This window comes from Anaerocolumna sp. MB42-C2 (assembly GCF_030913705.1).
In the GTDB taxonomy this organism is placed as follows: Bacteria; Bacillota; Clostridia; order Lachnospirales; family Lachnospiraceae; genus Anaerocolumna.
On record NZ_CP133190.1, the window covers coordinates 2,788,185 to 3,018,870 of the forward strand.

A 230,686-nucleotide genomic window follows, 5' to 3' on the forward strand; every position below is an offset into this window, starting at 1 on the left:
CGACTGATTTTTAATCGGATCATGCACAAATTTAACGATTAAAATATTAACGAAATACATTCCGATATAGTTCATCATAATGGAAGTGATTACTTCATTTACATTGGATACAGCTTTTAAGATACCAGGTACCGCACCCCATAGTGCACCGGCTAACGCTGCACCAAGAAGTGCCACGATCCAGTGTATTCCAGGGGGCAAAAAGGTCCATTTTACACCGATATAAATTGCCCAGAAAGCTCCGAATGTAAATTGTCCCGAAGATCCAATATTAAATAATCCGGTTCTAAAAGCAAAACCAACCGAAAGACCGGTAAGGATAATCGGTGTAGCTAAATAGAGCACTTGTCCGATTCCTGCCATCCCATCTGTAAACCCACCCATCAGAATCATCCAGAAGGCCGGGAAAGCCTGTCTGGCATTACTAAATAGAAGAATGATAAGCCCAAAGAGAAGGCCGGCAGCTATGGCCATGAGGGAAGCAAAAAAGCTTTTACTGCCTTTATTATTCCAAAAATTATGCTTCTTTTTCATGTTAACCTCTTTCCTGAGTTTGTTTTATGCGTATACCAAGTTTGGTTTGAGGATTACGCGAAACAATTCACAATATACTCCTTTTTGAGCCGGACATATAAAGTCCTAATTCCTGTACGGTAACTGTTTTGGGATCCAGGTCTGCAACTATTTCCCCTTCATAAATAACCAGAATGCGATCACTGACTTCCATCACCTCATCTAATTCAAGAGAGACTAACAGGACTGCTTTTCCTTTATCCCGCTGATTGATTAACTGTTTGTGAATATATTCCGTAGCTCCGATGTCAAGTCCTCTGGTGGGCTGGACAGCAATTACGATATCCGGATCACGGTCTAACTCCCTGGCAATGATAACTTTCTGCTGATTACCGCCGGACATATCCCAAACGATGGAATCTTCTCCCTGACCGCTTCTGATATCATATTGATCTATTAATTTCCTTGTATACTCCCTGACAGCATTAAAACGGATTATACCTTTCTTTTGAAATCTTGGTTCAAAGTAAGTCTGAAGTACGATATTTTCCTGGAGATTATAATCCAGTACCAGACCGTGTTTATGCCTGTCCTCCGGAATATGAGCCATACCGTCTATAGACTTTTTACGTATAGATTCTTTCGTAATATCCTTGCCGTTTAAGGTTACCCTTCCTGCTTGAATCGGAATAAGACCGGTGATACCATAAACCAGTTCCGATTGCCCATTGCCATCTATCCCTGCAATACACACAATCTCCCCTTTAGCCACCTGGAAAGAGACATTATTCACGATATTTTTATGAGAGGATCTGGACTCCACAGTAAGATTCTTAACTTCAAGAGTCACCTCTCCGGTTTTTAGTTCCGGTTTGTCCAGATGAAAGTTTATCTTCCGGCCAACCATCATCTCTGACATCTCTTCTTTTGTAGCTGTTTCCACATCAATGGTTCCGATCAATTTACCCTTTCGTAATACAGTGCATCGGTTGGCTGCTGCTTTTATTTCATTTAATTTATGGGAAATAAAGATGATGGACTTGCCCTCATCTACTAAATTCTTCATTATTTTCATTAATTCTTCGATTTCCTGAGGTGTCAGTACCGCCGTCGGCTCATCAAATATTAATATATCATTATTGCAATATAACATTTTAAGAATTTCAATCCGCTGCTGCATACCTACCGTTATATCTGATATGTAAGCATCCGGGTCAATTTTTAATTTATAATGATTACTTAAATCCATGATTCTTTTTCTGGCCTCTTCCATTTTAAGAAAGCCGCCTTTTACCGTTTCCCTGCCAAGTACTATACTTTCCAACACGGTAAAATTATGAACCAGTTTAAAATGCTGGTGGACCATTCCTATACTTAAGTTATTGGCATCATTAGGATTATTGATTTTCACCGGTTTGCCGTTAATCTTAATGTCTCCGCTCTCTGCTTGGTATAAACCGAATAATATACTCATCAAGGTGGATTTACCTGCACCGTTTTCTCCTAAAAGTGCATGGATTTCGCCTTTTTTTACACATAAGGTAACATCATCTAAAGCCTTAAAATTGCCAAACACTTTCGTGATATGATTCATTTCAATAACATATTCCATTGCAGTCCTCCTGGTATCTCTAAAATGAGGCTGCTGCAAAATAGTATTAAAACATAATATAGTTTTGCAACAGCCTTATTTTATTCTTATATCTGATTCCTTACTGAACTAAATTAACTGCTACATTTTCAACCGGAACACCTTTTGCATCTTTTGCTACGGTATCATTACCAATCGTAACTTCTTTCTTCACGATTTTATCATATATGGCATCATAGTCAGCCTGTGTGAACTTTTCAAACTTAGAAGTTTTCATCGGAAGTTCCACACCTTCACTGCTTGCATTTAATGTAGCCGTTGTTCCGCCGGGGAATTTATTGCTATAATAACTTTCAAGAGCATCTGATACAGACTTGCCTAAATTCTTCATGGAGGAAGTGATTACTGTATCGGATTCTGAGGACTGGTCAACGTCTACTCCAATTACTTTCTTACCTGCCGTTTCGGCAGCTTTCATAACTGAGTTACCAACTGCACCGCCGCAGGCAAAGATAACTTCGGTTCCTTCGTTATACCAGGCTGCTGCTTTTGCCTGATTGTCCGGAGTAGCATCAAAATTACCAACATAGGTATATTGAATCTGTACATCACCTTTTCCTAAACCTAATTCTTTAGCGGCATAATCTGCACCCTGAATAAATCCATAACCATAACGGATAACGGCTGGAACTGCCATACCGCCCATAAATCCCAGTTTCTTATATCCATCTTTTACAATTGCATAACCGGCAAGGAAACCTGCTTCTTCTTCTGCGTAGAAGATGGAGTAAGTATTTTCTTTAATATCATAGTTGTAATCGCCGTTATGAGGCGCACCGTCTAAGATAATAAATTTCACTTCCGGGTATTTGGTCTGAGCTGTGTAAACCGGAACTTCAAATAAATAACCAGGGCATACGATAATCTTTGCACCGGCTTTTACTGCTAAATCCATTGATGCAAGATAAGCATCATCGGACTTTTCGGTTGGTTTATAATACTTATACGTTAAATTATTTGATTTTGCATAAGCCTCCACGCCTTCCCAGGCACCCTGGTTAAAGGATTTATCGTCTATGGTACCGATGTCTGTAATTAATGCAACTTCATATTTGCCGGAATTGTCTCCGTTATCTGCGGTAGTATCTGCTGTATCTGCTTTCGTATCTTCTACGGTAGTACCTGTTTTATCTCCGGGCGTATTATTATCTCCTGCGTTATTTGCTTTCGTTCCGCATGCTCCTAAGGATAGTACTAAAACTGCTGTTAATACTACACTTAATATTTTTTTTGATAATCTCATGTTGGTTCCTCCCAATAATCATTTTCATAGCTTATTTTGCTCCTGTGTTATCGGATCGTTACCTTATTATTTTATCCCGAAAATAGATTTATCACTCTCCTCTTTTATGATTCTTTTACTATCAAACCTGTTTTTCTCGGATAATTGCAAAAAATATTCTATCTCTTATGATTTCGCAATTACCTGTTCATCCTGTTTGTAAGTTAAGCAATCTCTAATGCTATTTTCATCATATTTTGAAAGCTGTTTTGCCTCTCCTCAGCTGTGGTTGCTTCACCTGTTACTAACGAATCGGAAATAGTGCAGACAGCCAGTGCATTTTTACCGGCTCTTGCAGCGTTCATATAGAGAGCGGCTGCCTCCATCTCTACACAAAGGATTCCCATTTTACTCCATTTCATGGTACCCTTAGAATCATCATAAAAAGTATCGGAGGATAAGAAATTACCGACTTTATAATGAATTCCCATTTCTTCCGTTACATCTACTGCTTTTTTTAATAATTCATAAGAAGCGATCGGAGCATAGGTTCCCGGTAACTCAAACTGGCTGACATAATTGGAATTCGTACAGGCACCCATTGCAAACGCTACATCCCTGACTTTTAAATCCTGATTCAGGGAACCTGCCGTACCAATTCGGATAATGTTCTCCACCTCATAAAAGTTAAACAATTCATAGGAATAAATTCCGATGGAGGGCATCCCCATACCGCTTGCCATAACAGATACCTGTTTACCTTTATAGTTACCCGTATAACCGTTAATTCCACGGACCGAATTTATTAATACGGCATCTTCTAAAAAATTCTCTGCTACAAATTTAGCTCTTAACGGATCTCCCGGCATTAATACAGTTTTGGCAAACTCTCCTGCCTTTGCTGCTATATGTGGTGTTGGTATATTCATAATTTTCTCCTCCTAGTAATCTTTCGCTATTTTCCCTTTTATCAGGTTAACGGCAGAACTGGTGCCGATTCTTGCGCATCCCTCTGCGATAAAAGCTGCCAGATCTTCAACGCTTTTCACACCGCCGGCTGCTTTTATCTTCACATCAGGGCCGATATTTTCTTTAAATAACCTGACATCTTCTAACGTTGCGCCGCCTGTACCAAAACCCGTGGAGGTTTTAATAAAATCAGCTCCTGCATTGGTAACAGCGTGGCACATAGCAATCTTCTCTTCAAGGGTAAGATAACAGGTTTCAATAATTACTTTTAGAACCTTATCTCCCACAATTTTTTTCAAAAATGCGATTTCATCTTCTACTTTCTTATAGTCCCCGTTCTTAACATCGGTAATATTAATAACCATATCAATCTCATCAGCACCATCCTCCAAGGCCTGCTCACATTCTGCTGCCTTTGCTGTGGTAGTACTATATCCCAAAGGAAATCCGATAACCGTACAAATATTTATCTGACTACCATATTTATCGCGGATCCTTTTTATATAACAGGGTGGTATACAGACGGAAGCAGTTTTATACTCCAAAGCTTCCTCACATAAATTTTCAATATCTTCCCAGGTCGCAACCGCTTTTAGCTGCGTGTGATCAACATAATGTAACAATTCTAATTCTTTCATATTTTTATCCTTTCTTGTGTATATACTCTCCTAATAAAAAAATGGTTATCCTAAAAAAGATATGTTTATTAGGCAGATGCCAGATTTAATGCAGAATTTTATTATAGTATGTGCTATGTACGTATTTATTTCTTCCCTCATGATTTTTTTGTCTGCTCATTATAATTAAATACCTAACCGGATTTCTTACTTAGAATCAAATCTCAAACTGTATTTTCTTACTTATTATACTAACACTTTTCATTAGTTCGGTCAATCATATTTTGTTTTACTTTTAACATTTGTATTGTTATAGTCGTCACATTTTATCACTATTTTGGATTTTTTGTTACATTTCAAAAATTGTTAGATAATTATTGAAACAACGGTATAAAAATGTTATAATATTAACATATATTCGAAATACTTTAGTTAATTAGCGTGTTGAAAACCATGGAGTCAGGAGAGAATTATGGGCAAAAAGGCTGATCGAATGAATCGATTAATTGATATAATTAAGTCTAAAAACGGAGCTTCCGTTAAGGAACTAGCCTCTTTGTTAGGAGTTTCCGAAATGACGATAAGACGGGATTTGATCGTATTAGAGCAGAATAATATTGTCAATAACGTTTATGGGGCAGCTATTTATAACCCTGCTTATAAGCAGGAACAAAACGATTCTTCCTATGAACTTTCTAATGCGAAAAATACCCAGGATCTTGAGAAAAGTAAGATCGGTGCATTTGCTGCTTCCCTGATCGGTCCGGGTGATATTGTGGTCATTGATACCGGATCCACCACAGAGATGCTGGCGGAAAATATAGACGATAGTCTGGAAGCAACGATTTTATGTTATAATGCTAACATTTTAAATTCATTAAGACAAAAGGAGAATCTTTCTCTTATCTTTTCCGGCGGCAGATATCATCCCAAGACTCAGATGGTGGAAAGTGCGGAAGGAATAGATTTAATTCAAAGTATGCGATTTACCAAGGCTTTCATCTCCGCGGCGGGAATCCACCATAACTTAGGGGTTACCTGTGTGTATCATTATGAAATACCAACCAAAAAAGCAATCATGCAATCTTCTTTAGAGAAGATTCTTATTATGGATTCTACTAAATTTGGCCAGGTAAAACCCGCTTATTTCGCAAATCTGGTGGATTTTGACGTTATCATTACAGATTCCTTAATCCCGGAGGAATGGAAAAAAGAAATTGAGAATTTAAAAATTAAATTATATATGGTATAACAAACTAAGTGTCAGCAAATTGACACTTTCCCGCCTGAGGGAATAGGGTACCAATATACTTCCACTTCATGAGGTGCGCATCGGTTGTGTATACCGCCCGGGAGGGCTTTTTATTTCGTAGGGAAGTTCGGAGAACTTTCCTATGAAATAAAAAAAGAGTAGTTTTGATTATCTTGTAATAAAAGATAGTCATTCACTACTCACTTTAATTTATATCACTATTATTTAATTATTCTGCTGCTTCTAAGCTGGTCAAATATTCATCGAATTCTTTTTCCTGCTCGTCATAAAAAACATCAATAGACGGTAAATTAAGTGCAAAGAACAATCCAAGTAAGGTCTTAGCATCAAAATCAAATGTCCCGCTGGCCGTTTTGATTCTTACATCCGTTTTGCATTTGGAGGCCTCTTTGTTAAAGTCATAAAGATCATTTGCAGTTTTAAAGATAATTGTTTTGCTTTTCATAGATATCACACTCCCATCTAAATCATAATATTATCATACAATATTTTCCTAATTATAACAATTTCTTCTTTGTACAAATCTAACGAAAAATCAGTGCAAATACTGGTAAACTTCCACAATCATATATCCTGCGTCTCTGTTATAATTCTTCAGATGAAAAGTGTCTTAATCCAGACTTTATCTTTTCACAAGTTCCCTTTATGAGGTTTTATGTATTTCTTTCTATTTACAGTATAATATCATGTTATTTAGAAGTCAATATCCCCTGTTTAATTTATAATATATTAAATTGTCGTTGAGTTACTGATTACAGGAACAAACGCTTCGAGTTTTTTGTGAGTGCATCATCAGAAAACCGGAGAATTGCAGCGCCAAAATACTGCCTTTGCGCTTTGTGTACATCAATAACAGAATTAATTCCACCCTGCTCTGATGGTCAATGCAGCGGAAACAGTTCTGGTCGTTATATTATATATATTGTAATCTAAGAATCGATTAAGGATACTTTCCTCATTAACGGTCCAGGCAGAACACAAAATTCCATTCTCCTTAAGAAAAACAAGAAAGGACTCCGTACATAAACGGTAATCCATATTTATACACTTAATCTCATAGTTCAAGGATTCCATTGCTGCCCTTTTTAAACCTTGATCCAGTAGCTCTGTATTATTCGAGGCACATAGTTCCTCTATTTCAGGGAGCAATATTTCTATATTTAAAAATATATCGACCTGCGGCAATCTGCTGTTTCCTTTTTTTATCAATTCCAAATCCACGTTACCCGAATAGATTAACTGCTTATTAACACCGGTTTTTTCTGCTAGCTTGTAGATTTCAAGTTCTAATTCTCTCTGCTTTAAATCACAATTTATCTTCTTATCAGGGTATTCCTTTAACATAAGAAAAGCTGCCTCTAAGAGAGGTGCGTTATTATCTGCTTCATCATGGGAAAGAACCAGAATACCTTTCTCATTTTTTTGTACATCCACTTCCAAACAATCCGCTTTAGTGTTTAGTGCATACTTAAGGAACTCCAGGGAATTATCTTTTGTCTGATCACAACCGGAATGTGCCGTTATTAAAGTCATAATATTTACTCCTTATTTTTTGTTTTAATAGATCATATCTAAATTGCGTACCTGTAAAAATATCACTTTTTTAGTATCTTTCTATAATATCATTATAAACTTATAATCATTTATTGACAACTCTCTTTGGAAACGATACCATATTTTTAACATCAAAAATATATGGAATAAGATAATTACCGGAAAGGAAAAACATGAAAGAGATACAGACTTTGACCGGAACTCTGAACAGGGGGTTCGTCGGCAACATCACCTATAATTTTAACCTGGAATCCTCCTATGATAAATTATATATCTGTTTAACTTATGATAATGAAAAAATCAGAACTGCAGATAATCAATTCAAAAATAAAATTGAGGAGGCCTATGAAAATCACTATGGTTTTAAACTATGCGATAATCAATTACAGGATGTTATCAAATCAATGAAAACAGAGATTCAGCTTGCGGCATTTATAAACGGTAGTTTTGCCGGGAATATCCATATGCCCGGAACAAAAAAAGAAATGATTCTGTCGCCAGTTATAAGTTCCAACGGGTGTATTCCCTGCAAAAATATGACAGGCCTGTTAAAGATCGTAATTAATGCCTTCAGCGTTTTAGAAAACCATACTTCCTATACGTTAGAAATAAAAGGAGAAGAACAACATGTTTAAACGAGTGGAATTACATAACCATACGGTGGAATCAGACGGAAAAATGACCGTAGACGAATTGGTACAATATTTCCATACTAATAAAATCAATTATTTCTCCCTTACGGATCACAATACGATATCCGGCCATCATAAATTAAAAAAAGTAATTGAAACCTCAGGACTTCCTATGGAATATATAACCGGCTATGAACTCACTTCCTATTATGGGCATATATTATGCCAAAATGTAACCTCGTATATCCCCTGGGACGATATCGATATAAATAATGCGGATGTTTTACTGGAGCGGGTTCACACTGCAGGGGGATTAGTTGGTATTGCCCATCCGTTCAGTGTGGGAGCACCTATATCCAATGGTATGCAGTTTAGTATGAAGATTCATAATCACCATTTGCTGGATTTTATTGAGATTGTTAATAATGCTCATCCAATGATTCCGGATAATCATAAAGGAATACTCTGGTGGGAAAATCTCCTCTTTGACGGATATCGGATTACCCCGGTAAGCGGTATGGATTTCCACAGACCTGGTGACAGAAGTGATTATTTTACTACTTATATTGAAATATCAGAAGCTTCCGAGAAGGATACTCTCTCAGAACAATTTACAAAAGCTGTTACGAATTGTAAAACCTGTGTAACCAAAGGACCGATTATAAGGACAAATTTGATCAATACTATGCTGAACCTTGAATTGCTTTCTGAAAAAGATGGATTTTCAAATGAATTTGAGTGCAGAGAGCCGCTTTATTTAAAGTTCAAAACGGCTTCTAAACAAACCGTGGTAACTATTGATACCAGGTTAGAAATAGACATAAATGAAATTATCTCATCAACTGATTCTGTTATTATTATTGAACTTTATAAGGATAAAACAGAATGGCAGAATCTAATAGCAATCGGAGCACCGGTTTTTCTATAAGAATAAATAAAAGCTTGCAAGTGTGGAACAAATAGTTACAATATTTCTTTCAATAATTCTTTTATATTATTGTAAATGAAACGTAAATTTACTATAATAAAATTAATGAACAACAAGTTAGGAGGAGGACAGGCCATGAACAAGGAAGACCAGGTCATAATGACTTACCGGAACTTATATAACAAGATGGTTTGGCTTAATAATTTTAGAATGAAAGACAGTTTTAATGGTTATACCTCTTCTGAAGTACATTGTATTGAACATATCGGAAGTAATATCGATTCCAATGTCACAAAACTTGCGGAGTCCTTTTATATGACCAGCGGTGCAATAAGTAAAATGACAAAGAAACTTATTAAAAAAGGTGCTATTGAAAGTTACCAGAGACCGGATAACAAGAAAGAGATATATTTCAGACTTACCAAACAAGGTCAGGAAATTTATAAAACACATGAGGCCCTGCACAAAGAGTTTCACGAACGGGATAAAGTCATATTTGATCAGGTAACTGAGGAACAATTTGACAGTATGCTTCACTTCATAGAAATGTATAGCAGACATTTGGATGCAGAAATTAAGAAACTGGGTGTAGATATTAAGTCGGATAAATCAGAATAAATAAATATGGAAAAACAGACAGCCGGGCTCTATGAACTGACCCCTATATGTTAGACCTTTCATTCTAACATATAGGCGGTCAGTTTTTTTATTGTGATTATTTTGTTGACAAGGAAGCAATATTGTGATACGATGTTTTTGCTTCCAAGGAAACATTATTATAACAAAAGAGAGGAGAATTCATATGTTCCAATTTGAATCACACAATAAACGAAATATGGATGAGACTGTGGATAAAAAGGCGTTACTATTCGGTCTTATGTCTGTGTTTCTTTGCGGAATCGGCTTCACTATTATAACACCTGTCGTCCCGTTCTTAGTGCAGCCTTATATAAACAATCCGGACGAGCAGACTATCGCCGTTACCCTGCTGACTTCTGTTTATGCAGTCTGCGTTTTTTTTGCGGCTCCCGGGCTTGGAGCTTTAAGCGACAGATATGGCCGTCGTCCGGTACTTTTAGTATGCCTTTTGGGTTCCGCCGCCGGATACTTAGTTTTTGGAATAGGCGGTGCTCTATGGATACTATTTGCCGGACGTATAATAGATGGCATAACAGGAGGAACCATAAGCACTATCTTTGCATATTTTGCAGACATCACTCCCAGAGAGCAGCGTACCAAATATTTTGGCTGGATGAGTGCAGTGGTCGGTGTCGGCACTGTTATCGGACCTACTCTGGGCGGATTACTTGCCAGGTTCGGTTATTCAGTACCCCTGTATTTTGGTGCAATCATAACTTTATTAAATGTTATTTATGGGTTCTTTTTTATGCCTGAGAGTCTTCATGAAGACAATAGACTGAATAAGATTACCTTTGTCAGGCTGAATCCATTTATACAACTTGCAGATGTACTTTCCATGAAAAATTTAAAAAGGCTGCTTGTCGCGGCATTTTTGCTTTGGATTCCAAGTGGATCTTTACAGGCAGTTTTTTCACAATTTACTATGGATACTTTCAGCTGGAAGCCTGCATTAATTGGACTAATGTTTTCAATCATAGGCATCCAGGACATCATCTCACAAGGTTTTATCATGCCAAGACTTTTGAATAAAATCAGTGATAAACAGATAGCACTTCTTGGAATGGCCTCAGAAATTATAGGTTACAGTTTTATTGCGGCATCCGCTTTATTCTCCTTCTATCCCTTTGTTATTGCCGGAATGTTTATCTTTGGTTTTGGTGATTCCATCTTCGGACCCTCCCTCAACGGGATGGTCTCTAAGTCTGCCGACTCCGGTGAACAAGGAAGAATTCAGGGAGGAAGCCAAGCGATTCAAGCTTTAGCAAAAATAATCGGGCCTGTCATCGGAGGTCGAATCTATGTATCACTCGGGTCTGCCGCACCCGCTTTTATGGGTGTGGCGCTTATAGCAGCTGCAATACCGGTTCTGTATAAGAGCACGAATGCAACCATGTAAACGTTACCGTTTCCTTACGGTTAAACTATAACATTGATACACTAAAGGATAGTTTCTTCATAAATTCAGGCCCACTACAAAAGTCGGCATCTTTGCTATTTGCAAAGTGCCGGCCTTTCATAAATTAACGGATTTTTAATTTACTTTCTTCTTTTATAAAAAGCGGTATCTGCTCTATTGGTGCATCCACAGAAATTGTTAGTCCGCCGGTATAAGTTCTGCCGGTCCATATATGCTTCCACTGTAACCCGGCCGGCAGATAAACTTCCCTCTGCCTTTGATTCTCATATAAGATAGGTGCAACCAGAACATCGCTGCCAAATAAGAATTCGTCCTCCACTTCCCAGGTATGTTTATCCTGGGGAAATTCATAGAATAGGGTTCTCATAACGGGTGTCCCTTTTTCGTGAGCTTCTTTCATTAAGCTTCTCGTATATTCTCTCATGTTTTCTCTGATCTGTAAGTATTCCTTACAGATTTCATAAGCTTCTTCACCAAAGGACCATACTTCATTGTCCGCACCGGAAAGACAAGTTGCACCGCCTGTGGTACCATACTGTGGTTTCATAGGCTGCCTTTCACCATGTAATCTCATAACAGGACAGAACGTGCCGTATTGGAACCAGCGCACTAAGAGTTCCCTGAACTTTGGATCATCCGGATTGCCCCCATGAAAGCCGCCGATATCTGTGGTAAACCAGGGGATTCCTGCTAACCCCATATTAAGCCCAGCCGCCAGCTGGTTTCTTAAGCTGAAGAAGCTGGAATGGATATCTCCTGACCATACCAAAGCGCCATACTTTTGGGATCCGGCCCAGGCGCATCGGAGCAGATTCACGATATTTTCCTGTCCTGCAGCTTTCATGCCATCATAAAAGGTTTTGGCATACATTTTAGGATAAACATTACCGATCTGTACATTCGGTCCCAGGTGATAACGGTAATTATCAAAATCATATACAGAATATTCCGGTTCTGCTTCATCCAGCCAGAATAATTTAATGCCCTTATCGTAATAATTCTGTTTTGCTTTATTCCATACATAGTCCCTTGCTTCCGGATTTGTGGCGTCATAATGTACGGTATTTCCCTGAAAAGGCATAACGATTCGAAATCCTCGGTCCGTTCGGATTAAATAACCGTTCTCTTTCATCTCCTGGAAGTTTTCGCTGCGGTAATCCACAGTCGGCCAGATTGATACCATCAGCTCAATTCCCATTTCCTTAAGTTCCGCTATCATAGCATCCGGGTCCGGCCAATAGGTTAAGTCAAATTTCCAATCTCCCTGGGTGGGCCAGTGAAAATAGTCGATAACGATTACATCGATCGGGAGCTTTCTCCTCTTGTATTCTCTGGCAATGGATAATAATTCTTCCTGGGTCTGATATCGTAATTTACACTGCCAGAATCCAAGACCATACTCCGGCATCATAGGCACTTTACCGGTAACACCCGCATAAGCCTCTTCGATTTCCGCCGGGCTGTCACCTGCGGTGATCCAATAATCCAATATCTTGGAGGACATGGCATACCAGGTTGTTATATTTTTACCAAAGGTTACACGCCCAACTGCGGGATTATTCCATAGGAAACCATATCCTAAGGAGGAAAGCGCAAAAGGAACGGATGCCTGGGAATTTCTCTGGGCTAACTCCAAATCAACCCCTTTTAAGTCCAAATACGGCTGCTGATATTGTCCCATACCGTAGATTTTTTCTTTCGGATTGGATACAAATCTCATGGAAAGCTCATAATCTCCGCCTGGGATTGGTTTAAACTCTCTGGCTTCAATTCCTAACGCGCTGCAATAATCCGCATGTAAATCAAGGCGGTTTCTGATGTATTCGTCTAACAGAACTTCCCCTTTTTGATTATAGAAAGTCATTCGTCCGTAATTTGAAATCGTAGCTTTAATTTTACCGTTTACAATAGTAGCCAGTTTTTCCGTGATGGTAATGTCTGTTACACATTTTTCAACTGATTCCGATAATGCCCAGTCTTCTAAAGGCATTTCCGCCATTTTGGTGGAACGTACCCGAAAACTGTTTTTTCCCCAGGGTTCGATCCACAACTTTTCCGCATCATAACGAAAAACTAACTTATTTCCTTCTTTTCTAAAACAACTCATAGTATCCTCCCTTTATCCTTTTACGGAACCGCTGACCAGTCCGCTGACAATATGCTTTTGCATGGTGACGAAAATAATACACGTGGGTAATATTAAAAGCACCCCATAAGCCATAATACTGTTCCATTTTGTTCCGTACTGGTTCATAAAATTATAAATCGCCGACGTCATAGGCCGCATATCTGCTCTTGTATTAAAAGTCATGGAATATGCCAGATCATTCCATGACATGACAAAGCTAAAACATCCTGCCGTAATCACTGCCGGTTTCGTAATCGGTATGGCAATTCTAATAAATGAAGTAAACGCATTACATCCGTCTATCTTAGCCGAATCTTCCAATTCCTTCGGCATACTTAAAAAATTTGGCCTTAATAAAAGAATCGTAAAAGGGATGGAAATTGTGGCTGTAGATAAAATCGGCGCAAAGTATGTATTTAATAAACCCATTTTGGAAAATGTTAAAAATAATGGAGTCAATACCAGCGATGCAGGCAGCATCTGAGTTATTAAAAATATAAGCACAAAAAATTTCATACCCTTTACCCTGAACCTTGCCAGACCGTAACCGGCAGGAATGGAGAGACACAAGGACAATATCATGGAACCACATGCTATAATAACAGAATTCTTCAGTGGACCCATTAAGTTGGCTATTTGATCCTCATATGCTTTTAATGTAAACTTTTGAGGCCAAAATGTCGGTACACTTGAAAATATCTCACCATCCATCTTAAAAGAGTTAATTACAATCCAGTATATCGGAAAAAGGAAAAGGACTGCAATCAAAATTCCGAAAATATTTAAGCCTATCTTTCGCTGTCTTTCATTCAAATGTAGTTTCTTCATATTTTAACCCATAGTATAACACATCTTCTCACAGATGTGTTACTGCCATATAATAAAATGTGAACCAAGGTTACAGTTCAGCCTACGGCTGAATTGTAACTAATGATGCACAGAAATTATGCATTCCGCATAATTTCGCGCATGTATATCTCGGGTTTTCTGTGACTTTCGCTTCGCTTCACTCACAAAAAACACCTCGCAGAGCCATAGGCTGAACTGCAACGAACCAAGTTTCACAGCTTGAACGAATCAATTTATGGCATTCCTTTCTTGTATTTTGTTTCACCCTAACGCCCATGCTTTTTGGGCATAAATCCCGAAGAATAGCGTCTTTTGCTATTCTTTTAATGGCTCGCATCTTTTTTGCGAGATTATTCACCCTATATTACCTCATCTTTTGAGATTGTTTTCAAATAAAGCAATGCTACCAGAAATAAGCATACAAACAGTACATTGGCAACCGCCGCTCCCTCACCGAAATGGAACAACTGGAAAGATAATTTATACGAATAGGTTGACATAACCTCTGTAGCGTCTACCGGACCTCCGCCTGTCATTACATAAACTAAATCAAAAACCTTAAAGGTATATACAAATCCCAGAACTAAAACGGACATAATAGTCGGTTTTAAAAGCGGTAAGGTTATTTTCATAAATCGTTGTACGGAACCTGCTCCGTCAATAGCAGCTGCCTCATATACTTCCGTTGATATATTATTTAATCCTGTGGTAAGAAGCAGCATATTAAAAGGAATTCCGACCCAGGAATTGGCTATGATAAGTCCCCACATCGCCGTACCGCTCTGTATCAGCCATCCGATGGGCTTACTGATAAGATGCAGGTTCATAAGTATCATATTAATAATTCCGTTACCCTCTGCAAACATAAACTTAAATACCAGTGCAGTTACCGTAACCGGCAGCATCCAGCTGATTACGATAAAACCGCGGATGGGTTTTGATAATTTAAAATTTCTGGAGAAAAATAAGGCAAATAAAAATCCCAATGAAAATTGAAACACCAGGCAAAAAACAGTATAGAAAAACGTCTGTCTGACTGCCTTAAAAAAAGTCGGATCTGCCTTAATATTTTTATAATTATCCAGTCCGATCAGATCACGGGCCGTACTGGCAAGTGTTGTCGCCGTTACATCCTGGAAACTGATCAGCCAGTTATATACGATTGGATAACCGATAAATACTAACATATATAGCACTGCCGGTAAGATAAAACAATATCCGATTAACTTTTCTTTTCTTTCTCTTTTTGACTGCATATTCACGTTCCTTTCCTAAATACCGGCTTAAAGCAGCTCTACTGCTTTCGATACTATAAAAGTCCCACCACCTTACAATTTGTTATTGTTTCCGTGATGAGACTTCTATTTCATAATACTTACTACTATTCCGTCTCTGCTAATGCATCGATTTTCTTCTGTCCATCTGCCATTGCTGTATCAACGTCTTTTTGTCCGGTTAATACTTCCTGTTCCGCAGTATAGATTGCCGCTGAGATTTCAGGCCATTTCGGAGAGGGGCCACGGGATTGTGCGTCTTCCATTAATTCTGCAAATAATGCATTCTGCGGATCATCTTTAAACATTGCCTGAATATCAACATCAGATCTTGGTGAGAAACGACCGATTGCAGAACAAATCTTCTGTGAATTTTCTTTATTGGTCATATAAGTCAGGAAGGTCCAGGAAGCTTCAATATTGGCACCTTTACAGATACCTACATTCTCTCCGCCTAATACGGATGCATAAACACCGTCATCTGCTTTCGGAACTTTCGCAACTCCATACTTAAGATCAGGAGCATCTTCTGCTAATCCGGAGAACTGCCAGGGTCCGTTAATCATCATAGCTGCCTGACCGGAGGCGAACTGTTTCTCGGCATCAGCCTGTGTCCAGTTTACACATTCTTTGCTGATATATCCTTTTTCAGCCAGATTGCTTAAGTAAGTTAAAGATGCTTTGGAACCCTCTGATGTTAAGTCTGTTACACTGCCGCCGGAGGATAATAACCAGGGCATATATTGGAACGTTCCTTCTTCATTGCCGATTGCAGAAATAGCAAGCCCTTTTACGGTATCTGTTGTTAAGCTTTCACATGCTTTTTCTAATTCACTCCAGGTGGTCGGAACTTCTACTCCTGCTTTATCAAGCATTTCCTTATTATAGAACAGTCCCAGGCAATTATTACCCCAGGGAAGTCCGTAAAGCTTGCCTTCGTATTTACAGGAATTAAGGGAACCCTCTAAAAATTTTGCTTCATCCCAGGAATTATACAAATCTGTAATGTCTTCAAAAACTCCCATGGATGCATAAGAGTTATGATCCGGATTATCCACCATACCACAGTCCGGAAGTTCTCCGGATACAACACCGATGGTATACTGTTTCATAAGTTCATCCCTTGGTATGTACTGCGCTTTCACATAGATTTCATTTTGAGACTTATTAAACTCATCCACTGCCGCCTGTACAAACTTCCCTTCTTTGTCCTCTGACATATAATGCCAGAATGTTATTTCCGTTTTTCCCTCACTACCGGCTGCCTCCCCACTTGCAGCTGTTTCCGTTGTTCCTGACTTTTCTGCCGTATCGGCAGTTCCGGTGGGAGTTTTTGTACCCCCGCTGCAGCCCATTAGCGTTACCACACTCATAGCGATTGCAAGAAATACCCCAAGTTTCTTTTTCATAATGTACCTCCATTCATTTTGTTTGTATGTTTAGTATACTATCTGTACCGATTAAAAAAAATCGTACTATCTTAAAAAAAGTGTATAAAACTAAGGTTATCCGGTTCAGCTTATGAAAAACTATACTAGTTTTTTATTTTTCCGCTCTCATTTAATACAAATTGCTTTGCCGAGACACCTGTGTATTCTTTAAATACCTTGGAGAAATACTTCTGATCCGGGTATCCCACTCTGCAGGCTACCTCATATATTTTTATATTGGTATTCCTTAAAAGTTCCTTCGCTTTCTCAATCCTTACCTTTTTCAGGTAATTTGAGAATGTGACTCCGGTTTCTTTGGTAAATAAAATACTGATATATTCCGGTGTAAGACGGTATTTGTCCACAAAATAATCCAGGCCCAGATGTTTCCCGTAATCCGTATCTATTTTATGTATCATATCCGACACTACCTTAGAAAAACCGTTCTCAGATTCCTCTGTGTGCTCTTTCACTTCCGTCTTGGATTCTACCAGCTTACTTAACAGCTCCCGGACATTGGTAATGGTAACCGGTTTTAGCAAATACTCTTTTACTCCCAGCCGTATTCCCTTTTGTGCATATTCAAAATTCGCATATCCGCTGAGTATAACAAACTTACACTGTAATCCCAATTCTTTGGCCTTCTCTATCATCTGAAGACCGTCAAATTTGGGCATACTGATATCCGTGATCACAATATCCGGTTCCAGACTCTGTATTAACTTTAATCCCTCATATCCATTCTCCGCTTCTGCAATTACCTTACAATCGGCGTTGACCTTTTCTATCAGATTGCCCAAACCTGTACGAATTCTATATTCATCTTCCACTACAATAATCTTTACCATACCTTTACCTCTCTTTCCGCTCAGCTTACATCAGGTAATAGCATTATAAATTCTGTTCCTTCTCCAAAGGTACTAAATACACTTAATTCCGCTTTCCCGTGATAATAGATTTTAAGCCGGTTGACAATATTGCTGATACCGATACTGTTGCTGTTTAGGGGCCTGTCCTCACTTATTCCTGCCTGAATTTCCTTTAACTTCTCCTCTTCCATCCCCCTGCCGTTATCTTTTATACTGATATATAACCTGCCGTCTTCCATTACATAACTTTTTACAAAGATAAGTCCTCCCTCTTTTACATCTTCAAACGCGTGCAGGATGGTATTTTCTATTAACGGCTGTAAAAGCATCTTATAAACCGGAAAATCATAGGCCTCCTCCTGAATATCATATTCACAGTCAAAAGAATAATGGAAACGGTCTCTTTGTAAAAAGATATATTTCCTTAACCAGCTGATTTCCGCACTAAGGAGCACTACCATGTCAATATTGGATACACTGTACCGTAAGAGACTTCCCAGCGTACCTAACATATCGCTGATTTCTTCTTCCCCATGTTCAATTGCCCTCCAGTTAATGGAATCTAAGGTATTATAAAGAAAATGGGGGTTTATCTGTGCTTCCAATGCTTTGATTTCAGCGTGTTTCTGACTTGTAACCGCTTCTTCTATTTCTATATTTTTATGCTTTAACTTTTCTACCAGACGGTTAACTCTTCGTGTCATATAGTGAAACTGTCTTGCAATTACATACAATTCATCTTCTTTATCAATCTCAACATTAATCTCCTCTCCCGGAGAACCTGCATATTTACCGATTCCCCTGGCGATCTTCGTAATTGTATTAATATATTTTCTGGAGATACAAATCACAATCACAAAGAATAGTAGTGTAATAATTGCAGTTAACAGGATAACGATTTTTTCAAAAAAGTGGATATCCTTTAAATAAACCGCCTTATCTACCACATTAATGATCTGCCATTTTGTGCCTTCAATATCACGTTTCCATTCCAAAAGATCCGACTTGTCGGAATACAACTGATTAATAACGTATTTATAGGATTTTGCAATATATTTATCCGAAGATTCTGCCAGGATTCTATTTTTTTCATCCACTATCAGTGTTTGTATTCCATCTTTTGGATTGCTTCCCTCATCAAATTCACCCTTTTCCTGATTAAAGAGTAAAATATAATCATCCAATGCCAGCAGCAAAATGCCGGTCTGCTTTTTTGATACAAGATTCCGCACCGGAAACCCCATGAGTATTACATAATCTGCTCTGTTCTTAATCCTTGACAGATTAACAGCAGCCAGATAGCACAGACCCCCTTCTTCATTTACCGTTTGATAGAGTTTGTTTCGTTTTTCTTTATCCGACCAAAGTGTTGTATCAAAACTTCCATAATATTTTGAATACTCTACGATTTGGCCATTATCGCCCAAAAAAGCAATACTTTTAATTGCGTCATAAGTATATACATAACTTTTTAAAATGACTTCCAAATCGGCTTTACTCACCAGTAATTCTTTATCCTCTAATCGTTTGAGGTTTTGGGAAAGCTTAATAATTCTATTATCCGTTAAAATTTCGTATAAAACTGTCTTATAGATATCCAGACGTTCCGTTAATATAGTTTCATGCTGCCTGGAATTTTGCTCAACCCGGGAATATGCCTGTTCAAGCATGTTGTTATAATAGATTCTGTAAGCCAGCAGACTTACCATAAAAATTGGAAGTATACACATCAGCAGGTAAATAACAATGATCTTACCCTGAAGCTTAGAACCCGTAAATGTTCCCCGCTTCCTTTTGTTCAATAATTTTCTCATTAGCAATCCATCCAATCTTATAATATGAAAAATGCCTGACGGCACATCAACTCCCTAAATTTCTCAATCATGAGGGACGTGACCACTTTGTGCGCCGAATACAGTCACGACAGTGACATCTTCTAAAGGATACTATCCTTTTTTGCATCTCATGTGCATCCTGCCCGACAGGGCTTTTTATTTCATAGGGAAGTTCGGAGAACTTTCCTCGTATGAAATAAAGAAAGGAGCGGGTTCGACGTCACGCTCCACTAGTTTTATTGTATAGTTATTTTTCAACAGAAACAACCGTTTTTCTGTGGAAATACTTCATAATAATCCAGATCCCTAACCCTTGCTGACCCGCCGGCAGCTTGGCTTAAATCGATAACTTAAATATATCTAGCAAGAGAATAAAAATCTATTCTATTATTTTTAAAAAAGTGTATTAATTTAATATATAATTACCAGATGTTATCGTTTTAAGGAACACCAATGTATAGAATGAGAGGAAAAAGAAAAAATAGGTTATTATAATTAATGGGAGCGGGCAATTACATGCAAGACTACTTAATGGAAGTTTTAGGTGAGAATCGGGATAATGAAGAGATATTTTATACCATTACCGATTATGCAAATGAAACAATAAATGAGAATGGATTTGATGATTTAACGGATGTTGAAAAGAAAATATTTATGATAAGTACGTATCTAACGGAGGTTAACAATGGCGGATTCGATCAGTATTTTCTTAATACTAAGGGAGTGTATGCCAGGGATACCGCAGATTTTCTTGATTATATAGGAGATGATAAATTTTCCAGAATACTCGATGAGGCAATCAGTATTTTTAAGGCCGTTATATCTGATGATAAAAAAATGCGGGAATTTGATAAATTGGATAATAATTTTTACGATATTGGCTCTGATTCTTATGATCTCTTATATAAAAGAATTATAGAACATTTTAAGAATAACCTTGACTATATTAAATAATAGGTTGTTATTATCTTAGGATTCGAGTGTCAAAAATCTCTGCACATGGGAAAGGCAGGGAGTTTTGATACTCAAATCCATATAGTAAAATAATAACAGCTCGGAATGCTCTTTACTCTGACCGATTCTTAGATCACGCAGATATCATCCTCATGGAGCATTCTGTCTGCTAAAGCATAAAGTAACGCAGCAAACTTCATTGTTTCATCATCCGGCAGCTCAACAAATGCTGTTCTTTTTAGTATTCCCGTAATATTACCTAATTGTAGTCCGGATCGGTAAATTTGGAAATCACGACGGTCCGTTTGATTTATTGTATAGATTGCACCATTCCAATGAAGAGTAAGCTGTGTCGCACGCGGCGGACGAACCAGCGAATCTGTCACTTCCAGTTCTATATCGGCACTGCCGTCACCAGCATTGCCGTTTATCGTCAGGTTAAATGGTCTGTTTTCGCAAATAAATACAATATTTTTGCCCATAGCATCTTCAATAATATAACTTCCCCTTTTTACGGTAATCCGGACAATTTTTGAATGATCCGGATGATAAACCGTATACTTTAAAAGGGTTCTTTTCACTTTCCATACCACAATACATCCCTCCTACAGTAATAGTTTTAAAACTAAACTTGCAACACCGCACAGACTCATGACCAGATTAGGATCCCACTTCAATTTACGCAATACCAAAAATGCAGATAAAAAAATACCAGCCCCAATCCAGTCCACTTTATTAAACTGAATTACCGTATTGCTAAAAATTACTGTAATCAGGATCGAAAGCCCTGCTGCGGCAATCAGCGAAACAACCGCCGGCCTAAGGCTTGATAAAACACTCTCTAAAGCGGTAACACCCTTATATCTGTAATAAATATAAGCCAACAGTGAGACAATAAAACAAGATGGCAGAATACAGCCAAAGGTAGCAATAATGGCACCGCCAATCCCGGCAATTCGAATTCCTACAAACGTAGCTGAATTAACTGCGATAGGCCCCGGTGTCATACCGGCAATGGTTATCAGATCCGTATACTCGTTCATAGTAAGCCATGAATGTATCTCTACTACCTGATGCTGAATCAGGGGCATAGCGGCATACCCTCCTCCGATACTGAATAATCCGATTTGTATAAAACTGAGAAAAAGCTGTAAATAAATCATTCCTTATTCTCCTTTCTGTGTTTATACACCTCTTTGCAAATCCCAATCAGGGCTGCGGTAAGAATGATGTAGATTACATTAACATTCAGAAAAAAGGTTGCGGCAAAAGCCAAAACCATAACTGCCATATTAAGGTATGATTTCTCTTTCAAGACATTCTTACCCAAATCGCATACTACATCCAGGATTACCGCTGCTATACCGGCCTGCATTCCTTTCAAAACAAGCGCTACATACAAATTGCTTGCAAATGCAGTATAAAAAAAAGAAATGACTGACAAAGTAATCATAGGCGGCAGAATAGAACCAAACACCGCTACTACCATACCGGCAAACCCGGCGACACGCCAACCTACAAGAATCGCGGCATTAACTGCAACCGCACCCGGAGAAGACTGCGCCAGCGCAGATAAGTCAAGCATCTCCTCTTCCTCTAACCAATGCAGTTCATCCACAAATTTTCGCTTCATGAACGTAATAATTACAAATCCTCCGCCAAAAGTAAAAGCACTGATGTAAAAGGTGCTGATAAATAACTTAAAGAGTAATTTAACCCTGCTGCAGGATTGTATCTCATTATCCATATTTATACCCCCTGTGACTATTCACACGAACTTCTTTCCTGAGACTGATTAACTGCCCCGCTAGTCCGTCGTTTAAAAACCGGCTTTCCTTTTCAACAAACGTTTTCTTTATATCTATAATAATTCTTGTAAACCAATATGTAAAATGCTATTATTTTATTATATTGATATCAAAAATGATATAATTAAGGGGGTAAATGTGAAGTGACAGTACGTCATATGAAAATATTTCTTCAGGTATATCAGACACAGAACATTACAAGGGCAGCGGAATTACTGCATATGACTCAACCGGCAGTTACCAGGGCAATTCAGGAAATAGAAAATTATTATGGAGTCTGCCTGTTTGAGCGGATGAACAGACGGCTTTTTATAACGGAGCTTGGAAAGCAGTTCTATGCACAGGCTTTGCATATTGTAGACGCATTTGACCGGATGGAAACAGGATTGCGGAATTGGGATACCTTTGGTATATTGCGTATAGGTGCAAGTATCACCTTAGGCAACAACCTGCTGCCTGATTTGGTTAACCAATTTCAGATGAATCATTCTAATATGAAGATAAAAGCAACCATAGCAAACGGTTCCGATCTTCAGAGAGCATTATTAGTTAATCAGCTGGATCTTGCTTTGATCGAAGGCGGTGTGTGGGAGGAGGAATTGCTTACGGAAGTTTTTGATGAAGACCGCCTGGTACTGATTCTCCCTCCCGGACACAAATTATTGTCCCAGGATAAAATTATTTTAAATGACCTGCTTACTTATCCGTTTCTGCTGCGGGAAAAAGACAGCAACGGACGTGCTTTCTTAGATAATATTTTTGCACTGCGGGGTATCTCACTCCAGCCCATGTGGGAAAGTGCCAGTACTCAGGCAATTGTCAAAGCTGTAAGCTTCGGTCTGGGAATATCCTTTCTGCCGGAGCAGTTGATTCGCCGGGATCTTGCAAACGGAATTATATGTACTCATGATGTAGCGGATGTAGATTTAACCAGGAAACACTATCTCGTATGGCATAAGAATAAATACTTAACCAATGCCATGGCAGATTTCATATCATTGTGTAAATCCTGACAACAAATTTAATATGTTTTTTACTTTGCAAATATATTGAAATTAGGTATTATGTATAAGAGGGAACCAGATTAGAAACATATAATTGCTTAGACACCCCTTGTATTAGACTAATCTCTATTGAAAGAGTCTTGCAAGCCAGACTCAGCGCCGACATGCTGTCACGGTAATGACACTCTTCCTTATGCGCGTCGTGTGCATTCTGCCCTGTAGGGCTTTTTATTTCATAGAAATTTCCCATGAAATAAAAAATGGACACCGAAAGGAGTATTGATATGTTAGTTGAAGAACGATATGCTATCATATTAAAATTAGTAGAAGAAAGAGGAAAAGTAACAGTTCCTGAACTCATGGAATTATTGTGTACTTCTAAAGAAACCATAAGAAGGGATTTACTTTTTCTGAATAAACAAAATAAAATTAAAAAAGTTCATGGTGGGGCAATGAAAATAGAATCCTCACTCTATGAAGCCAAATATAGTGACCGTGCAAGGGTTAATCTAAAATCCAAGGAACGAATCGGTAAATTGGCTGCAGGTTATATCAAGGATTTTGATGTTATTGAAATTGACGTTGGCACCACTGCCTTAGAAGTAGCGAAACACATAAAAGGAGTTCAGGAAATAAAAGTGATTACATATTCCATTCCTGCTCTGCAAGTACTCATTCAAAAGAAAGAAAAAGGCGATTTTACGGGAGAAATTATTTTTATCGGAGGTTCCGTAGACTGTCAACGGTTAATGACTTCCGGACCGAGTTTAATGGAGCAGCTAAAGCCATTAAGTTTTGATAAAGCTTTCATCGGGGTTTCCGGATTATCGGACAATGGGCCAATGACATATAATATCAATGAGGGTTATGTGCAAAAGATGTTGGTAAATAATTCCAATGAAGTATTTGCTATTATGGACTCTACTAAGGTACAAAAGCGGTCACTCTTTAATTTTTGCGATTTCAGTAAAATTCATTATCTGATTACGGATGATTGCGATATGCCTGATACTATAAAAAAATCTTTAAAAGAAAATAATATAAAATGGATTAAATAAGACCTGAAATTTAGGTCTTTTTTTTATGCATTCAGATAAGTACACCAATTTTATTCAAATAGGAGGTACACAAAACAACTCATTTTAACACACAAAAACACACTTTAACACACATTTAACAAATGAATTACACTAGATTAATAAAATACTGTTATATTCTAAAGGAATCACAAGACCAGAGGAGTAAGATAGTTTAATAGCAAAAGCCACAAGGCTGGTGGAAGGCGGTGAATTATAAAGAACCAACCCAATAAAAATCATTTACAAGGAGAAATGTTTATGAGAAATATAGTATATCTAGATAAAAAGAATAAGAAATATAAGGGTAACACGCATTTACATACCAAGTGGTCTGACGGAAAACTGGACGCAGAAGAAGTGGTGGAACGATACAAAGATCTTGGATATCATTTCCTTTGCTTTAGCGATCATGAAATTTATACCCGTACAAATGAGTTTGATACCGAAACATTTATCACAATACCTGGAATGGAACGTGGAGGCCTAAATCCTGCCTTTACCACAAACGATAATATTGGTTTTCACTTTACCGTATTGGATGACCCAAACATCATGGTACCGGAACGCTATTATCATTTGCAGCAATTTGAATATCCTCAGAAATGGGAGGGCGACCTAAGTGTTACCCAATGTATCAGACGTTTGGAGGAGCATGGCAACTTAGTTATTCTAAATCATCCCGAGTGGCATATGACCGCCTTTGAAGTAATGAAGCAATATGATTTTTTCGCCGTAGAAATTTATAATCACGCTACAGAGTGGAGTCTTTCAACCAGTTATGGAACCGCTTATTGGGATTATGCCCTTCAAAATGGAAAACGTCTATTTGCTATAGCGGCAGATGACTCCCATGATTATAACAAAGATAAGAAAATTTTGGAATATGGCGGAGGATGGATTGTAGTAGATAGTGATAAACTCACACATAGAGAATTAATGAAAAATATAAAAGAAGGTAATTATTATTCCAGTTCCGGACCGGAGATTTATGATTTCCGTGTCGAAGATGGCAAGGTGAAAATACAGTGTTCCCAAGTGCAAGCTATCATGTTTAAATCCTGGCCCGTTCGCGGCGACTTTATAATTGACCGTGATGGCTCACCTTTAACCGGAGCAACTCTTAAGATTAACCCTCTTATGACCTATGTTCGTGTGGAATGTATTGACTGTAATGGCAAGACGGCATGGACAAACCCTATCTTTATAAAAGATTTACTTTAAATGAGTGGCGTGGTCACTAAAAATTAATAAAGCATTCTAAAGGTTGAAAGAAAATATAAGAATTGAAAGGATGCCACAATACGATTCTTTCGACCTGCGAAACTTTTGTTTCGCATTTTATTCTGTGGCAGTATCGCAAAGGACTTGCGATATGTAATGGGTGTAAAAATGAAAAAATTAACCTGTGTTTTTCTTAGCCTTATTATGTTGACAGTAATGTTAAGTGGTTGCAGCAATACATTAAAAACAAATAAAAGCAGCCAAACAAGCAGCACAGCAGTAACTGATTCCAGACAAAGTACTACTGCTGACCAGAAAGAAAGTAAAAAGACCATAACCATAACCCGGCGCTTGGCAGAATGGGGAGCACGCGACGCTAATTTCCATGAAGCACTTAAGCGATTAAACAAAGAATTGGAACCTCAAAATGTCGAGGTAACTGTGGAGGAATGGCCTAAGGTTGACGATGATCAATTACTTCTTCAAGGCCAGGCTGGTAAGAAAGCAGATATTTTTATGAACTCAAGCGTAGATATCGGATGGGAGTTAGATGCCGGACTCATTAGAGATATTGACTGGGTTAAGGACGCTGCATTATTTAAAAATACCTCAGAAAACCTTATGAATATCATGTATTATAAGGGTCATTATTACGGTCTTATCCAGGATATGGATACTTCACCTGTATTTCTATCCCGTCCTGCATTAAAAAAATTAGGTATGAGTGATAATGATATTGATGGCTTAAGGGATAAAGTGATTAACGGAGAATTTGTGTTAAATGATTTAGTCGATTTAGCAAAAAAAGCCTTGGATCAGGGCCTGGTGGATACCGGTTTTGCTGTTGAAGATAAACGTTTTGAAGGATGGGGATATGCTTTTGGAATTACTAATTACGATCTGGACCAAAACAAATTAGTTTTCGATGAAAATGCAGTAAAAGACCTGTACAGTTTCTGGGCGGATGCTTCTAAAAAAGGTGTTATTAGTGAATCTATCGGTGATCTTAATACTGATTTATCAGCCCCCAAATTTATAGAAGGAAGTATTTTTGCATCTTTTGCAAGAACAGAATATTATTCCAAACTACGTGCCGCAAAGGGTATGGAAAATGATCCGGACGGATTTGATCAATGGTTTAATGAAAATGTAATCTGTATCCCCATTCCCGGTTCAAAAAAGGGGGGACATCCCGTATCTTATAGTAATCCTGCCATGATTTTTGTAGGTGCTGATGTTGATGATGAAAAAATGCCGTATGTACAACGCCTCATAGAATTGATGATGTCTCCGGATCTGCAAGTGGAACATACTCTCCTAAGCGGTAAATTACCTGTAACTCCGGATGCTTTTGACGATACTCGTATAAAAGATCTGAAATATTATAATGAACAATTATATATGATGGATTTCACATCTGTTCGTTCACCGCATCCATATTATGCCCGATTTATCGAGGGTTATTTGACCGGGGTTGACACTATTTTAGTAAGTAAAAAAGATGCGAATGCAGCATATGAGGCCTACCTGGCAGATACTAAACAAAACATTCCGGACAATGAAATTATATACAAATAAGGTATATTAATTATCTAAAATCACAAAAAAACTATATATAATTGCGAAACTCAAAATTTGTATTAATATGACATGCGATTCATACAATTTTAGAGCTGAAGCTTGTCCTTAATGGCAACTGAAGCTATAAAATTCGTATGAATTGTATGGAATATTTAGATAACTATGTTGTTTCGCAATTATCTACTATTCGTTTATATTTTAAGAGGAGCCAAATGAATGAATCATAAATACAAAAAGCCTTTTTTTAAGGTCGTTTATCCCTATCTTTTTATACTTCCTTTTGCAGTGATTACGATTATGTTTTTTATATTGCCGGCAATCTATACAATAATTATGGCTTTTACTGATATGGATGAAAAATTACAACTTAATTTTATCGGTTTCACAAATTTCACAAAAATATTTGATGATCCTAATTTACTGACAATCATCTTCAATTCACTCATATTTTGCTGTTTTGCTCTACTATGCTCTTTAATACTGGCAATTCTTATTTCTGTCAGTACACAATATTTTCTAAAAGGAACCATTTCAAGCACGTTTTATCGTGTCATCTGGCTGATTCCCAGTGTTATGCCCTCAGTCGTTTATGTAGCTTTCTGGAAATGGTTGTTTGACCCGACCTGGGATGGCTTTTTGAATAAACTAGTAAAGGTATTAGGAGCCAGGCAGCCAATGGCTTGGTTTAATAATTTTTCTATGGAAATTGTAATTATAGCAACTGTAATTGCCTCTGTATCCCAAAGTGTAATTTTACTATCTTCTGCTATTAATTCGATTCCCAATGATTTGTATAAGGCTGCTCAAGTTGATGGAGCTTGTGAGAAATCAATTATTTATAAAATTATACTGCCAACTTTAAGATGGCCTTTGATGTATATCACGATTTCAAATTCCATTGGTTATTTGGCAAGCTATTTTTTTATCATGCTTTTAACTAATGGGGGACCATTAAAGAAAACAACAACCGTTTCACTCTATGCGTACCAGCAAGCCTTTGATATGAGGCAGTACGGTTATGGCGCAGCTATTTCCTTAATCGTTGTTTTTTTTGCTCTTGTTTTAACTTTTATACTTATTCGCTTATTTGATTTTGATAGTATGGTACAACCATCACGTATAGAGGATTAGGAGGTATACGAATTGAATAAAAAAATTCTACTTAGAAAACTTTTTGCCAATACGATTATGACTATGCTGGTGTTACCTATTATTTTTATGATTGCCTGGTATATTCTTTCATCGACTTACAATTATTCATCCGGCGAAATTTCTTTTCAAAATTTTAGTTTTTTATATACTGATATCAATTTTCAAGGAATCTATCTGCCTATGATCTGGCCCATTGTTCTCAATACTTTGGTTTATTCTCTGATTATCGTAATTGTTGAAGTTACTGTGGCTGTTCCGGCAGCTTATGCATTTTCCAGGTTAGAATTTCGTGGACGTAAGGCAGCTATGAAGTTTTTATTTATCATGCGTGCCTTTCCGGGTATTACACTAATTATCGCCACTTTTCTGATTATATTAAAGCTAAGGATTATTAATACCTATTTAGGGGTTGTACTAGTGGCTGTTTCAGGGTCCTTACCCGGACAAATCTATATCATGAAAGGTTTTTTTGATGAAGTTCCCTGGGATTTAGAATGGGCATCTATGGTAGATGGGACAACGAGATGGCGCGCTTTTAAAAAGGTATTATTACCGGCTGTAAGCTCAGGAATTGGGGCGATTGCTGTATTTGCATTTTTAGGTGCATACGGTGAATGGTTTTTATTCCGCTTATTTATCTTTGATGATACTGCCCTAACCATGGGTGGTTATTTAGCCAAGCTGGTATCAAAAGAGAATTCTATTTTAAGTTACGGTTTTATCACTGCCATTGGTTTGTTTTACACCCTCCCAGTCATAATTTTTTATATATTAAGCCAGAAAATTTTTATGCGTATTAACATAGGAGGAACGAAACGAGTATGATTCAATTAAAAAATATTGCAAAAATTTACCGGAATTCCAAAACCAAAGAAGAAACAAGAGCGGTAGACGGTGTGGATTTAGAAATAAAAAAAGGTGAATTTATCGCCTTATTAGGTCCTTCCGGATGTGGAAAGACTACAACATTAATGATGATTGCCGGTCTGATAAGACCTACAGACGGAGAAATTTATTTTGGTGATAAATTAGTCAATTATTTAGAACCAAAAGACCGTAATATTGGAATGGTTTTTCAGTCCTATGCCATTTATCCCCACTTAAAGGTAAAGGATAACATTGCTTTCCCATTACGTGAAAGGGGTATGAGTAAAAAAGAAGCCTATGAAAAAGCTAAGGCTATGGCAAAAACCTTACAAATCGAGCAGCTTTTCGAACGTAAACCCTCTCAGTTATCCGGTGGTCAGCAACAACGCGTTGCTATTGCCCGTGCCCTGGTAAAAAACCCCGATATCCTGTTATTGGATGAACCTATGTCCAACTTGGATGCACGATTAAAATTAGATGTCAGAGATGAAATTCGAGAAATACAACAAAGAATCGGTGTCACCACTGTGATTGTCACACACGATCAGGAGGAAGCGCAGGCAATTGCCGATAGAGTAGCGGTACTTGACAAAGGAAAAATACAACAATTTGACACTCCTCTTAACTTATATCATAAGCCGAGAAATTATTTTGTTGCTAATTTTTTAGGCAGCCCGCCTATGAATTTTATTGATGGAGTTCTTACGAAAAAAGGTAGCCACAAACAATTTGAGTCAAAAGGAATGATACTTCCCTTAAAAGATGGCCTACCGGATAAGTATATCGGCAAATCTCTTCGTCTTGGAATACGCCCACATGATATAAAAATAGTGGAACAATCCCACTGTCAGGTAAAGATTGAATTGTTAGAGTACTTAGGACATAGCGTACTTACGAAAGCCGTAAGTACAGAAGGAAATATTACTCTTCGATTTATACAGGATGGCGGAATTAACTCATCCTTGGGAGAAGTCTGTTATCTGGAGTTTATTAAGGAGAAAATCCATCTGTTTGATATGGATCAAAAGGGAATCAACATAGAATACCTGGATTAGAATCCTTACCGAAACAAAAGAAAAAGCTGCTATTGCTTATTATTACGAAAGAGGAACATTTAGAGGCTCTTTATACACTCCAAGAAAAGCACTTTATAATGAGAATTAAGAAGCCCTAGAACAATGAACTGACCACCATCATATGTTCTAAGGCTTATTCTTTCTATTTCTTAATACCGTGTTCCACTAATTTCTGCCACCGAAGATTATCTTTCATATATCCATAAGTTTCTTCATTCTGAAAACAATTCAATAGATTCTCATGGAGTTCATTACCGAAATCTCTGCTAACCTCTTTAAAGTTCATATGCTCATAAAGAGCAGATTTTGTAAAATCACAGATCTTATCAATATTGTTCAACATTTGTTCCATTGTATCTATTGTTTTATCCACATCTTTTACTGATGTCACCCACTCTAACATACTTGAATTCTCATGGTATTCACCCATTTCAAAAACCTCTGCTAATTGTTTTTGCTTTACAGCAAGTGAATATGCCTTTTCTTTATCGTTATCCTGCATTACCAGTATATAAATGCTGCCAAATACCATACTCATCATCTGATAGCCTGAGAATAACAGTTCTTCATATTCTTTATATGCTTGATTCACTCTCTCTGTTTTACTATAAATATATGCCTGTTTTCTCTTTCTCTCCGGATTTTCTCTGGAAAAGTAATTTAAATACTCTTCCGCTCTCTCATACTGTTCCTTTCTGGCATAAAATCCAAATAAAGAATCGGCGGCTCTATTTCTTATATTCTCATCTTGACTCTCCAAGGCTCGAACATAACAATTATTAATATAATTATCGTATTCTTCTGCATTTGGAATATCTTTTATCAAACGCCATGCATCTAAAACCACTGCCATTTGCCATATCAGCTGCTCACAGTCAGGATACTGTTCCGTTATACCCCTTGCCCAGAGGAAAACCTTATCATAACCATCCGTTTTTAATTTAGCTTCTGCTTCATATATAAAATTGTTTATTTCATCTGCTGTTAATTTTTCCTGAAAAGACAACAAGGTATTGAGGGAAATACCAAGCAATCTGGCAATAGGCGCCAATAACATTATGTCCGGTTGTGAATTTCCATTTTCCCACTTATTAACTGCCGGAGCCGTTACACCAAGTCGATTCGCCATCTCTTCCTGCGTCATATTTTTTCTTTTTCTATTTTCTCGTATAACTTCACCAATCTGCATATTATGATCCTCCGAATTGAAACTAATAAGCAATGGCCTTTGCTATCTCAATCATATCAGGAAAGATTCTTTCTTACAATTGAATGTGTGTTAATTATCAGTAAATAAAATTAACCATTCCTCATGTTGGTTGGTAGAAACTTACTTCTATAATTCTGCATGTTCTACACCCATCGCATATCGCAGGCAGGCCTGCGATACTGCCACAAATAAAAAGGAGTAAAAGAATCACACAGTGACAACTTATCCTTTTCAAAATTTTCTTTCACACTAATGTAACATGGTCTCACACTAACGCCCACGCTTTTTGGGCATAAAACCAGAAGAATAGCCTCTTTTGCTATTCTTCCAATGGCTCGCATGTTCTTGGCGAGACTATTCACACTAACGCCCATGCTCTATGGGCATAAATCCAGCAAAATAGCCTCTTTTGCTATTCTTCTAATGGCTCGCATGTTCTTGGCGAGACTATTCACACTAACGCCCATGCTCTATGGGCATAAATCCAGCAAAATAGCCTCTTTTGCTATTCTTCTAATGGCTCGCATGTCTTTTGCGAGACTATTCACACTAATCTCCTATATAAATGGAATATTTCATATCTTCATCTTGCGGAATTGAACTACCCATATATTGTTCTGTAAAAGTAAAGTATCCATCGGCCCCCATACTTTTTATCAACATATCGACAGAATCCTTAATCCTTAACATACATATAATCGGCTCTTGAAATAAAAATTGTAATTTACCTCTATTATTTAAGTCTATTGAGCTTGTTTGCTCAAGAGCATCATGTATTTCTTTGTTTGTAAATGGATCAAAAGCCATAAGCAATGCTTTTAACAGTTTTTCATTTTCTGCTGTTTGAAAACTGCTAATATCGTATTCCTCATCCGTCAAATATCCTTTAATCTGAAAAAGCGCCAGCGAAATTGCTTCCAAAAGTCTTCTGCTATTTGCTGTTGGATTCTTTCTATGAATTTTCAATAAATTTCCTTCCATAGGAAAAAGCATCATAGAATGCCCATCTTCCGATCCCTTTTTTATCGTTCCATATTGATTTTTCATCTGAGTACAAATCTTATCAAACTGATATTGTGTCACTTTTGTTGTCATTTGTTTTTCTCCTTTTCCAGCGAAATTTTAATGTCGAAATGCATACGGACTGTCCTTTCACGACAGGTTAACCCAATACATATTTGCTTTGTTTTATTATCAAAACTGTCTTTTTTTATCTCTGCTGCATATGTTATTCTTACTGTATTTCTGTTGTTAATGTATTGACCCATTACCATATTATACACAGACCAACGAAACAATTCAATGCAAGCAGAAAATTGTCCTCTAATTGGTCTTCTGGGTGTTATTATTCACGGAACTGCTGCTTTTTGGGAAGGGAACAGTAACCTTCCAGGCAATAATGTGCGATATTTTAAATATTATTTATTAGGTACGCTTCCAGTAACTGTCTGTCAATTTGTTTGAGCATTTCTCTGATACTGTTTCGGTGTAACTCCCATAATCAGCCGGAACTGTTTTATAAAATAGCTCTGACTTTCAAACCCACACTGTGCACAAATCTCACTATTAGCAGCATTTGATGACTTCAACAGATCAGCTGCAACTGCAATTCTTTTTCGTATCAGATATCTTATTGGAGTATCCTGGATCACTGCCACAAATGTCCTCTGACATTCTCGTACACATATTCCGGCTGCACCCGCAATATGTTCGACTGTTACTTTATCCATATAATGTTTATCAATCCAGTTGAGCATCTGCTTCAGGCGTTGTTCCTGCATCGTCTCAACCCTGATTGCCTGCTTTACCTTATGTCCGTTTAATAACAGGATAATCTTCGACATTGCATCCCTTACTGTAAATTCATAGCCTTCCGGCTCCAATTCGCAAGCATGGAACGCTGCATTGAAAAGAGATATCACCGCTGTGCTGCCTGTATCTCTCAGGTTAAGCACCCAGGAGGATGATCCTCCCTTTACAAAGGGGGTGACATATTTTTCATCGAACACACTTCCGGTATGTCCTGCTATAACGGACCGGTCAAATACAACAGAGCGATACCTGCAGGGCTGATCCGTGTTACAGATTATTCCATGCAGGACGTCCGAATTTACGAAATACCCCTCGCCCGGTCGCAGAACATAGGAATGATCTGCAAATATAATCTGCACCATTCCTTCCTCCAGCATAAATATTTCAAGCTCACTATGCCAATGAAGAGCTATTTCACCTCCGATATAATTATGAATATCACCGATATAAGCATTACAGGGAAAACCTGGTGTTCCACGCTTTTTGATTTCTTTTCTTTCCTCATTCAAAGGAATTATATTAGCAGTCGACAGCATGCTTTTTCATCTCCTTGTCCCTTATTATACATATATCCGTGGTTTCTATGTTTGTCGTAATAATTATATTATATGTCGTATATCAGAAAGACTCAATGTATTTCTTTCGCTATAATTATATTTACAAGGGATAAAGTAACATTTCTGATACCACTGTTGCCGAAACCGTTCCCTTACCAAAAGGAGGTCTTAACTAATGTCTCTTCCTATTGTATACAGTATTGCCCGCCGTACAATGATTTCAAATGTGATATATCTGGCTCGGGACAGTAAATGTGACAACTATCGAAAATTATATCTGAATTATGCTCTGCAACTGATTGAACTCACCGCAAAGGAGACTCTTATGCAATATAATCATATCGTATTTGATTTGGATGGAACACTGATTGATACCGAAAATGCCATTTTGAAGACCTGGCAGTACACACTTGAAACATATGGTCATAAATATTCTCTTGAAAATCTGAGGATTGTATTGGGAATTCCGACCCTTGATGCCCTTAAACTGCTTGAAGCATTTGTAGATCAGGATTTTGAAAATAAATGGATTCAAAATTACAGCAAGTTCTCAGATCAGGCCGAGTTTTTCCCGGGTGTAGAAGACATGCTGCAATTTATGAAAAAAAGCGGATTTCATCTTGGCATTGTCACTTCCAGAAAGAGAACGGAATATGAAAGCTATTTCCGCAAATTCAACCTAAAGCAAATATTTGAACTAATTGTCTGTGCAGACGATACACTGCGGCACAAACCGGATCCTGCACCGCTTCTTTATTATGCAGAAAAAACCGGTACAACACCCGATTCAAACATCTATATCGGCGATATGCCAACCGATATAACATGTGCGAATGCGGCTGGTTTTGCCTCCGGACTTGTGACCTGGAACCAATCCTCTGTTTTAGAACCTGCTGCAGATTACATTTTTACATCGCCTGAGGATCTTCTGAAGCTGTACAATATCTAGGTCTACACAGTAATCCATATACCCCGCTGCATATTTGCTCCGGAATACGAAATAAATGTCCGTAGCCTGGTTCCGACCGGACAGGCTACGGTACTTAACGCATCAAATTGCTTGGATTATTATCTGAAGCTTTCATTTAATTTCTAACCGGTTGAAACATGATATTTAAGTAACCATCTTCAAATTTTGCACTTGTAATCTCTTTATCATTTACTTCACTTGGAATTGGAAAGCGACGCACCTCATTTTTGATCGCCAGGATGATTTCCTGTGCTTCCTGTCGTAAATCAAGCGACTCTTTCTCTGCAAACGGAAGTAAAATACGGAGTGAAACCTTATCCTCTTCTAACCGCTTAACCTGGTAAATTTCTTTACTGAATAATACTTTTAGTGGATCAACCTCTTCAAATAAAATTTCTCCTGCTTCTTTTAATACCTCTAGTGTACGAAGTTCTTTTGATAATAAAGGCAGCCTTAATTTCGGTACTTCAGAAAAGCTTTGATTGATTTCTTCTAACCTGTCCTGCTGCATAAGCACCCATTTTGAAAAGTATCCCTCCATCGCTTCTTTTGGATATATACGATTTACAATAATTGCATCAACATTATAATTATAAAGATATAGACAGGTAAAATTACGTTTTGTTTCACTAATGACTATCTTTTCAGGGGTTGTAACAATACGCAGACTTACAATCTCTTTATTTAACATCAAGGTTTGTAAAGCGGCCAACTTATCCATCAAAAATGTAAGGTCATCAAAGACATTATCTTTTGGCATCGGAATCTTCATCACCTTTTCTACTACTGGACCTGCAACTTTCGCTGCTTTTCGTTTTATTGGCAATACTTTATCGAATATCCCCGAGAGTTTTTCCGGATATTTAAGCAAAGCTAATGTCTCCCCCGTCGGTGCACAATCAACAATTAATGCATCGTATTGATTTTGTTCATAGATATCTAATATTTTAAAAAGAGAAAAAAGTTCTTCAAGACCCGGAAATACCAGAAGTTCTTCGACTTCAATACTATTTTCACTTTGGACGGTTAGTAGTTGTTTAAAATAATTTTTTAGATTTCCCCAACTCTTCTCGCTTTCATAAACCGTATCGATTTCTAATGCATCAATTGAATTCGTTACTCTCGTAATTTCTTTTCCCAATTTAATGCCAAATGAATCACCCAGACTGTGTGCCTGGTCTGTACTCATAATCATTACTTTTTTCCCTGTTTCCGCAATTTTACATGCAGTTGCCGCAGCAACACTGGTTTTGCCAACGCCACCTTTACCGGTGTATATAATCACTCTCATAATCTCATCCACTTTCCCTTAATCAATCTTGATTTTATTTGATTTTGATGCCTCGGTTCGATTTACATTCTCTTGCGTTGTATGATGATCCTTTGTCTTATTTGCACTTTCCTCATTATTTGCTTCAGACTGATACTGCACTGCTAAGTTAGCAATTTCCATCACTCCCTCCATAAATAATTCTTTCAATTCATGTTCTATGACCTCAAAATGACGGTTCGCACTTTCGGGAAACAATTTTCTGAATGCCATTTTTTGATATTTACCTGCTTCTAAAACTCTGCCTAACATTTCACTGCGCATCTGCACCCTCTCCTTTCTCAAATTGAATATACAAACAATCCTGCTCATATTTGGCACTAGCAATCATATACTTTCTTAATACATTGGGTAATGGGATATTCCGTTTAAAATTACCGATTTTTAGTACCACATCCGTATTGGTCTGAAACAAATCAATCTCTTTCTTATCAACAAACGGCAGATGAACTTTTAATAAATATCCACTATCATTAGTTTCAAATGTCTCTCTATTTGATATTTCAACTTGAGTAAAGACGTTACCTTTTTCTAAAACATCATTGCAAATCCTTACAATTGCATTGATTCCCTTGATTTCTTCTTCATACCAAGGTACACGGTACATCGGTAATGCCTGAAAACTCTGTTTGATCTCATCCATGTAGGTTGATTGTATTGCCAGCCATTGATCAAAAAAAGAATTATTAATATCTTTTGGCAAGATACGGTTAATATAAATTCCATCTACATTGAAATTGTATAAATTCATATACATATAATTTCTTTTGGTTTCTTCTACTACCATTTTCTCAGGAATGGTAACCAGACGAATACTTGTAACTTCTCTGTCTTTCAGTAATTCCTGCAGTTGAAACAATTCATAATATAGTTTTTCAATATCGTTCATAGCTACTTTATTTGGCAGTGAAACTTTAAACATCTGCTTGGAAATCGGTGAGAGAACACGAACCGCAACTTTACCAATCGGAAATAACTTCTCCATATACCAGGATAAAAGCTCCGGAAACTTTAACAGTGACAACGTTTCTCCCGTGGGTGCACAATCCACAATGATTCTTTCATACGTATTGGCTTGATATATTTTTGCAATCTTTAAAAGTGCAAATAATTCTTCCATTCCTGGCACCATACCAAATTCTTGTATATTTTCACCATAGGAAACCGGCAGCATTTTTTTGATTGCAGCTGTCATATCTTTAAAGTCATTTTCCATTATGGTATTCGGATCAATTTCATAAATATCTAAATGTTCCATTAAGTTGATTGGTTCACTTCCCAGCTTAGTTTCAAAAATATCTCCTAAATTATGTGCCATATCCGTACTGACTAGTAATGTATCAATCCCTTGTCTGGCACTCATATAGGCATGGGCGGAACTGATACAGCTTTTTCCAACGCCGCCTTTTCCTGTAAAAATGTAAATGTGACTCATATCCAATCCCTCCTAATATTAGATAAATAGTTTAAAAGAAAATTTAATTCAATAGCAGAATAGTTCCTTGTTCGAAGTATTGTTTTAAAAGAAAAGGAATCTTATCAATTCCTTTTTCAATTTATTCTATTGTAATTTTTCTCACTATTTGGTGTTGCGTATCTTGTATCCGCTCTTCTTTCATTATATCAACAACGCGGTCCATCATACGAACGAATAGTTTAATTTCTTCTTGTGAAAAAGATTGCATTATTTTTGAAGCATAAAATACTACTTCTTTGATAATAGATTGAATCTGTGCTTCTCCCTTAATCCCTAAAGTTATGGTTACCACTCGTTTATCCTCTTGACTTCTTTGCCGGCTGATCAGTTTCCTTTTTTCCATTCTGGAAATGATACCGGTTGCTGTATTAAGAGGAGCATGAATATACTCTGCGATCTGTGTCATATTCACTTCTTGGGTTCGATATAGCAGCCAAAGGACTAAAATTTCATTCTTTGTACAATCTAATAAAATATTTTCCCAAATTTCAGAAGAAAGCAAATCCTTCACTTGATCAACATATTTATAAATTTGTTGTTCTATTTGCTGAAATTCCAATAAAATCATCCCTCTGCTATATATTTCTTCTATCGAAGTAATTTAATTCTATACCCGAAGTATCTTTTTGTCAAGTAATATTTTTTAAATATGTATAATAGTAATAGTTAGTGTATTTTTCACAATATTGTAGCCTTTGATATTGAGGTTACTTTATGCAATGTTGTATATGTAAATCTTATTAATAATAGCATTTTGTGCACTCACAACCAAAAAGTGATAATAGCAAATGAGTTTTCTTATGAAAATGCTAGAAGCCATTGTGGTCCACCGGCCTAGCCGGTGGTTTTTTTAAGATAACCCTGCAAGAAGAAACTCCATCTAATTTTAACTAGATGGGGTTTTGTATTTTCGAACTAGGTTTATAATACTATATAGTTTTTAGCTTTCGTAAGTTCTTAGTTGTCTGCTCATACACTGATTCGACAAAATGGAATTCACAAATATGTTTTTCAGCATACATAAATGAATTTTTATATTACTCCTCTTACCGTCTTCCAATCAATAAATAGAGTATAGCTATCTGTTGTAAATCTTAAAACTACATATCCTGGATCATTAGGTCCGCTAAAATGATTAGCCAATCCAGAATACCACATTTCATGTTTAACATCCCGATCGGTGATTATTTCCATCCTACCTTTTAATGATATGTGGTACTCCGTCGAATTAAAACAGACACATGCATCTGGACGAAATTGAATACGCTCCGTACGAGTACCAAAGCCAGTACAAAATGCTATGCTTTTGATACCATCCGCTTTTGATGGAGTAATAGTTGTTGTGTTCGGACGATCATCTATATCCATTAATGTTAATGCACAATATCCATCCTCACCACATTGTCCCTGAATAATTTCTATTGCTTTTTGAATTAGTTCCTCATTCACATCCATATTTTTTTCCTTTACAAATTCAAATCTATCTGTTTCATTATTAATAAAAAATCTTTAATTACCCAACACACCGTTCTGCTGCTAGATTAGATTTTTCGTCAAAAGTAATTATTAGCATAATACTTCTCCCATAAATCTAAGTGGCATATGCTGCCTTTTCATTCGCAAAGAAATAATCTTTTCTAAATCCATTGAATTACTCTCTTTCGTACTTAGCATTTTCCAACTTCCATTTCTTACACTGTTCAATTCGTGCACCATGTGGTGTATCTCCGTGTTCAGGGTCACATGAATACTGTGTTAGAAGATTGCAGGGAAACTCAGAACACTCTCCACAATGTAAAGCTCCTTTATTTTGACAACATATAGCTATAGGGCACTCCCCATGAAATGGATTCCCATTTGTTTCTATACATCCACCACAGTTATAAGGTTCCTTCCACTCACATCCTACGCAATGTAATCCGCATCTTGAAACAACCATACTATTTATTCACCTCCGTTTTCAACAGAATATCAAATTGAACATGACATCAGTATGTCATGATTCATAAATATTTTTCATTCTTTCTATTTCATCTTTTATTTTCTCCACCAAGTCAATCGGCGAAATAACTTTTACCTTACTACCAAACTGTAACAACCATTGAATTGCAGCATCCAAGCTGGAAAAGCCCCACTTAGTATATAATTTTCCATCATCCATTATTAAAAAGGATGATGGGCCATATTCATCTACCAATTTGAATTTCAAGGATGGTTCATATATTGCTTCTATGAAATAATCATCCGTCATATGTAAACCATATTTACTTTTTCCCTCTGGTATTTCTCTAGTCACATACTTTTCTTCACATCTACTTAAGTTCCACAATCTTCTTAATTTATACATTCTAAAATCATTACGCTCTGTTGAATATCCAAACACATACCAATCAGACCATTTGAAAACAATTTTATATGGTTCAATTACCTTATCTTCTTCTCCCTTGTTATAGAAATAATGAAATGCAATAAGCTTTCTATCTCGAATCGCAGATTTTATTATTTCTATTTTTTCTGTTAAATCACCCTTATAGAAAGAGGAAAGGTCAATTTCAATATGTTCTGCAAGCTCAGTAATGGAGCTGTCACCAATTTTCTTAGCTAATTGTTTTGCTGTGTCTGAATCAGAAACGCTGTCTATTGACTTTAATCCAGAAAAAATAGCTGTAAGCTCTTGTTCAGTAAACACTGTTGTGTCTAATGAGAATCCTTCCATTATCGAGATTCCACCATTAGCTCCTTGTGTTGTAACTATAGGAATTCCAGCCTTACAAATATCCTCGATATCTCGATTAATAGTCCGTCTCGATACTTCAAATTTTTCTGCAAGATATGGGGCTGTTACAATTTTATTCTGTTGTAGTGTCGTAATAATACCTATATGGCGATCTATCTTCATGAGTACCTCAACACCCTCTTTTAAACATAAATACAATACTATTCTTAAAATCCGTATCATTTTTCTAAATACTCTTAAAATATTCACTCCGAATCAATAATAATATCCTATCGTGACACTAAATTCTGCTGACATTTTGCTGACGTAAAAACTGGTAAGCCGCTTATTTGCGGCTTACCAGCGTTTTTAGGTCACTCAAACTCAGCGCCTAGAATCATTTTGGAGATACATTTGTTTCTGTTTCGTGTTTTTAAATCGCTGAATTCCATGTAGTATTTTATTTTTGTTGCGTCATAGAGAAATTTTAGAATCAAAATAGAATCAAGAAACAAGTTTTAATGCTTCATTAATATATTCTTGTAGAACAACATAACTATTGAGCATACCATCTGACGTTTGATTACTTTGATCAGAAATATATCTTAATTTATCTTTCATATTATCACATATATCTTCCAGTTCTTTATTCTCAATTTCCTTTGCATAGCGCAGAGAATGATTTAAAGTCCTTTCTAATCTTGTTCTAAAAACATATGGCGACTCATTTTTCATTTCGATAATTTTCATCCATTCCAAGTTAAGATTTTCTCTCATTTTTCTCTACTCCTTCCATAGCGATCTCCAATAATTCATTTTCGCATTTAATCCAATATTCAAGCATTTCTTTGCTTCCATTATCAACATTATACTTTTTCCCAGTTTGGAACAATCTATAATCATATAGCTTAGAATATTCATCTAACGTAAATGTAATTTGTTCTTTATATATCTTCTTACATGTTATTATAACAGATTTTCTTCCAAAATCAATTTCATTATTTAAATATGCAATTGCTATGCAGGTATTTCTCACTAAAGAAGCCAAAACAGAAAGCTCATAATTAATATTTATATATGAATTACTCAATTCATTATATATATCATTTACGATTTGTTTATATTCCATTAAATCATTCAATACACCATCATATTTCGGTAATGATATTAGTAGCTTTTCGAGATCACCACTTCTACTATATTGCTTAATCCCTTCTTTTTTTATATGCCACAAAAAATAGGATCCATTTTTAAACATTCTCTCTATTTTTGAAAGTCTGTAAAGCGAAATCCATTCTACAGGGACTTTCAATTTTTCAGCAAACATTCTTTTATAATTAACATATTCTTTTTCTTCGCAATCGTCAATAACAATTAAAATATCAATATCACTATATTCATCATTTTCTCCACGAGCTACGGATCCAAACAAATATATTTCCATTATGTTTTTTTCAGTCAATAAATTTCTGATTTTCAATTTCTCCATTCTATCCTCTTCTATTGATATATCTAAATAGTGCAGCCACAAAAAATCCTGTTAATATTATTCCAAGTCCACCTTCAGTTACTGATAATATTTTATAACTCAATTTCGTAGAATTATAATCACATGTTACAGTAAAAAAATTACACAAGCTTATATATATTGCGGTTGGAAAAGACATCTTCACTTCTCCTTGTAAACTTTTAATACTGCACATGTAACTTACAACAAAAAACACCTGCACTATTACAACATTAAGAAATAATCTTGATAATTTTTCACCATACCCCCACAATGTTTTATTTAGTTTGCTAAGTAAAAAGTTAAATAAACCACTAAACTGATCTACCCAATTATATTTTTTATAATAGGGTTCATTCCCTTTATGCCAAAATTTTTTCCAATAATATTTTTCACTTGCTTTCTTTTCTTCAAAAAAGTACTTTCTATAATTTGATTCATCACCTATCTTCAAACACTCTAATGATAAATTTTTACATAATTCCCATCTAATATTTGGTCTCTCTGAAATTGATTCTTTCAAGTATTTATATGCAATAATGCAATTATCAAACTTGCAATAGTCAAAAACGCAATTAACTATAGTAACCTCGTCAAAATTACAATTTATAAATATAGATCCAGAAAAATTAACGTTGTCAAAATATGCTTTTTTAAAATAACAATCAATAAATACATTAAATTTAAAATCATCTGATGAGAACTTTGCCTCTCTAAATCCCATTTTCGCAAATGTTGTATTGTTAACTATGTAATGTTCACTCTTCCAATTTTTGTCAGGTCTCTCATTTGCAATAATTTTATTCTCTATCTTAGTATTACTTTTTATTTCTGTATACTTTTCTGATGTTCTCCCCTCAAAATATTGTTGCATCCAATCTCTCCCTCCCTTATTTTATATCATTCTTTCTTTCAAAAAACGTTTCTATATGAATTAATTTTATTAATTTAAGCTTTTTGTAATAAATTTACATTTCATAATTTTCTTCAATTTCATTTAGCAATTATTAGCTACATTTCCTCAAAATAGATTGTAATCTTTGTGTTTGTTCTTCAAAGTCTACCTTTTGTCTAATTCTTTTCTCTAGAAATCTTTTTATTATTTCAAAACAATTCTCTATATTTTTAAGCATTTCATCTGTAAATGTAATTGTTGTAATTCCATACTGACTAAAATATTCATTTCTCTTAGCCATTTCCTTTTCCCATTTTTCTTTAATATCTTCATTCATATCTTTTTGAGTTTTAGTTTTTATTCCACTAATCTGCATATGTGTTGACTGTGGACTAATTTCAAATCCTATTAACTCTCTTGTATATGAATTTAGTATTGTAAAATCAAGTCTATACTTATGATTCACATTTTCATTTTCAAATCTTAACTCTGGAATCAATAATGGCACTTCAAATACATTATCTATTTCACTGAGATATTTAAAATACTGTTGCATTATTTCTTTTTCATAATCAGACTTTGATAATCTGAAGATAATCTGTTCGTAAAAATTAATGAATGATCCAATATCGGAAAATGTATATGGCTGTGGATTTTCAGGCATGACTATTCCCGTGTTTAATATATGACCTAATGTCCAATATTCGTACTTTGCTCTTCTTATTTCACTTACATCATTTGTCCACTGACCATTTCTAAACGCAGGGCTAATCATTATTCCCCAAAATAGCGGATTACTCCCAAACCATATTTCCCACAAATTTTCATTTGGTTTGAACCGTTTTCTTTCTTTTACGTTTCTATAAAAATTTCTTTCCAAAAACACGTCAATATAATGGCTACATACCGGGAACTTCATCATCTCGAGAATAATATATTGATGCTTTCCATTGGGTCCTTCATATAACTTCTCACCATATTGATCACATAACCCCTTTATCCACTGTGCCTTAAAATCTCTTGGGTTAAGAAATTCTGTTCTTATGCTGTCCACAAATATATTGTTTTTGCCACCAATAGTACTATGCATTGATTGTAATGAAGATGATTTTTTTCCTTCGAATAATCGCAAATCTTCATATATTTGCAACACTTCTTCTTGATCTCTCAACAAAATTTCTGTCAAATGCTCTGCATAAGACCATGCACTTGTATAAGCCATTTTCACTCTACCTCTCTGATTCTTTTTTATATTTCAAGTATTTTCGTGGCATAACCCAAACTTATCTAACAACGAATGCATACTTTCCTTACTTAAGGTTATTAATTGAATCACTTTATCTTAAACAGCAGTACCTACCCCGCTCTTTCTTATAAAATCTTTGATTACTCCAAGATGATCTGCTGTTCCACCTAATAATCTAACTTACCGTTTTTACATTATTGCATCGCTAATTGCAATATTTGATACAACTAAATCTAAACTACACCCAAATTATAGTTAACTCAAACTAACGTGCAACTATATAAATCAGTATATTTACAATACAATTATTCACAAATATTTTCAACAAATATGTATATATTATAGTATTTATTTTACTATTTATCTACCAAAATCTACTATATATTGCAAAATTATTTTCACTCCTCATACCGAAAAAACTCCCTCGCCATCATCTTCGCCGTTGCCAGATTATATCCCTTCTTCAAATACCCCTGCACAATATTTCCAAACATATCTTTCACCATCTCAGCCTCAATATCGCAATATGCCTGCATCTCTCCAGATAATGCCATAGCAACATATTCAATCGGATTATTTTCTAGTAATCTATGCAGCTTTGTCAGTGACTGCTCCGTTGTCCGAAGTTTCGCTTCCACTTCCTCGCATCTGATTTTTAGGAAATTACCGTCTTTATAGGCAACCTCCACAAATCCGTTATCATCATTAAACTCACAACCAATAATATTTTTCATATCATCCATAACAATTCCCCTTTCTTATCTGTGCTTGTCTTCTTGGTTTCTATTAAAACTGCAAAATCCATCACGCTGTCGCTCAATTTCAATAATCTCATCAACCTTATCTGCACCTGCATGACGTTTCACTCGGTCAAGATCATCCGCTTTTTCCTGAAGTTTCTCGATTCGCTTATCCTTATCAAATAGCTTCTCAACCAGTTTTTTCACTTTAGCTTTATACCAAGTTACATCTTCTGATAGAGACTTAATCTTTTCCTCTAACACCGTTAATTGATCCGCCATTTTCTTGATTGCATCTTTAAATTTTGCCACCAGCGGAAACGCCTTGCTTTCATAAAATGTCTTGGCACTCATAAAACCACCAGGTTCTGGAAGTGTCCATTCTGGATAATCATATCTTCTAATATTTTGCTGAACCACCTTCTGCATTTCTTGCATTTGCAGAATTTCATTATTCAACAATTGATGTTCTTCCTTTAGATCATCCTTTGATTGAAGTAATTCCAATTTCTCCAAACTAAGCTTTTTAGTATCTGTAGATAGTTCTTGATTTACAGATTCCAAAGTCTTAATATCTGACTCCAGTTTTTTCTTTTTATCCTCGAGTTCCATCTGTTCAAAAAGAATTTCTGATGTTGCATTCGTCAGTTTGTATTTCTCTGTCCTCAAATCAGAACTTTCTTTTATAAGCTGATTATTTTCAACCTTTAACGCCTGAATTTCTTTATTAGCACAAGTAAGTTCTTTCTGCTTTTCATCAATGCGCTGTTCCAATTGCTCCACTTCCTTGGCTCGCTCCTGTTTCTCATAATCCAAAACACTTAAATGTTTATTATGAGTACCAAGTTGTTTCCAATCGATACCATATTTACTCATAATTAGAGCCAGTTCTTGCTTCTCATTCTCCATCCACTGGTTCCATTCTGTAGCTCCTCTGGTACCGCCTTTAAACCCCATGGTTGCAAGTGCACCCTTTAGTGATACTCGTGTATCAAGTCCACGCTTACTGTCACTAGTAAATGGAATAAAATCTATGTGAACATGAGGAGTTTCCTCATCCATATGCAGATGGGATGAAAATACCCGAAGATTTGGATTTCGTTCCTGAAATCCTCTTGCAAACTCATCTAAAATATCTTTGGCAATTTCACCACCTGAAGTTCTTACATTCATATCTTCTTTACTGCCAATTTGAAAAATCACTTCATGAAACAGCTTTTCTTGCTTGCTAGTTCTGATTTTTTCATAGTAATCAGCAATTTCACGGTCACTTCTAATCTGTTTAGCATTGTATCGTTTCAGTGCTCCATCAAATAATTCATGGTAGACCTTCTTTATATTATCTTCACAGTAAGTAACATTTAAGTATATCCTATTACTGTCTACATTCTTGGCACTAAAGGATCTGTTGTTGTGATTAAAAGACCCCTTACCCAGCATTCCACTAATCGTTCTCTCTATAAGAATTCCTCCTCTTTTATCTGTAATAAGTGCCGGATACGGCACTTAGGCTTTGTTACTTTCGCCGAAAGTAACGCAAAAGCACTTTTGACATCAACGTCTCACTGACGTGAGCCATTGCCATCAAAAATGCAACCTGATAAATCAGGTTTTGCGGTCTGCCGACGGCTTTATGACACCTATCGGTGTCAATATGGTGCTACTTGCACCAACAATATCTATAAAATTATCAATGTGCGATAGTATACTTTGCATTCCCAATTCCGTGGGTTATGAATTCCATTATGTTCTGCATGTTTCATTATGCATTTCCGACAGAATTTCGTATTTCATAACCAATTTCCATAATGCTAATAATTTCAAAAACCATTATAGATTCCCGACGTACTTTTAAAATTTCATAATGACAATACTTTGCGTTGCTATGAAATTGCCCATTTAGGACAGATAAAAGAAAATCAAGGTGGCAAGATTCCCTATTCTTATAAATGACTACCATCTTGCCATCTTCCCCTATAGCATCCAGAACCACTGATTGCCAATTTTCACAGAATCAATATTCATTTCACGTTTAGCATTTAATAGCGTTTTCTTCTTGATCCCCTTTTCTATGGCAAGTTCTTCGATTTCCTTACTGCTCTTTTGTCCATCCGATAAAATATCAGTTAAAAAGGTTTTGGCATCCTTGGTCTTTTGACCTCTGCTATCACCAGATAATAATTCTTCCACGCTGATATCATAGCGACCTTCCCAAGTAAATCCTGCGTCTGCATCCAATCGAAATGCAATGGATGTTCCTTCAGCCGCAAGGCTACTTTTATCATGAGCAATGACTCGAAGTGTAGGATCTTCTTTTATCCGTCCAACTACTAACACACTTCTTGCAGTAGCCTGAAAATCGATAGAGCCAAGACCTCTGTAGGTTGATTTACTTCCACTAGCTTTATTCATATGACCAATAAGAATGATGGCACATTGATATTTCTCTGCTATACCACCCAATCGCTTTAATACCGGGCGAATCTCATTTGCTCTGTGCATATCTACATCTGCTCCCAGATATGCCTGAATCGGGTCAAGAATCACTAGCTTTGCACCAGTTTCCTCGATTGCCATTACCAGCCGTTCATCTGTCATAGATAACTCTTGCTGGCTTTCATCGATAACCATGATTTTGCTACAATCTGCTCCAGCTTCTAATAACCGTGGCTTAATTGTATCTTCCAGACCATCTTCCGCTGTCTGATAAATAACATTGACTGGTTCCCGATCCTTATCGTCACAAGGAAGCATTTTCCCTTTGGATAATAACGCTGCTAATTGTAATACAATGGTTGTTTTCCCTTCCCCAGGATCACCCTGAACTATGGTTAATTTCCCTAATGGAATATAGGGAAACCAGAGCCAGTCCACTTCCTTTGCAACCACATCTGCCATATTTATCAGGTGATATGGTTTATTTGTCTGTTTTGCTTCTTCCATGAAAAGCCCCCTTTCAAACTTGTGATTGTTACTAGCAGAAGCCTTTGCTATACTTGTATTTGCGAGATACGGTATCAAAGGCTCTGCTTTTGTTACTACTAATGTCCTTACTCTTTTGTAGGGACATTTTCTTTGTTGTCCTGCCATAAATATTTGGCTCCGTCTAGCATCCAAATCATTGCTTTTAGCAAGTTCAGATACTCTAGCCTCATATCTTCCAGTCCATCTTTTGATAAAAATACTTCTGACTGTTCAAACTGCTTTGTTACCTCTTGGAGCATTTCCATCATCATCCGTAGCTCCCGCACCAATTTGTAAATCAGCTCTTTCTTCCCCACCACACATACATGGTTATAAATACAGGAGCGGACAAAATAATCTTTTTTATTTAACCCACAGACTATAATCTTCGCTTCAATTTCTTCCCTCTCTCGTTCAGAAATACGAAAGCTTATAGTAGGATTCTTGTGTACTCCACTCATAGTTCTTCATCCTCCTCTTTCTCAAATTCCCCATCCAATCGGTCTGCCAACTGTGCCTGCTTATTGGGATATAAATGGGAATAAGTATTTAGTGTAGTCTCAATCTTTTCATGCCCCAGACGTTCTGCCATTTCTAGCGGTGTAACCCCCATCTCCACAAGTAAGCTGGCGTGACTGTGACGGAGATCATGGAGACGAATTTTCTGAACACCAGTATTATTTACTCCTCGTTTCATTTCGCTGGTCAAATAACTGCTGGTACAGTGGAAAATTCTTTCATTTGACATAATCCCGTATAATTTTCCAGTGTAATCCTGTAACTCATCCACCAGAAACTTTGGAATATTCACTTTACGATTACTCTTTGGAGTCTTTGGTGTTGTAATCAAATCCTTTCCCTCAATTCGTGTATAGGTCTTTGTGATAATGATTTTACGGTTTTCAAAATCGATATCATTAAAAGATAGTGCCAGTAGTTCCCCAATTCTAATACCAGTCCAGTATAGAATCTGAAATGCCATATACGACATTGGCTTGTCCTTTACACCTTCTAAAAATTGAAGATATTCGGCTTTTGTCCAGTAAAGCATTTCCTCTGCTTTGCTTTTGCCAATGGTACCAGCTTTCTTACAAGGATTGTTTTTCAAGTCATAATACCGCTCTGCATAATTAAATATTGCTGCAAGTTGATTGTTAATAGTCTTTAAATAAGTTGCTGAATATCCATCTTTCATCAATTTGTTTTGCCATTTCCGAATATCCGCCGCCTTGATATCGTTAATTGGTTTGTCCTTGAAATAAGGCAATATCTTGAGGTCTATAATATATTTCTTAGTCCTCATTGTTGTCTCTTTCAAGCGGTTCTCTATATCTTCATAATAGAGCTCCACAAATTTTTCAAATACCATATCCAGATCACTTTGTTGCTGTTGCAAGAAATCCATTGCCCACTGGGTGGCTTCCGCTTTGGTGCGGAAACCCCTTTTCAGCTTTTTCTTTTTCTTGCCCTGCCAGTCCGTGTAATAAAATTGAACCAGCCATGTGCCTAACTTCTTGTCCTTGGTTAAATTCATATAATCATCTCCCTTCTATTGAATAACCTGAACTCCGAAAAACTTCTCTTCAAAATACTTGGTTGGAATCTTTCCAGCAATTGTGATACAGCCCCTTGCTTTTAATTCGTCATTCATTTTTCTGATGACGGTATAGGCATAAGATTCTGACATTCCAAGTATATTTGCTACTTCTTGTGCTGATAAATACATCTGATTTGTATTCTTCATTTGGTGCACCCCTTTCTTTTGTTGTTATAGATACTTTTGTATCTCTTGATATTTTTGTATTATACAGATACATTTGTTTCTTGTCAACTCTTTTTAGAATCAATTTTTATCTGAACCACATTTACAATCACTTCCAAAAATGTACCTCTACTTAGGTATGCAAATAAAAACCCTTTTGGGGCGTATTTTCACAAAATATATTTATTTTTTAATTGCTATGTGTAATTATCTCTTATAATTGGTAGGCAATGAAAATCATGATTTGGCAACCCTAAAAATTCTTTTTAAGTTTTTCTTTCTTTTCTATATATGGCATGATAGAATACAATTGTATCTCACAGATACTTTTGTGTTTTATCTGTAAAATGATTTCGAAAGGAGTTTTTACATGACAGTTGGAGAAAAAATAAAGACTTACCGAACCATGCGTGGTATTTCTCAGAAAATGCTTGGAGAACTTGCAGGCGGTATTAATGAAGTGACCATAAGAAAATACGAAGCCGGTGACAGGAATCCAAAACCTGACCAGCTTCTTAAAATTGCCAATGCACTTGGCATAAGTATTAATTTGTTTATGGATTTTGATATAGAAACAGTATCAGACGTGCTCTCTCTCATCTTTAAGATGGACGAGCAGGTAGACCTAGAATTTCAAGGAAAGAAAAATTCAAAAGGTGTTATTGATCCAAAGACCTTGACCTTGCGGTTCAATCATCCACAGATTAATGAAAGATTAGCAAAATGGGCGCAGGCAAAGGCTGCTTTGCAAAAAACGATTGATTCTAGACATGAATTTGGAAGTGATGGAGAATATAATGCCGAAGTAGCTGAGTTAACGGTAATGTGTGAGCGAATCAAGCAGAGCTTGGTGGATAGTAATTTGGTGGTAAATAAGGGAACTGATGTAACATCTATTCAATCATTTATATCAGATTAAAATGATAGGGGGAACAGGTATTATTATGCGTGAAAAATTATCACAAAACCAAAGATTAGTAACAGCCTTTATATATTTAATTGCTATAATGTTGACATTTAATACATTAGGAAGTGGCCTAAGTAGCATCTTAGACCAGAATAACGATTCAAGTATTTGGTTCTATTCTGGGATACTTTTAATCATAATGGGCAAATATGTAACTGAACCATATTTTTCAACACCTACAGACACTTTTGCTAATAGCATTTCATTGATTTTAGTTTTAATAACCATAGATGATAAGACAAAATTATGGGGGTATCACTTTTTACTAATTTACTCAATTTCCCTTATTGTTCTCAGTTTGATACACATGATATTCAAAAATATCAATGAAAAGTTTAAAAATATAACCTATTTTTTATTAAAAAATATTGGTTCATCAACAATCATATTTTCATTGGTATATTTGTTTTCAAGCTATTCTTACTTTGCTAGTGATATCTTTCTCAAATCTCATAGTATTTGTATGTTTATTTCTGCCATTACGCTTTGGATTTGCATAGTATTTTTTGATATCGTTGGTAAAATTATTTCGAAAATAGTTACCTTATTAACTTTATTTAAAAATAAAAATCCTCAAGAATTTATAGGTATTTCAATAAAATCTGATAACGAGAATCGATATACAGTAGAGATTGAAAAAAATAGCAAGAATATTAACGAATACAAAAATTCAATTTGCAGGCTTGTTGTAGTTAAGACTGATTCAGACAGTTACTGCATTGGTATTATTGTAAAATGTAGATTCTTATTGAATAAGTTATGGCTTGATATACTTTTACTCCACGCAGACAATCAACCTATAAAAATAAATAAACAAAATCTATCTTTAGTCGGGATGGATATTTTATTTGATGAACAAATTGGCTCTACGCGAATACTAAATGTTGACTCAATTGAAGATTCAATAAAATCAAAAATTGAGCAAAGCTATGAATACAATAATTGCGAAAATTTCATAGGCTTTATTTTGCCAGACTCTAATATCAATATTATACGGTTTAGCCTTTTAAATAACTCATCGTCAAAAATTAAAGACGGGGCAATAATTTGCACAAAGATATTTAATTATAATGTTCTTTACCAAGTAATTAATGGGACTACCAAAGAGGAATCTATTAATTCTTCTAGTGATTTTGGGTATATAAATGGTATTGCTCGAAAACTTGGGGTCTACAATTATCAAAACAATGAACTTTCTGTGGTAAAATGGATACCTAATATGGGGGAATCTGTATATCTATGTGATACTAACGATGCTTCTGACTTACGAGAATTAGCAAAAACTGCTATTGGTCGTTTACCTGGTACTGATATGAAAATTCCTTTAGCTAATATCAATTCTTTGATTACTCACAATACAGCTATCTTAGGAATTCTTGGAGTTGGAAAGTCTTGCTTAACATTTGAAATAATTAAAAAGATAGTTGATACTGGTATAAAAGTCATTTGCATAGACATTACAAACCAATATTCGAGTGCTAAAGGACTATCAAAATATATAGATGATAAATTAATCATAAATGAATTTTGCCAAACATACTTGGATAATTGGAAAACTACTGCCGAAACTACTGGTGCTAAAGATAAACCCAATGAATGGGGAAATTTATTAAACTACAGTAGCAAAATCAAATATGGAATATCGTGTTTTTTATCAAAGCCCGATTCAAATGTTCTTATCATAAACCCAGATAACCATGTTGTTAAAAAAGCTGCCAGTTCATTCAATATTGCGGCGCTTTCTGATGTATCCTTGGTGGAAAAAACAAAAATTATTTCTGAAAATCTTCTTGAAGCTTGTATGGAATTAGGTCAAACGGATACAGCTCGATGCTGTATTGTATTTGAAGAAGCACACTCATTGACTCCGGAATGGAATTCAGTCGTAAATTCAGGCGATGAAAAACACTCAAATGGTACTTCAAAAGTAATTCTCCAAGGTAGAAAATATGGTTTAGGTTGTATATTAATAACTCAAAGAACTGCTAATGTTACAAAGAGTATATTGAATCAATGTAATACTATTTTTGCTCTCAGAGTATTTGATGATACCGGTAAAACATTTCTAGAAAATTATATTGGCAAAGATTACTCTGATACTTTGCCTACGCTAGAAGAACGGCACGCCATAGCTATAGGAAAAGGTATTGGTCTTAAGCAGCCGGTAATTCTCCAGTTGAATGACACAAAATATATTCAATCAGAAAATTTAGAATCAAACTAGAATCACACGCAAAAAAATAACGCTACAACCCTTGATTTTACTGGGCTGTAGCGTTTCTTCATGTCACTCAAACTCAATCGTTGCCGGTGGTTTCCCCGTACAGTCATAGAGTACTCGATTAATATGTTTTACTTCATTTACAATCCTTGAGGATACTTTACCAAGTACCTCCCAGGGCAGTTCAGCAGCTTCCGCGGTCATGAAATCCGAAGTAGTTACGGCACGAAGGGCTACAGCATAATCATAGGTTCTCTCATCTCCCATAACACCAACGGAACGCATGTTAGTAAGAGCTGCAAAATATTGTCCTATGGATCTGTCAAGTCCGGCCTTTGCGATCTCTTCACGGTAAATGTAATCTGCATCCTGTAAAATCTTTATCTTTTCTTCCGTAACTTCGCCGATGATACGGATAGCAAGTCCCGGTCCCGGGAATGGCTGTCTGAAGACTAAATTCTCAGGAATTCCAAGTTCTAAGCCCGCTTTTCTTACTTCATCTTTAAATAATAACCTTAAAGGTTCAATAATTTCTTTAAAATCCACATAATCCGGCAGACCGCCTACATTATGATGGCTTTTGATTACTGCGGATTTACCAAGGCCGCTCTCTATTACGTCCGGGTAAATGGTTCCCTGAACTAAGAAGTCAACGGTTCCGATCTTTTTCGCTTCTTCTTCAAATACACGGATGAATTCTTCACCGATGATTTTCCTCTTCGCTTCCGGTTCTGAAACTCCTGCTAACTTATCATAAAACCTCTGTTGTACATTGACACGGACAAAGTTTACATCAAACTGTGTGGTAAATATCTTTTCCACTTCATCTCCTTCGTTCTTACGAAGTAAACCGTGGTCTACAAAGATACAGGTTAATTGCTTGCCAACTGCCTTACTGATCATTACAGCAGCTACGGATGAATCAACACCGCCGGATAATGCACATAAAACTTTTTTATCTCCAATCTTTTCTTTTAGAGCTTTGATGGACTGTTCCGTAAAGGAATCCATTTTCCATTCACCGGCACAATTACATACTTTAAAAAGGAAATTGTAAAGCATCTTAGTCCCTTCCTGGGTATGAACAACTTCCGGGTGGAACTGTACTCCATATAAATTCTGGGAGGGTTTCTCTAATCCGGCTACCGGACAGGAATCGGAAAAAGCAGATACGGTAAAGCCCTCAGGTAATATCTCAACTAAGTCTGTATGACTCATCCAGCAGATTGATTTTTCCGTAACGTCACCAAATAGTTTCGAACTTTTATTCACCGTTACTTCTGTTTTGCCGTATTCTCTGACAGGCGCTTTGGTTACCTTGCCCCCTAATAAATAAGTCATCAGCTGGCAGCCATAACAGATACCCAGAATCGGGATACCTAATTCAAAGATCTCCTTGTCGCAGGTAGGCGAGTCTTCTGCATAAACGCTGGCCGGACCTCCGGTAAATATAATACCCTTGGGATTGATTTCTTTTATTTTCTCAAGACTTGTGTTATAAGGTAATACTTCACAATATACATTACATTCCCTTACTCTTCTGGCAATCAGTTGGTTATACTGCCCGCCAAAATCTAACACAATTACTATTTCCTTATCCACTTGTTATTCCTCCTAACAGATTCATCGTCACTTGGTTTCTTGTTCACTTAAAAATATATAGCTTATTTTACAACATTTTTTTCGTGAACACCAGTACAAAATATTTTATTATACAAACAAAATCTGTGCAATATATCTAGATTCTATACACAACATGGCTTTGTTTCCGCCTTTTTACAGGCCACATGGTAAAATAACTCCATATTTCCTATTTCAATTAAAAAAGTGTGTTATATTATAATAATTAAGAAATCGTATTTAAGAGACACCTTATAAAGACTTTGAAAAAGAACTATGAATTTTAAGCACATTTGTTTTATAACTATCCTTTTCGAATAAAAACTGATCATTGTATGACACAAAATAAATCAATCTTTTATTATTGACATAAATTTATATCTATGTTACATTGTAAAGAAGTGAATGAATATTTTTAAATTCATTCACTTGTAAAACGAAATTTTAATAAAATAAAAATATTTCGGAATAACAACAAATATCTATATAAATTACCAGAATAATATAAAGTGCTAAGTAATGATTACTTAACTAAAAAGCTATTTTTCATTTAGATTTGGCCGCAAAGCTATTCAAAGTATATTTTTATAATAAAATGTTTACTTAAAATTGTTCAGGAGAAGCTGATTGCTATGTTATTATTCCGGCTTTATGAAAATTTACTTACGGGAGGTTATTTAATTGGAAGATAAGAAAACTGATATCTATAATTACGGGAAAGAATTATTCAGTTCCAAAGGTTTTAAAGATACTAATGTGGCAGACATTACGAAAAAAGCCGGTGTAAGCGTAGGAACATTTTATAATTACTATTCATCCAAAGAGAAACTTTTTATGGATATCTTTATTGATGAAAATGTGAAACTGAAAAAAAATATGATGTCCTCCGTAAATATTGAAGATACCCCACTGGACTTTATCAAGGGATTTTTATCTATGAATATAGCGGGTATGAAATCCAATCCCATCTTAAAAGAATGGTATAACCATGATGTATTTAATAAAATAGAAAAACTATTCCGTCAGGAAAACGGAAATGATTCTGTAAGTTTCATATATGGCAATTCCTTAGAAATGGTCACCAAATGGCAGGCGGAGGGTAAGATGAGAAGTGACTTATCTTCTGAACTGATTATGACAATATTCGCAGCACTGGTTAATATTGATACACACAAAGAAGAAGTCGGACTTCAGCATTTTCCGCAGGTTTTAGATCTCATCACAGAATTTGTAATTAAAGGTCTCATGGACACTGTAGAATAGATTACTATTCCAATTTGGTTATTATCTAATTTTTATTTTTTGAGGCGCATCAATGAATGAATATATTATTGTTCATTCATTACATGAACTATATTGGAATTTACTTAACGATTTCCGTTGTCAGCCAAAATGTCAGTGTTAAAATCAGTTTTAGGAGAGGAGGAAAAAATATGTTTAAAACAGCCGCCATCCAGTCTGCCGGTTTAGGAATGGATACCGGTATATTCCACGCAGCATACGGTAAATATGCAGAAAAGGCAATCAAAGCGGTCAATCAGGAAGCCTGGCGGCTGGAACAACTGCTAAGCTACTTTATTCCCACAAGTGAAATTAGTAAAATCAACCAAAGTGCAGGGGCGAAATGTGAACAAATAAGTTCAGATACCTATGAAATACTATCACGCTCTATTCATTTTTCTGCTTGCAGTAATGGTACATATGATGCTACCATAGGACCCTTAGTAAATCTGTGGACTTATAAAACAACCTCTGAAATTCCGGAGTCAGAAAAGGTAAAAGAAGTGCTTCCTTTCGTAAACTATTCTGATTTATATCTGGATCCGGTAGCTAAGACTGCCGGCCTTAAAAAAAACAGACAATGTATCAACTTAGGAGGCATCGGCAAAGGATTTGCCAGTGATAAATTCCTGGAAATATTCCGTAATTACGGTATTAAGTCCGCACTTACGAATCTCGGTGGAAATGTGGCTGCTTTAGGATCAAAACCGGACGGCTCCCCATGGAGTATCGGCATACAGCATCCAAGATTAACAGACAGTCTGCTTGGTGTAGTCGCAGTTACAGATAAATCGGTAGTTACATCGGGCGATTACCAGCGTTATTTTATAGACCGGACTGGTAAAAGACGTCATCACATTCTGGATCCAACCACCGGCTATCCGTCAGAATCAGAACTGATCAGTGTGACTGTTGTTGCGGATAATGGAACAACTGCAGATGCGCTGTCCACCATAATATTTATAACCGGTATAAATACAGGTCTAAATATATTAAAGGGGTTCCCCGGAACGGAAGCAATTTTTGTAGATAAAGATCTAACTGTTTACATTACAGCAGGCCTGAGAAATAGCTTTCATCCGGCGGATAAGATTAACATTCAAATCATAACATAAATTAAGGGAGGTAACAGCATGGCTATATATGAAAATAAAAGAAAGAAAAAGAAAGGAAAGACAACTATGTGGATTGTAATATTGGTAGTTTTCGTTGTAATTATAATAACTGCAGGAGCAGGAATACTATTTACTTCGGGTGAACGAAAGGAGGGCCTTAATTTAAAAATTAGTAGCACAGATTTTAAAAATCTGAAAGACGGTACTTATATCGGGGAATATGCAGGCGGAAAGTATAAATGGAGAGCCAATAAAGTACAGGTTACCGTGTCCTCCGGTAAAGTAACGGATATAAACCTTCTCCTGAATAAAGAAAACCGGCCCGCTGAATTTACTGATAAATTATTTGGCAGAGTAATCGAATCACAGTCATTACAAGTAGATGCGATCAGCGGGGCCACCATTACTTCCAAAGCTTATCTCAAATCAGTGGAAGATGCACTTGATAAAGCAGATGAATAATCATTTTAAAAGGTAATAGTAAATTAAGGTAATAATAAATAAAACAAAACCCCATTATTGATCAATATACTATAATTGTAGCATCGAAAGGCCATTCAGAAAGTTCTTTTACTCTGGTACTTAAGGCCACTCTAGTTAAAATTAAATATAATTTGTAGTGTATATAAAATCAAAATAATTACTAAAATGCCTATAACCTTGAAAGGAAAAAGATTATGATATTTTATTTTTCGGGAACCGGTAATTCCCTTTTTATCGCTAAAAATATTGCAGAACATAGCAATGAGAGATTGATTTCCATAGCTGCCGTAATAAACAGCGGTATTAGTAACTATGAATATACATTAAAAGTCAACGAACTTGTCGGATTTGTATGCCCTATTTATGCATGGGGTCCGCCTAAACCCCTGCTGGATTTTATCAATAAACTGAAACTGAATCATTATAATAGAAACTATGTCTTTGCCGTTGTTACCTGTGGCAGTAATATCGGAAATACTATGAAGATATTCCATACCTGCTTAAAAAACAAAAATATATCCTTAAACAGCGGATATTCTGTTATTATGCCAAGCAACTATATTCTTATGGGTGATGTGGATTCAAAAAAAATAGAAAAAGAAAAGCTCTCAGAGGCAGACAGCACCTTACAGCTTATAAACGAATCCATTCATCAGAGGAAAAATGAATTTCAGGTAGAAAAAGGCCGTTTCCCATGGCTTTTAAGCGGAATCATAAATCCAGTGTTTTCAAAAAATGCAAGTAATACCTCAAAATTTTATGCAAATGACCAGTGCTGCGGTTGTGGTATCTGCGAAAAGGTTTGTAATTGCCGCAATATTAAAGTAAATAAAAAACCAAAGTGGGGCCAGCAATGTACTCAATGTCTGGCATGTATCAATTATTGTCCCGCTAAAGCGATCCAATACGGTAAAGCCACCGAAAATAAAGGTAGATATACGAACCCGAATATAAGTACGAATGAATTCATACAGCTTCAATCACAGGTTATATAAAATATTTGTTAAAGTAATCTGTCATAGTTTATCTACTAAAAGATCACCTGCTAGAGGTAATCTACTAGATAAAACTTATCAAAAATAACTTATCATAAACAATTTATTATTATGAAAAAACAATTTATATAACCGTAAGAATTATACAACACGAGTTTCGTTTGTATGCCCGTTCACATTACTACATATACTATTTCACCGATTAGGGATTTTGTAAAACCTTTAGATTTTTTTTACCTGTAAAATAATCACATATACAAAAAACATGGTCATTAGAATTATGGTTTTACAAAAACCCCAATAATTTGTTTATTTATTTAATTCATCCAGTGTCTTATAATAAGATGGCAGAAATTCCTCCATAAAGATGTCAGCTTCCCTTAATTCCATTCGTTTAATGGCATCGGTCAAGCTTTTTTTCGCACTGGTAAATTCCGTATTTCCAGCATTTTCTTCCTGTATACATTTGATTAAGGCTGATAACTTATCTGCAGCCTTAACCAACCTCCATAGATACTCTTCCCCCTCCGCCGGAAAAAAGATGGATTCATAAGATCCTTTTATATCCTCCGGCAGCATATTTAATAAGCGTGTTGCCGCAATCTTTTCGATCTCTTTAAATGCACCCTGTATGTCTTTATTATAATATTTCACAGGAGTTGGCATATCACCTGTAATAATCTCAGTGGAATCATGATATAAGCCGATTAAGGCAGCTTTTTCTGCATTCAGATTATGATTCAGGCGCTTATTACTTATTACGGCTAAAGCATGAGCTAACATACTGACCTCGAGAGAATGCTCCGATATATTCTCCGACTGGGAATTCCGCATCAGAGCCCAACGTTCTATGTATTTCATTCTGGACATCATAGCAAAAAAATGACTTTCCATGTTTTTCTTCCTTTCCTGCTTTTCATTATGGAACATGTATCTATGATTTTATTGTAAAAAGGTCAATTTAGCATTTCAGGTTTAGAGACCTTTTGACACCGAATCATAATTTTAATTATATAACTCTCTATTGTAACAAGTTTGCATTCCATATTTATTTTTATGAATATTTTATGTCAAAATGTACGTATACTGAACCGGCGGATTTAATTTATAGGGATAAGTCCTGCTTACCAGAGAACACCCTTTACGGTTTTCAAAAAATCACCTATAAAGTTTTGAATTAATTGTATTAATAGTATATAAATCTTATACTATTTGAACTTTTTAATACAAAATACTTTACAGGTGATATATACAGCAACTTATCTTCTGTTTATTCAATTTATAAAAAGTGACTCTTGGCTTCAGCTAGAAAGTCTTTCTTGGTGCCATGTTTCAAACGATAGATATTTATTTTGTTCTTATCAAATCGATTTATCACTGATAAGAATAAAATAAGCTAAGTTTCAACATGCCCTTACTGTTTTAAACTTTGGTAACATTCTATTATCTTTAGAATATTACTTTCTTTTACTCAGTCCCTCTCATTAAATCACTTTTAACTTCTCTTTCTCATAATCCTCCAGCTGTCTCTTGATATAAACGCCGGTATAGGAATCTTTATTCTCCGCAATCTCTTCCGGAGTACCCTTTGCGATTACGGTACCGCCCTTATCTCCGCCTTCCGGTCCCATATCTATGATATAATCCGCTGTCTTAATCACATCCAGGTTATGTTCGATAACCACAACGGAGTTACCGCCCTCAGACAGTCTTCTTAATATCTCGATTAATTTGTGGACATCTGCAAAATGAAGTCCGGTAGTAGGTTCATCCAGGATATAAATTGTCTTACCGGTACTGCGTTTACTTAACTCCGCAGCCAGCTTGATTCTCTGGGCTTCACCGCCGGATAAGGTGGTGGAGGGTTGTCCAAGGCGGATATAGGATAATCCTACGTCATAAAGAGTTTCGATCTTTCTTTTAATGGATGGCATATTCTCAAAAAACTTCATTGCCTCTTCCACCGTCATATCCAGAACATCATAGATGTTCTTGCCCTTATAACGTACATCCAAAGTCTCACGGTTATATCTCTTACCGCCGCATACTTCGCAGGGGACATAAACATCCGGTAAGAAATTCATCTCAATTTTAATGATACCGTCACCGCTGCAGGCTTCACATCTTCCGCCTTTTACGTTAAAACTGAAACGTCCTTTGGTGTACCCTTTCATTTTGGCATCCGGTGTGGCGGAGAATAAATCTCTGATCTGATCAAATACTCCGGTATAGGTGGCCGGATTGGATCTTGGTGTTCTGCCGATTGGTGACTGATCAATATTAATAACCTTATCCAGTTTATCAATGCCGATCATATCCTCATGTTTACCGGGAATACAACGTGCTCTGTTAAGGTCCCTGGCTAATCTCTTATATAAGATCTCTGTTACCAAGGAACTTTTACCGGATCCGGAAACACCGGTGATACAGGTCATAACCCCAAGGGGGATGTCTACGGTAACATTCTTAAGGTTATTTTCTTTCGCACCTTTTATCGTTAAATAACCGGTTGGCTGTCTTCTTTCTTCCGGAATCGGTATCTTGATTCTTCCGCTTAGATAAGCACCGGTAATGGATTCTTCCACTTGCATGATTTCTTCTGCGGTACCGGCTGCAATTACTTCGCCGCCGTGTTCTCCGGCTCCGGGTCCGATATCTATAATATAATCCGCTGCAAACATGGTATCCTCATCATGTTCGACTACGATTAGTGTGTTACCCAAGTCTTTTAAGTTCTTTAAGGTTTTTAGCAGTTTGTCATTATCCCGCTGATGCAGACCGATACTTGGTTCGTCTAAGATATACGCTACTCCGACCAGTCCTGATCCGATCTGGGTTGCCAGACGAATTCTCTGTGCCTCACCGCCGGATAGAGAAGCCGTCGCTCTGGCTAAGGACAGATAATCCAGACCTACGTCCATTAAAAATCCGACTCTTGCTTTAATTTCTTTTAAAACCAATTCACCGATCTTCATCTGGGTCGGTGTCAGCTCCAGGTTATTCATAAAAGCATATAAATCCCGGATGGAATAGTCTGTAACCTCAGAGATGTTTTTACCTCCTATGGTAACTGCAAGGGACTCTTTCTTTAAACGCCGTCCGCCGCATTCTTTACATGGAGTTGTCCGCATAAAAGTTTCATATTCCTGTCTCGTAGATTCTGAGGCCGTTTCACGGTAACGCCGTTCCACATTACGTATTAATCCCTCAAAAGCAACATCATATACCCCTTCACCACGTTGACCTCTGTAATGGACTTTTACCTCTCTGCCATCTGTTCCATGCATAATAATATGCTTAATTTTCTCAGGCAGCTCCTTATATGGTGTATTTAGATTGAATTTATATTCTTTGGCTAAAGCTTCCAGGGTACATCGGGTATAACTCGATTTATCCACTGCCGACTGCCATCCTAAAACCGCAATCGCTCCCTCCGCAAGACTTAAGGATTGATCGGGAATGATCAAATCTTCATCAAATTCCATCTTAAAACCTAACCCATGACATTCTGTACAGGCGCCAAACGGATTATTAAAAGAAAAACTCCTGGGCTCAATCTCATCAATACTGATACCGCAGTCGGGGCAGGCAAAATTCTGGCTGAAATTAAGCGACGCCTTGTCCTGAACATCTACAATCAATAACCCCTCGGAAAGTTTTAGAGCACTTTCAATAGAATCGGAAAGTCTCTTCTCAATCCCCTCTCTGACAATAAGTCGGTCAATAATAATCTCAATATTGTGTTTGATATTTTTCTCTAACTTTATTTCTTCGGATAGTTCATAAAGATGTCCGTCAACCATCACTCGAACATAACCGCTTTTCTTCGCCTGTTCAAATAATTTGACATGTTCACCTTTTCTTCCCCTGACCACCGGAGCTAAGATTTGAATCCTGCTGCCGTCCTCCAGACGTTTAATCTCATCCACCATCTGGTCAACAGTCTGCTTTTTTATCTCCTTACCGCATTTAGGGCAGTGAGGAATACCAACTCTTGCATATAATAAACGAAAATAATCATATATTTCGGTAACCGTACCTACGGTTGATCGTGGATTTCGGTTTGTTGATTTCTGATCGATGGATATAGCCGGAGATAATCCCTCTATGCTTTCTACATTAGGTTTTTCCATCTGTCCTAAAAATTGTCTTGCATAAGAAGATAAAGATTCCATATACCTTCTCTGTCCTTCTGCATAAATTGTATCAAATGCCAAAGAGGATTTACCGGAGCCGCTTAAACCGGTTAATACAACAAATTCATCTCTGGGAATATTAACACTGATATTCTTAAGATTATGTTCCTTTGCTCCCCTTATTTTAATATAATGCTTTTTATCAGCCATGTTAACACCTGTACCTTTCATTCTCCATGGGGCTGCTGCCACCTCATCCATGTATTCTTAAGCTGTTGTTATTCCATATCATTCAGCTGTTTTTTCAGTTCAAGCAATCTGTCTCTTAATTCTGCCGCTAATTCGAAGTTTAACTCTGCTGCTGCCGTATGCATATCTTTCGTAATCTTCTTAACCACTGCCTCAAGTTCATTTTTGCTCATGGATTCCGGATCTTTATCCATCTTGTAGTAATCCTTATCCGCTTTCTTGGAAATGCTGATTAACTCACGGACTTTTTTCTGAATGGTTGTAGGCGTGATACCATGTTCTTCATTATATTGGTTTTGGATTGTCCTTCTTCGGTTCGTCTCCGAAATTGCCTTATTCATGGAATCCGTAATACGGTCCGCATACATGATTACACGGCCCTGTGAGTTTCTGGCTGCACGGCCGATTGTCTGAATCAATGAGGTTTCCGAACGCAAGAAGCCTTCCTTATCTGCATCCAGTATGGCAACCAATGTAATTTCAGGGATATCCAGACCCTCTCTTAATAAGTTAATACCCACAAGAACATCAAACACATCCATTCTCATATCCCGAATGATCTCCGAACGTTCTAAGGTATCAATATCTGAATGCAGATATTTTACACGGATACCGACTTCTCTCATGTACGCGGTCAGGTCCTCCGCCATTCGTTTTGTTAAAGTCGTCACCAGAATCTTATTCTTACCTGCAACTTCCTTGTTCACTTCTCCGATTAGATCATCAATCTGCCCGTTAACCGGCCTTACGGACACTTCCGGATCCAAAAGTCCGGTAGGCCTAATGATCTGTTCCGTACGAAGCAGTTCATGATCATTTTCATAAACCGATGGGGTTGCGGATACAAACATCATCTGATTGATTTTATTTTCAAATTCCTGAAAATTCAAGGGACGGTTATCTTTGGCTGACGGCAGACGAAAACCAAAATCCACCAGTGTGCTTTTTCTTGCCTGGTCTCCCGCGTACATACCCCTGACCTGTGGTATGGTGATATGTGACTCGTCTACAATGATCAGGTAGTCATCCGGAAAATAATCCATTAAAGTATGGGGTGTACTTCCCGGTTCCGACCCGGATAAATGTCTGGAATAGTTCTCAACTCCGGAACAAAATCCGGTTTCTCTTAACATCTCTATGTCAAAATTGGTTCGTTCAGCGATTCTCTGGGCCTCCAGTAATTTATCCTCGCTTTTGAAATAACGGATTCGTTCTTCCAGTTCAACTTCTATAGTTTTAATGGCAGCCTCTAATTTTTCCTTGGATACAACATAGTGGGAGGCCGGGAATATAGCAATATGCTCCAGCGTGCACTTTATCTCTCCGGTCAGAACATCAATTTCTGCGATACGGTCTATTTCATCGCCGAAAAATTCCACACGGATTGCCCTGTCGTCAGATGTCACCGGAAATATCTCCACTACATCACCATGTACCCGGAATGTACCACGTTTAAAGTCCATATTGTTTCTTGTATACTGGAGATCCACCAGTTTTCTTAACATCTCATCCCGGTCTTTTACCATACCCGGTCTTAATGAAATTACCATCTCCTGATAGTCAATCGGATCGCCCAAACCATAGATACAGGATACGCTGGCAACGATAATAACATCTCTTCGTTCGGATAATGCTGCTGTAGCTGAGTGTCTTAATTTATCTATCTCATCATTAATTGCCGAATCCTTCTCAATATAAGTATCCGTGGAAGGAACATATGCTTCCGGTTGATAATAATCATAATAACTCACGAAATACTCCACTGCATTCTCCGGAAAGAATTCTTTAAATTCTCCGTAAAGCTGAGCTGCCAGTGTCTTGTTATGGGCAATAATCAATGTTGGTTTATTTAAGGCCTGTATTACATTAGCCATGGTAAATGTTTTACCGGAACCTGTAACACCAAGCAGGGTCTCAAACTGGTTCCCCTCCTTAAATCCCTTTACCAGCTGTGAAATCGCCTCCGGCTGATCTCCGGTGGGTGCATATTCCGAAACAAGCTTAAAATCACTCATCTGTTTCATCCTTTCTAAATTCTTGCCTGACAATCTATATAAAATTTATTTTAGAATATAAATTCATTATCTATTTTAGTATTAACTAATCGTTTGTCATTATATCATATATTTTTTTTAAAAGCAATAATTTTTCGAATGTTTGTTCTATCGTTTGTTACAGTTCAGCCTATGGCTGAATTGTAACAAATGATGCACAGAAATTATGCATTCTGCATAATTTCGCGCAGGTATGTCTCGGGTTTTCTGTGACTTTCGCTTCGCTTCACTCACAAAAAACACCTCGCGGTACCATAGACTGAACTGTAACTATCGTTCAGTTGCCTTGTGTTACCGCTCGCCGGCAACAAACGCATCGTGTTTTTTGTGAGTGTATCGTAACGGAAAACCGGAGAATTGCAGCGTAGGAACTCTGCTTCCTCGTTTTGTTCGCGGAACTGCTGCTTTTAGCAGGGAAACTTGCTGCCTGATTAATCATACCAGTTATATACATAGTCAGGAAGAGCCTCCTGTCAAACCGACCGGAGGCTCTTCCTGATTCATTTCTTTTCTAATATGCACCGAATTATCTTCTATTTTATCCCCTGTTCATTTAACCTGATATTATCTTAACATTTATCAATAAAGCAAGCTGATAGAGGTAATTTGAAGCAGAGTCCTTAAGCATTTATATAAATTCATAACCTGGCATAAAATTTTTATTCTTTATTTGATACAGAAAGTATGGATACTATGAGCTGGTATAACGGCAGAAAAACTTTGCTCACCATGTTGAAAGGAAAAGACTCTTTCCCGGTTCATGTTACTTCCAACAACAAGAATTACAGACCCATCCGTATTCTCAAAAGCGATAGTATTACTTGTCCAATGCCCCTTAGTAGCAAGCACTTTTGCTCCTTTTTTTACAAAATGGGATAAATGCTTCATTAAATAAAATTCTGGGTGTTTGATTAATTGACCAGTTTGCGGGTTTACGGTACAAAGTGAATTCTGCCTCCAGCCCCAGGTAGATATTCCCCCTTCTTTTAAAGCCATATTCCAGTATGTATAACGTTCCGCTCCGTTTCTGAAATAGAACCACATCTGTCCGAAGATATATTCCATGTGTTCCCAGGTATTTTCACCATTGCCGCATTCACTTTCTGTCTGCATGTAACGCATCTCAGGAAAGCTTTCTGTTATCTGCTGCATAACATGCTTTCCTCCCCATTGCAGCCCCACCCCGGTAAGATAACCTCTCGCTTTTTCATCAGATAATATAGTATTGGCGAACTGGTCGTAAAATTCACTAATCGGAGCCGAATTAGGCATCATAAAATCCGCGAAAGGTCCATTAATAGTACCCAGCCAGATTTCTGTCGGTAATCCGGATTGTTTAAAAGCCGGACCCAGATAATCCTTAATAAAATCCCGCATATTTTCACCACTCCACAAACAGGAGGGAAACTTCTGATCAGCCATTGGTTCATTCTGCACATGAACCTGTGATATATCAATACCCTCAAGCTGATATGCCTTAACAAACTTAACAAAATATTGGGCATAGGCTTTTAGTATCTTATCTTCCATTCTTATGCGGCCATAATTGTATGCTTTTTTCGTTTTCATCCAGATAGGCGGACTCCACGGTGAAGCAAATAAGGTAAAATCAGGCTGATATTCCAATCCCTTGCGTATAAAAGGAATCGTGTACTTCTTGTCTCGTTCTATTGTAAATTGATCTAATTCAAAGTCGTCCTCCACCTCGTCACAACTGTACCATTCAAGACTGAAATCATTCCCTCCAATTGGAATACGTCCATAATTGAAATCACATTCCTCCTTTGAGAACAGTTCTTTAATAAATTCATCTTTTTGTTTTTCCTCAGCGAGTTCTAATGCTTCCCAGCCAAGTTCATTAAAACATCCGCCAAATCCAAGCACTGTCTGCCTTCTCTCCCCTGTCAGAGTTAGGATATCGTCAGACTCATCAAAACTTTTTACCTGTTCTTCTATCCAACAGGCATTTTCATAACTGGCTATATGTATAATATTCATTATTATCTCCATTTCTGCTTATATCTTTCAACCTGTTACAGGATGCTGCTATTTTGCTATTTCCTATTTATATCTGCAGCAAAAGGCTGCCGCATTGTATAAAAATACGGCAACACCTTTTAATAATATTATTGTTTATTGTGATAATCCTGCCAGATATTCATCAAGCTGTCCCTGAATTACTTCACGTACTTTCTCTATACCGGCTGCTTCCATATTGGTTTTATACTCCGCAAGTCCTTTTTCTATATCCGTGTAACCTAATTCCAATGGCCACCAATACTGCTGATGTACACTTTGACAAGCGGCATATTCCGACTCGATCGATGAAGTGTCAATAACAAAGGAGCGATATTTTTGTGAACCCACACCATCCTGAATATGGTCATTCCATTCTTTTTTGTAAGCAGATACCTCCTCCGGAGTACCGGCACGTTCGCGGGTTAAGCCTGTTGAACGCGCTGCCCACATGGCAGATGCTGAATATTTATTCGGATCTAAGGTAGTATATTGGCCTTTCTCGTTTAACTCATAGGATACACCTAAAATACCGTGATAAAATGCATCATACATATCCTGGTCCGTTGTAATAAGATTCCAGAGTGCAAGTGCCCTCTCAGGATTTTTAGATGTGCTTGAGATAACCATAGCATCCTGGGTAAAAGCCATATTTGATACATCTGCCGTAAAGTTAGAATATTTAAATTTATATTCCGGATGCTCAATCGCATAACCCTCATATGTATCCACACTCTTAACTCTTAAAGCAGCCTTACCATTTCTAACCTTGTCAGAATCCGTATCTGCCAAAGCAGATTTACTATAAAATCCCTTTTCATTCCATCTTTTCATAATTTCCAGGAATTCATTTGTTTTGTCATATTCATAATAAGTATAAAGCTCTGGTTTTTCAACAGACGGATCAATAAAAAGGAAATCATTTGTTGAACCTTTTATAGCATACTGTCCATTATTATACATCCATAGATCATCCACCTCTGACCCTGAAGAAAAGATATCTAACGGCTCAATTCCTGATCCGCCGGCAGCTACAATATCTAAATATTCTTCTATATCTTCAAATGTTTTCATCTCACCATCCCATCCACTGTTTTCGGTTATATCAGTACGATAGATCGGACCATAATCAGAATAGGATGCATAAAGAGTTGGTACGCAATAATAAGAGCCATCAATAGTAGCCTGCTGCTTTGCCGTTTCAGATTGTTTTGCGAAGTTATCCGGCGCATAGGTCGCCCATAAATCATCCAGATTCATGAATGCACCTTTTTTGGCCAGGGATGCAAAATTCAGCCAGGTTGCGCAGTAAGCAATATCAAATTCTTCACCGGAAGAATATAAAAGCGGATATCTGGTAGCATATTCTGCCCAGCCAATCCAATTAATTTTTAAAGTTGCATTTATTTTTTCTTTCAGAAGTTTATTAAAGTTTTCATTAATTTCTGCTTGTCCTGCCGGTTCATCACTAACAACATACATTACCAGTTCCACTTCCTTAGAAGTGTCTAATTCGCCTGTTTCTGACTTATTACTTTCCTTTACCTCCTTTTTGGTATTTTTACTGCATCCAGCCAGGGATACGGATAACATCACCATAACCAGTAACATAGAAAATAACCTTTTCAAATTTCTCATAAGAATCAAAAATCCTCCTTTTTTTATATGTATTATTAAATCGGTCTATCCCTTTACAGAACCGATTGTAATACCTTTTACAAAATATTTCTGGACAAATGGATAGATAAGAATGATTGGACCGGTTGCTACTACTGCCATAGATAATTTCAGTGTATTCGTCGGCAGATTTTCAACCAATATTCCCGCCTGACTGGATATACGCGTCAGCGCCTGGGTCCGTTGAAGCAAATCATAGAGCATGTACTGCAATGGATATTTTTCCGAGGTATTAATATAAAGCATGGCATTATACCAGTCATTCCAGTAACCCAGCGCTAAAAATAAACCGATGGTTGCTAATCCGGATTTTAATAAAGGCAATATAATACTTGAAAAGATTTTAAATTCACCGGCTCCATCAATTTTAGCAGATTCAATTAAAGCAGTTGGTATTACGGATACAAAACTCCTCATAATTAAAAGATAAAATACATTTAACATACCCGGCAGTATTAATGCAAGAAAATTATCTTTCAGATGCAAATATTGAATGTAGAAAATATATGTGCTTACCATACCTCCATTAAATAATGTCGTGAAATAAAAGAAAAATGAAAATTGATTTCTATACTTAAAATCTTTTCTGCTGATGACATAAGCACTCAATGTTAACACCATTAATCCGACCGCCGTACCGGCTGTTGTTATAAAAATTGACACTCCATATGCCCTTAGAATAGTAATTGGAGTCTTAAACACAATCTTATAAGCTTCTAAAGTAAATTCTTTTGGAAACAATCCATATCCGGTAAAACGGATTGCATGCTCCGATGAAAAAGAGCCTGATATTAATATAATAAATGGTAATAAACAAAGGATGGCAATTAATCCAACCACTAAATAACTTAAAATATCAAAACTGAATCTTGCGGTTCCTCTTTTAATCCTTTGTGACTTTGCCAACTGCTTACTTTTCATAGTTTCCCTCCATTTTTAATTCTATAACCACTTAGAACAAAGCCAATTCTTTATCTGCTTTTTTTACAATCCGGTTTACTATCATAATAATAACAAAACATAGAATTGATTGATAGAATGTTGCAGCCGCCGTCATTCCCATATTAGAATTCTGCATCAGGGAGCGGAATACATAAGTGTCTATTACATCGGTAGCATTATACAACTGCCCATTATTACCCACAATCTGAAAGAACATCTCAAAGTCACCACGGAGAATCCTTCCGATTTGCAATAATAACATAGTAATTATAGTAGGTTTTATACTAGGAAGTGTAATATAACGGATTCGCTGAAAGATATTGGCCCCATCTATTTCCGATGCTTCATAACATTCTCCGTCAATACCGGTAATTGCCGCAATATAAATAACAGAGTTATACCCACACCACTTCCAGGCATTAAAGAAAGAGATAATAAACGGCCATACATAAGGTTTGGAATAAACATTAATCGTATTTTGTCCCATACCTTTTAATATACTGTTTATCAAACCTGTTTCATAATTAAATAAATTATATACAAATGTTCCGACAATAACCCAAGATATAAAATATGGAAGAAAAATAACTGATTGTGTAACTTTCTTAAAGTATTTACTTTTCATTTCCGTAATAAAGATTGCTATAAGAATGGCAAGGGTCTGAGATGTAATCAAATTCAACAAATTATAAAATATAGTATTTTTAGTTATAAGCCATCCTGTTCCTGATGCAAATAAATAGCGAAAATTTTCTATTCCATTCCAATCGCTTCGAAAAATACCAAGATTATATCTGTAGTTTTTAAAAGCGAGCACCAGTCCGGACATGGGTAAATATAGTAAAATAAAAACAAGAATTACCATAGGTGCTATCATCATAAATAAAGCCTTGTTCTTTTTAAATTCCTGTACAAAGTTTTTAAAATACTTAATCATAGGTTATCTCTCCTTGTCATATCGTTTGTTACCGAAAACATATTGATATTATACATGGTGAAATTAACAAAAGTAATATGACAATACTACGATTTTACTGACATTCCTAGGCTATTGGTACGATTTCATGTTATATTTACTCATCCTGTTACAGTGCAAAGCGATTCTTAAAACTCTCCATCCTATGAGTGTTGTAGCAAATGCTGCTATCTATTCGGAAATTATGTGTTTTAGATGCAATAAAAATCAGCGGAAAGTTTCTTTACTCTCCGCTGTCCTATCTGCTATTTCGTATTGTATTGTTCCGCTTCTTCTACAGTCAGCGCCGGAATTCGGACAGTCACACAAGTTCCTTCCCCCGGATTGCTTTTATAAGAAATACCGTACGCCTCCCCATAATATAATTTAATTCGAAAATTGATGTTTTGTGCCCCATAACCATGTGCGGCTTTCGTAGTATTTTTCTGCAAAATCTGACTCAGCTGTTCCTCAGTCATACCTCTTCCGTCATCTGATATATGAAATACAATATCCTCCGCTTCTCTTACGATTTCAATGTTAATATGACATTCCTTTATTGTATTGCTTTTTGCTATCCCATGCATAATAGCATTCTCTACAAGCGGTTGCAGAATAATGTTAATACAGCCTAATTCCAGAATATCGCTGTTGGCATCTATATTAAGAAAGATTGCATTTTCAAAATGATAATTTTCAATCTTAACGTATGCCTTAATATGCTCTATTTCATCAGCTATTTTTACAATTTGTCTGCCTTTATTTAAACTGATCCGATAGAATTTTGAAAGACTCTGAACAATTGTAACAATTTCCTCAGCACCATGATCCCTTGCTTCCCAATTAATCAAATCCAGTGTATTATAGAGGAAATGAGGATTAATCTGTGCTTGTAATGCCCTTAGTTCTGCCGACTTGACACTTTGACCCAGCCGGTATTGATTCAGCATTAAAATCCGCAATTCCTTAGTCATATATTTAAATTGATCAAATAATCTTCCTATTTCATCCTCTGATTCTTCCACTTCATCTATCAGACTCCAATTACCGTTTTGAACCTGTATCATCTGACTGCTCAACTTTGTAAGACGTTTCGAATAATAGCGGGCCAAACTATAAGAAATATAGACAATTGCAGGAAAAATTAATGTAACAAATAATACAAATACTTGCAACACAACATTTCTTTCATGGTAAAAGTCTGCCTTTTCTATCATACTGACAAGTGTCCATCCGGCCTCTTTTATGGTTTGTCTTCTTAAAAGATAATTACCATTTCCCTTAAAGTGTACGTCTTCCCAGCCAAGCGTTTCCTTTATATCCTTATGCTCCTCTTCCAGTAACGGAATATATTCTTCCTCTTCCTGACTGGATGATGCAATTATTTTACCTCTGCTATTGACCAGATAACTGAAACCTTTTTGGGTAATATCAAAATTTCGCAATATTTTTTCAAGTTCTTCGATTGCTACTCCAACCCTTGCCACACACTGTATGTCTCCGGTATCATAAATCATTTTCAGAAGGGCGACCTGTTTCTCAGGTTTCTTTGAATTTCCCGCTAACACAGTTTGTATATCAGAAAAATAAAGAACACCTCCCTTATCCAGAGAAAATCTTTTCCAATCAATATTATCAGGTAATTTTGATAGTGGGAAAAAATGATAATTATTATTAGAATACAGCATGGCATCTGGAACATACAATGCACAATTATATAGCCCATTGGATAAATCAATGGATGCGATGATTTCATCTAACTTCCAGTATTCCCGGTATTGTTTGGCTTCCTCTGTCTGCTCAAATACGCTGTCACTCAATACTTCCTGCATCTGTTTGTTCGTTCCTAATAAAAGCAGTACATAATTCATATTTTGCACATGATTTTGAAGATAAGAAATAGTCTGTTCATAGGAACGGTCTGCGGAATACAATATCTGCCTGGCAAAACGATTAGCGATTATATTATAACTAATAAAAGATAGACATAACGCTATTAATAACAGTGGAATTGAGAAAGATATTGTCATTTTGGTGCGTATACTTCTGCGAGAAAACCATTTAGTGATTAGATTCTTTGACATTTTCACAGAATATTCTTCTCCTTATACTCAGATGGTGTCATCCCTGTCTGATTCTTAAAGATGCGAGCAAAATAAGCAGCGTCTTCATATCCCACCATATCTGCAATCTGATAAAGCTTATATTTAGTATCAAGCAGTAACGATTTAGCGCATTCGATTCGCAATTTCGTAAGGTATTGATTTATAGTGAGTCCGGTATCCTGTTTGAACAAACTTGAGAGGTAGGTGGGTGTTAAAAAGACCTCTTCTGCCATCCGGTTAATACTAAGTCCCTTATCCTGATAATGCTTACTCATATATGCAATTACCTGCCTGACAGAAACATTACTACCTTGATTTTCAATTTTCTTACGTCCAAAGACTGCTTGTACATATATTAGCAGCATTTCCCTGATTTCCTGCAGCGTTACAGCTTGCTCCAAAATATAGGTGTATTCTACTCTGGATGCATTCTTTTTATATCTACGAACCGGATTATTTCTTTCAGCTTCTCTTATATAATTATAGATTATCAGACATATATTTTTAATAACACTGTTTAATATAACCCGTTCCTTTATGAACCGTTGAAATATCTGATTAATGATTCTCTCTACTTCTTTTACATCCTCATTTTGAATCGCCTTTTTAAGGTAACTCTCTTCTGCCTGATCTAAGTCATTCTGCCAGTCATTGCAGGTCTCCTTATCCGATGCGAATGATCCATATCCCATAAATGACAGACTCTGTAACGCGCTTAAGGCCGACTGATACGAATTCGATAAGTATTTTAAATCAGTGAAAAGCTTACCAATCGCCAAAAAATGCATATACTCTCTATCCTGTCTCCTTGCCAGTTCACTCATCTTAGTAAGAACTGACCCGTTGTCCGTTAATTGCATATTTTCTGCCGCAAGATAAATAATCATAGTTGCATTATCCCAGAAATCGGTATATACATAAATCCCCTTATGTTCCGCCTGCAGTTCTGCTGCATCTTTATACCACTCTGACACCTTATCCGGTTTATCCGGCATATCAGCCCATCGAATGATACAGATACGAAACACCCTGCACCTTTCGTTCCATAACCCTACCATTTTTAGAACTGCACAATTATCCTTTCCATTATTTCTTTCTCTTAGTAGCGATAAAAATGTTTCATTCTTAATATGATCTACACTTTTTTCGTACTTTTTCTGTATTATACGTTGCTCATGAATATTATGATAACGCTCTACTGCTTTCTTGACTGCACAGGTTAACTCCTCTAAATCAATTGGTTTTTCCACATATTGAATAGCCTCCAGTTCAATTGCCGCTTTTAGATATTCTTTTTGCGCGTAACTGCTGATAAAAATCAACTGACAATCGGGCAATTGCTCTTTAAAGAGGCGGCACATCTCAATACCATCTATTTCACGCATTTTGATATCCGAAATAATAATATCAGGATGATAATCTGCACTCATTTGCAATGCAGTCTCCGCATCCTCTGCACTGCGAATCTCATCAATACTAAGTTTCGGCCAAGTTATATGCTTTAGAAGACCTTTTCTTGTAATTGGTTCATCTTCTACTAATAATGCTTTAATCATAAATGTCATCCCTTTCACAAAGCTTTTGGCACAACCATCGTAAGCAACTTCGCCTAAGCCATTTAATAAAATCATAAGTAAAATTGTATCTGGTAAAAAGACATTAGCATAAGCCTTAAGAAAAAATGCAATCAAAAAAATGATATCATGTTTAGCCATATCCGGCAAGTTATACTTATATTCATCAAACAATTTGATAATCGCAAAAAAACAGCCAAAACCCGCTTTACTTATCGGTACAATGGCTGTTTTACTACCTTTTATTTTATTTTTTTCTTAATAATTTCAATTGCTTTCTGTAACTGGTTATCTTCCTCTTTCTTAATAACAACCTGTTGTTTCAGCTTATCTTTCAGATCAACGGTTACATCCGGTGAAATACCGATTCCATGTATATTCTTTCCGTTTGGAGTATAGTATTTCGATACTGTAACCTTAATAGCAGTTCCGTCAGATAATGGTATAATGGATTGCACGATTCCTTTGCCAAAACTGGTGGTACCCACAATGGTTCCGCGTTTATAGTCCTGAATAGCACCTGAAAAAATTTCAGATGCACTGGCACTGTTTCCGTTAATAAGAACCGCTAAGGGTTTATCGAATTCTTCCTTGGCATCCGAGAATTTCTCTTCTCTGGTTCCGTATTTATCTTCCGTGTAAACAATCAGCCCTTTCGGAAGCATACGATTTAATATGTCTACAACCGTATCCAATAATCCTCCCGGATTATTCCGAACATCCACGATTAAACCTTTTTGCCCTTGTTTATCCAAATCATCAATTGCTTTACGGAACTGTTCAGCCGTAACTTCATCAAATTCAGATATTGCAATATAACCGATCTTATTACCCAGCATTTCATACTCGATAGTGGGAACTTCCACTGTTTTTCTCGGGATAGAGAATTCAATCGGATCAGGTTCTCCCTCTCTTATAACAGTAACGGAAACCTTGGTTCCCTCTTCTCCCTTAATCCTGCTGACTACTTCCGATAAGTCTTTTCCTGTGACTTCTTCACCGTTAACCTTATATACAATATCTCCCGGCAGTACACCAGCTGCATGTGCCGGTCCTTTCACAAAAGGTTTTACAATAGAGATAATACCGGTATTTACATTCTGACTTACCGTGGCACCGATTCCGCAATAAACTCCGCTGGAAGATTCCATTAATGCATCATACTCTTCTTTCGTGTAGTAGCAGGAATATGGATCACCAAGACTGGCAAGAAGTCCTTTATAAATACCCTCTGCCAGCTTAGTCTCATCCACCTTATCCATATAGAACCGGTCTATCAAAGTTTCCAGTTTATTGATCTTTTGAATAACCGCATCACTGGCACCTGTCGTTTTTTCAGCTGCTTTTGTGTTATTCTGTTCACTGGCTGTATTGGTATCCTGATTAACAGAATCATGACCTTGTACCTGAGTAACATAGATTGTAAGTACAATTGAGAAAATAATTAATGCACCTGCTAATCCTGATAGAAAACCAGACAAAAATTTATTCTTCATAATTACCTCCATGCCGCCATTTGACAGCATATACTATGGTTCCTGGCTTTTCGTCAGAACCACAATGACTAAATAGTCACGTATTATTTAATAACTTACATAATTCAGAGGATTTACATATGTACCATTTACCGATACACCAAAATGTAAATGGGATCCGGTGGAAACGCCGGTGGAACCCACTAAAGCGATGGTTTGACCTTGACTGACCTCTTCTCCTGCTGATACTAATAGTTTGGAGCAGTGCATATAAACGGTATAAATACCGTCACCATGATAAATCATGATGTAATTACCCGCCGATACACTGTATGCAGCGGTTACAACGGAACCTCCGGCTGCAGCCACAATTGAACTTCCGGTACTTGCACCAATATCAATCCCTTTATGGTAGGTACTGGCACCCTCCGTAGGCTGCTCCCTGTTTCCAAAGGTAGAAGTGATCCGGGTGCTGGATGGGCAAGGCCATATAAATCCGTCAACTTTTACCTGACTTCCGGAATCGTTGTCCGTATTGCTATCCGTATCGTTATCTGTATTACTATTACTATTCTGTGAGGAAGCATTATTTGCTTTCGCAGCCTCTTCCTGGCGTTTTCTCTCCTCTTCTTTCCTCCTGCGTTCCGCCTCTTCCTTTTTCTTTCGTTCCTCTTCTTCTATTCGTTTTCTTTCAGCCTCTAACAAATCTTCGATGAGGTCTTCCTGTTCCGATAATTTAGAAGTATACTCAGCCGAAAGTGCCTGCGTTTGATCAATGCTGGCTTCATATTTCACCAGCTCTTTATTTTTATCTGAAGCTAATTTTTTAACTGTGTCCTGCTCATAGGTCAATTGTTCTTTTAAGGCATTTAATTCTGCTATTTTATCTTCCAGATTTTTTTCTTTGTCTGCCACATCCTGTTTCAGTTTTTTGTATTTATCCAGAAGGCCGTTATCATATTCGGTAATTTTGGACATATATTCAACTTGGTTTAGTACATCGGATAAATTATCGGATTTCATTATAATCTCCAGGTAATCCGTATCCCCGTTTTCGTACATATATTGAATCCGCTTTTTCATAATACTGTATTGATCTTCTTCAATAACCTTTGCTGCCTTAAATTCTTTTCTGGCTTTCGTCAAAGCTTTATCCGTCTTTTTAATATCAGTATTTAACGAATCAATTTCATCATTTAGGTTGGTCAGTTCCTTATCCAATTCTTCGATATATTTAAGTATATCGCCTTTTTCCTTTTCTAATTCCGATAATCTTGATTCCGTTTCCTGTTTCTTTTTTTCTAAATCTGATTTAACATCCTTAGCCCGGTCAATTTCAGTGGCAAAGGAGGGGAACGTCAGGGAGCCTACTAACATTATAACCGACAATAATATAAGTATACCTTGTATTCTCTTTTTTCCGGTTTTCTCTTTTGTTTTACAAAGAAAGTGTTTCGCATCCTCCCACACTGCATTAAAGTGCCTTTTTTCCATTTGTTCATCTCCCATTTGCATGATTTCTCATAGGTTAATTCCTTCTAATTTCGTATTACACAGATTCTTTACGTCTTAAGTGCCTTCTTACCGTCATGTAACTTCCGATAAATCCGATGCCGATACCGATACCTAAGGATACGGGTATCAAATTGGAGAAAATATCCCCTGCCTCTAAAAACTGAAATGCATGAAATATATTTATGTACTTTTCTGTAATATATGATATTACTTTATAATAAATGAAATATAATCCAATAATTGGGAGAATTGCACCGATGATACCAATGATTACTCCCTCCACAATAAAAGGAGCCCTAATAAAGGTATCGGTAGCCCCGATTAATTTCATAATAGAAATTTCTTCTTTGCGGATTGCAATACCCATAGTTACCGTAGTGCTAATTAAGAAAATTGCAACTGCCAGAAGTATTATAATGATAGCCGCTGATACATAACCTACCAAGGCATTAAAGGTTTTAAACGTATTTGCAACCGAATCGGAATGATTCACCTGCCTGACCCCGTCCAGTCCATTAATGAAATTAACGAGAGAGTTCTGCATGGATACATCATTTAAATATACGGAATAAGAGGCGGAATCTGCTAATGGATTATCATCTCCGAACGTCTCTGCCAGTTCCGGTTTTAAAAATTTTTTCTTATAATTTCTCCAGGTTTCATCCGCCGATATGTATTTGATAGAGGCAACTTCTGCTCTGGTTTTAATCTCTTCCCCGATTTTATCAATCTGTTCCTGACTGATTCCGGCATCAAAAAAAACCGTTACCCCAACTGAAGTTTCGGCTGTTTTAATCATATATTGAAAGTTGGCTACAACAAAATAAAATATACCGAATAAAAATAAACATGCGGTTATGGTACCGATGGAGGCAAGTGAAAACATGTGGTTTCTCCGTATATTTTTTATGCCTTGTTTTAAACTGTAAAAGAATGTACTAAAACGCATGAGTATACCCACCTTTTTGTTCGTCACTAATCAGAATGCCTTTACTTAATGTAATGACTCTCTTTTGCATCTTATCTACTATATCACTGTTATGGGTTACAACAACTACCGTAGTGCCTTTCTTATTTATTTCATCCAAAAGACGCATAATCTCCCAGGAATTTTTAGGATCCAGATTCCCGGTAGGCTCATCTGCAAGCAAAATTACCGGGTTATTAACAAGCGCTCTTGCTAAAGCCACCCTTTGCTGCTCTCCGCCGGATAATTGTCCGGGTAGTGCCTTATGTTTATCCGACAGTCCCATAACAGACAGGATAGCCGGGACCTGTCTGCGAATCACACTGCCGGGCGTTTCAATTACCCTTTGGGCAAAAGCAACATTTTCGTACACATTCCGGTCTTTCAGCAATCTAAAATTCTGAAAAACCACTCCGATACTTCTTCGGTATTTTGCAACCTGTCCGTGTCTTAACCTTGATAAATCCTTAAAATTGACAAAAATCTTACCACTGCTGGGTTCAATTTCTTTTAGCATAAGTTTTATCATGGTTGATTTACCGGAGCCGCTGCTGCCAACAATAAATACAAATTCGCCTTTGCGAATTTGTAAATTTATATTGTTGATAGCGGAGGTTCCCTTTTGATATGATTTCGACACTTGATCAAAGATAATTACCGGAGCATCCATATCTGTTAAATGTTTCTTTAGATCATAAGCCATTTTAATACTCCAAAGTCTCCATATATTTCATGTATTTTACTACCATAAGTGCAATCTTAAAGGTAATCGCATCTTCAAATACCCTAAGGTCTAAGTTGGTACTCTTCTGCAGTTTGTCTAAGCGGTATACTAAAGTATTACGGTGGATATATAGCTGTCTTGAAGTCTCCGATACATTTAAGCTGTTCTCAAAGAACTTATTGATCGTAGATAATGTCTCTTCGTCGAATTCATCAGGAGACTTGCCATCAAAAATTTCTTTAATAAACATCTTGCATAACGGCATAGGAAGTTGATAGATCAGACGGCCGATGCCTAAGTTGCTGTAAGCTACCACATTGCGGCTGCTGTAGAAAATCTTACCTACGTCAAGAGCCATCTTAGCTTCTTTATAGGATCTGGAAACATCTTTAATTTCATTTACAATCGTACCGAAAGATACATGTACCTTAGTCATGGCTTCCGTATTCAGCATGTCTAAGATTACCCTTGCGGTTTTATGCATATCTTCATAAGTTTCATTTGATTTCAGCTCTTTCACCAGGATGATATTCTTTTCATCCACTGCCGTAATAAAATCTTTTGTCTTTCCGGAGAATAACCCTCTTACTGTTTCAAGAGCATTCACGTCTTTTTCATTTTTCGTTTCAATAATAAATACAACTCTTCTGACATCTGTCTCAATATGAAGTTTTTTCGCACGATTATAGATATCCACTAATAATAGATTGTCTAATAATAAGTTCTTAATGAAGTTGTCTTTATCATATCTTTCCTTATAAGCTACCAGTAAATTCTGTATCTGGAAAGATGCAATCTTACCCACCATATATACATCATCACTGTCACCTTTAGCTAATATGACATATTCTAACTGGTGCTCATCAAATACTTTGAAGAATTGATAACCCTGTAATACCTGGCTGTCTGCGGGGGATTCCACAAATGTTAATACTGCACTTTCGTATTCATCCGCGTTATTTATAGTAGTCGCTAAAGCTTTTCCCTCTGTGTCCATAACGCAAAGATCCACTCTGGTAATGGCTTTTAATCCTTCGATGGTATTCTGTAATATCTGATTCGAAATCATATCGTCACTCCTTTAATTTAATTTCTTATGCAAAAGTAATTTTTATATACGCTATTTTAACATTATTTTCGTCGAAAGTAAACTAATTTTATAGAAATTTAATGAACAATTTAGTACAATACTGTCAAAACCATGAATTTTTGAATTAGTTTAATATCTAAACTATGTTTAATATTAAATAATACCATTTAAAAAAGGCAGGGAATACGAAAACCGTATTCCCTACCCAAATATAAATTTATAAATTAGCGACCATGTTACTTTAGTGTGAAATAACCTGTTCTGTTTCTTTGTCAAAAATATGCATCTTAGTTAAATCAAATGCAACTTTAATTGTATCACCAGGTCTAGCTGTAGTACGTGGATTAACACGTGCAGTGATATCAAATTGATCAACTGAGAAGTATAAGTTAACTTCTGCACCTAATAATTCGTATACTTTAACAGTAGCTTCAATCGTGCTCTCCGGTGAACTGCTGATGAACATTTCTTCATCTTTAACATCTTCAGGACGAATTCCGAAGATAACTGTTTTGCCATCATATCCGCCATCAATTAATTTCTTAGCTCTTACTTCAGGGATTTTGATGGAATTAGAACCGAAAGTTAAGGATACGCTAGTACCGGATTTAACAACTTTAGCTTCAATCATATTCATCTGAGGAGAACCAATGAATCCTGCAACAAATAAATTGTTAGGAGCGTTGTAAAGGTTTTGAGGTGAATCTACCTGTTGGATTACACCATCTTTCATAACAACGATTCTGGTACCAAGAGTCATAGCTTCTGTCTGGTCATGGGTTACATAGATGATTGTTGTCTGTAAGTTCTGATGTAACTTGGAGATCTCAATACGCATCTGTACTCTTAACTTAGCATCCAGGTTTGATAAAGGTTCATCCATAAGGAATACTTTAGGATTACGAACGATTGCACGACCCATAGCAACACGCTGTCTCTGACCACCGGATAAAGCCTTTGGTTTACGGTCTAAGAGATGTTCAATATCAAGAATTTTAGCTGCTTCATGTACTAACTTATCTATCTGATCCTTTGGAGTTTTTCTTAATTTAAGACCAAATGCCATATTATCATATACAGACATATGTGGATATAATGCGTAGTTCTGGAATACCATCGCGATATCTCTATCCTTTGGTTCTACGTCATTAACTAATTTATCACCAATCCATAATTCACCTGCTGAAATTTCTTCCAGACCTGCTATCATACGAAGAGTTGTTGATTTACCGCAACCTGATGGTCCTACGAAGATGATAAATTCTTTATCAGCTACTTCAAGATTAAAATCTTTAACTGCTACAAAACCATTAGGATATGTCTTGTTAATATTTTTTAAAGATAAACTTGCCATTTCTCATTTCCTCCCTAAATTCAATGTCTTTTTGAGTACACAATCTTGTACTATTACTATATGACTTATAATACACCATTAGCACATTGAAAGCCATATCCCAATTAAACAAATTAATTTTTGCCATTTTGTATAATTTGTATATTCATTAAAAAAATAAGTATTTTTACCGATTTTTCTTCTATTTTTCGCTGAATTTACTGTCTATATTCTCTAAAGCCTTCTCCGGTGACCTCTCTGACATCACTTACAATAATAAAAGCTTTTGGGTCTATACTTACCGCAATATCAGTTAATGCCACGATTTCCTTCTTGGATACCACGCAGAAAAGCATCTTTTTATCCTTGTTGGAATACATACCGGTAGCCGAAACTCCGGTTACTCCACGATCAAGTTCTTTCATAACCTGCTTCGCTATCTCATCATAATAATCTGAAATGACATAGGCCATTTTGGCGAATTTCAACCCCTCTAAAATACTATCAGATATTTTGGCCGTAATGTATACCGCTATAATGGCATATAATGCTTTAACCAAACCAAAGCTGATAACACCGGCCAGGACAATTAATCCATCTATTACCGTTAAGATCTGCGGTACGGTATAATATGGTTTAAATTTGTGGACAACCATGGCTAAGAGATCCGTACCCCCTGTAGAAGACAACGTCATAAAAACCAGACCTAAGCCGGCTCCGCCCAATACTCCGCCGAAAACCGCAGCCAACAGATAATCTTTATAAACAATATCATAAGGCGGAATGAGATATAAAGCTATGGATAGACTTACCGTCGCAAAAAATGTATTTTTTAAAAATGCTTTTCCTCTGACAAGCCAGGCTGCCAGGAATAAAGGTATATTCAGTAAGATATTGGTCAGCCAGATCGGCACACCGCCCTTAATCCAGATACTCGTAACTTTTTTAATAACGATTGCAAGACCCGTAACTCCTCCGGTTACCATTTCCAACGGGTCATATACTAAATTAACCGAAGCAGCCATTAATAATGTACCTACTATAATAAGTAAATAATGGCCTACGTTGGTTTTCTTAAATATTTTTTCCATACTCTTTTCGCCTTTTCTTAATTTAACTTTTTACTTTATAATGTTTAAACAGAAGCAAGACTGTCCTTCCAAATTTTTTAGCCCTCATAAAACCAGATGAATAATCTGTAAATTAGTAACTTTTCCATATTGTAGTATATCAGAAAATATTTAGAAAGACAAGCAGCCCAAAGGGTACCAGGTCGACATCGAAATGTATATTTTCTTATATTAAGTTCTAATTTGTTTTAATTTTACTTCCTTATTATATTGTTACCAGAATGTTTCTTTTACATAACTTAATAATTGGTGTTTTGGAAAAAGACTTAAAGTGGTATAATAGAGTGAACAAAATTGACAATACTTACATAAAGTTAAGTTTTTAATTAATTATATACTATTGATAAATCAGACTTTATAATGATAATGATCTTATAATGTATCTATAAACTAAAACCAGCTATTCACTATGGCTATTTATATATTACATAATTAAGAAATATTATCTAATAAATTGAGCAGAAACGGAAATGGAGTTATTATGAGAATAGATACCGCATTAGTCACCGGTTCCTCCAGAGGAATCGGCAAAGCCATCGCGCTGAAATTTGCAAAAGAAGGTTTTAATGTAATTATAAATTGTGCTTCTCACAAAGAAGAGCTGTTACTGGTAAAAGAAGAGATAGAAAGCTGTAATGTTTCCTGTCTCGCTTATCTCGGAGATATGGGAAATTATGAAGAAGTTAAAGCTATGATTACTTTGGCGAAGCAGCAATTCGGCAATATAGATATTCTGATTAATAATGCGGGAATCTCTCATGTGGGATTATTTACCGACACCGATATCCACACCTGGAACAGGGTAATTGCGACTAATTTAACCTCCGTCTATAACTGCTGTAATTTAGTAGTTCCTGATATGATAGCCGGACAGAAAGGTAAAATTATAAATATTTCTTCTGTCTGGGGCAGTGTGGGAGCTTCCTGTGAAGTTGCCTATTCTGCTTCAAAAGGGGGTATCAATGCGTTCACCAAAGCCCTGGCTAAGGAACTTGCTCCAAGTAATATTCAGGTGAACGCAGTCGCCTGCGGAGCCATTGATACCCAGATGAATCATTTCTTAGACGAAGAAGAACTCTCCTCTTTAATTGAAGATATCCCTGCCAACCGGTTGGGCCAGACCAATGAAGTGGCTGATTTCGTATTCCAACTGGCCGCAGGAAATAATTATTTAAATGGTCAGATTATCCACTTGGATGGAGCATGGATATAAAATATTAATTTTGGCTGGTATGCCAGATAGCAATACCGATTAGTATTTCTATTAGACCTTAAACCTAATCCTTATCCAGAGGCCTCATAATGGGAAATAGTACGGAATCCTTAATGTTGTCAGTTCCGAGCAATACCTGTATGATTCTGTCAATTCCCATTCCCCAGCCTGATATGGGCGGCATACCGTATTCCATAGCAGTGATATAATCCTTATCCATTACCATGGCATCATCATCCCCTTTTGCATTCAGATCTGCCTGTTCCCGTAACCGTTTAGACTGTTCTCTCGGATCTACCAGCTCAGAGTATGCATTGATTACTTCCACTCCATTGATAACTAACTGAAACCTGTCGGTTATTAACGGGTCATTGTCATTTGCCCTCGCCAAAGGTGAGAGGGCGATGGGATGTTCCGTTAAAAAGGTCGGGTGGACCATGTTAGGCCGGCTTACCTTTTTATAAAGCAGATCAATTAGATTCCCCCTGCCTAACAGTTTTATATCCGTTTCTGACTCCAAGGTTAATCCTTTCTTGGTAATTTCACTCAGTAATTCTTCTGCTGTTTTAAAATCATTAATATCTATTCCGCAATCTTTTAAAATCAGCTTTCTGAAAGAAACCACCGGCCATTTGGATAAAAAGTCTATTTGCCGGTCCCCGATTTTTAGTTTCGAACTTCCAAAAACCTGCTCCACTGCATAGCATAACATTTTCTGCGTAAATTCCATATTGTCTTTATAGTTGTAATACGCGCAGTAGCATTCCAGCATGGTAAAATCCTGAAGATGTGTGGCGTCCATCCCTTCATTACGAAAACATCTTGCGAATTCAAATACTCTGGTAAATCCGCCTACAATTGCACGTTTTAAATAAGTTTCCGGAGCAATTCTTAAATATACATCGATATCCAGAGCATTATGATGAGAAATGAACGGGCGGGCCAATGCACCGGAGGGTTTATTGATTAATACGGGCGTCTCGATTTCCGTATAATAGTTATCCTCTAAAAACCGCCGGATTGCTTTTATAAAATCAGACTTAATCAGAAATCTTCTCCTGGTATCTTCATTCATAATTAAATCCAGGTATCTCTGCCGGTAACAGCTGTCAGTATTAATAAGCCCATGGAACTTCTCCGGCAAAGGTTTCAGCGCTTTGCCTAAAAACCAAAAGGCCTTTACCCGGATCGTCTTCTCTCCGGTCTGCGTGGTAAATAATTCACCGTTTACACCAATAAAATCTCCTATGTCAAAACATTTTTTAAAGAAGTCATATTGTTCTTCCCCTACCACGTCTTTTTTCAATGCCGCCTGAATATGCCCCTTTATATCGGCTATTGTAATAAATGTTAACTTTCCCATTTTACGAATAAAGGTGATTCGGCCTGCTGTCTTAATGTCGGTCAGACCGTCCGGTTTATCCGTTAATTCATAGAGTTGGTGGCTTACTTCAAACCGTTCCGGGTAGGGATTGGTTATCTCGGTTATTTTATCTAACTTTTCTCTTCTTATTGTTTCCAATGTAGATTCCATAATAGATACCTCCATAATGATTCTTGAAACTGATTTGGTATGATTTATGTTACTGTTCACAGGCATAAACGCGACGTGTTTTTTGTGAATGTATTGTCACAGAAAACCGGAGAATTGCAGCGCCAAAACGCTTTCTCCTCGTTTTGTGTGCATCGCAAAGCGTGTTATTGTTCACGGAACTGCTGCTTTTGCAGGGGAGTGAACAGTAACTGATTTATCTTCCATTTCCTGCTTTTTTCAGTAACAGCCTCTGACGCTGATCCGTTGTTACGGTAGTAACAATCTTCTAAATGATATTATCCTTTCGCTTGTTCATGTGCATCCCCCGGAGGGTTTTTTTGACTAAGACGAACTTTTCTATACGATAAAAAAAGCCCCCTTCCTTGATTTTTATTCAAGGACGAGAGCAAAGCTTCGTGATACCACCCTGTTTCATCTACATCTCACGATATAGACCTCTACAAGTACGAGTATTAAAATGTTAATACCGATACTCTGACGCTGTAATGGGCGCTCCCATCGTAGCCTCAGCATAAATATATAGATGCAGTCGGTACGCGGCTCCAAGTCTTTATTTCAATAATGCTTTTAGTACCTCTTCCCACCAAACGAGGCTCTCTGTGACCTATTTCATTATCTATTCTTCTTTTCATAGCCTTTTATTTATTTTATTTCCAAATGCTATCATAATTTTTTATATTTGTCAATTGGCATTTTCCTTTGAAGCTTACAATGTTATCATTACACCCGTGTGCTTAGGTCTTAAATTATTTAATCGCTTTTATCATCATTGTATTATTTGCTACATAGTCCCCTAATGAAATAACTTCTTTAAACGCAGCTTTTTTTAACAGCAGCATTTCATGTTCTAATGTTAGTGGTGTATCAAAATGTACCAATACATTATCAGGTATGTGATTTTTTGCTTTTCTTTTTTTTAATTCTTCAAAAAGATAAACTTCCATTTCTTCTGATTCCGCGGCGTAATCTCCTTCTATGTAACATCCTCCTGTTTTTAAGCTATTATATATCTTCCTAAAAACTTTTATTTTCTTTTCCGGCCTAAAATGGTGCAGTGTTTCAAAGGAAACGGCTGTGTCATATTTGCTGACTCCAAAAGATTCAATAAAATAATCGCCGCAGATCAGATTAAGCTTCCTATCTCTGTGTTTCTCTTTCAATTTCTGTAACATTGAAGATTCCAAATCAATCCCTGTTACCTTTATATCCGGATATTTTTTAAAGATCTCATCTAACTCCAAACCTGTTCCGCAACCAATATCTAATAATGTTTGTGAACTTTCCGGTATTAGATCAGCCATCCATTTATAATAGTCTTTCCAAGGATCCATATGAGACTCGTATCCGTCAACTCTTGCCCTAAAAAATCCGCCCATTTCCTCTAACGATTCTTCTCTTGTCTCTTCCATCCATTTCTTAATATTATCAAAATTGCTCAATTAATTATCCCCTTTTCTATCATTATTTATCCTATCATTCACAACTAAAGTCTATATCATACAATTAGTTTATCTTCTATTTAACTTAAAAACCACCTCAAACATTTTTATTAATAAAAATAAGCACATATGCTTACTTCTCTCATAGTTATCGTTTAATTCCCAATAAAACTTCCCCATTCAACAACCATTCCGGTTTTTCCTCTTCACTGTAAGAGATTTTACTGCCAAACCAGCCTGTACCACCTGCATAAGTCCCGTCTTTATTAAAAATATTTTCGACATAACCATAACAATCATCCATCGCTTTACCACCAATAATAAACTTATGAATGTTATTTTCACTGTCTTTTATTTCCGCAATAAAGGGTATCCTATCTGAGATTTTATCCGTTATATCCAGTTGGTTTCCATCAGCAATATAATATAATCTTCCCCCGATTAACTCTACCGGTGATTTAGGTTCAGAATCAATTATTACCGATGACTTAGACTCTTTGCTGTTACCCTCTTCATAGGTAATTCCGCCTCCACTAAAAAAAGAATAAACAAAACTAATTATTTTCCCATCCGATGCATATGCGATTATTCCTGTGACAGAAACTATTCCAAATACTATGATCAGTAAAGCAGCGACCGTACTTTTTTGTATAAATCTGTTTTTGTAATACTTTCCCGAATTTTTTCTATCAATCAAATTTAACAATTCAATTTCAATCTTTTTTGAACATTCATCAGACATTTTGATTTGTTCCATGGTTTCTTTGTATAAAGTTTTCATGATATTCCTCCTTTAAAATCGGTTCTAATTTTTTACGGGCACGCTGTAACCGGGTAGTAACAAGTGATTGGCTGATACCTAAGATTTCTGAAATTTCCTTAGTCGAATACTCTTCAAAATAATACAGTAAGATAACTACACGGTATTTTGTCTGTAACTTTATAATATAATTAAATATTTCGCTTTGCTCCGGTGTTTCAAATGCTATCTCCTGTTCAATGGATCCAACATTTTTTCTCCAAAATGATTTTAAAAGGTTCTTGCACTCATTTACAGTAACCTTTGCCAGCCAGGCTTTTTCTTTTCCGTCTTCCAACCGGTCCATGTTTTCTAATAATTTCATAAATACAATTTGACTTATATCCTCTGCATCCGGAACTGATTTCGTATAATTAAGTGCAATTCTGTAAACCATATTTTTGTTTTCCTCAAATATTTCCATAATATCGGCTTTCAAATGTTTGCCTCCTTTCCTACTTTTGTAAGTTCTCATACATAAAACAACTCCATATTCCGTTTTGTCACAATATTTTATTAGATAAAACTATTATTTCTTATTCCATATTGCTCCGTCACAAGAATAGAGCTGTTGTAAAATCTTAAAGTTCAGCTTGTTCCCGGAATATTTGTTATATTCTCCCGTAAAGCGCATCTTAAAAATTTTGCTACAGCTCTATTTTTTATGCATTATTTTTTATCTACTTCTTATTAACCTATTACTTTCTTTTTAAATTACTTTCTTTTTAAATTACTTTTTTATTATATTTCTTACTTTTTTATTACTTAATTAGTTTATTGTTTTCTCTCCGTTTATTACTTTTTAATTTGTTATTTTCTAAGTCTACGACTTTTTTTATCCTATGACCTTCCTTATTCCAGCCAAACGCTCATTAAACTGGGTATAAAAATCCGCAACAGTATCATATTCTTTTATATAAAAAGTATTTAACAGAAACATATTAATATTTTTGATCTGGTTTTCATCCTGGATATTTTTAATTATTTCTTCTATATCATTTAAAAAATAATGCCAGTCAATTATAAACTGTTCATTTCTCTTATAATCCGGTGTATCGATCCATTTACTGACTTTTTTCATTGTTTTTGAATTATGATTACATTCATTTATCTGTAAAAAGTACTTGAATCCATGATTCTCATAAAACCGTCCCAGAGGAAATATTCTGCAGATTCCAGGCCTGTTAACATGAATACTGCATTTGCCCTCCTTATTCAGAAAAGCACAGCTCTCGTATAACCCTGTCATTTTAAGATTGGGAAGGATAATACCGTCCACTACATTAAGTTCGATTTTATCCGCCAGCAATTTCTCAAAGGTAAGATTCAGATTGACATTTAACCGGTATATGTCAAAAGGGTCTAATATTATGGATTTACCCATTCTATGACAGCAAGCTGCTGCTCCCTTACAGCCATTGCAATTAGCTTCCACCAAATCGTCTATACCATATAGCTTTCCATCCGATATTTCGTCCAGACTACAGTTTCTTTTCATTAAAAATTCCTCTCTTGTTGTATCTATATCGTTGTTTACATATTTTTCGAATTTATTATAGCATAATTACTTCCGCCTGCAAAGCCTGGTTAACCGTATTACAACGATTCCCGCTTATAGAGTTGCTTTTATGCGGTGAAATAAATAGTATTCCTATGTAATTTCAAGCGTGTGATAGTTCCGGAAAACTATTAATCTCTCTCATATCCGTCTTTAGTTTATTACCGAGAATAAAAAAGGTATTATTTTCTACCGGCACTTCAAACCGGATAAGCCCAGTGGTATCCTGGGGTGTAAATGAAAATATAACTTTCTTAATCTCTTTTCCGAATTCCTCCCATACGTCCCTCACAGAAATCTGTCCTTTCGCAAAAATATCAAACAGTCCCAGTGTATCTTCTTTCACTTCAGCTATAACATAAGCATCCAGCTTTGCAATATAAAAAACATTGTCCTGCATAAATTGGGTCAGATAAAACATCAGCAAACCATCATTTTTCATAGCTGCTAACCCCAAGCTGTTCCTTTTCCTTTTCTCTTCTAAAAAATACTCCCAGTCTTTCTTTGTTTTCATGGGTACCTGTTCCACCTTCCGCTCCCCTGTTAACTTAACAGTCGTATAATACTGGTATTCCTTAGCGGCTATAAAACCAAACCTGGGATAAAATTCAAGCACGTTGTCATTTGCATATAAATATATACCGTCATATTGGGCATATTCTTTCAGTATAACTTCCATTATCCTTCTGCTATATCCCTGTTTTCTGTATTCTTTCTCTGTCATCACCGTACCAAGCTGTATGTAGTGCCTGATCTCATTATTGTACTCAAAATCCATCCTGTTAACAGATATGTTAGAAATAACTTTATTATCCGATATCACTGAGTAAGGAACATATCTTGAGGTCCAATAACCGTCCCGGTACCAGTTTTCAAAATTAAGTCCAAACGTTTTCTCTGCTAATTCATTAAAAGACTTTCTTAAAACATCATCTTCCTGATAATCTTTCTTTATTACGACATTCATAATTTCCCCCTATAATACTATAACTCAATAATTTAATTGTAGTAATTTAACCGTAATAATTTAGCTATAATAACTCAACTGTAATCATTTAATTATAATAACCTCAATTGCTATAACTTAATTACATTGGACTAAACTGTAATAACTTAATAATCTATCATAATTATAACTGTTGTTAAAAGATAAAGCCACCACAAAATAAAGCCAATGCAGTATGAAAACCACATTGGCTTGGTCACGTTCTATTTTAACAAGGCTTTCATAACAATCTTATAACAGTCGGCTGCTTTCACAAGCTGATCCAGTTCGATATACTCACCAATCGTATGCGCCAGATTTTCTCTGGAAGGACCAAGTCCGATTGTCTTAATTCCTGCCTCTCCCGCATAATGGCTTCCATTTGTGCAGAAATTATACTGGGTAATTTCCGGGTTATACCCATTGGCTTTTAATTCTCTCCATATGTCCTGGATATAGGGTTCGGATGCCTCAAACAACCAGCCGGGGAAAAACCGTTCTTCCTCAATCATCTGCCCGGTATAACATTGCTCTTTACCAACAGCATAGGAAACTTTAGCAGTAATATTTTTATTCTCATTCATTAACTGTTCTAATACATTTTGAATCGGAGCAAGTACACTTTCCTTGGTCTCCCCCACCAGCAGCCGTCTGTCATAAGTAGCGCGGCAGTATTCCGGTACAACAGAAGCCCCCGGATAGGGTTCTGATTTAATGTCCGTAAGCTCCAGAATTCCTTTGCCTAACACCGGATGTTCTGTCGGTTTTATTGCCTGGATGACCTCAATCACCTTTCCCATCTGGTAAACTGCATTATTTCCCTTTTCCGGATTGGCGGAATGCGCGGGTGTTCCATACGTCTCTACAATAATTTCCGCTCTGCCCCGCTGCCCGATTTTTAAATTAAGCCCGGACGCCTCTCCAATAATAACATAGTCCGGTTTTACATAAGCACTGACTTCTCTGGCCGCAACCCCCTCAAAACATTCTTCATGTACAACACCGGCAACATAAATATCCCCTGCAAAATTTTTATCGGTTTCTTTCGCGAAGTCATATGCCGCATAAACCATTGCAGATAAAGCTCCTTTCATATCCGAGCTTCCCCTTCCATACAGTTTACCGTCCTGAATTACTCCGAAAAAAGGATCGCAAATCCACTTTTCGCTCTGTGTTACTATAACTGTATCCATATGACCGTCGAATAGAAGTTTGGGCCCCGGTTTCTTTCCTTTGATATGTCCGATAGTATTACCGTACTTATCTACATAAATATCGTCATAGCCATGTTCTGTCATAAAATCTTTTAGCAGTTCGGAAACACCTTTTTCCTCTCCCGAATAGCTTCTCTCCCGAATAAGTGCCTGGCACAAATAAATCAATTCTTTCTTCTCATCTTCCGCTAACATTTTCGTACTCTCCCATCCCATCCGTATTGACACTTCCGATTTTATAAGTGTCTAACTTTCTGTATAATGTTGCCATACCTATGCCCAGTTTCTGTGCAATCCGCCTTTTTCCTTCCGTGGAATCTCCATAGATCCAGATGGCTTTTTGTATTTCTTTTTCTTCTAATTCCCGGATGGTATGTACATACTGATCTTCCATTCCGGCAGTAATACTCCATAAATCCAGATTTAGATTATATCTTTCGATCAGACCGTCATTTTCCATCATACTTACCATAAATTCCACAACATTTTGTAATTCTCTGACATTACCCGGCCAATCATACCGTTTCAGGAGTTTCATAACCTCCGGGTCCATATATTTGAATTTTTTCTCCTGAAGCCTGCAATATTTATGAATAAAATACAAAACAAATTCTTCAATTTCTTCTTTGCGCTCCCTTAACGGTGCCACATGAAGCGGAATTACATTTAACCGGTAATAAAGGTCTTCCCTGAAAGCCTTTTTCTCCATCATTTCATGAAGATTACGGTTTGATGCCGCAATAATACGGACATTGATGGGAATACTCTGGTTCGAACCCACTCTTGTTATGCGGTGCTCCTGCAGTACGCGAAGCAGCTTTCCCTGTAAATGCAAGGGAAGATCACTGATATCATCCAGAAAAATAACACCATTATCGGCAAGTTCAAACTGTCCCATACAGCCGGACGGGTCTGCTCCTGATAACGTTCCGGCTACATAACCGAAAAGTTCGCATTCCATGGTTGCATCCGGAATCGAAGCACAATGAATCACAACAAACGGCTTATCCGCCCGGTCACTTTCTTTCCATATGGCTTTCGCCACAACTTCCTTACCGGTTCCGCTTTCTCCCGTAATCAATACGGTTGTATTTGACTTTGCAATCTTTTTAATATTTTTAGTCAAATCTCTTGTTATGGCACTGCTGCCTATTATTCCTTCCTCACTATATGCTTTTGCCTTCTGGCTGTATTCATATAGCTGGTTCTGCAATACCCTGATATCGCTGAATAAAAGCATACTGCTGGCTGTATCACTGCAGTTTTTCATATCATATAAGGAACCCAGTACCGTATATTTATGATTGCGGATTGTAAGCAGATATTCCCGTAAATGATTCACACTGTCCCCGGTTTCCTGAATAGCTACGATTTCTTTTTGTAATTCATCCTCTTCCTCTAATTGCAATTGCTTCCTTGCCGCTTTATTGGCAGTAAGTATATTATTGTTAACCCCAAGTACCAGAACACTCTGGTCAACCTGGTTTACCATTTCCTGTAATATCAAATTCAATTCACGGTTTCTTTCCTTTTCCTCCTGTTCCATTACCTTAGCAGCAATCATATCTGCAATCTGCCGCAGAAATTCCAGGTAAGTGGACTGCTTTTTCTTTATATGTTCCTTTTGCTCCTGGGTCAAACAGGCAAGGCCAATCACACCGATGACTTCTCTTCCCATCATAATCGGAGCCGAAATTTCATAACTTTCACTGCAGTTTCCCTGATTCGGGCATTTACTACATAGTTCATGACTGCCCGGCTGATCAATAATCATTTGTTTTTTATTATGTATTACATAGTCAAATACAAAAGCCGTACCTCCTACATAGGTGTTGATTTCATGCTCAAAAATACCGGTACCTGCAATTCTGAAAAAATCCGTATCCACAATTACAACATCTACCTGAACAACTTCTGCCATGATCTTAGCATATTGAACCACTGCTTCCTGTACCTTTCGTAATCGCGTCATATCACACCTCTTTCATTGGTTTAATCCATTCCAGACTATATTTTGATACCGTACCGGATCAGTATCTCCCTCCGTAGAAAAACACAATACTTTTGAATCTTTATTTAGGCCTAAGACCTCTTTAAGCGGAATATAATCCTCCTCAGTCATAATTGCAGCAAGGGCACCGAACGGAACTGCACCGGATTCTCCTGATGTAACCGGACGATCTCCTTTAAGCGGTGCCGCAAGCATACGCATTCCCTTTACCGTTACCCAGTCCGGACAGGACAGGAAAGCAGCCGTATGGTTTTTTAATATATCCCAGGAGAGGCTATTGGGTTCTCCGCATGCCAGACCCGCCATAATCGTTGGCATATCCGTATCAATCACACGTATCGTTCCGTCCGCGGTTTTAGCACTTTCATAAATACAGGCGGCCTCCGAAGCTTCCGTAACTACCACTGCTGGTGGATTTTCAGGATATTTATTAGTAAAATAACCTTGCACGGCACCGGCCAAGGAACCGACACCCGCCTGGACAAAGACATGGGTTGGGGCAGTGCCTACTGCTTTCACAAATTGTTCATCCGCTTCCATAACCATCGTACCGTATCCCTGCATAATCCAGGATGGAACTTCTTCATAACCGCCCCAGGCCGTATCCTGAACAATAACGCCATTAGTTACTTTTCCGGCAGCTGTCGCTGCCATACGGACACAGGCATCATAATTTACCTCTTCTATTGTCGCCCTGGCGCCTTCCTTAAGTATATTCTTAAGCCTTGTCACGGTAGTGCCCTTAGGCATATAAATTACACATTTCTGTCCTAACTTATTGGCTGCCCATGCCACTCCCCGTCCGTGATTCCCATCCGTTGCACAATAAAAAACAGCCTGGCCGAATTCTTCTTTTAATTTATTTGAAGTAAGCTCCTGATAAGGCAGTTCACTCACATCCCTCCCCGTTTTTTTTGCAATGTATTTGCCCATGGCATAGGAACCGCCTAATACTTTGAAGGCTTTTAATCCAAAACGGTAAGACTCATCTTTAATCATTAAGGAATTTATATGTAAAAACGAAGCCATCTCTTTCAGTTCTGCAAGGGGGGTTGGTTTATATTGGGGGAAACTTTCATGAAAGGTCCTTGCTTTTCTTACCTCAGCTAACTCCATTATATTTAACCTTTTATCTTCTGTTTTTGGTAAGGTATTCAGTACCCATTTTATTTTGTCGGTCATAATATTTTCTCCTCATAGGGACCTTCTGCTCTATGCAATACTTTTCCGGAGCGGATACCCGTAAATTCTCCTTCTTCTACCGCTATACTTCCATTTACCAGCACATATTCAATCCCCTCCGGATATTGTGCCGGATTCGTAAAGGTGCCTTTCTCTTTCACGGTGTCCCTGTTAAAGATACAAATATCTGCAAAATATCCCGGTGCTACTTTCCCTCTACTCTTTAAATGCATAACCTGAGCGGCTTTATAAGTCATTTTATAGACAGCTTCCTCTAAGGATAATACGTTTTTTTCCCTGACATAGGTGGATAAAATGCGAGGAAATGCACCATATACCCTGGGGTGGGGTTTTCCTCCCAATAATCCGTCGGTACAGGCATTCATTTCCTGCCGTTTCATAAATAATGCAACATGCTCCTCTTTCCCATAAAAATCAACCATTCCCACAGCATTTTCTTCCTCCAGCAGCAGATCAAAGGCAGCCTGGTAAGGATCCCTGCCACGGAGTTCTCCCAGCTCTATCAAGTTAAGTCCGATCGTATCCTGGTTTTTTTCTGTTTTTACACTGGTTATAAATATCTGGTCCAGCCCGGCAAAATCCACAAAATTATCCCAGCCTGGAATTCCATGTGTAATATCACAAATCATTCTCTCCCGTTCTGCGGGGTCGGATAATCTTTCCATCAGTCTGTCCGTACCGCCATCAAAAGCCCATGGCGGTAAAATAACTCCCAACATAGTACTTCCCGCCACATAAGGATATTGGTCAAAGGATACGGTTATTCCCTCTTCCTTACATCTGTCCAGAATCTTTATTACCTGACTGATCTTATCCCAGTTTTTCTTTCCGCAGACTTTAAAATGGGAAAAATGAATGGGAATCCCGCTTTCTTTACCAATACGGACTATTTCTTCCATGGAATCGAGTATGGTATCGGCCTCACTTCTCTGATGTACAACATAGATACCGTTATATTCGACGGCCACTTTACAGATTTCAATGATTTCTTCTATCCGGGAATAAGCACAGGGCATATAAATTAATCCGTCGGATATGCCAATGGCCCCCGCCTGCATTTCCCTGCGTACAATCTCTTTCATCCGATCCAGTTCTCTGTTATCCGGCTGTCTGTTGTCAAGTCCCATGGCTTCCATGCGGATATTACCATGAGGCAGCAGATAACATACGTTTAAAGCAGGTTTTGCTTCCTTTATCATCTCAAGATAATGTTTTGTATCCTGATAAGTCCAGTTAATCTCCTCGGTATCCCCGTCAAGTCCGGCCAGATTTTTGCGCCACGGACTCACAAAGTCAAGTGGAAGCGGCGCCATGGATATGCCATCCTGCCCCAGTACTTCTGTGGTAATACCCTGTTTCAGTTTCGGAAGTACTTCCGGATGGATCAGAATCTCCAGATCGCTGTGGCTGTGTGTATCAATAAAACCGGGTGCCACAATCAGTCCGTCTGCTTCTATCACTTTCTCTGCTTTTTGTGAAACCTTTCCTGTTTCTATAATCGTATCATCCTGGATCAGTACATCGCCATAAAAACCATTTTCACCCGTGCCGTCCACAATATAACCGTTTCTGATCAAGATTTTCATAATACAATTCTTCCTTCTTCCAATAATTCCTTTAGTTCTTCTATATTAATAACTCCATCATGTGCTCCCGTTTTATCAATTAACTGTGCCATACGTGTTACCATAGGCGGCTTAACATAACCCTCCTTTAGTTTTTCCGGCTGTGAGAATACTTCACACGGGGTTCCATCCATAAATATCTCACCTTTTTTCATTACCATAATTCTTTTTGCATACTGTGCAACGATATGCATTTCATGAGTAATGATGAGAATGGTATGACCGTGTTTCTCATTCAGTTCTTTTAAAAATTCCATGATCTCCAAAGATTGTCTGTAGTCCTGGCCTGTGGTTGGTTCATCTACGATGATTACCTGAGGTTTTAAGGATAGGATAGAAGCAATCGCAACACGCTGACGCAAACCTTTCATTAATAATACCGGCTGTTCATCAAACAGCTCTTCTTTAACACCTGCCGTAGCCGCCGCCTCTTTTACCCTTTTGTCTACTTCTTCTTCCGATAACCCGATGTTTCTCGGAGCATATGCAATTTCATCATATACTTTGGAATTAAACAACTGGTGGTCCGGATTTTGGAATACATAACCGATATTTTTTACCAGGTCTTTTACTTTCGGTTTCAGCTCTACATGCAGACCGCCAACGATGACTTCACCTTTGGTAGGTTTTAAGATTCCGTTCAGGCATTTTGACAGAGTTGTTTTCCCGCATCCGTTCTGTCCGATCAAAGCTACGAATTCCCCTTTATGAATGGTTATATTTATATCTTCCAAGGCCACTGTTCCGTCATCATAAGCAAAAGTCAGGTTTTTTACCTCTATTATTTTCTCCATGTTAACATCCATCCCGTTACTACCCCACTTTTCTCTCTGCCAGCAGACCTTTGATTTCTTCTGTAATTTCTTCCAATTTAACCGGCCCTGTTTTATTAATTCCAAATTTATCATACAGATAATACATCAGTTCTATCCCTTCCGGCACTTTTAGGCTATTATCCTTTAATAAAGCAACATCCTTAAAAAAATCCCTGGTTTCCATATGTCTTACGATCTTACCGTCTTTCATTAAAACCACCTCATCGGATAATTCCGCTATTTTTTCAATATTATGTTCAATAACAACAACTGTCATATTTAATGTTTTCTTTATAATCTCCAAAATTTCAAATACTTCGTCTTTGGATTTTGGATCCAGCATGGATGTTGGCTCATCCAGAATTATCATCTTCGGTTTTGCCGCCAATACCGAAGCAATGGCAACACGCTGCTTCTGGCCTCCTGACAAATCAAAAGGAGGTTTTTCAAGTAAATCCTCCAAATGACAGATTTCACTCACCCACTTTATTCTTTCTTCTATCACTTCTACAGGTATACCAATATTCTCCAGACCGAATGCGATCTCTTCTTCCACGCTCATAGTCGTAAATTGGGCATCCGGATCCGAAAAAACCATACCCGCACTTTCCGAAATCACACGGGAATCACAATCCTTTACGTGTTCTCCGAAAAGAGTTACCTTACCTTTATAAATGCCCGTCATACTGTTAGGAATAATTCCCTTAATGCAGGAGACCAATGTAGTTTTACCGGATTCATTGGAACCTACGATACCCATAAATATATTTTCCCTGATGATAAGATTTAAATGTTCAAAAATATAATCCTTCGCTCCATCGTATTTCCAACATAAATCAGTTATTTCAACCGCGTTCATAATTTCCTCCATTCTTTCACATGCCTTAATGCTTCCTATAAGGCCATACCCCTATAAAATGCTTCCGAACCAAACATTTAAAATTGAATTTTTTAATGCAAAAATATTTACAGAAATTTTTAAGGACACCACACCTATAAAAACTGCAATGGAACAGACCGAAACAATATAATCCAATGTAGTTCTTTTAAATTTTGTCCTTAAATAATCCGGTCTCTTTTGCCCTTTATAGGTTCCTTTGATTTCCGTACCTTTTGCATAAAGACCTGTGCTGATGTCCTCCGAACGCCGGATTGCCAAGGTAAACAACGGAATCATATACATGGGAAAATGGCTTACTTTGGTAAGGAATTTTTCATTTTCCATATCAAGACCTCTTGCTTTTTCTGCTTCCTTTACAATTCCGTAGTCTTCTAAAAACATTCCTGCCGAGCGCAGGGTTAATCCAAGGAAATACGATACTACAAACGGTACGTTCATACAACGAAGTCCAACCAGAATATCTCTCTCGCGATTCGTTGAAAAAAAGAAAATAGATGCCAGCAGCAAAGTGATAATCCTTATATATACCATTACTGCCCATAATATGGAGAATCGATATAATTTAAAACCAAATAGCAGGACCGGAATTTCGCCGTCTAATTTGGTCGGAAAAACCGTATAAGAAAAAGTGATAAAGCAAGCTACTAAAATCATCATAGGAACATATATTTTTAGCTGCTTCATATCAATGCGTGCTATTTTAAATAAACAGAGTGTGCCAAGCAACAGTACCAGATTTATTTCCGGCATCTGAATCAGCAGAGGGATAAAACTCATAACCAGATATAATATGATTCTGGATACCGGATGCAGCACATAGATTGGGGATTTAATCGGCACATAACCTAAAACCGTTTTTCTCATATTTTCGTGTTTCATAATTAACATCCTTCCAAGACATTTCATTTTTTTCTCATTTTAATAATTAATGGATATAAGATTGGGCAGCAGGAATGCTGCCCGTCTACCGTATATGCACTTTTCTTTATGCCCATAAGCCTTTGCAAAATGTTCTAGTTTTCATAACAAGGGGAGACAGGAATTTTAACATGATAACTCCCAAAATTGCAGATGCAATCGTATTGCCCAAGAACCAACCGAGGAAGTTTAGGGGAATACCTGCCGGTGTAATAATACCAAATGCCAGTAATACAAGGTTTCCTTCTGCTGCTCCGATAATATTGGCAATCAACGTACCGAGAATCAGGAAAACCAAATAGTCTTTTGTACTGGTTAACTTAGGATTACATTTCATCTTGCGGAAAAAATATCCTGCAAATGCTGCCTGGGCAAGGTTTCCCGGTATGTACGCCAGGGAAATCGGTAAAGCTGCCGAACCGGAAATCGCATTGGATATCATCGGGAATACTACTCCTGCAATCGCTCCCCAGCCGCCGTACCAGATACAACCTACCGACTGGATTGCCTGACCAGGCCAAAAACAGGAAACAGGTCCAATGGACACGGCAAGACTTCCAAAAGTACCGACTACGATACCTACCCCGGTAAACAATGCCATCATTACAAAATGTGCCAACCCCGGCTTTCTAACTTCGCCCTCTTCAAGTTTCCAAATATTCATATTTCTTCCTCCTTATGGTGTATGTATTTATTGCCTCGCTTATGCGTATTGGCTTTCCTTATAAATAGAGACCCGCTCTGGATATAGCATCACGATCCCCAAGCAGTGCTAAGAGTGTTGATACCCCCGAAATCACCGGGTCGATAACCGATATTCCCGTTATCTCCATAATCTTTTTCTTTGAAACCATTGTCATTCCGGCACATCCGTAGATTACCACTTCCGCCCGTTTTTCTTTTGCTTTATGAATTACTTCAAGTAGTTTTTCCTCTAATACAGAGGTATCAGACAGAAATTCTGCGATTGGGGTATTTATTGTCATCGTACCCGCATTTCGTGCCTGCAGCCCATAACTGTCAATCAGTGCTTCCATCATTGGCTGTGCTTTACTGCTGGCGGCTAATACACTGAATTTATACCCTAACAGCAATGCCCTTGAGAAAGCCGCTTCTGCAATACCAATAACCGGCACCGGCGCTGTCTCCTTTAAGGAATACAGACAGGGATCCCCAAAACAGGCAAGCAGGATACCATCATAAACCGTCATATTATGCTCTTTCAAATATTTAATCATTTCGGCACCGGCTGCCGTATAATCCGCGGAGCTTTCAAGTACCTGAGGGGACCGCTCCAAACTGATTACTTTTATTTCTGCAGTAAACTTTTCCTTGTCAATCGTTTCCTTAATATCCTGTGTCATTTTAGACGAACTGTTTGGATTAATAACTAAAATTTTTTTCATTCTTTTACCTCAAGGAACGGTGCAGGAACTCTCCCGTACCCGGTTTAGCCAGAAATTTACCGTCTTTTGCTATGATTTCACCACGACGCATGGTAAGTACCGGCAGCCCTTTTACTTTTTTTCCTTCATAAATGGACGAATCAATTCCGTAGTGCAAAGTTTCCGCAGATAATATTCCTGCCGCCTCCGGATCAACTAATACAAGATCCGCATCACTTCCCGGCTGGATCACACCTTTTTTAGGATACATACCAAATATCTTCGCCGGATTGGTACTTGTAATCTCCGACAATTGTTCAAGACTTATTCTGCCTGTACCGACACCCTCTGTCATTAGAACGGATAACCGTTCTTCCAAACCGCTTACTCCGTTTGCGATTTTTTTGTAATCATGAATGTAATTACCTGACGTATCCTTCTTAAGAAATCCGGTTTTTTCTTTATCATCATATAAACAGTTATCGGAGCTTACCACACGGAGATTTCCTTTTTTTAGTCCCTCCCATAATGCTTTATTATCTTCCTTATCACGAAGCGGAGGACTGCAGATATAGCGGAATCCGGTATTATAATCATCCATCACTTCTTTTGTCAGATTCAGATAATGCAGGCAGGTTTCCCCGATAATCGGATATCCCTCCTCCTGGGCATCTATAATCGATTTTAAGGCTTCCCTGCAGGTGACATGAAAGATATATAACTCAGTGCCTGTAAATTTTGCATAATAAATCATCTTGGCCGTTGCAAGCCCTTCTGCCACCGGAGGTTTTGACAGGTAATGGTATTTCCAGTCTGTCTTACCCTGTTTCTCGAACTGTTCATCATTGTATTCTGAGATTGCATTATCTTCCGCATGTACCCCCGGTCTTGCTCCCCACTTTTTGGCCTCCAGCATGACACGAAGAATATCTTCGTCCGGAATCATAACACCGGCTTTACGGTAGGTGGTAAACATTTTAAGCGTTGGACATCCGGCTTTTACCATACCTTTAATTTCTCCCAGTATTTCTTCCGTTGCTTCCACAATTTTGGCATGTACTCCATAATCGATGGCTGCGTTTCTCATTTCTGATTTTCTTTCCTCTATCTTCTGAAGAACAGAATCTCCAGGTTGTGTATTCGTAAAATCAATAATGGATGTAACTCCTCCTAACGCCGCCGCTTTGCTGGCACTGTAAAAATCCAGCGGCCCGGTACACCCCATAAAAGGTGCCGCAATATGTACATGCGGATCAATCAAACCCGGAAGTACATATTTACCGGATGCATCAATGATTTCCACCGCTTCCCCTAATACGGAAGCTTCACCCAAAGCCGCTATCTTCTCTTTCGCTACTGCAATATCAGTCTGGCATACCCCGCCGGCTGTCACAACCATTCCGCCTTTAATGATATAATCTAACATTTCTCTTATCCCTTCTTTTTTATGTACCATAATTGAATTAAAAAAACGACAGCCAGGTTTTAACAACCTCACTGTCGTTTTATTTTACTTCTATAAGATATTCTAGAGTATAACACACGGAAAATATACTGTCAATATAGGTATTTTCACTATTTTGATACACAATTCTCATTTTGAGAAATGTATTGTAAAAATATTCCCATATTGAGAATCAAGCTAAAAAACAATTCTTAAAATGATAATTTTTATTAAAATTTTTTTTTAAATTTTTTCAAGAGAGCTTATTGAATTATAAAAATAATTGTTTAAACTAAATTAATCTCTTCAGTTCCTTATTTTTTACCCCAAAGTTATAAGGGCAGATATCCCTGCATTTATGGCAGCTGATCCGCCAGTCTTTTTTCACCTCTCCAAAAGCATAATCCCAACAGGCAGATTGATTTATTTCTACATTATCTATTGCGTGAACAGGACAAATATCTACACATAAATTGCAATCATTACAGATTGGTTCTAATAATTGATCTTCTTCCAACTCCAGCTCGGTTAGAATAACACTAAGCCATACCATACTGCCTTGTCAATTTTGCTGAAATTGTTAATTAAATATTCCAATTTTTTTGTTGTTAGGATTATTTATTTTCTTAGAATATATTTATATTTTTTATCGTCTACTGTAAAAATTAATGACAAAGGATTATTTTCTTCTTCAACTTCTTTTGGGCAATCAATTAGGAATCTAATACCCATTGTTTGCAAAGGTTGAATTGTTGTAATATTAGAATATGTAAATCCTGTAGAAGAATCTTCTGGAACAGTAAATGAATCATAGGTAAATCCATCATTATAATCTGCTTGGATAGTCATTATATCATCACATGCAAGATCCTGTTTTTGTTTATTCTTTACATCTGTATCAACATGAATATATACTTGTCCTGAATCTGCCGCATAATGTGTGTAAAAACCGCTTGTATCATCAGGAAGAACATCATATGTTAACTCGATTTTCTTAATTTTTATTTTCATTCTGTCTGTTGATATAGTATCTCCCTCTTTAATCTCTTTTATAGAAGTATTACTTTCTGTTTCTGTTGATTCACTAGTCGTTGCCTCTGTTTGGTTATCCTTAACTGCTGTTTCAGTATCCTTTAATTCTTTGATCTGTGCCTTTAAATCTTCATTTTCTTTTTCAAGGTCAGTAATTTTCTGTTCCATTTTTTTAACCTCGTCAGAATTAACTGCAACATCACTACTATCATTTTTAGATGTAGAGCAACCCACTAAACCCAAACACAATATAAATGCTATAATTATACATATTTTTTTCATATAGAACCTCCCTCATTTTTGTAATATATATATTATATTATAAAAACTTTTATATTTCTACATTTTTCTAATTCTGGAATAAAACATACCATGTTTTATTTTAATTTTAACGCTATATATCTATAGAGCTCAAATAAAAAACACCTTGCAAATAATAAATATGCAAGGTGCCTGTTGTTCTTTTATAATAAAATTTTATTTAGGAAAATATTTTTTAATTATATTAAATAGTTTGCTACAATAAGTGCTGCAAAAACAATGGAAACCATGGAGGTTAGTTTAATCAGAATGTTGATAGATGGTCCTGAGGTATCCTTGAAAGGATCACCTACCGTATCACCTACGACCGCTGCTTTATGCTGGTCACTTCCTTTTCCGCTATGCGCACCCTGCTCAATATACTTCTTGGCATTATCCCAGGCACCGCCAGAGTTAGCCATCATAATAGCAAGAACGAAACCGGTAACTGTATTACCGGCAAGAAGGCCTGCAACACCCTCCGGTCCCATCAGTAAACCCACTACAATAGGAATGATAACAGCTATCATTGCCGGTGCAACCATCAGCTTTTGAGCCGACTTTGTACACATATCGACACAGGAAGCATAATCCGGTTCTGCTTTGCCCTCCAGTATTCCGACAATCGTCTTAAACTGGCGCCTAACTTCGATTACAATTGACTGCGCTGCTTTTCCAACCGCATCCATGGTAAGTGCTGCAAATAAGAAAGGTAACATACCTCCGATAAACAATCCAACAAGCACTTTTGGATTGGTAATTGCCAAATCCAGATTCAAATCCGGTTTGATCTGATGTACTTTATCAATATAGGAAGCAATCAGTGCAAGAGCTGTTAAGGCAGCGGAACCAATTGCAAACCCTTTCCCTGTGGCAGCAGTTGTATTGCCCAGGGAATCCAACGCATCCGTTCTTTCTCTAACAGAAGATTCCATATGTGTCATCTCGGCAATACCACCGGCATTATCAGCTATCGGTCCATAGGCATCGGTAGCAAGCGTAATACCTAGAGTGGATAACATTCCGACAGCGGATAAGCCTATCCCGTAAAGTCCGGCATTAAAATCACTTGAACCGCCGGAACAATAGTAACTTACAAGAACTGAGATACCTACGATTACAACCGGTGCAACCGTAGAAAGCATTCCTAACGATAATCCGCTTATAATTACAGTAGCAACTCCTGTTTCACTGGAATCGGCCAGTTTCTTGGTTGGTTTATATGTATCAGATGTAAAATATTCCGTGATTGCTCCGATCAAAACACCCGCAATCAATCCTGAAAGAATAGCAATATACAGCCCCATATGGTCAGGAAGCAGTAACTTAATTACAAAAAAGGCTGCAATAACAATAAGTACGGCACTGATATAAGTACCTGTTCTAAGCGCCTGGAGAAGATTCTTCTGAGAGGCGCCCTCTTTTGTCTTAACAAAAAAGGAACCAATGATTGATGCAATTACCCCAATTGCAGCCAGCATCATCGGTACAGAAACACCACTTACTCCATAACCTGCCGCAACTGCAAGCGCCGCAGTTGATACAATGGAACCTACATAAGATTCATAAAGGTCAGCACCCATACCGGCTACATCTCCTACATTATCACCTACATTATCAGCAATAACAGCCGGATTACGTGGATCATCTTCCGGAATTCCTGCCTCTACCTTACCGACAAGATCGGCACCCACATCGGCAGCCTTAGTAAAGATACCTCCGCCAACTCTGGCAAAAAGGGCCATACTGGAGGCACCCATTCCAAAAGTCAGCATATTGGCAGTGATCTGGGTAATACGTTCATCTACAGGCAGATTATGAAACGCTCCGTTCAAGATCAAATACCATATGGAAAGATCTAAAAGACCGAGTCCAACTACCGTAAAACCCATAACCGACCCGGCTGAGAAAGCGACTCTGAGTCCCTTATTCAAACTCAATGAAGCTCCCTGGGCAGTTCTGTTATTCGCCATAGTAGCCGTACTCATACCGATAAAACCTGACAAGCCGGAGAAAAAACCACCCGTTAAAAATGCAAAAGGAGTAAAAAAGCTTAAGTATCCGCAAAACGCCATAATCAATAAAATACAAAAGACAACTGCAAAAAATAATGCGACTCCTGTATACTGTCGTTTCAGGTAAGCATTCGCCCCTTTTCTGACAGCTTCGGAAATGCGGACCATTTCCGGTGTGCCTTCCGGCTGCTTTTTAACACGTAGGAACATACATAAAGCAAAAATAATTGCCGCCAATGATCCCAATGCTACAAAATAAATTGCATTCATTAAAAATACCTCCACGTAAAGTTTATTTAAGACTACTATACATTATAAAACTTTACATGTACATTTTCAACAATAATTATTAATATTTACTTACATATATAATCATATATTACAGGGTTATTTTTTCCAATTGTTTATTTATAATCAATAGTTTAAACAAAATAACCAATTTTTATTGATGATTTTATACTTATGTCACAATCTGAGCTTTTCTGACAAAATACAAGTTTTTTTAAATCAAGTCTTATATTTGCTCCGTATATTTCTTCAGATATTTCTTTCCCACACTAAAGCCTCTGCCTCTTACTTCACTGACACGGCTTATCATAACAAAAGCTTCTTCATCTATTTGATGTACCAGTTTTTCCACTTTATATAGCTCCCTGTTTGAAACAACACTTAGTAAAATATCCGTTTCTTTTTCAAGATACCCTGTTCTCCCGTGCAAAAGCGTTACTCCTCTGTCAATCTCTGAAATGATTGCTTCTTTTATAGCTTCAGCTCTGTCACTTACCACCTTTAACTGCATTTTATTTGTTCCGAGCATAAGAAGCTTATCCAAAACTATGGAATATACTAACACTAAAACAATACCATAAAGAATTTTCTCTATATTACTAAAAGCAGTCTGTAATGTAAGTATAAAGCAATCGGCAGCATATAAGCTTAAGGAAACCGGTATCCTCATATATTTGTTAAGAATCAGCGGCGGTATGTCCATTCCTCCTGTGCTTGCACCTACTCTGATAACCAGTGCAATCGAAGCCCCTATGCACATACCTCCAAAAAGAGTGCATAGAAAAATATCATTTGTCAGCTTAAACTCACCGGTTAATTTTTGTAACAATTCCAAAGCAAACGGATAACAGAAGGTGCTGACTAATGTTGTAAACGCGAAATTTTTTCCTAAAAACAAAAATCCTAATAAAAACATACACAAATTAAATCCAAAAACAAAATATGATACAGGCAGACCTGTAAAATGATTAACACTTATGGCTATACCTGTAGTTCCACCCGTAATAAGCCCGGAAGGCAGAATAAAAAATACTACTCCAGCTGCATAGAGAAAATTCCCTAATATAATTATTATAATATCCAATAGAAATTTAACCTTTTTCATCAATACCTCCATAAGAAAGAATCGGCCTGCCCGGCAGGTTTTAAAGTTTTCATAAAGTCCCGGAGAACCTATCCATAAAACAAAAAAACACGCCTGCTAGTTTTTCCCTAACAGACGTGGATCAAGGCTTTTGCCTAATACTTTTATTTATTTATACCATATCTTTTTTAAAACTTCAATCCCATTTATTTATTTAAGACTGCACTGTTAACATAACGTTACTGTTCTCAGACAATAAACGCGACGTGTTTTTTGTGAGTGTATTGTCACAGAAAACCGGAGAATTGCAGCGTGGGAACGCTGTCTTCACATCTTTTGTGCATCGCGAAGTCTGTTATTGTTTGCGGAACTGCTGCTTTTTGCAGGGGAGTGAACACTAACAACATAACAGTTTCCTTACGGTTTTATAGTTATTTATTGTATCATATACACCCTGACCCCAATATTCATGCCCTAATTCAAAATCATAATAGTTTAAAACAGGGCCAAATACTGCCATGGCTACAGATAAGAGATAATCCTCCAGGCACTCATCCATACTGTAATCTTTTATACCATACTTAAGCAAGGATTCATGGTAGTACTTGAGTACCTTTAAATGGTACTCCGGATCGTCTCTGTAGGGAAATGATACTCTTGTCAAATTCATGATATCAACTGTAGTAATACCCATCCTCCAAAACTGATAATCCGTAAGCAAAGGTCTTTGATAAGAAGATTTAGGAAACATAAAGTTCCAGATGTGTGAATCTCCGTGTATGACTGATATATTTTTATTCTGAACTCTTCTGTTTAAGTTTTTACTTTCAAACATAATAGTATCTGCTAAAGCCAATGGATACACATCAAATATGTCATTATTATAAAATTCAGATGCGTATATTAAAAATTTATCCAAAGCATTCTGATAGTTTTTTATTTTATCATCGATTGTTTTATCGTCCCCCTGCAATCGTTTAAGTTTACTTGCATTTGCACCATTCCAGAAAAATGAATGAAATTTCGCCAGACTCTCTGCCGCATTCAGCCAATACCCTATTTCATTGTGGTTTATATCGTTTGCAGAGCAATAATCATCTGAAATATCATCGAGTATCAGCAGAAAATTCTTCTTATCATCAGATATAAAAGCGTCCTGGCATTTAATAATGGGAAGCTCATCATTTTCATTTACATTTCTGTAAAACTCTATCTCATGTTTACTCCATTTATCAAATGCATTTGCCTTCGCGCCAATGATAGGCATTTTTAAAAAGAGTTTCTTGCTATAAAATTTTTCACTGCTGTCTTTCCAGGAAATTAATAATTTAATAATTCTTGCTGTATCTGTTGCCTTATCTTCCAGTATTATTTTCGATTGTATCGTATTATCCGAAGTCAAATGTAATATTTCGTTTAGATAATCGTCTGAAAAAACCGGCGCTGATTGAAAAATCTGATCGTGGTAATTTTTTTTATACTCCATTTGCTTTTCCCCATCCTTTATATGATTAAAATGAATATCACAATTTCTGACATCTGTCTATTGTTAAAATACTCCCTATATAGCAGCAGCGAACTCTCTGGAGGTCTTCCGATATGCCGTAGGTGATATCCCTCTTTTAGACTTAAATTGCTTAATAAAATAAGTGTCATATTCAAAACCGGTTGAACGTGCAATTTCATTCAGGCTCATATCTGTATGGGTCAGAAGATCCGACGCAATTTTCAATCGGTGGGACAATAGGTACCCCATTGCTGTACATCCGCATCTTTCCTGAAACATTTTATTGAGAGACACACGATTTAAGTGCGCGCAATTGGTTAAATCTTTTAAGCTGATTTTATCAGAATAATTTGTGTGTATATATGCTAAAACTATATCAACGGGTGATTGTCCGCTTAATCTGTTTAAATCCTCAAGTAACCCTGTAATTTGTATGAGGTATTTTTTAATTCTGCATACCCAGAGTGTATCACTTTGTGCATATACTTCTGTGCCAAGAACAAAAAACCATTCCAGCAATTGCGGATATGCTCTTTCCGTTATATGGTAAATTCCGTTATGTGCAGCATCTCTTTGAAAAAGCGAAAGAACCGTTTGAATTTTCATGTTGGGTTTAATGAACTCCCTTGTTTTAGAAATCGGAATGGAGCTAAGAGAATCCGGATGAAAACTGAAGGACTGAGCGGAAACATTATCCTTTTGGATCACCTGTATCGTATCCTCTTTCGTCAGGCAAAGAACACCGGGTGCAGAAATTGTAATTGGGCGCTCGTTCAACAGCCCTTTTATACTTCCGCTTGTAACAAATACCAAAGTAAACCGTTCCGGATTGGGAAGATTATTAAAATCTTCTGCCGGAACAAATTCAATATATACAGTTCTGTTTTTATGTCGGTCAATTTGCGGCATGGTTCTCATCTCTCCTAACATATAGTATAGTAAAATGCTTCACATATAACATTGTATCACAAATTTCCTAACGATATAATAGTATCGTAAATTATTGTTAATTAAATTACTAATAAAGAAAGGTGGTAGTTATGGGAATTAACATAGCAATAAATGGTTTTGGGAGAATAGGAAGACTTGCATTTCGACAGCTTTTTAATACAGAGGGATATAGCATTGCAGCGATTAATGACCTAACCAGTCCGCAGATGCTTGCACATCTGCTGAAATACGATACGACGCAGGGGCGTTATGACGAAAAGATTGATTATAGTGAGAACAGCTTAATCGTGAACGGTATGGAGATTCCAATCTATGCCGAAAAAGATCCCAAAAACCTCCCTTGGAAAGAATTAAAAATTGATGTTGTTCTGGAGTGTACAGGCTTTTTTGCATCAAAAAAAGCGTCGGCTGCACATATTGAAGCAGGTGCAAAGAAAGTACTGATATCTACAGCCGCAGGTAAAGATGTTCCCACAATAGTTTATGGTGTAAATGAACACACACTGACGAAAGATGATACTATTGTATCGGCTGCTTCCTGTACTACGAACTGCCTTGCCCCAATGGTATATCACTTAAATGAGCTTGCACCTGTCAAAACTGGATTTATGACAACGATCCATGCCTACACCAATGATCAGAATACCCTTGACGGTCCTCATGCCAAAGGCGACTTACGCCGTGCCCGCTCTGCCGCCGGCAACATTATACCGACTTCAACCGGGGCGGCTAAAGCAATCGGGTTGGTTATCCCTGCCTTAGATGGTAAACTGGATGGTACCTCTCAAAGGGTCCCGGTAATGACTGGTTCACTGACAGAACTGACCGCTGTTGTGGAGGGTTTCGTAACAGCAGCACAGGTAAATGAAAAAATGCAGCAATCACAATCCGATGAATACGGATATACAGATGATCCGATTGTATCGTCCGATATTATCGGCATGAATTACGGAGGTTTATTTGACGCAACTCAGACGAAAGTATCAAAATTTGATTCCGATACCCTGGTTAAAATCGCAGCCTGGTACGATAACGAAAACTCCTTTACCAGCCAAATGATCCGAACCGCAAAATACCTTGCTAAATTATGATTTTTAACGGATTATAATATCCTCATATCAAAACTCGTTATTTTAGATTGAAGCGACGGCATTATGAATGGAACTCCTAAAGTTAAGTTTATCTAACCTTAGGAGTTCTATTCATTTACCGGTTCTGTTTTCTTATAAGTAAAAGCGCCTGTTAGGTTTCTCTAACAGACGCAGTTAAATTACTTGAATATTTCTTTAGGATTGATTGTCTCTGGAGCCGGATTCACTTTTTTGTCGGTTTTCGCTTTCTTCCTTTTGTTCTTTTATATTCTTTTTAAAATTCTTAATAGCACTATCTACATGATCCATTAGTTCCCGCCACTGTTTATCCGACATCTTAATATTTCTTTCACTGTCATTTTCCAATTGTTCATCCAGCTCTTCCTTGACGTTCTCTATCCATTTCAGTCTTTCATTTTTAAAAGTCTCAAACAATCCTGTATTTGTGTTATTATTTTTGTTCTGTTCCATTGCTGATAAATTACGGTTGTATTGTGCATTAGTCCTTGATATTTCCATGAAAAATCCTCCTTCATTAATGGGCTGACATTTACAGAAAAATGTATAAAATTTTCTGCCTATGGTGCTTATCGGATATTTTTCTGGAAAAATTAACCGTATTTATTTCACAATGTTAACCAAACCCTCTTTTCTTGGAGCAGCCTCCGGAAGTGGTTTACTACTATATCCCAGAACAGCTGAACCAGATACTTCATAATCTTTTGGCACACCTAATTCAGAAAGAATACTTCTTACCTTGGGATCTTTCCCAAAATACGCTAATATATGAACCCAACAGGAACTGATCTTAAGAGAATGGGCAGCTAAGAAAATATTTTCAAGAGCTACTGCACAATCTGCTTCCACGGTAGCCGAAGTTTTATCATAAGCTGTTATAATTACAGTGGGAGCATTATAAAAAGGATTAAAATCCGGATTACTTCCCACCTTTTTGAAACGTTCCTCCGATGAATTTAACATCTGTTCTTTCACTGCAGCAATCAGTTTATCCATTTTTTCTTTATTTTGCACTACAGTAAAATGCCAGCCCTGTTTCCCCATACCGCTTGGAGCATATTCAGCCGCCTCCAATAGTATGTTTAAGTTTTCGTCAGAAATCTGCTCCTCCGTAAAGGATCTGACACTCCTTCTTGTTAAAATATTCTGAATTACTTCGTTCATAACATTCTCCTTTCGATACTATGATTGTTAGATAATTACGAAACTATACTTTTGTCTCTATATACAATTTCAGAACTGATTTCCGCCCTATGTGCATAGAAGCTAAAACAAGTATCAATTGTACTTTATATTAGAGTAACTACATTATTCGCTTTTCCATATTATTATCTCTTATTTCACAATTCGTAATCATAAATCCAGCTTTGACTAATTCATAAATTTGTGGGGGTTAGGTATATCAATTGTTCCTTACTCCTGTTTTCTAAAAACAGACGGTATATCCGTAATAAAAGTTAAAGAACATACATGTTTCCGAACAATTTATTTAGGCTGGAAAAAAAGTGCGGATTTATCTTCTTCTGCCAAACTTTTTAAAGACTTTTTAATAGACTTCATCTTTAGAACAAATCCCGGCTCAATTACCGATACATGATTCTGTTGCAAAGTACAGCAATCCAAGTAGCTGCAATAAAATTCCTAAGAAAGATGCCCCACTCCATCCATAATGTGCATATATATAACCGCCGGCAGATGAACCGATTGTTCCTCTTATAAAAAAGATAGCCATAAATACGCCATTCATCCTCCCTCTCTTTTCAGAACCCCAACCATATATTTTTTGTTGTCCGAGCACAAGATTACCGGAGACGGAACAGTCTAACAACGCAGCAGAAAAGCAAAGCAGGATCAATGAAAACAAGGTATCTTTACTATAAATATGCGGTATTAAAAACGAAATTGATGCCATAATAAATGCCATACCCGTAAGTTTATTTGACCATTCCCGGTCTGCTAATCGTCCTGCTACCGGTGCGGCTAATGCTCCTGCTACTCCTACAAATGCAAACAATGCGATTTCCTGCTGTGTATGATGAAAATTATATGACAGCCATTGCGGTGTAACTGTCCAAAATAAGCTGAATGTTCCAAATAAAGCGGCCTGATGATATTGAATTATGTATCGATCTCATCTTTGCACCAATATTTTATCGATTATTGATTACAGGTGACGAACTTAATTCTGATTACATTTTAAAAATTATTGATGTTTCCTTATCAGGTCTTCTTAAAAAATAATCGGTCTTGTGTTTATATTGTTATAAGATAAATGGGCTGTTATAATATACAAATCTGTCTTGATCAATTACATTCCAGACCCAGAATCGAGAGATTTCTAATTTTACAACAGCCCCTGGCGCCGGTGGCTGTCCCTTCAGTGATCATGCTGATACACAATAGTTGAAGGGAGAAGTGATCCGGATGTATCATTTTAAATCAAATCAGAGCAATACGAAGCGCTCTATCCAGATGTGTTTTTAACTGGTCTGAGGACATCTTCATCCCCGCTTCTACCCATTGAATTAACATTCCATTCAACCCCCCAAGACTATAAGCTAACAATAATAAAAGCGTTTCATCGTCAAGATTAACCTCCGGTTTCACTTTTCGAAATAGAAGCGGTGCCATCTCTCCCTCTATCCTATAAATTAGATCCAGCATTTTGTTTTTCTTAAGCAGTTTTAAGAAAACCTCATGCTGTTTCCAGAATTCAAAGTACATCATAGCAACTTCGGTATAGTGCAGCGGTATTGCCTCCGCTACTGTATTCATAAAATCCTCTGTCAGAGAATGCATATATTCCTTTATTATATCTTCTTTTGTTTCATACAAACGATAGAATGTCCTGCGTGACAGTTCAGCCTCCTGGCAAATTTGAGTCACCGTAATCATTAAATAATCATTTGTCTCCATCAGCTTAAGCAATCCATCCGTCAGCATTTTTTTGGACTGTAAGGCTATCCTGTAATTCATCCTGTTCATATATACTCTCCCTTATGTGTCACGTCTTATATGAAAATGTAACACTATATTGTCTCCTATTGTAAACTTCATACTAACTCATTATAATTGATTTTATAATATGCGTCAATTGTAGCACATTAAAAAAGGAGGAATAAAGAAATGGCTTATATAAAAAACATAACCGGAATACAGCAGCTTGATTTTCAGATAAACCGGGTATTAACCTATGGAGAACTGGCTGGCGATGCAGAGGAAATCGTTGCAAAAACACACAGCATTAAAGATTTGGCAACCTGGTTTGAAGTATGGTCTGCTCTCGGGAATAAGTATCAAAATACTACCCAGTATTTACGTGCCGCATATGCCTACCGAATGGCTGAATTCTTTCTTAAAGAAAACCACCCGCAGAAAAACCTTATGTATGAATTATCTTATAAATACTTTCATTTAGCCTTTAGACAAATGAAGCTAAACTATACTATACACGAAATACCCTATATGAATTCATACATCCACTGCCTTTCTTTTAAATGTGAAAAGGAAAGAAGTGTTTTGTTGATTTGCGGTGGTTACGATTCTTTTATTGAAGAATTTGTACCTGCTTTAATTGACTTTACAAATAACGGATACACTGTGATCCTGTTTGAAGGCGGCGGGCAGGGAAAAACATTAAAAAATGGGCTCACTTTTATGGCTGAGTGGGAAAATCCAACCTCCTGTGTCCTGGATTATTTTAATATAAAATCATGCAATATGATAGGTATCTCCTGGGGCGGATATCTTGCCGTCAGAGCCGCGGCTTTTGAGTCCAGAATCAGGGCAGTGGTTGCATATGATGTCCTTGAAAACGGTTTTCTCTGTTTAACTTCTGTATTTCCTCGAATGATAAAATACATGGTACGATTTCTTGTTCTGCATAAAAAGGAGAAAAACGCAAATCGAATGCTTAATTTTCTCAGGAAGAGGAGTATCATCGCTGATTGGGCTATGATGCAGGGAATGTATATCACCGGTACAAAAACGCCATATGATTTTTACCGAGAATTATTAAAACACTGTTTGCCTCAAAACGTGTGTGACCGGCTTACTTGTCACGTATTACTGCTTGCCGGAGAAAAAGACCACTATATTCCAGGTAACCAGTTTTACCGATTAGCAAATAAAATTAAACATACAAAAAGTCTGACCACACGAATATTCACAGAAGCAGAGGGGGGTGAACAACACTGCCAGATTGGGAATCATCAGTTAGCTGTTAACGAGATCCTTAATTGGCTAGAACATATTGAGAACTAATTCATCCTATGTGTTCTCTTGTACTGTCAGATTCAGGTATCTTTACTTCACTTAATGGTTACGGTTATGTTCCATTATATGAAATCAAAATGATTTCTTTCCAGGGATTGGGAAAAATCCGGAAATGCAGGCTTTAAACACTTATCTATGCAGACCTGTTCCGCACCCCTGACATTTTGTAACGTCTCCGGATGTTTCCTTAATCTCTGTTTTTCTTACTTTTTTATCGATTCTCTACTTTCTTATAAAATCTAATTCTTTCGATAATGTCTTTCTAACCGGACAGTTTTCTGCTAATCTAATAACTTCCTGCTTATTCTCGTCTGAAATACCTTATTCAAACGAACATCTTGCGAATCATTCCGCTTATTGATTTTAAAACACCCCTTATTAAGAGTTATTGCGTCGGAAATGTTACATCAAAGAATTTACGGCTACAAATTATATAATTTGCTATATCAGCTATTTATATCATTCTTTTTCCGACAGCGTCGGAGTCTTGTATATATCCTGTAACCATTGTATAATCGGTCTTTTTATGAATGTTTTATAATGGCTGAAAAACAACTTTTGTAAGTGAATATTTATCAATTCAATTTTCACGTTAAAAGCACCTCGTTAACGAACAAAAAATCCCCAAAACATTTCTGTTCTGAGGATTTGAATTTTATTCTTATTATCTCTTTGAGAACTGAGGAGCACGACGAGCTGCTTTTAAGCCGTACTTCTTTCTTTCTTTCATTCTTGGATCTCTTGTTAAGAAACCAGCTTTCTTTAAGGTTGGACGATAATCCTGATCAGCATGTAATAATGCTCTGGAAATACCATGTCTGATTGCACCAGCCTGGCCAGTGAATCCACCTCCGCGCACGTTTACAAGAACGTCAAATTTATCAACTGTATCTGTAATAACCAATGGTTGGCGAACGATTAATTTTAATGTTTCAAGTCCGAAATATTCATCCATACTTCTTTTATTTATAATTACCTTACCAGTACCAGGTACTAAGTAAACTCTAGCAATACTGCTTTTTCTTCTTCCGGTTCCGTAATATTTTGCCTTAGCCAATGTAATTTCCTCCTTTCAACCTCTTTGATTAATATTTAATCTCTAATACTTCTGGTTTCTGAGCTGCGTTATCATGCTCTGGGCCAGCGTATACGTGTAATTTTGTGATCATTTGTCTTCCTAAAGGTCCCTTTGGAAGCATTCCTTTAACTGCAATGTTAATTGCTTCACCAGGTTTTTTAGCATTTAATTCTCTTAATGTGGTTTCTCTCATACCACCTACATAATCAGAGTGATTGTAATAAATTTTTTGATCTAATTTCTTTCCTGTTACTTTTATCTTATCAGCATTTACAATAATTACATAATCACCAGTATCAATGTGTGGTGTGTAAGTTGGTTTATTTTTGCCTCTTAATATCTTTGCAATTTCGGATGAAAGACGTCCTAATGTATGACCTGTAGCATCTATTACATACCATTTTCTTTCGATCGTAGCTGGACTAGCCATAAAGCTTTTCATTGGTTACCCTCCTTAGATTAATTAAAATCTCAATAATTATCATTAATTTATGTTAAAATACTCTACCGGGGCTTGGTTTAAGTATTCTCACGTCACATCTAAATATTATAATACATTCCACCTGGCGTGTCAATAGATTTTCTGCGGTTTATATACGATTTTCCAGATATTTATATTAATAATCATGCTACAAAATGAGCTGTTTTATACTATAGTTACACTTTAATTCCATCCATTTACTGTTAATGCATCCAGATCCGGATAATCTACTTTGAGCAGGGTTAATCCCTGGGCAGGTGCTTTGGGTCCTGCAACCAGCCGGTCTCTTTTATTCAATATCTCCAGAACATGATTAGGTGGATAAATCCCAAGTCCTACCTTTATTAAAGTTCCTACAATAATTCGTACCATATTATATAAGAATCCGTTGCCGGATATGGTTATCTGAATCATTTCTCCGCTTTTTTCCACATTTATATCATAAATCGTCCGTATTGTATCCGTAACCTGAGTTCTGGTAGAACAAAAACTTTTAAAATCATGTTCTCCAATCAGGTATTTCGCCGCTTCGGACATGGCTTCTGCAAGTAATGGATAATAAACAAAATGTGTGTACAGCCTTTGGGTAGGCAAGGGAAATCGGCTGTTTAATATGCGGTACTGATAGGTTTTTCTACTATTACAGAATCTTGGATGAAAATCGCCCGGTACCTCTCTGGACTGTTGTATCACAATATCCCTCGGCAGTCTCTGATTTAATGCAAAGGATATCTTTTCACCCGGTATTTTAGTCTCCGTATCAAAAACAGCAACATTTCCGATAGCATGTACACCGGAATCCGTCCTGCTGGCTCCGATTACAGTTATTGATTCCTTTAATAAATCACTTAAATGGCGGTTTAATACTTCTTCAACGGTAATCCCATTGGGCTGTATCTGCCACCCGCAATAGTTTGTCCCATCATAAGCTACTACTAACATAATTCTTTTCATATAAACTCCAAACTATTCTACTGAAATATAAAATTAAAAAGATTTTAGACAACTAAATACTCCGCATTGATCTGTATTTTCTTTTCTAATATTCTATATAATTCTTATTTTTCTATTTGATACGAAGTCAGAAGTCCTTTAAACATAGAATTGTAAATGGATTATCTATAAGGACTATATTTTCGCATGTAATATTACCTTATTATTTATTAACTCTAATCGTGTTTTAATACTCCCGTAGATCATCTATATAGAATTTAATACAAATATAGCAGCTACATAAAGAATAAGTACAAAATAGGCCACCATATCCCTTGTTACATATTTCAGAGGTTTCATTTTAGTTCTTCCCTCGCCGCCGCGGTAACATCTGGCTTCCATTGCCATGGCTAAATCATTGGCACGCCGGAAAGCGGATACAAACAACGGTACTAATAAAGGAATAAGACTTTTTGCCCTCTTCATTAACCCACCGGACTCAAAATCTGCCCCTCTTGCCATCTGTGCTTTCATTATTTTATCCGTTTCCTCCATTAGAATCGGGATAAAACGAAGTGCGATGGACATCATCATAGATATTTCATGTACCGGCACCTTTATTTTGCGAAGGGGCCACATTACACTTTCCAACCCATCCGTTAGATGGTTCGGCGTGGTTGTAAAGGTCATAAGAGAAGAGCCTAATATTAAAAACACCAGTCGCAATCCCATTAATACGGCTGTTTCAATCCCTTCCCTGGTAATTTTTATAACACCCAACCGATATATTTCGGTCCCCGGAGTTAGAAATAAATTAAACATAACAGTAAACAGCATAAGTACAAGGACAGCTTTTAACCCTCTTACAATGAAACGAAAAGGGACTTTAGATACTTTTATAATACCTGCTAAAAATAAAACCGCAAGTATATAACCGTAATAATTCCGAAACATAAATAAGGAAAAAATATATATAATTGTTCCGATTAATTTTACTCTTGGATCCAATCTGTGAAGAATGGAATCTGCCGGATAATATTGTCCTATGGTAATATCTCTGATCATTTTTTATCTTCCTTTTTGTTATAACGATTTTCTGAGGGCACGGAGTATCGAGACCTTTGCTTCCTCAACTGTTGTAGCAGAAGTATCTACCGAAAATCCTCTTGATTTTAACTCATTCATAACATAAGTTACCTGTGGTGCAGCCAGACCAATTTTCTCCAACTCCTTATAATGTTTAAAGACTTCATGTGGTCTATCATTATAAACAATTTCACCTTTATTCATTACAACCAGACGGTTGGCATATTTCGCAACATCTTCCATACTATGGGATACCAATATTATTGTAATATTACTTTCCTTATGAAGCCTTGCGATTTGTTCCAAGATTTCATCTCTTCCTTTCGGATCTAATCCGGCTGTCGGCTCATCTAAGATAAGAAGTTCCGGTTTCATTGCTAATACACCTGCAATTGCAACTCTTCTTTTTTGACCGCCGGATAGCTCAAAGGGTGAGGCATCCAGAACATCATCACTTAACCCCACCATTTTAATGGCATCATATGTTCTTAAATCCACTTCCAATTGTTCAAATCCCAGGTTTTTAGGACCAAAACTTACATCTTTATATACTGTGGTTTCAAACAGCTGGTGTTCCGGGTATTGAAAAACCAGTCCCACTTTGCTCCTTAACGCTTTCATATTAAAATTCTTATCGTAAATATCTTCACCCTTATAAAAGATGGTACCGCTTGTTCCTCTCATTAACCCATTTAAATGCTGTGTCAGAGTGGATTTACCGGATCCGGTATGACCGATAAGCCCAATAAAATCCCTCTCTTCAATTACCAGATTTATATCTTTTAATGCATGCTTTTCGTATGCATTTCCGGGACTGTATATATAATTTAATTTGTCCACAATCATTAACATAACAAAACCTCCCGCAGCGTACAGGAAAGTGCAGCACTTTACTGCCGTATCCTTAAGCTATACTGCTAATAGCTTCTACCAATTCCTCTATACTAAGTATTCCTTTGGGAATGTTAAGGCCGTCTTTTCTTAATTCGTAGGCCAGTTCCGTCACCTGGGGTACTGCAAGACGGTATTGCTTTAATTCTTCCACTCTTGAAAATATTTCTCTCGGAGTACCCTGCATAACAACCTTTCCCTTATCCATTACAATTACCTTATCTGCATGTATTACTTCTTCCATATAATGTGTGATAAGCAGCACCGTAACTTTTTCTCTTTTATTCAGTTCACGAATGGTTCGTATTACCTCTTTACGGCCGATTGGATCCAACATGGCGGTTGGCTCATCCAGAACGATACATTCCGGTTTCATTGCCATAATACCTGCAATCGCTACTCTTTGCTTTTGACCTCCGGATAACTTATTAGGAGAATGCTTGCGGTATTCCAGCATTCCTACGGCACTTAAGCTTTCTTCAACCCGCTTCCATATCTCTTCTGTAGGTACACCTAAATTTTCGGCACCAAACCCTACATCTTCTTCTACTACGGTAGCAATGATCTGATTATCCGGGTTCTGAAATACCATACCTGCAGCTTGTCGTATCTCCCAAATCTTGTCTTCTTCCCTTGTATTCATACCGTTAACCCAGACTGTTCCTTCCGTAGGCGTCAGAATTGCATTTATATGTTTTGCCATTGTGCTTTTACCGGAACCATTATGTCCTAAAATAGCCACAAAATCTCCCTTATTAACCTCGATATCTACATTGTCAATTGCACGGTTAATCGCCTCAACATTGCCCTCTTCATCCCGTCTTATATATTCATATATTAAATTTTCTGCTTTAATCATTCCCATGTATATAACCTTCTTATAAGTATAGTTACTTTCTTAACTTTCTACATTGTAAAGTATAATAATAATATTTGCAACGTATTTTTATTCGTGATTTTAATTCTTAAATTTTTATAACGATTATTACTTTTTTCTACCATATAACTATTTAGTTTGACTTTTCAAAGATTAAGTTATATAGTAACCTTAGTATTAAATACATATAAATAATTACTTTAAATAAGAATTTGTATCTATTACAATGATTATTTTCCTTTTATTTCCTTTTGTTTTGGTTTTATAATTAATTAATTACAAGAGTAGAAAGGACTATTGTGGTATGACAGATATAAAAAAAGAAATTTTTGAATGGGCAAAAGTTATTGTAATTGCCATTGCCATCGCATTTATATTAAATAATTACGTTATTGTAAATGCACAGGTACCTACCGGTTCCATGGAAAATACCGTTATGACGAAAGACAGAATTTTTGCATTCCGTCTGGCTTATCTTTTTGAAGATCCGCAAAGAGGAGATATCGTAGTTTTTCCTTTTCCAGATGATGAAAAAGTGAATTATCTGAAGCGAATTATAGGCTTACCCGGAGATACTGTCGAAATAAAGGATGGGAAAGTATACATAAATAACAGCAAAAAACCTCTAAAAGAGGATTATTTGAAAGAAACACCTACCGGCTCCTTTGGTCCGTATAAAGTCCCTGAAGATTCGTATTTCATGATGGGTGATAATCGGAATATATCAGAGGACTCCAGATATTGGAATAATCCCTATGTTAAAAAAGAAAAAATATTAGGTAAAGCTATCATACGCTATTATCCTTCCATCAAATCATTAAAATAACTATTGATTTTCATATCCAATCTACTTGTTTATATCTACCTTACTATAAATGTGCAAAAATAGCTGTTTCATTCATATGAAACAGCTATTTTATTTCTGCTATATTTAATTAACTCAGTTCAATTATACTAATTCGATTAATACTTCCATAGCAGCGTCACCCTTACGTTGACCGATCTTTACGATTCTTGTATAACCGCCGTTACGGCTTACATACTTAGGTGCAATTTCATCGAATAATTTATCTGTTACATCAACAGTTTTTGTATTTCTTTTTTTACCAGCTGCTTCTGTAGGTACTTCTGTAACGGAATAAAGGAATTTTAACATTTGTCTTCTTGCATGAAGGCGGGTTGCACTATCTTTTTTGATTGTTTTATCAACATCATCATATACTGTAACCTTTTTACCGTTAACAACTTCTTTCACTTTATTACCATCTTTATCTTTACGTGCAACTTTAGCTTTTACTGTTACTGTTTCGAAATTATCTTTTTCTTTCACAGCTAATGCTATCATACTTTCAGCGATTCTGCGGATTTCTTTTGCTTTCGCTTCAGTCGTTACTATTTTACCATTATATAATAAATTTGTTACTTGGTTTCTAAGCAACGCTTTCCTTTGGTTGGATGTTCTTCCAAGTTTTCTATAGCCTGCCATTGTTTTCCCTCCTTTAACTTCTGTTTTTAGTCATCGCTTACATTAAGTGATAAGCCAAGCTCTTTCAGCTTTGCAAGTACTTCCTCTAATGACTTACGACCAAGATTTCTAACCTTCATCATATCTTCAGAAGTTTTATTCGTTAATTCTTCAACCGTATTTATTCCGGCTCTCTTGAGACAATTGTAAGAACGAACTGATAACTCTAATTCGTCGATATTCATTTCCAGAACTTTTTCTTTTTCATTATCTTCTTTTTCAACCATGACTTCTGCGGTTTTAGCATTTTCGGACAAATCTATAAATGAATTAAGATGTTCACTTAAAACCTTAGCAGCTAAACTAACAGCTTCATCTGGAGCTAAAGTTCCGTTGGTATATACGTCTAGTGTAAGTTTATCAAAATCTGTTATTTGACCAACACGGGTATTCTCTACAGTTAAATTTACGCGTTCAACAGGTGTATAGATTGAGTCAATCGGTATTACACCAATTGGCAAATCATCATTCTTGTTTTTATCTGCACTAATGTATCCTCTGCCCTTAGTAATGGTAATTTCCATATACAATTTACTGTCATTGCCGCCGTTTAGTGTTGCAATCGGTAATTCAGGGTTAAGGATCTCAATATCCGGGTCAGCCTGGATATCCCCTGCTGTTACTACGCCTTCACCTTCGAATTCAATGTAAGCCGTCTTCGGTTCATTTGTCTCACTTGTATTTTTGATTGCTAAACTCTTTAGATTCATGATTATTTCAGTAACATCCTCTTTAACTCCAGGGATAGCACTGAATTCATGAACAACGCCATCAATCTTAACTTGACTGACTGCAGCACCGGGTAAGGATGAAAGCATAATTCTTCTCAAAGAATTACCCAAGGTTGTACCGTATCCTCGTTCCAAAGGTTCTACTACAAAACGTCCAAATTTTTTATCTTCAGAAATTTCTGCAATTTCAATTTTTGGTTTCTCAAAATCAAACACAATAGGACCCTCCTTTTGGGTTATTATGATACGATTACTGATTACTTAGAATACAACTCGACGATAAGCATTTCATTTACCGGAACATCGATTTGATCTCTTGAAGGAATCTCTTTCACTGTGCCTTTTAAAGCTTCATGATCAACTTCAAGCCAAGCTGGTATGGTTCTTCCAGCTGTTACTTCTAATACATCTTTATATCTTTGAGCGCTCTTGAATTTTTCTTTAATTTCAATAACGTCTCCTGCTTTTACAACATAGGATGGAATATTGATGCACTTTCCATTAACTAAAACGTGTTTATGGTCAACGATTTGTCTGGCTTCACTTCTTGTTCTTCCAAGTCCCAAACGGAATAATACGTTATCCAGTCTAAGTTCAAGGAGAATCATAAGATTTTCACCAGTTGTACCGTATTTCATTTTCTTTGCTTTATCAAAATTGTTTCTGAAAGGTTTCTCCAGAATACCATATATAAATTTAGCTTTTTGCTTTTCTCTTAATTGTGTACCATACTCACTTAATTTTTTTCCAGCTCTTGAAGAAGTTCTGTTAGACTTCTTGTCAATTCCTAAATAAGCAGGTTCCAGACCAAGTGATCTACATTTCTTTAAAACAGGACCCATGTCTCTTGCCATAAGTTTATTACCTCCTATTAGACTCTTCTGCGTTTAGGTGGTCTACATCCGTTATGTGGAACCGGAGTGACATCCTTAATACTGGTTACTTCAATGCCGCAAGCCTGAAGTGCACGAATTGCTGCTTCTCTTCCTGAACCCGGGCCTTTTACCATAACATCCACTGATCTTAAACCATGTACTAACGCTGCTTTAGCTGCTGTCTCAGCTGCCATCTGAGCTGCATATGGAGTGGATTTTCTGGAACCTCTAAATCCTAATCCGCCGGCACTAGCCCATGAAAGAGCATTGCCTTCTGCATCTGTCAGAGTAACAATTGTATTATTAAAAGATGACTGGATATGTGCCTGTCCACGATCGACGTTCTTTCTGACACGTTTCTTAGCCACTTTTTTTGCTATCTTTTTAGCCATTTAACAAACCCTCCTATTGGATTTTTAACTATTATTTCTTCTTATTTGCAACTGTACGCTTTGGTCCTTTTCTAGTTCTAGCGTTTGTCTTAGTTTTCTGACCACGAACCGGAAGACCTTTTCTATGACGGATTCCTCTATAGCATCCGATTTCCTGAAGTCTCTTAATATTAAGAGCGATTTCTCTACGTAAATCACCTTCAACCTGTTGGGTTGCGTCAATAATATCACGAATTCTAGCTACTTCTTCGTCAGTTAAATCTCTAACACGAGTGTCAGGATTAACGTTAGCTTCTTTAAGAATGCGGTTGGAACTTACTCTGCCGATACCATAAATATAAGTAAGTCCGATTTCTACACGTTTCTCTCTTGGTAAATCTACACCACTGATACGAGCCATGTGCGTATTACACCTCCGTTGGATTTTAATAAGAGTGACTGAATTCAGTATCATATAGAAACACTTGGCTCTATATGGTGAAATGCATACTTATCTTATCACCCTTTTTGGGATTAAATGTTACTTTTAAATACATATTCTAAATTTTTCGCAACAAACAACTCTTCCAAGTGTTTCATTGCACAGCCGCTTTAAATTGTGACAAACACAGGGAAAAATCCCCTGCTTGCTGTAAACATGATAATGACATGGTTTACAAAACAATTTATAAAACAAATTGTTCACAATATCACAATTGCAAAATGCAGATTGTAACACAAAAAGCAAGAACTATTCATATATATAACAATTGAAGACCGCCTAGAGGCCGGCTCTTCATTGAATATTAGCCTTGTCTTTGTTTGTGTCTGGGATTTTCACAGATTACTCTGATACTGCCCTTTCTTTTAATAATCTTGCACTTTTCACAGATTGGTTTTACTGATGACCTTACTTTCACAGTAATTCACTCCTTTCAAAAAAAGTCCGTCTATCATTATAACACTGATAGAACAGTAAATCAAGTAAAATAATAACATTTTTTTAATTTACTTGAAATTTATATAAATTATTTGTCACGCCAAATAATTCTACCTTTAGTTAAATCATATGGAGATAATTCCAGGGTAACTTTATCACCCGGTACAATTTTAATGAAGTTCATGCGCAGCTTTCCGCTGATATGTGCTAATACTCTATGCCCATTCTCTAACTCTACCTGAAACATTGCATTGGGTAATTTTTCGATTACGGTTCCTTCGATTTCTACTACATCTGATTTTGACATTATGTCACCTCCATGATTGGATATAACCATTAACTATTTCTAACAATAACTACATTTTACTGTTTCGATAAAGCTTAATTGCTTTTTTAACATCTTCATTGATTATCTTCTCTTGTTTTAACTGCTTTTCTGCCAGGTTTTTATCTTTATAATTAACCAATTGAATATGCTTTATATTCTTTTTCTTGGGTGTTTCAAAAGTTCGGTTTTTACCATCCATTAAATAAACATATTCTGACTCTGATTTAAGTATGACAAATACTTCACCTTTGTCATGGCCAGCCTTGGATATTGCTAAACTGCCGAGTTCGTACAACAACATATTGGTTCTCCACTTACATCTTATTCATTCTAATTACTTTCGTATGGATAATATCTCAGGTTCCTCTTCGGTTATTAGAATAGTATTTTCATAATGAGCTGATAATGATCCATCATCCGTAGACACGGTCCAGTCGTCATCTTCCCAATATACATCATAACGCCCTGCATTAACCATAGGCTCTATAGCAAATGTCATTCCCGGTTCTAACCGGATTCCTCTTCGCTTCTGACGGAAATTCGGTATCTGCGGTTCTTCGTGCATGTTTTTGCCGATTCCGTGACCAACAAGATCTCTAACGACAGAAAATCCAAAAGACTCTACATAATCTTGAATAGCAGCAGAGATTTCATATAGATGATTGCCAGCTTTTGCATGTTTAATACCTTCATAGAAGCTTTGTTCTGTAACTTCAATAAGTTTTAAGGCTTCTTTCGTTACTTCTCCAACCGCCCATGTCCTGGCAGCATCGGATTGATAACCTTTATAAATAACACCTGCGTCTAAACTGACAATATCGCCATCTCTTAAAAATGTACTCTTATTCGGGATTCCATGAACTACCTGCTCATTAATGGAAACACAGATAGAAGCAGGGAAACCATTATAGTTTAAAAAGGATGGTATACAACCATAGCTTCTGATAATCTCATCTGCTTTCTTGTCAATATCCAGGGTAGATATGCCGGGCTTTATATACTTTTCAAGCTCTTCATGTACAATAGCCAGGATGTTGCCAGCTTCACGCATTAATTCAATTTCTCTTTCTGATTTAATAATTACTGACATAATCTCTCCCAAGCATCAATATTTATTTCATATTAATGTATTGCATTTTTGCATTGAATAAATCCTTACTGTTCCAATATACTTACAATATCACTAAATACCTCAGCCATATCTTTAGTTCCGTCAACTTCAACTAAGATACCTTGATTTTTATAAAAATCAATTAAAGGCTGAGTCTGTTCATGATACACTTTTAATCTCTTTAAAACTGTTTCGGGCTTATCATCATCCCTTAATACCAATTCTGAACCACATACATCACAGATTCCTTCTACTTTAGTTGGAATGTGCTCTAAATGATAAGTAGCACCACAGTTTAAACAGGCTCTGCGGCCAGACATTCTGTTTACTATATTAGAATCCGGCACCTCAACATTTACTGCATAATCAATCTGTTCATTAATTACTTTTAATGCAGAATCTAATGCTTCTGCCTGGGGAATTGTTCTGGGAAAGCCATCGAATACATATCCATTAACACAGTCTTCTTTCTTAACCCTGTCTACAACAAGATCAACCACTAATTCATCCGGTACCAGTAAGCCCTGATCCATATAAGATTTGGCCTTATTACCAAGTTCAGTACCATTTTTAATATTTGCTCTGAATATATCTCCGGTCGATATATGCGGTATTCCGTATTTATCTGCTATTTTCTTAGCCTGTGTTCCTTTACCTGCTCCAGGCGCACCTAACATAATAATTTTCATTCTAACCTCCATGTACAGATAATATCTGCTTTTAGATCCATTACATCTTATAGAAACTGCAGAGCAGATTCTACTTCATACTTACATCATTATATGCACGGCGGTAATACATCGCCTTTATTTCAACTCTTTTCAAATGCCGATTAAATAGATTTAGCATAAAAGTATAATCTGCAAATGGCGGAGCAGTGGCTCCGCCTTAGCAAATTATATTATGTCTGTTAATCGTTTAAGAATCCTTTATAATGACGGACCAACATCTGAGATTCAATTTGTTTTGTTGTATCAAGAACAACACCTACAATAATGATTAAGGATGTTCCGCCAAAAGATACATCTGCACCAAAAGCTCCTGAAAAGAAAATAGGAATAACTGCTACTACGGTAAGACCAACAGCGCCTATAAATATTACATAATTTAATACTTTAGTTAAATAATCTGTTGTTGGCTTTCCTGGACGGATACCAGGAATAAATCCGCCCTGCTTTTTCATATTGTTTGATACTTCAATTGGATTAAAGGTAATTGAAGTATAGAAATAAGCAAAAAAGATTACCAATACGATGTAGATTAATAAACCAATGGAGTATTTAAATTCACCTAAACTTGTAAAATTACACCAGGTGTTTTGATTTAATAAGTACAATACTTTAGGCCAAATATATGCTCTAGCCGGAGTTACTCCAAAGAAAGATGAAATAACGATGGGAAATTGCAATAAAGAGCCTGCAAAGATTACCGGAATAACACCGGCTGTATTTACTTTTAAAGGAATATGAGAAGACTGACCGCCTACCATCTTCCTTCCTTGTACTTTCTTAGCATATTGTACGGGAATTTTTCTTTGCGCGTTCTGCAGTAAAACAATGAAAGCAACAACACCGGTTATAATAACAATAATTATAACTGCGCCTAGAAGTCCATTAATTACATTAGAAGCACCAGCGACAAATTTTTTATAAAGGTTTGTAATATCATTAGGCATTCTTGCAATGATATTAATTAAAAGGATAATTGAGATACCATTTCCAACGCCTTTTTCTGTAATTCTTTCGCCCAACCACATTAAGAATGCAGAACCGGCAGTTAAGGATGCTACGATGATAGCTACATTTGTAAATGTAGTACCACCCTCTAACAATCCTGAACTTCCGAAACCGATTGCCATAGCAATGGATTCGATCAGAGATAAACCGATTGTGACATAACGGGTAAACTCTACAATTTTCTTTCTACCGTCTTCTCCTTCTTTCTGAAGTTCCTCAAGTTTAGGAATTGCAATTGTGAGTAACTGCATAATAATGGAGGATGTAATATAGGGCGTAATGTTTAACGCAAATATTGACATTTGTGTAAAAGAACCACCTGTTAAAGTATCAAAGAATCCTAAAGAAGTCTGTGTTCCAATCCACTGTGAGAAATATTCTCTGTCGATACGTGGTACAGGAAGTTGAGAGCCAAGTCTTACTAAAATCAGTGCTATAAAAGTAAACACTAATTTACTTCTTATATCTTTAATCTTAAAAGCATTTCGGAACGTTTTAAACATATCCTAAATCACCTCAGCATTTCCACCAAGAGCTTTGATCTTTGCGATTGCACTTTCGCTGAATGCATTTACCTTAACATCAAGCTTCTTAGTAAGTTCTCCATTTCCTAGAATCTTAACACCATCTTTGGGGTTATTGATGATACCGATTTCCATTAATGATTCAACGGTAACAAGGGCGCCATCTTCAAATCTGTTTAATTTATCTACGTTAACTGAAATAATTTCTTTTGTATTTCTATTTGTAAAACCTCTTTTTGGTAATGTTCTGATAAATGGTGTCTGACCACCTTCAAAACCTACTCTTGGTGCTCCTGAACGAGCTTTTTGGCCTTTATGACCCTTACCTGCAGTTTTACCATTGCCTGAACCATGTCCGCGTCCTCTTCTAAAGTTTGCACTTTGTTTTGAACCGTCAGCTGGTCTTAATTCTGATAAATTCATCGTTACACCTCCTTACTCGTTTAGTGATTATATCTCTTCAACCTTTACTAAATGTCTTACTTGGTCAACCATGCCTCTGATTGCTGCATTGTCCGGCATCTCGACAGTTTTATTAGGTTTTTTCAGTCCTAATGCTTCAACTGTTTTCTTATGCTTTGGGATTGAGCCAATTGTAGATTTTACTAAAGTTATTTTTAATTTGTCTGCCATTTTTAGCCCCTCCTATCCTAACATCTCTTCTACAGAAATACCTCGAAGCTTAGCTACTTCTTCAGGAGTCTTTAAACTACTTAATCCTTCAATAGTAGCAAGAACCACGTTTTGCTTATTGTTAGAGCCGAGTGACTTAGTACGGATATTCTTAAAACCTGCAAGTTCCAGAACATTACGTGCCGGACCTCCTGCGATAACACCGGTACCTTCAGGGGAACGCTTTAATAATACAGAGGCGCTGCCGAATTTACCAATGTAATCATGTGGTACACTGCCATTCTCATCGATAGGAAGAGTGATTAATTTCTTCATCGCATCTTCTTTTCCCTTACGAATCGCTTCAGGAATTTCTGCTGCTTTTCCTAAACCTGCACCAACGTGTCCATTTTTGTCACCAACTACTACTAAAGCTGTAAATCTGAAATTACGTCCGCCTTTAACTACTTTAGTAACACGTTTAATTGATACTACTTTATCTTCTAATTCGCCAAGTTGACTAGCATCAACGATTGTACGTTTCATGTGTTTTCCTCCTTGCTTAGAATTCCAGACCAGCTTCTCTGGCTGCATCTGCTAATGCTTTTACCTTTCCCTGATATATGAAACCGCCTCTATCAAAGACAACTGCTGTAATACCTTTTTCCAATGCTTTCTTTGCAATAACAGTACCTAAATATGCTGCTGCTGCTACATCGTTTGTTTTATCGAGTTCAGCCTTAACATCCTTTTGAAGTGTAGAAGCCGATGCTAAAGTATTACCAACCGTATCGTCAATAATTTGAGCGTACATATGATTATTACTTCTAAACACAGCTAAACGTGGTCTTTCAGGAGTTCCGGTGAAACGATTACGTAATTTTCTATGTTTATTTAAACGAACTTCGGTTTTTGATTTCTTACTAACCATTGTATTTCACCTCCAATTATTTCTTACCAGTCTTACCAACTTTACGTCTAATCACTTCATCAGCATATTTAATACCCTTGCCCTTGTATGGTTCAGGTCTTCTCTTATCTCTGATTTCAGCAGCGTATTGGCCAACTTTTTCTTTATCAATACCTTTTACTGTAATCTTGTTCTGTCCTTCTAATACAGTTTCAACGCCTTCCGGATCAACCATTACTACTGGATGTGAATATCCTAATGTTAAGGTTAATTCCTTGCCGGCTTTTGCTGCTCTGTAACCAACACCGTTGATTTCAAGCACTTTTTCATAACCGGCTGTTACACCGATTACCATATTGTTAATTAATGTTCTCGTAAGGCCATGTAAAGATTTCATTCTTTTTAATTCATTAGGTCTGGTTACAACAACTTCAGAACCTTCTAACTTAATGATCATTTCAGAAGCTAAAACTCTTGAAAGAGTTCCTTTAGGTCCTTTTACGGTTAATTTATTATTTTCTGCAATATCAACAGTAACGCCTGCTGGTACCGCGATAGGCATTCTTCCTATACGTGACATGCCCGCACCTCCTATTATTTTTTGTAGGTAATCATAAATATTAACATTCTCATAATCTTTCTAAGAGGCCTGACTTAAGTAAAGACGTTATTCGTCTGCTTAAGAGGTTCGTTCTCAGAAAACTGGTGTCAGCGAAAACTCTCGCAACTACCAGATGAATGCTAATACCTCACCACCTACGTTAAGCTTTCTAGCTTCTTTATCAGTAACAACACCTTTGTTCGTAGAAATAATAGCTACACCAAGACCTCCAAGTACTTTTGGAAGCTCATCCTTGTTAGCATAAACACGAAGACCTGGCTTAGAGATTCTCTTAAGACCTGTAATAATCTTAACATTTTTATCTTTACCATATTTTAATGTAATATGGATGGTTTTAAAGTTATCTACTTCTTCAATATCATATTTCTTAATATAACCCTCTTTAAGAAGAATATCAGCGATAGCTATCTTCATCTTAGAAGCAGGTATATCTACCGTATCATGTTTTGCAGTACTTGCGTTACGGATTCTTGTAAGCATATCTGCAATTGGATCACTCATTGTCATGTCATTTGCCTCCTTCCTTGTTTCCTACCAGCTTGCTTTCTTAACACCTGGTATTTGTCCTTTATAAGCTAATTCACGGAAGCAGATTCTGCAAATTCCGTATTTTCTTAAATATGCATGTGGACGACCACAGATTCTGCAACGATTGTATTCTCTGGTAGAGAATTTTTGTGTACGCTGTTGCTTAATCTTCATAGACGTTTTAGCCATGGAATTCCCTCCTAACTATTTTTTGAATGGCATACCGAATAATGTCAATAATTCACGAGCTTCTTCATCTGTTTTAGCTGTGGTTACGAAGATAATATCCATTCCTCTAACCTTATCAATTTTGTCGTATTCGATTTCAGGGAAAATAACCTGCTCTTTAATACCAAGGGAGTAATTTCCTCTTCCGTCAAATGCATTGCCATTAACACCTCTAAAGTCACGTACACGAGGTAATGCTAAATTAATAAGACGATCTGCAAATTCATACATTTTATCGCCTCTTAAAGTAACCTTACATCCGATTGGCATACCTTCTCTGATTTTAAAGTTAGCAACGGATTTCTTAGCTTTTGTTACAACAGCTTTTTGTCCTGCTATGATTTCCATATCTTTAATTGCGGCGTCTAAAAGCTTGGAATTATCTTTTGCTTCACCAACGCCCATGTTAATTACGATTTTATTTAATTTAGGCACTTCCATAACATTCTTATATCCGAATTTTTTGGTCATACCATCCATAATTTCATTTAAATAAGTTTCTTTTAATCTAGTCAACTTATGAGACCTCCTCTCTTAGAATTAGTCGATTACTTCGCCGGTTGATTTCGCAATACGAACTTTCTTGGAACCTTTTTTACCTTCAGTGGTTGTAAAACCAATTCTGGTAACTTTGCCCTTGTGAACGTACATAACGTTTGAAATATCAATCGGTGATTCCTGGTGGAGAATTCCACCCTTGGGATTAGCTTGGCTGGCTTTGCTATGTTTTGTAACCATATTAATGCCTTCCACTAATACTTTGCTATCCATAACAGCAATTACTTTGCCTTCTTTGCCTTTATCTTTACCGGTTACAACTTTAACGTTATCACCTTTTTTGATTTTAATAGTAGACACAGGTTTCCACCTCCTTATAATACTTCTGGTGCTAATGAAACGATTTTCATGAATTGTTTTTCTCTTAATTCTCTTGCTACTGGTCCGAAGATACGAGTTCCTTTTGGATTCTTATCTTCTTTTATAATAACAGCTGCATTTTCATCAAATTTGATATAGGAACCATCTTTACGACGAGCTCCTTTTACAGTACGAACGACAACAGCTTTAACAACGTCACCTTTTTTAACAACACCACCTGGTGTTGCATCTTTAACCGACGCAACAATAATATCGCCGATACCAGCATATCTTCTGGTGGACCCGCCAAGTACACGGATGCAAAGTAATTCTTTTGCGCCTGTATTGTCAGCAACTCTAAGTCTTGATTCTTGTTGTATCATGACTTTACTCCTTTCAGCACTACTTATTTCGCTCTTTCGATAATTTCAACAAGTCTCCATCTCTTATCTTTTGATATAGGTCTTGTTTCCATAACTTTTACTCTATCACCAATATTGCATTCATTGTTCTCATCATGTGCCTTTAATTTATAAGTTCTTTTTACAATCTTGTTGTATAAAGGATGCTTCACATGGTCAATTACTGCTACTGTAATGGTTTTATCCATTTTATCACTGATAACTTTACCAGTACGAACTTTTCTCAGATTTCTTTCCACAACAATTTCTCCTTTCCTAAATCGTCGATTCCCGTGATTAGTTAGAAGCCTTAGCTTTTTCAGAAATCACTGTTTGAATTCTTGCAATATTTTTTCTAACTTCTTTAATTCTGCTTGTATTATCTAACTGATTTGTTGCGTTCTGGAACCTTAAGTTAAAAAGTTCCTTTTTAGCAGCTACTAATTCTTCATTTAATTCGGAAGCATTTTTTACTTTTAAGTCTTCTACATATTTATTAGTTTTCACTGCCCGCACCTCCTTCTAAGTCTGCGCGAGAAACTACTTTACACTTAACCGGTAATTTATGCATAGCAAGACGTAATGCTTCTCTGGCTAATTCTTCAGGAACACCTGAAATTTCGAACATTACACGTCCTGGCTTTACAACTGCTACCCAGTATTCTAATGAGCCTTTACCAGAACCCATTCGAGTTTCAGCTGGTTTCGTTGTTACAGGTTTATCGGGGAATATTTTAATCCAAACTTTACCACCACGTTTGATATAACGAGTCATAGCAATACGGGCAGCTTCGATTTGGTTTGATTTAATCCAAGCTGGTTCTAATGATACCAGACCAAATTCGCCGTTAGAGATAGTGTTACCTCTTAATGCTTTTCCTGCCATGGAGCCACGGAATTGTTTACGGCGTTTTACTCTTTTTGGCATTAACATTATTTATCGCTCCCTTCCTTTTTTGCCTTTGTTGGAAGTACTTCACCCTGGTAAATCCAAACTTTAACGCCTAATTTACCATAAGTGGTATCTGCTTCTGCAAATCCATAATCAATATCCGCACGTAAGGTCTGTAACGGAATAGTTCCTTCACTGTAGAATTCAGTACGAGCCATATCAGCACCGCCAAGACGTCCTGCAACAGCAGCTTTAATACCTTTTGCTCCTGATTTCATCGTTCTTGACATAGTTGATTTCATTGCTCTTCTGAAAGAAATACGATTTTCAAGTTGAGCGGCAATATTTTCAGCTACTAATTGAGCATTCATATCCGGTTTCTTGATTTCTTTGATATCTACCATTAATTTCTTAGTAGTAAATCTTTGAATATCTGTTTTTAATTTTTCAATTTCAGATCCGCCTTTACCGATTACTACACCGGGTTTTGCAGTGAAAATGATAACCTTTAAACGATCAGATGCACGTTCGATTTCAATCTTAGCAACACCTGCACTGTATAATTTCTTTTTCAGATATGTTCTGATATTGTAGTCTTCTACTAAGTTGTCTGCAAAATCAGCTTCAGCATACCATCTTGAGTCCCAGTCACTAATAACTCCGACTCTTAAGCCATGAGGATTAACTTTCTGTCCCATTATTGCCCTCCTTATCTTTCATTTAGTACAACAGTGATATGGCTTAATCTCTTTAAAATTCTGTAAGCTCTACCCTGTGCCCTAGGTCTGATTCTCTTCATTGTCGGTGCCTGATTTGCGTAGCACTCTTGAATATATAATTTCGTTACGTCCATGCCATTATTATTTTCAGCATTAGCAATTGCGGATTTTAAAACCTTCTCTATGACAGTTGATGCATATCTTGGATTGTAAGCTAAAATACCAAGAGCTGTCTCAACATCTTTACCTCGGATGGCGTCTAAAACGAAACAAGCTTTCTGTACAGATACTCTTGAATAAGAAACTTTTGCTTTCGGTCTTGTATCTCTGTTCTCATTTCTTTCTCTTTTAATCTGGGATCTATGTCCTTTCGCCATGGATGAAACCTCCTTTCAATTCCAATCTATCTTATCTCTTAGTCTTCTTTTCGTCTTTTCCATGTCCTCTATAAGTTCTGGTAGCTACAAACTCACCTAGTTTGTGTCCAACCATATCTTCTGTTACATATACAGGCACATGTCTTCTTCCGTCATGAACTGCGATTGTATGTCCAACCATCTGAGGGAAAATTGTAGAACGACGTGACCAAGTCTTTATAACAGACTTATCACCTGCTTTATTCATAGCATCTACTTTTTTAAGTAAATGATCATCAGCAAATGGTCCTTTTTTTAATGAACGAGCCATAGGTTTAACCTCCTTAATTATTTAACAGTTTTACCGTCTCTTCTTCTTACGATCAGTTTGTTAGACTTCTTGTTGGTCTTTCTTGTCTTTAAGCCAAGAGCAGGTTTACCCCAAGGTGTTACAGGGCCTGGACGACCAATACCAGTCTTACCTTCACCACCACCGTGTGGATGGTCATTCGGGTTCATTACGGAACCGCGGACAGTAGGTCTGATACCCATGTGACGTTTACGACCGGCTTTACCAATGTTAATTAATTCATGATCAATGTTACCAACCTGGCCAACCGTTGCACGGCAGATAATTGGAACTAATCTCATTTCGCCAGAAGGTAAACGAAGTGTTGCATATTTTCCTTCTTTCGCCATTAACTGTGCTGCGTTACCTGCGGAACGAACTAACTGTCCGCCTTTGCCAGGATATAATTCAATGTTGTGTACCTGTGTACCAACCGGAATGTTCTGAAGTGGTAAGCAGTTACCTACTCTTACTTCTGCAGTTTCGCCATTCATGATTGTGGTTCCAACGGTAAGTCCGTTAGGAGCAAGAATGTAAGCTTTTTCGCCGTCTGCATAGCAGATTAAAGCGATATTAGCTGTTCTGTTCGGATCATATTCGATCGTTTTAACAACGGCCGGAATACCATCTTTTTTCCTCTTAAAATCAATAATTCTATATTTTCTTCTAGAGCCGCCGCCCTGATGTCTTACAGTAATTTTTCCTTGATTGTTACGACCTGCATTTTTATTAATAGAAACTACTAAAGATTTTTCAGGTGTAGCTGTTGTGATTTCTGTAAAATCAGATGCAGTCATATGTCTTCTGGAAGGTGTATATGGGTTAAACTTTTTAATTCCCATCTTTTGCACTCCTTTCGAGCAATTATTTTATTCTTTTATCGGCGAATAAACACCATAAGTTGTTTGCTGCTTATTACAGACCTGCAAAAATTTCGATTTCTGCACTGTCTTCTGTTAATTGAACGATTGCTTTCTTTTTAGCTGAAGTTTTACCGGTTGTATTACCACGTCTGCGGTTTTTACCCTCTAAATTCATTGTGTTAACACTTACAACCTTTGTTCCCGGGAACATTTTCTCTACAGCTTCTCTAATCTGGTTCTTTGTAGCATCCGGATGAACGGAGAATGTATATTTCTTCTCGCTCATGGAGTTCATACTCTTTTCAGTAATAACCGGTTTGAGTATAACATCATAATATTTTAAATCTGCCATTATGCGTACACCTCCTCAATCTTTGCCACTGCATCCTTGGTTAATACTAATGAATCATATTTTAAGATATCATATACATTAATCGTGTTAGGTAATGCAGTTCTAATAGAAGGAATATTTCTTGCAGAAAGAATTACGTTATCATTTTTCTCTCCAAGAACTACTAATGCTTTATTAACATTTAAGCTTTCAAGTACTGCTGCCATTTTCTTTGTTTTTACTTCGTCAAGCTTCAGCTCATCCAGTACGAAAATCTTCTCAGCTGCTACTCTGGTAGTTAAAGCTGACTTTAATGCGATTCTCTTTTCCTTTCTGTTTAACTTAAAGGAATAATCTCTTGGCTTTGGAGCAAATACCACGCCGCCGCCTTTCCATTGAGGTGATCTTGTTGAACCCTGTCTAGCATGACCGGTTCCTTTTTGTCTCCAGGGTTTTCTTCCGCCGCCGCTTACTTCTGCACGTGTCTTAGCGCTTTGTGTTCCCTGACGTTTATTTGCAAGTTGTTGAACAACTGCCAAATGAACTAAATGTTCATTCACTTCTACTCCGAAGATAGCATCGTTTAATTCAATAGAACCAACGGCTTTGCCTTCCATATTATAAACAGATACGTTTGCCATCTGTGTGTTCCTCCTTTCTCAAAGCTTCTAGTTTGCTTTTACGGTATTCTTTAACATTACCAAAGATTTCTTAGGTCCTGGAACAGCACCTTTAACTAAGATAATGTTATTTGCGATGTCAATTCTGACAACTTCAAGATTCTGAATGGTTACTTTTACATGTCCCATATGTCCTGGCATGTGCTTTCCTTTAAATACTCTACCAGGGCTGGTAGCAGCACCATTGGAACCTGCATGTCTGTGGAATTTGGAACCATGAGCCATAGGTCCTCTCGACTGGTTGTATCTCTTAATTGCACCTTGGAATCCTTTACCTTTTGACTTAGCAGTAGCATCAACTCTTTCACCTTCTGCGAAGATGTCAGCTTTTATTTCTTGTCCTACTGTGTAATCAGCGGCATTTTCAAACTTGAACTCTTTAAGATGTTTTTTGTTTGCAACACCTGCTTTTGCAAAGTGTCCTTTTCTTGGCTTATTTACTAATACTTCGCGGATATCGCCAAAGCCAACCTGAACGGCGCTGTATCCATCGTTTTCAACAGTTTTAACCTGTGTTACCGCACAAGGTCCAGCCTGTAATACAGTTACAGGAATTAACGCTCCGTTTTCATTGAAAATCTGAGTCATTCCGACTTTCGTAGCTAAAATTGCTTTTTTCATTGCTTATTGCACCTCCTGTTTAATCTACAGCGGATTACACGATTCGTGTAATCATCCTAGACGGTCTACCTTGGGTGCCGGTTACAGTATTGAACCTTTACCTATATATAAACCCTAAAGGATTTCTTTTTGTTTCATTAAATAAATCATTCATCGGACAAAAAAATATTAATTAAAATTATTTCATTTTAATGTCGATGTACACACCAGCCGGCATTTCTAATCTTGATAATGCATCAACTGTTTTTTGTGTAGGTGTGATGATATCGATTAATCTCTTATGAGTTCTTTGTTCGAACTGCTCTCTGGAATCTTTGTACTTGTGTACCGCTCTGAGAATAGTAACTACTTCCTTCTTAGTAGGTAGGGGTACCGGTCCACTCACCTTTGATCCTGTCTTTTTTACAGTCTCGATGATTTTTGCAGCTGATTGATCGATTAATTGATGATCATACGCTTTCAATGTAATTCTCATTACTTGACTTGCCATAAAAAAAGTCGCCTCCTTTTCGCACTTAATTGCAGTACGACAAGCGGTGACTGTACACTCAACCGTGTGTGTCATTGCATCAAAACCATTTTTTGTAAATTTCAACGTTTCATTTACAGTATAGCTTTGCAAGACTTACCCACGTTTATCTGCCTTAGGCAGAAAGACTTGTTTTGTACAGTGACTTGTCGCCAGTTTCATAACTTGACATTCGCTCCACGGAAAACCTACATAATATGTAGCAACCTCACGTTTCTACGCTATCAATGTCACAGCACTAATTAGTATACTACAGGAAAATAATTAATGCAAGTATTTTTTTTACAAATATTTATTTTTATTTTAAATTTTTTATTGTATTCTATTTCTACGTTTACAAGTAGAGTCATTCCTGTTATAGGAACTAAATCCTGTTCCTATAGTCGGATGCGCGGCGGTAAAATCACCGCCTTTTATCAGAAGTTTAAAAAGCAACTTCTGATAAGTTATATTATAGGTTATTTTTTTCTAATCTATTCCAGCAAAATGAGAAGTAGGTTTCTTCTGAAAAAAGATCCATACAATCCCGATTATCCCATATAAAGGCAGTATATCACCCAGCGGCTTTTACGGATTGCACAGACCATTTGCTTTTACCAGATTCCCTGAGCAATCATAGCATTAGCTACTTTCTCAAACCCTGCAATATTAGCTCCTAAAACATAGTTGCCCTTATCTCCGTAACGTTTTGCAGCATCGGACATGTTATGGAAAATGTTAAGCATGATACGCTTCAACTTTTCATCAACTTCTTCAAACGACCAACTAAGCCTTTCACTATTCTGAGACATTTCCAAAGCGGATGTGGCTACGCCGCCGGCATTAGCGGCCTTACCGGGTGCAAATAATACGCCATGGCTCTGTAAGTATTCTGTAGCTTCCAAAGTCGTCGGCATATTAGCCCCCTCTGCTACGGCCATACAATGATTGGCTACTAAAGCTTTTGCATCTTCTAAAAACAGCTCATTCTGAGTAGCACATGGAAGCGCAATATCACATTTCACATTCCATACCCCTCTCCCCTTGTGATATACTGAATTTGGTCTGTATTTTTTATATTCAGTAAGCCGTCCGCGGTTTACTTCCTTAATTAATTGAAGTGCAGCTATATCAATTCCCTCCGGATCATAAACCCATCCGTCAGAATCACTGACAGTGATTACCTTTGCTCCCAGTTGAAATGCCTTTTGTGCAGCATAAATAGCTACATTACCGGAACCTGATATTGCAACCAGTTTGCCGGTTATATCAGAATCATTGCATTTTAACATTTCCTCCACCAGATACAACAGACCATAACCCGTAGCTTCCTTACGTACCAGGGAACCTCCGTAGGTCAAACCCTTGCCGGTTAAAACTCCTTCATAAGTACCTTTTATCTTTTTAAACTGTCCGAACATATAACCGATTTCTCTTGCGCCGGTACCGATATCTCCGGCAGGAACGTCGACATCTGCTCCAATATATTTATATAATTCCGACATAAAACTTGTACAAAATGCAAGCACTTCTCGATCTGATTTGCCTTTCGGGTCAAAATCGGAGCCTCCTTTTGCACCACCGATAGGAAGTCCAGTCAGGGAATTTTTAAAAACCTGTTCAAATCCCAGGAATTTTATAATCCCAATATTAACAGAAGGATGCAGTCTTAACCCCCCTTTATAAGGGCCTACAGCATTATTAAACTGTACCCGGTAGCCGGTATTGACCTGAACTTGTCCTTTATCATCCACCCAGGGGACACGGAACTTAATCTGTCTGTCAGGCTCAACCAATCTTTCCAGTAATGCTTCCTTTCTGTACTTTGCTTCATTTACCTTAACAATGGGTCTTAAGGAATCCAATACTTCTTTTACTGCCTGATGAAACTCCTGCTCTGCAGGGTTTTTGCGGACTACAGCCTCGAGTACCTCATCAACATAATCCATAGCTTCTTCTCCTTTACAATAAGAAAGAGTCTGGTTCACCAGACTCTGGCGCTGACGCGCTGTCACGACAGTGACAATCTAACCCTTGCGCGTCATGTGCATCCTGCCCGGAGGGCTTTTTATTGCATAGGGAAGTTCGGAGAACTGTCCTATGCAATAAAAAAGGGTAACTCAAAGACACAGTTACCCTAAAACTTTGCTCATAAATAATATAAAACATATTACATATAATTACAATACCGTATTATTTTTTATATATTACGCAAAGATCTTTCTGAAAGTATTTTTTTATAGTTAAATAAAAAAAGAAAACCGGCCGTTGTTGCAGAAATGGTATCTGATATAGGCTCCGAATAATAGATTCCCCTGACGCCAAAAATAAGGGGCATGATTATAATCATGGGAATCAAGAGGATTATCTTTCTAAAAATCGCAATAAAAAGTGAAATTTTTGCCTGTCCAAGCCCGACAAAGGTTGACTGGCAGCACATCTGCAGACCAAATATCCACATACCTCCTATATAAATAGGTAAAACATCACCTACTAAACTGATTAGCTCGGGTTTCGTTGTGAATATCCTTGCCAAAACTTCAGGAAATAAAATACATATCAAACTTGATAAGGTAGTTACCGAAACCGTTCCTATTAATGTTATTTTAAAGGTCTTCATAACACGTTCAAATTTTGCAGCACCATAATTATAACTGATTATAGGCTGAACCCCCTGCGTAAAACCTTGAACCGGTACTATCAGAAGCTGCATTATGCTTTGCAAAATAGTCATGGAGCCAACATAAAGATCTCCTCCGTGAAACTGTAAGCCACGGTTATAAACTATCATAATTGCACTTTCCGTAACCTGCATTATAAATGGTGCTATTCCAAGTGCACCTATACTTGTAATCATTTTTATATCCGGCTTTAAACATTTTAATTTTATACGAACACTGGATCTTTTAGAAAGTAAAAAAATTACTACCCAGGCAGCACTAATAGCCTGGGATGTTATCGTAGCTATCGCCGCACCTTTTACCCCCATATGAAATCTAAAGATTAAAATAGGATCTAAAATAATATTGGTAACAGCTCCTATTAAGATAGACATCATAGCTATCCTGGCCTTTCCCTGAGAGCTTATAAACATATTAAGTCCAAGTGCCAATTGGACAAAAACCGTACCGCAAAGATAAATAGTTATGTACTGATTTGCATAATCAATTGTATTATCACTTGCTCCGAATAAATATAACAGAGGTTTCTTTAATATGAGAAATCCCATGGTGAGAAAAACCGAGAAAGTCAGCAGCATAAGAATAGCATTTCCCAATATCTTCTCTGCTTTCTCTTTATCACCTTTACCAAGATTAATCGCTGCAAGAGGTGCTCCCCCTGAACCGGCAAAAGCACTGAAAGCAGATATTATGGAAAGTATGGGAAATGTAATCCCAAGACCTGTTAAAGCAAGATTACCGGCCTCCTTTATATGGCCTATATACATACGGTCAACTATATTATATAAGATATTTATAATCTGGGCTACAATAGATGGTAATGCTAATTGAAATATTAATTTTGATAATTTTTCTCTGCCTAGTGCATTTTCTTTTAAATCACCCATCCTAAACCTCATTTTCTCAAGTAAATTCCATTTTTTATAAGCTGCACCAGCGTCCGGAGGCGCCGCAGGGCAATACTAAATGATTGGAGGAAACCGGAAGTCCTACTTCATCTGCCATAACCTTACCTCCGAATTTAGAGCTGACTTCAATTCCCAGCAGATAGGCCAGCACTGCAGGCTGCAAGCCGGTGGTGTAAGAATTTATAAGAAAAAATAACGGTTCTTTTGTTAACACCTGGGAGCATAATTTAACAAAAGGATGAATGTTGTCTTCTATTTTCCAGATTTCACCCTTGGGTCCTCTTCCATAAGAAGGCGGGTCCATAATAATGGCATCATAAAAGTTTCCTCTGCGTATTTCCCTCTCAACAAATTTACCGCAGTCATCCACGATATAACGGATGGGCGCTTCGGAGAGCCCTGATAAAGCCGCATTTTCTTTTGCCCAGGTAACCATACCTTTTGAAGCATCCACATGGGTAACGCTCGCTCCGGCTTTCGCAGCAGCTATTGTCGCTCCTCCTGTGTAAGCAAATAAGTTTAACACCTTTATTTCCTTATCTTTATTCTCAGCTTTCCGTTTGCGTATAATATCACCAAACCATTCCCAATTAGCCGCCTGTTCCGGAAACAGTCCGGTATGTTTAAAACTAAAAGGCTGGAGATTAAAGCTCAAATCCTTATATTTAATCTGCCATTGTTTCGGCAAATCGAAAAATTCCCATTCGCCTCCGCCTTTATTGCTTCTATGATAATGGGCATTCTGTTTCTTCCATCCCCCATGAGTTTTCGGTGTATTCCAAAGAACCTGCGGGTCCGGACGAACCAATATATAGTCACCCCACCGTTCTAACTTTTCTCCCGAAGAAGTATCCATTACTTCGTAATCTTTCCATCCATCTGCAATCCACATATCATTTCTCTCTTTCGATTTTTTCATTAGACATTCTAAAGCATATTACATAATAATAAATAATTCAACCAGCACTAAGTTAAACCACCTATCTTTTGCTTCATAAAATTCTAATATATATTAAAACTACTTATCTATATAAGTATTAATAGTATTATAACAATTGTCAGCTTCATAACCCAATTTATTAAGGATGAAGCTGCCTAAAGTTTCTTAGGTTCAGAAAGCTTCAGACAGCTTATTATAATATATCTGATAAACAGTATTACCATTAATAAAAATAACTATTAAAATTATAACCGTTGTATATTATATAATTAATTTCAGGTTCTAAACAATTTTCCTCTATACCAATGAGGGATATCGTGTTTAAACCTCTATCTCTTCTTAACGGAGGATTCCCTGATTACAACTTCCGTATTAATGATTACTATCTCTTTCGGTAAATTCACATTTTCCATGCGCCACATTAATATCTGAACCAATCTCCTGCCCATTCTCTGATTACCGATGTGTACCGTTGTTAGTGCAGGTGTTAAGAGTCCGACTTCTTCTTTATCATCAAAACCGGTCACCGCAACGTCTTCCGGTATTTTTATCCCTTTTTTCTTAAGCCAAAGCATTACATCTTTAGCTATATCGTCATTCGCACATACAAACGCTTCCGGCATAGCAGTCAGTCTGTCCAGTACTGCGGCAATTTCCTCCTGCCGGTAGTATTTATGCTCCACATGCTTATTTATAACAAATTGTTCATAAGGTGCAATTCCAAACTCATTAAGAGCAGACAGATATCCCTCATAACGATCCTTAATGGTTCGGCAATAGCTGGTATCTCCGATAAATGCAATTTTTTTCATTCCTTGATCTATCAGATGTTCTGTAAGTATTTTTGTACTGTTGTAACCCTCAAAAACAAGCACATCCCCCAGATTAGATATCTCATGAACATTACTTGGGCCATCCAGGAAAACAACCGGAACATCTTTCTTAATAATCAGTTGCAAAAAGGATTTGCTGAATACACTTAAAATAATGATTCCACTCATATCTGTCTGCATGTCCAAAGGAAGGACATGTCCGGCTTCATCTTCCTCACTGATAAAATTAAATTGAAGTCTGCAGTTGTTTTTATTCAATTCATCGGATATTCCCATTATAATACGGTTCCAGAACGTTGATAATTCTCTTCTGGCAAAGACCACAACGGTTTTGGTTTTTTCCATCTTGTCCTTTATTTTAAAATCATTTATAACTGCCGGTGATAATTTGGTGTATCCCATCTCATAAGCCTTCTTTATCACTACATATCTCGTTTCATAAGCTACCGTATCGCTGTTATTTAATGCCTTTGCTACCGTATTTCGAGATAAGTTTAATTCTCTCGCGACATCCTGTATTGTTATTTTCTTCACTTGCTTCACCTCATCCATTTAAAGACGATGCTTTTAAGTATCTCCTGCATTCCCCTTTTTATTTCCTTATTTGGCATAATTTTTGCACTATAAATATACAAATGTGTAAAATTAATATGTATTTTTCCTCACATTTAATTTACAACAGCCTCTTACAGATGTCAATTGAATTTTCCGGACTTTTTCTCTTATTATAAGCTCTTCATTTCCTTAAAAGCAGTTTAACTTCTTTAATTTTCTTATATGATTTTAATCCGCTCATAATTATTTTAACCGTTTTTTAACTTGACGTTACTGGTAAAAGAATATAAACTGAAAGAGCAGACAATACATGGAAATGAACATAAAAAGACGCCTGCTTCATAAGACGTGTTAAATAATAAAAACGGAGGGATTAAATATGGGAATATTAACAAGATTCAAAGATATTATGTCAAGTAACATCAATGCACTTCTTGATAAAGCAGAGGATCCGGAGAAAATGATTGATCAATGCTTAAGAAACCTGAATACTGATTTAGGTAAGGTTAAATCTGAAACAGCCACCATTATGGCAGAAGAACAACGCGCCAAGAGAGTTTTAGATGATTGCAGAGAAGAAATCGAAAAAATGCAAACCTATGCAGTGAAAGCACTTGAAGCTAATAATGAAGCTGATGCTAAGAAATTCCTGGAGCAGAAAGCCTTGTTAACCAATAAATTAAGTGGTTTACAGGAGGCTTACGATTTATCTCATGCCAATGCCGTGCACATGAGAGAAATGCATGATAAATTAGTAGGCGATATTAACGAACTCGAATCCCGCAAGGACATGATTAAAGGCAAATTATCTGTTGCTAAAGCTCAGGAACGTATTAATAAAATGACTTCTTCCGTAGCCAGTGCCAACGATTCCATGGCAAGCTTTAATAAATATGAAGAAATGGCAGACAAAGCAATTGATAAAGCGAATGCGATGGCAGAACTAAATCGTTCGACTTCCGAATCTTCTATTGAAGACCTTACAAAGAAATATTCGTCCGGAACCGATGTGGATGCCGAATTAGCTGCACTTAAGGCTAGTTTAAATAAATAAGAACATTCATTCCATATGCGGGAAATAGCGGCGGGTAATAAAAGCCGCTGTTTTTCGTGTTATGAAATAATGTCGACAGACATTATAACAGCGCCGAACGTAGTGAGTGCGCATCGACGATGCGAAGCATCGCTATCATATGAGCCTCGCGAATATGAAATAATAGCAGAAAGAGGTAGGGTTTCATGGTAATACAATATAAATGTCCAAATTGCGGAGCCGACATGGCATATGACAGTACCTCAGGTATGCTGCATTGTGACAGCTGCGGAGAGAACATTGATATAAAAACGATTAAAAATCAGGATTCCAATGATTACAACCGTTCAGAAACCAAATCAACGCATTCTTCCAAACAGGATGATTTTACTGAGACGGACGTTAACTCCCAGACCTTTAGCGAAGATGAAACGGTAGAATATCAGTGCCAGAACTGCGGTGCCGTATTGATTACAGATAAAAATACAACTGCAACTACCTGCAGTTTCTGCGGAGCCGGTGTAGTATTAGCAGACCGTTTAAGCGGAAGCAAAGCTCCGGCTAAAGTTATCCCTTTTACCATTAATAAAGAGCAGGCACAGGAAGCCTTTAAAAAATGGTGCAGAAAAGGGCGCCTGACTCCAAAAGGGTTTATGACGGCCGACCGGATTAAAAGTATTACCGGATTATACGTACCTTTCTGGTTATATGATTTAAACGGACAGGGAGAGGCTAATGCAGACTGTACCAAGGTCCGGACCTACACTCAGGGGGAATACATTTATACGGAAACCAGTCATTTTAATGTATATCGAAAAGTTAACTTAAATTATCTCAAAGTACCAGCGGATGCTTCCGAGAAAATGAATGATAAGTTAATGGATAAGCTGGAGCCTTACAATTATGAAGAACTCAAGACGTTTAATATGCCTTACCTGGCAGGATATCTTGCGGAAAAGTATAATTATAATGACAGAGAATTATTTGACAGAGTCAGGGAAAGAGTTACAGATTATGTGGATCTTTATATAAGAGATACCATAAACGGTTATACTACTACCTCTTATAATCAAAAAGATATATTAATAAAAGAACGCAATGCAGACTATGTTCTCCTGCCTGTATGGATGGTTTGCTATGATTATAAGCAATCCGAACACACTTTTGCGATGAACGGCCAGACGGGTAAGATTGTGGGCAAGCCGCCGTTAAGCAAAGGTAAAATTGCAGCCTGGTTTGCAGGTGTCAGTTGTGCCTCTTTTATAGTTATTAAAATTATAGCAATTTTGTCAGGAGGGCCTGTACTATGATTAATGTCCAAAAACATATACCTGGAAAAGGGGTTAAACCTATTAACCGTACAATTGCCTTCCTTATATTATTCTTAATCCTTTTTCCTGTTTCAACTATGTTTAACCCGGTAAAACCCTTAGCAGCTGCTAAGGATCAGAAAGTTTATGATTATAACGGACTGTTTAATGAAGAGCAAGTGGCAGATTTGGAATCTATTTGCTCAGATTATGGGGAAGACGGCAAAGTTGATATTGTTGTAATTACCGATGACCTGGGCGGAGACTCCCCTAAAACATACCTGGAAGACTTCTATGATGAGCACAAATTCGGATATAATCAGGAGTTCGGTGATACCGCAATGATCCTGGTTAATATGTATAGTGAAGACCGAAGTGTAACCATTCAAGGTTACGGTGATGCCGAATATTATTTAAACAATGACCGCATTGAGCACATATTAGATGATGTCAGACCCAAGCTGACAGATGGTGACTATTACGGCGCCATGGAGGAATTCGCCAAACAGGCTGCTTATTATATGAACGAGGAAAAAGGTGTTGACACAACCCCTGCAACCGGAGATGCCGGTTCAGAAAATTACTACGGTGAATCCGGTTATAATGGCCCCAGCGATTATTATGGAGAAAAGGAAGATAATATCTTTTATAATACCGGTTTTCAATTATTAATGGCAGTGATTATCGGAGCAGTCACCGTAGGAATCATGGCAGCTAATTCCGGCGGACGGGTTACCGTTTCCGACAGTACTTATCTAGATGAACAGAATTCAGGGATTGTTGCCCGGCGGGATGATTATATCCGAACTACCACCACCAGAGTAAAAAAACCATCCAATAACCAAAGCGGCGGTCGAAGCAGCGGTGGCGGCGGAATATCAAGCGGCGGCCATTCCCACAGCGGTGGAAGCCGGGGTTTTTAATAAGTATTTCAATAGATATTTCATTTATTCACAAGATATTATAAAATAGATACTGTAAGATATTAAAATAGCAGAAAGGATGTAGCATATCATGGGCTTTTTTTCAGGACAATTATCCAATGTTGTAGAATGGGAAGAATTCAGAGAAGATATGATCTTCTATAAATGGCATAACGAAGAAATAAAAAAAGGCAGTAAATTAATTATCCGTCCGGGACAGGATGCCGTGTTTTTATTTAACGGAAAAATAGAGGGAATCTTTAAAGATGACGGTGACTATGATATTGAATCGCAAATCATACCGTTTCTTTCAACCTTAAAAGGTTTCAAATTCGGATTTAACAGTGGTATGAGGGCTGAAGTCTTATTTATTAATACGAAAGAATTCACTGTTAAATGGGGAACCAGAAATGCAATTAATATCCCGACCGAGAAGATGCCAGGCGGCTTACCGATACGCGCCAATGGTACTTTTAACTTCAGAGTGAATGATTATATTAAGCTGATAGATAAAATTGCCGGTGTAAAAGACAGTTATTTAGTCGACGATGTTAAGCTCCGTATCACCGCTCTCTTGGATCAGTTATTAATGAAATGGATAACAAAAGAAGGAAAAGATATGTTTAACCTTCAGGCAAATTCTTTTGATATCAGTAATGGTATCCGCACGGATTTGGATATGCAGTTATTTGATACTGGTATTACAGTTACCGGATTCAACGTAATGAGCTTTAATTATCCCGAGGAAATCCAGCAAATGATTAACCGTAATGCCTCTACCAATATGATCGGGGATATGAACAGATACCAACAGGCTGTTATGACTGACGGGATAGCCTCCGGCAGAGTACAGGGCGGCGGTATGGCTTCCGATATGGCCGGTATGATGATGGGTATGAATATGGCAAATCAGATGTTGCAGAATATGAATCAGACGAATCCTGTAAATCCCAGCCAGCCTAACAGCCAATTCGCAGGTGGCGGTAAGAAACCTAACTTCTGTCCAAACTGCGGTCAGAAAACCGGAGATGCTAATTTCTGTCCGAACTGCGGCCAGAAATTAATATAAAAGAGAGGGCTGCTGTTAAATGATTTTTAATCTAACAGCAGCTCTCTCTTTTATAATTTTTACCTTTATTGAACCTGGAATACCGGGTCAGACACCAATTTTGTAAGTTTTTCTTCCGCATCTATTAAACTGTTCCCTTTTACGCCAAAGTAAAACTTAATCTTTGGTTCTGTTCCGGACGGCCTTACAGCACACCATGCATCCTCCTCTAATTCAAAATACAAAACATCCGATTTAGGAAGTCCCGTAGGTATTACCGTTCCTGTTGCAAGATCCGTTATTGTATCAGCTTCGTAATCCCTGAATTTAAGTACCTTAAAGTCACCGGCTTTGGTTGGCGGATTCTTTCTGTAGCTTCCCATGATTTCTTTAATTTTCTCCATACCCTCAATACCTTTTAAGGTTACTGATACCAGGTCTTCTTTAAAATATCCGTATTTTTCTAAGATACGATTCATCTGCTCATATAACGTAATTCCTTTTTGTTTATAATAAGCCGCAGCTTCACATAAAGTCATAACTGCAACTACCGCATCTTTATCTCTGGAATGAGTTCCTATTAAGCAGCCATAACTTTCTTCAAAACCAAATACATAGGAATGAGATCCGTTTTCCTCAAAAAGTTTAATCTGCTCACCAATATATTTAAATCCGGTTAAAACTTCAATTAATGTTGCGTTGTAATATTTCGCAATCTGGTCAGCCATATTACCGGTTACAATTGTTTTAACCAGGGCGGCATTGGCAGGAAGAGTATTATGTTCTGCTTTCTGGGAAAATACATACTCGGCGATTAATGCACCGGACATGTTACCTGTCAAAAGTACAAATTCTCCTTTTTCATTTCGCACCTGTACACCAAGTCTGTCCGCATCCGGGTCGGTTGCAAGAATTAAGTCGGCGCCCACTTCATCAGCTAGTTTCTTGGCTAATATAAATACTTTCGGATTCTCAGGATTCGGATAACTTACTGTTGAGAAATTTGAATCCGGTAATTCCTGTTCAGGAACAACATATACATTGGTAAATCCAAGTTCTTTTAATATTCTTCTGACCGGAAGATTGCCTGTTCCGTGAAGAGGGGTGTAGACAATTTTCATATCCTTGTTATTTTCGGCAATCGGATTCACCACTAATTTCTTAAGTTCTTCTATATATTTATCATCAATCCTGGCACCAATTATATTATATAATCCCTGAGCTTTCGCTGTTTCTATATTCATCGTTTTCACAGTGGCATAATCGGTAATTGCATTAACCTCTGTAATAATTTCAACATCTTTAGGATAAGTAATCTGAGCACCATCTTCCCAATATACTTTGTAACCGTTATATTCCGGCGGATTATGGCTGGCAGTAATAACGATTCCGGCTATACAGCCTAATTCTCTAACCGTAAAAGACAATTCCGGTGTTGGTCTTAAGGATTCAAATACATAAGCCTTGATTCCGTTGGCATTTAAGCAAAGAGCTGCATCTTCTGCAAATTCAGGAGACATCCTTCTGGAATCAAAAGCAATCGCAACACCTTTCCCGGCTCCACCCTGCTTAATAATAAAATTAGCAAGACCTTGTGTTGCTTTTCTAACGGTATATAAATTCATTCGGTTACTTCCGGCACCTAATATCCCTCGAAGACCTCCTGTACCAAATTCCAAGTCTTTATAAAAACGATCCTTTATTTCAGCTTCATTTTCTGATAAATCCTTTAATTCTTTTCTTGTTGCCTCGTCAAAATATTCATCTGTTGTCCATTGTTCATATTTCTCTAAATAATCCAAAACGTATTCTCCTTTCATCTCTCTTATTATTTTACATTGTAATGAATTTCAGTATATCTTGCAATACATTTTTTCATACAGTTATGAAATAATAGGCATTCTTTCTATGTGACTGATTCGAATTTATTGGTTATACAGGATGAATTGAAAGAAGAGATGAAAATGATAAAACATTTCCATCTCTTAAGTGTCTGTTCATAAATTTATTATTACCACTTTAAGCTAATGAACTATTTCGTGAAATTAATTATATAATTCCCAGAGAAGCATCATCCCGGGTCTCAACATGATGTTCCTTTATATATGCAACGATTTCAACCAGAGTTGTAAACGCCATACCCACGTAGCTGTCAGCCGCACCATAATAGATAGCAATTCTTCCGGTTGCCGCGTCATGAAGGGTCGCACAGGGAAATACTACATTTGCCACAAATCCTCTCTCCTCATACCATTCCTCCGGCGTGAGAATGAAATTCTCTGAACGGTATTTTACTATGGACGGATTGTCAATATCAAGAATTGCAGCTCCCATACTGTATACATAACCGTTACAGGTACCCGTTACACCATGGTAAAATAATAACCAGCCCTCACTCGTTTCAATTGGTGCAGCGCCGCCGCCGATTTTTAAAGACTGCCACCACTGTGATCCTTTCGTCATAACATGCCTGTGTTTTCCCCAGAAAACCAGATCAGGACTTTCACTGATAAAAATATCCCCGAAAGGAGTGTGCCCGCTGTCACTTGGACGGGAAAGCAAAGTAAAATTACCGTTTATCTTTCTGGGGAATAATACACCGTTTCTGTTGAAAGGTAAAAACGGATTATCTAATCTGGTAAATGTCTTAAAATCCTTTGTCTTAGCTAAGCCAAGTGCCGCACCATAAAAGTCGGTGCACCAGATGATATAATAAGTGTCTTCCACTTTTATCAAACGGGGATCATACGCATATCTTGGCATAAAAGGTTCCCCGTTTTCATTTACAAAGGGTATCCGCTCTTCATCATAAGTCCAGTGAATGCCGTTTTCGCTGTGCCCTAAATATAAATGAGGTATACCATTATTAGTCTCTGCACGAAATACTCCAATAAACTTTCCTTCATAAGGAACTACCGCACTATTAAAGATTCTTGCAACTCCTTTTAATGGATTTCTTCCGATAATAGGATTTTCAGAATAACGCCAAACCGGACCAGCCTGGTTCTCCTGCTTCTCCTGCCAGGGTATATTCGGCAGATTCTCTGCATACATTTTTATCTCTCCCATAACACTACTCCTTTATGAATATTAATTTTTTAATTATGCACTATAATACACTATAATACTCTATATTTGCACAGTGTTGCATCACTTTGTATTTAAGTTGTTACTATTATATTTTAATTTTATACCTATGTCAATACTGATTTGCATAATTTAAGATTATTTATGCTTTTATTTTGCACTATTTATGCACTATTATTATAAAAACAAAACCATATATCAAGCAAAACACAAACAAAGTGAAAAATCAATGACACATATACTCGTATAATATAAAACGGTGTATTGAATTTTTCACCTTATCTTATAATCCAATTGTAACCATTCCAATATAAAACAACCAAATGGCGGAACATACTAAGTTAATAGCATATACCGAAATATTAAAATTTTTTCCTATGCCAATAATTTTAATAGGGTATTAAAGTAATTCTTGTTTCCCATAAAAATAAATTGTATAATGATATTACAAAGATAAAAACACAGTTCTGGTTGGTAGTCCAGACGTAGCATAAGCTATCAGTAACCTGCCTCCTTGGTTGTCCGTTCTTTGTTCATTTTATTTTAAGGAGGAATAATAATGGACAAAGTACAAATAAGCTTAAGCGTATTTTTTGAGGATCCTTTTTATATCGGTATCTGCGAAAGAAGAATCAATGACCAATTAAGCGTATGTAAAATTACATTTGGAGCAGAACCGAAAGATTATGATATTCAGGAATATATTCTAAAGGGATGGCAGGCCTTAACTTTCAGCCCTGGGATATACGATGTGAGAAACAAGGAATGTTCCAATCCGAAACGCAGACAAAGAGCTGTGAAGCGTCAATTAAAAAAACTGGAGATCGGAACAAAATCTCAACAGGCATTAAAATTACAGCATACTCAGGATAAATCCGAAAGAAATGCCAAGTACCGCCAAAGAAAAGAGGAAAGGAACGAAAAGCAGTTCGCTCTCAGGCAGGTAAAAAGAAAAGAAAAACACAAGGGCAGGTAAACAGATGAATTATGCATTGGGTCTTAATATGAAAGTAGCAGCAATCCAATTAGATGCAGTTTTTGCTGATTTCGACGAAAATCTTAAGAAAGTTAAAAATTTAGTTCTTCAGGCAGTAGAGGATGGTGCAGAATTCGTTGTACTCCCCGAATTTTTTACATCAGCCATTGGTTTTTCACCAAAAATGTTGGAGACGGTACTCCAGAATAAAAAAACACATGAATTTTTGGTGCAACTTTCCTCACAATTTAATATTATAATCGGAGGTTCCTATCTTTCTTTTGATGGATATCAGTGTTACAACTTATTTGAATTAGTTTTTCCCGGCGGTGAAACTTTTACCCATAAAAAAGACCTGCCGACTCAATTTGAAAACTGCTACTATACCAAAGGAGACACCAATCGTATATTACACACACCTATTGGTAATATTGGTGTTGCGTTATGCTGGGAAATGATACGATATGATACTGTAAGAGAGCTCTCAGCGAAAGCAGATATTATATTAGCCGGTTCCTGCTGGTGGGATCTGCCCGATAATGCACTTTCAGAAAGAGAACCTCTAAGGCAATATAATCAGCAATTAGCCTTAGAAACTCCGGTGCAATTTGCTAAACTGTTACATACCCCGGTTATACATGCAAACCATTGTGGAAAGGTTACTGCTTATAAGTTTAAAAACAGCGATAATAACTTTCCTATAGACAGCGAAATGCAAACACGTCAAATGGTTGGTGCAGCACAGATCCTAAGCTCGGAGGGAGAAATAATTGCCAGAAGACCCTTCCACGAGGGGGATGGTATCCTGGCAGCAAACCTTAAATGGGGGGATACCATTCATAGAGAAGCTGATGCAGATATAAATAAGTACTGGATTCCGGACTTGCCAGAGTCCTATTTAAAAGCATGGGAAACTATGAATCCGCAGGGCGAAAAATACTATAACAGCATTTCCTTACCTTATTACCGCAAGAATTATACCCTTTCATTATAATTATCCATTAAAAATAAAATATTTATTAATATGGAGATAAAATACATGTATTGTCCAATTTAAGCATTCAAAATGTTTGTTTAACTGCTCGGTTTAAACCGGGTTTTTTATTATGCTTAAATTTGGAGGAATACATTAGAATGTATTGCAAAAAAAATATACGTATCATGTATACCATTGCTATGCTTCAGGGGATGATTTTTTATGCACCAATAGCTACCCTTTATCGGCAGGCTGCAGGTATTAATATTTTACAAATTACTGTCATTGAAAGTATCTCTTTTATATGTCAGATTCTTCTGGAAGTACCATGGGGTATTGCTGCTGATAAAATCGGTTACAAAAAAACGATGGTAATTAATTGTACTTTCTATTTCATATCAAAAATTATTTTTTGGCAGGCCAGTGGTTTTTCGGGTTTTTTATTGGAAAGGATATTGCTTGGTTTTGTATGTGCCGGACTTTCCGGATGTGATGAGAGTATTTTATACCTATCCAGTGATACGGGGAAAAGTCAGAAAGTATTCACTATGTATTTTAATTTATCAACCTTTGGGTTGGTAGTTGCCGCTTTCGTATATTCGGTCTTTATAAGAGATAATTACAGGTTGGCAGGGTTTCTTACCGTAATCAGCTACGGATTAGCTGCAATTTTAACATTTGGTTTAAAAGAACTATCTCACGAAAAAATATCTCGGGAACCAAATACATCTTTCACACAGTTCATCAGGGGTATAACCAGTAACAAAGGGCACTTATTGCTATTAACTGCCATAGCCTTTTTATCACAGACCCATCAGACTATAACAGTTTTCTTAAGCCAGTTACAGTATTTGCATAGCGGCATATCACCGCAATACATGGGTATCATTTATGTTGGAATTAATTTAATAGGTTTTTTGGGATTATATTCATTTAGACTAAGTAAATGGCTTGGCGAGCATAAAATTATTATATTGATCTACGGAATGAGTGCTTTATCCTGTGGTGTTTTAGTATTCAGTATTAATCCGATACTATCTGTTTTCTGTATTGTTTTGCTTAGAATATCGTTTAATCTACTCAGTCCACTAAGCAGTGAACTGCAAAACCGTGAAATTACAGTGTCAAACCGGGCAACTGCATTATCTTATAATTCTATGTTTATCAATAGTATCATGACCGCAATTAACCTGATATTCGGCCGAATTGCTAAAGAAAATCTTTCATTGGCCCTGGCATTCGGAATGTTACTTTGTATCCTAGGTGGTGTTTTATTTCATCTTTGGTTTTTAAGAAGATTGGTTTAGGTGATATTTTATTAGACCTTGCTTGTATGCTGTGGCTCGATGTTTAGAAAAACACATAAAATGAGGATGCTGTAAACATATATTTACAGTATCCCCATTACAATATTTATTCTTAAGTAAAACAAAAATTAAGCTTTACCTACGGAACCGAATAATTCCATCTTCTCTTTTACAGTAGCCTTAATAGCATCCGTACCAGGAGCTAAAAGCTTACGAGGATCAAATCCTTTACCTGCTAAATCCTTGCCTGCTTCAATGTACTTACGTGTAGCTTCTGCAAAGGATAACTGGCATTCTGTATTAACGTTAATCTTGGCAACACCAAGAGAAATTGCTTTCTTAATCATATCTTCCGGAATACCGGTACCTCCATGAAGAACTAAAGGCATGGTTCCTGTTAACTGCTGTATTGCATCTAAGGTTTCAAAGCTAAGTCCAGCCCAGTTTTCCGGATATTTTCCGTGAATATTACCGATACCTGCTGCAAGCATAGTTACGCCAAGATCTGCAATTGCTTTACATTCTTTAGGATCTGCAACTTCACCGGCACCTATAACTCCATCTTCTTCACCGCCAATGGAACCAACTTCTGCTTCTATGGATATTCCCTTATCACCGCATATTTTAACTAATTCTGTAGTTTTTGCTATATTTTCATCAATTGGATAATGGGAACCATCAAACATAACGGATGAAAAACCAGCTTCGATACATTTTAATGCACCTTCATAGCTGCCGTGATCAAGATGCAGGGCAACGGGTACCGTTATTTTTAATTCCTCTAACATTCCGTTAACCATACCAACGATAGTCTTATAACCGCACATATATTTTCCAGCGCCCTCAGATACACCAAGAATAACCGGTGAATTTAACTCTTGAGCTGTTAATAATACTGCCTTAGTCCATTCAAGATTATTAATATTAAATTGACCTACTGCATAATGGCCTGCTTTTGCTTTATTAAGCATATCTTTTGCTGATACTAACATAATATACCTCCATCTTCTTCTATTTTATAGTATAAGCTGTAATACAACTTTTAGTTATTATAACCTATTTTTATTGAAAAAGAAATATAAATTATCACGAAAAGCTTTTTTGTTATAATTTTATCAATGTAAAGTCCGAAAACTTCCTAAAACACCTTATACTTTACTCTGTCCGTCCCATGGAATACGAATCAGGTAATCCTATGTAAATTGTTTCTGTATTGCCTATTTGTTAACCTTGCTGTAAACTATACTTATTCAATGATAAACCACACTAAGTAAAGGTGATACTGGATTATTGTATGGTACCTTCCAGAAAGCAAAAACAGTTTCACACTTACCTAAAATTAATTCTGTTATCAAGTATACACAAAAGGAGGGATTTCTTGCAGGAAAAGATTATTTTTCACGTTGATGTTAACTCTGCATTTTTAAGCTGGGAAGCGGTTTACAGAAAAGAAGTACTAGGCGATACTCTGGATTTAAGGACAATACCTTCTGCAGTAGGAGGCGATACAACCAAACGTCATGGAATTATTCTTGCTAAATCCACTCCCGCCAAAAAGTATAACATCCAGACAGGAGAACCCATTCATCAGGCCTTGTTAAAATGTCCTGAGCTTCTTCTGGTTCCTCCAAACCGTACGTTATACGAGGAGTGTTCCCAGAGTTTACTAAATCTATTACACCAGTATACTCCAGAAATTGAACCTTTCTCAATTGATGAAGCATTTCTGGACATGACCGGAGCAAACCTGGGTGCTTCTCCGCTTAAGGCCGCTTACAGTATAAAAGACAGGGTTAAAAACGAACTTGGATTTACCGTAAATATCGGAATTTCATCCAATAAGCTTTTAGCCAAAATGGCTTCTGACTTTCAGAAGCCGGATATGGTCCATACCTTATTTACCAGTGAAATACCTGACAAAATGTGGCCGCTTCCTTTAGAAGAATTATATCTGGTAGGCCGTTCTACCAGTAAGATTTTACATGATTTAGGCTTAAAAACAATCGGTGATATAGCCCATACCGATGTTCGTATATTAAAAGCCCACTTAGGTAATAAACACGGTCAGGTAATATATGAATATGCCCATGGAATAAATAACGATTCCGTTGAATCAAAGGAATCCCCCAATAAAGGTTATGGTAACAGTACCACATTATCCAAGGACGTTACCGATTATGAAACTGCTAATCTTGTTTTATTATCTTTAAGTGAAACCGTATCGTCAAGGCTTCGTGCAGGTGATGTTAAATGCAGCTGTATTACGGTTGAACTTACGGACTGTGAATTTAATCATCAAACTCACCAGACTACCTTATTATCGCCAACCAACACCACCAACATCATTTTTGAAACTGCTTGCCGGCTGTTAACGGAATTCTGGGATGGCACCCCAATACGGCTTTTAGGAATCCGGACTACGAAATTGACTTCAGAAGATTATACACAGATGAATTTATTTGATATGGTCAAAAATGAAAAATTAGAGAAATTGGATAAAGCACTGGACAGTATCCGTAATAAATTCGGGACAGATGCCATAAAACGTGCCAGATTTATAGATCCCAAACAAGAAGCAAAACAAGACGAATAAGCCGGCCCGCTTTTAATAAAGCTTTTATCCTAAGTCTGAAAAGCTGGCCCAGTACCCTTATGCACCAGCGTTGCTACGCTTAGTGGAGGAATGTATGCTTTCTTTCGTCATAGGTGTTCCTATCACTTCATAGCTTCCCGTGTGGTTCGATGCTTTAAGAACAATACTGTATTGTCCTGTTTCTTCTAAGGAAACAACCTGATTATATTCCTCTTTCGTACATTCTATAAACTCAAGCACATATGTATCCGTATCACGATTTTTAACACCGATACTTAGTTTTCCTGAGATTGTGGATACGTTTATTTCCAAACTGGTTGGTTTGGTAATCTCAAAATCGTAGCGCAGCGATAATGCTGACTGCATTTCTGTCGTTTGGTATAAATGTGATGGTAAGTCGGATATATCCTCTTTTATGCTCTCGTCTGATGCAGAAGTTGAGTCACTTTGCGTCTGGCTGGAAGAAGTTGAGTCACTTTGTGTCTGGCTGGAAGAAGTTGAATCCATGTCTATATTTTCTGTGGAGCAGCTTGTAAATAAAGTAATGACAAATAAAACGCTCAATAGAACACTAATTTTTTTCATGATATAATCACCTTTCCTTATTTATGATGCCACTAACCGTTTTTTCATAATTTGAAATTCATCTGATAACATCAGATCTATATTCCACTAATTTCCATTTCACATTCTATCATAGAAGCTGATATTTGTCACTAGTTACTTTCTATTCTTAATATCAGTAAGCTGTGACAGTAAACTATTTCACTTGGCATAAATCATAAAAATATAGAGGCAGTTGCACCAGCGGTTATCAAACCGCTAGTGCAACTGCCTCTGTTTTGGGTAATTACGTTATAATTTATAAAGAAGCCGTTTGCCGCAATCAACACCAGCCTCTACATTTTATTCATGACATTTACATTCGCCGCTGCAATCTCCTTCATGATGATCATGATGATCACAATTAGCTTCTGTACCTTCTGCCAAACTTCCATCCAGATAAGCAGCTGTCACCACATCTGCATCTCCGTTTGCTCCAGGCACCACCAATATACCGGCCTCCATAAGGCCCTCCATAGCACCCATTCCGATTCCCCCGCAGATAAGTACATTTACCTTTTGGGCAGATAAGAGGGTAACTAATTCAGAATGACCACTGCCATTACTGCTTAGAGTCGTTTTGCTGACTAATTCCTCACCGCAGATTTCATATATTTTAAACTGATCCGATTTGCCAAAATGCTGAAATACATTATTATTCTCATCTACTGTTACCGCTATCTTAATGGTTGCTGCTTTTTCAGCTGCAGCTGATACTTTTTCTGAAGAAGTATTTTCTCTGACTTTATGAACAATTTCTATGGTTTCTGCCGCAAGATCCAACCAGTCCCCCTTTAGTTCTTCCACCTTTTCCCCATCAATAGCTGCTGCAATAGCAGAGTCAATGGGAACCTTACCAAGTACCGGCAGATCATATTTATTTGCAATATCATCTATGTGGCTGGTTCCGAATACACTTATTTTTTCACCGCAATTGCCGCATTTTATATAACTGTAATTTTCAATTAGACCAAGAATTGGTATATCCATGGCATTTGCCATATTTACTGCTTTTGAAACTATCATGGATACCAGTTCCTGAGGTGAAGTTACAATAATAAGACCATCAACCGGTAAGGACTGGAATACCGTTAAAGGCACGTCACCGGTTCCTGGGGGCATATCTACAAACATATAATCAACATCTTCCCAAAGCACTTCGGACCAAAATTGTTTAACGGTACCCGCGATAACTGGTCCTCTCCAGATAACAGGTGTATCCTCTGTTTCCAGTAATAAGTTAACAGACATAACCTTAATACCCTTTTTCGTTTCTGCTGGAAGAATTCCCAATTCATTGCCGGCTGCTTTGCTGTGAATACCAAACGCTTTAGGAATAGAGGGTCCTGTAATATCTGCATCTAATATTCCTGTGTTATATCCTTTCCGATTCATAAGTACGGAAAGATAAGAAGTAATAAAGGATTTACCGACTCCGCCTTTGCCGCTTACAATTCCGATTACTTTCTTAACCTTGCTGTATGGATTAAGAGGTACCAGGAAATCCTCCTTGGATGGTTGTCTGGATGAACAGTTTTCACTGCAGCTCCCACAATCGCTGGAACAACTGCCTTGAGATTCATAAGTTTCGCTCATATTATTTCTCCTATTCTTGATTTTTAATTCTTGATTATTATTTCAGGATTCTTAAGGCTGTCTTTTACACCGCTTACAACCGAAATCACAGGGACAATCTTTTTCTGCAATTTCATAATTACCGCCCTGAACCAATATCCCTTTCCCATCACACAGAGCTTCTACGGTTTTATGCCTGCCTGAATATAGAATACGCTGAAAGGTTCCTCTGGATATACCCATCTTCTTAGCAGCATCTTCCTGCTCCAAATTTTCCAAATCGCAAAGTCTGAGTGCCTCAAGTTCATCTACACTTAAAATAATATACCCTAATCTATTATCTTCCGGCGTAAAAACTTTGTGATGAAACTCTGCGCATACTTTTCTGCATTTTGCACTTCTGGGCATAAAGTATCTCCTTTCTAAGCTTTCCTATGTATCTTCTTTCTTATTGTGCATATGCACACAATAAATTATACTACCTGATTCATATTTGTCAATAGGAATCTAAATTAACCTGCTTCTTTTATGATTCATTTATGATAATGTCTTAGTGTACCACAAATGATTATGTCCCAATTAGTCGTTCATATATTATAATAGAACCTCATGACTTAGAAATGAGGTGGACACAATCAGAAAGGTATTACTAACAATGGACGAAAACCAAAAGTACGAGGTCATTAAAAAACTCGTAGACACAAATGGTAATAAGAAAACAGCTGCTCTTAAAATAGGTTGTTCAGATCGACACATCAATCGCTTAATAAAGGGCTATCAAGAACAAGGTAAGTCTTTCTTTATTCATGGTAACCGAGGGCGACAGCCGGCCATTACTCTTCCTACAGATACAAAACAGTTAATCTTGGACTTATATCGTACCAAGTACAGTGACTGCAATCTGACCCATTACTCTGAACTTCTCAAAGAAAAAGAACATATCAGTGTATCTGTCAGTGCCATTACTTCTATTCTTAGAAAGGAATACATCCTTTCTCCTAAAGCAAACCGTTCTTCCAAGAAAGCGGTAAAAAAAGCACTAAAGGCTATTCAATCAAAGACTAAGTCTAAAAAGAAAGCAGCTATTATTCAAAGTTCCATCATGGATCTGGAGGATTCGCATCCTAGGCATCCTAGATGCGCGTATTTCGGTGAAATGCTTCAAATGGATGCGTCCCTACACCTTTGGTTTGGGCAATTCAAAACACAACTCCACATCGCCGTTGATGATGCCACAGGGCAGATTGTTGGCGCCTACTTTGATGAACAAGAAACATTAAATGGCTATTATCATGTTCTCTATCAGGTTCTTAGTAATTATGGCATTCCATATCAATTTTTTACTGACAACCGAACTGTATTTGAGTATAAAAAGAAGCATGAAACCTCTTTAGAGAAAGATACCTTTACTCAGTTTGGTTATGCCTGCAAACAATTAGGAATCGACATTCGTACTTCCAGCGTTGCACAAGCAAAAGGGCGGGTTGAAAGAATGTTTGGCACTCTTCAATCCCGCCTTCCTGTTGAACTCCGACTTGCGAATGTAACCAGCATTCAGCAAGCCAATCAATTTCTCCACACCTATATAAAGAAATTTAATAAGCAGTTCGCTTTACCTATTGATAGTATCAAATCTGTGTTCGAAATGCAACCAGATAGTGATAAAATCAATCTGACGTTGGCGGTATTATCTTCTAGAAAGATAGATAACGGAAGTTGCCTGAAATATCAAAATGAATACTATCTTCCTGTAAACAGTCAAGGAATCGCTGTACACCATCGTAAGGGCACCACAGCAATGGTAATTAGATCATTCAATGGTGAACTTTTTAGTTGTATTGGTGAGCAGGTTTATGCACTTGAGTTACTTCCGGAACACAAGCTTTCTTCAAAAGCATTTGATTTAGCGACCATTCCGGAATTACCAAAAAAGAAATACATACCTCCTATGAACCATCCTTGGAAGCAGGCATCATTTGAAAAGTACGCTAAAAGTCAATTACATAGAAAAGATGTAGCTTAACTGATATTTCGAAGTCTGTAGGTTTATTAAGGTTATCCAAATACCGACTGAGCTATGGATTTTCTCCTAAAGTACTATTTAAAACTAAGCACCAGAAATCTGGTGCTTATGTTTAAACTTTTTGAGGACATTTTCAAAAACGGTTGACATAGGAATCTAAATTAACCTGCTTCTTTATTTTCCAGTATCATTCCGGTTACTGATGAATATTATGTTATATCATAGTAAAGGAGAACCTTATTTTGGCTATTAAAATCTTTATCGATCAGGGACATAACCCTAGCGGTGTTAATGCCGGCGCTGAAGGTTTTGGATTGCGGGAACAGGATATTACTTATGCGGTTGGAATCGAACTTGCTGCTATTTTAAACGCAGATTCCCGGTTTGAAGCCCGAACCTCCAGAACATCGCCTGAACAGTCGTTAGGTTACAGTAACACATCCAGCCTTGCCGAACGGGTTCGTCTGGCAAACTCCTGGCCGGCTGATTATTTTATCAGCATCCATTGTAATGCCAATGAAAATCCTGCTATTAACGGAACAGAATGTTACGTATATCAGAACTATACCCAATCTTATTACCTGGCCGAACGTATTTTACCGGCTATTGTAAGCCGATTAAGTACCAAAAATAATGGTGTCCGGATTAATCCATCTCTCTATGTGCTGCGAAGAACGAATATGCCTTCTACTTTGGTTGAACTTGCTTATATAACAAATTCTGAAGACGCCAAAAAACTTAGTACCAGACAATACGATTTTGCATATGCGATTTATGATGGAATTTTGGACTACTTTGGTTTTACTGTTTAACCAAACCTTACATTTACATTTTATTTTACATAAGATATAAAATTCCCCGGGGTTTTCATAGAATAACATTGAAAAACCCCAGGGTTTCTTTTGGCTTATTTATCAAACAGGTAAAGAATCAGTTCATTCATAATCTTACTGAGGCAGTATCCATTTATAACTTGTACCATCCTCATTGGGTATTAAAATAGCTGCTGCATATAAGTTACCATTTAAAGCACCCAAAATATCTGAAACTTTCTTTAAATCTGTTAATTGGTTAGTATGTACTTCCTGACTGTCAGAGGAGCTATAAGCAGTGCCTTCCTCATCAGCATCTTCTCTGTAGCTTTCGGTCAAATTCTGAAATTCAGAAACGCTGACCGGATTATCCGTATTTACCTCACTGATTTCGTTTATATTAATGGAAAAATTCAGGTTTTGACCATCTGCAAACTGCCAGGTATTGATCCCCATCACTTCACCATATCTGTTAATCAGCGGTCCTCCGCTGTTTCCCGGCGACATTGGCGCGGTTACTTGTATGTAATCAACCCCTTCGAGCTTCCTTGATGTGGAAGATACCATTCCGTCAGCAAACGACCCGGTTAACCCTAAGGGACTGCCAAGAATATATACAGACTCCCCTGCCGTAACACCCTCCTGATTCTGAATTAAAAAATCATTTTTAGAATTAATTTTTAACACGGCAAGGTCAATAGCAGCATCATATCCCAGAACCTGCTGCACATCAAAAGTAGTTCCGTTATAGTTCGTTACCTGTATCTTATCCGCTCCTGCTATTACGTGAAGATTCGTTACCACTTTCCCATTGTCCAAAAAGAAACCGGAGCCCAGATTGTACTTTTCTCCATCTACTTCTGCAAGAATTTCCACCGTAGCTTTGGAACATTTCTCATAAATCTGTTCCGCGGTAAGTATTTTTTTCTGAACCGTTATGGTACTGATATACTTTTTAGTTCCCACAGCGGCAGTAACCTTTACCATTCCTTTTTTTAAACCGGTAACCATACCGGACGCAGATACCTTGGCTATACTCTTATCACTGCTGGACCACTTTATGGGCATTGATGTACCACTTAACTTAAGCTTCACAGTATCCCCTATATAAACAGAGGTTTTTGTTACATTTAATTTCACAGCCGCTGCATAAGCTTCCTCGACATTGCTGTAAAATGGTGTGGAAACCGGTATGGCAGCGGATAAACATAATGCCATTGCTATGGTAAAACTCATTTTTTTAATTTTAATCATATTCATCACTCTTTCTCTTTACCCGATTATTAATCGGTAATTACGGTCAATTTTACCTTTGTATTATGGATGAATTAAAAATTAGTAAAGATATATCCCGATTGCTTAAAATGAATTAAAAATTACTTCCATTCCAGCCCCAGCTGCTAACTTCTTCATATTTCACATAAATATGATCCGGATTAATATCCAGTTCTTCCTTTAATATTGTGGTTATCGCTGCCGTTAACTTATTATAAGCTCCTGAATCTGCACTTCCAAATAATTTTACTTCCACAAAAGCCATTCTGTCCTCGGATTTGCCTTTAAAATACATGGAACATTGATCTTCAAAGGAGACCATAAGCCAGTTTTCATTTTTACCGGGGATCAATTCAATTGCTTTTCCCAACTTTTTCTTAATCTCTATTTCTTTTTCCTTTGTTATAACAGTATTGGTTTTTGTATTAATATATGGCATATGTTACCTCCTTAATAGAAACAGCTCATATCCTGTTAAGAATAATTTATTGTTAGTTTGCTTATTTGTCAAGGGATTTATATATTATTTCATATATCTTTCACAATATGCTGAATTTTAACAAATATTTTAACTAATTTTACAAATTTTATAATTGACAATGTATAAAATTCACAATATAATATAGTAAATGAATAAATATTAATAAACCGTTGATTAAGAAAAGTACGTGCGGCATTTCATTTTCAGAGAGCCTTATGTTGGTGTGATTAAGGTAATTGAATCCGGACGGAATGGGCTTAAGAGGTTGGGAAGAAAGGCTAATAAGCTGAGTAATGCCCAACGGGAACTCCACCCGTTATCCTGGGAGCATATATGAAACGTATATGGTATAAGAGGGTGATTTTATTCACCAAGCAGGGTGGTACCGCAGAAGCAGATATAGACTTTTGTCCCAGTAATTTACTGAGACAAGGGTCTTTTTTTATATCTTAAAAGCATTAACTTACAGGTAATTGCGAACCTCAAAACTTATATTTATATGACATGCAATTCATACAATTTTAGAGCCGGATCTTGCCCCTAAAAGCAACTGAAGCTATAAAATTCGCAGGAATTGTATGGAATATTTAAATAACTGTATTGTCTCGCAATCACCTATCATTAACTTAAATTGAAAGGAGAAATTTATTATGGCAAAAATTCCACACAGACTATATCTTACGGAGGATCAGATGCCAACGAAATGGTATAATCTTCGCGCTGACATGAGAGAACAGCCGGATCCCATGTTAAACCCCGGAACCCTTAAGCCCGCTACGGAAGAAGACTTATATCCTGTCTTCTGTAAAAAGCTCGCCCACCAGGAAATGGATGCTAAGACAAGATATATTGATATTCCGGAGGAGATACAGGATTTTTATAAAATGTACCGTCCATCTCCATTAATTCGTGCCTACAATCTGGAAAAAGCACTGGGTACTCCGGCTAAAATATATTATAAGTTTGAAGGGAACAACACCTCCGGCAGCCACAAATTAAACTCCGCTGTTGCCCAGGCATATTATGCCAAGGAACAGGGCTTAACCAGCCTGACAACGGAGACCGGTGCAGGACAATGGGGTACAGCATTGGCAGAAGCATGTTCCTATTATAATATCCCTCTTACCGTATACATGGTGAAATGTTCTTATGAGCAGAAACCCTTTCGCAAATCTATCATACAGACCTTTGATGCAGCTATTATCCCCAGCCCAAGTGAAACAACGAATGCAGGACGTAATATTTTGGCTGAAAACCCCGGAACCGGCGGAAGCCTTGGCTGTGCAATTTCAGAAGCTGTGGAAAAAGCAGTCACTACAGAGGGTTGCCGTTATGTGCTGGGATCCGTTTTAAACCAGGTACTGCTGCATCAGTCGATTATTGGTTTGGAAACTAAAACAGCTATGGAAATACTGGGCGAATATCCGGATATTATCATCGGATGTGCCGGCGGCGGCTCTAATCTGGGCGGTTTAATTGCTCCTTTCATGCAGGATAAACTTCTTGGTAAGGCAGATCCTAGAATCATAGCAGTGGAACCTGCCTCCTGCCCCTCCTTAACACGTGGTAAATATGCGTATGATTTCTGTGATACCGGCAGAGTAACTCCGATGGCCAGAATGTACACCTTAGGATCCAGCTTTATCCCTTCCGCTAACCATGCCGGTGGTTTAAGATATCATGGTATGTCACCGATTTTATCTAAATTGTACCATGATGGTTATATGGAAGCGACAGCCGTAGAGCAGACCAAGGTATTTGAAGCTGCCTGCCTGTTTGCCAAGCAGGAAACCATCCTTCCGGCACCGGAATCTTCTCACGCTATTCGCACAGCCATTGATGAAGCATTAAAATGCAAAGAAACCGGGGAAGCCAAAACGATACTCTTCGGCCTTACCGGAACCGGTTATTTTGATATGATGGCCTATAACGCTTACTTGGAGGGTAAGATGACTGATTACATTCCTACCGATGATGATTTGCAAATCGGATTTTCACAGCTGCCCAAAATTCCGGGAATTCAAGAGTAAGGAAATAGCTGATCTTAGTAGTATAATAAATTGAAACGCTATAAAAGTGCACTGTTTAGTCAGATCAATGTAACTGATGATTTGCAGTGCACTTATTATCTTATTAAGTTTACAATTTACATTAGCTGAAAGAGTAATTAAATTGAATACTGTAAGCTAATGTATTATTTATCACTAAACTTTATTAAATTCAGCGTTTTTGCGCCAGAGAGATGGAATTGGATAAATTAACAATTCCAAAACCCCAGTCCGGATTAGGATAAATCATATCCTCAAACCTGTCAGCGCCAATGGTCAGAATACTTCTTACTTTAGAACTTGGTAATGCTGTTTGATTTCCCTTTATGATTCCCCATTCCTGCAGTAATGCTACAATCCCGGATGCGTAAGCAGCCCCTACACTTGTTCCTGTGTTAAGCATATATTGATTGCCTATACCTGGTGCCAATATATTAACACCGGGAACAGTAATATCCGGCTTTGGTTGATTATCCTTTGTGAAACCTTTACTTGCATTTTCATATAAGCTTTGATCGGCAGTATTATATGCCGTGACTGTTAATACCGTTTTCTCATTTCCCGGTGTCGTAATGGTTATATATGGACTGGAATTAAGAAAATAAGTCTCTGCCGTAAGGAAGTTCGTAATTGGCAGCCAAATATTAAAATTTGACAGTAAATTACCCAAAGAGATAATGCGAAACCTCCAAGTTCCGCTGATTGGATTTCTAATACGAAAGAGCATAAATTGATCTCCTCCCAATGAATTTTCCAGTATATTATCCACAGTTACACTTGTATCGTAATAAACCATTTCCAATGTACTTTCTTGAAGAAATACCGATGGAACGTGGCCAACGAATTCATCGGAGGGTGTATAAACATCAACTGTAAAAACATTAGGTGCATTACCCCAAAATTCCATAAAAAAACCAGGATTATTATTACCGACATTTAAATATATATCGTTAAATGTATATTCAGGGCTGATTTCTCCATAGACATGATGTCCGCTGCTGCCCTCGTTGCCTGCGGCTACAATAATTGCAACATCATTTAACTGTCCCATAGTAGCTAAATAATTATTAAATATTCCCTCTCCAAGATGTGATCCTTGGGAAGATCCGATTCCCAAACATATGACAATGGGACGATTTAATTTAGCTGCCGTCTGAACTAGGTAATTTATACCCAGTATAATATCATTTTCCTGATAACAGATGGCATCCTGCTGCAGAAAGTAAAATTCTGTTAAATTTGTCTTTGCAGGTTTTAATTTAACAACCACATATTCAGCATTTGGTGCCACTCCAATAAAGTTATTGTCTGCATCGTATGAACCTCCTGCTATAGCGGCTAAAACAGTTCCATGACCTACTTCATCCATACTTGGGACGATTGACATAGGATTCTCGCTTAGTAATGCGGCATTAATCTCTTCTCTGCTAAACTCTGTTCCATAAAAAAAACCATCAGGGTATCTGTTTCCGTTTTCAATGGTCTGGTCCCATATTGCTGTAATTTTACTTGAATTATCCGCATACTTAAATACATTATTCCTATAATCAATTCCCGTATCTACGAATCCTATTAATATTCCGTTTCCGCTTAAATCATAATCAGTATACTGTAGAGTATACATTGAGTTAGTTGCTTCTTTTCTGTTAATTGACATTAATCCAAAACATTTTGGTATTGCCTCATAACCAATATTGTAAATTACATTTTTATCGAAATAAGTAACCGGTATATACGCTACAGAATATACACTATTAATCCTGAGGTCAGACACATTAGAGTAGGAGGAATAGAAACTTTGGAGTGTGATATTGTCAACTATAAAATCCGCATAATCGTTGCTGACGATTTTAAATCTGTCTTCTTCATTCATATATATACCTATAAGTTTTATGATAATATATTTATATTCTATATAGCAAACTATTAAAACCAGATACAGAATACATCTTTTAAATACTGACACTATATTTTAGAATATAAAATTGCAGACTCTGATAAAGCACGGATATTTTATCATTTACATACATATTTTATTTATAGATATCTTTTTATATAATTTTTAAGCTTTTGATTTTTTCAAGACAGAATCTAATATATTTATAGTTATATATTAATTATCAATTTATTTAAATTTAAAACACAATGGTTATAAATTTATCACAAAATAAAAAGTTAATCATAACTTATAATAAAAGCCAAAAAAAGGTCATACATATATGAAATTTCGCCTCACTGCTTCCCTCGTATACGTTTAGATTTTAATGATAAACTTTTATATCAGTAAATACAAGGCCGGAAACAGTTTTTATACCAGCCGAAATATGTCGAAAATAAAAAATCTTCTTTTCTTCTCGGACAGCCTGTGCTATAATGATATTTGGTGATAATATCGTCCCAGGAAACTTATTTACTAAATATTTTTGCATGAAATGTCCCGTGATTAATCATACTATGAAAAAGGGACTCTTAATTTTGTAAATAGTTTCTTTTTTTATTGTACATTACAAGCAACCAGACCCATGGAGGAATATGATGAGCGAAGTAGCACATAATTTTGAAGAAAAATTAAGAGAATTATTATCCTATGCCAATGATAATAAAGGTGTTGTTGAAATAGGTAAGGTAAATGACTTTTTTAAAGAGATGAACCTGGATGTCAGGCAAATTGATAAAATATATGAGTATCTTGAGGCGCACAATATTGTAATTTTAAATCCTATTGAAGAAGACGAACCGGATGATGAAATTATAATGGAATTAGAAGACAGCGATGAAGCTGCCCTTTTGGATTTAGAGGATTTCTCCATGGTGGGAACTATGTCCGATGACCCGGTTAAGTTATATTTAAAGGAAATCGGCAGTTATCCTCTGTTATCTGTTGCAGAAGAAATTGAGCTTGCTAAGAAAATCGAAGAAGGCGATGCTCATGCTAAGCAGGTATTAGCGGAATCCAACTTAAGGTTAGTAGTAAGTATTGCAAAGCGATATGTTGGCCGTGGATTATCTTTTCTGGATTTAATTCAGGAGGGTAATTTAGGTTTAATAAAAGCAGTAGACAAATTTGATTATAATAAAGGGTATAAGTTCAGTACCTATGCTACCTGGTGGATTCGCCAGGCAATTACCAGATCCATTGCTGATCAGTCACGTACCATTCGTATCCCGGTACATATGTCTGAGGTAATTAATAAAACTTACCGTGTATCCAGAAGCCTTCTACAGGAATTAGGCCGTGAACCTTCCGAACAGGAAATCGCTGACGCTATGAAACTTCCCATTGAAAAAGTCAGGGAGATTCTTAAAGTTTCTGCTGATCCTATTTCTTTGGATACGCCGATTGGCGAAGAAGATGACAGCCATTTAGGAGATTTTATTAAAGACGACTCAATTATGGGACCGGAAGATGCTGCTTCTTATTCAGTTTTGCAGGATCAGATTTCTAAATTATTAGAGACTTTAACAGAACGTGAACAACGTGTATTAATTCTGAGATTTGGTTTAAAAGACGGCAGAACCAGAACACTTGAGGAAGTTGGTAAGGAATTTAACGTAACCCGTGAAAGAATCAGGCAGATAGAAGCAAAAGCTTTACGAAAATTAAGACACCCCAGCAGAGCAAGAATGCTTAAGGGTTACGATATAATGTAAAATCGATTTGGGCGTCAAGGGTCCGATATACTCCGAGTGGGCTTTTGACGCTCAAATTAAAATTATAATTATATAAAGTTTTTTTGTTTAATAAGAATTTTATAATATTATAAGGGTTTTATAATGGTATAAAATGGTTTATAATAATATTAAATGTAAATAATTATTGAAGAACTTATTAATTATAAAAGAACCTCATTTAGGAGCTTCTTAAATCTAATAAGAGCTTTATAAAATAATGAAAGTATACTATAAAATGTGATTATACCCATGGAGGTTACTATGGAACGAATTATATTAATGGTCATTCGTTGTTTCTTTCAATTGCCTTATTGGTTATATAAAATATTCAGTTACTGCAATATTGATAAATATGATGAACCTACCAGATATGCCATGCTGCATCGGCTGACTGCCATCGCTAACCGCAAGGGCCGTGTTCAGATAAAGTGTTATGGGCTTTTAAACCTCCCAAAAGAAAACGGTTATATTATGTATTCCAATCACCAGGGTATGTTTGATGCCTTAATCTTATTGGAAACCCATGAAAAGCCATTTGCTACGGTATCAAAAAAAGAAGTTGAGAATATCTTTTTCTTAAAACAGATTTTTCATATACTCCAATCAAAGTTTATAGACAGGGAAGATGTCAGGCAGTCTATGAAGATTTTAATGGAAGTTACAAAAGAAGTAAAAGAGGGCCGTAATTATTTAATTTTTCCGGAAGGGACCCGGTCAAGAAATAAAAATCAAATTCAGGAATTTAAGGGTGGCAGTTTTAAATGTGCCATGAATGCAAAATGCCCTATTGTTCCGGTAGCCATTATTGATTCATATAAGGCATTTGATACTCACTCCGTATCAAAATTAACCGTACAGATTCATTATCTGGAGCCCTTATATTATGAGGATTATCAGGGAATGAAATCCGGTGAAATTGCCGATATTGTTTCTTCCAGAATTAAAAATATAATCGAAGAATATGAAACCGTTTAAATCGGAATTATAAATATCATAATATATTAAAAAGGCTAAGATGAGTGATCTTAGCCTTTTCTTATCTCAGAACACGGGAGGGTTCTAACGAGAATATTATTGTTTCATTCGTTACTGTTCACAGATGACAAACTCGTCGAGTTTTTTGTGAGTGTTTTGTCATAAGAATACCGGACATTTGCAGCGTAGGAACGATGCTATTGCCTTTTGTGTGCATCGCAAAGCGTGTTATTGTTCGCAGAACTGCTGCTTTTGCTAAGAAGTGAACAATAATTTTAATTCCTATGTATTTATTATAAACTTATAATAAACTATAGAAAAAGCAACTAAAATTTGTTAAAATCTATATATCTTTTCGCTTTGAGATTCTTTCTCAAGTAAATCGTTTTCTAGCTTGCTACTATGATACAGGGGGTTATTACTATGGCTAATTTAGGCAGCAGAGTAAAAGAATTACGAGTAAAAAAAGGGTTATCCCAAACAGAATTAGGTAATTTATCAGGAATCCATCATACAAGTATTGGCAGAATCGAAAATAAAAATTCTGTTCCTCAGGCAGATGTACTTTATTTTATTGCCAAAAACCTGGATACCAGTGTGGAATGGTTACTTACGGGAGAACTTCCGGTTCCTGCTGTTCATAATCAACCTGACATTGATACTGCCATTAATACAGAACTCTGTGATGACTTACTGGGCGAATTCTTAAACCTCTATCAGCAATTAAATGATAATGAACGAAATGAAGTGATTCGTTTCGTTAAATTTATTATATTTCAAAAAGACAAGGATTCCATATGAAGATTATACTCTGCCAGTATAAAACCGTCTTAAACCTTCAACGCCAATTTCCCAAGTTCCGTTGACATTGTGGTTATTTCCTCAATACTTGAGGTAATTTCTTCCGTTGCGGCTGCCTGTTCCTGGCTTGCATTTAAAGAATCTTTGCTTTTTAAACTGGCATCTTCCACTTTACTTTTAATAGCATCGGTTAATTTATTAATCTTAGGTACCGTACTTTTCGATTGATCCGATAATTTTCTGATTTCGTCGGCAACTACGGCAAAACCACGACCGGCTTCTCCTGCTCTTGCAGCTTCTATTGAGGCGTTTAAACCGAGCATCTTTGTCTGATCTGCAATTTCTTTAATAAACGCAGATACTGATTTAATCTCATCCGATATACCTGTTACTTCATTAATTGTATCATTTAAAGTCTGTTCATTGGTATGAATCTCCGTTGCAGATGCAGCTAACTGCTGCAATGCCGAAGAAATACCTGAAAGGCTGTTTTCAAGATTACCCGACATTTCACGTAATACAACTGCATTTTGTTTTGGCATAATGATTCCTAAGGTTGCAACAATTTCATTTTCATTTTCTTCATCAAAAAGCGGAAAATTGGCAACAAATACAGGGATACCGAATTTAGAAGCATCCAACTCCACACTTTTTGGCCTTTTTTCTCTGATAACCTGATATGCAACATCTGTTTCCTTTAATTCATATCCTATATCAAATATTGGAACCTGGAATCTTTCAGAATCCTGTCTATAAGCAACTTTGTTTAAATCAGTTATATAAAGAAAAGCTCCCTCTATAAACATCTCAACCAGAATTGGGGCAAAATTATTAAAAGAAGCTGCAACCGGGTGCAGGAGAGGCACCGCGATGGATAAAGCCCCAAACATTTCACCGTCCTCCTTTATTATAGGTAAAGAAGATATCTTTAACCTTTTACCATATACATTTCTGGATATATTCTGAATCATAACTTTTTTATCCCGGATTGCTTTCATGGTTGTAGAATTTTCATCTAATTTGAAACCAATATTTAAGACATCTAAATCAAAGGCATTTGATCTTTTCCTCCATATAACGGTATCACCTTCAATCACACCGAATAAAATTCCACCATGAACCAAATCAGCAAGTGTCTCAATCATAAGTTTGCATTCTTCTAATCCTGATAAATGAATCATTGCCTATCCTCCATCTCTTAGCCGCCTATAAAGTCTGTTAAATTATTGGAGCAACGTTAATATAAAGAAATTGATAACATATAGACTGTCTGTTGTTCGTTTACAATTTACATTATTTGTTACATTATATCATATTTTGTTAGTTTTTGTCTTCGTTTACCATTATATATACATAAACGCACATTGTCAATAGGATTGTGTGCATTCATGCACATCTTTTTATATCTTTTTGAATTAAAATTATATTTTTATTACTTCTATAAAGCATCCCTAATTGATCTACTTTGAAAATAATAAAAGGGATGCAGCAAAATCTTCCGAATACATAACCTGCACCTGTTATTCTCTCGCAAGCTGGTATTCTAAGATTGGCAACAACCCCTGAATTAGTTCTATTCTATTAATTATCCTGTGCCTCATACCCGAGACTTTTGGCTCGTTTGGTCTTGGCGAGACTCTTTACACTATGTTAGCTATATTTTTCCTGAGTATCGGTCCTAGAATCAGTGCCGCTATTATTTTTAGAATATCTCCGGGTATAAACGGTATAACACCCATCATAAGTCCTTCATAAAAAGACAGGTGCATCTGGAATGCAAGCCAGGCCGTTCCAAGTAAATAAGTAAATACCGTTCCTAATACCATACCAATAGCATACATATAGATTTTTCCTTTGAAATAATCTATAAATAATCCGCTGATAACTGCTAAAAATATAAATCCTACCAGATATCCTCCTGTAGGTCCTAACAGTTTTCCCGGCCCGCCGCTAAAACCGGAAAATACCGGGACTCCCACAAAACCGATTAAAAGGTATATGAGATAACTGATTGTTCCTTTTTTCCATCCTAATAAAAATACAGTAAAAAGGATTGCCAAATTGGTAAATGATATTGGTACCAAACTGATTGGTAAAGGTACGGACAGAGGGCCCAGTATACAGGTAATTGCTGTCATAAGCCCAATTAAAGTTAATTCTTTTGTATTAATTCTTTTGTTCTTCATATTTATACCATTTCATATCTCACCTGCTTACAGATGTGATATTGCCACAACTAAAAATGGTTGAAAGCATTGAAATGTTGCGTCCTTTCTTTATTATTATTTTCTTTCGCCGGTTCCTGTCATGATGCCGTTTCTGCGGTATAACCTCTACTTTGATAAGTCAAATCCCAGCTTTTCAAGCATTGTAATATCCTGTTTTATATTATTTCCGGAAGTTGTAAGCATATTTCCGGTTATCGTTGCATTAGCACCGGAAAGGAATGCTTTTTCTCCGGAATGCTCCATAATAGCCCGTCCGGCTGCCAGTCTTATATCTGCCTGGGGATTAATATAACGGAAAATTGCTATGGTCCTTAATACGTCCTCCTGGGATATCATAGGGTAATTCTCCAAAGGAGTTCCTTTTATGGGCATTAAGGCATTGATCGGTATGGAATCCACTTCTAACTCTGATAAACTGACTGCCATATCAATACGGTCCTCCCAAGTCTCGCCCATACCGATAATACCTCCGGAACAGACTTCCAGTCCTGCTTTTTTTGCTAAATATATGCAGTTTATCTTATCTTCATATGTATGGGTTGTGCAGATATTGGAGAAATTTCTTTTCGAAGTTTCAATATTTTCATGATATCTGGTAACGCCGGCTTCTTTAAGAGCAATATAATCCTCTTCCGTTAACAGCCCATGTGAAGCACATAAATCGATTCTGCACTCTTCTTTCATTTTCCGGTATGCCATAAGTGCCTTAGCTAAGTCTGCACCTTTCAGTGTCCGTCCCGCTGTCACAATGGAATATCGATGTACTCCCTCCTCTTCATGCCTTTTGCAATCCTCCAAGATAACATCCCTGTCTAAAAACCCGTATTCTGCTATCCCCGTATTATGTTGTCCGGATTGAGCACAAAACTTACAGTCCTCACTGCATTTACCGCTTCTTCCGTTTATTATTGCGCACAAATTAATTTTATTGTTCCGGTAAAACTCACGGATTCTATTCGCTCCATCACATAGTTCAGCTAAATCAGCAGTTAAGAGCCAGTCTAAATCATCCTCTCTGCTTAACCGATCGCCATTAATAATTTTATCTGCCAGTGCTTTCATATTTACCTCGTATTTTAGTGTGTCAAATAACCAATATATTGTTTTAAATGAAGATGAACTCTGTGCCATGTATTACTTAGGTCTTATGCTGATCTCACCTGAAGATAATGCCTTAATTTCACCATCCGGTAATTGAACCACTAACCGTGCATTCTCATCTATCTCCAATGCTCTAGCATTCTGTAATTTATCCCCGGATATAATGTTTATCTCTTTCCCTATTAGAAAGGAGCGTCTGCGGTATTCGTCTATAAATGCTTTCTTTGAAAATTCCGAATAATATCCCCAGAAGTAATTAAGAATTTCGGCTGCTAATTTACTTCGAAGATTGGATGAATACCTATTGGGTTCAAAAATTCCTCCGGCAATTTCTTTTATATCATCCGGAAAATCTTCCCGAGGCCTGGCTACATTAATCCCAATTCCTACAATACAATATTCCAGCCCGCCTCCCTCAAAGTCAACTCCGGCTTCTGTAAGAATGCCGCATACTTTTTTACCGTTGCAAAAAATATCATTCACCCATTTAATTTCAGCCTCACAGCCAGTAACTTTCTCTATGGCTTTAGCTACCGAAACAGCAGCGGAAGTAGTAATATAAAGGGAATCTTCTACCGTTACTTTTGGCCGTAAAAGTACACTCATATATAACCCGGTCCTGGAAGGTGAATAAAAATTCCGGCCTAAACGTCCTCTCCCTCCGGTCTGTTCCTCCGCTATCAGTACTTTTCCCTCGGCTTCTCCCTCACTCGCCAGCTCTTTTAATATTGTGTTAGTAGAAGTAACTGATTTGCGCACTTCCAGATTAACAGGTCTAATAGTATCTGATAAATAGGGTATAATACTTTCATTTGATAAAATATCATTATCTTCCGATAAGCAGTATCCTTTATTGGGAACTGCGGTAATATTATATCCCTCCAGTTGAAGGTTTTTAATAGCTTTCCAAATTGCATTTCTGCTGATGGAAAGTTCTTGTGCCAGCTTAGCACCGGATACATTGTTTCCCTTATTTTGCTCTAATACGGATAGCACATGCTGTTTTGCACTCATAAAAAGCACCTCCTCAAAAAATAAAATAACATAAGGAATTCCAAATGTCAACCTTTTAATTTAATTAGGTTGACATTTGGAATTCTTTTTTTAAAGCATTAAACTTACTGCATATAGTATATAATATACTTGTTCGCAATTGCCATAGCTTGTATATTTTATTTTTATGAAAATGGAGCGATATAGAAATCACTCCATTTTTATAAGAGAAGAAAAGAACAGGTTATATATAGATTATTTACTGAGAAAATTAATCAGGTTTATAAGAGTTATTTATCAAATTCCGGGTTAAATGCATAGAAGTTTCTGGAATCCAAATGATCCTGTACGATTCTTAATGATTCACCAAAGCGTACAGGATCAAGCAAAATATAAGCAGTTTTATATGTTCCAGGTAATATCTAGTTTGTCATCCGCAATATATATAATTTTAATTAATGCATCGACCACAGACTGTTTATCGGCAAAAGATAGTTCTTCCCACTTTTCCACATGATTTTTAATAATTTTCTTATCTTTTTCCGTGGAAGTATAGGTCAGTTTGTTTATTTCTTCTCTTAATCTGTTACGTTCTGCATCCAGCTTCTCAATCTTTTCATTAATATACCGTATCAATACATCATTGGCGCTGTTAACTTTCCCAAGTAATTGTTCTATTTCATTATCTACCTGGGATAAACGTATCTTATCATCATTTAATTTGGGGTTAGACCGGATGTCATTCTGATTGGCAGATAATTTACTAAACCCGGAAAGTCTCTTTTTAATTGCATTAAACATATATTGTTCCAGCAGATCAGCATAAATTGTTTTACCCACACCCTTGCATTTCTTTGTACTTAATCTGGCGCTGCATACAAAATATCTTCCCCATTTCGTATTTGACTTTGCAATCGTGAGAGCATATCCACAATTACCACATTTTACTTTTCCTGCAAGCCATGAATTTTTGGGTTTGCAGGTTTTAGTGGATTGTCTGTTATTCAGACATCTTATTCTGCACTTAATCCAATCCTTTGAAGATACAATTCCCTCGTGAGGTGCCAATACAATGTCTTTATCCGTTAAGTCACATTGTTTTCTTGTTTCAGAAACCGACCCTTTATATAAATAGCAAGCATTTACACCGATAAAGTCTGTTACCGGGTTAATGATATTAGCACCCTGGCTTTTAAAAAACTCATACACATCAGCGTCTGCCCTCACATATACAGGATTACGGAGCATTTCAGATATTCTTGCAGTGCTCCATACCCCTCCGCGAAGATTTTCGATATTATTCTTAACCAGGCAGCGGATCACATCTCCTAAAGAATTATTATTATCCGCATACATAGCATAAAGTAAACTGATCTGCTCACTTTCCTCAGGGACAGGTACATATTTGGAAGTATTCACTCCGTCAACTACTGTTTTTTCTATTCGAAAGCCATATGGTACACGGCCTCCCATGTAAAATCCTTTTTTACTTCGTGAATAATATGCATCAGCAACCCTTTTCTGTATTGTTTCCCTTTCAAGCTGTGCAAATACAATGCAGATATTTAACATAGCCCTGCCGATAGGTGTTGAAGTATCAAATTTTTCCGTACTGGATATAAACTCAACATTATGTTTCTGGAATTTATCCATCATGTTTGCAAAGTCCAATATGGACCTGCTGATCCGGTCTAATTTATAGACTATAACTTTGGTTACTTTTCCTGTCTCAATATCCTGAAGCATTTCTTCAAACGAGGGACGATTGGTATTCTTACCACTATACCCACGGTCAATATACGTCTTAAAAGGCTCACCATGGATTTCATATTGGCAGTATTCAATCTGGCTCTCTACCGAGATACTATCTTCTTTTAATATTGACTGACGAGCATATAACGCATTATACATCGTTCAACTTACACCTCCCTCTGTCATTTATAAAAAGAGCCGCCCACAGATGTTTTTATCAGCAAACACATCATTGAGGCAACCCATTAAACATACTTTATAAATATTTTATATAGTTCCTGTTCTATGTTATCCCTTGTACTTGTATCTATTTTGACAGGTTTGCGATTAACCACAATAAATTTCATTTTTTCCTGATTAATCTCAGATGTCTCAATTTGATATACAGTATCATTCTCCTGCATAGAAAGCCTCCAATTATTCTTACACTTAAAATTATGTATTACTGCTCGTCCGGTATGATATAAAAATGAAAAAGCTGCTTACTATAAGCAGCAGCGTGCGTTCATAAATTATAAATATAACATTATATCAGCAGAGTTATTCATGACGCCATGTTTTGGACCAATTGCACTTGTTATTTCTTATACTGTTCACTAAAACATTCAGTAAACAATTTGTAATAATTAACTTTTTTAATAGACTCCGTTGGTAATAACAGTAATTGTTGAGAATAAAAATGTAATTGCATAAATAATTGTACATATCAAAAAATATATTATAACCGTATAATATTAACAATACACGTATTTTTCATCAAGCATAGCTAGTTATATGCAAACATTTTTCTTGAATATCATCACCTAAATATGGTATAGTAAACACAAAACATTTACTAAACGAGGTGGAACAAATGGCAACATTAAGTGATATTGCTAATGTATGTGGTGTATCAAAAGCTACCGTTTCAAGAATTTTAAATAATGACCCGGATTTTTCAGTTACTGTGCAAACCAGAGAACAAGTTTTATCAACTGCTGCAGCTATGAATTATGATATAAAGATAAAAAAGCGTACACCCAACAACGGAAAAAGAAACAACCCGAAAGGAAAAAGTAATGTTTCATCTGTTTTAAAAGTTGGAGTTCTCAGCTTTAGTCTTAATTTCAGTGATAAAAATGATGATTATTACAGCAAAATTCTTAATAGCTGCACAGCTTTTCTCAACGAGGCACCGCTATCTTATAAATTGGAATTTCATTACATTGTTGAAGATTCTTATGAAGCACTATCCGGAATGGATGCCTTGATTATACTCGGAAAACTTCATTTAGATCCATATCACCCTATAATTGCTAATATCAAATATAAACTAATCATAGATTATGCTGCTCCCGATAAACAATTCGATTCCGTTCAAGTCAATTTTTACGAAGTTATAAAAATGGCAGCTGAATATTTCCATTCTCTCAAGATTACAGATATTGGATTTATTGGATCTTACGATTACATCACACAATTCAATCAACAAAAAAGAGAAAAAGCATTAGATTCCAGGCATCTTGCTTTTAGAGATTATTGTCTGCAAAATGATATTGATCCTTCTAAAAAAATGTGGATTGGCGATTATTTTTCTTCGGAAGAAGGTTACCGTATCACTACACAATTAATTCAAAAAAACGTTTTGCCATCTGCCATATTATTTGCATCTGACGAAATGGCTTTGGGATCCTATAAATCATTTCAGGAACACAATATACAGATTGGAAAGGATATTTCCATTATTGGTATTGACAATATACCATACACTAGTTTTCTAAATCCTTCCCTTAGCACAATTTCTCTAAACATTCCCACAATAGGAGAAACTGCCGGATTTGCTTTACTTTCACAGATCCAGGGTCGAAAGTTTCCATTAGTTTTGCATACACCGATCCAACTAATTAAAAGAAACAGTTGTAAACAACAATAAGGAGATTTTTAACCACAGTTCAACTCTGCCCATCTGTTTGAAATCTCGTTCCTGGCGGTACTATAGGACGAAAAAGGGCTGTTTTGTTTAGAGAAATTAAAACTTAAAGCAGTAAATGAATATGTTAATACAAGATAATCCAATATGTCTTATGCGAAAAATACAACGGTATCTGATTACATAATTTATTACAATGCTAAACGGCTGCAGCGTAAATTGCTTGCTACGACTTTTATGGAATACCATATTAGATATCTGGAAGCAGCATAAAAAATGTACCTGCCAGGACTGGCAGGTACATAACCTAAAAAATAAATATTTTATTTGTCTCTTAACGGGGGGCACTCCAGGTTATTCAACCACTAGTGCGACAACCTCTTAAAAGAAACTATTAATTTTTCATTCCTGTAATAGCTATTCCTTGAATAATTTGTTTTTGGAAAAACATATATACAATAAGTACCGGAAGAATTGATATTACTGTACCTGCCATAAGCAGCGGATAATTAGTAGCATAGGTACCTTTAAAGAAATTGAGTAAAAGCGGAACCGTAAAAGTTTCTGTTTTGTTCAAGAAAATCAATGGATACAAGAAGTTATTCCACTGTCCTAGAAATACAAAAATACCAAATGCTGCCATAGAGGGTTTTACCAATTGTATAATAATTCGAAAAAATATCTGTGGTACCGTAGCTCCATCTATAACTGCCGCTTCTTCCAGTTCATTTGGGATTCCGGCTATAAATTGTCTCATTAAGAATACTCCAAATGCATTAAATAAGCCTGCCGGAAGAATTAAAGATAAATGCGTACCTAAAAGTCCCAAATACTTCATAATAATAAATAACGGAATCATCGTAACCTGTGACGGAATCATCATAGTCGCCAAGAATAAGATAAACACAAAATTACTCCCGTGAAATTTCAATTTTGCAAATGCATACCCTGCCATTGTAGCTGTAAGCAACTGAATAACCACAACCACAAATGCAATATAAAAACTATTAAAATATGCACGTCCGAAAGGAAGTGTTGCCAGTGAATCCGGGTAATTTTCCCAAACAATCGGATCTGGCAATATTTTGGGTGGCGATGCAAATGTTTGTCCCATGTTTTTCAAGGAACTCAAAATAGTCCATGTAAAAGGAAGTATCATAGTTATTGCCCCAAGGCTAAGTACCACATACAACAAAATTTTACCAACTCTAACCTTTTTCTTATTGTTCATAGTACACCCACCTTTTCGATCCATACATTTGAATCAATGTAATAGTCAAAATAATCACAAACAAAATCACAGAAGATGCACAAGCACGTCCCATTTTAAAATCTACAAATGCATTTTGATATATATGGTATACAAGTGTGTAACTTGCTTTCATTGGACCGCCTTTGGACATAACAAACGCCTGATCAAATACTTGAAAAGAACTTATTATCGTCATTATTAATACAAAGAACAGCGTTGGAGAAAGCATCGGTACCGTAATATGCCGGAATGAATTCAATTTATTCGCACCGTCAATTTGTGCTGCCTCATAATAAACCTCCGGAATATTCTGTAAACCAGCAAGAAGAAGTACCATATTATATCCAACATTCCACCATACGGACACAATGACAATGGATATTAACACCATTTTAGGATCCGTCAACCATTTAGGACCGTCAATGCCTATAGAAGCCAATGCAGTATTAAGAAGTCCAAAATCTCCATTCATAATCCATGTCCAAATTACACCAACCGATACCGATCCGGTTACAACTGGCATAAAATAGAACAATCTATATATATTTTTCCCTTTAATTTTCTGCACTGCCAATGCCAGTGCTAATGCCAATATCAGATCGATCGGTATAAAAAGAAGCGAATAAATTAACGTATTTAATAAGGATTTTCTGAAATCCGAATCCATTACCTGTCCAATATAATTTTGAAGTCCAACAAATTTCATTTCCGATGCTATTCCATCCCACTCATTGAAACTAATGCCAAAACTCATACCTAATGGTATGATTGCAAATATAACTAAACCTATTAATTGAGGAATAATAAAAATCAATCCCCATTTTCTACGTCCTTTTTGCATTACATTTCTCCTTTATAGATAAGGAGGCGTATCGCCTCCTTATTCTAAAAACATGTTATTTACTGCTCTACTGCTATGATTTCGGCTCCTTTTGCTTCTGCCTTTCCCAAAACCTCTTCTGGATTCGTACCATTAATGTACGCCTCTTCAAAAACAGATTTTGTCGCATCGCTGAATCCTGGATATAAACCATCTTTTACAGTTTTATCACCCATTGTCCAACCAGTTGCACGTACATTCAAGATATGTTCTACATGCTCTGGAACTTCAGAACTCCGAATTAATTCATCCAATGTTTTTACCGATGGAACAGAGGTGCCTACACCTGTAATTCTTGCTTTCTGTCCTTGCGTTCCGCAATAGAATGAAGCAAACTCCATAGCTTCTTTTGCATACTCTGATTTCGCATTGATACATAAGTATCCACAGCATACCTGTGCCGGTGTATATTTCGTACCATCACTAGAGGGATATGGAATATAATCAAAATCAATGCCTTCATCATAAAATGTTTTTGTAAGCCAACGTCCTGCTACAATAAAACCCGTTTGATTCGACATAAACATTGCATCTTCGCCTTGTCCATTTGGTAATGTTCCGCCATAAACAAATCTTCCGTCTTTCAATCTTTCGCAAACATATTTAAAAGCTTCTTTGGCTTTGTCATCAAATTTGTAAGTGTCACCATCCCATACTGATCCACCGTTAGCAAATACCCAATTGTATAATCGAATATTGTCCCCAGACTGAATCATTCCACTTTTGCCATTTTCCTGAAGTGCAGAACAGATTTTATCAAAATTGTCCCATGTCCACTCACCCTTTTCAAATAATTCCTGAGGTTCTTCAATGCCTAACTCTGCCAGCATTGATGGAGAATAATACATAACTACCGGATTACAATCTACTGATAATCCATAGATTTCATCACCATTCTTAGCTGCACCCCATACACTTTCATCAAAATCATCTTCTTTTACATAAGAATCAGCACTTGCAAGGAAGTCTGTCATACCGGCTATTGTACCATTTTTCACCAACTGGCTAATCATAGTATCCTCAACAAAAATAACATCAGCAGCTGTCCCTCCAGCCAACTGAGTAATCAGCTGTTGACTATAACCATCACTTGGAGATGCTTCAAAGTTAACATGTATTTTATTCTGGCTTTTGTTAAACGCATCAACAGCTTGCTGATATACAGTTATTTCTTCTGCATTACCTCTCGAAGTATATGTAATCTCTACTACATCTCCATCTTGTACAGGATCACTATTTTCTGAAGATGTAGTTACAACTTTCTGTTTCTCCGTTCCACATCCTGTAAGAACAGCCATTCCAGCCAATAAAGTCACCATAATACAAACTATTTTCTTTTTCATATGTTTATCCTCTCTTTTTAGTAAACTTTTTTTATTTTACTAACATACAGCCATTTGTTTTATAAATCAAAATTATCACAATTTTTTACTATTGTCAACAATATTTTTGCTGTTTACCTTATTATTTTAACTATTTTCAATAATATATTTACTAAACTATTGATTTTTTATTTTATTTGTGTTAGTTTTGTAAACATAAAATCATTTACTTTTTTACTAAACGGAGGCAAAAATGAAACTAACAAATATTATATGTAATACGAATAAACTTGAATTAACTAGTTCTTCTGTTGAAACTAATTCTACAATATCTGAATATCTCTTTGATTTTCGATACAACGAATCCATTCAAGGAAACCTCAATGCTCTGCAGCAGTTTCCAATGAAAAATCGGCCTCTTGTTCATCTCCATTTAGAAGCGCCGGCCTTATACATCGTTGGTATTTGGCGTCCTGATTCTGCTTTTGAGAAAAATTTAATTGGTGATTGGGCTAAATTACACCAAATTAACCTAAGCCATTCCGCTCCTGTTGTTACTTTTTTTAATCAAGAGGAGAATAATTGTTTTACAGTATCCTCAAGTAATGTAAATCAAGATTCTTTTCTTCTTGCTGGTGTTCATGAAGAAACTGGTGAAATCTATATAGATATTATTATCTATTTATCTCCAGAAACCAATATTTACGATTTAACCTGTCGTATTGATACTACTAATGCACCTCTTCATCAAGTATTAGAAAATGTTTCTAACTGGTGGGACTCTATCCTGCCTGATAAACCAATGTGTGTACCTCGAGAAACCAAGCTTCCTATGTACTCTACCTGGTATTCCTACCACCAAGATATGACTGATGAATTGTTAAGATGTGAATATCAGCAAGCTGCGAATTTAGGAATGAAAACCGTCATTATAGATGATGGCTGGCAAACGGAAGACAATAACAGAGGTTATGGCTTTTGTGGAGATTGGAAAAGTGAGAGAACAAAATTTCCTGACTTAAAAAAACATGTTGATTATATTCACTCACTCGGAATGAAATGCCTCTTGTGGTACAGTGTCGCTTTCGTAGGGAAGTATTCCAGTGTATGGAATGAATATAGTAATATGTTACTTCATTTTGATTCAACTCTCCAAGCAGGCGTTTTGGATCCACGCTATCCTCAGGTAAGATTCTATTTAATCACTTTGTATAAAACTGCTTTAGAAGAATGGAATTTAGATGGATTAAAATTAGATTTCATTGATTCTTTTCGTGAGTATACAGATACACCTGAATACAATCGTGACATGGACTTTCACGAAATTCAAGATGCTGTTTACCATCTAATGTTAGAGATCTCTAAGACACTAAGAGCTATCAAGCCCAATATTATGATCGAATTTCGTCAAAATTATATCGGCCCACAAATGCGTAGATTTGGTAATATATTTCGTGTTGGAGATTGTCCTTTATCGTCTGTCTCAAACCGCATTGGAATTACCGATTTAAAACTCATCAGCGGAAATACTGCCATTCATTCTGACATGATTATGTGGCACCATAATGAATCACCTGAAGATATTGCCATTCGGCTCATCAACTGTATATTTGGGAATCTTCAAATATCTGTTAAACTAAATTCATTAAATGACAAGCAATACAAAGTGTTACAACATTATTTGAAGTTTTCAATTTCCAACTGCAAAGTCCTGCAAGAAGGAATTTTTTCAATTCAATCACCATTAGCACTTTATCCAGTCCTTCAAAGTTGTTATGATAAAATATGTATTATCGCTTATTATATTAGTAATGTATTGATTAAGCTTCCTTTTAACGAGTCATTTAACGAATACTGGATTTTAAATGGTTGCAAAGAAAAACAAATTTGTATTCAATTCTCTGAATCTGGGACATATCAAATTACCAGTCTTGACTGTTTTGGAGATGAAATCTGCAGAAAAGAAGAAAAAATCACACCAGGTCTATATTCTTTTCTCAACTCTGCAGGCGGCTCAATGCAAATAAATAAAATTTTTTAATCCATATGCAAGGACACCAAAATATATTGTCAGCGTCAGTATAAAAAACTGCATTATTATGACCCCAACAGATGTCCAGGTCCATAAAAGAGGAGACTTTATCTTTCGGCAATATGAAGAATACCATACAAAGACGGATGAAATGAACGGGAAAGTAAATGAAAACAACAAGAGTATCAATGAAGTTTTAGAATATGCTGCGAACCAAATATTAGACAGTAATATGAAAAAAATTACACAAGCAGCATGGAATTTTATAAATATTCAAACCGAAATAACCTCCATTGTGCAACAGGCTGATCAAAATACAGCCTCTTCCGGTGAGATTTTATCCACTTTGGAAGCACAAAATAAATAAGATTACCTAAAAATCAGCAAAGCAGGCAGGCCTCCATGTTTTGAATGCCTGCCTGCTTATCGTAAATCTACAAGTTCATTTTCATAGGTTCTTGGGCGCTTGGTATTTGGTTCTTAACCTTTTCTGATATATTACTACTATTATGAAAGCTAAAACGGTTAATATAATACTACTGATTATTTTTACCGGTATTATTTGTTCCTTTACAGGGTGCCCTGATTTTACGATTTCCAATGAATTGCCATGTAAATCTGCTTCACCGCCATGCTTTATACAGGCTCTATGGAATACACCTGTTATTTTAACCATATCTCCTTTATATTTGTAATTCCCATAGTGAATAACATGCTCTGCCTCATTTTTACTAATCCATATACCGAGTGCATTGGTTCCGTCATTAATATTTATCCAGGTATATTCTCCTCTATTAAGAGGCTCCCCAATCGCTTCCCCAAAAACAGTAACCCTCTGTCCGTCCATCTCCTTGGCATTTTCGATTAAATCATTTATTTTTGTCACATCCTCTGCCCATGCCGTTATGGAAAATAAGTTGGTCAAAATTAAAAAAACTAGGCCCGCTGTAATAATCTTATGCATGTTTTCTTAACACCTCCCAGAATGTAACCTATTAAGGCAAATACGGACAGAAACTCCAACCTGCCTAAATACATAGCAATAATGTAATAGATCTTCATAAAATTCGGCATAGAAGGCGTAGTAACACCTATAGACAATCCGACATTACCGGTAACGGAAGCGGATTCAAATGCGGAGTCTGCTAATGTATACCCATAAAATGTTCCAATCATGGTGCCTATGGTAAATGTAACCATATAACAGCATATGATCGTTGCAGAAGACTTAATTAAACCGTCTTCTAACATATGGTCCTTTATGTGATGATATTTATACACTTTCATGCTTCGCTCCGATGTAAGCAGTTTTTTAACATCCATAATCAGACCTTTAAAAACGATACCTACCCTTAGTCCTTTAAATCCACCTGCCGTTGAACATGCTGAACCGCCGATCAGCATAACAATTATCATAATTAGAACCCCGAAATCTCCCCATTCCAAAGCAAACTGTCTGGCATAAATAGAACCTAATCCCGTTGTCGTATGAGCTGAGACTACATTGAAAATAATTCTTCTAAAACCTGCCACCGCATTAGGATACACATTTAGTTTCGATAACCCAATCAATGCCAGCATACAGGCTATAAATGATGTTATAAAGAAACTTTGGGTTTCTATATTTTTTACTATTTCCTTTCTTTTACCCTGCCATATGGCATAATGCAGACCAAAGTTAAATGAGCCCAGTATAAATATAATCATAGTAACCGATTCATATAATATGCTGTGATAATACATAATGTTTTGGGTATAAGGGGCAAATCCTCCGGTACTCCATGAGGATTCAAACATATACAGTGCATGCAAAAATGCCGATACAGGTTTCAGTCCAATAAACATACCGATTATCCACAAGGTAACCGTACCGATTATAAGGTATACCAGGCTTATTTTCCATATATATCTGGCAGTGCCTTTTACATTAGGCACCAATTCAATATCTTTTCCTTCTCCAACATACATTTTATAAGCTCCGCCGATTTCTCTTGTTAAAAAAGAAAGCGCCAGAACAATCATTCCCTGCCCGCCAATAAAAGTTAACATATGTCTCCACATATTTAAGCCATTGGAAAGATGATCCAAATCCTGCGTAAGAACTAACCCCGTTGTTGTAAATCCACTCATTACATCAAAACAGGCATCTAAAAATGAGTTTGTATGTCCGCTTAACCGATACGGAATCGCACATAAAAAAGTTAAGATAATCCAGGATAATGCAGCAATAACAAAACCATGCTTCCATCCAAAATTTGGCCTGCTGTCCTTAAATTCCGCTCCGAACAGAATCAATGATAAGGCGATAATTGTTGTTATGGCACCAGTAATCATAAAATCCAACATTGGATTCCATTCCTTGAATAATATAGATGTAACAACTGGTATACTCATAGATGCGGCTACGATAAGAACTATGTATCCGGTATAGTAACATATGATACCTATGCTGGAAGTTCTTTGTCTATTTTTGTTCATAATCTCACCTCATAATGATTACGGCCGCTACAAAGATAACAAAAATATAAAAAGCAGCCGAACCCAGTTCAGATATAATCCCTTTTATTTCATTTTTGATATAGTCCATCTTTTATTACCTCCGTCATATAACTCTGCAACAATAATTGATAAAATTGATTTATTGGTCATTATCACTACTTTGTCATCAGGTAAAATACAGGTATCACCCCTGGGGTATATTACTTTTTCATCCCTTAGTATAGAGACCAGTACACATTCATTTGGTAAAACTAAATCTTTTACCATTCTGTTACACCATAAATTAGGTTTGTTTATAGATAATTCCGCTAAAATCATGGAACCACGTTCAAAAGTATTGATAATTCTGTAATCCTCTTTCTCAAATGAATACTCAATTAAACTTGCTATTACTTCCGTGCTGCAAACCGTATTATCGATACCCAGAGTTTTAAACATGATAGTATTTTTAGGATTATTAACACGGGCAATTGTTTTTTTCGTATTAAAACTTAATTTTGCAATCTGACAGATAACAAGATTTTCTTCATCCGTCCCCGTAACAGCTGCGATAATTTCTGCATCTTCGATACCTGCATCCTTTAATACCTCTAATTTCGTACCGTCTCCCCAGATTACATCCGCATCATAATCTTCAGCTATTTTTATACATATGTCTTTATCCCGCTCGATGAGAGTTACTTCATATCCTCTCTCTTTTAATGTTTTAAGGAGGTTATAACCTATTTTCCCTCCGCCGATAATAATTGTCTTCATAGGAATATCTCCTTGCATAAATAATTAATTAACTTTTCCTTATCATTTTTATGAACCGTACAATAAATCCGGTCCCCTTTATTTATCCGGTCATCTTTTTTTGGAAGACTTACTGCTCCGTCTTTCATCAGGCCTGATATGATGCAGTGGAATTTATCTTCAATATTAACTACGGTAATATCTTTTTCTTTTCCTACAAGAAGCTCTATAATTCCATAATTATTATCTAATGTTGAAATTATATCTAAACTTTCACTTGGCAGCTGACTTTTTAGTATCTCAATTTCATACTGAATCGGATTAATGGTAGAAATACCGAGCTTATTATAGAAATAGCTTTTGTCCGGATCATTTATTCGGGCTATTATTTTAGGTACTGTATATATTTTATCCGCTATCAGCGATACTGTTATATTTATATTATCATCCGGTGAAGCTGCTATAAGAGCATCCGCCTTTTTTATACCTGCCTCCAGCAGTTTGTCGCTGTCAAATTCAATTCCTTTGATACGCCTGCCATTAAACCCACTGCCCAAAGTATTTAATTTATCTCCATCGCGATCGATAACACAAATGTCATTGCCATCATCCGATAATTCTTTCGCCAGATTACTGCCCAATCTTCCGCAGCCAATTATGATTATATACATATATCATCCTCCACACATTAAGTCAAAGCGGATATTCTTATGTTCGCTACGCTACCCGGCTCTAACCTTATACCTGCTATACAGTTATTACAGCTGGTGTATAAACTCCGGCTGAAAACAAATAATCCCTAACCACTCCATACCCTCGGCTAAGAAGCGGGGGACTTACTAGCAAGGTTACCTCCTTTTAAAGGTGTCCCTTTTGTTCCTTGATTACTTATATCATTATTTTCATCACCAAAATCAACCTCAATATTTTTATATGGAAACAGGGTACTGACCCGTTCCAAATTAACACTGGCTGGTTTATATGTGGGATTCAGCACATATGAGATTCTGTAATGCTTCCTGGCTAAATCATTGTCTCCTTTGAATTCATACCAGATTCCCAGAAGATTATGAGGTTCCGCAGCATTAGGATCGCTATTAATCGCTTTCATTATAAGTTTATATGACTCTTCATACTGTCTATTTTTAAGATAACTGATTACCTCTTTCATATACATATGCAATTTACCTGCTGTCATTTCGTAATCATACATAGTTTACACCATTACATCCCGTTTACCTTTCTGTGGGACTGCCACAAATAAAAATGAGTGAAAGAATATACCGTGGCATCCTTTCTTTTTAATATTTTCTTTCACTTTTTTCAGCTGAATAATTCACTTTGCAAAACTCTTTTCTTTAATAAGTAAAGAATAAAACATTTCGTATAAGTTTTGTGTAAGTATTCTGTTAATGAAATAATATTTAGATAAAAAATCCGGCACAATATCTTACTTGCATAAGAAAGAGTCTGGTTTACCAGACTCTAGCGCTGACGCGCTGTCACTTCGGTGACATCTTCCTTAAAGGATATTATCCTTTTGCGTGTTCATGTGCATCCTGCCGGTCGGGCTTTTTATGCAATAGGACGCAATTTCCTATTGCATAAAAAAAGGCCGTGACATAATTCTTATATTATAAACTTGAGTGATATCAGCCTGTATTCCAGGCACAAGTTTAAATCTTTCAGAATTAGCAACAGCCCTTATATTTATACTATATTTATTTACTTATTCATCTACCAATCGATACCCCACACCGATTTCTGTTATGATATATTCCGGCTGTGATGGATCTTCGCCAAGTTTTCTCCTTAAATTACCCATACATACCCGCAGTGATTTCGTATCACTTGACAGCATACCTCCCCAGATATTTTCCGCAATATACTTATGCGTAAGTACTTTTCCCTGATTCCTGGCTAATAAAACCAGCACCTTATATTCATTGGGGGTTAACCGTATTTCCTGTTCGTTAATCCAGACTCTGTGCTTATCCGTATCAATGATCAAGTCTTTAATTTTGAAACTTGAATTTACCTCTATGTCAGGAATAACCGCATAACTTTTATGCCGCAAGATAACTCTTATACGGGCCAGTAATTCGGGTACACTAAATGGCTTGGTAAGATAATCATCCGCACCGGCATCAAGTGCTTCAATCTTCTCCCTGTCATGGCCCCTGGCAGAAATAATTATAATTGGAATCTGGGAAACTTTCCTTAATTTTTTTATTACATCAACCCCGTCCATATCCGGTAGTCCAAGATCTAATACTACTATATCAGGATTCTGTGATACCGCTAACATAAGAGCACTGGAACCATCCGAGACATCCATACACTTATATCCCTGCATCTCAATTGATACTCTAAGAAAGCTCCTTATTGACTTTTCGTCATCAACAATTAAAATAAGCGGTTCCATAGTTTTACTCCATTTCTGATAAGATATAAAAACTCACAATGGTTCCATGCGGTTCATAATTACTAATCGATATACTTCCATTATGTGCTTCGATTATCGATTTGCAAAGCGGCAGTCCCAGTCCCATACCTTTTCGGTTTCCGTTTTTTTTCGTGTTATGATAATACCGGTCAAATACGTGGGATAAGTCATCCGTCAAAAAGCCGGGTCCGTTATCTTTCACTTCAAAAACAACCCGGTCTGAATCACGGTACAGTGATACTATAATATCGCTTCCCTCAGGAGAATAGTTTATTGCATTATTTATAAGATTTACTAAAACCTGTCTTATTAATATTCCGTCCACTTTTATTAACAGGATTTCTTCCGGTATCTTTACAGAAATATTGTAGTTGAGAGCATGTTTTTTTACATGTGCTACAGCATCCGAGATAATCTCTTCGGCCGCCTCTTCCTCAAAATTAAGTTTTACTCTGCCCTCATCAAAACGTGTAGTCTGTAAGATGTTTTCTACTAACTCATTTAACCAGTCTGCATCTTCGTATATGCTTTGTAAAAAATTTTTCCTGATTTCGTCACTGATCTTTTCATAATTATCCCGTGCTGTACTAGCTAACCCCATAATACCTGCTAAAGGGGTCCGAAAATCATGGGAAATGGAACGTAACATATCAGCCCGTAAACGTTCTTTTTGCATTTCAATTTGTACTTTATGCTGCTCCTCGGATATTTTCTGGCGTTCCAGTACAACAGCTATCTGCGGTATTATGACATCGGCAAATGTAAATTGGTCCTGACTTCGAATGGAATCCTTTCTCAAGGAAATACCTATGACTCCCAAAATTCCGCTTTGACTCAATATCGGTTTGTATAATGCACTTGCGTCAGAAAAAAGTGTAGTTCCATAACCACTTGGAATTCCAGACTGAAATGTCTCTAAGCAGGCTGCCTGGTCAATAACACCAAGAAAGCTGTCATTACCACTGGCACTTTTATAAAGCAGTTCCCCATTAGAATGATTGAATTGCACAAGTACATCCGCATTCAATAGCTTTGACATCTCTTTTGCAGAAATTTCCGCTAATTCTTCTATACTTTTAACATCCAGTAATTTCTTCTCAATATAATACAGGGAAGCTATATACTTTTCCCGTACTTCAACAAGCTGTCTTTCCTTTTTTAACCTGATGGTCAGCATACTGGTAATAAATCCTACCATAAACATTACTATAAAAGTAATGATATAATCCGGATCATGTACTTTTAGATTATAATATGGTTTTGTAAAGAAAAAATTATAGAGCAGCACTCCACAGCCGGAAGAAATTAAGCTATAAATGTAACTTTCAGCCAAATAGGTAAAAATAAGTATACCCAACAGATAAATCATCACAATATTAGATTCAAACATCTTAATGTGAAAAAAAATCATTGATATCCCGGTACATATCATCATGATAAATACCATAATTACAAGCTTTATTAAAGTATTTTGCTTTTTAGTTTTACCGCTTAATGTCAAATCTAATATTTTATCATTAGCCCTATTTATTGAATGATTTCTCATTGATATCAACACCGCCTATTATAAACAGATATTAAAGGAAATTTGGTTTAATAACAATTTTCTCTACTTATCACCATCAATTTTAATCATACGGTATCCAATCCCGATATGTGTCTGTATATATTTGGACTCCGTTTTATCTTTTTCTATTTTTTTGCGTAAAGATGCCATATATACTCGAAGGGAAGACAAATCGCTTTCTATTGCATTGGTCCATACTTTATCCAGAATATAATGGTGTGTTAAAACCTTTCCTACATTTTTAGCAAGAAGGCATAACAGATTATATTCCATGGGCATTAGATGAATTTCCCTCTCCCCTAATTTTACGGTGGCTGAGGTATAATCAATGGTTAGTTCTCCATTATGAAAGACGGATTCTTCCACAGCTCCTCTTGCTTCTAAATACTGAATTCTTCTTAAGGTAGAACGCAGCCTGGCAAGGAGCTCTTCCACGCTGAAAGGTTTCGTAAGATAGTCATCCGCCCCGGCATCCAATGCCTGTATTTTATCTTTATCATCACTACGGGCACTTATTACAATAATAGGAATTACGGACCAGGAGCGCAGTTTTTTGATTACGTCTACACCATCCATATCCGGAAGTCCCAAATCCAATAAAATAATGTCCGGCTTTCCTGATGCAGCCGCAAACAAAGCCTTATCCCCGGAGGCTGCCGTGATATATTTATAATTCTGGGTCTCCAGGGTTGTTGTTATGAGGTTTCTGATAGGCGGATCATCTTCCACTACTAAAATGTTCGGTTTTCCATTCATCATTGTAATATTACCTCCTCTGCTTTTAGAGTAAACCGAAATATGGTTCCTTTCGGTATATTATCAAATACACTGATCTCACCGCCGTGTGCATTAATAATGGATTTACACAAGGCAAGTCCGAGTCCCATACCGCGCCGGCCGTCTGCAACAGAATTATTCACTGTATAAAACATATCAAACAGTTTCTCTTTCTGATCATCTGCTATTCCGCTTCCATTATCCGTCACCTCTACAATGATTTCATTATTCCTTTTTTTAGTGTTAATGCAGATTTCGGATTCTTTTTCCGTATATTTAATTGCATTATCCACTAAATTAATTATAACCTGCATTATTAATTTTGCATCCATTTTAGCAACCAGAAGATCATCTTCTTCCTCAACCTGTATATGATGTTCAATACTGTTTCTGTTAATATGTTTTAATGCCTCTGATATAACGTCTTCTAACAGCTCAGCCTGTAAGTTCAAATTCATGGTGCCATTTTCAATCCGTGTAACAGACAATAAATTTTCCACTAAATTTATCAACCACATAGAATCATCATAAATATCCACATACAACTTCTGCCTTTGATCACTGCTTATTTTATCCGCATTACCTATCAGGACTCCAGCATTTCCCGAAATGCTGGTAAGCGGTGTCCGTAAATCATGGGATATGGAACGTAAAAGATTGGCTCTTAACTGTTCCTGCTGCAATTTAATCGCCGCTTCTTTCTGCTCCCTTGCCAATTCTTCTTTTTCCAGAGCCAGGGAGCACTCATTTAAAATTGCGCTCATAATATCTTTTTCAAATGCGGGAATTTCTTTTCTCTCCATATCTATACCGACTACCGCAAATACCTTTTCACTGTTACGGACTGCCAGATACAGGCACTTGGCACCCGGTAATGTAGTTGTGGAAAAACCGGCATGTTTGTTATTTTTATAAGTCCACTGGGCAACGGCAAGTTCCTCCTTATTCAGGATATTTACCGCGTCATCATGAAATTTAAAAATAAAAGGTTCTTTATTAATTTCCGGATTACCGAGGAAAATATAGATATTCTTCTCTAACAGTTTTCCTAACTGTTCTGCCGCATGGATAATGATATCTTCCGGTTTATCAGCTTTTTGCAGCCTGCGGCTGGTTTCCAGAAGGATTTCCGTACGGTAAGACTTTTTTGCAGCCTGTTTTGCATGATTTTTCACCTTTTGTGTTAAGGAAGAGCTTATAAAAGCAGTTACGAACATAATAATAAAGGTTATAATATATTCCGTATTATTTACCGTAAAGGTAAATGTGGGCTCAATAAAGCAGAAATTAAATACAAAAACACTGGCAACACTGTAAATTACACTGCATATTCTCAGTTTTGTTGCCAAGGCGGTAAATAATACACTTAGCAAATATACCATAATAATATTGGCATCGCTGAAACCTAAATACCGAAATAAATATGCCATTACCGTTGCAGCAGCCATAATCCCCACTGAAATTATGCTATCAATCAATACGATTTCACTTTTTAATCGATTCCTGGGGACTTTTGACTTTATAATGTATTTTTTATCAAAAGCATCCGGTACTAAAAATATCTCCAACTGTGGGGCAAGTTTTGATAACCGTTCCGAAAAACTCTCCTTTACAGAAAATAACATTCTTTTTGTATAGGTTCTTCCTAATACTACTTTTGAAACTCTTGCAACCTTGACATACGCCGCAATCTGTTCCACAATGTCACTTCCGTATGAAGTTACGATTTTAGCACCTAATTGCTCTGCCAGCCTGGTATTCTTATTTAAACGTACAGAATCCTCTTTTGACATTTCTGCAAAACCGGAGGTTTCAACATAAAAGGCAGTAAATTTGCCATGAAATGCATTTGCCATTCTGGCTGCCTGTCGTATTACCTTTTCATTGGAGGGCGAGGGCGACAAACAGATCAGGATATGCTCCATTACTATTCCCTCTGCCTCTTTTACTCCGCTGTATGATTTTTCCTGTATCAGATTTACCCTGTCCGCCATTCTCCGCAGTGCAATTTCACGAAGAGAAACCAAATTTTCAATGGTAAAAAAATGATTGAGTGCTTTTTTAACTTGTTTATCTTTATATATTTTACCTGACTTCAGCCGTTCTAATAATTCTTCGGGTTCTATATCCACTAATTCTACCTGATTTGCCTTATCAAATACAAAATCCGGTATTCGCTCTCTTACAATAACTCCCGTAATTCCGGCAATTACGTCATTTAAACTCTCCAGATGCTGGACATTTACTGTTGTATAAACATCAATTCCCGCCTTAAGCAATTCCTGAATATCCTGATACCTCTTTTCATGTCTGCACCCGGCTGCATTCGAGTGTGCAAGCTCATCCACCAGTATAAGCTGTGGTTTCCGTTTTAGAGCTCCATCCAGGTCAAATTCAAAAAGATTAATATTATTATAATTCACGGTCAGGGTGGATAACATCTCCAGGCCATTGGTTAATTCCATGGTTTCCGGCCTGGTATGAGGTTCTACATATCCTATTACAACATCAAGTCCGGCCTCTTTTGCTTCATGGGCGGATTCTAACATGGCATAAGTTTTACCTACGCCTGCTGCATATCCGAAAAAGATTTTTAACCTGCCTTTTCCCTGCTGTTCTTCACTTTCCTCTATTTGTTTTAATAATATGTCGGGATTACGATAATTATCTTCCATCAAGCCGCCTTCTTTCTGACTGATTATATCAGGATTTTCACTTACTGAAGGATTTACTTCAAAATCCCGTCCAATGCCAGATTAACTTTTAGAACATTTACAACTCTTTCACCAAATATTCCTGCAAATCTGCCGGTTGTATATTGATCAATAATAGTTCTGACTTCATCTTCCGTCATATTACGGGTTTTGGCAATCCGTTTAATCTGGTACTCCGCCGCTGCTACACTGATATGAGGATCCATTCCGCTTCCGGAGACGGTAACTAAATCTACCGGTATTTTATCCATAGCGCCGTTCGGATTGGATTGCCTGATTTTATCTGCCCTTTCCTCAACCAGGGTTTGATACTTTTCACTTGCCGGGCTTATATTGGATGGTCCTGCATACATTAAAGCATTTCCTTCTGCATCTGTAAATAGTCCGGTATTTATATTCATGATTCTTCCCCATAAATAGTTATCCCCGGTGTACTGCTGTCCCAGAAGTTCACTTCCATATTTTACGCCGTTTACCTGAATCAAACTACCGTTAGCCTTATCTTTAAAAAATATTTGTGAAATTCCCGTAATCAACAGCGGATAAATAATTCCGCACAATAAAGTCATAATAAAAAGCATTTTAACAGCTCTTAATAATATTGGTTTTATTATATTCATATTTCCTCTCTTTCTACCCAACCAGTCCCGTTGCCACAATGATCAGATCAATCAGCTTAACGAACAGGAAAGGCGTAATAATTCCGCCAAGGCCATATACGAGTAAATTCTGGGACAAAAGTTTACCTGCCGGCAGTTCCTTGTACCGTACTCCTTTTAAGGCCAAAGGAATTAATGCAATTATAATAAGTGCATTGTAGATAATTGCCGAAAATACCGCACTTTCCGCACTGTGCAACCTCATAATATTTAAAGCGGATAATTCCGGATATAACCCCACAAATAATGCCGGTATAATAGCAAAATATTTAGCCAGGTCATTTGCTATACTAAATGTGGTAAGGCTTCCTCTGGTCATAAGCAGCTGCTTACCAATCCTGACAATCTCAATTAACTTCGTCGGAGAGGAATCCAAATCCACCATATTGCCGGCTTCTTTTGCCGCCTGTGTGCCCGTATTCATGGCAACTGCTACATCTGCCTGAGCCAGTGCCGGAGCATCGTTGGTACCGTCTCCTGTCATAGCAACTAAATGGCCTTGTAACTGGAATTCACGTATCATGGCGAGTTTCCCCTCCGGAGTGGCTTCCGCAAGAAAATCATCCACACCGGCTTCCGCAGCGATGGCAGCAGCCGTTAACGGATTATCTCCGGTAATCATAATGGTCTTTATACCCATTTTCCTAAGGTCTGCGAACTTCTCTTTTACTCCCGACTTAACAATATCTTTTAAATAGATTACCCCAAATACGATGTGATCTTTTGTTACTACTAACGGTGTTCCTCCCTGGTTCGCAATTCTTTTAACAACTGCATCACATTCTTCACTATAATGATTGCCAAAGCTTTGAACATAGGTTTTCATGGAATCAGCCGCACCTTTACGTATCTCACAGCCTTTTATATCAACCCCGCTCATTCTGGTTGCGGCAGTAAAAGGTACAAATACCATATTAAGTTCATTTAAATTACGTTCCCTGATACCAAACTTTTCTTTCGCCAGGACTACCACACTTCTGCCCTCAGGAGTTTCATCGGGTAAAGAGGACAGCTGGGCTGCATCCGCAAGTTCTATAACAGTATGGCCGTCTACCGGAATAAATTCACTTGCCTGACGGTTGCCAAGGGTTATGGTACCGGTTTTGTCTAACATCAGAATATCCACATCTCCTGCCGCTTCAATTGCCCTGCCGCTCATGGCAAGTACATTAGCCTGATTTAATCTGCTCATTCCTGCAATACCGATAGAAGATAATAAGGCACCGATTGTAGTAGGCGCAAGACATACTAAAAGTGCGATTAAGGAAGTAACAGAAGTCGGATTAGGCATATCAGCCTGTTTTGATGAAAATAAGGAATACGAATATAAGGAGACCGTAACCAATATAAAGATAACCGACAACGCAATTAAAAAAATCTGTAAAGCTATTTCATTGGGGGTCTTTTTTCTGGAGGAGCCTTCTACCATAGCTATCATTTTATCCAGAAAACTTTCACCTGCTTCGTTGGTAACTTCAATAATAAGCCAATCGGAGATTACCGTTGTACCTCCCGTTACAGCACTTCTGTCACCGCCGGCTTCCCTTACAACCGGTGCGGATTCCCCTGTTATGGCACTTTCATCTACGGAAGCCGCACCTAATATAACTTCTCCGTCTGCAGGTATTTGTTCTCCGGTTTTTACAATAACAAGATCACCTTTCTTTAAAAGAGCCGACGATATGACTTCCTGTTTATCCTTGCTATCTATGGATGGTATTATATGCGCCTCCACATCCTTTTTTGCTGAACGAAGGGAATCCGCCTGCGCTTTTCCCCTGCCCTCCGCTATCGCTTCCGCGAAATTAGCAAAAAGAACGGTAAACCATAAAATAATGGAAATTCCTAAAATATAACCGGAAGGAGCATCTTTGATTCCAAATAAGGAAAGGACAAATAATCCGCTTGTTAATATGGCTGAAACATAAACTAAAAACATAACCAGATTATTTAGCTGTATTTTAGGGGATAATTTTATAAATGAATCCTTTAAAGCACGTAATAATATTTTTTTATCAAACATTGTATTCTCTTTCATATAAGCGCCTCCTATCCCAGCATTTTAAGGTGTTCTGCAATCGGTCCCAGGGCTAATGCCGGGAAAAAGCTTAATGCACCAATTAATAAAATAACAAAGATCAATAGAAAAACAAACATTGTATTACTCGTAGAAAGAGTACCGGTTGTTGCTGCTATCTTTTTCTTATTCGCCAGACTTCCCGCTGCTGCCAGCATTGCAATCATTGGCACAAATCTGGCAAACAACATACACAGTCCAAGTGACACATTAATAAATGCCGTATCTGCAAAAAATCCAGCAAAAGCAGATCCGTTATTGCCTCCTCCGGAAGTATAGGCATACAAAATTTCAGAAAATCCATGTGCTCCGGCATTATTTAAGCTGTCAGCAATTTCCGGTACCACGGCTGCAATACCGCTGCCGATTAAAATTGCAACCGGCGTGGCAAGACATGCTAATACTGCCATTTTCATTTCATACGGTTCTATCTTCTTGCCCAAATATTCCGGTGTACGCCCTACCATCAGCCCAGCTATAAACACGGTCAGGATAGCGAAACCAAGCATACCGTACAAACCGCATCCTACACCACCGAATATAACTTCACCAAGCTGTATTAAGAGCATCAATGCCATTCCGCCAAGGGGAGTGTAGGAATCAAGCATGGAATTGACAGATCCGTTGGAGGCCGCTGTGGTAAAAACCGACCAGGTAACCGATGAGGCTATACCCAGTCTGGCTTCTTTTCCCTCCATGTTACCTCCGGCCTGATTCTTCGTACCGATATCTACGGAGCCATTTGCCGTAAGCTGGGGTGTTCCGGTTTGTTCGTTTACAGCTACACAGGCAAGAGCAATTAAGAGTACAATCATCATAGCTGAGAATATCGCAATACCTTGTTTTTTATCCTTTATATTCCGCCCAAAAGCAAACACAAGGGCGGCAGGTATCAGTAAAATAGAAAGAATCTGAACCAGGTTGGATAAAGCAGTGGGGTTTTCATAAGGGAATGCCGAATTGGTTCCAAAGAAACCGCCGCCGTTGGTTCCTAACTGTTTTATCGCTATCTGACTGGCAGCCGGACCCATTGGAACCATTTCATTTGTTACCACGGTTCCATCTTTAAGGGTTATGGGTTCTACTAATTGTACGGTATCATAGGGTTTAAAGTTCTGAACCACACCTTGTGACACCAATATAACAGAGACCAAAAGAGACAGTGGAATCAGTATATATATAATAGTTCTGGTAAAATCCACCCAAAAGTTTCCTATCCTGTCTTTCTGCTTATTGATAAAACCTCTGATTACCGCAAATAAAACAGTAATTCCGACGGCAGCCGATACAAAATTCTGGACCGTAAGCCCTAACATCTGGGTAAAATAAGACAGCTGTGATTCACCGCTATAGGCCTGCCAGTTTGTATTGGTTATAAAACTGACTGCCGTATTAAAAGCCAGATGCCAACTGGTCCCTTTAAGTCCCTCCGGGTTTAACGGCAAGTAACCTTGAAATAAAATAATTAAAAATAATACTATAAAGCTGACAACACTCAAGCTGATAACACTTGCTGCATATTTCTTCCATGTCATTTCTTCCGTACTGTCAATTTTTAAGATACGGTATATAAATTTTTCACACGGAAAACATATCCTGGATAAAAATACTTTTTCACCATTCATAACTTTCCCGATATAACTTCCAAGCGGAATGGCTATTAAAACTAAAATAAGAAGATATAAAGAATATTGAATTATAACATTCACCATTTCATTTCAACTCCGATCTTTTTTCTAAATACAGAATAAATTTTTCTTTCTCCTGTTTGTAATTAATATAACATTGGTGATATAAAATAGGTGTTATAATTCTAACAGCAAATATTAAAATTACATTAAAACAACCACTGTCTCAGGAAGCACAAAGCAGGCAGGCCTCCATGTTGTGAGTGCCTGCCTGCTTATCTTATTAGTTATATGTTTCAATTTGTTCTTAATCCACTTAAATCAATTGATTTTTACTTTTTAATAGCTACAATCATTCCATCTCCAATTGGCAGTAATGTACTCTCCAAGTTGGGTGCTTCTGCGACGAGACGGTTAAACTTACTCATTGGCTTAACGAGATTATTCCACTTTGGGTCAAGTTCCATGACCGGAAACAGCGCGTCGTCTGCAACAAAAACACCACCCGGTTTCAGAATCCGGATACAATCCTTTAGTAAGTCCGGATAAAGGCGTTTATCCGCGTCCTGAAATATAAAATCAAATGTGTCATCCGAAAAGCTGGGAACAATCTGGCACGCATCACCAAATAAGATTTCTATAATATTGTCTACGCCTGAGCGCTCAAAATTTCGTCTAGCCTGTACTGCGGCAGTATTGTCAAATTCGATTGTTGTGATGGTTCCACCATATTCTCGTGCTGTGAGTGCCATGGATGTTGCGGAAAAACCGATACTTGTCCCGATTTCAAGAATATGCTTTGGCTTTTTCATCTGTAAAATCAATTGAAGAAAGCGTGCGGCATCATCATCCACAACCGGTACAAACTCTTTCCATCCTGTTTTGTTAATAAAATCCTTTCTTGTCAGGGAGCTCTTTACATTATATAAGTCTTCAATGTAAGCTTGGTATTTTTCTAACGTATCCAAGTTTTTGTCCAATCTTTGGCTTCCCTCTGCTACTAAATCCTTTCTCTTGCTCATGTTTACATCTCTCCTTAAGTTTCAATCTTACCGGATGGAGAGACCAAAAAACGCACTCTCCAACCAGGTAGGTTAGATAGTGCGTTGGCTCACGTGAACGCTTACGAGATAATCTGTTTTGAATTATTATATATTTTTTTATATTTTATGTCAATTATTTAGAAATAAATAAACCCTATAAAAATATTGATCCGTTACTTTACACATCCCTGCAAAAAACAGCAGTGTTGTGTACAATAACACGCTTCGCGTTTGTTGCCTGTGAACAGTAACTATTGATCCAGACTTTTATTGCGTTATACAATTATTCTTTCATTTTCCCAGGTTTAACACCTGTATGGATATCACGGTAGGAAGCTACGGTGCATCCTTTCTTTTCAATCAAAGCTTTTGTTCCTGACTCACTCTTTTGGGAACCGCCGCCACCAGAGCATAAAAAGAGCTCTATTCTCTTACCATTCGGCAGTCGCTGCACGATGGCATTAAAAGCAGGTGCCGGATATCCGGCCCATACAGGACAACCAATTATGATTTGATCATAGGCATTCAAATCGACAGACAAGGGTTGTATGGATACACTTTTTCTGCGCATAGCCCAAAGACCTCCAGGGATAAAAGCCCCTAATAAACTGCGATTATGTGTTTCCTTGACCCGGTATAACTGTGCATTAAGTTCTTTGGCCAAACGCTCAGCCTCTCTCTTAGTTGCACCGCCAAAAGTATAATAAATAATAACGGTTTTCATATTTTTCGCTCCTTAAAAGATTGTAAGTTTACCACTCATTTATATTCGGTCTGGGGACTCTCCACCATTGCTCAAAATCTGTAGTATACTGTGATAATACAACGCCTATATCTTCCGGGAATTTGTACTCTGCTAACTTATAGAAACAATTTACAAATTCATCTCCATCCTTAATATTCTGGGTAGCAGCAAATTTTTTCCCAAGGCTTACAAGATGTTCTGTCTCCGATGAAATGTTTTCTACAAATTCTTCAAGTCTTCGATTACTTGGGAATAATATATTATTCTGCTGCAATATCATACGATATATACTATAGATCACTTCATTCGTGGCATGAAGCTGTATATAACCATCTACGGGACAACTTTTCAGAAAATAATAATAATTTAACCAGAAGTCAGAATAGAACGATAGCATCTTTTCCTCTTTTTCTTTTTCCTGAAATACGGGAATTTTAGCTACGATATCCGGAATCTCTGCATCCTTTGTAAATAAAACCTGTGCTTTCACAAATGCATTTCTGGCCGGCTCACTTCCTTTTTCTGCTGCATCCTTTAAAAACTGCTTGGTCATATATTTTACATCAATATAACCGCCGTCATAGGTACATAAATCATTGATTGTCTCAGCGGTAGCATTACGGGATTTCCTCTCTGTATAGTTATCATCAGAAATAACAACCATTGCATCTAAATCGGAATCTTCCCTTTCGCATCCTTTTGCTACCGATCCTCCGAAGATAAGTGCAATCACTTCTTCTTTCTCTGCAAAATAATTTTTCATTTTTTCTATTGATTCGATATGATGTTGATACATTTGTTTCCTCCTCTTTTATATGGAATTTTGGTATATTCTCTTAATCTTTATTAGCCTGCATATCTACAAACTTCAACACATCAAGCGGTTTTTCCATCTGTAAGAAGTTTTGCTTTCTTTTTGAGGGTTGTGTTGTTCCCTCTTGTAAATACCAGGTGGCTTGAACCGCCCTCATCCCAAGTTTTCCGGCAGCTTCCAACTCATTACTGCCTCCGTCTCCAACATAAATACATTCCTCTGCTTTCACAAAAAGGCTATCCATACATCTTTGGAAAATCTCAACTTCCGGTTTTTGAATCCCCTGCTCATAGCTAAGATAAACAGCATCAAAATAGGGAAATAGTTCACTTCTTCGGATTACCTCCGCTTCCTCGGAAAAACAGTTACTGATTAATCCAATCAAAAAACCCTTTTTCTTCAATGCCAAAAGCATTGGAATTATTTCAGAATGCAAATGTCTAAAACACTCTTCTTTCGCCGCAATACGTTTCTCTACGATTTCCTTTAAAAGTGTTTCGGTATAACAATGACACTCTTTTAGTATTGTTTCCAATACTTCCTCCAGTGTTAACTTCCCTATGGTGCGTGTATATTCTGTCGGAGACCAAAGTGACCGAAATTTATCTTCCGGTATTCTTGCATCCTCCGCCATCTGTTTCCCAAAATATAATGGACTATGATAGTGCGTAATTAACGTTTCAAACATGTCAAAAATTACTGCCCGTGTCATTTTATCCTCCCTGCAAATTCTGATTGGTTCTCTTTTTTCTTTTGTATTTTTGCAGCAGCCCTTTTGCGTAATCTCATACCACACCTTTCACCTGCTTTCCAACTCCGGTTGTATATAATCTAAAGCCTAAATCAAGATACCAAAACATATGCATCACAATAAACTTTTTATGACTCTCTCTAAAACAGTACCCCAAGGTCTTGACTCAATCACGGCAATACCGTTCTGCTTACATGTATCTGCAATCCACTTGCCATATGCAATACTTATTTTGGCTCTGTAATGTTGTGGATCGCCGCTTTCTCTTGCTAAATAATTCTGCAATATCTGATTTATGTCTGATTCATTCACAAAAATTGATTTTACCTCAGGATTATGGAAAGATATTGTAAATTCGGGATAGATAAAATCACCCTCAATAATAACAGGTACTTTATCTTCAATATGCCTGTTTACCAGTTCTTTTAAAACCGGTATCATTTCTTTGCTTACATCAATTAACCAGTTTACATTGCCATCAACTCCGATATCCATCCAATTTGCACCGGTATCCCAATAATGTATTGCCGGAAAACTTTCCTTTGTTGTAACCGTTTCTACAGATAGATGAACATCATCTACTTCTAAGACATTAACACCATAATACCTGGCAATTTCATAAGCTATGGTCGATTTGCCTATTCCCGAAGCTCCGCCTATAAATAATACTGTCCAGTTTCTATCCTTTTTCACTTATTCACCTCCTTTGGTTTCGTTTTTTTACCTTCCCTTTTCCATTTGTTTGCATAGTAGTAACTTTCCTCGCATGGATTTGTCCAAAATAATTTATCTGCTTCTTTCCAATCCCATTCCTTTGAGTTTACCATGGTACGCTCCTTCCTTAATGCTTTACAGCTTCTTTTCCATTTCTACATAAAGTCCATTGCGAAATGTTTCAGAAAATCCAGAATGCCGGTACAACGTAATTGCAGGTTCAAGTGTAAACGTGTGCTCAAATGCAGCGTATGGTCTCCACACTGATTTGCATGCTGCTCAACCATATCAAGCAATAATTTAAATATTCCGCATCCACGATATTCCTCCTTTATAAACATACGTTTAACTTCACCGACATCTTTGGATTTTTTGCGATAAGCAACACATCCGATGGCAAGTCATCAGTGTAGGTTACCCAGATATTATTTATATTCTCATTTTTACTAAAACGGGTATAATAAACACTATCATCACCTAGAAAGTCTATCATAAAATCGTCTTGTTCCGAAAAGTTGAATAACCTCTTCGGATATAACATCTAAAAATGCAATCTTCATGAATACAGCCTCCGGCCATGATAAATAAAAACATAGTATTTACTCATTATGTGCAGCTCATTATCTAATAACCCTTACTCTTAATCTTCGGATTTATTAAAATTTTTCATCATTTTATCACATGAAAGTACCATTCCATATTCTTGAACAGTAAAGCTCTCTGTTTTAGTAAACCCGTGTGATAGATAGAATTGAATCGCTCGCGTATTGGATGATAATACTTCAAGAATACAAAATTTGCATCTATGCTTAATCATTTCTTCCTCAATTCTTTGGTAAAATGAATGTCCGATACCAAGACCAATATATTGTGGTAACAAATAAAATGCATGCCATTTTGCATAGGTATCTTTTTCGCCGGAAGTTATACTAAATACAGTACTTCCAACAATTTTCCCACTATGTTCTGCAATAAGGCAGGTATCCCCTTTAAGTATACTCTCTTGCAATATTGGCAGCCAATAATCTTCTTCCATCGAAGATAAATACTCCTCCGCCATATATTCTTTGTAGGCTGACTTATAGCTAATCATTATCTGTTTACTCACCTTTTTCATCTCGTCCGATGCAGGTACTCGATATTTTATGTCCATGTTTTTCTCCTATTAATAATCTGCAATCAAAATCCTAAATCCTAAATCTTTTTTTCAGTACTGTGAATACAAATATCACCCTTAGTAACTCCAGACTTTTCTATACATACATTAATTGATAGTATCGATACTAATATTCTGTTAACATTTTAATATTTATATGAATTTATAGGTATTTCCTCATTACAAGGAAATGAACATTTTCGCCATTACAGTTATCATCAAATTCTTCAATTATTGTAAATTCAAGGTTTGTATACAATTTAATTGCTCGTTTATTAAAATCTGCCACCAACAAATCAATAGACTCAAATTGAAACATTGACTTTCCAAATTTTAAAGATTGTTCAACAATCGAACGTCCTAATCCTTTTCCGGTTAATTCTGGTTTTAATTGTATACCAAATAGATAGGTTTCCTCATCATTATTATAAGTAAAACAACAGTTGGCAACTAATTCACCTCCATTATTTCTTATTACAAAAGCTGATTCATCACGATCAAGATTACTAATCCATTCTAATTTTTCAGGAGTTTTATCATTATTGTAAAAGGAATAAATGCCGTTAAATTTCCAATTTAACATTTCCTGAACATCCTTTTTAGATGCTCGCTCAAATATGTATATTTCATTATCACTCATAATCTTTCCCGCTCCTTTATAATAATTCAAGTTTAGTTATTATTTTAATTTGACAACAGATTACCGTGCAGAAAGTTCAACCCACGAAGGTTTATAACCACTGTTAACAGCAACATTTCTTGAAAGAATATTAGCCCATGCTGTATATACTACAGAATACTAAATAAAATTAATACCTTTACTATATCATACTACTCCGATTAGCACTACCTTTTTATTCCATTAATGATTACAAACATAAAATTCCCCTACAGTTATGATTGCACTTTTTCATTTATAAGCTAATACTACGGATTTTTATAATCTCTTATTGACTATTTGTCAATAAGAGATTATAATCATGTTCGTAAAGACAAAGTAATGTAAAAAAAGAAAAATGGAGGCATGCAAGAATGATAAAGAATAGTAGAGGTTATCCATTCACGTTAATGCATAGTAAACCATCTTTCGGTGGCTTCAAAAATTGAATATGTATACAAAGTTAAGATTGATTGCTCAAATCCACACTTGTTTGCGCTTTTATAGACAAACTTTTCACTATGTTTTGTGCCTTGAGCAGGCGAAAGGAAGGGATATCATTATGAAAATACTTGTTTATGGTGCAGGAGTATTAGGATGTAATTTAGCGCATTTACTCTATAAATCCCAAAAGAATGTGACGCTTCTTGCAAGAGGAAGCTGGTATGAGGATATAAAACAAAATGGTGTGACCATCAGACATAAATTTAGGATCAGAAATACAAATGATAAAATACCAGTAATTAATTCTTTGACAGATCAGGATATCTATGACGTGATCTTTGTTGCCTTGCAATATACACAACTGGATAGTATTATTTCAATTTTGAACCAGAACTTAAGTAAAAACATTGTATTTATAGGAAACAATATCAATGCAAAAGGGTATATAGATCTATTGAAAGAGAAAAATGTATTGTTTGGATTCTTTAGCGCAGGTGGGAAAAGGAACAAAAAGTACGTTGATTCTTTTTATTTAAATGAAATGACGATTGGAAGGACAGACAATTCTCATGAAAGTGATGAATGGATAAAGAGCATTTTTCAGGGGACAAAGATGAGACTTACCATTCAAAACAAAATGGATGATTGGCTGAAAAGTCATGTGGCATTTATTCTTCCGTTTGTTTATACAGCATATTATACAGAGTATAATTATAGGAAAATCAAGAATAATAAGACTATTTTGTATGAAATTATAGATTCAGTAAGGGAATATTATGATGCATTAATACAACTTGGTTATGAGGTGTTGTCAAAGAGTGACTACCAATTTGTTACCTCGAAAAAAATTAAGTGTTATATGTTTTTAAAATTATGTTGTTATACGGCACTGGGAGACTTATGTGTATGCGATCATGCAAAAAATGGTAAGAATGAGATGATAAAATTAAATAGTGAATTCCGGGAATTGATATCGAATAAAATGGTAGAAACACCCCATGCAGATTTCCTTGAAAAATACATACCCTATAAATAGTCAGGAGAATCTATGACCAAACGCATAAATGATACAAAAAAAAGAGAAGAGCAAATAGTACAGGCGGCTCAAAAAATATTTTTAAAAAAAGGATACTCTGGAACGACGATTGATGATATTGCGGCAGAAGTAGGAGTGGTAAGGGGGACAATTCTTCACTATTATAATAGTAAGGAAAAATTAATAGAAGCAGTTCTGAACAATGATGATGATCCTTTTGTACCATCCCTTACGAAGCTCATAGAAAATCAGAATATCTCTGTAAATGAACGACTATGCAAAGTTATGGAACTATGTTCAGAGCAATTTTCAAATGTCAAACCGCAATTGATAAGTTACCAGAGAGATTATGAGAAATTTCGGTTTCTTCTTGATCAGATTAGAATTCAGACGTTTTATCAACTGTGTGAACCTCTTAAAAAGCTGTTAGATAATGGTTGTAAAGAAGGTATTTTTAGTATCCATGATACCAAAGCCAGAGCAAATAGCATTGTGTTTGCAATATTTGGAATTACCGGTGCTGACATTTCACCGGAAGCACTCCTTGAAGAATTACAAATTATATTTGACAAATTTACTAAATAATATAATGTAAGCATGCCTGACTGAAAACTGCTAAAATAAAGATGTGTCCAATTTGTTTTTACCTGTTCTTACAATAGTAGCTCAAGCTTAGACAAATAAAAAAGAGGAGATTACAGCATGAATAAATACTTGCAAGAAACTAAAATGTTAAATTTCAGTAATAAAACAATACAAAGTTTAATCGAGAAAAATCAATGGGTCAATGACGACGAATTCCAAAAAATTAAAAACATTTATGATTTTGTTCGAAATGATATCGCATTTGGATATAGCATAGATGATACGATTCCCGCCTCTATGGTGTTAAAAGACGGTTATGGGCAGTGCAACACAAAAGGAACGTTATTTATGGCACTTTTGAGGGCAGTTGGTATACCCTGCCGAATTCATGGTTTTACGATTGACAAAAAATTGCAAAAGGGTGCTATGACTGGGTTAATCTATAAGCTTGCTCCACAAAGTATCATTCACAGTTGGGTCGAAATACAATATAATGGGAATTGGTATAACCTGGAGGGCTTCATTCTAGATAACGAGTATTTGAAAAAGCTTCAAAAAAAGTTTCCTAATACTCAAAGCAGTTTCTGCGGATATGGTGTCGCTACCGATAACTTTCACAATCCACAGGTAGAGTGGAATGTCAATGATACTTACATTCAAAAAGAAGGTATCAACTGTGATTTCGGGATATTCTATTCGCCGGATGAATTCTTTGAGAAATATCAGCAGCGGTTGTCGCCACTCAAAATATGGTTTTATCGGAATATCGGTCGTAAACTTATGAATCGCAACGTAAAAAAAATTCGTGCTTAGTTTCCGGTTATGTGTACAATTCAAGAAATATTATATTTATTATGTTGGCAGCTTTTTTGACGAGACTTGCCAGCTACGCTCTTCACCGCACCCCCTGAACGTCTTATTACGATTAAGTATATACTTTATCGTAAGGAAAAGCCTCTATGTCATAACCCTATATATGGATAATTTTTAAGTTGTTGTTCTATCATGGTCATTTCATTCGTTGGGCAACAATTTTATTTGATGCATGTAGATGTATTGGAACACCAGGGTGTTCCTCTTCAAATACATAAGATTCAAATTTAATAATATTCCAATCATGATACAATTCCTTTATTTCTTCCTCAGAAGCCAGACCAACGGCAAATGGTGCAATATCAGGTGAAGCCGGAACTTTATCGGTAAATAGCTGCATTATATGAAAACCGCCAATTGCGGTATTTTCTTTTGCTTTTACTATAAATTTATGCCAATTATCCTTGTTAACAAAATGTAGTGTCCCGAACGAATAAATTAAATCATATGTTTTCTTAAAGTCAAAGAAACACAAATCATCTACCCAAGCATTTATATTGATATCCTCTTTATGAGCCAATATCTGCAATTTATTAATTGCGTTTTGCGACAAATCAAATGCATCGATATGAATAAATCCTCGTTTCGCAAGATATAAAGAATTCTTTCCGTCACCACAGCCAACATCAAGAATATTACCCGATTTATTAATAAGATTTTCAAATTCCATTATAGTATTATTAGGTTCCGAACCAAAAGTAAAAATATCATCCACCTTGTATGTTTCTTCCCAAAACGGTATCTTCATTATCGTCCTCTCCATATTCATATAAATCCTGATTGCCACTTTGTTACGAAAGTATTATATCTTGTTATTGCTGCCTACCGTGAATCACTGTCCCTATTATAACACCATAATAAGATTATCTCTACCTTTTTATTCCATTTATACCTGTAATAATATTAAGATTGTTACTGTTCAGACCATTGCAAATGCAGCACCGGTCTGAACAATAACACGCTTCCCGATGCACACAAAACGCAAGAGCAGCATTTTGGCGCTACAATTCTCCGGTTTTTTGTGAAATGCACTCACAAAAAACACGTCGCGTATATAGGCTGTGAACAGTAACTTAAGATTCGCCCGACAAATCCCTAATTTAATTTGATAAATGAGGACGGGCATAGGTTCATACAAAATAGTTTTTGAGGATTTTGTCGGGCAAATCATTTTTAGTTTCATTCATTATCCGGGCAGCTTTGGTGCTCCGGATAACCACCGGCAGCATAGAAGAATCTGATTGTAACCACACCGCCAGAATCGCGGTTGCTAAGCTCTAATTGTCCTGCATGGGTTTTTGCGATCTGTGCTGCAAACCAGAGTCCAAGGCCATTGTGTCCATTGGTGCCGCGCGCCGCATCACCACGCCATAGATACTCTGTCGCATGGCGTAATGCCGCTTTGCTAAACCCGGGGCCCTCATCACATACCGTGATTTGCCAGCCGCCATCTACCATGCTGCCTACCAAATACACATTTCCGCCCGCCGGTGTATGCTCGATGGCATTCTGCACCACATTACATAGGGCACGTTGTAAATGATCTTTCTGAACGCTCACAGCACCCTCCAGTCCGTTCTTAATATGCAGGCAAACCCTCTTGGCTTCTGCAATGGTCTTTGTGCTCTGGTAAAGCTCATCAAACATGGCTGACAGACTGGTTTGTTCGAATGCCTCATCCCCACCGGCGGAGGTTTCCAGCAGGCAGGCAACATACTGCTTGGCCCGGTCGTTGCTTGCCATAATTGTTTCCACCATTTTGCGGCTGCTCTCAGGCAGTTCTTCCTCCAGCAGAAGTTCGGCATTGCCTCCCACCAGGGTGAGCGGGGTCTTTAAATCATGCGCGAGTGCTGCTATTTCCGCCTCACGTTCTTGTTGTACCGCCCACTGGGAGGACAGGGAACTGTATAATGCCTCCCGCATATGCTCCATTGCACCAAGGACCTGGTCATACTCCCGTATACCCGCGTGTGGAATTGTGAAATCCAGCTCCTGTGCGCCTACCCTCTCGCTCACCTCACCAAACAGCTTTAGCTTAGCGGCGAGGCGCCGACGGAGCCACAGGGTATTAAACAGCAGACAAAGCACCAAAGCCGCACCAAGTGTAGCCAGCCATAGATATTCAAAAGGGGGCAGCATGCGGCGCAGCACAGGATTGGTAAACTCTGCCCTGTATTGCCAGTGAAAGATTGCGGTGCTTCCATCCGCGTAAGTATGCCGCGAAACATCTATGCTGTAGACGTCCTCCTGTAGAAACCCGGCAAGGACTTTTAGCTTCTTTCCCTCTACGTTGCTTTCCAACACTTCGCCATTCTGGTCAAACAAAGCGTACTCGGCCAGAAAATCGTCACCAGGAGTAACAAAGGTTTTTGGCTCTCCGGCCAGCATTTGTTCCACCTGTTGGTTGGGGACGGCTCCCCGGTAAGCAACACCGGTGTTTTGAAGCCGCACCAGGACAGAAGACCATACCATGCAGCATAACAGCATACAGCCGGACATAACTATGGCAAAGCGTAACAGCACAAAAGAAAGACTTACAGAGTTTTGTCTTTTCGCCATTTGTATCCCACCCCCCAAACGGTTTCTATAGGGCTGAGACCGTCGGATTTTAACTTGGCGCGGATATTTTTGATGTGCTCCGCAATGACCGATGAATCGCCCTCGGCGTCAAAGCCGAAAACCGCTTCGTATAATTGTTCTTTCGTAAACACCTGTCCCGCATGCAGGGCCAGGTGCTCACAGATCTCGTATTCACCCTTCGTAAAGGGCAGTGTGTGTTCGCCGGCAACTACCTCTTTTGCCTGCATATCAAATCGCACGCCGCCTCGGCTTAAGGTGCGGGCCGGCTGGCGCACCTCTCTACGCAGATGGGCATTTACCCGTGCACGAAGCTCTGCAACACTGAATGGTTTCTTTATATAATCATCGGCACCCAGACCAAACCCCTGTACAAGTGCCGCGTCTTCCGCCCTGGCGGTTAAGAACAGAATAGGGCAATCCACCTCTGCACGGATACGCCTGCAAAGGGAAAAGCCATCCTCGCCGGGCATCATCACATCGAGCAGAAGAAGATCGTACATCCGGCACCGTGCAGGCGTCACTTTAGCTGCGTCTGCTTCCGTGTCTACCTGGTGGCCGTCCTTTCTCAGGGCCGTGCGCACCAGGGTCAGCATATCAAAATCATCATCCACCACTAACACTTTCGGCATAGTCAATCCTCCTTGTTTTTCCAAAGGAAAAATGCGACTGCTCATCAGGAGCAGAGGATTTTCCTCCTTGTTTTACTCTTGTATGGCTTTCCCCTCCCATCTGTTAAACCATAGGATTGATAAAACCAAAACAATCGAAGTAATCATAATCAAAGAAATAATTCCGGGAATAATAGGTGTATTTGAAAAGTGATAATAATTCTCCAAAAACCGGACTCCCCATTCCCATGGAATGATCGGCCAGATTTTATCACCAATTGCATTTTCGTAGTAACCTGCTAATATTGTACCGGCTATCCCTAACAAAACCGAAATACCTGAGCCAAACCGAAAAGCAATCGGTATGTGTAATAAATATAAAAATAAGTTGTTAACTAAAAATATAACAAATAGAACAAGATATGTACCAAAACATGTTATGCTCATATCCAGAAACAAATTGACTCCAACATAGAAACACAGTTCATATAATATCATACTTATAGCTGAAAGGAACAGCAAAAAAAACAATTTTCCCAGATATACGCTTCTTCGTGACTCCACTAAACCCAGCGCATTTTGGATACCGTTTATATTCTTGTCCAAATGAATTAAAATTGGCACAACAATACTAACAAAAATAGGATAACATATTTGTAATATAACAAAAAACCACCGCACATCAGAAATAATATGGTATCCTCCGTTAGCGTAATAAACTAAAAATAAAGTTGTGACCACTATGGGCGGTAACAAATGCAATAAAATAATCGGAGTACGTTTGATTTTGGTAAAGTTAGAAAGAAACTCCCTTATAATAGTCATCAGCGATACACCTGCCTTTTGTACCACCGCGAAAACAAAACTAAAAGAACTAACATCGTAAGCAAGGATACCAAGCTCAGCAACAAACTTTCTCCTAAACTTAAAATCAATCTTGAATTTGCTTCGGCCAATAATCCGTTTGGCAGAACTCCAAATAATGTAACCATAAACCTCCCTGGCCAGCTATATGGGAAGAACCAGAATAAAGGTGTCAAAGAAAAAAACAAAATACCTATGGCACTGGCAAATAAATTTATAATCACAGACCCAACAAATCCTATCTTTTGATCTAAAAACAAACAGAAAGGAATCTGCCATAAGAAAGAGAACCACAATAAGCAGTATCCAAAAATATAATATCCGGAATGACCAATTGCACCTGAAACACCTGACGATATACATTCCGTGATAACAGTGATAAACGAAAGCAATAATGATATGATCAAAAGATTAAGTGCAGTCAAAATTATTTTTGAAATAAATGTCTTCTTCAGGTCGATAGGCAAACTATAAAGAGTCCGGTATTTATGTTTTTGATCCTTATTATTAACTAAATGACATAAAAGCACAATGGTCAAAGAAGCAATAGGCATACTCCAATTACACACGATAGAGCTTGAAAAACCGCCTAAACCAATACCAATATATAAAAATATCATAGCTATTAAAATTAAAACTAATGGAATAACTATAATGAGTTTTCTAAATAGGGAGCGCTTATATTTCAAGTTTTCTGCTTTAAGATATGTTATTAGCATCCGGATGCACGCTCCTTTCTGATGATATCCATAAACAATTGTTCCAGATTTTCATTTGCATCAATTTTATCTTGATACAGGAGCGATCCATTGTATAAGATTCCTATGTCATCGGCAACTTGTTGTACTTCGCTTAAAATATGGCTTGATATAATTATAGAAATTCCAGACTTTACAAAGATTGCAATCATTTTCCTCAATTCTTCAATACCAAAAGGGTCTAACCCGTTTGTAGGTTCATCTAAGACTAATAATTCAGGGTTATTTAGCAGTGCTAAGGCTATCCCTAATCTCTGTTTCATTCCCAACGAAAATTCGGATGTCTTTTTGTCTCTAACATACATTAAGTCCATTTTTCGTAAAACTTCATTACATCTATTTGCCCCAATCCCCATAAGCGTCGCTCTCACTTTTAAATTTTCAAATGCAGTTAAATTCTCATATAGTGGAGGTGATTCAATTAATGAACCAATATTTAATAAATCTTTCCTGGTCCAAGGATGATTGTTAAATACTATTTCACCTGAAGTTGGTCTGATAATTCCTGTAATCATTTTTAATAATGTTGATTTGCCGGCACCATTAGGTCCTAATAAACCGTACACAGAATTTTTTCTTACAGACAAAGATAAATCTTTTATTGCATATTCCTTTTTAAATTTTTTAGAAACATCATTGGTTTTTATTATGTACTCATTCATAACTTTCTCCACTTCACCTACAGCAGCCGGTTTGTACAGTGTCCTTTCCATAAGGCTGTACCTCCTTTTAATTTGTTACTGCTATGGTAACAGCAATTTTTAAAGATTTTATAAAGAAGCGGATACTTACTCAAAAATTTATCCATCGTGAGGTCACATCCAATCCTCGCTTGCCTCTTTCAAAGTTATAAAGCTCATAATATTCCTCCAATATTCCCATTATAATTCGCATATTTTATGAGTACAAGTGGGGCTGTGTACACATTTCGCGGGACAGCCCCATTGACGTTACTGTTCACTCCCCTGCAAAAGCAGCAATTCCGTGAGTAATAACACGCTTCGCGATGCACACAAAACGCAGATGCAGCGTTTTGGCACTGCAATTCTCCGGTTTTTTGTGATAACGCATTCACAAAAAACACGTCGCGTTTGTTACCTGTGAACAGTAACCCATTGACCACATACTAATTCATTCCTTATTCATTAATTAAATAATCCCATCCTGCAATAATATCATTATTTACAGCCCTTACAATATCGTCCTTAGTGATTATTGAGTAAACTTTTGCACCGTATTTTTCCTCGATTCTTTGTGCCCCCGTTATGATATCGTTTTCCTTGGTAGTCATAAAATCCGTGATTACTATTATTGCTGTTATCTTAATCTCTGCATATTCTTTTAAACGTTCGATTCTCTCTATTAAGGTACTGCCGGAAAAAATCAAATCGTCAATAATAACTAACCGTTCGCCGTCTTTTAGCGTATGACCGCATATAATACGGCCTTTGCTGTCCGGAATCTGCCTGTCGTAACAATAATTAACCGTTATTCCATACTTCTCAAATAACGCAGCACTGGCAGCCCCTGAAAATGCGATTCCATGATAGGCCAATCCAAGCAAAGTATCAAATTCAATATTATTTTCACGAATACAATCGGCAAAAAAACTTCCTATCTTGGAAATCTGTGCATTCGTGTCAAATCTCTCCGTATCTATGGAAAACTTGGGAGTTTTTTCTAATTCATAATGAGTCGGTTCGAGCTTTAAAGCCCCATTGTTAACCATAAACTGGATAAAACGTTCTTTATATGTCATTGCATTTAATTTGTAACCAAATAATTCGTCAATTGTTACTCCGAAATAATTAGCAATAACCGGTATCATAGCTATATCCGGCTGTGACATTCCATTTTCCCACTTACTTACCGCCTGGAACGATATATGTAATATCTCTGCCAGGTTTTCCTGCGTAACATTTTTTTGTTTTCTCAAATACCTGATCTTATCACCAATTGAAACCATCTGTATTTCCTCCTTATGCTAATTGTAAAGAGCTCTTTTACAATTTCATTATATCACTGCTGTGTAAGAGCTCAATAACATAACCGTTTAGTTTTTTTCAACCGGATATAGAATAGTGGTAGTGTGAATAGTCTCGCCAAGTACATGCGAGCCATTAAAAGAATAGCATAAGGCGCTATTCTTCAGAATTTATACCGGGAGGACATGGGCATTAGTGTGAATAGTATCTCCGTTATATCCACGCTCCATATTTCTTATATTTTATGCCCATTTATTAGGGACTCTTAATTATATAGGAATCCTAATAAAGGGATATTGTTAATTTAACAATATCCCTGAGTTTGTTAATTATGCTGTTATTTATTTCGAAACCCACGTCCAGTTTCTATCCGGCTGAGGAAATATCTTGTGTTTTCAAGGTTATAGTTCTTCCTCAACTGCTGCTAATTTGAATATAACCGGACGGATGCCATCAGTACAGCAAAGAATCTGCATTCCATTCTGATTATTCCAAGGGGAATAGGTAGCTCCGGCTGAAAGGGCATTTACACCTCGGTAAATATCAATCCAAGCCCATGGGCATAAGTCTTTTGGCATTTCAGCACCACCCTCATATAGAAATTCATCACCAACATTCATAAGCGGACAAGGGCCGACTTCTCTGCCCTCAGTCAAATAACTGTCAGCAAATTCAGGATAGAATTCTTTTCTGATAACAACTATTTTTACCTTTTTCATCTTATTTCTCCTCTTTTTGATAATTCATTAATTGCTATACATAAGTTATTTTGTTTTGATAAACTGCGAATCCTATATTAGATTAAACTAATCCATATCTATCTGTATTGCTTTTACCATACACCAGCTCTGCAAGCAGCTCTATACCGGCTTCCATTTTCTCAAGTGGTGTATTTCCGTACCCGAAGATAAGCATATTGTCATACTCTGCATTGATTGAAGATGGTAGTAAGTGCTTATCGATTGAATCGATTTCTATCCCTGCCTGATGTATTTGGCAGAGCAAATTCAAGTCAAATTTAACGTTAGAAAATGAACAGACAAAATGCAGTCCGGCAGCGGCTCCGATAATGGAAACCTGATCTCCGAAGCTTTGTTTCAGACAACGAATCAGGTGGTTACGTTTTTTGTGATAAATTTTCTGCATCTTACGTATATGCAGTTCAAACGAACCGCTTTCAATAAACTGTGCAAGCGTTAATTGCTCTAATACAGGCGAATGAATATCGGACACAAACTTTGCCTCGCGCATCCTCTCGCACAATTCGTCAGGCAATACCATATAACCGATACGAAAGGCGGGCATTAGTGTTTTGGAAAATGTACCGACGTAGATAACTCTGTCCGGTGCCAGATATTGCATGGACTCAATCGGATTGCCGTCATAACGAAATTCACTGTCATAATCATCTTCAACTATATATATATGATTGCGTTTGGCATACTGAATCAGTTCGATTCTTCTTGAAGCAGTCAAAATAGATCCCATCGGAAACTGGTGACTAGGCGTGGTGAATATAAGCTTCGGCGGCTCGGCCGGAAGTTCTGCCGTGACCATTCCTTCCTTATCCTGCCGGACTTTCCGCATAGTTACTCCATTGCTCTCAAGAGTATGAAGAAGACCATAACTTAGTGGGTTTTCCACCAGAGCATATTCGTTCTGAGAAATAAGCTGACACAGCAGATTAAAGGATTGCGCCGCACCATTTGTAACAAGGATATTCTCAGGGGCTATATTCGTCCCTCTTGCACGATTCAAATACTGAGCCAAGATTACTCTGAGAGAATCATTCCCAAAGGTATTCTGATAATCCATTTGATTCGGTTCTAAATCAAGTGCAATTTTATGATAAAGCTGAGCCCATTTTTTCATCGGAATAAGTGCCAGATCCGGTATACCCGTACGAAAAGAAATTAACACTGCTGGTTTAGCCGGTCCTGCAGGCTTTTGCGGTATACAGGTTTTATGCTCTGAGCCGGACAGAACAACCCCCTCGCTGATATAAGTCCCGGAACCTTTTTTAGGATAAACGTAACCTTCTGCTATCAGCTGTTCGTAACCCTCTATCACAACGTTCCGTGCCACATGCAACTCACGGGACAACTCCCGAGAGGAGGGAAGTTTCGTGCCCGCAGCAATTTTCCCACTTAATATACTTTCTTTGACCGAGCGATAAATTTGCCGTGATAACGACAGCTTATCTTCTCTGTTGAGATTAATATGTATCATTACCTCTCCTCCATTCAAAGTGGTTCTATCATTATTTTATATAACTGGAGCTTATCAGAACCATTCGTATGCGATATATTTTAGCATATAAAATTTTCACACACAAGGAGACCTATATGAATACATTATCGTTTTTTATCTCTTCACTTATTATTGTTTTAATACCCGGTACAGGAGTTATTTACACAATTTCAACCGGTATTACAAAAGGAAAAAAGGCCAGCATATTTGCTGCCCTCGGCTGTACTGCTGGAATCATACCTCATTTATGCCTGAGCATAACCCTATCCTCCTTAATACTCCAGATGAGCAGCCGGGTATATAATATAGTGAAAATTGCGGGAGCGCTTTACCTATTGTATCTCGGCATTGGAATGATAGTATCAAAGTCAAAATTAAATTTAAAAAATTCACAAGGTGATTTAAAAGCCCTAGCAAATGTACGGCAAGGCATTTTGATTAATCTTCTGAATCCAAAGCTCACAATTTTTTTCTTTTCCTTTTTGCCACAATATATCAGTTCCAGTAATAAAAACTATATTTCACAATGTCTTATGCTTGGTCTATCCTTTATGTTATTGACTCTTATTGTTTTTATCGGCTATGGGATTCTGGCAGGCAGTGTAAAAAAACTCATTGAAAAGTCACCGTATATAACCAATATCCTGCAAAAGTGCTTTGGATTGATCTTTGTTTTTTTTGCAATTCAACTGGGATTTTCTTTAAATTGAAAAGATCTGTTATGCAAGTCCAACAATATAGCTTTCAGCTGCCTTGAGATAATTCGGGGAATAGGGAGGGCCTACAACTGTTTCTCAAGCTTCGTTAAAAATTCATCCAATGATTTATTAATATCAATATCCATGCGCTCTCCCAAAATAACCAACCACCATATACATTCGCTTATCTTATGCTCCAATTCAGATATCGTATCGTTACCTTTTGGCCAACGCCCTTGCTGGGACATTGTTAAACGGCCAACCAGTCCGGCATCCGTTAGAAAAGCAAGGGCATCTTCTTCAACCGACCACTTTTTTCCGTGGTGCTGCTCTTCCAATTTATGATAACTTTTTCTTATAGCAATGGAACGTTCAATTATCTTGCTAAAATCCATATTATTCATATTTTTAAGTCTCCTGTGAATTATAAATTGATAAAATTAACCTAAAAGACAATTCCCATATAACCATTGGCAATTGTCTTTTATTTATTATTTTGTACACCTTTTTACTAATCTAGTAATCACTAGTATAACATTTATAATACGACAACATTATGTCATATTATAAGTAATTACTGCCCTTATCGACTTTGAATATTCACAGTCAGTATAATCATCTGCTGAAGAACAACTTATTTCCTTTTCTTTCCGTTACTGTGACTTCAGCCTTCTTAACCTCGTTGCTTACTCATACAATACCTTATCAACTTCTAATTAATCATCTATCCTTTCGCCATGAATACATACTCTTCCGTTATCTGGGCATTTTGTATCAAACTGTGGAGAACGAATGCTTCCATAATCTAAATCTGCTCCATTCTGTATTGCATAAATTAGTGGATACATGCAATTCCACAATTCATGGCATATTGGCGGGCATAAATCTTCTACTATAAATGTGTCACCTTTTTTACAATAACCACATCTGCATTTACTCTCTTTCACAGTTAACTTAACTTTTGGCATTCTATTTCTCCATTCCAGATCAATGATTCATTTCTTCTATAAATATATAAATTTGCATATCTCATCTAAATCCATATTTATGTTTATTTCTTTTGCCAACATGACAATTTCTGACCTATAGTTTTGATTTACCTCGACTACAGGAACGGACATTAATACTATACGAATTGATTTATTTTACCGTATGATTAATAAAATCAACTTCATACTGCCACTCACCGTATTTTCGTTCATTGTCAGTAATAGTACCCTCTGTAAGGGTAATACGCAGAACGATTGAGGTCGGATTATCTTCGTCGCCAACTTCATCGAACCAATCGAAGATATTTTTGAAGTTTTCTCTGATTTTGGTATTCTTCTCGTCTTTAACCCAACCGAGATTTTCGGCCATACCTTGGAACGCATACCAGCCTAACCCACAGACGGATACCTCCGTGTTCTTCTCAATTTGCAGCATTTTATTTTTCTTTGCATCCGTAGATATATAAAATGCGCCGTCTTCATAATAGGCGCAGACCATACGGACAGCGGGACGGGGATCTCCCGATGCGTTAGGAGACAGTGATATTGTCGCTAGGGCAATCACTTCCTCTTTGCCATTTCCGCACCGCTCCTCCATTAGTTTCATTGCGTTTTCGTATTTGCTCATTTTTAATTTTCTCCTTTATGATGATGTCATTTATGTTGTAATAATATCCGAACCACCTAATAAGTACCCCTAGATATATTATTCCAAGCTCAGCCACAGGGCAGGACGAACTCCGCCGCTGTTATCACTTGTTGAAGGGTGAATCGTATTACTGCTATAGTGGAAGGTGCCGTTTCCCTGAATACCTATATTGCCGTCGCCATGGATATATACGGCTCTTTTATTATCACGCCCGGAGGACCGAAGCCACCACCACCATACATACCCATCGAAGGTGGATCTTCGCTTGGTGTTGTTTTCGTCTTTCTTTTGAAACCAGTATCGTTGTTTAGCGCTGCGGTTTTCAAGATTTTTACTGCTGTCACCGAAATATTTGCACACTACTTCTTCAATGCTTAGTAGAAATATGTAATCTCTGGTATCTTCTCCGCCTCTTGAACCATACCACTGATTGTCGTGGTTTTTGTTCCATACCGGAATGATTCTTGACTGATCGGCTGTGGTGAATTTGTTATAAAATTCACCGTTAAGATATTTTCTTAGCGAGCAGTCAGCCCATGTCACATCACCAGCGCAATTATTAAAGGGGTGTTGTTCGATTATGTATTCAGTTATAACTAATGCCGCATTGCCTTGTATATCAAGAATGCGCCAATGATAACCTCCAAATGGCATAACCTCGCCGATATTAAAATTCCTCATTCTCTTTCTCCTCGTATATAAATTTCTATTTGGAAATTTAATGACTGTGCAAACTGAATTTACTTTTTTACAATATCATTTCATAATCCATTAATTTTCCGGCATATTCTTGATTCCATTCATTTTTACGCTTTTGTATAAGTTTAAACCCAACGCTCTCGTAATTCTTTTGTGCAGGCAATAATTGCTCATCTGTAGTAACTACAAGTTTTTTAACATTTTTATTAGTCATTCGTTTAACAGCTTCTTGTAATTGCATTTTCCCAAATTTATTTCCTTTATATTTCGTTGCAATGCAATTATGGCCAATTACTATGTAATCCGGGATATGTCTTGGATCCCAGCATATAAAACCAATTGGAGTATCTTTCAAAGTGGTAACAAATCCACAGTCATCTGCTATATGCAAATTATCATAGAAAAAATCATCCGCTTCTTTCCAGTTTGTTATCCAATCCCTTTCATATCTACTTTCAAACGAATATCCATCTTTTAATAATTCGTATATAGTTCCTCTTTGAAATTCACTGAATTTTCTAAATTCAATATTCATCCCTATTACCTCCACAACTTTATATTTCGCATTTATTATCTAAAAATAATGGGAAGTCGGTATAACTTCTCAATTTGAAATATTGCGTATTACACAATTACTTCGTTTAACGCTTATTAGTGGAGGTAATACTAATAGGTCACCTTAATTAAACACCTACTTCCACCAGTTTTAACGCTTTTCAATAATTCAGCTTCGACAACTCGTTGAATGTGAATTATCCGTTTTAGCCATTTTATAAACTCCTTTTTTAATAACACCATACCATTTATATCTTGACAATAGCATGTCATATTATAAAAATATAAATAATCTTCAAATTGCACTTGTAAACGTCTTCGAACTAATGAGCTCTTAAGTCATTGTTCCATATTGAATCTAAAGGGGCATTCTTGAACGTATACAGTACATAGTAATTTTTTGTATTACTAATCCCCTTGAGTTTTTTCTTTATATTCTTGCAATAATCACCATAGTCATATCCATTTATAAAATCTCAAAATTAAGTACATACTCTCGATCTTCCTGTTCCTCCCCAGATACCATTATCGTAACGTTGTTTGTATTCCAGGTGATGCTGCAATTATCTTCGCGGGCATTGCTTCCGTCATTATCGATGGGAAGCGGGCGCTTTGCAATTCGTTTTGAGCCATCAAATAAATCAAATCTACAATGTGTCGTGCCAAAAGGCCAATCAGGTTCGCCTATCATATATATTGCCAGCGTTTTCTTTCTCAAAAATGAAAGATTTAGTACCATTATCACATATGTTTTCTCTAATAAATGAAAAGCCACATTTTTTAGTGTAAAAGTGATGGTTTCTTTTTGAATAATCGGGAGTTTCAACAGTCCATTTTTTTGCATCAATATATTTTTGTTCTATATCTTTCCACACAATAGTTCCTAAATGATTTTCCTTGTAGTCTGGGGCAATAAATAGTATTTCCAAAGTATATTCATTATTTTCCTTAATTCCAACTGTATAGGCCCCAACAATATTATTTTGGTATATCATTTTATAGCTTTCAAAGCCTTGATGTTCATTAAGTTTTTTAATTAAACTGCCATCATTATATCCTGTAGGACCATCTTCTTTTAATTCAGTGTGCATAGATGTATCATCATTAAATGCGGACATCATTATCCTTGTTAGTATCTCATAATCACCTGGATATATTTTTTGATATTCTATCTTATTATTCATAATAAATTATCCCTTTATTTTCTTATTATAATATTATTGTCATTACATACCCATAGCTAATAGATAGATATAATGGGAAAATCTAATTCCATTTGCAATCTGGTATAACAGCGAATTAAATAACCTTTACAGATTGTACTGGTTAACTTTTATTTGCTACTATAACATATGCATTTTTCTGTACTATTCATAAACACTTAATTAATGTAATAAATAATGGGAAGTTTAAAATACTCTACAAATTGAACTTTTTAAGTTTGGATTGGAATCCAGATTTCAATAATTGAATCCTCTCTATTCCAATGAAAGCGAAAATCATATTTTTCAAAATGTAAGAAATCTTCTTGTAAAGGTACGTAGCTATTGTTCGGTAATATCTCTTGATAAGCTATTTTGTATGTGTCATATATCTTATCAATAGGACCAATATGTTGAACAACCAAATACCTATGTGATTTAACCTCTTTAAGAATAAAGCTCTCTGGAATAACGGCCTTTTTGGGTATTGCACAATAATAACGCAATATTCCATCACGTTTTTCCATAAAAGCATACTTTGTCCAATTTCCTGATTGCGCTAAATATGCTTTCTTCAGGTTCGCATTGAACTGTTTCCAGAATTGCTTGCTGATTTGTATATTCTCCCTTTGATAATTGGTCATCCCTGTATCTTGACCAATAACTGAAAATGCTGGGTGTTCTTGTATACTATATATCATTTCTTCTCCATGTGTGCAGTTATAATAGTAAAACTATATGCGTTAATTGTTATAATGCAGGCATCTACATTTACATACCAGTTCTTTCCTTGTCTAGTGATAGTCGCATTTGTTGATTTTATCTTGGTCTTGCACCAATCAACAACATTATCTGTATCCAAAGAAAGGTTTTTCTTAATTCTTGTAACTCCCATTTCTGTAGTATGGACTTTCTCTATATTTTGAAATAATTCATTATCTGTGTTCAAGTTATTAGCTGTATCCTTATACATTCTTGTCATTTCTGGCTCTCCATCTCCCTTGAACCATACAAAGAAATTTGCTACAAAATTACAACATCTTGTTGACATAGCGATTTAGCAGTTCATCATCAGCACCAACGCTTCCTTGTGCCTTAAGGATATAAAAAAGATGCTGCTTGACTTAAGTGGGGCCTTGGCGGCAGCTTATTCTTCACGGAACCGTAGCTGCCTTTCATTTAGCTGCCTCCTCGTCATCAAAAAAAGCACATGCAAGAGTAAGCCATTCATCCGGAAGATAGAGAGCAAGATAACCGTGGTTATAGCCTTTGGCACTATATATTTTACAATTAGGAACATAGGATTGAAAAAGCTGTGCTGATTTTTTTACACATTTCATCTCCTTTTCACCATACCAATACATCACATGTGCTTTGGTATCTCTCAAACTTTCTTTAAGATGATAATACATGTATGTACGATATATAGAAACCATAGTTTCCTTCGGTTGTAACGGCATCTCCTGAATATAATAATCTTGCATCTCTTTTGGGTAAAGCATTTTTTCAGGAAGCATTTTGGGCATTAGTGCAAGCTGCCTTTTACAAGCTTTCTCACTGAATATAAATTTAAAGGTAAGTTTAAATGTTAAAATGCAAATTCTAGAGATATTAGGTGTGGGATAACATACACTGCCGTCGATAATTGCTTTTTTTACCAAATCGGGTTTTCTGGACAAAAGCTCGATTACAACCTGGCCACCGAGAGAAACGCCGCAAAGTGCAAAAAGTCTTCCATCACAATTCTTGTTAATGTAATCCATAAGTTTATCGGCTGTAGCTTCCGTAGATACATAGGAAATCGCATATTCTTCTCCATGTCCATCCATTGTTGGAAGAATTACATGATACCGGTCAGACAATGCTCTTGCTTGGCGAAGATAGTTCCACCATGCGTTACCTCCACCATGTATCAGCATAATATGTGGATTATTTTTATCTCCAAATTCATGAAATTTCATTTTAGTTATCCTCATCTTTTTGATTAAATGTAGAAATCATAGACAAAATATATAAAATCAGGTATAACTGTTTTTTATATTCTTTTAGTCCATACATAAAGTAATGTTATCCTATTTTAAAAATGGGAAGTTCCACGTTGTGAAAAAATGTGATATAGCTATACTACGCATAAGGCTTATCCTGCGACATTATGGTTTTCTAGCTAGATATATCGTTATTTTATCATAAAGCGTTATTTTGTCAGAATCAAGAATAGCTTATCTTATACCATCGTAAAATTTGAATTACTCGGTTCTTGAAGAGTTATATGGTCAGAGCGTGCACATCAACAGACTTCTAATATCTTTAACGCGTTGCTCTTTTTCAGATGATAATTTCTTTGCAATAATAATATTATCTGAAAAAATCTTAAACTGAATATCCTTATTTTCTTCTATCTGAATATCTTTTGTTAATTGCATAGAAAAAGTGTATAAATTATGTAACTTATTCATTGCTAATTCTTGTTGTTCTTTAGCCTTTATACGATTTATTATCCCTAACAAATCTAAATAGGCCACTATGTAATTTTCCGATCTTCTATCATAGGCATCTGCATTCTGATTTACAAACATTATTAATCTCCCTGGTATAATTTTTGCTGCATGCGAAAATTTTAATCATTCAATTAGGGATTTATAACAGAAAACGAACTATATCAGGAGCTTCTTTTATCATAGATAGAAAGCCAGTTTTTAGCTCAGTGTTTTGATTTAGATAACCCTGCATACAGGTAAATAGCAGCATTCTTCGATAGTTTATGAATGTATCTATTTGCTTCAGCCAAAAATCATCAATATGATTTTCTGTTTCATACCCATTAATAAATTCATTAAAATAACGTTGTATAGGTTCTTTGTTGTAGACATTATTAAATATACCGCCTGCCATATCAAACATGATACCTTGAACCGGAACAACGATATCCTGCAAAAAGAAATGACATCCAGCAACATCAAAATCAATCATAGTAATATCATTACCGTTAATTATAATGTTAAATTGATGATTGTCATTATGGATGAAACCATAATTATTTCTGGTAATCGGTAGTTGTGAAAGCGCAACACTCATTTCTTTCCATTTGTTCTTTACAAATTCATCCTTACACCAGTCATAAAAGAAGTTAATCTCATCTGTATATCCATACTCGGAAGATTTACCGTTTATATTTTTCCATATCGGGTAGTTCTTGGTAACCCTATGTGATTTTCCTATTAATTTGCCCCAATGATAGCTCAAATCTGAAGTTAGTAATTCAGTCTTAGGATTTTCTCCTTCACAGTATATCATCGAATAGGCAATATAGATATGATCCCCATCTTCATAGGTGGCATATAAATTCTTTTCCGAATTTTCCTCAGGATATGCAATATTAATATCCTGAGTTCCAAGATAATGAATAAATGCTAAACGATCGCTGAGTGCTTTTAATTCATCTCTTCCCGGTTTATCCACTGCCAAGATTTTGAGCACCTTTTTATGACCTGCCAAATAATAAGAGTATGCTATACCGTCCGAATCTTCTCTCCCACCACCCAAAAAAGTAAGGTCAGAGTCTTTTGTTTGATATATATTGCATAGATTGATTAGTGCTTTTGAACTTACATTTATCATAGTTATCTCCCTTGAATACAAATAATAAATTTATGGAAATTGGCTACTCCCTATATACACGACAGCCATACCAGCCATTTCCATGCCAGGTTCTGAATACATTAATACGTCTTCGCGATCAGATAAATAGTTTATATTTTTCTTAATAATTGTTGTATTTACGATACATCCCCCCATTTATCTTTAATTTCATTCATAGTTGCCACAAGCTACGAATCGTTGTTGGATTATTCAACTCACATTTATAATCAGTTTGCAATATGTCAGTGGCTATACAATAATAATTCTGTCTGATTTCTCCTTTTGTCCTTCTTAATGTAATATATCGTAACCTTATATCATCTAACATATTATCAGTGATATTTATTTCTTCTAGCAATTCTTTTATAACACAAGCTCTAGCATCATTAAGTTCATATTCTTCAAAATGTCCTCCTGCAGAACCAACCAAACATCATTAACTACTCTACTTCCTTGCCTATAAAGCAATAGCATTTTGTTGCCTTGTGAAATATAAACAGATGACATATTTCTTAACCTTCCATCCATATTCTTTCTCCCTACAGTTCAAATTTTTCAGTAATTTATACTTGTACTTTTCATAATTATTAATGGGAAGTTCATAAACTACTCGGTTTGCTTAAAAATCATGATGAATGGAGCTAGGATCGTATCACACCACCGATCGAGTGCTTGAACAAATTTCTCATCCTGAAATCTTTTGTTATGATGTGATGCAGTATATCTTATGGGATAAAGTGCGGTAAACGTACTAATAAAAAATTGGTTTATAACGTGCTTTGTAACAGATTGATATCCTTCAAAAAGAAATGGTGTCAATTTCTCGTCGTGTAATGTCCAGTTCATATCTGATAGATCCATTTCTGCAAGTGCATACCCTGATAATGAAAAATCTATCGGACTGATCTCACCATTTGAATATATTAGATTGGATTTACTTAAATCAGCATGTACGAATATAAATTGCTGCTTTTCTTCCAAAACTACTCTTCTTATGTAGGATAATGCTTCCTGCATCGTTCGGTAATTCCGTTCCGTTATATGTCTCAATTCATAGGCTTTCCTAATATCGTTTGAGATCTTATCTACAAACACCTCATCATAACAATATCTATCCGGACAGGAAATTTTGGACATGGCATTATGTAAATTTCCTATTGTCTGGCCGATTATGTAAGCGAGTTCATCTGTAATAATCGTTTTTTGCAGATCCTCACCTTCCAACCAGGAAAGCAATGTTACCGGAACTCTTTCTTCAAGATATGCGATATATTCGTTGTACTTATTCTTGATTGGATATTGTGTTTTTAAATTTCCAACCGTTCGCAATAGGTTAAGTAGTTCAATCTCACTATCTATAAGTATATGTCGCGGAATGTTTCTGCAGCCTGCAGAAAGATCTAAGCCATCAACTGTTTCATGGATTCGAAGAAGAAACCTCTGATTAATATCCTTTACTAAATATGTCATATTTTCATTATGACGTAATAATATAGCCTCAGGATGTTTGAAGTCATAATTCTCCATTGCTTCATTCAACATGTGTTACCCCTCCTTACTTATCTATTGTAAAGTAACTGTTTTTAATGGGAAGTTCCGAGCAAATTCATCATATATTACACTTCCAATTAGAATGTTAGAATCTAATTGTTCTTTTAACTTTCCAACCGTTGTAACAACACAGGCACCAGTATTCCTCTTTATTTATTACATCAGTTAAAATCGATATTTTATTGATTTGCATAAGTAATATCAAATTTATGAATTTGGAATATTTGAATTAATACTTACACTATGTCTTTCAGTTACTCCATGCGCTGTTAATCCAATTTCACTTATATTAAAAAAGGATGATTTGTTATAAAAAATCGATTTTCATATAGTATTGAATTTTTAAAATCTGCTAATTTTGAAACAATATCAAAGCTCATCATATCTCCCCCTAATCTGTATCCATTATTCAATATCCCTAACTTCCCATTATTGCTATAACATACTCAACATTAATTTATACCTAGTAGTTACACCAAAAACCTTCTGCCATCGGATTAATATGCAAAATTGAATTAACCTCTTTGAATTTGATATTGTCACACACTTATATTATTATATTTCCATTATATACCTGAATATGTAATATTACAAAGATATTTTACATATTTCAACAGCCCAAAAATAATCCCTCTATTTTCCATTTGTCAGTTTCTTATAAAAATATGTAAGTTAAGTTTTAATATAATTTACAACTATATAATACGTTTTCCCACCTGCCGCTATTAGGTTATCAATCGATTTATTTGTAACATTTGCACGATAAAATTATTTTAGATAAGGTAATTTAAACTATTTCCTCATTTTTTTTACCGCTCTCTCTTGTACGGACAGGAGCATCTTTAAAAATAATTGTAAGTACAAAACCCCCAATAGCCACAAACATACAAAAAAAGAAAATTTCATGTATGGAACTCGAAAGTACTTTTTTTGCTTCCTCAAGTGCTGTGATCAGAAAGCTTGAGTATTGTGTTGGAGTGTGTTGCACTATTTGATTGACCGATTCTGAATTCGTAATTACTTGAGGATTTTTAAGTATTTCTTGAATGTTGCTAGGAATATTACTTAAATCCAGCTTTTCGAATCCCATATTCATTGCTGCTGACATTATTGTTCCATATATTGCTGAACCAATCGTACTGCCAATATTACGGGAAAATTGAACTGTTGATGTAGCTGAGCCGATTTGCCTTTGTGGTACGGAATTTTGAATGTTTGTGTTAGCAATAGGCATATTGATTCCAATGCCTAAGCCTAATATAATCATATAAAAAATTACATTGAAATATGGTGTATCGGCGCTCATCGTGGAAAGCAATCCGGTTCCAATGGTCATAAGGCCAAAAGCAGTAAAAACAAAAATTTTACTTTTTCCTGTCTTTGATATTAATACTCCCGTTAATGAACTTGCAAGCAAAAGTCCAAGCATCATAGGCATTGTTATTGAACCGGAAGTTGTTGCTGTTGTACCAATGATTCCTTGTGCAAAGTATGGAATATACATAATTGCTGCAAACATAATTCCATTTGTAAGGAATGCCACTATCAGCGTAACACTGATATTTCTATTCTTGAAAAATGATAGTGGTATAATTGGGATCTGCGCTTTAGATTCACAATAGACGAAAATTCCCAACATTATAAAGGAGAAGATAAACATTCCGATAATCTGTACGGATATCCATGGGTATTTTTTACCACCCCAGCTAAAGGCAAGCAGCATAGGGACTAGGGCGAGTATCATTGCAAATGTTCCAGAATAATCAACAGAATTCCTTCTTTCCTCCGATTTAAAATCAGGCATTATGAAAGATATAATTGTTACAGCAAGGATTCCGACTGGTATATTGATGTAGAAAATCCAACGCCAACTAAGATTATCGATAATTAACCCACCAAGAAGAGGCCCGATTAAACTTGACAGTCCATACATAGATGCCACCATTCCCATATATTTCCCTCTTTTTGCAGGTGGAAATAAATCGGCAACAACGGTAAAAACGCTGGTAACAACAATACCTCCACCGATTCCCTGTATACCACGGAAAATAATAAGTTGAATCATGCTTTGGGACATTCCGCACAATGCTGAACCGCTTAAAAATGTTAAAATACCAATTACGAATAACGGCTTTCGCCCAAAGATATCAGCGAGTCCACCCGAAATGGGAGTAATGACGGTCGCACAAAGCATATAAATTGTAAATGGCCAGGCATAGTATTCCATACCTTGCAGGTCATTAACCATTTTTTTCATTGCTGTACCGACAATTGTTGAATCCAGAGCTGAAAGCAGAAGACTTGCCATTAGTCCTATTAGAATCAATGTGATTTTAGTTTTACTTAAATTTTTTGTTTTCAAGAAAGATACCTCCATCTATGTACTATATATTATATTAGTATACTTTATACTATATAGAGATAAAAAATTATGTTTCTCTCAAAACATAATTTTTATGAAAAACTTTTATAGACTATTTTTTTCAGTAAAATCATCCGCAATCTCTTCAAACCACTCATAAAACATGGAATACATCTTGTCATATAACTCCAATATAGAGATTGCATAAAAGGGTACAAATTCTTTTTTTGCTTCAATATTGGATTGAATAACCTTTCTTGCTTCAAAAAGGTTGTTTCTAAGGTTTTTAATCATCGCCAATCCCATATCTGGTGACACATTGTGAAGATTTGCAGCAAATGCAACAAAATCGATATAAATCATTCCTGGCTCTTCAGAGTACTTTTCCATCATTTTTACAAAATAATTTCGACCCTTTTCATTTATTCTATAAATTGTTTTCTCTGGCATTTCCCCTTCTTTAACAACTTCATTATCAAGATATCCCTTTTTATTTAGTGCAATAAGATTTTTATAGATCGAAGGAGAACTGATTTTCACCCATGCCTTTATATTGCGGGCTTCCATATTTTTTTTCATCTCATAGGCATTCATTGGTTTTTCCAGTAAAGCACCGAGCAACATCAAATCAATCGTTGACATATATAACCTCCTAGTGGTATAAAGTATACCACTATAGATTATACCTATTTTTGATTTCTGTCAATAGAGTATTCAGATGGACTTCGACTGGCCATTTAACATAATCTTATCAAGCTTCTATCATTATGTCCTGAACGGCCCAAAAAAGATGCCGCTTAAACCTTGTGGAGCCTTGACAGAATTATAATACTTCCTATCACTGTTTTTTTATGAAAGGTACCATTAATTCCATATAGGTTGTTTCAGGTGTATTTCCATAATATAATTCAGGGGCAAACACATCACTCATCAGGCCGTGCTTCTCAAGCCATAGCCCGCTGTATTTTATTGCTTTATTGAGTGCAACCGTAACAAGTTCCTGGAAATTCTCCGCTTCAAATCCGCAGACGACATATTCTCTGGCAGGAAGCCTAAAGGTTTGTAAATGCTCATTCATCGCTCCATACTCTACCTCTGCTCCAACGAAATAGGTAAAACATCCCTCCGGTGCGTCTCCAAGATAAGCAACACCTAACTCACGACCATTGGATATGCGGTGAATCTGACCTTTCTCCTGATGGAAACGCCTCCATATTTCACCGGGCATATCAACACCGGTCGATTCTCCAACAGGTAGCTGCCCCGCAATAGGAACATAACCAAACACCCCCATAAAATCAACCGGTTCATTTAGGATTTTACGGTTCATTTCCAGTACAAGCCCATCGCTAATCAGGGGTACTCCCTCGTCAATTAAGGTATAGCCAAGTAATAGATCAGGCTTGTCAAACTGGTTGAGAGAGACTGGATTATCTCGGTACTGCTCAGGTGTCATTCCATATGCCTCTTTGAATGCTCTCGTAAAAGTTTCATGGCTGCCAAAGCCGTATTCTAACGCAATATCA

Annotated in this window: 233 protein-coding genes, 2 pseudogenes and 1 other annotated feature (2 of these 236 only partly in view); of the genes and pseudogenes, 46 read left to right on the plus strand and 189 right to left on the minus strand. The window is 36.8% G+C overall.

The window, feature by feature from the left end; all coding sequences use genetic code 11:
- From RBU59_RS12160 to deoC, 5 genes are all read right to left on the minus strand, one after another.
- A protein-coding gene (locus RBU59_RS12160; protein ID WP_308148135.1) for an ABC transporter permease crosses the window boundary here: on the minus strand, positions 1-534 show its 5' portion. Its footprint begins 567 nt before the window's first position; only the first 534 of its 1,101 coding nucleotides appear in the window; it begins with the start codon at positions 532-534; its stop codon lies beyond the left edge, outside the window.
- A gap of 67 nt (positions 535-601) precedes the next feature.
- Positions 602-2,125: an ABC transporter ATP-binding protein gene (locus RBU59_RS12165; RefSeq protein WP_308148136.1), complete on the minus strand. Its 1,524-nt coding sequence runs from the start codon at positions 2,123-2,125 to the stop codon at positions 602-604.
- A 100-nt stretch (positions 2,126-2,225) separates the two neighbouring features.
- Positions 2,226-3,407, minus strand: coding sequence for a BMP family lipoprotein (locus RBU59_RS12170; protein ID WP_308148137.1), 1,182 nt, complete (start codon positions 3,405-3,407; stop codon positions 2,226-2,228).
- Positions 3,408-3,610: 203 nt separating this feature from the next.
- Entirely contained in the window at positions 3,611-4,315 is a 705-nt protein-coding gene (gene deoD, locus RBU59_RS12175) for a purine-nucleoside phosphorylase (RefSeq protein WP_308148138.1), read from the minus strand.
- Between the two features lie 12 nt (positions 4,316-4,327).
- Positions 4,328-4,993, minus strand: a complete 666-nt coding sequence (deoC, locus tag RBU59_RS12180) for a deoxyribose-phosphate aldolase (RefSeq protein WP_308148139.1) — start codon at positions 4,991-4,993, stop codon at positions 4,328-4,330.
- Between the two features lie 451 nt (positions 4,994-5,444).
- On the opposite strand from deoC, the gene RBU59_RS12185 reads away from it, so the two are divergent.
- Positions 5,445-6,224 (plus strand): DeoR/GlpR family DNA-binding transcription regulator, encoded by a 780-nt coding sequence (locus tag RBU59_RS12185; protein WP_308148140.1) that lies wholly within the window; start codon positions 5,445-5,447, stop codon positions 6,222-6,224.
- 229 nt (positions 6,225-6,453) lie between these two features.
- Here the strand turns inward: RBU59_RS12185 and RBU59_RS12190 are convergent, their stop codons facing one another.
- Positions 6,454-6,690, minus strand: coding sequence for a hypothetical protein (locus RBU59_RS12190; protein ID WP_308148141.1), 237 nt, complete (start codon positions 6,688-6,690; stop codon positions 6,454-6,456).
- 413 nt (positions 6,691-7,103) lie between these two features.
- Positions 7,104-7,778, minus strand: coding sequence for a glycerophosphodiester phosphodiesterase (locus tag RBU59_RS12195; RefSeq protein WP_308148142.1), 675 nt, complete (start codon positions 7,776-7,778; stop codon positions 7,104-7,106).
- A gap of 194 nt (positions 7,779-7,972) precedes the next feature.
- Between RBU59_RS12195 and RBU59_RS12200 the strand changes: the two genes are divergently transcribed.
- The 4 genes from RBU59_RS12200 to RBU59_RS12215 all read left to right on the plus strand — a co-directional run bounded on the left by RBU59_RS12200 (position 7,973) and on the right by RBU59_RS12215 (position 11,397).
- Positions 7,973-8,434 carry a DUF6669 family protein gene (locus RBU59_RS12200; protein WP_308148143.1) on the plus strand — a complete coding sequence of 154 codons (462 nt, stop codon included), beginning with the start codon at positions 7,973-7,975 and terminating at the stop codon, positions 8,432-8,434.
- Complete coding sequence (locus RBU59_RS12205; RefSeq protein ID WP_308148144.1) at positions 8,427-9,359, plus strand: CehA/McbA family metallohydrolase; 933 nt, start codon at positions 8,427-8,429, stop codon at positions 9,357-9,359. The genes RBU59_RS12200 and RBU59_RS12205 overlap by 8 nt, the downstream gene beginning before the upstream one ends.
- Positions 9,360-9,494: 135 nt before the next feature.
- Positions 9,495-9,977: a MarR family transcriptional regulator gene (locus RBU59_RS12210; RefSeq protein ID WP_308148145.1), complete on the plus strand. Its 483-nt coding sequence runs from the start codon at positions 9,495-9,497 to the stop codon at positions 9,975-9,977.
- A gap of 184 nt (positions 9,978-10,161) precedes the next feature.
- Positions 10,162-11,397 (plus strand): MFS transporter, encoded by a 1,236-nt coding sequence (locus RBU59_RS12215; RefSeq protein WP_308148146.1) that lies wholly within the window; start codon positions 10,162-10,164, stop codon positions 11,395-11,397.
- 124 nt (positions 11,398-11,521) lie between these two features.
- On the opposite strand, the gene RBU59_RS12220 is transcribed toward RBU59_RS12215, so the two are convergent.
- From RBU59_RS12220 to RBU59_RS12245, 6 genes are all read right to left on the minus strand, one after another.
- A complete protein-coding gene (locus RBU59_RS12220) occupies positions 11,522-13,525 on the minus strand; it encodes a glycoside hydrolase family 31 protein (RefSeq protein ID WP_308148147.1) in 2,004 nt (667 codons plus the stop codon).
- A 12-nt stretch (positions 13,526-13,537) separates the two neighbouring features.
- Positions 13,538-14,374, minus strand: a complete 837-nt coding sequence (locus RBU59_RS12225) for a carbohydrate ABC transporter permease (RefSeq protein WP_308148148.1) — start codon at positions 14,372-14,374, stop codon at positions 13,538-13,540.
- Positions 14,375-14,754: 380 nt separating this feature from the next.
- Positions 14,755-15,651, minus strand: a complete 897-nt coding sequence (locus tag RBU59_RS12230) for a carbohydrate ABC transporter permease (protein WP_308148149.1) — start codon at positions 15,649-15,651, stop codon at positions 14,755-14,757.
- Between the two features lie 125 nt (positions 15,652-15,776).
- Positions 15,777-17,078, minus strand: a complete 1,302-nt coding sequence (locus RBU59_RS12235) for an ABC transporter substrate-binding protein (RefSeq protein ID WP_308148150.1) — start codon at positions 17,076-17,078, stop codon at positions 15,777-15,779.
- Positions 17,079-17,203: 125 nt separating this feature from the next.
- Complete coding sequence (locus tag RBU59_RS12240; protein WP_308148151.1) at positions 17,204-17,947, minus strand: response regulator transcription factor; 744 nt, start codon at positions 17,945-17,947, stop codon at positions 17,204-17,206.
- Between the two features lie 20 nt (positions 17,948-17,967).
- A complete protein-coding gene (locus RBU59_RS12245) occupies positions 17,968-19,782 on the minus strand; it encodes a sensor histidine kinase (RefSeq protein WP_308148152.1) in 1,815 nt (604 codons plus the stop codon).
- A 537-nt stretch (positions 19,783-20,319) separates the two neighbouring features.
- On the opposite strand from RBU59_RS12245, the gene RBU59_RS12250 reads away from it, so the two are divergent.
- Positions 20,320-20,757, plus strand: a complete 438-nt coding sequence (locus tag RBU59_RS12250) for a DMP19 family protein (protein ID WP_308148153.1) — start codon at positions 20,320-20,322, stop codon at positions 20,755-20,757.
- A gap of 128 nt (positions 20,758-20,885) precedes the next feature.
- On the opposite strand, the gene RBU59_RS12255 is transcribed toward RBU59_RS12250, so the two are convergent.
- From RBU59_RS12255 to RBU59_RS12265, 3 genes are read right to left on the minus strand one after another with little or no spacing between them, the layout of a single operon-like run.
- Complete coding sequence (locus RBU59_RS12255; RefSeq protein ID WP_308148154.1) at positions 20,886-21,350, minus strand: hypothetical protein; 465 nt, start codon at positions 21,348-21,350, stop codon at positions 20,886-20,888.
- Between the two features lie 12 nt (positions 21,351-21,362).
- On the minus strand, positions 21,363-21,920 hold the full coding sequence (locus RBU59_RS12260) for a chromate transporter (RefSeq protein ID WP_308148155.1): 558 nt from the start codon (positions 21,918-21,920) through the stop codon (positions 21,363-21,365).
- On the minus strand, positions 21,917-22,504 hold the full coding sequence (locus RBU59_RS12265) for a chromate transporter (protein ID WP_308148156.1): 588 nt from the start codon (positions 22,502-22,504) through the stop codon (positions 21,917-21,919). Before RBU59_RS12265 ends, RBU59_RS12260 begins: the two co-directional genes overlap by 4 nt.
- A 204-nt stretch (positions 22,505-22,708) precedes the next feature.
- Between RBU59_RS12265 and RBU59_RS12270 the strand changes: the two genes are divergently transcribed.
- The 7 genes from RBU59_RS12270 (at position 22,709) to RBU59_RS12300 (ending at position 30,524) form a co-directional block, all read left to right on the plus strand.
- A complete protein-coding gene (locus RBU59_RS12270; RefSeq protein WP_308148157.1) occupies positions 22,709-23,578 on the plus strand; it encodes a LysR family transcriptional regulator in 870 nt (289 codons plus the stop codon).
- Positions 23,579-23,853: 275 nt separating this feature from the next.
- Positions 23,854-24,627, plus strand: a complete 774-nt coding sequence (locus RBU59_RS12275; RefSeq protein WP_308148158.1) for a DeoR/GlpR family DNA-binding transcription regulator — start codon at positions 23,854-23,856, stop codon at positions 24,625-24,627.
- A 279-nt stretch (positions 24,628-24,906) separates the two neighbouring features.
- A complete protein-coding gene (locus RBU59_RS12280; RefSeq protein ID WP_308148159.1) occupies positions 24,907-25,869 on the plus strand; it encodes a PHP domain-containing protein in 963 nt (320 codons plus the stop codon).
- A gap of 168 nt (positions 25,870-26,037) precedes the next feature.
- On the plus strand, positions 26,038-27,447 hold the full coding sequence (locus RBU59_RS12285; protein WP_308148160.1) for an ABC transporter substrate-binding protein: 1,410 nt from the start codon (positions 26,038-26,040) through the stop codon (positions 27,445-27,447).
- A gap of 219 nt (positions 27,448-27,666) precedes the next feature.
- The gene (locus tag RBU59_RS12290; RefSeq protein ID WP_308148161.1) at positions 27,667-28,581 is read left to right on the plus strand and encodes a carbohydrate ABC transporter permease; all 915 of its coding nucleotides are present in this window, start codon (positions 27,667-27,669) and stop codon (positions 28,579-28,581) included.
- A gap of 12 nt (positions 28,582-28,593) precedes the next feature.
- Positions 28,594-29,427 carry a carbohydrate ABC transporter permease gene (locus RBU59_RS12295; RefSeq protein WP_308148162.1) on the plus strand — a complete coding sequence of 278 codons (834 nt, stop codon included), beginning with the start codon at positions 28,594-28,596 and terminating at the stop codon, positions 29,425-29,427.
- A complete protein-coding gene (locus tag RBU59_RS12300) occupies positions 29,424-30,524 on the plus strand; it encodes an ABC transporter ATP-binding protein (RefSeq protein ID WP_308148163.1) in 1,101 nt (366 codons plus the stop codon). The genes RBU59_RS12295 and RBU59_RS12300 overlap by 4 nt, the downstream gene beginning before the upstream one ends.
- 163 nt (positions 30,525-30,687) lie before the next feature.
- Here RBU59_RS12300 and RBU59_RS12305 read toward each other — a convergent pair whose 3' ends face one another.
- From RBU59_RS12305 to RBU59_RS12315, 3 genes are all read right to left on the minus strand, one after another.
- A complete protein-coding gene (locus RBU59_RS12305; protein WP_308148164.1) occupies positions 30,688-31,734 on the minus strand; it encodes a helix-turn-helix domain-containing protein in 1,047 nt (348 codons plus the stop codon).
- Positions 31,735-32,304: 570 nt separating this feature from the next.
- A complete protein-coding gene (locus RBU59_RS12310; RefSeq protein WP_308148165.1) occupies positions 32,305-32,850 on the minus strand; it encodes a hypothetical protein in 546 nt (181 codons plus the stop codon).
- Between the two features lie 356 nt (positions 32,851-33,206).
- Positions 33,207-34,103: a helix-turn-helix domain-containing protein gene (locus tag RBU59_RS12315; RefSeq protein WP_308148166.1), complete on the minus strand. Its 897-nt coding sequence runs from the start codon at positions 34,101-34,103 to the stop codon at positions 33,207-33,209.
- Positions 34,104-34,299: 196 nt separating this feature from the next.
- On the opposite strand from RBU59_RS12315, the gene RBU59_RS12320 reads away from it, so the two are divergent.
- Positions 34,300-35,073, plus strand: a complete 774-nt coding sequence (locus RBU59_RS12320; RefSeq protein ID WP_308148167.1) for an HAD family hydrolase — start codon at positions 34,300-34,302, stop codon at positions 35,071-35,073.
- A gap of 136 nt (positions 35,074-35,209) precedes the next feature.
- On the opposite strand, the gene RBU59_RS12325 is transcribed toward RBU59_RS12320, so the two are convergent.
- The 18 genes from RBU59_RS12325 to RBU59_RS12410 all read right to left on the minus strand — a co-directional run bounded on the left by RBU59_RS12325 (position 35,210) and on the right by RBU59_RS12410 (position 49,713).
- Complete coding sequence (locus RBU59_RS12325) at positions 35,210-36,385, minus strand: ArsA family ATPase (RefSeq protein ID WP_308148168.1); 1,176 nt, start codon at positions 36,383-36,385, stop codon at positions 35,210-35,212.
- Positions 36,386-36,403: 18 nt separating this feature from the next.
- Positions 36,404-36,688 carry a hypothetical protein gene (locus tag RBU59_RS12330; protein WP_308148169.1) on the minus strand — a complete coding sequence of 95 codons (285 nt, stop codon included), beginning with the start codon at positions 36,686-36,688 and terminating at the stop codon, positions 36,404-36,406.
- Positions 36,678-37,859, minus strand: coding sequence for an ArsA family ATPase (locus RBU59_RS12335; RefSeq protein ID WP_308148170.1), 1,182 nt, complete (start codon positions 37,857-37,859; stop codon positions 36,678-36,680). Before RBU59_RS12335 ends, RBU59_RS12330 begins: the two co-directional genes overlap by 11 nt.
- 121 nt (positions 37,860-37,980) lie before the next feature.
- Entirely contained in the window at positions 37,981-38,460 is a 480-nt protein-coding gene (locus RBU59_RS12340; RefSeq protein WP_308148171.1) for a MarR family winged helix-turn-helix transcriptional regulator, read from the minus strand.
- 473 nt (positions 38,461-38,933) lie between these two features.
- Positions 38,934-39,356 (minus strand): pyridoxamine 5'-phosphate oxidase family protein, encoded by a 423-nt coding sequence (locus RBU59_RS12345; RefSeq protein WP_308148172.1) that lies wholly within the window; start codon positions 39,354-39,356, stop codon positions 38,934-38,936.
- 111 nt (positions 39,357-39,467) lie between these two features.
- Positions 39,468-39,617 (minus strand): hypothetical protein, encoded by a 150-nt coding sequence (locus RBU59_RS12350; protein ID WP_308148673.1) that lies wholly within the window; start codon positions 39,615-39,617, stop codon positions 39,468-39,470.
- The gene (locus RBU59_RS28665; RefSeq protein WP_308148173.1) at positions 39,553-39,840 is read right to left on the minus strand and encodes a DUF3795 domain-containing protein; all 288 of its coding nucleotides are present in this window, start codon (positions 39,838-39,840) and stop codon (positions 39,553-39,555) included. The genes RBU59_RS12350 and RBU59_RS28665 overlap by 65 nt, the downstream gene beginning before the upstream one ends.
- A gap of 57 nt (positions 39,841-39,897) precedes the next feature.
- The gene (locus RBU59_RS12360) at positions 39,898-40,800 is read right to left on the minus strand and encodes a helix-turn-helix transcriptional regulator (RefSeq protein ID WP_308148174.1); all 903 of its coding nucleotides are present in this window, start codon (positions 40,798-40,800) and stop codon (positions 39,898-39,900) included.
- Between the two features lie 321 nt (positions 40,801-41,121).
- A complete protein-coding gene (locus RBU59_RS12365; RefSeq protein ID WP_308148175.1) occupies positions 41,122-41,394 on the minus strand; it encodes a hypothetical protein in 273 nt (90 codons plus the stop codon).
- Positions 41,378-42,106 (minus strand): nucleotidyltransferase domain-containing protein, encoded by a 729-nt coding sequence (locus tag RBU59_RS12370; RefSeq protein WP_308148176.1) that lies wholly within the window; start codon positions 42,104-42,106, stop codon positions 41,378-41,380. The genes RBU59_RS12365 and RBU59_RS12370 overlap by 17 nt, the downstream gene beginning before the upstream one ends.
- Before the next feature lies 1 nt (position 42,107).
- Positions 42,108-42,998, minus strand: a complete 891-nt coding sequence (locus RBU59_RS12375; protein ID WP_308148177.1) for a pentapeptide repeat-containing protein — start codon at positions 42,996-42,998, stop codon at positions 42,108-42,110.
- 133 nt (positions 42,999-43,131) lie between these two features.
- The gene (locus RBU59_RS12380; RefSeq protein ID WP_308148178.1) at positions 43,132-44,241 is read right to left on the minus strand and encodes a hypothetical protein; all 1,110 of its coding nucleotides are present in this window, start codon (positions 44,239-44,241) and stop codon (positions 43,132-43,134) included.
- A gap of 422 nt (positions 44,242-44,663) precedes the next feature.
- Entirely contained in the window at positions 44,664-45,008 is a 345-nt protein-coding gene (locus tag RBU59_RS12385) for a DUF6061 family protein (protein ID WP_308148179.1), read from the minus strand.
- Between the two features lie 15 nt (positions 45,009-45,023).
- Positions 45,024-46,445, minus strand: a complete 1,422-nt coding sequence (locus tag RBU59_RS12390) for a plasmid recombination protein (RefSeq protein ID WP_442871712.1) — start codon at positions 46,443-46,445, stop codon at positions 45,024-45,026.
- Positions 46,446-46,979: 534 nt separating this feature from the next.
- Positions 46,980-47,948: an AAA family ATPase gene (locus tag RBU59_RS12395; RefSeq protein WP_308148181.1), complete on the minus strand. Its 969-nt coding sequence runs from the start codon at positions 47,946-47,948 to the stop codon at positions 46,980-46,982.
- A gap of 107 nt (positions 47,949-48,055) precedes the next feature.
- A complete protein-coding gene (locus RBU59_RS12400) occupies positions 48,056-48,430 on the minus strand; it encodes a plasmid mobilization protein (protein ID WP_308148182.1) in 375 nt (124 codons plus the stop codon).
- Positions 48,427-49,503, minus strand: coding sequence for a site-specific integrase (locus RBU59_RS12405; protein ID WP_308148183.1), 1,077 nt, complete (start codon positions 49,501-49,503; stop codon positions 48,427-48,429). Before RBU59_RS12405 ends, RBU59_RS12400 begins: the two co-directional genes overlap by 4 nt.
- A 15-nt stretch (positions 49,504-49,518) precedes the next feature.
- Complete coding sequence (locus tag RBU59_RS12410) at positions 49,519-49,713, minus strand: ICEBs1 excisionase (protein WP_308148184.1); 195 nt, start codon at positions 49,711-49,713, stop codon at positions 49,519-49,521.
- A gap of 388 nt (positions 49,714-50,101) precedes the next feature.
- Between RBU59_RS12410 and RBU59_RS12415 the strand changes: the two genes are divergently transcribed.
- Positions 50,102-50,650, plus strand: a complete 549-nt coding sequence (locus tag RBU59_RS12415) for a helix-turn-helix domain-containing protein (RefSeq protein ID WP_308148185.1) — start codon at positions 50,102-50,104, stop codon at positions 50,648-50,650.
- 25 nt (positions 50,651-50,675) lie between these two features.
- Positions 50,676-52,922: an ATP-binding protein gene (locus tag RBU59_RS12420; protein WP_308148186.1), complete on the plus strand. Its 2,247-nt coding sequence runs from the start codon at positions 50,676-50,678 to the stop codon at positions 52,920-52,922.
- Between the two features lie 63 nt (positions 52,923-52,985).
- Here the strand turns inward: RBU59_RS12420 and guaA are convergent, their stop codons facing one another.
- Positions 52,986-54,521: a glutamine-hydrolyzing GMP synthase gene (guaA, locus tag RBU59_RS12425; RefSeq protein WP_308148187.1), complete on the minus strand. Its 1,536-nt coding sequence runs from the start codon at positions 54,519-54,521 to the stop codon at positions 52,986-52,988.
- 699 nt (positions 54,522-55,220) lie between these two features.
- Between guaA and RBU59_RS12430 the strand changes: the two genes are divergently transcribed.
- The 4 genes from RBU59_RS12430 (at position 55,221) to RBU59_RS12445 (ending at position 58,413) form a co-directional block, all read left to right on the plus strand.
- Positions 55,221-55,802 (plus strand): TetR/AcrR family transcriptional regulator, encoded by a 582-nt coding sequence (locus tag RBU59_RS12430; protein ID WP_308148188.1) that lies wholly within the window; start codon positions 55,221-55,223, stop codon positions 55,800-55,802.
- Positions 55,803-55,972: 170 nt separating this feature from the next.
- Positions 55,973-56,935, plus strand: coding sequence for an FAD:protein FMN transferase (locus RBU59_RS12435; protein WP_308148189.1), 963 nt, complete (start codon positions 55,973-55,975; stop codon positions 56,933-56,935).
- 18 nt (positions 56,936-56,953) lie between these two features.
- Positions 56,954-57,397, plus strand: a complete 444-nt coding sequence (locus RBU59_RS12440; RefSeq protein ID WP_308148190.1) for an FMN-binding protein — start codon at positions 56,954-56,956, stop codon at positions 57,395-57,397.
- 215 nt (positions 57,398-57,612) lie between these two features.
- Positions 57,613-58,413, plus strand: coding sequence for an EFR1 family ferrodoxin (locus tag RBU59_RS12445; protein WP_308148191.1), 801 nt, complete (start codon positions 57,613-57,615; stop codon positions 58,411-58,413).
- A 309-nt stretch (positions 58,414-58,722) separates the two neighbouring features.
- On the opposite strand, the gene yfbR is transcribed toward RBU59_RS12445, so the two are convergent.
- The 16 genes from yfbR to RBU59_RS12525 form a co-directional block, all read right to left on the minus strand.
- The gene (gene yfbR, locus RBU59_RS12450) at positions 58,723-59,307 is read right to left on the minus strand and encodes a 5'-deoxynucleotidase (RefSeq protein ID WP_308148192.1); all 585 of its coding nucleotides are present in this window, start codon (positions 59,305-59,307) and stop codon (positions 58,723-58,725) included.
- A gap of 590 nt (positions 59,308-59,897) precedes the next feature.
- The gene (gene uvrA, locus RBU59_RS12455) at positions 59,898-62,759 is read right to left on the minus strand and encodes an excinuclease ABC subunit UvrA (RefSeq protein WP_308148193.1); all 2,862 of its coding nucleotides are present in this window, start codon (positions 62,757-62,759) and stop codon (positions 59,898-59,900) included.
- Between the two features lie 68 nt (positions 62,760-62,827).
- Positions 62,828-64,813, minus strand: coding sequence for an excinuclease ABC subunit UvrB (gene uvrB, locus RBU59_RS12460; protein ID WP_308148194.1), 1,986 nt, complete (start codon positions 64,811-64,813; stop codon positions 62,828-62,830).
- Positions 64,814-65,518: 705 nt separating this feature from the next.
- Complete coding sequence (locus RBU59_RS12465) at positions 65,519-66,850, minus strand: glycoside hydrolase family 30 protein (protein ID WP_308148195.1); 1,332 nt, start codon at positions 66,848-66,850, stop codon at positions 65,519-65,521.
- 135 nt (positions 66,851-66,985) lie between these two features.
- Complete coding sequence (locus RBU59_RS12470) at positions 66,986-68,506, minus strand: ABC transporter substrate-binding protein (protein WP_308148196.1); 1,521 nt, start codon at positions 68,504-68,506, stop codon at positions 66,986-66,988.
- Positions 68,507-68,551: 45 nt separating this feature from the next.
- Positions 68,552-69,466 carry a carbohydrate ABC transporter permease gene (locus RBU59_RS12475; protein ID WP_308148197.1) on the minus strand — a complete coding sequence of 305 codons (915 nt, stop codon included), beginning with the start codon at positions 69,464-69,466 and terminating at the stop codon, positions 68,552-68,554.
- Between the two features lie 31 nt (positions 69,467-69,497).
- Positions 69,498-70,424 (minus strand): ABC transporter permease, encoded by a 927-nt coding sequence (locus RBU59_RS12480; protein WP_308148198.1) that lies wholly within the window; start codon positions 70,422-70,424, stop codon positions 69,498-69,500.
- Between the two features lie 284 nt (positions 70,425-70,708).
- Positions 70,709-72,526: a sensor histidine kinase gene (locus tag RBU59_RS12485; RefSeq protein ID WP_308148580.1), complete on the minus strand. Its 1,818-nt coding sequence runs from the start codon at positions 72,524-72,526 to the stop codon at positions 70,709-70,711.
- 2 nt (positions 72,527-72,528) lie between these two features.
- The gene (locus RBU59_RS12490; protein ID WP_308148199.1) at positions 72,529-74,295 is read right to left on the minus strand and encodes a response regulator transcription factor; all 1,767 of its coding nucleotides are present in this window, start codon (positions 74,293-74,295) and stop codon (positions 72,529-72,531) included.
- A 68-nt stretch (positions 74,296-74,363) separates the two neighbouring features.
- A complete protein-coding gene (locus tag RBU59_RS12495) occupies positions 74,364-75,617 on the minus strand; it encodes a S41 family peptidase (RefSeq protein ID WP_308148200.1) in 1,254 nt (417 codons plus the stop codon).
- An 87-nt stretch (positions 75,618-75,704) separates the two neighbouring features.
- Positions 75,705-77,090, minus strand: coding sequence for a murein hydrolase activator EnvC family protein (locus tag RBU59_RS12500; protein WP_308148201.1), 1,386 nt, complete (start codon positions 77,088-77,090; stop codon positions 75,705-75,707).
- A 55-nt stretch (positions 77,091-77,145) separates the two neighbouring features.
- Entirely contained in the window at positions 77,146-78,060 is a 915-nt protein-coding gene (gene ftsX / locus RBU59_RS12505; protein WP_308148202.1) for a permease-like cell division protein FtsX, read from the minus strand.
- Positions 78,050-78,781 carry a cell division ATP-binding protein FtsE gene (gene ftsE, locus RBU59_RS12510; protein WP_330698536.1) on the minus strand — a complete coding sequence of 244 codons (732 nt, stop codon included), beginning with the start codon at positions 78,779-78,781 and terminating at the stop codon, positions 78,050-78,052. The genes ftsX and ftsE overlap by 11 nt, the downstream gene beginning before the upstream one ends.
- Position 78,782: 1 nt before the next feature.
- Positions 78,783-79,871 carry a PucR family transcriptional regulator gene (locus RBU59_RS12515; RefSeq protein WP_161837467.1) on the minus strand — a complete coding sequence of 363 codons (1,089 nt, stop codon included), beginning with the start codon at positions 79,869-79,871 and terminating at the stop codon, positions 78,783-78,785.
- Between the two features lie 262 nt (positions 79,872-80,133).
- The gene (locus RBU59_RS12520) at positions 80,134-81,246 is read right to left on the minus strand and encodes an ABC transporter ATP-binding protein (protein WP_308148203.1); all 1,113 of its coding nucleotides are present in this window, start codon (positions 81,244-81,246) and stop codon (positions 80,134-80,136) included.
- 197 nt (positions 81,247-81,443) lie between these two features.
- Positions 81,444-82,316, minus strand: a complete 873-nt coding sequence (locus RBU59_RS12525; protein WP_308148204.1) for a YitT family protein — start codon at positions 82,314-82,316, stop codon at positions 81,444-81,446.
- Between the two features lie 520 nt (positions 82,317-82,836).
- On the opposite strand from RBU59_RS12525, the gene ymfI reads away from it, so the two are divergent.
- The gene (gene ymfI / locus RBU59_RS12530; protein WP_308148205.1) at positions 82,837-83,568 is read left to right on the plus strand and encodes an elongation factor P 5-aminopentanone reductase; all 732 of its coding nucleotides are present in this window, start codon (positions 82,837-82,839) and stop codon (positions 83,566-83,568) included.
- A 64-nt stretch (positions 83,569-83,632) separates the two neighbouring features.
- On the opposite strand, the gene lysS is transcribed toward ymfI, so the two are convergent.
- The 22 genes from lysS to RBU59_RS12640 all read right to left on the minus strand — a co-directional run bounded on the left by lysS (position 83,633) and on the right by RBU59_RS12640 (position 108,555).
- Positions 83,633-85,102: a lysine--tRNA ligase gene (gene lysS, locus RBU59_RS12535; RefSeq protein WP_308148206.1), complete on the minus strand. Its 1,470-nt coding sequence runs from the start codon at positions 85,100-85,102 to the stop codon at positions 83,633-83,635.
- A 767-nt stretch (positions 85,103-85,869) separates the two neighbouring features.
- On the minus strand, positions 85,870-86,562 hold the full coding sequence (locus RBU59_RS12540) for a class I SAM-dependent methyltransferase (RefSeq protein WP_308148207.1): 693 nt from the start codon (positions 86,560-86,562) through the stop codon (positions 85,870-85,872).
- A 148-nt stretch (positions 86,563-86,710) separates the two neighbouring features.
- A complete protein-coding gene (locus RBU59_RS12545) occupies positions 86,711-87,343 on the minus strand; it encodes a hypothetical protein (protein WP_308148208.1) in 633 nt (210 codons plus the stop codon).
- Entirely contained in the window at positions 87,297-87,800 is a 504-nt protein-coding gene (locus RBU59_RS12550; RefSeq protein ID WP_308148209.1) for an RNA polymerase sigma factor, read from the minus strand. The genes RBU59_RS12545 and RBU59_RS12550 overlap by 47 nt, the downstream gene beginning before the upstream one ends.
- A gap of 396 nt (positions 87,801-88,196) precedes the next feature.
- The gene (locus RBU59_RS12555; RefSeq protein WP_308148210.1) at positions 88,197-88,859 is read right to left on the minus strand and encodes a YkgJ family cysteine cluster protein; all 663 of its coding nucleotides are present in this window, start codon (positions 88,857-88,859) and stop codon (positions 88,197-88,199) included.
- Positions 88,860-89,022: 163 nt separating this feature from the next.
- Positions 89,023-89,886 (minus strand): GNAT family N-acetyltransferase, encoded by an 864-nt coding sequence (locus RBU59_RS12560; protein WP_308148211.1) that lies wholly within the window; start codon positions 89,884-89,886, stop codon positions 89,023-89,025.
- A gap of 242 nt (positions 89,887-90,128) precedes the next feature.
- On the minus strand, positions 90,129-91,313 hold the full coding sequence (locus RBU59_RS12565) for a YgeY family selenium metabolism-linked hydrolase (RefSeq protein WP_308148212.1): 1,185 nt from the start codon (positions 91,311-91,313) through the stop codon (positions 90,129-90,131).
- A complete protein-coding gene (locus RBU59_RS12570) occupies positions 91,297-93,090 on the minus strand; it encodes a sigma-54 interaction domain-containing protein (protein WP_308148213.1) in 1,794 nt (597 codons plus the stop codon). Before RBU59_RS12570 ends, RBU59_RS12565 begins: the two co-directional genes overlap by 17 nt.
- Before the next feature lie 12 nt (positions 93,091-93,102).
- Complete coding sequence (gene dpaL, locus RBU59_RS12575; protein WP_308148214.1) at positions 93,103-94,311, minus strand: diaminopropionate ammonia-lyase; 1,209 nt, start codon at positions 94,309-94,311, stop codon at positions 93,103-93,105.
- Positions 94,308-95,918: an N-acyl-D-amino-acid deacylase family protein gene (locus RBU59_RS12580; protein ID WP_308148215.1), complete on the minus strand. Its 1,611-nt coding sequence runs from the start codon at positions 95,916-95,918 to the stop codon at positions 94,308-94,310. The genes dpaL and RBU59_RS12580 overlap by 4 nt, the downstream gene beginning before the upstream one ends.
- Positions 95,915-96,751, minus strand: coding sequence for an energy-coupling factor ABC transporter ATP-binding protein (locus tag RBU59_RS12585; protein ID WP_308148216.1), 837 nt, complete (start codon positions 96,749-96,751; stop codon positions 95,915-95,917). The genes RBU59_RS12580 and RBU59_RS12585 overlap by 4 nt, the downstream gene beginning before the upstream one ends.
- 19 nt (positions 96,752-96,770) lie before the next feature.
- Entirely contained in the window at positions 96,771-97,631 is an 861-nt protein-coding gene (locus tag RBU59_RS12590) for an energy-coupling factor ABC transporter ATP-binding protein (protein WP_308148217.1), read from the minus strand.
- Positions 97,632-97,682: 51 nt separating this feature from the next.
- On the minus strand, positions 97,683-98,552 hold the full coding sequence (locus RBU59_RS12595; RefSeq protein ID WP_308148218.1) for an energy-coupling factor transporter transmembrane component T family protein: 870 nt from the start codon (positions 98,550-98,552) through the stop codon (positions 97,683-97,685).
- A 106-nt stretch (positions 98,553-98,658) separates the two neighbouring features.
- Complete coding sequence (locus tag RBU59_RS12600) at positions 98,659-99,255, minus strand: hypothetical protein (RefSeq protein WP_308148219.1); 597 nt, start codon at positions 99,253-99,255, stop codon at positions 98,659-98,661.
- Between the two features lie 58 nt (positions 99,256-99,313).
- On the minus strand, positions 99,314-99,997 hold the full coding sequence (locus tag RBU59_RS12605; RefSeq protein WP_308148220.1) for an aspartate/glutamate racemase family protein: 684 nt from the start codon (positions 99,995-99,997) through the stop codon (positions 99,314-99,316).
- 4 nt (positions 99,998-100,001) lie between these two features.
- Entirely contained in the window at positions 100,002-101,402 is a 1,401-nt protein-coding gene (hydA, locus tag RBU59_RS12610; RefSeq protein ID WP_308148221.1) for a dihydropyrimidinase, read from the minus strand.
- 310 nt (positions 101,403-101,712) lie between these two features.
- Entirely contained in the window at positions 101,713-101,973 is a 261-nt protein-coding gene (locus tag RBU59_RS12615) for a 4Fe-4S double cluster binding domain-containing protein (protein ID WP_308148222.1), read from the minus strand.
- A gap of 65 nt (positions 101,974-102,038) precedes the next feature.
- On the minus strand, positions 102,039-102,734 hold the full coding sequence (locus RBU59_RS12620) for a hypothetical protein (RefSeq protein WP_308148223.1): 696 nt from the start codon (positions 102,732-102,734) through the stop codon (positions 102,039-102,041).
- Positions 102,735-102,952: 218 nt separating this feature from the next.
- Positions 102,953-105,037: a sodium-translocating pyrophosphatase gene (locus tag RBU59_RS12625; RefSeq protein WP_308148224.1), complete on the minus strand. Its 2,085-nt coding sequence runs from the start codon at positions 105,035-105,037 to the stop codon at positions 102,953-102,955.
- A gap of 244 nt (positions 105,038-105,281) precedes the next feature.
- Positions 105,282-106,160: a YitT family protein gene (locus tag RBU59_RS12630; protein WP_308148225.1), complete on the minus strand. Its 879-nt coding sequence runs from the start codon at positions 106,158-106,160 to the stop codon at positions 105,282-105,284.
- Positions 106,161-106,536: 376 nt separating this feature from the next.
- Entirely contained in the window at positions 106,537-107,625 is a 1,089-nt protein-coding gene (locus RBU59_RS12635; protein WP_308148226.1) for a hypothetical protein, read from the minus strand.
- A 75-nt stretch (positions 107,626-107,700) separates the two neighbouring features.
- The gene (locus tag RBU59_RS12640) at positions 107,701-108,555 is read right to left on the minus strand and encodes a helix-turn-helix domain-containing protein (protein ID WP_308148227.1); all 855 of its coding nucleotides are present in this window, start codon (positions 108,553-108,555) and stop codon (positions 107,701-107,703) included.
- 131 nt (positions 108,556-108,686) lie between these two features.
- On the opposite strand from RBU59_RS12640, the gene gap reads away from it, so the two are divergent.
- Positions 108,687-109,688 (plus strand): type I glyceraldehyde-3-phosphate dehydrogenase, encoded by a 1,002-nt coding sequence (gap, locus tag RBU59_RS12645; protein WP_308148228.1) that lies wholly within the window; start codon positions 108,687-108,689, stop codon positions 109,686-109,688.
- Between the two features lie 195 nt (positions 109,689-109,883).
- Here the strand turns inward: gap and RBU59_RS12650 are convergent, their stop codons facing one another.
- The 4 genes from RBU59_RS12650 to RBU59_RS12665 all read right to left on the minus strand — a co-directional run bounded on the left by RBU59_RS12650 (position 109,884) and on the right by RBU59_RS12665 (position 112,691).
- Positions 109,884-110,207, minus strand: coding sequence for a hypothetical protein (locus tag RBU59_RS12650; RefSeq protein ID WP_308148229.1), 324 nt, complete (start codon positions 110,205-110,207; stop codon positions 109,884-109,886).
- A gap of 102 nt (positions 110,208-110,309) precedes the next feature.
- Complete coding sequence (locus tag RBU59_RS12655; protein ID WP_308148230.1) at positions 110,310-110,870, minus strand: nitroreductase family protein; 561 nt, start codon at positions 110,868-110,870, stop codon at positions 110,310-110,312.
- Between the two features lie 415 nt (positions 110,871-111,285).
- Positions 111,286-111,828 carry an MFS transporter gene (locus RBU59_RS12660; RefSeq protein WP_308148582.1) on the minus strand — a complete coding sequence of 181 codons (543 nt, stop codon included), beginning with the start codon at positions 111,826-111,828 and terminating at the stop codon, positions 111,286-111,288.
- Between the two features lie 317 nt (positions 111,829-112,145).
- The gene (locus RBU59_RS12665) at positions 112,146-112,691 is read right to left on the minus strand and encodes a TetR/AcrR family transcriptional regulator (RefSeq protein ID WP_308148231.1); all 546 of its coding nucleotides are present in this window, start codon (positions 112,689-112,691) and stop codon (positions 112,146-112,148) included.
- Between the two features lie 141 nt (positions 112,692-112,832).
- Between RBU59_RS12665 and RBU59_RS12670 the strand changes: the two genes are divergently transcribed.
- Positions 112,833-113,969, plus strand: coding sequence for an alpha/beta hydrolase family protein (locus RBU59_RS12670; protein WP_308148232.1), 1,137 nt, complete (start codon positions 112,833-112,835; stop codon positions 113,967-113,969).
- A 676-nt stretch (positions 113,970-114,645) separates the two neighbouring features.
- On the opposite strand, the gene rpsI is transcribed toward RBU59_RS12670, so the two are convergent.
- The 6 genes from rpsI to RBU59_RS12700 form a co-directional block, all read right to left on the minus strand.
- Positions 114,646-115,038, minus strand: coding sequence for a 30S ribosomal protein S9 (gene rpsI / locus RBU59_RS12675; RefSeq protein ID WP_308148233.1), 393 nt, complete (start codon positions 115,036-115,038; stop codon positions 114,646-114,648).
- Positions 115,039-115,066: 28 nt separating this feature from the next.
- On the minus strand, positions 115,067-115,501 hold the full coding sequence (gene rplM, locus RBU59_RS12680; RefSeq protein WP_308148234.1) for a 50S ribosomal protein L13: 435 nt from the start codon (positions 115,499-115,501) through the stop codon (positions 115,067-115,069).
- Positions 115,502-115,723: 222 nt separating this feature from the next.
- Positions 115,724-116,494: a tRNA pseudouridine(38-40) synthase TruA gene (truA, locus tag RBU59_RS12685; protein WP_308148235.1), complete on the minus strand. Its 771-nt coding sequence runs from the start codon at positions 116,492-116,494 to the stop codon at positions 115,724-115,726.
- A gap of 246 nt (positions 116,495-116,740) precedes the next feature.
- Entirely contained in the window at positions 116,741-117,538 is a 798-nt protein-coding gene (locus RBU59_RS12690) for an energy-coupling factor transporter transmembrane component T family protein (protein WP_308148236.1), read from the minus strand.
- 18 nt (positions 117,539-117,556) lie between these two features.
- Positions 117,557-118,411: an energy-coupling factor transporter ATPase gene (locus RBU59_RS12695; RefSeq protein ID WP_308148237.1), complete on the minus strand. Its 855-nt coding sequence runs from the start codon at positions 118,409-118,411 to the stop codon at positions 117,557-117,559.
- 52 nt (positions 118,412-118,463) lie between these two features.
- The gene (locus RBU59_RS12700) at positions 118,464-119,315 is read right to left on the minus strand and encodes an energy-coupling factor transporter ATPase (protein ID WP_308148238.1); all 852 of its coding nucleotides are present in this window, start codon (positions 119,313-119,315) and stop codon (positions 118,464-118,466) included.
- 316 nt (positions 119,316-119,631) lie between these two features.
- Here RBU59_RS12700 and lepB point away from each other — a divergent pair, with 316 nt between their 5' ends.
- Complete coding sequence (gene lepB, locus RBU59_RS12705) at positions 119,632-120,153, plus strand: signal peptidase I (protein ID WP_308148239.1); 522 nt, start codon at positions 119,632-119,634, stop codon at positions 120,151-120,153.
- A gap of 123 nt (positions 120,154-120,276) precedes the next feature.
- Here the strand turns inward: lepB and RBU59_RS12710 are convergent, their stop codons facing one another.
- The 36 genes from RBU59_RS12710 to RBU59_RS12885 form a co-directional block, all read right to left on the minus strand.
- On the minus strand, positions 120,277-120,813 hold the full coding sequence (locus RBU59_RS12710) for a bL17 family ribosomal protein (RefSeq protein ID WP_308148240.1): 537 nt from the start codon (positions 120,811-120,813) through the stop codon (positions 120,277-120,279).
- A 26-nt stretch (positions 120,814-120,839) separates the two neighbouring features.
- On the minus strand, positions 120,840-121,799 hold the full coding sequence (locus RBU59_RS12715; protein ID WP_161837440.1) for a DNA-directed RNA polymerase subunit alpha: 960 nt from the start codon (positions 121,797-121,799) through the stop codon (positions 120,840-120,842).
- Between the two features lie 41 nt (positions 121,800-121,840).
- A complete protein-coding gene (gene rpsD / locus RBU59_RS12720; RefSeq protein WP_308148241.1) occupies positions 121,841-122,437 on the minus strand; it encodes a 30S ribosomal protein S4 in 597 nt (198 codons plus the stop codon).
- A 17-nt stretch (positions 122,438-122,454) separates the two neighbouring features.
- Positions 122,455-122,850, minus strand: coding sequence for a 30S ribosomal protein S11 (gene rpsK / locus RBU59_RS12725; protein WP_161837438.1), 396 nt, complete (start codon positions 122,848-122,850; stop codon positions 122,455-122,457).
- Positions 122,851-122,881: 31 nt separating this feature from the next.
- Entirely contained in the window at positions 122,882-123,250 is a 369-nt protein-coding gene (gene rpsM, locus RBU59_RS12730) for a 30S ribosomal protein S13 (RefSeq protein WP_161837437.1), read from the minus strand.
- A gap of 385 nt (positions 123,251-123,635) precedes the next feature.
- Complete coding sequence (gene rpmJ / locus RBU59_RS12735) at positions 123,636-123,749, minus strand: 50S ribosomal protein L36 (RefSeq protein ID WP_073285411.1); 114 nt, start codon at positions 123,747-123,749, stop codon at positions 123,636-123,638.
- Positions 123,750-123,857: 108 nt separating this feature from the next.
- Entirely contained in the window at positions 123,858-124,076 is a 219-nt protein-coding gene (infA, locus tag RBU59_RS12740) for a translation initiation factor IF-1 (protein ID WP_033168705.1), read from the minus strand.
- A gap of 49 nt (positions 124,077-124,125) precedes the next feature.
- A complete protein-coding gene (locus RBU59_RS12745) occupies positions 124,126-124,398 on the minus strand; it encodes a KOW domain-containing RNA-binding protein (protein ID WP_308148242.1) in 273 nt (90 codons plus the stop codon).
- Between the two features lie 33 nt (positions 124,399-124,431).
- A complete protein-coding gene (map, locus tag RBU59_RS12750) occupies positions 124,432-125,187 on the minus strand; it encodes a type I methionyl aminopeptidase (RefSeq protein ID WP_308148243.1) in 756 nt (251 codons plus the stop codon).
- A 65-nt stretch (positions 125,188-125,252) separates the two neighbouring features.
- Positions 125,253-125,897, minus strand: coding sequence for an adenylate kinase (locus tag RBU59_RS12755; RefSeq protein ID WP_308148244.1), 645 nt, complete (start codon positions 125,895-125,897; stop codon positions 125,253-125,255).
- Positions 125,898-126,118: 221 nt separating this feature from the next.
- Positions 126,119-127,447, minus strand: a complete 1,329-nt coding sequence (gene secY, locus RBU59_RS12760; protein ID WP_308148245.1) for a preprotein translocase subunit SecY — start codon at positions 127,445-127,447, stop codon at positions 126,119-126,121.
- A gap of 3 nt (positions 127,448-127,450) precedes the next feature.
- On the minus strand, positions 127,451-127,891 hold the full coding sequence (rplO, locus tag RBU59_RS12765) for a 50S ribosomal protein L15 (RefSeq protein ID WP_308148246.1): 441 nt from the start codon (positions 127,889-127,891) through the stop codon (positions 127,451-127,453).
- Between the two features lie 27 nt (positions 127,892-127,918).
- Positions 127,919-128,101, minus strand: coding sequence for a 50S ribosomal protein L30 (gene rpmD, locus RBU59_RS12770; protein ID WP_308148247.1), 183 nt, complete (start codon positions 128,099-128,101; stop codon positions 127,919-127,921).
- Between the two features lie 12 nt (positions 128,102-128,113).
- The gene (gene rpsE / locus RBU59_RS12775) at positions 128,114-128,626 is read right to left on the minus strand and encodes a 30S ribosomal protein S5 (RefSeq protein WP_308148248.1); all 513 of its coding nucleotides are present in this window, start codon (positions 128,624-128,626) and stop codon (positions 128,114-128,116) included.
- A gap of 16 nt (positions 128,627-128,642) precedes the next feature.
- On the minus strand, positions 128,643-129,011 hold the full coding sequence (gene rplR, locus RBU59_RS12780) for a 50S ribosomal protein L18 (RefSeq protein WP_308148249.1): 369 nt from the start codon (positions 129,009-129,011) through the stop codon (positions 128,643-128,645).
- 16 nt (positions 129,012-129,027) lie between these two features.
- Positions 129,028-129,570, minus strand: coding sequence for a 50S ribosomal protein L6 (rplF, locus tag RBU59_RS12785; RefSeq protein ID WP_308148250.1), 543 nt, complete (start codon positions 129,568-129,570; stop codon positions 129,028-129,030).
- A gap of 147 nt (positions 129,571-129,717) precedes the next feature.
- Entirely contained in the window at positions 129,718-130,119 is a 402-nt protein-coding gene (gene rpsH, locus RBU59_RS12790; RefSeq protein ID WP_308148251.1) for a 30S ribosomal protein S8, read from the minus strand.
- A gap of 24 nt (positions 130,120-130,143) precedes the next feature.
- Positions 130,144-130,329, minus strand: a complete 186-nt coding sequence (locus RBU59_RS12795; protein WP_161837430.1) for a type Z 30S ribosomal protein S14 — start codon at positions 130,327-130,329, stop codon at positions 130,144-130,146.
- A gap of 15 nt (positions 130,330-130,344) precedes the next feature.
- On the minus strand, positions 130,345-130,884 hold the full coding sequence (gene rplE, locus RBU59_RS12800) for a 50S ribosomal protein L5 (protein ID WP_308148252.1): 540 nt from the start codon (positions 130,882-130,884) through the stop codon (positions 130,345-130,347).
- Positions 130,885-130,908: 24 nt separating this feature from the next.
- Positions 130,909-131,226 carry a 50S ribosomal protein L24 gene (gene rplX / locus RBU59_RS12805; protein ID WP_308148253.1) on the minus strand — a complete coding sequence of 106 codons (318 nt, stop codon included), beginning with the start codon at positions 131,224-131,226 and terminating at the stop codon, positions 130,909-130,911.
- A gap of 14 nt (positions 131,227-131,240) precedes the next feature.
- The gene (gene rplN / locus RBU59_RS12810; protein WP_161837427.1) at positions 131,241-131,609 is read right to left on the minus strand and encodes a 50S ribosomal protein L14; all 369 of its coding nucleotides are present in this window, start codon (positions 131,607-131,609) and stop codon (positions 131,241-131,243) included.
- A gap of 23 nt (positions 131,610-131,632) precedes the next feature.
- Positions 131,633-131,887 carry a 30S ribosomal protein S17 gene (rpsQ, locus tag RBU59_RS12815; RefSeq protein WP_408609500.1) on the minus strand — a complete coding sequence of 85 codons (255 nt, stop codon included), beginning with the start codon at positions 131,885-131,887 and terminating at the stop codon, positions 131,633-131,635.
- A 37-nt stretch (positions 131,888-131,924) separates the two neighbouring features.
- Positions 131,925-132,134 (minus strand): 50S ribosomal protein L29, encoded by a 210-nt coding sequence (rpmC, locus tag RBU59_RS12820; RefSeq protein ID WP_308148254.1) that lies wholly within the window; start codon positions 132,132-132,134, stop codon positions 131,925-131,927.
- The gene (gene rplP, locus RBU59_RS12825) at positions 132,124-132,561 is read right to left on the minus strand and encodes a 50S ribosomal protein L16 (protein WP_308148255.1); all 438 of its coding nucleotides are present in this window, start codon (positions 132,559-132,561) and stop codon (positions 132,124-132,126) included. The genes rpmC and rplP overlap by 11 nt, the downstream gene beginning before the upstream one ends.
- Complete coding sequence (gene rpsC, locus RBU59_RS12830; protein WP_308148256.1) at positions 132,561-133,217, minus strand: 30S ribosomal protein S3; 657 nt, start codon at positions 133,215-133,217, stop codon at positions 132,561-132,563. The genes rplP and rpsC overlap by 1 nt, the downstream gene beginning before the upstream one ends.
- A gap of 11 nt (positions 133,218-133,228) precedes the next feature.
- Positions 133,229-133,615, minus strand: coding sequence for a 50S ribosomal protein L22 (gene rplV / locus RBU59_RS12835; RefSeq protein ID WP_308148257.1), 387 nt, complete (start codon positions 133,613-133,615; stop codon positions 133,229-133,231).
- A gap of 31 nt (positions 133,616-133,646) precedes the next feature.
- Positions 133,647-133,925 carry a 30S ribosomal protein S19 gene (rpsS, locus tag RBU59_RS12840; RefSeq protein WP_161837422.1) on the minus strand — a complete coding sequence of 93 codons (279 nt, stop codon included), beginning with the start codon at positions 133,923-133,925 and terminating at the stop codon, positions 133,647-133,649.
- Positions 133,926-133,942: 17 nt separating this feature from the next.
- Entirely contained in the window at positions 133,943-134,785 is an 843-nt protein-coding gene (rplB, locus tag RBU59_RS12845) for a 50S ribosomal protein L2 (RefSeq protein ID WP_308148258.1), read from the minus strand.
- A 73-nt stretch (positions 134,786-134,858) separates the two neighbouring features.
- On the minus strand, positions 134,859-135,158 hold the full coding sequence (gene rplW, locus RBU59_RS12850) for a 50S ribosomal protein L23 (RefSeq protein WP_161837420.1): 300 nt from the start codon (positions 135,156-135,158) through the stop codon (positions 134,859-134,861).
- Positions 135,158-135,778, minus strand: a complete 621-nt coding sequence (gene rplD / locus RBU59_RS12855) for a 50S ribosomal protein L4 (RefSeq protein ID WP_308148259.1) — start codon at positions 135,776-135,778, stop codon at positions 135,158-135,160. The genes rplW and rplD overlap by 1 nt, the downstream gene beginning before the upstream one ends.
- Before the next feature lie 27 nt (positions 135,779-135,805).
- The gene (gene rplC, locus RBU59_RS12860; RefSeq protein WP_308148260.1) at positions 135,806-136,438 is read right to left on the minus strand and encodes a 50S ribosomal protein L3; all 633 of its coding nucleotides are present in this window, start codon (positions 136,436-136,438) and stop codon (positions 135,806-135,808) included.
- Between the two features lie 178 nt (positions 136,439-136,616).
- Positions 136,617-136,928 (minus strand): 30S ribosomal protein S10, encoded by a 312-nt coding sequence (gene rpsJ, locus RBU59_RS12865; RefSeq protein WP_308148261.1) that lies wholly within the window; start codon positions 136,926-136,928, stop codon positions 136,617-136,619.
- A 632-nt stretch (positions 136,929-137,560) separates the two neighbouring features.
- Positions 137,561-138,895 (minus strand): NADP-specific glutamate dehydrogenase, encoded by a 1,335-nt coding sequence (gene gdhA / locus RBU59_RS12870; RefSeq protein WP_308148262.1) that lies wholly within the window; start codon positions 138,893-138,895, stop codon positions 137,561-137,563.
- Between the two features lie 251 nt (positions 138,896-139,146).
- Complete coding sequence (locus RBU59_RS12875) at positions 139,147-140,514, minus strand: MATE family efflux transporter (RefSeq protein ID WP_308148263.1); 1,368 nt, start codon at positions 140,512-140,514, stop codon at positions 139,147-139,149.
- A 34-nt stretch (positions 140,515-140,548) separates the two neighbouring features.
- Positions 140,549-141,427, minus strand: coding sequence for a class I SAM-dependent methyltransferase (locus RBU59_RS12880; protein ID WP_308148583.1), 879 nt, complete (start codon positions 141,425-141,427; stop codon positions 140,549-140,551).
- A 377-nt stretch (positions 141,428-141,804) separates the two neighbouring features.
- Entirely contained in the window at positions 141,805-142,842 is a 1,038-nt protein-coding gene (locus tag RBU59_RS12885) for a LacI family DNA-binding transcriptional regulator (RefSeq protein ID WP_308148264.1), read from the minus strand.
- A 400-nt stretch (positions 142,843-143,242) separates the two neighbouring features.
- Between RBU59_RS12885 and RBU59_RS12890 the strand changes: the two genes are divergently transcribed.
- The 4 genes from RBU59_RS12890 (at position 143,243) to RBU59_RS12905 (ending at position 147,198) form a co-directional block, all read left to right on the plus strand.
- Positions 143,243-143,917, plus strand: coding sequence for a PspA/IM30 family protein (locus tag RBU59_RS12890; RefSeq protein WP_308148265.1), 675 nt, complete (start codon positions 143,243-143,245; stop codon positions 143,915-143,917).
- 185 nt (positions 143,918-144,102) lie between these two features.
- Positions 144,103-145,206 carry a hypothetical protein gene (locus tag RBU59_RS12895; RefSeq protein WP_308148266.1) on the plus strand — a complete coding sequence of 368 codons (1,104 nt, stop codon included), beginning with the start codon at positions 144,103-144,105 and terminating at the stop codon, positions 145,204-145,206.
- The gene (locus RBU59_RS12900) at positions 145,203-146,129 is read left to right on the plus strand and encodes a TPM domain-containing protein (RefSeq protein ID WP_308148267.1); all 927 of its coding nucleotides are present in this window, start codon (positions 145,203-145,205) and stop codon (positions 146,127-146,129) included. The genes RBU59_RS12895 and RBU59_RS12900 overlap by 4 nt, the downstream gene beginning before the upstream one ends.
- A 91-nt stretch (positions 146,130-146,220) precedes the next feature.
- Complete coding sequence (locus RBU59_RS12905; protein ID WP_308148268.1) at positions 146,221-147,198, plus strand: SPFH domain-containing protein; 978 nt, start codon at positions 146,221-146,223, stop codon at positions 147,196-147,198.
- A gap of 65 nt (positions 147,199-147,263) precedes the next feature.
- Here RBU59_RS12905 and RBU59_RS12910 read toward each other — a convergent pair whose 3' ends face one another.
- The gene (locus RBU59_RS12910) at positions 147,264-148,979 is read right to left on the minus strand and encodes a phospho-sugar mutase (RefSeq protein ID WP_308148269.1); all 1,716 of its coding nucleotides are present in this window, start codon (positions 148,977-148,979) and stop codon (positions 147,264-147,266) included.
- A gap of 247 nt (positions 148,980-149,226) precedes the next feature.
- Positions 149,227-150,246: a glycoside hydrolase family 130 protein gene (locus tag RBU59_RS12915; RefSeq protein ID WP_308148270.1), complete on the minus strand. Its 1,020-nt coding sequence runs from the start codon at positions 150,244-150,246 to the stop codon at positions 149,227-149,229.
- Positions 150,247-150,823: 577 nt separating this feature from the next.
- Here RBU59_RS12915 and RBU59_RS12920 point away from each other — a divergent pair.
- From RBU59_RS12920 to RBU59_RS12930, 3 genes are all read left to right on the plus strand, one after another.
- Positions 150,824-151,240, plus strand: coding sequence for a YjdF family protein (locus RBU59_RS12920; RefSeq protein ID WP_308148271.1), 417 nt, complete (start codon positions 150,824-150,826; stop codon positions 151,238-151,240).
- A gap of 4 nt (positions 151,241-151,244) precedes the next feature.
- Positions 151,245-152,234, plus strand: coding sequence for a carbon-nitrogen hydrolase family protein (locus tag RBU59_RS12925; protein WP_308148272.1), 990 nt, complete (start codon positions 151,245-151,247; stop codon positions 152,232-152,234).
- 140 nt (positions 152,235-152,374) lie between these two features.
- A complete protein-coding gene (locus RBU59_RS12930) occupies positions 152,375-153,523 on the plus strand; it encodes an MFS transporter (RefSeq protein WP_308148273.1) in 1,149 nt (382 codons plus the stop codon).
- A gap of 128 nt (positions 153,524-153,651) precedes the next feature.
- Here the strand turns inward: RBU59_RS12930 and fba are convergent, their stop codons facing one another.
- Complete coding sequence (gene fba, locus RBU59_RS12935) at positions 153,652-154,515, minus strand: class II fructose-1,6-bisphosphate aldolase (RefSeq protein ID WP_308148274.1); 864 nt, start codon at positions 154,513-154,515, stop codon at positions 153,652-153,654.
- 386 nt (positions 154,516-154,901) lie between these two features.
- On the opposite strand from fba, the gene RBU59_RS12940 reads away from it, so the two are divergent.
- A complete protein-coding gene (locus RBU59_RS12940; protein WP_308148275.1) occupies positions 154,902-156,116 on the plus strand; it encodes a DNA polymerase Y family protein in 1,215 nt (404 codons plus the stop codon).
- Between the two features lie 57 nt (positions 156,117-156,173).
- Here the strand turns inward: RBU59_RS12940 and RBU59_RS12945 are convergent, their stop codons facing one another.
- The 4 genes and pseudogenes from RBU59_RS12945 to RBU59_RS12955 form a co-directional block, all read right to left on the minus strand.
- Complete coding sequence (locus RBU59_RS12945) at positions 156,174-156,701, minus strand: hypothetical protein (RefSeq protein WP_308148276.1); 528 nt, start codon at positions 156,699-156,701, stop codon at positions 156,174-156,176.
- 321 nt (positions 156,702-157,022) lie between these two features.
- Positions 157,023-157,502 (minus strand): NifB/NifX family molybdenum-iron cluster-binding protein, encoded by a 480-nt coding sequence (locus RBU59_RS28670; protein ID WP_442871713.1) that lies wholly within the window; start codon positions 157,500-157,502, stop codon positions 157,023-157,025.
- Positions 157,476-158,315, minus strand: a pseudogene (locus tag RBU59_RS12950) (P-loop NTPase); the annotation flags it as partial. The pseudogene RBU59_RS12950 and the gene RBU59_RS28670, both read right to left, overlap by 27 nt.
- A gap of 51 nt (positions 158,316-158,366) precedes the next feature.
- A complete protein-coding gene (locus RBU59_RS12955; protein ID WP_308148278.1) occupies positions 158,367-158,702 on the minus strand; it encodes a DUF134 domain-containing protein in 336 nt (111 codons plus the stop codon).
- Positions 158,703-158,949: 247 nt separating this feature from the next.
- Between RBU59_RS12955 and RBU59_RS12960 the strand changes: the two genes are divergently transcribed.
- On the plus strand, positions 158,950-160,317 hold the full coding sequence (locus tag RBU59_RS12960; RefSeq protein WP_308143379.1) for an ISNCY family transposase: 1,368 nt from the start codon (positions 158,950-158,952) through the stop codon (positions 160,315-160,317).
- Between the two features lie 242 nt (positions 160,318-160,559).
- Positions 160,560-161,129, plus strand: a complete 570-nt coding sequence (locus tag RBU59_RS12965) for an N-acetylmuramoyl-L-alanine amidase family protein (protein ID WP_308148279.1) — start codon at positions 160,560-160,562, stop codon at positions 161,127-161,129.
- A gap of 135 nt (positions 161,130-161,264) precedes the next feature.
- Here the strand turns inward: RBU59_RS12965 and RBU59_RS12970 are convergent, their stop codons facing one another.
- Positions 161,265-162,383, minus strand: coding sequence for a trypsin-like peptidase domain-containing protein (locus RBU59_RS12970; protein WP_308148280.1), 1,119 nt, complete (start codon positions 162,381-162,383; stop codon positions 161,265-161,267).
- A gap of 115 nt (positions 162,384-162,498) precedes the next feature.
- Complete coding sequence (locus RBU59_RS12975) at positions 162,499-162,843, minus strand: phenylpyruvate tautomerase MIF-related protein (protein WP_308148281.1); 345 nt, start codon at positions 162,841-162,843, stop codon at positions 162,499-162,501.
- A 203-nt stretch (positions 162,844-163,046) separates the two neighbouring features.
- Positions 163,047-163,303 (plus strand) — a binding site (T-box leader).
- Positions 163,304-163,535: 232 nt separating this feature from the next.
- On the opposite strand from RBU59_RS12975, the gene RBU59_RS12980 reads away from it, so the two are divergent.
- The gene (locus tag RBU59_RS12980) at positions 163,536-164,915 is read left to right on the plus strand and encodes a TrpB-like pyridoxal phosphate-dependent enzyme (RefSeq protein WP_308148282.1); all 1,380 of its coding nucleotides are present in this window, start codon (positions 163,536-163,538) and stop codon (positions 164,913-164,915) included.
- 190 nt (positions 164,916-165,105) lie between these two features.
- On the opposite strand, the gene RBU59_RS12985 is transcribed toward RBU59_RS12980, so the two are convergent.
- The gene (locus RBU59_RS12985) at positions 165,106-166,806 is read right to left on the minus strand and encodes a S8 family peptidase (RefSeq protein WP_308148283.1); all 1,701 of its coding nucleotides are present in this window, start codon (positions 166,804-166,806) and stop codon (positions 165,106-165,108) included.
- Between the two features lie 662 nt (positions 166,807-167,468).
- Between RBU59_RS12985 and rpoD the strand changes: the two genes are divergently transcribed.
- The 3 genes from rpoD to RBU59_RS13000 all read left to right on the plus strand — a co-directional run bounded on the left by rpoD (position 167,469) and on the right by RBU59_RS13000 (position 170,381).
- Entirely contained in the window at positions 167,469-168,584 is a 1,116-nt protein-coding gene (gene rpoD / locus RBU59_RS12990) for an RNA polymerase sigma factor RpoD (RefSeq protein WP_308148284.1), read from the plus strand.
- Positions 168,585-168,866: 282 nt separating this feature from the next.
- Positions 168,867-169,580, plus strand: a complete 714-nt coding sequence (locus tag RBU59_RS12995) for a lysophospholipid acyltransferase family protein (protein WP_308148285.1) — start codon at positions 168,867-168,869, stop codon at positions 169,578-169,580.
- Positions 169,581-170,003: 423 nt separating this feature from the next.
- A complete protein-coding gene (locus tag RBU59_RS13000; RefSeq protein WP_308148286.1) occupies positions 170,004-170,381 on the plus strand; it encodes a helix-turn-helix domain-containing protein in 378 nt (125 codons plus the stop codon).
- Between the two features lie 29 nt (positions 170,382-170,410).
- Here RBU59_RS13000 and RBU59_RS13005 read toward each other — a convergent pair whose 3' ends face one another.
- The 7 genes and pseudogenes from RBU59_RS13005 to RBU59_RS13035 all read right to left on the minus strand — a co-directional run bounded on the left by RBU59_RS13005 (position 170,411) and on the right by RBU59_RS13035 (position 176,859).
- Positions 170,411-171,562 carry a methyl-accepting chemotaxis protein gene (locus tag RBU59_RS13005; RefSeq protein ID WP_308148287.1) on the minus strand — a complete coding sequence of 384 codons (1,152 nt, stop codon included), beginning with the start codon at positions 171,560-171,562 and terminating at the stop codon, positions 170,411-170,413.
- Between the two features lie 459 nt (positions 171,563-172,021).
- Entirely contained in the window at positions 172,022-172,567 is a 546-nt protein-coding gene (locus RBU59_RS13010) for a biotin transporter BioY (protein ID WP_308148288.1), read from the minus strand.
- A 147-nt stretch (positions 172,568-172,714) separates the two neighbouring features.
- Complete coding sequence (gene bioB / locus RBU59_RS13015; RefSeq protein ID WP_308148289.1) at positions 172,715-173,671, minus strand: biotin synthase BioB; 957 nt, start codon at positions 173,669-173,671, stop codon at positions 172,715-172,717.
- A gap of 72 nt (positions 173,672-173,743) precedes the next feature.
- Positions 173,744-174,724: a biotin--[acetyl-CoA-carboxylase] ligase gene (locus RBU59_RS13020; protein WP_308148290.1), complete on the minus strand. Its 981-nt coding sequence runs from the start codon at positions 174,722-174,724 to the stop codon at positions 173,744-173,746.
- A gap of 269 nt (positions 174,725-174,993) precedes the next feature.
- A pseudogene (locus RBU59_RS28675) lies at positions 174,994-175,077 on the minus strand (manganese catalase family protein); the annotation flags it as partial.
- Between the two features lie 28 nt (positions 175,078-175,105).
- Entirely contained in the window at positions 175,106-176,614 is a 1,509-nt protein-coding gene (locus RBU59_RS13030) for a recombinase family protein (RefSeq protein WP_308148291.1), read from the minus strand.
- Between the two features lie 86 nt (positions 176,615-176,700).
- Positions 176,701-176,859 (minus strand): hypothetical protein, encoded by a 159-nt coding sequence (locus RBU59_RS13035; protein WP_308148292.1) that lies wholly within the window; start codon positions 176,857-176,859, stop codon positions 176,701-176,703.
- 449 nt (positions 176,860-177,308) lie between these two features.
- Between RBU59_RS13035 and RBU59_RS13040 the strand changes: the two genes are divergently transcribed.
- Positions 177,309-178,367: a LacI family DNA-binding transcriptional regulator gene (locus RBU59_RS13040; protein WP_308148293.1), complete on the plus strand. Its 1,059-nt coding sequence runs from the start codon at positions 177,309-177,311 to the stop codon at positions 178,365-178,367.
- 144 nt (positions 178,368-178,511) lie between these two features.
- Complete coding sequence (locus RBU59_RS13045) at positions 178,512-178,637, plus strand: IS3 family transposase (RefSeq protein ID WP_308148294.1); 126 nt, start codon at positions 178,512-178,514, stop codon at positions 178,635-178,637.
- A gap of 121 nt (positions 178,638-178,758) precedes the next feature.
- On the opposite strand, the gene RBU59_RS13050 is transcribed toward RBU59_RS13045, so the two are convergent.
- The 3 genes from RBU59_RS13050 to RBU59_RS13060 are packed head-to-tail and all read right to left on the minus strand — an operon-like array spanning position 178,759 to position 181,839.
- Entirely contained in the window at positions 178,759-179,595 is an 837-nt protein-coding gene (locus RBU59_RS13050) for a carbohydrate ABC transporter permease (RefSeq protein WP_308148295.1), read from the minus strand.
- Complete coding sequence (locus RBU59_RS13055) at positions 179,585-180,457, minus strand: carbohydrate ABC transporter permease (RefSeq protein WP_308148296.1); 873 nt, start codon at positions 180,455-180,457, stop codon at positions 179,585-179,587. Before RBU59_RS13055 ends, RBU59_RS13050 begins: the two co-directional genes overlap by 11 nt.
- Before the next feature lie 59 nt (positions 180,458-180,516).
- A complete protein-coding gene (locus RBU59_RS13060) occupies positions 180,517-181,839 on the minus strand; it encodes an ABC transporter substrate-binding protein (protein ID WP_308148297.1) in 1,323 nt (440 codons plus the stop codon).
- A gap of 232 nt (positions 181,840-182,071) precedes the next feature.
- Here RBU59_RS13060 and RBU59_RS13065 point away from each other — a divergent pair, with 232 nt between their 5' ends.
- Together RBU59_RS13065 and RBU59_RS13070 are read left to right on the plus strand one after the other, a co-directional pair.
- On the plus strand, positions 182,072-183,859 hold the full coding sequence (locus RBU59_RS13065; protein WP_308148298.1) for a glycoside hydrolase family 36 protein: 1,788 nt from the start codon (positions 182,072-182,074) through the stop codon (positions 183,857-183,859).
- Between the two features lie 58 nt (positions 183,860-183,917).
- Complete coding sequence (locus tag RBU59_RS13070) at positions 183,918-184,217, plus strand: hypothetical protein (protein ID WP_308148299.1); 300 nt, start codon at positions 183,918-183,920, stop codon at positions 184,215-184,217.
- Between the two features lie 81 nt (positions 184,218-184,298).
- On the opposite strand, the gene RBU59_RS13075 is transcribed toward RBU59_RS13070, so the two are convergent.
- The 22 genes from RBU59_RS13075 to RBU59_RS13175 form a co-directional block, all read right to left on the minus strand.
- Positions 184,299-184,814: a hypothetical protein gene (locus RBU59_RS13075; RefSeq protein ID WP_308148300.1), complete on the minus strand. Its 516-nt coding sequence runs from the start codon at positions 184,812-184,814 to the stop codon at positions 184,299-184,301.
- Positions 184,787-186,328, minus strand: a complete 1,542-nt coding sequence (locus RBU59_RS13080) for a TrkH family potassium uptake protein (RefSeq protein WP_308148301.1) — start codon at positions 186,326-186,328, stop codon at positions 184,787-184,789. Before RBU59_RS13080 ends, RBU59_RS13075 begins: the two co-directional genes overlap by 28 nt.
- A gap of 84 nt (positions 186,329-186,412) precedes the next feature.
- Positions 186,413-187,105, minus strand: a complete 693-nt coding sequence (locus tag RBU59_RS13085) for a potassium channel family protein (RefSeq protein WP_308148302.1) — start codon at positions 187,103-187,105, stop codon at positions 186,413-186,415.
- Positions 187,102-187,755: a potassium channel family protein gene (locus RBU59_RS13090; RefSeq protein WP_308148303.1), complete on the minus strand. Its 654-nt coding sequence runs from the start codon at positions 187,753-187,755 to the stop codon at positions 187,102-187,104. Before RBU59_RS13090 ends, RBU59_RS13085 begins: the two co-directional genes overlap by 4 nt.
- 149 nt (positions 187,756-187,904) lie before the next feature.
- Positions 187,905-188,297, minus strand: coding sequence for a tetratricopeptide repeat protein (locus RBU59_RS13095; RefSeq protein WP_308148304.1), 393 nt, complete (start codon positions 188,295-188,297; stop codon positions 187,905-187,907).
- Positions 188,298-188,813: 516 nt separating this feature from the next.
- Complete coding sequence (locus RBU59_RS13100) at positions 188,814-189,509, minus strand: response regulator (protein WP_308148305.1); 696 nt, start codon at positions 189,507-189,509, stop codon at positions 188,814-188,816.
- A gap of 4 nt (positions 189,510-189,513) precedes the next feature.
- The gene (locus RBU59_RS13105; protein ID WP_308148306.1) at positions 189,514-191,076 is read right to left on the minus strand and encodes a DUF4118 domain-containing protein; all 1,563 of its coding nucleotides are present in this window, start codon (positions 191,074-191,076) and stop codon (positions 189,514-189,516) included.
- Positions 191,077-191,139: 63 nt separating this feature from the next.
- Positions 191,140-191,856 carry a response regulator transcription factor gene (locus RBU59_RS13110; RefSeq protein ID WP_330698540.1) on the minus strand — a complete coding sequence of 239 codons (717 nt, stop codon included), beginning with the start codon at positions 191,854-191,856 and terminating at the stop codon, positions 191,140-191,142.
- Complete coding sequence (locus RBU59_RS13115) at positions 191,853-194,549, minus strand: sensor histidine kinase (protein ID WP_308148307.1); 2,697 nt, start codon at positions 194,547-194,549, stop codon at positions 191,853-191,855. The genes RBU59_RS13110 and RBU59_RS13115 overlap by 4 nt, the downstream gene beginning before the upstream one ends.
- Positions 194,550-194,602: 53 nt before the next feature.
- Positions 194,603-195,208: a potassium-transporting ATPase subunit KdpC gene (gene kdpC / locus RBU59_RS13120; RefSeq protein ID WP_308148308.1), complete on the minus strand. Its 606-nt coding sequence runs from the start codon at positions 195,206-195,208 to the stop codon at positions 194,603-194,605.
- Positions 195,209-195,221: 13 nt separating this feature from the next.
- Positions 195,222-197,285, minus strand: coding sequence for a potassium-transporting ATPase subunit KdpB (kdpB, locus tag RBU59_RS13125; RefSeq protein ID WP_308148309.1), 2,064 nt, complete (start codon positions 197,283-197,285; stop codon positions 195,222-195,224).
- 11 nt (positions 197,286-197,296) lie between these two features.
- Positions 197,297-199,036, minus strand: a complete 1,740-nt coding sequence (gene kdpA, locus RBU59_RS13130) for a potassium-transporting ATPase subunit KdpA (protein WP_308148310.1) — start codon at positions 199,034-199,036, stop codon at positions 197,297-197,299.
- A gap of 248 nt (positions 199,037-199,284) precedes the next feature.
- On the minus strand, positions 199,285-199,974 hold the full coding sequence (locus tag RBU59_RS13135) for an O-methyltransferase (protein ID WP_308148311.1): 690 nt from the start codon (positions 199,972-199,974) through the stop codon (positions 199,285-199,287).
- A 304-nt stretch (positions 199,975-200,278) separates the two neighbouring features.
- Entirely contained in the window at positions 200,279-200,719 is a 441-nt protein-coding gene (locus RBU59_RS13140) for a flavodoxin family protein (protein ID WP_308148312.1), read from the minus strand.
- 28 nt (positions 200,720-200,747) lie between these two features.
- The gene (locus RBU59_RS13145) at positions 200,748-201,536 is read right to left on the minus strand and encodes a nucleotidyltransferase domain-containing protein (RefSeq protein WP_308148313.1); all 789 of its coding nucleotides are present in this window, start codon (positions 201,534-201,536) and stop codon (positions 200,748-200,750) included.
- A gap of 40 nt (positions 201,537-201,576) precedes the next feature.
- Positions 201,577-202,350 carry an HAD family hydrolase gene (locus RBU59_RS13150; RefSeq protein ID WP_308148314.1) on the minus strand — a complete coding sequence of 258 codons (774 nt, stop codon included), beginning with the start codon at positions 202,348-202,350 and terminating at the stop codon, positions 201,577-201,579.
- 69 nt (positions 202,351-202,419) lie between these two features.
- Positions 202,420-202,998 (minus strand): hypothetical protein, encoded by a 579-nt coding sequence (locus tag RBU59_RS13155; protein WP_308148315.1) that lies wholly within the window; start codon positions 202,996-202,998, stop codon positions 202,420-202,422.
- On the minus strand, positions 202,995-203,132 hold the full coding sequence (locus RBU59_RS13160) for a hypothetical protein (protein WP_308148316.1): 138 nt from the start codon (positions 203,130-203,132) through the stop codon (positions 202,995-202,997). Before RBU59_RS13160 ends, RBU59_RS13155 begins: the two co-directional genes overlap by 4 nt.
- Before the next feature lie 42 nt (positions 203,133-203,174).
- Positions 203,175-203,360 carry a GNAT family N-acetyltransferase gene (locus tag RBU59_RS28790; RefSeq protein ID WP_442871704.1) on the minus strand — a complete coding sequence of 62 codons (186 nt, stop codon included), beginning with the start codon at positions 203,358-203,360 and terminating at the stop codon, positions 203,175-203,177.
- On the minus strand, positions 203,351-203,512 hold the full coding sequence (locus RBU59_RS13165) for a hypothetical protein (RefSeq protein WP_308148317.1): 162 nt from the start codon (positions 203,510-203,512) through the stop codon (positions 203,351-203,353). Before RBU59_RS13165 ends, RBU59_RS28790 begins: the two co-directional genes overlap by 10 nt.
- Before the next feature lie 147 nt (positions 203,513-203,659).
- Positions 203,660-204,172 (minus strand): GNAT family N-acetyltransferase, encoded by a 513-nt coding sequence (locus RBU59_RS13170; protein WP_308148318.1) that lies wholly within the window; start codon positions 204,170-204,172, stop codon positions 203,660-203,662.
- Between the two features lie 166 nt (positions 204,173-204,338).
- Complete coding sequence (locus RBU59_RS13175) at positions 204,339-204,815, minus strand: GNAT family N-acetyltransferase (protein WP_308148319.1); 477 nt, start codon at positions 204,813-204,815, stop codon at positions 204,339-204,341.
- A gap of 580 nt (positions 204,816-205,395) precedes the next feature.
- Between RBU59_RS13175 and RBU59_RS13180 the strand changes: the two genes are divergently transcribed.
- The 3 genes from RBU59_RS13180 to RBU59_RS13190 all read left to right on the plus strand — a co-directional run bounded on the left by RBU59_RS13180 (position 205,396) and on the right by RBU59_RS13190 (position 207,711).
- Positions 205,396-206,313, plus strand: a complete 918-nt coding sequence (locus RBU59_RS13180) for a ketopantoate reductase family protein (protein WP_308148320.1) — start codon at positions 205,396-205,398, stop codon at positions 206,311-206,313.
- A gap of 12 nt (positions 206,314-206,325) precedes the next feature.
- Positions 206,326-206,898 carry a TetR/AcrR family transcriptional regulator gene (locus RBU59_RS13185; RefSeq protein ID WP_308148321.1) on the plus strand — a complete coding sequence of 191 codons (573 nt, stop codon included), beginning with the start codon at positions 206,326-206,328 and terminating at the stop codon, positions 206,896-206,898.
- A gap of 117 nt (positions 206,899-207,015) precedes the next feature.
- Positions 207,016-207,711 carry a transglutaminase-like domain-containing protein gene (locus RBU59_RS13190; RefSeq protein ID WP_308148322.1) on the plus strand — a complete coding sequence of 232 codons (696 nt, stop codon included), beginning with the start codon at positions 207,016-207,018 and terminating at the stop codon, positions 207,709-207,711.
- A 196-nt stretch (positions 207,712-207,907) separates the two neighbouring features.
- Here RBU59_RS13190 and RBU59_RS13195 read toward each other — a convergent pair whose 3' ends face one another.
- The 9 genes from RBU59_RS13195 to pdxR form a co-directional block, all read right to left on the minus strand.
- Positions 207,908-208,519, minus strand: coding sequence for a methyltransferase domain-containing protein (locus RBU59_RS13195; protein WP_308148323.1), 612 nt, complete (start codon positions 208,517-208,519; stop codon positions 207,908-207,910).
- Between the two features lie 431 nt (positions 208,520-208,950).
- On the minus strand, positions 208,951-210,330 hold the full coding sequence (locus RBU59_RS13200) for a sensor histidine kinase (protein ID WP_308148324.1): 1,380 nt from the start codon (positions 210,328-210,330) through the stop codon (positions 208,951-208,953).
- A complete protein-coding gene (locus tag RBU59_RS13205) occupies positions 210,306-210,980 on the minus strand; it encodes a response regulator transcription factor (RefSeq protein ID WP_308148325.1) in 675 nt (224 codons plus the stop codon). Before RBU59_RS13205 ends, RBU59_RS13200 begins: the two co-directional genes overlap by 25 nt.
- A 72-nt stretch (positions 210,981-211,052) precedes the next feature.
- Entirely contained in the window at positions 211,053-211,784 is a 732-nt protein-coding gene (locus RBU59_RS13210) for a lantibiotic immunity ABC transporter MutG family permease subunit (protein ID WP_308148326.1), read from the minus strand.
- Positions 211,784-212,542: a lantibiotic immunity ABC transporter MutE/EpiE family permease subunit gene (locus RBU59_RS13215; protein WP_308148327.1), complete on the minus strand. Its 759-nt coding sequence runs from the start codon at positions 212,540-212,542 to the stop codon at positions 211,784-211,786. The genes RBU59_RS13210 and RBU59_RS13215 overlap by 1 nt, the downstream gene beginning before the upstream one ends.
- Positions 212,536-213,243 (minus strand): lantibiotic protection ABC transporter ATP-binding subunit, encoded by a 708-nt coding sequence (locus tag RBU59_RS13220; protein ID WP_308148328.1) that lies wholly within the window; start codon positions 213,241-213,243, stop codon positions 212,536-212,538. The genes RBU59_RS13215 and RBU59_RS13220 overlap by 7 nt, the downstream gene beginning before the upstream one ends.
- Before the next feature lie 476 nt (positions 213,244-213,719).
- On the minus strand, positions 213,720-214,547 hold the full coding sequence (locus RBU59_RS13225; protein ID WP_308148329.1) for a helix-turn-helix domain-containing protein: 828 nt from the start codon (positions 214,545-214,547) through the stop codon (positions 213,720-213,722).
- Positions 214,548-214,967: 420 nt separating this feature from the next.
- A complete protein-coding gene (locus tag RBU59_RS13230; protein WP_308148330.1) occupies positions 214,968-215,285 on the minus strand; it encodes a TIGR04076 family protein in 318 nt (105 codons plus the stop codon).
- Between the two features lie 82 nt (positions 215,286-215,367).
- Positions 215,368-216,795: a MocR-like pyridoxine biosynthesis transcription factor PdxR gene (pdxR, locus tag RBU59_RS13235; RefSeq protein WP_308148331.1), complete on the minus strand. Its 1,428-nt coding sequence runs from the start codon at positions 216,793-216,795 to the stop codon at positions 215,368-215,370.
- Positions 216,796-216,911: 116 nt separating this feature from the next.
- On the opposite strand from pdxR, the gene RBU59_RS13240 reads away from it, so the two are divergent.
- Positions 216,912-217,526: a LysE family translocator gene (locus RBU59_RS13240; protein WP_308148332.1), complete on the plus strand. Its 615-nt coding sequence runs from the start codon at positions 216,912-216,914 to the stop codon at positions 217,524-217,526.
- 71 nt (positions 217,527-217,597) lie between these two features.
- Here the strand turns inward: RBU59_RS13240 and RBU59_RS13245 are convergent, their stop codons facing one another.
- The 16 genes from RBU59_RS13245 to RBU59_RS13320 form a co-directional block, all read right to left on the minus strand.
- On the minus strand, positions 217,598-217,918 hold the full coding sequence (locus tag RBU59_RS13245) for a MazG-like protein (protein WP_308148333.1): 321 nt from the start codon (positions 217,916-217,918) through the stop codon (positions 217,598-217,600).
- Between the two features lie 312 nt (positions 217,919-218,230).
- A complete protein-coding gene (locus RBU59_RS13250; protein ID WP_308148334.1) occupies positions 218,231-218,482 on the minus strand; it encodes a TIGR04076 family protein in 252 nt (83 codons plus the stop codon).
- A 172-nt stretch (positions 218,483-218,654) separates the two neighbouring features.
- Complete coding sequence (locus RBU59_RS13255) at positions 218,655-219,131, minus strand: pyridoxamine 5'-phosphate oxidase family protein (protein ID WP_308148335.1); 477 nt, start codon at positions 219,129-219,131, stop codon at positions 218,655-218,657.
- Between the two features lie 78 nt (positions 219,132-219,209).
- Positions 219,210-219,833: a DUF6273 domain-containing protein gene (locus RBU59_RS13260; protein ID WP_308148336.1), complete on the minus strand. Its 624-nt coding sequence runs from the start codon at positions 219,831-219,833 to the stop codon at positions 219,210-219,212.
- A gap of 67 nt (positions 219,834-219,900) precedes the next feature.
- Positions 219,901-220,386, minus strand: a complete 486-nt coding sequence (locus RBU59_RS13265; protein WP_308148337.1) for a GNAT family N-acetyltransferase — start codon at positions 220,384-220,386, stop codon at positions 219,901-219,903.
- Positions 220,387-220,872: 486 nt separating this feature from the next.
- A complete protein-coding gene (locus RBU59_RS13270) occupies positions 220,873-221,097 on the minus strand; it encodes a hypothetical protein (RefSeq protein ID WP_308148338.1) in 225 nt (74 codons plus the stop codon).
- Positions 221,081-221,590 carry a GNAT family N-acetyltransferase gene (locus tag RBU59_RS13275; protein WP_308148339.1) on the minus strand — a complete coding sequence of 170 codons (510 nt, stop codon included), beginning with the start codon at positions 221,588-221,590 and terminating at the stop codon, positions 221,081-221,083. Before RBU59_RS13275 ends, RBU59_RS13270 begins: the two co-directional genes overlap by 17 nt.
- Positions 221,591-221,841: 251 nt before the next feature.
- Positions 221,842-222,309 carry a GyrI-like domain-containing protein gene (locus RBU59_RS13280; protein ID WP_308148340.1) on the minus strand — a complete coding sequence of 156 codons (468 nt, stop codon included), beginning with the start codon at positions 222,307-222,309 and terminating at the stop codon, positions 221,842-221,844.
- Positions 222,306-222,581 carry a DUF3781 domain-containing protein gene (locus RBU59_RS13285; RefSeq protein ID WP_330698554.1) on the minus strand — a complete coding sequence of 92 codons (276 nt, stop codon included), beginning with the start codon at positions 222,579-222,581 and terminating at the stop codon, positions 222,306-222,308. The genes RBU59_RS13280 and RBU59_RS13285 overlap by 4 nt, the downstream gene beginning before the upstream one ends.
- Positions 222,582-222,783: 202 nt before the next feature.
- Complete coding sequence (locus tag RBU59_RS13290; RefSeq protein ID WP_308148342.1) at positions 222,784-223,569, minus strand: alpha/beta fold hydrolase; 786 nt, start codon at positions 223,567-223,569, stop codon at positions 222,784-222,786.
- Between the two features lie 312 nt (positions 223,570-223,881).
- Entirely contained in the window at positions 223,882-224,184 is a 303-nt protein-coding gene (locus RBU59_RS13295) for a hypothetical protein (protein WP_308148343.1), read from the minus strand.
- A gap of 61 nt (positions 224,185-224,245) precedes the next feature.
- A complete protein-coding gene (locus tag RBU59_RS13300; RefSeq protein WP_308148344.1) occupies positions 224,246-225,226 on the minus strand; it encodes a phosphotransferase enzyme family protein in 981 nt (326 codons plus the stop codon).
- Positions 225,227-225,853: 627 nt separating this feature from the next.
- On the minus strand, positions 225,854-226,789 hold the full coding sequence (locus tag RBU59_RS13305; RefSeq protein ID WP_308148345.1) for a phosphotransferase: 936 nt from the start codon (positions 226,787-226,789) through the stop codon (positions 225,854-225,856).
- A gap of 796 nt (positions 226,790-227,585) precedes the next feature.
- Positions 227,586-229,160, minus strand: a complete 1,575-nt coding sequence (locus RBU59_RS13310; protein WP_308148346.1) for an MDR family MFS transporter — start codon at positions 229,158-229,160, stop codon at positions 227,586-227,588.
- A 105-nt stretch (positions 229,161-229,265) separates the two neighbouring features.
- The gene (locus tag RBU59_RS13315) at positions 229,266-229,802 is read right to left on the minus strand and encodes a PadR family transcriptional regulator (RefSeq protein ID WP_308148347.1); all 537 of its coding nucleotides are present in this window, start codon (positions 229,800-229,802) and stop codon (positions 229,266-229,268) included.
- A 196-nt stretch (positions 229,803-229,998) separates the two neighbouring features.
- Positions 229,999-230,686 carry the 3' portion of an AraC family transcriptional regulator gene (locus RBU59_RS13320; protein WP_308148348.1) on the minus strand. The gene runs 221 nt beyond the window's last position, so the window shows 688 of its 909 coding nt (coding positions 222-909); its start codon lies off the right edge, out of view; it ends in the stop codon at positions 229,999-230,001.

Bases quoted from the DNA above. Each gene is read 5' to 3' on its own strand.
- gap (WP_308148228.1), top strand. From the start codon at position 108,687: ATGGGAATTAACATAGCAATAAATGGTTTTGGGAGAATAGGAAGACTT.
- RBU59_RS12320 (WP_308148167.1), top strand. From the start codon at position 34,300: ATGTCTCTTCCTATTGTATACAGTATTGCCCGCCGTACAATGATTTCA.
- RBU59_RS12350 (WP_308148673.1), bottom strand. From the start codon at position 39,617: ATGGTGCACGAATTGAACAGTGTAAGAAATGGAAGTTGGAAAATGCTA.
- lepB (WP_308148239.1), top strand. From the start codon at position 119,632: ATGACAGATATAAAAAAAGAAATTTTTGAATGGGCAAAAGTTATTGTA.
- RBU59_RS12165 (WP_308148136.1), bottom strand. From the start codon at position 2,125: ATGGAATATGTTATTGAAATGAATCATATCACGAAAGTGTTTGGCAAT.
- RBU59_RS12625 (WP_308148224.1), bottom strand. From the start codon at position 105,037: ATGAATGCAATTTATTTTGTAGCATTGGGATCATTGGCGGCAATTATT.
- RBU59_RS12500 (WP_308148201.1), bottom strand. From the start codon at position 77,090: ATGGAAAAAAGGCACTTTAATGCAGTGTGGGAGGATGCGAAACACTTT.
- RBU59_RS12250 (WP_308148153.1), top strand. From the start codon at position 20,320: ATGCAAGACTACTTAATGGAAGTTTTAGGTGAGAATCGGGATAATGAA.
- rplN (WP_161837427.1), bottom strand. From the start codon at position 131,609: ATGATACAACAAGAATCAAGACTTAGAGTTGCTGACAATACAGGCGCA.
- RBU59_RS12900 (WP_308148267.1), top strand. From the start codon at position 145,203: ATGATTAATGTCCAAAAACATATACCTGGAAAAGGGGTTAAACCTATT.
- RBU59_RS12980 (WP_308148282.1), top strand. From the start codon at position 163,536: ATGGCAAAAATTCCACACAGACTATATCTTACGGAGGATCAGATGCCA.
- RBU59_RS13270 (WP_308148338.1), bottom strand. From the start codon at position 221,097: ATGATAGGCGAACCTGATTGGCCTTTTGGCACGACACATTGTAGATTT.
- RBU59_RS13065 (WP_308148298.1), top strand. From the start codon at position 182,072: ATGAAACTAACAAATATTATATGTAATACGAATAAACTTGAATTAACT.
- RBU59_RS12580 (WP_308148215.1), bottom strand. From the start codon at position 95,918: ATGAAAATCTTGATCAGAAACGGTTATATTGTGGACGGCACGGGTGAA.
- RBU59_RS13245 (WP_308148333.1), bottom strand. From the start codon at position 217,918: ATGAATAATATGGATTTTAGCAAGATAATTGAACGTTCCATTGCTATA.
- RBU59_RS12305 (WP_308148164.1), bottom strand. From the start codon at position 31,734: ATGCAGATTGGTGAAGTTATACGAGAAAATAGAAAAAGAAAAAATATG.
- RBU59_RS13105 (WP_308148306.1), bottom strand. From the start codon at position 191,076: ATGAGAAATCATTCAATAAATAGGGCTAATGATAAAATATTAGATTTG.
- RBU59_RS13275 (WP_308148339.1), bottom strand. From the start codon at position 221,590: ATGAATAATAAGATAGAATATCAAAAAATATATCCAGGTGATTATGAG.
- RBU59_RS12635 (WP_308148226.1), bottom strand. From the start codon at position 107,625: ATGGAGTATAAAAAAAATTACCACGATCAGATTTTTCAATCAGCGCCG.
- pdxR (WP_308148331.1), bottom strand. From the start codon at position 216,795: ATGATACATATTAATCTCAACAGAGAAGATAAGCTGTCGTTATCACGG.
- RBU59_RS13290 (WP_308148342.1), bottom strand. From the start codon at position 223,569: ATGAAATTTCATGAATTTGGAGATAAAAATAATCCACATATTATGCTG.
- RBU59_RS12220 (WP_308148147.1), bottom strand. From the start codon at position 13,525: ATGAGTTGTTTTAGAAAAGAAGGAAATAAGTTAGTTTTTCGTTATGAT.
- RBU59_RS13140 (WP_308148312.1), bottom strand. From the start codon at position 200,719: ATGAAAACCGTTATTATTTATTATACTTTTGGCGGTGCAACTAAGAGA.
- rpsS (WP_161837422.1), bottom strand. From the start codon at position 133,925: ATGGCTCGTTCATTAAAAAAAGGACCATTTGCTGATGATCATTTACTT.
- RBU59_RS12435 (WP_308148189.1), top strand. From the start codon at position 55,973: ATGTTTAAAACAGCCGCCATCCAGTCTGCCGGTTTAGGAATGGATACC.
- fba (WP_308148274.1), bottom strand. From the start codon at position 154,515: ATGTTAGTATCAGCAAAAGATATGCTTAATAAAGCAAAAGCAGGCCAT.
- RBU59_RS13135 (WP_308148311.1), bottom strand. From the start codon at position 199,974: ATGAGCAAGAGAAAGGATTTAGTAGCAGAGGGAAGCCAAAGATTGGAC.
- RBU59_RS13265 (WP_308148337.1), bottom strand. From the start codon at position 220,386: ATGAATATTGAATTTAGAAAATTCAGTGAATTTCAAAGAGGAACTATA.
- RBU59_RS13060 (WP_308148297.1), bottom strand. From the start codon at position 181,839: ATGAAAAAGAAAATAGTTTGTATTATGGTGACTTTATTGGCTGGAATG.
- RBU59_RS12225 (WP_308148148.1), bottom strand. From the start codon at position 14,374: ATGAAGAAACTACATTTGAATGAAAGACAGCGAAAGATAGGCTTAAAT.
- rpsD (WP_308148241.1), bottom strand. From the start codon at position 122,437: ATGGCAAGAGACATGGGTCCTGTTTTAAAGAAATGTAGATCACTTGGT.
- RBU59_RS12920 (WP_308148271.1), top strand. From the start codon at position 150,824: ATGGACAAAGTACAAATAAGCTTAAGCGTATTTTTTGAGGATCCTTTT.
- uvrB (WP_308148194.1), bottom strand. From the start codon at position 64,813: ATGAGTGATTTTAAGCTTGTTTCGGAATATGCACCCACCGGAGATCAG.
- deoC (WP_308148139.1), bottom strand. From the start codon at position 4,993: ATGAAAGAATTAGAATTGTTACATTATGTTGATCACACGCAGCTAAAA.
- RBU59_RS12195 (WP_308148142.1), bottom strand. From the start codon at position 7,778: ATGACTTTAATAACGGCACATTCCGGTTGTGATCAGACAAAAGATAAT.
- RBU59_RS12260 (WP_308148155.1), bottom strand. From the start codon at position 21,920: ATGATTTATTTACAGCTTTTTCTCAGTTTTATACAAATCGGATTATTC.
- RBU59_RS13175 (WP_308148319.1), bottom strand. From the start codon at position 204,815: ATGAGTGATAATGAAATATACATATTTGAGCGAGCATCTAAAAAGGAT.
- RBU59_RS12970 (WP_308148280.1), bottom strand. From the start codon at position 162,383: ATGATTAAAATTAAAAAAATGAGTTTTACCATAGCAATGGCATTATGT.
- RBU59_RS12615 (WP_308148222.1), bottom strand. From the start codon at position 101,973: ATGGTATGGCTTAGTGTTATTCTAACCGAGCTGGAGTTGGAAGAAGAT.
- RBU59_RS12525 (WP_308148204.1), bottom strand. From the start codon at position 82,316: ATGGAAAAAATATTTAAGAAAACCAACGTAGGCCATTATTTACTTATT.
- RBU59_RS12670 (WP_308148232.1), top strand. From the start codon at position 112,833: ATGGCTTATATAAAAAACATAACCGGAATACAGCAGCTTGATTTTCAG.
- RBU59_RS13100 (WP_308148305.1), bottom strand. From the start codon at position 189,509: ATGGAACCGCTTATTTTAATTGTTGATGACGAAAAGTCAATAAGGAGC.
- RBU59_RS13005 (WP_308148287.1), bottom strand. From the start codon at position 171,562: ATGATTCATTTATCAGGATTAGAAGAATGCAAACTTATGATTGAGACA.
- RBU59_RS13095 (WP_308148304.1), bottom strand. From the start codon at position 188,297: ATGTATGATTACGAAATGACAGCAGGTAAATTGCATATGTATATGAAA.
- RBU59_RS12480 (WP_308148198.1), bottom strand. From the start codon at position 70,424: ATGATTAAGTATTTTAAAAACTTTGTACAGGAATTTAAAAAGAACAAG.
- RBU59_RS13050 (WP_308148295.1), bottom strand. From the start codon at position 179,595: ATGAACAATAAGAAAAAGGTTAGAGTTGGTAAAATTTTGTTGTATGTG.
- RBU59_RS12285 (WP_308148160.1), top strand. From the start codon at position 26,038: ATGAAAAAATTAACCTGTGTTTTTCTTAGCCTTATTATGTTGACAGTA.
- RBU59_RS13230 (WP_308148330.1), bottom strand. From the start codon at position 215,285: ATGAAAAAGGTAAAAATAGTTGTTATCAGAAAAGAATTCTATCCTGAA.
- RBU59_RS12795 (WP_161837430.1), bottom strand. From the start codon at position 130,329: ATGGCTAAAACGTCTATGAAGATTAAGCAACAGCGTACACAAAAATTC.
- rpoD (WP_308148284.1), top strand. From the start codon at position 167,469: ATGAGCGAAGTAGCACATAATTTTGAAGAAAAATTAAGAGAATTATTA.
- RBU59_RS13020 (WP_308148290.1), bottom strand. From the start codon at position 174,724: ATGAGTGCAAAACAGCATGTGCTATCCGTATTAGAGCAAAATAAGGGA.
- RBU59_RS12560 (WP_308148211.1), bottom strand. From the start codon at position 89,886: ATGAATGTCGTAATAAAGAAAGATTATCAGGAAGATGATGTTTTAAGA.
- RBU59_RS12290 (WP_308148161.1), top strand. From the start codon at position 27,667: ATGAATCATAAATACAAAAAGCCTTTTTTTAAGGTCGTTTATCCCTAT.
- RBU59_RS12605 (WP_308148220.1), bottom strand. From the start codon at position 99,997: ATGAAAAAAATTTTAGTTATTAATCCAAACAGTTCGTCTAAAATGACA.
- RBU59_RS12375 (WP_308148177.1), bottom strand. From the start codon at position 42,998: ATGCAACAATATTTTGAGGGGAGAACATCAGAAAAGTATACAGAAATA.
- RBU59_RS12925 (WP_308148272.1), top strand. From the start codon at position 151,245: ATGAATTATGCATTGGGTCTTAATATGAAAGTAGCAGCAATCCAATTA.
- RBU59_RS12205 (WP_308148144.1), top strand. From the start codon at position 8,427: ATGTTTAAACGAGTGGAATTACATAACCATACGGTGGAATCAGACGGA.
- RBU59_RS13255 (WP_308148335.1), bottom strand. From the start codon at position 219,131: ATGAGCAAATACGAAAACGCAATGAAACTAATGGAGGAGCGGTGCGGA.
- dpaL (WP_308148214.1), bottom strand. From the start codon at position 94,311: ATGACCGACAAAATAAAATGGGTACTGAATACCTTACCAAAAACAGAA.
- RBU59_RS12995 (WP_308148285.1), top strand. From the start codon at position 168,867: ATGGAACGAATTATATTAATGGTCATTCGTTGTTTCTTTCAATTGCCT.
- rplF (WP_308148250.1), bottom strand. From the start codon at position 129,570: ATGTCACGTATAGGAAGAATGCCTATCGCGGTACCAGCAGGCGTTACT.
- RBU59_RS13260 (WP_308148336.1), bottom strand. From the start codon at position 219,833: ATGAGGAATTTTAATATCGGCGAGGTTATGCCATTTGGAGGTTATCAT.
- RBU59_RS12410 (WP_308148184.1), bottom strand. From the start codon at position 49,713: ATGAAGAATACAAATCAGATGTATTTATCAGCACAAGAAGTAGCAAAT.
- RBU59_RS12190 (WP_308148141.1), bottom strand. From the start codon at position 6,690: ATGAAAAGCAAAACAATTATCTTTAAAACTGCAAATGATCTTTATGAC.
- RBU59_RS13180 (WP_308148320.1), top strand. From the start codon at position 205,396: ATGAAAATACTTGTTTATGGTGCAGGAGTATTAGGATGTAATTTAGCG.
- RBU59_RS12515 (WP_161837467.1), bottom strand. From the start codon at position 79,871: ATGATTTCGAATCAGATATTACAGAATACCATCGAAGGATTAAAAGCC.
- rplW (WP_161837420.1), bottom strand. From the start codon at position 135,158: ATGGCAGATTTAAAATATTATGATGTTATACTCAAACCGGTTATTACT.
- RBU59_RS13040 (WP_308148293.1), top strand. From the start codon at position 177,309: ATGGCAACATTAAGTGATATTGCTAATGTATGTGGTGTATCAAAAGCT.
- RBU59_RS12185 (WP_308148140.1), top strand. From the start codon at position 5,445: ATGGGCAAAAAGGCTGATCGAATGAATCGATTAATTGATATAATTAAG.
- rplD (WP_308148259.1), bottom strand. From the start codon at position 135,778: ATGGCAAACGTATCTGTTTATAATATGGAAGGCAAAGCCGTTGGTTCT.
- RBU59_RS13185 (WP_308148321.1), top strand. From the start codon at position 206,326: ATGACCAAACGCATAAATGATACAAAAAAAAGAGAAGAGCAAATAGTA.
- RBU59_RS12700 (WP_308148238.1), bottom strand. From the start codon at position 119,315: ATGGGAATGATTAAAGCAGAAAATTTAATATATGAATATATAAGACGG.
- RBU59_RS12710 (WP_308148240.1), bottom strand. From the start codon at position 120,813: ATGGCAGGCTATAGAAAACTTGGAAGAACATCCAACCAAAGGAAAGCG.
- RBU59_RS12265 (WP_308148156.1), bottom strand. From the start codon at position 22,504: ATGGATAATGAGATACAATCCTGCAGCAGGGTTAAATTACTCTTTAAG.
- RBU59_RS13215 (WP_308148327.1), bottom strand. From the start codon at position 212,542: ATGCTAATAACATATCTTAAAGCAGAAAACTTGAAATATAAGCGCTCC.
- rplC (WP_308148260.1), bottom strand. From the start codon at position 136,438: ATGAAAAAAGCAATTTTAGCTACGAAAGTCGGAATGACTCAGATTTTC.
- rplP (WP_308148255.1), bottom strand. From the start codon at position 132,561: ATGTTAATGCCAAAAAGAGTAAAACGCCGTAAACAATTCCGTGGCTCC.
- RBU59_RS12200 (WP_308148143.1), top strand. From the start codon at position 7,973: ATGAAAGAGATACAGACTTTGACCGGAACTCTGAACAGGGGGTTCGTC.
- RBU59_RS12330 (WP_308148169.1), bottom strand. From the start codon at position 36,688: ATGCGCAGTGAAATGTTAGGCAGAGTTTTAGAAGCAGGTAAATATCAA.
- rpmD (WP_308148247.1), bottom strand. From the start codon at position 128,101: ATGGCAGACAAATTAAAAATAACTTTAGTAAAATCTACAATTGGCTCA.
- RBU59_RS12975 (WP_308148281.1), bottom strand. From the start codon at position 162,843: ATGCCATATATTAATACAAAAACCAATACTGTTATAACAAAGGAAAAA.
- RBU59_RS12365 (WP_308148175.1), bottom strand. From the start codon at position 41,394: ATGAGAGAAAATCTTAACTTGGAATGGATGAAAATTATCGAAATGAAA.
- RBU59_RS13115 (WP_308148307.1), bottom strand. From the start codon at position 194,549: ATGGAAGATAATTATCGTAATCCCGACATATTATTAAAACAAATAGAG.
- RBU59_RS13315 (WP_308148347.1), bottom strand. From the start codon at position 229,802: ATGTCAACGATTGATTTGATGTTGCTCGGTGCTTTACTGGAAAAACCA.
- map (WP_308148243.1), bottom strand. From the start codon at position 125,187: ATGTCAGTAATTATTAAATCAGAAAGAGAAATTGAATTAATGCGTGAA.
- RBU59_RS12960 (WP_308143379.1), top strand. From the start codon at position 158,950: ATGGACGAAAACCAAAAGTACGAGGTCATTAAAAAACTCGTAGACACA.
- RBU59_RS12240 (WP_308148151.1), bottom strand. From the start codon at position 17,947: ATGGTAAAGATTATTGTAGTGGAAGATGAATATAGAATTCGTACAGGT.
- rplB (WP_308148258.1), bottom strand. From the start codon at position 134,785: ATGGGAATTAAAAAGTTTAACCCATATACACCTTCCAGAAGACATATG.
- RBU59_RS12655 (WP_308148230.1), bottom strand. From the start codon at position 110,870: ATGAACGAAGTAATTCAGAATATTTTAACAAGAAGGAGTGTCAGATCC.
- RBU59_RS12445 (WP_308148191.1), top strand. From the start codon at position 57,613: ATGATATTTTATTTTTCGGGAACCGGTAATTCCCTTTTTATCGCTAAA.
- RBU59_RS13010 (WP_308148288.1), bottom strand. From the start codon at position 172,567: ATGAAGAACAAAAGAATTAATACAAAAGAATTAACTTTAATTGGGCTT.
- RBU59_RS13190 (WP_308148322.1), top strand. From the start codon at position 207,016: ATGAATAAATACTTGCAAGAAACTAAAATGTTAAATTTCAGTAATAAA.
- RBU59_RS12690 (WP_308148236.1), bottom strand. From the start codon at position 117,538: ATGATCAGAGATATTACCATAGGACAATATTATCCGGCAGATTCCATT.
- RBU59_RS12485 (WP_308148580.1), bottom strand. From the start codon at position 72,526: ATGTCAAAGAATCTAATCACTAAATGGTTTTCTCGCAGAAGTATACGC.
- secY (WP_308148245.1), bottom strand. From the start codon at position 127,447: ATGTTTAAAACGTTCCGAAATGCTTTTAAGATTAAAGATATAAGAAGT.
- RBU59_RS12985 (WP_308148283.1), bottom strand. From the start codon at position 166,806: ATGAATGAAGAAGACAGATTTAAAATCGTCAGCAACGATTATGCGGAT.
- RBU59_RS13075 (WP_308148300.1), bottom strand. From the start codon at position 184,814: ATGCATAAGATTATTACAGCGGGCCTAGTTTTTTTAATTTTGACCAAC.
- RBU59_RS13160 (WP_308148316.1), bottom strand. From the start codon at position 203,132: ATGGTAAACTCAAAGGAATGGGATTGGAAAGAAGCAGATAAATTATTT.
- RBU59_RS12325 (WP_308148168.1), bottom strand. From the start codon at position 36,385: ATGAGAGTGATTATATACACCGGTAAAGGTGGCGTTGGCAAAACCAGT.
- RBU59_RS13210 (WP_308148326.1), bottom strand. From the start codon at position 211,784: ATGACTATTATAAGGGAGTTTCTTTCTAACTTTACCAAAATCAAACGT.
- RBU59_RS12600 (WP_308148219.1), bottom strand. From the start codon at position 99,255: ATGAATATTTGGAAACTTGAAGAGGGCGAAGTTAGAAAGCCGGGGTTG.
- RBU59_RS12210 (WP_308148145.1), top strand. From the start codon at position 9,495: ATGAACAAGGAAGACCAGGTCATAATGACTTACCGGAACTTATATAAC.
- RBU59_RS13250 (WP_308148334.1), bottom strand. From the start codon at position 218,482: ATGCCAAAAGTTAAGTTAACTGTGAAAGAGAGTAAATGCAGATGTGGT.
- lysS (WP_308148206.1), bottom strand. From the start codon at position 85,102: ATGGAATCTACATTGGAAACAATAAGAAGAGAAAAGTTAGATAAAATA.
- RBU59_RS13195 (WP_308148323.1), bottom strand. From the start codon at position 208,519: ATGAAGATACCGTTTTGGGAAGAAACATACAAGGTGGATGATATTTTT.
- RBU59_RS13220 (WP_308148328.1), bottom strand. From the start codon at position 213,243: ATGAATGAGTACATAATAAAAACCAATGATGTTTCTAAAAAATTTAAA.
- rplM (WP_308148234.1), bottom strand. From the start codon at position 115,501: ATGAAAAGCTTTATGGCTAGTCCAGCTACGATCGAAAGAAAATGGTAT.
- RBU59_RS12380 (WP_308148178.1), bottom strand. From the start codon at position 44,241: ATGGCTTATACAAGTGCATGGTCTTATGCAGAGCATTTGACAGAAATT.
- RBU59_RS13285 (WP_330698554.1), bottom strand. From the start codon at position 222,581: ATGTATAAGGATACAGCTAATAACTTGAACACAGATAATGAATTATTT.
- RBU59_RS12235 (WP_308148150.1), bottom strand. From the start codon at position 17,078: ATGAAAAAGAAACTTGGGGTATTTCTTGCAATCGCTATGAGTGTGGTA.
- RBU59_RS12345 (WP_308148172.1), bottom strand. From the start codon at position 39,356: ATGGATGTGAATGAGGAACTAATTCAAAAAGCAATAGAAATTATTCAG.
- uvrA (WP_308148193.1), bottom strand. From the start codon at position 62,759: ATGGCTGATAAAAAGCATTATATTAAAATAAGGGGAGCAAAGGAACAT.
- RBU59_RS12875 (WP_308148263.1), bottom strand. From the start codon at position 140,514: ATGGGTGATTTAAAAGAAAATGCACTAGGCAGAGAAAAATTATCAAAA.
- RBU59_RS12745 (WP_308148242.1), bottom strand. From the start codon at position 124,398: ATGTTGTTGTACGAACTCGGCAGTTTAGCAATATCCAAGGCTGGCCAT.
- RBU59_RS13305 (WP_308148345.1), bottom strand. From the start codon at position 226,789: ATGTTGAATGAAGCAATGGAGAATTATGACTTCAAACATCCTGAGGCT.
- infA (WP_033168705.1), bottom strand. From the start codon at position 124,076: ATGTCAAAATCAGATGTAGTAGAAATCGAAGGAACCGTAATCGAAAAA.
- RBU59_RS13110 (WP_330698540.1), bottom strand. From the start codon at position 191,856: ATGATGAATGGAAAACCGAACATTTTAGTAGTGGAAGATGATCCGCCT.
- RBU59_RS28665 (WP_308148173.1), bottom strand. From the start codon at position 39,840: ATGGTTGTTTCAAGATGCGGATTACATTGCGTAGGATGTGAGTGGAAG.
- ftsX (WP_308148202.1), bottom strand. From the start codon at position 78,060: ATGCGTTTTAGTACATTCTTTTACAGTTTAAAACAAGGCATAAAAAAT.
- RBU59_RS12930 (WP_308148273.1), top strand. From the start codon at position 152,375: ATGTATTGCAAAAAAAATATACGTATCATGTATACCATTGCTATGCTT.
- RBU59_RS12640 (WP_308148227.1), bottom strand. From the start codon at position 108,555: ATGCCGCAAATTGACCGACATAAAAACAGAACTGTATATATTGAATTT.
- RBU59_RS12245 (WP_308148152.1), bottom strand. From the start codon at position 19,782: ATGAGAAAATTATTGAACAAAAGGAAGCGGGGAACATTTACGGGTTCT.
- truA (WP_308148235.1), bottom strand. From the start codon at position 116,494: ATGAAAAGAATTATGTTAGTAGTAGCTTATGATGGGACAAACTATTGC.
- RBU59_RS12630 (WP_308148225.1), bottom strand. From the start codon at position 106,160: ATGAAAAAGGTTAAATTTCTATTGGATATTATAATAATTATATTAGGG.
- RBU59_RS12300 (WP_308148163.1), top strand. From the start codon at position 29,424: ATGATTCAATTAAAAAATATTGCAAAAATTTACCGGAATTCCAAAACC.
- rpsE (WP_308148248.1), bottom strand. From the start codon at position 128,626: ATGAAACGTACAATCGTTGATGCTAGTCAACTTGGCGAATTAGAAGAT.
- RBU59_RS12895 (WP_308148266.1), top strand. From the start codon at position 144,103: ATGGTAATACAATATAAATGTCCAAATTGCGGAGCCGACATGGCATAT.
- RBU59_RS13045 (WP_308148294.1), top strand. From the start codon at position 178,512: ATGTCTTATGCGAAAAATACAACGGTATCTGATTACATAATTTATTAC.
- RBU59_RS12475 (WP_308148197.1), bottom strand. From the start codon at position 69,466: ATGAAAAGTAAGCAGTTGGCAAAGTCACAAAGGATTAAAAGAGGAACC.
- RBU59_RS12310 (WP_308148165.1), bottom strand. From the start codon at position 32,850: ATGACAACAAAAGTGACACAATATCAGTTTGATAAGATTTGTACTCAG.
- RBU59_RS12595 (WP_308148218.1), bottom strand. From the start codon at position 98,552: ATGAAACACGAAAATATGAGAAAAACGGTTTTAGGTTATGTGCCGATT.
- RBU59_RS12405 (WP_308148183.1), bottom strand. From the start codon at position 49,503: ATGAATTTAACCAAGGACAAGAAGTTAGGCACATGGCTGGTTCAATTT.
- RBU59_RS12915 (WP_308148270.1), bottom strand. From the start codon at position 150,246: ATGGGAGAGATAAAAATGTATGCAGAGAATCTGCCGAATATACCCTGG.
- RBU59_RS13300 (WP_308148344.1), bottom strand. From the start codon at position 225,226: ATGATAAATGTAAGTTCAAAAGCACTAATCAATCTATGCAATATATAT.
- RBU59_RS12585 (WP_308148216.1), bottom strand. From the start codon at position 96,751: ATGGAGAAAATAATAGAGGTAAAAAACCTGACTTTTGCTTATGATGAC.
- rplR (WP_308148249.1), bottom strand. From the start codon at position 129,011: ATGGTTAGTAAGAAATCAAAAACCGAAGTTCGTTTAAATAAACATAGA.
- RBU59_RS13035 (WP_308148292.1), bottom strand. From the start codon at position 176,859: ATGCAGGAGAATGATACTGTATATCAAATTGAGACATCTGAGATTAAT.
- RBU59_RS13165 (WP_308148317.1), bottom strand. From the start codon at position 203,512: ATGATAGACTTTCTAGGTGATGATAGTGTTTATTATACCCGTTTTAGT.
- RBU59_RS12420 (WP_308148186.1), top strand. From the start codon at position 50,676: ATGCGTGAAAAATTATCACAAAACCAAAGATTAGTAACAGCCTTTATA.
- kdpB (WP_308148309.1), bottom strand. From the start codon at position 197,285: ATGAAAGAGAATACAATGTTTGATAAAAAAATATTATTACGTGCTTTA.
- RBU59_RS12545 (WP_308148208.1), bottom strand. From the start codon at position 87,343: ATGAAAACTTTATACAAAGAAACCATGGAACAAATCAAAATGTCTGAT.
- RBU59_RS13080 (WP_308148301.1), bottom strand. From the start codon at position 186,328: ATGAACAAAAATAGACAAAGAACTTCCAGCATAGGTATCATATGTTAC.
- RBU59_RS12465 (WP_308148195.1), bottom strand. From the start codon at position 66,850: ATGAATATTATACATATAGCCAGTTATGAAAATGCCTGTTGGATAGAA.
- RBU59_RS12565 (WP_308148212.1), bottom strand. From the start codon at position 91,313: ATGTTAGCGGAAGATGAGAAGAAAGAATTGATTTATTTGTGCCAGGCA.
- RBU59_RS12695 (WP_308148237.1), bottom strand. From the start codon at position 118,411: ATGTTAATGATTGTGGACAAATTAAATTATATATACAGTCCCGGAAAT.
- RBU59_RS28790 (WP_442871704.1), bottom strand. From the start codon at position 203,360: ATGTTTATAAAGGAGGAATATCGTGGATGCGGAATATTTAAATTATTG.
- RBU59_RS12275 (WP_308148158.1), top strand. From the start codon at position 23,854: ATGTTAGTTGAAGAACGATATGCTATCATATTAAAATTAGTAGAAGAA.
- RBU59_RS12955 (WP_308148278.1), bottom strand. From the start codon at position 158,702: ATGCCCAGAAGTGCAAAATGCAGAAAAGTATGCGCAGAGTTTCATCAC.
- RBU59_RS12520 (WP_308148203.1), bottom strand. From the start codon at position 81,246: ATGGCAAGTTTATCTTTAAAAAATATTAACAAGACATATCCTAATGGT.
- rpsJ (WP_308148261.1), bottom strand. From the start codon at position 136,928: ATGGCAAGTCAAGTAATGAGAATTACATTGAAAGCGTATGATCATCAA.
- RBU59_RS13280 (WP_308148340.1), bottom strand. From the start codon at position 222,309: ATGATATATAGTATACAAGAACACCCAGCATTTTCAGTTATTGGTCAA.
- RBU59_RS13145 (WP_308148313.1), bottom strand. From the start codon at position 201,536: ATGTATCAACATCATATCGAATCAATAGAAAAAATGAAAAATTATTTT.
- ftsE (WP_330698536.1), bottom strand. From the start codon at position 78,781: ATGGCTTATGATCTAAAGAAACATTTAACAGATATGGATGCTCCGGTA.
- RBU59_RS12415 (WP_308148185.1), top strand. From the start codon at position 50,102: ATGACAGTTGGAGAAAAAATAAAGACTTACCGAACCATGCGTGGTATT.
- rpsH (WP_308148251.1), bottom strand. From the start codon at position 130,119: ATGACAATGAGTGATCCAATTGCAGATATGCTTACAAGAATCCGTAAC.
- RBU59_RS13295 (WP_308148343.1), bottom strand. From the start codon at position 224,184: ATGTTTGTAAATCAGAATGCAGATGCCTATGATAGAAGATCGGAAAAT.
- hydA (WP_308148221.1), bottom strand. From the start codon at position 101,402: ATGTTAGATTATATCATTAAAGGCGGAATGGTTGTGACAGCCGGCGGG.
- RBU59_RS12370 (WP_308148176.1), bottom strand. From the start codon at position 42,106: ATGGAGAAATTGAAAATCAGAAATTTATTGACTGAAAAAAACATAATG.
- RBU59_RS13170 (WP_308148318.1), bottom strand. From the start codon at position 204,172: ATGGACATAAAATATCGAGTACCTGCATCGGACGAGATGAAAAAGGTG.
- RBU59_RS12440 (WP_308148190.1), top strand. From the start codon at position 56,954: ATGGCTATATATGAAAATAAAAGAAAGAAAAAGAAAGGAAAGACAACT.
- RBU59_RS12360 (WP_308148174.1), bottom strand. From the start codon at position 40,800: ATGAAGATAGATCGCCATATAGGTATTATTACGACACTACAACAGAAT.
- RBU59_RS13200 (WP_308148324.1), bottom strand. From the start codon at position 210,330: ATGGCGAAAAGACAAAACTCTGTAAGTCTTTCTTTTGTGCTGTTACGC.
- RBU59_RS13225 (WP_308148329.1), bottom strand. From the start codon at position 214,547: ATGGTTTCAATTGGTGATAAGATCAGGTATTTGAGAAAACAAAAAAAT.
- rpsM (WP_161837437.1), bottom strand. From the start codon at position 123,250: ATGGCTCGTATCAGTGGTGTAGATTTACCAAGAGAGAAACGTGTAGAA.
- RBU59_RS12890 (WP_308148265.1), top strand. From the start codon at position 143,243: ATGGGAATATTAACAAGATTCAAAGATATTATGTCAAGTAACATCAAT.
- RBU59_RS12395 (WP_308148181.1), bottom strand. From the start codon at position 47,948: ATGGAAGAAGCAAAACAGACAAATAAACCATATCACCTGATAAATATG.
- RBU59_RS12315 (WP_308148166.1), bottom strand. From the start codon at position 34,103: ATGCTGTCGACTGCTAATATAATTCCTTTGAATGAGGAAAGAAAAGAA.
- RBU59_RS12215 (WP_308148146.1), top strand. From the start codon at position 10,162: ATGTTCCAATTTGAATCACACAATAAACGAAATATGGATGAGACTGTG.
- RBU59_RS13240 (WP_308148332.1), top strand. From the start codon at position 216,912: ATGAATACATTATCGTTTTTTATCTCTTCACTTATTATTGTTTTAATA.
- kdpC (WP_308148308.1), bottom strand. From the start codon at position 195,208: ATGAATATAATAAAACCAATATTATTAAGAGCTGTTAAAATGCTTTTT.
- RBU59_RS12620 (WP_308148223.1), bottom strand. From the start codon at position 102,734: ATGAAAAAAATATGTATAATTATAGCATTTATATTGTGTTTGGGTTTA.
- RBU59_RS12665 (WP_308148231.1), bottom strand. From the start codon at position 112,691: ATGAACAGGATGAATTACAGGATAGCCTTACAGTCCAAAAAAATGCTG.
- deoD (WP_308148138.1), bottom strand. From the start codon at position 4,315: ATGAATATACCAACACCACATATAGCAGCAAAGGCAGGAGAGTTTGCC.
- RBU59_RS13055 (WP_308148296.1), bottom strand. From the start codon at position 180,457: ATGCAAAAAGGACGTAGAAAATGGGGATTGATTTTTATTATTCCTCAA.
- RBU59_RS12495 (WP_308148200.1), bottom strand. From the start codon at position 75,617: ATGAAGAATAAATTTTTGTCTGGTTTTCTATCAGGATTAGCAGGTGCA.
- RBU59_RS12650 (WP_308148229.1), bottom strand. From the start codon at position 110,207: ATGGAAATATCAAGGACTAATGCACAATACAACCGTAATTTATCAGCA.
- RBU59_RS12555 (WP_308148210.1), bottom strand. From the start codon at position 88,859: ATGAAAAGAAACTGTAGTCTGGACGAAATATCGGATGGAAAGCTATAT.
- RBU59_RS12170 (WP_308148137.1), bottom strand. From the start codon at position 3,407: ATGAGATTATCAAAAAAAATATTAAGTGTAGTATTAACAGCAGTTTTA.
- RBU59_RS13205 (WP_308148325.1), bottom strand. From the start codon at position 210,980: ATGCCGAAAGTGTTAGTGGTGGATGATGATTTTGATATGCTGACCCTG.
- RBU59_RS13085 (WP_308148302.1), bottom strand. From the start codon at position 187,105: ATGAAGACAATTATTATCGGCGGAGGGAAAATAGGTTATAACCTCCTT.
- RBU59_RS13070 (WP_308148299.1), top strand. From the start codon at position 183,918: ATGACCCCAACAGATGTCCAGGTCCATAAAAGAGGAGACTTTATCTTT.
- RBU59_RS13000 (WP_308148286.1), top strand. From the start codon at position 170,004: ATGGCTAATTTAGGCAGCAGAGTAAAAGAATTACGAGTAAAAAAAGGG.
- RBU59_RS12905 (WP_308148268.1), top strand. From the start codon at position 146,221: ATGGGCTTTTTTTCAGGACAATTATCCAATGTTGTAGAATGGGAAGAA.
- RBU59_RS12945 (WP_308148276.1), bottom strand. From the start codon at position 156,701: ATGAAAAAAATTAGTGTTCTATTGAGCGTTTTATTTGTCATTACTTTA.
- RBU59_RS13090 (WP_308148303.1), bottom strand. From the start codon at position 187,755: ATGTATATAATCATAATTGGCTGCGGAAGATTGGGCAGTAATCTGGCG.
- RBU59_RS12755 (WP_308148244.1), bottom strand. From the start codon at position 125,897: ATGAAAATTATTATGTTAGGTGCGCCTGGAGCAGGTAAAGGAACACAG.
- rpsK (WP_161837438.1), bottom strand. From the start codon at position 122,850: ATGGCTAAAAAGATAGCAAAAAAAGTGGCTAAGAAACGTGTCAGAAAG.
- rplO (WP_308148246.1), bottom strand. From the start codon at position 127,891: ATGAATTTATCAGAATTAAGACCAGCTGACGGTTCAAAACAAAGTGCA.
- RBU59_RS12880 (WP_308148583.1), bottom strand. From the start codon at position 141,427: ATGTGGATTGCAGATGGATGGAAAGATTACGAAGTAATGGATACTTCT.
- RBU59_RS12590 (WP_308148217.1), bottom strand. From the start codon at position 97,631: ATGAACGCGGTTGAAATAACTGATTTATGTTGGAAATACGATGGAGCG.
- RBU59_RS12385 (WP_308148179.1), bottom strand. From the start codon at position 45,008: ATGGATGATATGAAAAATATTATTGGTTGTGAGTTTAATGATGATAAC.
- kdpA (WP_308148310.1), bottom strand. From the start codon at position 199,036: ATGGTGAATGTTATAATTCAATATTCTTTATATCTTCTTATTTTAGTT.
- RBU59_RS12390 (WP_442871712.1), bottom strand. From the start codon at position 46,445: ATGCTGGGTAAGGGGTCTTTTAATCACAACAACAGATCCTTTAGTGCC.
- ymfI (WP_308148205.1), top strand. From the start codon at position 82,837: ATGAGAATAGATACCGCATTAGTCACCGGTTCCTCCAGAGGAATCGGC.
- RBU59_RS12230 (WP_308148149.1), bottom strand. From the start codon at position 15,651: ATGCAGTCAAAAAGAGAAAGAAAAGAAAAGTTAATCGGATATTGTTTT.
- rplV (WP_308148257.1), bottom strand. From the start codon at position 133,615: ATGGCGAAAGGACATAGATCCCAGATTAAAAGAGAAAGAAATGAGAAC.
- RBU59_RS12570 (WP_308148213.1), bottom strand. From the start codon at position 93,090: ATGACGCGATTACGAAAGGTACAGGAAGCAGTGGTTCAATATGCTAAG.
- RBU59_RS12470 (WP_308148196.1), bottom strand. From the start codon at position 68,506: ATGAGAAATTTGAAAAGGTTATTTTCTATGTTACTGGTTATGGTGATG.
- yfbR (WP_308148192.1), bottom strand. From the start codon at position 59,307: ATGGAAAGTCATTTTTTTGCTATGATGTCCAGAATGAAATACATAGAA.
- RBU59_RS12335 (WP_308148170.1), bottom strand. From the start codon at position 37,859: ATGAGTCACATTTACATTTTTACAGGAAAAGGCGGCGTTGGAAAAAGC.
- RBU59_RS12400 (WP_308148182.1), bottom strand. From the start codon at position 48,430: ATGAGTGGAGTACACAAGAATCCTACTATAAGCTTTCGTATTTCTGAA.
- RBU59_RS13030 (WP_308148291.1), bottom strand. From the start codon at position 176,614: ATGTATAATGCGTTATATGCTCGTCAGTCAATATTAAAAGAAGATAGT.
- gdhA (WP_308148262.1), bottom strand. From the start codon at position 138,895: ATGGATTATGTTGATGAGGTACTCGAGGCTGTAGTCCGCAAAAACCCT.
- RBU59_RS12280 (WP_308148159.1), top strand. From the start codon at position 24,907: ATGAGAAATATAGTATATCTAGATAAAAAGAATAAGAAATATAAGGGT.
- rpsC (WP_308148256.1), bottom strand. From the start codon at position 133,217: ATGGGACAGAAAGTTAATCCTCATGGCTTAAGAGTCGGAGTTATTAGT.
- bioB (WP_308148289.1), bottom strand. From the start codon at position 173,671: ATGAAAGCACTGGCAGATAAAATTATTAATGGCGATCGGTTAAGCAGA.